Source organism: Xanthomonas sp. NCPPB 1325, from assembly GCF_041477645.2.
Lineage (GTDB): Bacteria > Pseudomonadota > Gammaproteobacteria > Xanthomonadales > Xanthomonadaceae > Xanthomonas > Xanthomonas cannabis.
This window is the reverse complement of sequence record NZ_CM192985.1, coordinates 3839818-4070503: the sequence shown is the minus strand read 5'-3', so window position 1 is coordinate 4070503 and position 230686 is coordinate 3839818. Positions and strand designations below refer to the sequence as shown.

The following is a 230686-nucleotide window of genomic DNA, read 5'->3' as shown; positions in this document are numbered from 1 at the left end:
GACCAGAACGGCACCGCCAATGGCCGCCCCAAGCAGCACCACGATGGCGCAATGGACGTCAAGAAAGGCGCCAACTTCGTGACCATCTCGTACTCGGCGTTCAAGTCGCACGAGAAGAACGACTTGATCGGTTCCAGCGACAGCGCTTCCAGCACCGATAGCGGCAAGCTCAAGGTCACCATCCACAACACCTTGTTCGAAAACATCTCCGCGCGTGCGCCGCGGGTGCGCTTTGGCCAGGTGCATCTGTACAACAACTACCACGTGGGCAGCACCAGCCATAAGGTGTACCCGTTCTCGCACGCACATGGCGTGGGCAAGGAGTCGAAGATCTTCTCCGAGCGCAATGTGTTCGACATCAGTGGCGTGAGCAGCTGCGACAAGATCGCCGCCGACTACGGCGGCAGCGTGTACCGCGACCAGGGCTCGCTGCTCAACGGCAAGGCACTGAGCTGCTCGTGGAACAGCAACATCGGCTGGACCCCGCCCTACACCTACAGCCTGTTGTCGGCCGACAAGGTCGCCGCCGACGTCAAGGCAAAAGCAGGCGCCGGCAAGCTGTAAGCGATCGCACCTTCGACAAGACGCGCCACATGCAGTGCGCGACGACGCGTGCTGCATGTGCTGCGGAGTCATTCCAAAAACGCAGGTGCAATATGTGCGAAATGTACTGTTAAAAAATGTACATACGCATTAGCATCGGACGGGCTCGCTAGGGGACTGGCCTGATGGCCTGGGCGAGCACACGGGGAGCACACCGCACGGCGGTGTGCCATGCACCACTCATTCAAGAGATTTGATCACCATGTCGAAAGCATCGACTGTTGTGGGACGTACCGTTGTGGGTGTCATGTTGAGCGCCACGTTGTTGTCGACCACGGCCCACGCCGCCGACCCCGCGCTGGAGGTTGCCACCACTGGTTGGGCCACCCAGAACGGCGGTACCAAGGGCGGTTCGAAGGCAGCGGCCGCGAACATCTACACCGTCAGCACCGCAGCACAATTGAAGGCCGCATTGAAGGCCAGCGTCGGCAGTAACGGGCGCATCATCAAGGTCAAGGGTGTCATCGACATCAGCGAAGGCAAGCCCTACACCAAGACCTCGGACATGAAGACGCGTGCGCGCCTGGATATCCCGACCAAGACCACCTTGATCGGCGTCGGCACCAATGCGGAAATTCGCGAGGGCTATTTCTACGTCAAGGCCAATGACGTCATCGTGCGTAACCTCACCATCGAAAATCCGTGGGATCCGGAGCCGAAGTGGGACGCCGACGATGGCGACAAGGGCAACTGGAATTCCGAGTACGACGGCCTGACCGTGGAAGGCGCCACCAATGTGTGGGTGGACCATGTCACCTTTACCGATGGTCGCCGCACCGACGACCAGAACGGCACCGCCAACGGCCGCCCCAAGCAGCACCACGATGGCGCAATGGACGTCAAGAAAGGCGCCAACTTCGTGACCATCTCGTACTCGGCGTTCAAGTCGCACGAGAAGAACGACTTGATCGGTTCCAGCGACAGCGCTTCCAGCACCGATAGCGGCAAGCTCAAGGTCACCATCCACAACACCTTGTTCGAGAACATCTCCGCGCGTGCGCCGCGGGTGCGCTTCGGCCAGGTGCATCTGTACAACAACTACCACGTGGGCAGCACCAGTCATAAGGTGTACCCGTTCTCGCACGCACATGGCGTGGGCAAGGAGTCGAAGATCTTCTCCGAGAACAACGCCTTCGACATCAGCGGCGTGAGCAGCTGCGACAAGATCGCTGCCGACTACAAGGGCAGCGTGTACCGCGACCAGGGCTCGCTGCTCAATGGCAAGGCGCTGAGCTGCTCGTGGAACAGCAACATCGGCTGGAAGCCGCCGTACACCTACAACTTGCTGTCTGCCAACAAGGTCGCTGCAGACGTCAAGGCCAAGGCCGGTGCCGGCAAGCTGTAACCAGGTGCAGGCAACGCTGTGATGGCTGCAGCGCCAAACAGCAACATCCAACGCCCGCAGCACTGCGGGCGTTGGTCATTCTGAGCCTGGGTATTCGCCACGACACGCTGCGTATTGGCGCAGCGCAGCCATCCAGCCCCATCGCCTTGTCTGCCGGCCGACGCGTCCTCAGTCTTGCGCAGCGTTGCTCGCGCCCTGGCCGGGCGCGCAGACGGGCTTCTGGCGTTTGTCCACCAGCTTGCCCATCAGGCGATCGCTGAGCGGGAGCATGTCGCCGTTGAGTCGCCAGTCGTAGATCACGCTGAAGGCCAGCACGCGCGCAACATAGTCGCGGGTTTCCTTGTAGCTGATGGTCTCGATCCAGAAGTCCGGCTCGAAGCCGGGGCGCTGCGATAGCCAGCGGCCGGTCGGGGCGGGGCCGGCGTTGTAGGCGGCGATGGTGAGGTAGGGCAGGCCGTAGGTGTTGAGCAACTGACGCAGGTAGGCGGTGCCGATGGCGATATTGGTGTCCGGCTCGTACAGGCTGGCGGCGCCGGCATAGCCGGGCAGGGCGATCCCCTTGGCCACCGCCGCGCCGGTGCCCGGCAATACCTGCATCAGGCCCATCGCATTGGCGGGCGAGCGTGCGCGCGGATTGAAGATGCTTTCGGCACGGATCTCCGCGGCCACCCAGGCCGGGTCGATCGCATTCTTGGCAGCTTCGCGACGAATGCTGTCGTCGTGATGCAGCGGGAAGCGCAGCGAATACAGCCGCTGCTCGTCCGGTTGCTTGCCAAGTGCAAACACCGCGCGGTCGAACCAGCCGTTGTCGCTGGCCACTTCCACGGCCAGGCGGCGCTGGGTGTCATCGAAGCGGCTGGCGGCATCATTCCATTCGGCCACCGCCCAGCCGGGACGGTCGATCTGGAACAGGGCGATCGCGCGCATCAGTGCGGGATCGCGTGCCACCGCGGCCTTCGCCTGCGGGCTGTCCTTGGGCTCCCATGGGCATAGCCGATACGGTTGCTGCAGCCGGTCGGCCGCCAGGAAGCCGTGAAAGGTGGGCGACTGCGCCGCTGCGCGATACAGCGGCTGTGCAGCGGCGGCCGCGCCGGTCTTTTCGGTGAGGCGCGCTTCGAAATACTGCCAGCGCGAGTCGGCGCGTTGGCTGGCCGGCATCTTGCGGATTGCTGCCAACGCCGCGGGCCAGTCGCCACGCGCCATCGCCTCGCGCGCGCGCCATTCGTGCAGGCGTTCGTCATAGGCGCCGTCGGGCACCGCGTTGAGCCGGCGCGCCGAGTCCGGCAGGTAGGAGGCGACTGTCCAGAGCGCGATCTGATACAGCACCTGGCCGCGTTGCGCGTCGCTGAAACCCAGCGCGCTGGCCAGCGGCGGCAACTGTTGTTCGGCAGCATCGGGGTCGCTCTTGGCGAGCTTGGCCAGGCCATCGACGGCGATGCGGCGGCTGCGTTCGGTCCTGGGCCAACCCAGTGCACGCGGGTGGACCTTGTCGAGAAAGGCAGCGTAATCGGTTGCCAGTGCCAGATCAGCCGCCGGCAAGCCACGCGCCGCGGTACGCATCACCGCAGGCAGCTGCGCATCGGCGGCGGCTTCCACGCGCTCCCAGCGCAGCGCCGGGGTCAGATCGCCGCGCGCATCCAGAGCGGCAATGACGGGTTCGCAGGCGTCGGGCAGGGGCTTGCCGTTGCGCCACAGCCCCAGCGCGTCGCGGCTCCACTGCGCGTCCATCCGTCCGGTGGCTTGCCGCGCAGTGAGGTGTGCGCAGCGCAGGCCCGTATTGTCGGTGTTCTTCCAATTGGCCAGCAGCGTGGTCCAGTCCTGACGCCGTGCCACTGCCGGCAGCCAGGTGCTGCGGAAGCTCTCGGCCACCGGCTGGCCGGCGTAGCGCTGCAGAAAGCTCTGCGCCTGCGCGTTCGAGACGGTGTCGATGCTGCGCTTGAGGGTGGCGAACTCCAGCCAGCCATACAGCGGATGGCGGTTCAAGGCAGTGAGCTGGGCGGGATCGGACTGGCCGCGCTCTGCCGCGGCGATGGCATCGCGCATCGCGGTCAGCTGGGGATCGAGGATTTGCGCATGCAAGGCGGTGCTGCCAAGGCACAGCAGGCCGGCGAGGAGAGCGGCGAAACGGGGGGCAGAAGTCATCGCGCGATGATACCGAAGCAGGGCTGGGCACCTGAGTGAACGCGCGAGACAACCATGCCGGCGAACCATGCAGCCTTGACCATGCTCCCTACGCGGTGGCGGCAGCGCGGCGTCATGGCGATCGCCATCGCCATCGCCATCGCCGTCGCGCGAAATGTGCAGACGCTGGCGCCAGGCACAGGCCGGCCCCGAGCGCGACACGCATCGCAGTGCTGCACCGCCAGATTGCGATGCGTTAAGGTTTCGTTTACAACTTGGCGCGGGACCGCAGGGCACGGGGGCGTGCGGACACTTTGAAGATCCTTCCGGAGAGAGAAAGGATGAAGCGTCTGATTTGCCCGTCGCGGTCGCGCCTGGCCGTGCAGTTGTCGTTGTGTTTGATTCCCACACTCGCCTGGGCGCAACAGCCCGAGGCCGCACCCGGCACGCGCACGCTCGATAGCGTGCAGGTCACCGGTACCCGCATCAAGACGGCCGAGTTGCAAGGCCAGGTGCCGATCCAGACGCTCAACCGCGCCGATATCGAGCGCACCGGCCTGACCTCGATCGGCGAGGTGCTGCAGGAGCTCACCGCGTCCGGTTCGGCGCTCAACGCCAAGTTCAATTCGTCCGGCAATTTCGGTTTCCCGCCCGATGGAGGCGGGGTGGGCGCGGGCTCGGCGCAGGTGGATCTGCGCCATCTCGGCTCCAAGCGCGTGCTGGTGCTGGTCGATGGCATCCGCTGGGTCAACGAATCCTCGGCGTCCGGCGTGGGGTCGTCGACCGACCTCAACACCATTCCGCTGGCGATCGTGGAGCGCATCGAAGTGCTCGAAGACGGCGCCTCGTCGTTGTACGGCTCCGACGCGATCGCCGGCGTGGTCAACATCATCACCCGGCGCACCTTCGATGGCGCGCAGGTCACGCTCAACTACGGCCAGTACGGCAAGGGCGATGGCGCCAACCAGGGCGTGGATCTGGCCTGGGGGACCAGTGGCGAGGATTTCAGCCTGTTTTTGGGCGCCAGCTACGTCAAGCAGGATCCGATCTATGCGCGTGACCGTGCGCAGGCGCGCTTCCCGATCCCCGGTACCGGGCTGACCTTCGGCAGCTCGGCCACGCCGGACGGGCGCTTCCAGTTCGTCGACCCGAACACCGGTGTGCGCCAGAACCTCACCCCCAATGCCGGTGTGGGCACGCCGCAATACGATGGCAGCGCCGGTTGCACGCGCAGCGATGATTACCACTGCTTCGGCACCGCCGATCGCTACAACTTTGCCGAACAGAACCTGCTGCTGACGCCGTCCGAGCGCAAGGGCGTGTTTGCGCAGTTCCGCTATTACTTCAACGACGATGTGCAGTGGTACGTCAAGGCGTTGGGCAATCGCCGCGAGTCGACCAACCAGGCCGCACCGGAGCCAATCTTTCTCGGCCCCGATGCAGGCACCGGCAATCCGCTGGCCGACAACATCCGGATCTCGGCGCTCAATCCGTTCAATCCGTTCGGCTTCGATCTGGATTCGGCCACCAATCTGATCCAGATCGGCCGGCGCCCGGTGGAAGGCGGGCCGCGGCGCTACCAGCAGCAGGTGGATACGCAATACGTCGGCACCGGGCTGGTGGGCACCTTCGAGGGCGCCGCGCGGACCTGGTTCTGGGACGTCAACGGCATGTACAGCAAGAACAAGGCCGAGCAGACCAATTACGGCAGCTACAACCTTTTCAACATCAATCTGGCGCTCGGCGACCCGGCTGCATGCGCGGCAGTGGCCGGCTGCGTGCCGCTGGATATCTTCAGCGGCGCCGGCAGCATCACGCCGGACATGTTGCGCTGGATCCAGCCGGTGGTACGCGACCGCAGCCAGAACGAATTGAACCTGTTCACCGCCAACCTCAGCAGTGAACTGTTCCAGTTCCCCGGCGGCGCGGTGTCGTTTGCCACCGGCTACGAATACCGCAAGTACGAAGGCGCGTATCAGCCCGATCCGCTGACCGTGGCCGGGCGCTACAACGGCGTGCCGTCGTTGCCCACCTCCGGCAGCTACGACGTCAACGAGGCCTATCTCGAACTCAACATCCCGATCTTCGCCAACTCCTCGCTGGGCGACAAACTCGATCTGAACATCGCCGGGCGCTATTCGGATTACTCCACCTTCGGGGGCGAGTTCACGCCCAAGTACGGCCTGCGTTGGCAGGTGACCGACGAGCTGGTGTTGCGCACCAGTTACGCCGAAGGTTTCCGTGCGCCCACCATCGGCGAGCTGTTCGGTTCGGCCGCACGCGCCGACCTGCAGCTGTCGGACCCTTGCTCGATCGGCCTGGGCGGCACCGCACCGCGTGGCAGCGCCGCCAACTGCGCCGCACTGGGCGTGCCGGGCGGGTACCAGCAGGCCAATCAGCAGATCTCGGTGACCACCGGCGGCAATGAACAGCTGGACCCGGAACGCTCACGCAGCTTCAGTGCCGGCTTCGTCTTCAGCCCCGGCTTTGCCAGCAACGCCAGCTGGTCGGATCGGCTCGATCTGGAAGCCACGTTCTATCGCCATCATGTGGACGGTGCGATCCAGGCAATCAATGCGCAGACCCAGCTGGATCTGTGCGTGGACACACTGGACGCGCTGTATTGCGACGGCATTGCACGCGCCTCCACCGGCGGCATCAATGCGTTCAACAACCGCCTGACCAACCTGGGCTCGATCAAGACCGACGGTTGGGACGTGGACGTGTTCTGGACATTGCCGGAAACCGCGTTCGGCCGCTTCAAGCTGTCGTGGCAGAACACCTTCGTGGGCCGCTACGAGGCGCTTGGCGCAGCGGGCCAGCGCCAGCCGCAGGGGCCGGGCATCGAAGTGGTCGACAGCGCGATTCCCGAGTGGACCAGCAACGCCGTGCTGGATTGGTCGCTGGGTAACTGGACGGCGTCGTGGACGGCGCGGCACATCTCCAAGCTCACCGAGCAGTGCGGCGATGCGGTGGAGTTTGCGGTGTGTGGCAATCCGGCCGAGGGCACCAATCAGCTGGATGCAATCACCTATCACGATGCACAGATCGGGTATCGCGTCGATTGGCTCAAGGGCCTGCAGCTCACGGCCGGCTTGAACAACGTGTTCGACAAGGACCCACCGATCTGCCTGTCGTGCTCCCTCAACGGCTATGACGCCTCCACCTACGACATTCCCGGCGGGCGTTTCTGGTACGCGCGCGTGGACCTGAAGTTCTAGGGGGCGACCAGACGCCGCGTGGTTCCCAGGGAGGCCCACGTGTGCCGACATGCAACGGCGGTCATGCACAGGCATGATCGCCGTTGCGCCTTGCTCCTGGCGTCGGGCCTGGGAGCCGGCCGCCAGGCGCCATATTGATGGACGGAGCGCTGCCGTGCAGTGGTTGCGACGGACCGGATGCAACGGCCGCTTTAAAGGGTTGCTATCGGGCGATAGTCGGGCAAGGCGATCCTGTTGGAATCACGTGCGAAGCCGTCAGTGACGAGACGACGAACAATCGGCATGCCTGCCACGCGCATCGCCCCACGCAATAGCGTCAGCCCTATTGCGGAGTGCGGCCACAGCAGGCGCGGCACGAGCTTGGGAATGTTCTGACCTTCCTTGACGAACGGGCGCATGATCCGTTCGTAGCGCATGCACGCGTGCATCGGCGAGACGGCCTGGGCAAGTTCGCCTGCCAGCACGTAGCTGCCGACCAACGCCAGCGTCGTGCCGATGCCCGACAGCGAGGTGGGGCACCAGGCGGCATCGCCCGTCAGCACCACCCGGCCGGCGGACCACCGCGGCATGTGCACCTGACGCAACACATCGAAATAGAAATCGTCGACGTCCCGCATCGCGGCGAGAATGCGTGGAAATTCCCAGCCATCGTTGGCGAACTGGGTTTCGATGAAGCGGTGCTGCCGCTCCGGCGTCCAGGCGTTCTCGCCTCCGGGCTTTTTTTGTATGCCCAGGTAAGCGCCAAGCTTGCCGTCGAGTGCGGGTTTGAGCGTTGCGCCGCGTCCGCCCACCGTGTTGTATTGCCTGGCATAGGCACTGTCGTGCGATTGCCGGGGGATGCTGAAATACGCAAGGGTCAGGTCCATCCAGCGCGGCACGTTCTCGCCGGGAAACACCAGTTCGCGGGTATGCGACCCAACGCCTTCGGCGACGATGACCGCGTCGTAGCGGGCGCATCGACCACTGTGGAAGGTGATCTCGACACCGGCCTGGTCCTGGGCGACACCGCACACGCTGTCGCCGAAGCGATAGGCCACGCGTTCGCGCGAGGCCTCGTACAACATGCGTGCAAGGTCGCCGCGACGGATTTCCAGGTCGGCGGTGGGTCCGCTGTCGGTGTCTGACGCGTCTGCCTTGAACCGCGCAATGACGCGATCGTCTGCGTCCACCCAGTCGGTGCCGAGCTCCCTGGTACTGCGTTCGAATGCGCGGGCTTCCAATCCCATGCGGCGCAGCACGTCGCGCGCATTGCCCCGGACGTCGACGTTCTGGCCGCCATCACGAAACGCCGATGCGCGTTCGACCACCTCCACCTCGACCCCGTACGCGTCAAGCCACCACGCAGCGGTGGTCCCGGCGACGCTGGCGCCTGTAATGAGTATCCGGCGGGACATGCGACCACTCCTGCAGTGAGTTTACATCACGCATGATACGTAAATATCATGCGTGATGCTATTCGCCGACAGCGGATTCCAGGTTGGCGATGAGCCGGCCGAGAAGCGCCGTCAGCAGGCCGGCGTCCTTGCCGGAAAATCCCGAGACGCCGAGTGCATTGACATCGAGCAGGACGGTACGCCCGGTTGCGGCGGCGTCTTGCCCTGCCGCGGTCAAGCGGACGGTGGCGGCGCGCTTGTCGGTCGACGATGCTTCGCGCGCGATCAGCGCCATCGCTTCAAGCTTGTCCAGCAACGCGGCCATCGCCGGCTGCTTCACCGCAGACTCGCGTACCAGGTCCCGCTGCAGCATCGGGCCCTTCCAGGACAACAGCAGTAATGGCCCGATCAGCGCGAGCGTGAGTCCATGCTCGCGCAGGCGGGCATCGACCAGACGATTGAAGACGCGCGCGGCATGGTTGGCCAGATAGCCGGGCGCGATGGCGGCTTCCGGGTGGATGTCCGAGGTCATGCGCAAAGCATAGCCCACGTGTGCCCGGCGAGGCGCTTGCGTCAATGGCGCTGCGGTCATCTTGCAGGCAGCAGTACCGTTGACGATGAAGTGGCGCCCGGTGCTGTTGCCGAGCGCATGCAACCGCGACGCGCCGCTGCCGATGCGCGAGGCGACCGGCGCGCTCGCGCTTACAGTTTCAAGCAAGCGCTCGGCTCAACGGCGAACCGGCGCATCGCCTGCGATGTAATAGTCGGCCGTGCTGCGCGGCAAGGGAGTGCGCCCGCGCATGCGGTCGGCGATCTTCTCGGCGATCATGATGGTGGTCGCATTGAGGTTGCCGGTGATGATGCGCGGCATGATGGACGCGTCGATCACGCGCAGGCCTTCCATGCCGTGCACGCGGCCCTGCCCATCCACCACGGCCATGTCGTCGGTGCCCATCGCACACGAACACGACGGGTGGTAGGCGGTTTCCGCACGCGCGCGGACGAAGGCATCCAGTTCCGCATCGGTCCTGCAATCGGCGCTCGGGCTGATTTCGCGGCCGCGGTACGCATCGAGCGCGGGCTGGGCGATGATCTCGCGGGTGATCCGGATCGCGTCGCGGAATTCCTGCCAGTCCTGGTCGGTGGATTGGTAATTGAACAGGATGGACGGATGCTGACGCGGATCGCGCGACTTGGCATGCACGCGTCCGCGGCTGGGCGTGCGCATCGAGCCGACATGCGCCTGGAAGCCGTGCTCCTTCACCGCATTGCTGCCGTTGTAATTGATGGCGACGGGGAGGAAGTGGTACTGGATGTTGGGCCAGTCGAACTCATCGCGCGTGCGGATGAAGCCGCCGGCCTCGAACTGATTGCTTGCACCGGTGCCGGTGCCGGCAAACAACCATTCGGCGCCGATCGCAGGCTGGTTCCACCATTGCAAGGCCGGGTACAGCGACACCGGCTTGGTGCACGCGTACTGGATGTAGACCTCCAGATGGTCCTGCAGATTCTGGCCCACCCCTGGCAGGTCGTGCACCAGTTGCACGTCGAGCGCACGCAGCAGATCGGGCGCGCCCACGCCGGAGCGCTGCAACAGTTGCGGCGATGCAATCGCGCCGGCGCACACCAGCACTTCGCGACGCGCATGCGCATCGATGCCTTCGCTGCTGTTGCCGACCAGGTAATGCACGCCGATGGCGCGCTTGCCGGCAAACAGGATGCGGTCGGTAGTGGCGTGGGTGACGATGTGCAGGCCATCGCGCGGCTTGGCCATGTCCAGGTAACCGCGCGCGGTGCTAGCGCGGCGGCCGCGCGGGGTGACAGTGCGGTCCATCGGCCCGAAGCCTTCCTGCTGATAGCCGTTGAGATCATCGGTGCGTGGGTAGCCCGCCTGGACGCCCGCCTCGACCATGGCATGGAACAACACGTTGTTGTCGTTCTTCGGCGTGGCCACGCTCACCGGGCCGTCGCCGCCGTGATAGTCATTAGCGCCGATGTCGCGCGTTTCGGCCTTGCGGAAGTAGGGCAGCACATCGCGGTAGCTCCAGTCCTCCAGGCCCGGCCGCTTGGCCCAGTGATCGAAGTCCAGCGCGTTGCCGCGGATGTAGCACATGCCGTTGATCAGCGAGGAGCCACCCAGGCCCTTGCCGCGCCCGCACTCCATCCGCCGGTTGTCCATGTACGGTTCCGGCTCGGTCTCGTAGGCCCAGTTGTAGCGGCGGCCCTGCAGCGGAAATGCCAGCGCTGCGGGCATCTGGGTGCGGAAGTCCAGACGGTAGTCCGGCCCACCTGCTTCGAGCAACAGCACGGTCACGCCCGGGTCTTCGGTCAGGCGCGCGGCCAGCACGTTACCGGCCGAACCTGCGCCGATGATGATGTAGTCGTATTCGCGTTGCATGGTGGTCTCCTGAAGCATCTGCGATGCCGCGGCAGTTGAGGTGCGGCGCAGGTGTGCGGGCTTGCCGCGGCAACGTGTGACCACGCCCCGCGCCTGGTTGGCAGGAGGCAGCCGCCGAGCGACTGCGACCTGGGGCGAACCCCTCAGAACACCGAGGCGTAGCGTTCCAGCTCGACCTGGACCGATTTGGTACGCGTATACGCCTGCAAGGTGGCCAGGCCGTTCTCGCGCCCCACGCCGGATTGCTTGTAGCCGCCCACCGGCATCGGTGCGGGCGACTCGCCCCAGGTATTGATCCAGCAGATGCCCGCTTCCAGGCGATGGATCAGCCGATGTGCACGCGCCAGATCCGGGGTGACCACGCCGGCCGCCAGGCCATAGCTGGTGGCATTGGCGCGCGCGATCGCTTCGTCCTCGTCGTCGTAGGTGAGCAGGCTCAGCACCGGCCCGAAGATTTCCTCGCGCACGATGGCCATCACGTCGGTACAATCGCTGAAGATGGTCGGGGCCACGTAATAGCCCTGCGCCAGCGCACCATCGCGCAGGCGCTCGCCGCCGCACAGCAGGCGTGCACCCTCGGCCTTGCCCTGTTCGATGTAGTCGAGCACCCGCTGCATGTGCGCCGCACTGACCAATGGGCCGAAGGTGGTGCGCGTATCCAGCGGATCGCCGATATGGATGCGTTGCACGCGTGCCAGCAGCCGCGCTTCGAAGGCGTTGCGCAGCGCGCGCGGCACGAACACGCGGGTGCCGTTGGTGCACACCTGCCCGGAGCTGTAGAAGTTGGCCATCATCGCGATGTCGGCGGCCAGATCCAGGTCGGCATCGGCACACACGATCAACGGCGACTTGCCGCCCAGTTCCATGGTCACGTCCTTCAGCGACGAACTCGATGCGCTGGCCATCACCTTGCGGCCGGTGGCGGTGCCGCCGGTGAAGCTGATCTTTTCGATCTGCGGGTGTTCGGTGAGCGCGGTGCCCACGCTGGCACCATCGCCGGGCAGCACGTTGAACACGCCATCGGGCAAGCCGGCTTCGGTGAACAGCTCGGCAAGCTTGAGTGCGGTGAGCGGGGTGACTTCGCTGGGCTTGAAGATCATCGCGTTACCGGCCGCCAGCGCGGGTGCGGCCTTCCACAGCGCGATCTGGATCGGGTAATTCCACGCGCCGATGGCACCCACCACGCCCAGCGGCTCGTGCCGTGTATAGAAAAAGCTGCCCTCGCGCAGCGGCACCTGCGCACCCTGCAGGGCGTGCGCCACACCGGCGTAGTACTCCAGCACGTCGGCGCCGGTGACGACGTCCACGCTGCGGGTTTCGCTCAGCGGTTTGCCGGTGTTGAGCGTTTCCAGCTCGGCCAGCGCATCATTGCGCTCGCGCAGCAGGGCCACCGCGCGCAGCAGGATGCGCGAGCGCTCCACGGTGGTCAGTGCCGCCCATTCGCGCTGGCCGGCCCTGGCGCTGTCGACTGCAGCATCCAGATCGTCGGCACCGGCGCTGTGCACGTTGGCCAGCACCTCGCCGGTAGCGGGGTTGACCACTTCGAACGTGTGGCCGCCGCGGGCGGGAACATGACGGCCGCCGATGTACAGCAACTGGTCGGGAAAACGTGGCATGACAAACCTCCTGGGGACAGGCGCCGCAGTGCTGCAACTCAGCGGGTGAGGTGCAGGAACTGCAGGTGACGCTCGTATTGATCGATGATGTCGTTGATGATCTGCTCGCGGCTGTAACCGACCAGGTCGTAATCCTGGCTGCCTTCGTACAGATACACTTCGGCGCGGTAATAGCGCTGGTTGCGCAGGCGCTGTGCGGCAAACGACGGGGTGAGATACCCGCGCAGGACCACCTGGTAGCGGAAACCCTGCTGCTCGCCATGATCGACGCTGATGTCCATGTCGCCGTCGTCGATGCGGCTGCTGACGTTCCAGCCTTCTTCCTGCAGCTGTGCGGTCACCGCCTCGATGGCCGGGCGCACCTGGTCGCGCATGAAGCGATAGACCTCGTCGCGCGCCGGGAAATGCATGGCCTGGCCCAGGCGTTGGCGCCAGCCGCCATGATGGCGCGATTGCCCGATCAACGGACTGGGGCTATGCAACTGCGCACGTTTGCGCTGCGACTCCTCGCTGAGCGCGCGCGACAGCCCCCACGCCATCAACAGCAACACCGCCGAGAACGGCAACGATGCCAGCACCACCGCCGATTTCAGCGCGTCCATGCTGCCGGCCAGCAACAGGCCTGCGGTGACCACTGCAGTGAGCACGCCCCAGAACACGCGCAGCCAGCGCGGCCCGTCGTCGTGCGGTTCGCCGCCATGCGAGGACAGCGTGGACAACACCACCGTGCCGGAATCGGCCGAGGTCACGAAGAACACGAAGCTGATCGCCACGGTCACCGTGATCACCGTGCGGCTCCACGGGTAACTCTGCAGCAGCGAATACAACACCGTCTCAGGGGCGTCGATGGCCTGCTGTGCCCACGCGGCCTGGCCGTGGTGCAGGAGCTGATCCAGTGCGCTATTGCCGAAGATCGACAGCCACGCCAGCGTGAAACCGAGCGGTATCAACAGCACGCCCAGCACGAACTCGCGAATGGTGCGCCCGCGCGAAATGCGTGCGATGAACAAGCCCACGAATGGCGCCCAGCCGATCCACCAGGCCCAGTAGAACACCGTCCAGTTGCCCAGCCAGTCGGCGCGGCCGCCATAGGCATACACATCGAAACTCTTGCCGACCACGCTGCCCAGGTAGTCGCCCAGATTCTGCATCAAGGCATTGAGCAGGTACTGCGTGGGGCCGGCAAACAGCATGAACAGCAACAGCGCGATCGCCAGCAGCATGTTGATGTCCGACATCCAGCGCACGCCTTTTTCCACGCCGGAGACCGCGACAATGATTGCCGCGCCCATCATTGCCGCGATCAGCGCGACCTGCACCCAGTGCGCGTGCGGCACGTCCATCAAGGTGCCCAGGCCGGCGTTGAGGTGCAGCACGCCAAAGCCCATGTCCGCGCCCAGGCCGAATACGGTGGCCACGATGCCCAGTGCGTCCACGGTGTAACCGATCGGCCCGTTGATACGCTTGCCGATCAGCGGATACAGCGCCGAACGCAACGCCAGCGGCAAATTGTGGCGGAAGGCGAAATAGGCCAGCGCCATGGCGGCGAGTGCGAACACGCCCCAGCCATGCAGGCCCCAGTGCAGGAACAGCAACTGCATGGCCTGCCGGGCGGATGCTTCGCCGTTGCCGGTGCCGCCTTGCGGTGGTTGCAGGTAATGGGTGAGCGGTTCGGAGACGCAGAAGAAGAACAGCGTGATGCTGATGCCCGCCGCGAACAACATGCCGGCCCAGGAGAGATAGCTGAATTCCGGTTCGTCGTGATCGGCACCGAGCTTGATGTTGCCGTAGCTGGACAAGGCCACGCCCAGCACGAACACCAGGTATACCGTCATTGCCAGCAGGTAGTACCAGCCCACATTGCGCGAGGCCCAGGTCTGCGCATCCAGCAGTACGCGGCCTGATTCAAGCGGAAACAACGACACCAGCACGGCGAACGTGCACACGACCGTGGCCGCCAGCACGAACACCGGGCGCAGGGTACGGACCGGCTGGCTGTGCGGCGCTGTCGCACTCATGGCAACGCACTCATACGATGCGTATCACGTGATGTGCTCCCAACAAAAAACCGCCTGCGTTATCGCACAGGCGGTGTCGAGGGGGTGTCATCGGTCGAGTTCGCCAGTGCGAACCCGTTGGCAGCTTGCGTGCGCTAGCGCAGCAGCTGCAGTGGCACGCGGATATCCATGCCGACCGCCAGGTGATCCGAAAACGCTGCCGGTATGGCTTCGGTGTGTTCGATCACCAGGCTGTCGCTGACCAGGATATGGTCGATCGCCCGGTCCGGCCGCCAGCTCGGGAAGGTATGCACCACGCAACTCGGCGGCTGCAGGCGCGTGTGGCGGTACAGGGCCTGCATTTCCGGCCGGTCGGCCACGCAGTTGAAGTCGCCCATCAGCATGGCGTTGGGATGCTCGGACAGGAGTTCGGCGATGAAGGCCAGCTGCGCCATGCGCGAATTGGCGCCCAGCGACAGATGCGCCACCGCCACCGCAAGTCCCTCGCGGCCCTGCCCGAACTTGGCCAGCAGGATGCCGCGCCCGCCGATGCGGCCGGGCAAGGCATGGTCCTGCACTTCCAGCGGTTCGAGCTTGCTGAGCAGGCCGTTGGCGCTGGAGGCCACCCCGCCCATGCGGCGGTTGGGTTGGTGGCTCCAGTAATGGAAGCCGGCGCGCTCGGCCAGGTAGTGGGTCTGGTTGGTGAAGCCCGAGCGCAGGCTGCCCGGGTCGGCTTCCTGCAGGCCGACGATGTCGCGTTCGCCGGCCAGCTTGGCGATGCTGTCCAGGCTGGTGCGCTTTGCTCCCAGCGGCAGCGCATGCGACCAGCTGCGGGTCACGTAATCGCTGTAGCGGCGGGTGCTGGAGCCGGCCTGGATATTGGCGGTCAGCACCCGCAGGGTGCGCGAGTCCGAAGCGTTCACGGCGTGACGGTCGTCCGGCTCACTTGGCCAGCGTGGCGCGTTCGCGCGCGATCAGGTGATCGGCGATGCGCAGCATGTCCGGGAAGCTCTGGCCCTTGACCAGGTACTTGCCGTTGACGATCAGCGACGGCGTGCCGGTGATCTTGCTGCGGGTGGCGAACTGCTTGGCGCGGTTGGTCTTGGCCGAGACGCCGAAGCTGCTCATGGTGTCGATGAAGGTCTTGGAGTCCACGCCGTACTTGGCGTAGAACGCGGCGATGTCCTGCACCGAGTCCTTGCCGCGCTCGCCCTTCAGGCTCTGGTCGACGTGGATGGCCTTGTACAGCGCTTCGTGGGTCTTTTCCTGCACGCCCAGCGTTTCGGCGGCGTAGAAGGCGCGCGCGTAGTCATCCCATGGACCACCGAACATCGCCGGCACGTAGACGAAATGCACGTCCGACGGCAGCCCGGCCTTCCACGGCCCGATCAGCGGCTGGAACGCGTTGCAGGCTGGGCAGACATAGCCGAACACCTCCGCTACTTCGATCTTGCCGGCGGCCTGCTGATACGGCTGGCCACCGTCGATATCCAGATAATCGGTGCCGGCGACCGGCTCCGGGCCATTCGGCGCGCGCGGGGCGGCGCTGGGTGCGGCCGGCGGCGGGGTGGTGGCGCTTTCGCCCACCGCTGGCGGGGCGGCCGGGTCAGCGGCCGGTGTGGCAGCGGCCGGAGCGGGCGCCGTCTCGGCCGCCGGCGTGGTGGCGGCGGGCGCAGTGTCGGACGAGCCGTCCTGGGCCTTGCAGGCGACCAGGATCGGCAGCAGCGCCATCAGCGTCAGGGCGAAGCGGGTCTTCATCGGATTGGATCTCCAGCGTGGGGCGAGGAAAGGGCCGGACGGCCGCGGGGCGCATGATGCCACGGGCGGCTGTCGGTGGCGGTTACGCGGTTCAGCGCTTGGCAGGTGCGGCGTGTTCGCGGGCGATCAGGTAGTCGGCCACGCGCAGCATGTCCGGATAATTACGCGCGCCGATCAGATAGCGGCCGTTGACGATGAGGGCCGGCGTGCCGGGCAGCTTGCTGCGCAGGGCGAACTCGCGTGCGGCCTTGAGCCTGGCGTCCACCGCCTCGCTCTTGAGGGTGTCGACGAAGCGCTGCTGCGGCACGCCGTAGTCGGCATAGAACACGGCCAGTTCGTCTGCGGACACGTTCTGGGTCGGCACGCTCTGCTTTTCATGGATGGCATCGAACATTGCGCGGTGGCTGCGCTTGGCCACGCCCAGGATGTCGGCGGCGAAATAGGCCCGCGCAAACGCATCCCAGAACCCGCCGAAGGCCGCCGGCACCGGGGTGAAGCGCACGTACGCGGGCTGCTTGGCGGCCCAGGCCTCCAGCGTGGGTTCGAAATGCGCACAATGCGGGCAGGTGTAGCCGAACACCTCGACCACTTCGACCTTGCCGGCCAGCGGCGCATACGGCTGGCCGCCGTCGATCAGGGTGTAGTCCTCGCCTTCGACCGGTGGCGCCGTCTTGTCGGCGGCGCAGGCCGCCAGCGGTACCAGGATCAACAACAGCAGGGACAGGCGGGAAAGCAGATTCATGCGGGCTCCGTGGGGCGAGGGGAGAGCGGGAAACGACGACGCCGGTCTCGGGACCGGCGTCGTGACACGGTGGGGCAGGTGCGTCCGTCAGCTCATGAGCGTGCCGGTGTGCCGGCGGGCATCTGGGCGGCGGCCGCATCGTCTGCGCGGTCGTGCAGACCTTGCAGATAACTGGCCAGCGCCTGGATTTCCTGCTCGGTCAGCGGGTGCGCTACCTGCGCCATGATATTGAACAGCGCCGGATTGCGCTCCTGGGTGGTGCCGGCCTGGTATTCCTTCAGGCGGCGCGCCACGTACTCGGCATGCTGGCCGCCCAGGCGCGGGTAGGCCGGGCCGGGATTGCCGCCGCCGGACGGGCCATGGCAGGCCATGCAAGCCGGCACGCCGCGCGCGATGTCGCCGCCGCGGTAGAGCTTTTCGCCGACCTCGTAGAACTTCATGCCCTGGTACGGGCCCTCGGCAATGGCCGCGTCGTCGGCCACCCCGGCGGCGGACTTCTGGGTGGCGAAGTAGGCCCCCAGGTCGCGCATGTCCTGCGCCGTGAGGTCCTTGACGAACGGCACCATGACCGCCGACATGCCGGTGTTGCGTTCGCCGCTGGCGATCAGCGCGACCTGATGCGCCACGTAGCGCTCGGTCTGGCCGGCGATGCGCGGATACATGGCCACCGCCGGGTTGCCGTCCGGGCCGTGGCAGGCCGCGCAGGCCGCCGCCTTGGCCTGGCCGGCCTTGGCATCGCCCCAGGTGGTCTTGGCCAGATCCACCTCCAGCGGCGCAACGCGCACGGGCGGCGGATCGGGGATCGGCGTGACCGCCGACTGCGCAAATGCCACGGCCGCGATGACCGGCACGGCGAGGGTGGCGAGGACTAGCACACGAGCATGGCGCATCAGCTAAAGCTCCGTATGGACCCGGCCCGCGCGCGTTGGGTGCTGGCTGTGGCAGGCGTGCTTCGATTATCGACACGCCTTTGCGCCAGGGTCAACGAACAGTGCAGCAAAACCGGCAGAGCCCGAACGTGCGATCCTAGGGGGATGTCGCTCCTTATCGAACAAGCCCGCTACCACCTGTCCGCCCACAACGTCCGGCAATTGCCCGACGATGGCGGTTACGAGGTGGCCTTCGCCGGCCGCTCCAACGCCGGAAAATCCAGCGCGCTCAATGCGCTGACCCGCCAGAATTCGCTGGCGCGCGTGTCCAAGACCCCTGGCCGCACCCAGCAACTGGTGTTCTTCCAGATCCAGCCCGAGCGCTACCTGGTGGACCTGCCCGGCTACGGCTACGCCAAGGTGCCGCAGGACCTGCAGGCGCACTGGCAGGCTTTCATCGACCGCTATTTCCGCACCCGCGAGGCGCTGCGCGGGCTGGTGGTGGTGATGGACATCCGCCACCCGCTCAAGGATTACGACCTGCAGATGCTCGGCTATGCGGCCGAACGCGGCCTGCCCGCGCACGGTTTGCTGACCAAGGCCGACAAGCTCGGCCGTGGCCAGCAGATGCAGACGCTGCAAAAGGTCAAGAAGGAAGTGACCTCGCGCTTCGGCGACAGCGTGACCGTGCAGACCTACTCCGGCGAATCGCGCCAGGGCGTGGACGAACTGCGCGGGATTGTCGGTGGCTGGCTGGGGCTAGATGTGGAAACGCCCGCCGCCGAGTGATGCCCGGCGGCCGTGACCGCCGCGGCCCATCGATGCGATGCGCGACGGCGGGCGAAGGCTCGCCGTTTCGCGTTCAGGGCGTGGCCGGCACCGCGCCGAACTCGGTCGGCACCCAGGCGAACGCGGCACCGTCGCGGCGCACGTGGCCCAGCCCCGGGAACGGCAGGTGCGCGCCGGCCACCCACCACCGGCCGTCCGCAGCCTGCGCCAACATGCGGCGGCGGGAGCCGATCGCCCTGGCACGGTCGCTGTCGGCCTCGAACGAGGCGTCCGGCTGTGCAAACTGCACGGCGTGGTAGTGCAGCACGTCGCCCCACACCAGCAGCGTGTTGTCTGGGCCGCCGTCGAAGCGATATGAGACATGGCCCGGGGTATGGCCCTGGCTGTCCAGGGCGACGATGCCGGCCGGCAGGGCGGTCTTGCCCGGCTGAAACCGGCGCAGACGTCCCTGCGCCTGGTAAGGAGCCACCGCCGCGCGCGCCAGCGGGAACGCGAATTTCAGCAGCGGCCCGGCGCCCGCCTCGGATGCGGGGTCCAGCCAGTACGCGGCATCGGCAGCGGACAACCATACCGTGGCAGCGGGAAACGCCGGTTTGCCCTGTGCGTCAAGCAGGCCGCACAGGTGATCCGGGTGGGCGTGGGTGAGCAGGACATCGTCGACCTGGGCCGGGTCGTAGCCGGCTGCACGCAGATTGCTCAGCACTTGGCCCAGGCCAGGACCCAGGCACTGCGCGGTGCCGGTATCGACCAGGCTGAGGTGGCTGCCGTCCTGCACCAGATAAGCGTTGACCGCTGTCTGCAGGCCCCTGGCGTCTTCGGGCACGAAGCCCTGCGCAAGCAGCCGGTCGCGTTCGGCCGGGTCGAGATGGGACAGCTGCTGGCGCGTCAATGCGACGCTGCCATCGAACAGCGCGGTCACCCGCAGCGTGCCGATGCGTTGCAGATAGAAACCGGGCGCCTGCTGGTGGGTGCCGGCAGGCGTGGCAGCCTGGGCGAGGGTGGCGCTGGCGGCCAGCAGCAGGGGCGCCAGCGAACGCAGGGCGGGAAACGACATGGGGGGCAACTCCAGGACAGGCGGCACCGCCGCGGTGGCGTCATGCTGGGCGCCGCGGCGCGCGCGATTCGCTCATTACGCTGCGTCAAGCGCTCGGCGCGGTCGACCTAGCGGCTGTTGCCGATGCTGCCCGGGTCCAGCCCGTAGCGCTGCTGGAAGCGCTGACTGAAGCTGCGTGTGGAGCGATAGCCCGCCCGTGCGGCCACGGTCTTGAGTGGCCAGCGCGTGGTGTAGAGCAGGGCCATCGCGTGCGCGAGCCGCGCATCGGTGATCAGGTCGCGCAGCGAGCGCTGCTCGGCGGCCAGATGCCGGCGCAAGGTGGCGCCGCTGATGCCCAGGCTGTCTTCGATATCGCGCGAGCGCCAGGCCCGTTGTGGCTGTGCGGTGATCAGCGCACGCACCTGGTCGGCGAGACTGGGCGCAGGCGGTAACAGCAGACCGCCGTGGCCGCGACGGCAAACGCCGATGATCAACGCGGCCAGTGCAAGGCGCGCTTCGGTGTACAACCCCTGTTGCAGCGCATCGCGCCATTGCCGCAACGGTCCGTCGAACGCGATGGCCGGCAACCGTGCGATGTCGGCTCCGGCCTCGGGGAGCGGCTCGTTCCACAATGCCCGCGCTGCGGACAGGGCCTCTTCGCACAACGGGACCACTGCACTCAGGTAGAGCCCGGTGTGCGGGTCGGGGGTATTGATGACGTCGATGCGGCAGCGGCGCGTCACCAGGAACAGATCGCCGGGCCCGAACTCCAGCACTTGGGTTGCCGTGCGTACCTGCTTGCGGCCCTGCAGCAGGATGGCGAACTGCGCCTGGGCCAGGTCCACCGAGCGCGCCCCGTGCTCGCGTCGCGCGCTCACGCAGGCAAAGCCTTCGGCGCGCTCGCAGTGCATCAGGCTGGCCATCTGCGCAAGCAGGGCGTCGGTGGGCGTGGGCGCAACGGTCATGGCCGGGCGATGCTACAGGATCGTGTGCGCGCCACTGCCATGCCTAGCGCCGTGCCTGCCGGTCTGCCGGGTCATGCGGGCCTACGACGGGCGAATGAAGCACGCTGCTGAAGGCTGGTCCCTGGCGCCCCTGGGTCGGTTCGATTGCGCAACCTTCCTTCTGGAGGCGGCCGGGCGATCCAGGCGAGTCGGGTTCGAGGGCAGTGGTGAGTGCAGGCTGCTGCGACGGCCATGCCCGACATCGCTCACCGGCGGCGGTGTCTGCGCTTGGCATTGCGGCAGGATCGTGCCGGCGTGCAGGGGGCTGCCGCCAGCCTCGACGCTGCCATGCGCATGGATGGAAATCTCAGACCCGGCCGATGGCGGCAATTCTTGCATGCCCTGCGGGTATAGTGCGGGCCTTGCGGTGGCTGGGGAGGACCCCCACATCGTCCCACCCCTTTCGTTTGCGAGCCTGCCCTTGTCGAGTCCCAGCCACGTTGCCGAAACGCCGATCACCGAACGCGCGGAACTGGTCCAGGTGCTGGCCTCCGGCGAAAAGCCGAGTGCGGACTGGCGGATCGGCACCGAGCACGAAAAGTTCGGTTTCCAGCTGGATGATTTGCGCGCGCCCGCTTTCGAGGGTGCGCGCGGCATCGAGGCCCTGCTGAGCGGGCTGACCCGCTTCGGCTGGGAGCCGGTGCAGGAAAACGGCCACACCATCGCGTTGCTGCGCGACGGTGCCTCGGTGACCCTGGAACCGGCCGGCCAGCTGGAGCTCTCCGGCGCGGCGGTGGAAACCCTGCACCACACCTGCGTGGAAACCGGCACCCATCTGGACGAGGTGGCGCAGGTCGCCGGCGAGTTGCAGCTCGGGTTCCTGGGCATGGGCTTCCAGCCCAAGTGGCGTCGCGACCAGATGCCGTGGATGCCCAAGGGCCGCTACCAGATCATGAAGAACTACATGCCCAAGGTCGGCTCGCTCGGCCTGGACATGATGACGCGCACCTGCACCGTGCAGGTCAACCTGGATTACGCCACCGAAGCGGACATGGTGCAGAAGTTCCGCGTGTCGCTGGCGCTGCAGCCGATCGCCACCGCGCTGTTTGCCGATTCGCCGTTTACCGAAGGCAAACCCAACGGCTACCTGAGCTACCGCTCGCATATCTGGACCGACACCGACGCCGACCGCACCGGCATGCTGGATTTCGTGTTCGAAGACGGCTTCGGCTACGAGCGCTACGTCGATTACCTGCTCGATGTGCCGATGTATTTTTCCTACCGCGATGGCGTCTATCACGATGCCAGCGGGCAGAGCTTCCGCGACTTCATGCAGGGCAGGCTGCCGGCGCTGCCAGGTACACTGCCGACGCTGCGCGACTGGTCCGACCACATGACCACCGCGTTCCCGGAAGTGCGTTTGAAGAAATATCTGGAAATGCGCGGCGCCGACGCCGGCCCGTGGGATCGCCTGTGCGCGTTGTCGGCGTTCTGGGTGGGCCTGTTGTACGACCAGACCGCGCTGGATGCGGCCTGGGACCTGGTCAAGGATTTCAGCCCCACCGAGCGGCATGCGCTGCGCGACGGCGTGCCCAGGCACGCGCTGGGTCTGCCGTTCCGTAACGGCACCGCGCGCGATCTGGCAGTGGAGGCGGTCAACATCGCGCGCGAAGGCCTGCGTCGTCGCGCACGCCTGAACCGCGACGGGCAGGACGAGACCGGGTTCCTGGACGTGATCGCCGAGATCGCCGAAAGCGGCGTCACCGCCGCCGAGCGCAAGCTGGCGCTGTATCACGGCGCCTGGAAGGGCGATATCGACCGCGTGTTTCGCGAGTTTGCGTACTGAGTGAGCGGCACGCGCCGTGAGGCGGCGCGCATTGCCGTGGGTGACGGTGCGCGCAGTGGATTGTCGGTAGCGCACAGACCGGGTTTTGCGGGTGCGCCCTCCATGCCCATCCGACGACTGCTCGCCAGGCGTTGTCGCCACCGCTATTGGCACCGCCGCCGTCACTGGTCCCGCGCACTGATCCGCCGTTGGCCGGCGCGCTCTGCGCTCAGCGCCGCTCCGGCATGCACGGCAGGCGCACGGTCACGCGCAATCCGCCCTGGGTGCGATTGTCCAGACGTAGATCGCCGCCGTGCGCCAGCACGATGCTGTGCGCCACCGACAGGCCCAGGCCGATGCCGCCGGTGCCGCGATTGCGCGAGGACTCGCCACGCACGAACGGCAGCAGCAGTTGCTCGCGCTGGGTCGGGTCGATGCCGGGGCCGTCGTCGTCGATCCACAGCACGCCGTCCTCGCCGTCGCGCTGCAGGTGCAGGCGGGCACATTTGCCGTATTTGAGCGCGTTTTCGAGCAGGTTCATCACCGCGCGACGCAACGCCAGCGGGTCGCCGTCCAGGGTGATCGCCGGGCCCGGCAACAGCACCGCGTCGGCGCCGATATCGGTGGCGTTGTCGACCACGCTCTCTACCAGCAGGCGCAGGTCCAGCGGCGCGCGCTCGCCGCGATGCCGATCGTTCTGGATGAAATCCAGTGCGGCGGAGATCATCGCCTTCATCTCGTCGATATCGGCCAGCGCCTTGTCGCGGAGCGGCGGTTGCAGGTCGTCCAGGCGAAACGACAATCGCGCCAGCGGCGTGCGCAGGTCGTGCGCGATCGCCGCCACCATGTGGGTGCGCTCGTTGATCAGGCGGTTCAGGCGTGCCTGCATGCCGTTGAACGAATCGGCCGCGCGCACGATCTCCGGCGGGCCGCTGCGTTGCAGTGCAGGGGCATGCGGGTTGCGGCCCAGCCGGTCGGCGGCTTCGGCAAAGCGCTTGATCGGCGCCGACAGCGCGCGCGAAAACCACCACGCCAGCGGTACGTTGGCGAGCAGGCCGGCCAGGAACAGCAACACGACGTGCGTCTTGAATTCGGCCGACAACCGCCGGCGCGGCGACTCCACCGTGCGCCAGCGGCCATCGGGCTGCTGCAGGGCGGCGGTGAAGCCGTCCAGCAGCGGCACGCCGGGTGTCAGCCGTTCGTTTTCCCAGTCTTCCGGCGCCTGGCCCGGCGCTGCTTCACTGCCGAAGGGCCGGCCGTCGGTCGCGCCCGCACCCGCACGGGCGGGCGGCCATTCCGTCGGCCGCTGTCCGTGGTCGCCAGCGGCGCCATCGGCCATCTGCGGCAGCCTGCGCGCGCGCGGCGACGGCTGCTCGTCCAGGCGCGGGACCTGGCGCTCGTCGGCGCTGCGATAGAACCGCACGTGGCGTGCGTCCACGTCCAGCCAATGCGCCAGCAGCATCTCCGCAAACGGGTCGCGCACCTGGCCAGACGGCGGTGTCGGCGCCTGCGCACCATCGTGCACCTTCAGGGTCTGGGTACCAGCCGGCATGCGCGTGGACAGCAGCGCCACCACCTCCGGCGGATGCACCGGTGGCTCGTACACCGGCGTGCGCATCACCAGCAGGGCGATGCCGATCACCTGGGCGGTGAACAGGGCCACCGCCAGCAACACGAACGTACGGGCAAAGATCGACAGCCCGCGCCGTGCCGGCGTGCTCACAGGCGCGAGACGCTCGGCAGCAGCATGTAGCCTTCGTTGCGTACGGTGCGAATCAACTCGGTATGGACGCGCTCATTGATCTTGCGGCGCAGGCGGCTGATCTGGCTGTCGATGGCGCGGTCGTAGACGTCGGTGTCGCGGCCGCGGGCATAGTCCAGCAACTGGTCGCGGCTGAGCACCCGCTGCGGGTGCTCGACGAAGGTGCGCAGCAGGGCGAATTCGCCATCGGACAGATTGATGAAGATGCCGGTGGGGTCGCGCAGGTCGCGGCGTACCACGTCCAGCCGCCAGCCGGCGAATTCGTAGACGTTGCCGCGCTGGTCGGCCTGCTCGCTGCTGGCCTGGCTGCGCCGCAGCAGCGCGCGGACCCGGGCCAGCAACTCGCGTGGATTGCAGGGTTTGGCCAGGTAGTCGTCGGCGCCCACTTCCAGGCCGATGATGCGGTCGGTGTCGTTGCCCAGCGCGCTGAGCATGATGACCGCAGGTGAACCGCGCTCGCTGGCCAGGGCACGTGCCGCACTCAACCCATCTTCTCCGGGCATCATCACGTCGAGTACGATGAGGTCCGGGCGGTGCTGCGCCATGTGCGTGCGCATGTCCGCCACGTTTTCGGCCACGTCCACCTGGTAGCCGTGGGCGCTCAGGAATTCGCCGATCAGCTTGCGCAGGTCGGGGTCGTCGTCGACCACAAGAACGCGGGGTTGTTGCATATCCATGGAGGTCATCGTCGGTGGCGCGGAGGTTGGCCCGCGCGGGGTGGTGGCTACCGGATACATGGTGCTCGCAGATGCAAGGCTGGAACAAACATAATAATGATGGATTTTGTCAACCATTGGCACACGTGCAAGGCACCATGACGGGACGGGACATCGCGCAGGACATCATCGCTTCGACACTGCGCCAGCCGGACGGTGTGCGTGCGCAGGCCAGGGCGTTTCCGATGATGCGGGTGATCAGCCGCGACAACGGCGTGGGCCTGACCCGCGACATGGTGCTGATGGCGCAGACCCTGCGCGCCGGCGGCGTGCCGGTGCAGGAACTGGGGTTCACCAGCCAGCGGCTGCAGGACACCGGCCGCGAAGCGCGGCTGTGGGCCAGCCGCGCGCTGTTCGGGCGGGTGCCGCTGCAGATCTTTTCCGAACGCGTCTACGCGCGCTGCCTGGCGCTGGGGCAGATCAATCTGCTGGTGCCCAATCCGGAATGGCTGCTGCCCAAGTGGCTGCCGTTGTTGCCGCGCTTCGATGCGGTGCTGTGCAAGACCCATCATGCCGAGCGGATTTTCCAGAGTCTGGGTTGCACCACGCGGTTCATCGGTTTCACCAGCCCGGATCGCTACGACCCGCACGTGCCGCGGCAGCGCGCGTTTTTCCACCTGGCCGGGCGCAGCACCGCCAAGGGCACCCGCGTGCTGCTGGAGACCTGGAAGCAACACCCCGAGTGGCCGCTGCTGACCGTGGTGCAGAACCCGCGCACCGCCGGCAAGCCGGTGGTGGCGCCGAACATCGATCACCGCGTCCGTTATCTGGACGATGCGGAACTGCGCCGGCTGCAGAATGCCCATCTGTTCCATCTGTGTCCTTCCGAGGCGGAAGGATTCGGTCACTACCTGATGGAGGCGCTCAGCGTCGGCGCGGTGACGCTGGCGACCGATGGCGAGCCCATGAACGAATTGGTGCGGCCTGAGCATGGCGTGCTGATTCCTGCGGCCGAGGTGCGCCAGCGGCGCCTGGCCTCGTATTACTACGTGGACGCAGCGGGCATTGCGCAGGCGGTGGATACCGCACTCGCCATGCCGCAGGTGCAGCTGGATGCGTTATCGGCCAATGCGCGCGCCTTCTATCAGGCCAACGATGCGGCATTTTCGGCCCGTTTCCGGAATGCGGTGCTGGCATCGCTGCCCGGGCATGTGGCAGACGACGCGGTCGGTGTCGAACCGGTCGGTGTCGAAGCAGTCGTGGTCGAGCGTTGACGTTCGACATCGATGTGCTGCATCGCTACACATGCTGCAGCGCCTGCGTGTGTCGAGGTGCCATCGATCGGTGTGCGGATGCGCGTGAGGTGCTTCCACCTCTCCGCCAGATTGCCGGTCGGCTGATCCTCATCAGCATCTGACTGCATCGCAACGCCTGCCGCGGGCGGCAAGCGGACGTTGCCGTAGGTGCGCCTTGCGTGGTGTATCGCCAAGCGCCGATGGGTAAGGGTGCCTGGGCTGCGCTGATCGAGAACGCGCTACGGCTGCCGTCATCGTGCAGCGCTTGTTCCGTGTCGAGCACGCTGCTGACAACCTCTTCGCTGTTGATCGCGCATTGTGGTTGCCAAGGATTGCGAGTGATCGATCATGGCTCCTGCAGGAAAGATCCCGTCACAATGAAGAGTCCCTCCGGGCCACAGGTCGAGAGTGAGGTGGCCTTGCGCGACGAGCTGGCGGGCATGCGCCAGCTGCATGCGTTGCAGGTCGGCCTGGCGGCGCAAGCGGATGCGCGCGCCGCGTTGAGCGAGATCACCGCGCTTGCCTGCGCATTCGCGCGCACGGCCTGTGGCTGCGTGCAGCTGGTCGATGCGCATAGTAGCGAGATGGAGTTGCGCGTCTATCAAGGACACGACGAAAACAGCCCGTTCGTGCAGCATTTCCTCAAGGACGGGTTTCAGGCGACCTGCCAGGCCATGCGGCGCGAACGCCGGCAACTGGTGATCGACGATATCGAAGCGTTCGCGCCACTCAAGCACACGCCGGACTACGACGCAGCGCTGTGCAGCGGCATCCGTGCCGCCCAGTTCACGCCGTTGTTCAGTCGCGACGGCACGCTGCTGGGCTTGCTCGGAACGCAGTTCAGCGTCCCGTATCGTCCCGCCGACCATGAGCTACGGCTATTGGAACTGCTGGCATGGACGGCGGCCGATTTCATCGAGCGCTACCGGTCCGAGCGCGCGCTGCGCGCCAGCGAATCGCGATTGCTGGCCTTGTCTGCAGCAAGCTCCGAGGTGCATTACCGGGTGAGCCCGGATTGGAGCGAGATGTGTGCGCTTGGCAACACGGACGCGTTCGCGGGGGTGGTTGACCCGGACCGGCGCTGGATCACTGACTACATCCCCGAGGAGGATCGTGCGCAGGTGCGCGATCGCATCGATGCAGGCATCCAGGGCAGGAGCGCGATCATGTTCGAGCACCGTGTACGCCGTAGCGATGGCAGCGTCGCGTGGATGTCGACCAAGGCCGTTCCGGTGATGGAGACCGATGGCCGGATCAGCGAATGGTTCGTTGCGGGTGTCGATGTCACCGCCCGCAAGCAGGCCGATGAGCAGCTGCGCGCCAGCCAGGCGCGGCTGGCCTATGTGCTCGATCAGGTCCCCATCGGCGTGGGATTGTTCGATACCGCCGGCATCTTCACGTACAGGAATCCGCGTCTGCACAGCCAGCTCGGTGACCGGATTCCGTCGCGCGACGACGTGCATGGTGGGCACTGGAAGGGCTTCGACCAGCAGGGCTGCCCGGTGGCAAGCGAAGACTTTCCAGGCGCGCTGGCCTTGCGTGGGGTGGACTCCGCCTTGCCGGTGGACTTCGTGCATGTCGGGGGCGACAGCGAACGCTGGTTGCGCGTCACCGCCGTGGCGCTGCGCGACGGCGACAAGGTGACCGGCGGGCTGACCGTGGTGCAGGACGTGACCGATCAGCGACAGGCGCAGGCAGAGCTATGGCAGCTTGCCGAACGCAACCGTGACATCCTGGAAAGCATTTCCGATGCGTTCTACGGCGTGGATGCGCAATGGCGTTTCACCTACGTCAATCGGCAGGCCGAAGCGGTGTGGGGGCGCACGCGGACAGCGTTGCTGGGCAAGGTGCTGTGGGACCAATTCCCGGAGATGGTGGGGTCGCCAACGCACCGCGCGCATCTGCAGGCAGCGCAGAGCGGCCGCATGATGCGCCTGGATGCCGCATCGCCGGTGCCCGGGCACTGGGTCGACATCAGCATCTATCCCACCGGCGACGGCGGCCTGTCGGTGTATTTCCGCGACATTACCGATCGCAAGCATGCCGAGCAGCAACTGCGTACCAGCGAGGAACGCTTCCGCACCGCACTGACCATCGAAACGGTGGGGGCCACGTACTTCGACATGGACGGCCGCCTGATCGATGCCAACGATGCGTTCCTCAAGATGACCGGCTACAGCCGCGCCGAGGTCGAGGCGGGCGGGCTGACCTGGCAGAACCTGACGCCGGCGGCGGCGAGCGCGTTGTCGGCGCATGCCTTCCACGAGCTCAAGACCAAGGGCAGTGCCACGCCGTACGAGCGCGAATATCGGCGCAAGGACGGCAGCCTGCGTTGGGCCTTGTTCGCCTCCAAGCTGCTGCCCGACGGGACCGGATTCGAGTTCGTACTGGATATCACCGACCGCAGAGCCACCGAGGCGGCCCTGCGCGAAGTGCAGGACCGCAACGCTTTCCTACTGAAGCTCTCCGATACACTGCGGTCGCTGTCCGATCCGGCGGCGATCCAGAGTAAGGCGGTGTGCCTGCTCGGCGAACACATGAACGCCGGGTGCGCCTATTACGTGGACGTGGGCGGCGATGGCGGGCGCCCGCTCGTCGCGCGCCACTGGCATCAACCGGGCCAGGCCAGCCAGGCGCGTGGCGCGGTGCTGACTGCCTGGCCGCTGTCCTGGCTGAGCGAGCCGGGCACCTGGGTGGTGCGCGACACCCGCGCCGAGGGCGCGCTGCCCGACGACCAGCGCGCGGCGGCAGGTGGCAACGAGATCGGTGCACTGATCTCGGTGCCGTTGATCAAGCGCGGGCAGCGCGTGGCCGCGCTCGTGGTCAATCAGCGCAACGCGCGCGACTGGACGGTGGCCGAGGTGCGGCTGGTGGAAGAGACCGCAGCACGCACCTGGGAGGCCCTGGAGCGTGCACGTGCGCAGGGTGCACTGCGGGACAGCGAGGAGCGTCACCGCGTGATCCTGGAAAGCGCGCTGGACTATGCCATCTTCACCGTCGACCCCGGCGGGCGGATCCAGACCTGGCCACCCGGCGCCGAAGCAGTGTTCGGCTGGAGCGCCGAGGAAGCGGTAGGGCAGGACATGGCGATGACCTTCGTGGCCGAAGACCGGCTGGCGGAGGTGCCGCAGCACGAGCTCGAGCAGGCGCGCCGTTGCGGCGTGGCCCCGAATATCCGCTGGCATCAATGCAAGGACGGAAGCCGGGTGTTCATCGAAGGTGCCACGCGCCCGTTGCGCGATGGCAACGATAAGCCGCTGGGCTATCTCAAGATCGGCCAGGACGTGACCCGGCGACGGCAGTGGGAAGATCGCCAGCAGGTATTGCTGGCCGAGCTGCAGCACCGCACGCGCAACCTGATGGGCGTGGTGCGCGTGGTCTTCAACCGCACCCAGCGCAGCAGCGAGAGCATTGCGGAACTGGCGCTGGTCTACAACGACCGTCTGGATGCGCTGGCACGCGTGCAGAGCCTGTTGTCGCGCTTGAACGACGGCGACCGCATCCTGTTCGACGAGTTGCTGCAGGTCGAACTGTCGGCGATGGGCGCAATCGATGCGCAGGGGCGCGGTGAGCGGGTCGTGCTGGAGGGGCCGCGCGGGGTGCGGTTGCGTTCCAGTACCGTGCAGACCTTTGCGCTGGCCCTGCATGAGCTGGCCACCAATGCCAACAAATACGGCGCGCTGGCGCAGCCTGGCGGGCACCTGCTGGTGCGCTGGCGGCTGCATCGCACCGACGAGGGCATGCGCCTGCGCATCGAATGGCGCGAATCCGGCGTGGACATGCCGGCACCGGGGGCCGCCCCGCAGGGGGCCGGCTACGGCCGCGAACTGATCGAGCGCGCGCTGCCGTATCAGCTGCAGGCCGAGACCACGTATGTGCTTGGCCCCGATGGCGTGCGTTGCACGATCGCGCTGCCGGTCTCGGAAAGCATGCGGCTGGCAGCCGACCGCAACACGCCATCTGCCGCCGGCGACGAAGGACGTGCTGCCGGCGATGCGTAGCGCACGCAGGTGCCGCGGCCCGACGCACGCTGCCGTGGTCCCGTCGGGATCGCGCCTGCCGCATGCGGTTCTGCGGCGCAGGGCGCTGCGCGCCGGCATGCGGCAAACAGTCCACCGACGCAGGCGGGTTCAGCCTGGCACGCGGCAACCGTCCCGTGCTGACCTGAAAACCATCACGGCGGCACCGAAAACCGTCTGCGCGCCTAACGCGTCCAGCGGCGGCATCGCTTTTCTGCTGGAAATGCCTATACTACCCCCCAGTATTTTGGCCGGAGGCCGGCATGCCGCATTCGCCGCTGGAAAAGAAGCGCGCCCTGGCGCGGGTGCGCCGCTTGCGCGGGCAGTGCGACGCGCTTGAGCGGGCGCTGGAGTCGGGCGCAGACTGCGCCCCGGTGTTGCAGCAGATCGCTGCGATCCGCGGGGCCGTCAACGGGCTGATGTCGCAGGTGCTTGAAGCGCATATCCGCGAGGACTTCGGGCATGCCGCCGCATCCGATGCGCAACGCGCCGAACGCGTGCAAGACCTGCTGGGTCTGGTCCGGTCCTACCTCAAATAAATCTCCCACCGGGCCGGCGCTTGCCGGCTCCGTCCTTGAACATCTCGTCAGGAGCGCTACCCCATGAAATCCCGTGCAGCAGTCGCATTCGGACCCGGCAAACCGCTGGAAATCGTCGAAATCGACGTCGCACCGCCGAAAGCCGGCGAAGTGCTGGTCCGCATCACCCACACCGGCGTGTGCCACACCGATGCCTTCACCCTGTCTGGCGACGATCCGGAAGGCATCTTTCCTTCGGTGCTGGGGCATGAAGGCGGCGGCATCGTCGAGCAGGTGGGCGAAGGCGTCACCAGCGTCAAGGTCGGCGACCACGTCATCCCGCTGTACACGGCCGAATGCCGCAAGTGCAAGTTCTGTCTGTCCGGCAAGACCAACCTGTGCCAGGCCGTGCGTGCCACCCAGGGCAAGGGCCTGATGCCCGATGGCACCACGCGCTTCTCCTACAACGGTGAGCCGATCTATCACTACATGGGCTGCAGCACCTTCAGCGAATACACCGTGGTGCCGGAAATCTCGCTGGCTGTGGTCAACCCCGACGCGCCGCTGGAAAAGGTCTGCCTGCTCGGCTGCGGCGTCACCACCGGCATCGGCGCGGTGCACAACACCGCCAAGGTCAAGCCGGGCGAGAGCGTGGCGGTGTTCGGCCTGGGCGGCATCGGGCTAGCGGTGATCCAGGGCGCGGTGCAGGCCAAGGCCGGGCGCATCATTGCCATCGATACCAACCCGGGCAAGTTCGATCTGGCGCGCAGCATGGGCGCCACCGATTGCATCAACCCCAAGGACTACGACAAGCCGATCCAGGAGGTCATTGTCGAGCTGACCGATGGCGGCGTGGACTTCAGCTTCGAGTGCATCGGCAACGTCAACGTGATGCGTTCGGCGCTGGAGTGCTGCCACAAGGGCTGGGGCGAGAGCGTCATCATCGGCGTGGCCGGTGCGGGCCAGGAAATCAGCACCCGTCCGTTCCAGCTGGTCACCGGCCGGGTGTGGCGCGGTTCCGCATTTGGTGGCGTCAAGGGACGCACGCAGTTGCCGGGCATGGTGGAGCAGTCGATGAAGGGCGAGATCGATCTCGATCCGTTCATCACCCACACCATGCCGCTGGAAGAGATCAACGAGGCCTTCGACCTGATGCATGAAGGCAAGTCGATCCGCACCGTGATTCATTTCTGACCAGACGGCCAGGAGCGGCGCGCGGCCGCCTCCGCGCACGTGGTACCCGAGACTCCCGGGAGGGACATGATGACAAACGTGTCGATTCATCCTTCGGTAGATGGTGGTGTTGCGCGTGGAGGTGCGGAGGGCTTTCAGGGGGGAACCCTCGAATGCCACTGCGCGACCGACAAGGTGACCGTGGAGGTGGCCGCGCAGACCGCGCACAACCACGCCTGCGGTTGCAGTAAGTGCTGGAAGCCTGCGGGCGCGAAATTTTCGGTGGTGGCGGTGGCGCCGCGCGACAAGGTCACGGTGACCGCGCATCCCGAAAAGCTGAAGATCGTCGATGAAAGCGCGACGATCCAGCGCCACGCATGCACCGGATGCGGTGTGCATTTGTATGGCCGCATCGAGAACAAGGACCATGCGTTCTACGGTCTGGATTTCGTGCACACCGAGTTGTCGAAGCAACAAGGCTGGTCGGCACCGGGCTTTGCGGCCTTCGTGTCGTCGATCATCGAAACCGGCACGCCGCCGGAGCAGATGGACGGCGTGCGCGCGCGGCTGACCGAGTTGGGGCTGACCCCGTACGACTGCCTGTCGCCGGGACTGATGGACGCGCTATCGACCCAGGTTGCGCGCCAGAAAGGCCTGCTGCATTGATTGTCCAACCCTGCGGCCGGTGCACCGGCTGCAGGGTTTCTCTTCGTAAGGAATCTTCATGGAACGTATCGAACACCGCGCCTGCTTCGGCGGCTGGCAGGACGTGTATCGCCATCAGTCGCAGACCTTGAATTGCAGCATGCAGGTGGGCGTCTATCTGCCGCCGCAGGCTGCCGATGGCCCCTTGCCGGTGTTGTACTGGCTGAGCGGCCTGACCTGCACCGAACAGAATTTCATCAGCAAGGCCGGCGCGCAGCGCTACGCGGCCGAGCATGGTGTGATCCTGGTTGCGCCCGACACCAGCCCGCGCGGCGACGATGTGGCCGACGCGGATGGCTACGACATCGGCAAGGGCGCCGGTTTCTACGTCGATGCCACCGAGCAGCCCTGGGCCGCGCACTACCGCATGTACGACTATGTGGTGAACGAATTGCCGGCGTTGATCGAAGCCAATGTCGCCACCACCGGCGTGCGCGCGATCAGCGGCCACTCGATGGGCGGGCACGGCGCGCTGACCATTGCATTGAAGAATCCGGGCCGCTATCGCAGCGCATCGGCGTTTTCGCCGATCGTCGCACCGAGCCTGGTGCCGTGGGGCGAGAAGGCGTTTGCGCAGTACCTGGGCGACGATCGCGCGACGTGGAAGGCCTACGACGCCACCGCGCTGATCGCACAGGCGCAGGAACGGTTGCCGCTGTTGATCGACCAGGGCGATGCGGACGAATTCCTTCAGAACCAACTGAAGACCGGGCTGTTCGAAGATGCCGCCAATGCGGCCGGCTATCCGGTCACCGTGCGGATGCAGCCAGGCTATGACCATAGCTATTACTTCATCGCCAGCTTTATCGGCGAGCACATCGCGCATCATGCGGCGGCGCTGCGCGGGTGATGGGGTGCGGTTGAGGGTGTGATGGGATGGGGCGGGCGGGACGGGATGGTACGGCAAGGTGGCAGACATCCCGCAGTCCCCAGGTTGCACCGATTGGCGGCAACGCACACAAGCGCAGACCGCAAGTGATCCCTTCTCCCTTCGGAGAAGGTGCCCCAAAGGGGCGGATGAGGGGACGGGCGAAGCCACACGCGGTTGAACGTAGCGTGGGCTTCGCCACGTACCCTCACCCCAACCCCTCTCCCGGCGGGAGAGGGGCTTGCCACCGCGCTGAAGTTCCGCGTCGAGCGGATGGCGGATGCAGCCAGGCCATGACCGTGGCGGTTACTTCATCGCCAGCTTTAGGTGCGAGCACATCGATCGCCAGTTGTATCGGCGAGCACATCGCGCATTATGCGGCGGCGCTGCGCCAGTGGTGGGGTGCGGTTGAGGTTGTGATGGGGTGGGACGGGATGGGATGGCATGGCAAAGTGGCAGACATCTCGAAGTCCCCGTGTCGCACCGATTGGCGGCAACGCACACGAGCGCAGACCGCAAGTGATCCCTTCTCCCTCCGGGAGAAGGTGCCCCGAAGGGGCGGATGAGGGGACGGGCGAAGCCGCATGCGCTCGAACGCCATGAGGGCTTCGCCACGTTCCCTCACCCCAACCCCTCTCCCGGCGGGAGAGGGGCTTGCTTCTTCACTGAACGTCAGTGTCGCGTTGGTGCGGGTATCGTCGTCACCCAACACCCAACACCCCACACCCACACCCAACACCAACACCAACACCAACACCAACCAAGCTGATGCCTGCAACGCGCTAGCGCGCCACCTGGGCTGCCAGCTTCCCCAATCGACGCATTGCGCGTTCCAGCGTCTCGCTCCATGGCTGGCCGCAGGTCAGGCGGATGTGATCCGCGTAGTCGCCGCGGCTGGAGTACAGATGGCCGGGCGAGGTGCCGATGCCTTCGGCTAGTGCGGCCTCGAACAATGCTTGGCCGCTTCCACCCTCGGGCAATTGCAGCCATAGCGATAAACCGCCAGCCGGGTCGCCGATGCGTGTGTCATCGGGCCAATGCCGCACGACCGCATCGCGCAGGCGTTGGCCGTTGTCGGCCAGGGTGCGGCGCAGCTTGCGCAGATGCCGTTCCAGGTCGTGCTGCGCCAGATAATCGGCCAAGGCCAGTTGCGGCAGGCTGGCGCTGCCCACGGTGGAAAAATACTTGGCGCGTACCAAGGCCTCGGTCCAGTCGCCACCGAGCAACCAGCCCACGCGCAAGCCGGGTGCCAGCACCTTGGAAAACGACCCGCAGGTGATCACATTGGCATGGGTGTCGAAGTGGCGTAGCGGGCGCGGTCGCTGGCCCGACCAATCCAGCTCGCCGTAGATATCGTCCTCGATCACCACGGTGCCATGGCGGGCGCAGCTGTCGAGCAGTGCGCGCTTTGCGCTGTCGGACGTCAGGCTGCCATTGGGATTGTTGAAGTTGGGCACCAGCACCGCCGCGCGCACCGGCGTGCGTTGCAGCAGTGCGTCCAGGCGCGCGACATCAATGCCCTGGCCTGCGCGGTTGGGCACTTCCAGTACCTTGAGCCGCAAGGCGGCCACCGCCTGCAGGATGCCGTGATAAGTGGGCGTCTCCACCAGCACCACGTCGCCCGGTGCGGTGAGCGTGCGCAAGGCCAGGCTGATGGCTTCCATCGCACCGGCAGTGATCACGACTTCTTCCGCAGCCACGGCGGTTGCGCAGTGTGCATAACGCTGTGCGATCTGCCGGCGCAGTGCGGCATGGCCTTGTGGCGGTGCGTAGTCCAGTGCGGCGGTACGTTGGCGACGCAACTGACGCGAGAATGCTGCCGCCAACTGTGCAGCCGGCAACAGCGCCGGCGCGGGAGTGGCGGTATGCAATGGCACCAGGTCGGTACGCGCCAGGGTGTCGAGTACGCGCTGCAAGGCCGGGTTGTCCACCATGCCGGGTTTACGCCGACGCGTTACGGGTGGTGATACAGGTGATGCAGAGGCGGTGGTGCGCACGAAGTAACCGGAGCGCGGCCGCGCCTGCACGCGTCCTTCGCGTTCCAGCTGCAGGCAGGCCTGCACTGCCGTTGCCGTGCTGATGCCGTGGGTGGCGGCCAATTGCCGGATCGAGGGCAGACGCTCGCCGGCACGCAGGGTGCCGCCTTCGATCTGCTGTCGCAGCTGCATGGCGAGCGATTCATACAGAAGCATGTGCCGGTACCTTTCATCTGTATTGGTCAATTTGCAGCGTATCTGAATCTGTCATGGTCGTGTGGTGCATTGCAGACTGGCTGTGCCCGGTGAATGCGCCAGGCGTGTGTCCTCTTTTGCGAGGTTGGTCGTGCTGCTTCCCGTGTTTATCGTCGATGTGCTCACTGCGGCGCTTCAAGGGCAATCCTGCGGTAGCGAAGATCCGGTGACCGGGTCGATCCATGCCGCGCTGGCGCCGCCATGGGCGGGCAGGCCGGGCAGGACGCAGTCGACCGCACTGCAGGCATCTGCGCGCGCCGGCGAACGTGCATGCCGGGTGGAGCCGCGGCATGTGTCTGTGCGCGGCAGCGCTGTGCAGTCTCTGCAGGGAACGATTGCGCTATGAGCATCGCCTTGTCTGTTCAAGCGGCATCGGCCGGCACTGCGCGACGCGCGATCTGGCAATTGCTGGTGGGCGAGGTGTTGATCGGGTCGGTGGGCGTGTTCGTGCACGAAAGCGGGCAGGATCCGGTGACGGCGGTGTTCTACCGCTGCCTGTTCGGCGCGCTGTTTCTCAGCATCTGCGGCCTGATCGGCGGACAGTTGGATGGGGTGTGGCGAGACCGCACGCTGCTGCGCGATGCCGTCATCAGTGGCGTGCTGCTGGTGCTGAACTGGGTGGCCTTGTTCGCCGGCATGGCGCGCTCGTCGATCGGCGTGGCGACGATGGTCTACCACGTGTTTCCGTTCGTGATGTTGCTGCTGGCGGCGCTGCTGCAGGGCGAGCGCACCCGCCGCGCCGACCTGGGCTGGACGCTGCTGGCGTTTGTGGGCGTTGCGTGTTCGGCCGACCCGGCGCGGCTGTGGCAGGCTGCCGACCGCGGCTATCTGCTCGGGATTGCGCTGACCTTGCTGGCCGCGCTGCTGTGCGGCGCCTCATTGCTGATGTCACGCCGCATCAGCCGTGAGCGGCCGTTGGCGGTGGTGACGGTGCAGTGCTGGGTCGGCACGTTCCTGCTGGCGGGGTTTTCCAGCAGCAGCGCGTTGCATCCCGGCCTGCACTGGGTCTGGCTGGTGGGGCTGGGCGTGATCCACAGCGGCATCGTGTACGTGCTGTTCTATTCGTCGTACCGGCATCTGCAGGTGGCCACGATCGCGGTGCTGGCGTTCGTGTATCCATTGGTCACGCTGCTGCTGGACTATCTGCTGTACGGCCACGCGCTGGTACCGGTGCAGTGGCTGGGCCTGGCACTGATCGTGCTGGGCACGCTGGCGGTCAACCTGAAATGGCGCTGGCCACGCCGTGCCTCGACACAGGCGTGAGCGTGCGCCGCCACGCATCCCGCATGGCGGCGCAAACCGTCAACGCACGTCGCGCATCTGCCAGTGCGCCCCGGCCAGGGCCTGCATGCGCTGCTTGAACAGGTCGCCGGGAATGCTGGTGGTGGCAACCAGATCGATGCGCAGGTCCTGCTGCTTGCCGGTGACCGTGGCAGCCGGGTCGGTGATGCCCAGGCTCGGGTCCACCTCGTCCGGGTCGGCCTGCAGCTGGCGCCAGCGATCGAACCACGCCGGATCGCGCAGGGCGGCCTGCAACTGCTCGGCAAACGCCTCGGCGCCGTTGGCGGTGAAGCTCACCGAGGGCGCGCTGCCGCGGGCGAGCTTGGGGTCGGGCAGGCTGATCGAGTAGCTGACAGGCATGGACACGCTCCGTTGAATGACGGCGGCACACTAGCCGAGGACGGGTGAGAACGCCGTCGAAGGCCAGGTGCCGCCAGGCGCGTGCCTCAGGCGGAAAAACCATGCGGCTGGGCCGCGAAGGCCACCGCCAGCGCGCCCTTGCCGACGTTGACCATGCCGGTCAGGCTCATCACGCTTTCGAACAGTTCCACGCCGTGGCTCTGGCAGGCGCCCTGCAGCGCCGCGTAGCCGGGCAGGGCATGCAGCTCGGCCAGCTCGCCGCCATAGCCCACGCACACGGTCGGGGTCATCAGGCCGTCGCGGATCTTGCGGACGGTGAAGCCAAACAATTTGTCGGCCGATGGCTCGAAGCCCTTGAGCTTGGCCACCGGCTCGGTGACGCCGCGGTACGCGCGCAGCACCGGCTTGATATCCAGCGCGCTGCCCAGCGCCGCACCGATCAGGCCCACGCTGCGGTCGCCCTTGGTGCGCGCCCGTGCGCGCAGGTAGTAGAGATCGCGCGGGATCATGTAGCCGTAGGTGTGCTCGGCCAGCTGTTCCAGGCGGGTGCGGATCGCCGCCACGCCCTGGCCCTGCTCGCGCAGGCGCACGGCCTCCACCGCGGTGATGCCCTGGCCGGCAAACAGGTTGAGCGTGTCGATCACGCGCAGCGCAAACGGCGAGCCGTGGCCGGCGGCCTGACGGATCGGCTTGTAGTCGTTGAGAATCGCAAAGCTGGCCTGCATCGCGTTGTCGAAGATCTGGCTGCGCAGCTTGGAGATGGTCAGGCAGAACACGTGGTCGTAGTCGATGACCAACCGCTGCAGAAACAGGTCGCGGATCTGGTTGACCGAAAACGGCGTGGTTTCGGCCTCGTGGCCGCGCTCGGCCACATGCGCCTGCAGAAAGCTCAGCGTGGCCTCTTCATCGCGGTGATCGGCCAGCACCGCCTCGCCGATGCGCACGCTGATCGGCAGCACGATGACGTTGTTGCGTTGAAGAAATTCCTGCGGCAGGTCGCACGCACTATCCACCACAATTCCGATGCGCATCGTCGCCCCCTCCGGCTGTTGCGTCGTCTGTACTGCGAACGCTATCGCAAAACCGCCGCCGCGCGTAGACCCGTTGGCGCGCTGCGTGCCGGCAGGCTGCTCGCGCGCCTTCAGCCGCGCCTGCCGGCCCCTTGCATGCCCATTGTCCGGCAGCCCGGGCCACGCTGCGGTGGCATCACACTCGTCGGCGGTGCGTTGCCTGCCATGCCGCCCTGCAGCATTCCCCCTCGCGGGTGCGCCCAGGTGCCTGAGCGGTACATGTCGCCACCGCCGGGAGATGGCAGCGAACTGCGGACCAGGACACGCTTGGCTTGCCAGGTAGCGCCCGCTATCGCGCTTGGCCGCTCCGGCCTGCCGGAATCGCTATAGCTCCTCTCACAGCACCGCTGCTAGGGTCGGTCACGACCGCTGCAGGGCGGGTCTCGGTGGCGCCGCACTGGCGCCGCCGCGCCGAACACAATGGAGACAGAGATGCAGACCACCCCATCCAACACCCTCACGCAGGCCGCGCCCAAGGCGACCACCACACGGCGGCGCGCATCGCGCTGGTGGAAGGCGGCACTGGCCCTTGGCCTGGTGGCGCTCGCCCCCGTGGCCCTGGCCGGCCCGTACAAGATCTTTGGCAACCACTACGCGTGGGTCAACAACTTCAACGACCCCAACAACATCATCCAGGGCACCTTTGGCACCGGCAGCACGCCGGAGTTGACCGTCACCTTCAACTTTGCCGACTACAACCTCTACGGCTACCCGGCCATCGTGCGCGGCTGGCATTACGACTGGAATCCGACCACCGACAAGCTGTTCCCCAAGCAGATCTCGTCGATCAGCTCGCTGCCGTTCAAGTTCAATTACAGCGCCGGCGGCAGCAATCTGGCCGGCGACTTCGCTTACGACATCTTCTTCCGCTGGGATACCGCCAAGGGCAATCCGCAGCTGGAAGTGATGATCTGGGGCGACCACAACTCCTGGCCGATCGGCACCGTCACTGCGACCAAGGTGATCACCGCCGGTGGCCGCACCTTCGATCTGTGGGAAGGCTTCAACTCCGGTGCCGGCTATTACGTCTACACCTTCATCCCGACCGGCACCGCCGGCCAGCCCACGCTCAAGACTAGCGGCAGCCTCAACATCGACGCCAAGCCGTTCCTGACCTGGCTGCAGAACAACCGCTCCAAGGATGGCCGATACAACAACAGCATGTATCTGCATGCGGCCGAGGCGGGCTTTGAAGTGGTGCGTGGCAATGGCTGGGCCAAGGTCAGCGCCACGATGGATGCCAAGTAACGCGATGGGCTGAGGTGCGCGTGGGCCGCCAGTGCGGCGGCCTGCGTGCGCGCTGCCTGTTCGCGTGTGCATCTCGCGTGTGCATCGCCGGCAGCTGCGTGAGGCACTACCTGCTCGCAGCTTCGCCGGGCATGAGGTGCATCACGCCAATGAGGTGGCCGTCTGCGCCGCGCCTGTCATGCAGGTGGCGCGCATCGGAGGAGGCCACGGTGATCGGTCCGCATGGATGGCCGTGTCTGCGCCCCGTCAGTGCGTGGACATCCGCTTCGTGACGCAAATCTGTTGCGCAGGCGGATGACGCAATGGTCGTGTGTCCGGTGCGTGGCGTCCTGCCAGGTGGCAGGCGTCCCCATCCCCTGATCGGAGCTCATCCATGCACCGGCAGCGCGTACCTGGCGATTACGTAGTCGTGTCCACCGCTGTTACATCGCCACCAGCTGGATGCTGTCGAACACGACGGCCGGGCTGAGGAACCCGTTATCCGGCGATCCGGAGGCAAGCCCGATCTCGATGCGGTTGCTTCCGGCCTGCAGCGCCGACGCGGGGATGTCCACCTCATACAGCGTGTTGTTGCCGCGTGTGGTGCCACGGGTGATGCCGCGCGTCTTGGGCTGGTTGGGAGCAGCGGGCACCGGGCCGTTCCAGCGGGCATTCACGCTGACCTGCGGGCGCGCGCTGACCTGGGCCAACGGCACGAAGATGCGTAGGCGATAGCCGCGCACCTCGCTGGAGGCCAGGGCGAAGTCGATGCGGGTGGGGGTGTTGATGCTGCGCCACTGCACCGCCGGAAAACTGCTCACGCTACTGGCGCCCACGGTGTAGGTCAGCGGTGACCAGCTCATGCGCCGGTCGGACGGGTGCGCGCGCGGCAGCAAGTCGGCATGTCGAAATCCGGCCGGGGTGCCGTCGGGCACGCCGATCTGCCACTTCACCGTTCCTGGCGCTGTCACCGCCTGCAACGCGGCCTGCGCCGTGGCATTGGCAAACACTTCGACATCGCGCTGCGCCACCTCCAGCTCGTTCTGGTACAGCGTCATGCGATAGCGCCCCGGGCGCACGCCAGCAATCTGGTAATCACCGCTGCCATTGGCTCTGGCCCAGTACTGCGCCTGCGCGTTGCGCAGCCCGATTACGGCAGGCTGCCCGGAGAGCACGCCGCCGACGCGGCCGCTCACCGCACCCCGCCCGTCAGCGGCCAGGTAGCCGTTCAAGCCCAGCGTGGCATCGACGAAGTCGGTGCTCAGCTGCGCGCTCGATGGCGCGCCGCCATCGGTGAACAACAGGCCGTAGACACCATGCAGGCCGCCGCGGAAGGCCTCGGTCTGGGTATGGTCGGAATACATGTAGTTGTAGAGCTCATGGGTGACGCGGGTTTTCTGCGTGGCGATGTCCTTGAAGAACGGCCCGCCGGAACTGCGTTCGCGGTTGCCCATCAGCATGAACACCGCAACGCCGGAGCCGCTGACACCATGCACCTGGTCGTCGAGCATGCGCCGCGCCGAATAGAACTTGGAGCTGGTGCGGCCGTCCGGCAGCAGGAAGACATCTTCGCCTTCGATCGCCGTACCGACGCTGGAATCGGGCTCCTGCTGGGCAGTCGGCAACTTGGACACATTCAGGCGCGCGATGAAGCGCAGTTCGCCCACCGGCAGCAAGGTCGGCGCATAGGTGGCCATGTAGATCGCATTGCGGCCCTTGCGCACGATGTAGTACTGCACCAGATCGCCGGCCTTGGCCGATACCACGATCGCCCCGCCCACCACGCGCGCGTCCACGCTGGCACTGCCCAGCCCGGAGGCGATGTGCGAGCCCTTCGCCTCGGTGGTCTGCAGCTCGTTGTCGCGGTAGCGCATCGACACGATGTCGCCATTGTTGGCATTGACCGAAAACACCAGCTCGGCGCCGCTGTCCACCACCACGCGGTCGCCGCTGCGGGTGAATCCGAATGCCGCCATGGCCGGGGCGCTGACGCCGGCGTACAGGCACAACGCGAATGCAAGCATGCGCAGGGTCGGGCAGAACATGTGGGTCTCCATGGCGACGTGAGGCGGCAAGCCGGATGCCGATGCGCGATGCTAGGCGGGCTGGACCACGACGGCGAGCGCGCAAGCAGCAGAGCGTGCGGCGCGTCCAAACTTCAGCAATGAACCTAAGCGCCGGTCACGCTTCGCCTGCGACCGGCAGACGTATGGCGTGTGCGCAGCACCTGCCCGCTGCGTCGATCTGCGTCGCGATGTGGCTGGCTTGGCGCAGCACGTCGCAATCGATCCAACGTCATCCGCCGGCTCGAACCAGCGGGTCCGTGGTCGTGCAGCCGCTGCGCCCGCAGCTGGCAGCTGCCAGGGCACGAAGGCTGCCAGGTAGTGCCAGCTGCCAAACCGGCTACAGGCGATAAGCCCGATGGCTGCATCACTGCAGCGAAGGCCGCCGGCGCCACGCGGCGAGACGCCAAGACAGCGCATCGCCCATGTCTGCCAGTCCACCGCCCACCCACGTGCATCAGCAGGTCGTGCAGGGTGGCGGTGGTGCCGAGCGCGCTACTACGGGCGGCGCTGCCAAGGCCGCTGCATGTGCGGCAGCGCCTTGCGGCGTACGCATCAGCGCACGCCGCACGCACTCACTTCAGGTACGCGCGCGGCAGCTGCCCGGCCTGCTGCAGGTAGCGGTCGCGCAGTTCGCTCTGGCGCGAGCGCATCGGCATTTCGCGCCCGCCCAGCCAGACCTGCTCGGCGTAGTGGGCGACATCCAGCGGGTCGCCTTCCCACAGCACCAGGTCGGCCTGCTTGCCCACGGCAATGCTGCCGATGCGATCGCCCACCCCGAAGATCTCCGCAGGCACGCGGGTCAGGCCGGCCAGCCCCGATTCCCACGGCAAGCCATTGGCCACCGCATTGCCGGCCAGCTGACGCAGCTTGCGGGCGTTATGCGAGGCGTCGCCGCTTTGGCTGAAGCTGACCTCCACACCGGCCGCGCGCAGGCGTGCGGCGTTTTCCAGCGTCGCGCCGATCTGGTCGAAGGTCGCCGGCAAATCCGCCAGCGCGTTCACCAGCACCGGGACCCTGGCCTGCGCCAGTTGCGGGGCCAGCTTCCACGCCTCGGCCCCGCCGGCGATGGCGATACGTACCTTCTCGCGTTGCGCCCAGCGCAACAGCTGACGGATGTCGGCGGCCCGTTCGACCTGCACCACGATGCGGCCTTGCCCGGCCAGATACCGGGCCAGCACGCTGCGCCCCATCGGCGTCAGCAATGCATGCGGCGACCCGGCGGGTACGCGGCCGCGTGCTTCGGCCACCAGTTGATCCAGCAGCATCCATTGCGCGGCACGCGAGCTGCCGGTGAGGTCGGACGCCGCTGCGCCGATGCGGATGAACAACGCATTGGGGCCCACCGGGTCCGGGCTGCCATCCAGCCGCACGATGCCACCCTGGCCGGCGATGAAGGCGCCGCTGGTGGTTGCGCCCAGCGCCGTGAAGCCGATGCCTTCCACGCGCGCCACCGGCACCAGCACCGAGTCGGGGTTGTAGGCCAGGGTGACATCGAACTCCGGGCGCATCGGTTGCTCGGCCAGCTTGACGCCGCTGTCCACGGTGCTGTCTTCGCCGGAGACTTCTTCGATGCCGATCTCGGTAATGCCGCCGAACAAGGCCGGCGTCAGCGGGCGGCCCTTGGCCTCGATCACGCGACCATCGGCCGGCGCGGCCAGGTTGCTGCCGATCGCGCGGATCACGCCGCCCTGCACCAACACGTCGGTGTGCTGCAGCGTGCCCTGCGCGGTGGCGGTGTGCACGGTGGCATCGCGGATCAGCACCTGCTGTGCCACCGCCGGCAACGCCAGCGCGGCCAGCACCAGCGCCGACAGGGCACGCCGCTGCGGGCGAGTCAGGATGCGGCGGCTCATCGTGCCACCTCCTGGCCCAGCATGAAGTCCGACACTGGTTGCAATGCGCGTTGATGCCGGTCGTAAACCTGCGCGCCGTCGATATACACCTGTTCGGCCAGTGCGTAGGAACTGAAGGGGTTGCCATTCCACACCACCACATCGCCCATCTTGCCCGGCTCCAGTGCGCCGGTCTGCTGCTCGATGCCCAACGCCTTGGCGGCGTTGCTGGTGAGCCAGCGGATCGCGCGCTCGGGCGCAATCTCCATGCCGCTGCGGCGCGCAGTGGCGATTACCTTGGCGGCCTCCTGATTCAGGCGCTGGATGCCTTCTTCCGAATCCGAATGCACGATGGCGCAGCTGTTGGCAGGCCGGTCGACCATGGCGATGTTCTCCTGGATGCCGTCGAAGGCTTCCATCTTGAAGCCCCACCAATCGGCCCATAGCGCGCCGCAGACGTTTTCCTGCGCCAGCCGGTCGGCCAGCTTGTAGGCCTCCACGCCATGATGGAAGGCGGCGATGTGGAAGCCGAATTCCTTGGACAAGTCCAGCATGGTGGCCATTTCGTCCGCGCGGTAGCAGTGGATGTGCACGCGGATATCGCCATTGATGGCGCCGGCCAGCGTATCGAGCTTGAGATCACGCTTGCCGCCGGCATCGCCGCTGCTGTCGTTGTCGCCACCACGGCTCCACCAGTGACGCTTCTTGGCGGGTTTCTTCTTCGGTGCGTTCTTCTGCAGGTACTCGGCCGCATCGATGAACGCAGCGCGGTAACCGGCCACATTGCCCATGCGCGTACCGGGGCCGCCCTTTTCGCCGTAGACGCGTTTGGGGTTTTCGCCGCAGGCCATCTTCAGGCCCCACGGTGCGCCGGGGAACTTCATGCCCTGGTAGGTCGTGGAGGCGACGTTCTTCAGCGTGACGCCGCGCCCGCCGATCAGGTTGGCCGAGCCTGGCAGGATCTGCAGCGAGGTGATGCCGCCGGCCAGCGCGGTGCCAAAGCCCGGGTCCTGCGGCCAGATCGAATGCTCGGCCCACACATTGGGCGTCACCGGTGCGGTCATCTCGTTGCCGTCGCTATGCGCGCTGACGCCCGGGCTGGGGTACACGCCCAGATGCGAGTGCACATCGATGATGCCGGGCGTCACCCACTTGCCGGTGCCGTCGATGCGGCGTGCATCGGCCGGCGCCTCGAGTGCGCGGCCGACGGCGGCCACCTTGCCGTCGCGCAGCAGCACGTCGGCATCGTCCAGCCGCTCGCCGGTGCCGGTGAGCACCGTGGCATGCTGGATCAGCACCGGACCGGACGCGAGCGCGCGGTAGGTGCTGGGGTAAGGGTCTTGCACGAACCGCGATGCCGCAGACGCAGGCCCGCACAGCAGCGCCGCGCCAAGGGCGGCGAACAGGATGGAACGCATGGATTTCCCCGGTGACACGAAAGCACAGGCCGCAAACCTAGCTGCCAGCGCCGTGCTTGCCAAGTGCTGGAGGTTGCGGTCGCGGCTGCCTCATCACATGCCAGAGCGCATGCTGTGCCGTATTCCTCAGGGGGGACGTCGATGATTGCCAAGACAGAACGCAACAAACAGGCCGACGTGGTGTTGGCTTTCTGGGAACTGGCCGGCTCGGCCCGCTGGTTCACGCACAACGATGCCTTCGACGCCAACTTTCGCCAGCATTTCAGCGAGCAGCACTTTGCCGCCGCACGGGGCGAGTATGCGCACTGGATGGCGCGCGCCGAAGACGCACTGGCCTTGCTGATCCTGCTGGACCAGTTCCCGCGCAATGCGTTCCGTGGCAGCGCGCATGCCTATGCCACCGACGGGTTGGCGTTGCAGTGCGCAAGGCAGGCGGTGGAGCGCGGCTTCGACCAGCAGGTCTCGGCGCAACTGCGGTTGTTTTTCTATCTTCCGTTCGAGCATGCCGAAGACCTGCAGGAGCAGGCACGCGCGGTGGAGCTGATCAGCGCAATGGGCGATACGGAAACCACCCACTGGGCGCTGGAACATCAACGCATCATCCAGCGCTTTGGCCGGTTCCCTCACCGTAATACCGTGCTGGGGCGTGTGACCAGCGCAGAGGAACAGCAGTTTCTCGATGACGGCGGGTTTGCCGGCTGAAGGCCGCCATCCACGCTTTGCATGGCGGCGGGCAAGGGGTGTACACCGCGCCTGCATGCCAGCGTGATCGCCGAACAGCTGTGTGCACTGCAGCGGGGACGGGCACCACGCGCGATGCCGCCACCGGCACCGCGCATGCCGTCGATCGATCAGCAGCCGCCTGGCAAACCTTCCGACCGCCAGCTGGCACCTTCGCCGAGCAAGAGATAGAAGCCGTAGCTTTCGTAGCCGCTTTCCGACAGCACCAGATCGAGCGTGCCGTTGCCGTCGATATCGCCGAACTGCAGCAGATGGGTGCGCTGCGGCAGGTCTTCGCAATCGTCGCAGCCGCTGGCGGCGTGGCCGTGGCGGAACTGCCAGCGGCTGCCGTCATGGTCGAAGATCGCAAGCACCACGAGCACGCCGGTCGGGTTCTCCGGATTGCCGGTCTTGGTCGGGTGGTTGGAGGTCAGCACGGCCACGCGCCGCTGCGGCTGCTGCGCATCGGTGATGATCTGCAGCGCGGCCAGATCCTGTGCGCGGTCGGCATTGAACGCGGCCAGTGCCTGTGCCAATGCCGCCGGCATGACGCGCTTGCGCAGCTGCGCGGTGTCGCTCGCCTGGCGAAACAATTCGCTCTGTTCGGTGGCGGTGGCTGCACGCGACGCAAAGCGCTTGCCCGGGTTGAGATCCACCGTCGACAGCAGCGGCGAATCGGACAGCGTGGTGCCGCCCTTGATGCGCAGCTTCGCGGTGCCGCCGCACATGCTGTTGTCGTCCACCGTCAGCGACGCAGGCCGCACGGTGCCAGTGGATACGCCGGTATTGAAGACCTGCAGCGGCTGGCCCAGCAACGCCTTGGGCAGGGTCGATTCCTTTGCCACAGCCTTGCCTAGCCACACCGGAATGTATTCCAGCGGATCGTCGGATGGCTGGCTGTCGTAGGTCTGGACCAGCAACACCGCGCGCGACGGTTCGGCAGCGTGGGCGGCCAGCGGTAGCAGCGCGGCCAGGGCGAGCGGGAGCAGGCGGGTGTGCATTGCGGCGGTGTCCTTGTGCGGGTTGATCCATGAAAAACGGACGCTCCAAGGAGCGCCCGTTTCGGTGCGCGGTGTGCCGCAGCTGTGCAGGCCTTGGTCACACGGGTCACGCAAGCGCGGCAGGCTGCACGAGCAGCCTGACGCCTGAGCGCTACCGCGACCGCTCGCGTCTGCTCAGTATTTCGCCACGCCGTTGTCCACCTCGTCCGACCACGCATCGATGCCGCCGGTGACGTTGTAGACGTTGGTGAAGCCCAGGCCGCGGAAGTGCTCGGCGGCCTGCAGGCTGCGCCCGCCGCGGTGGCACAGGAATGCCAGCGGGGTGTCCTTGGGCAGCTGTTCGATGGCGGCGCGCTCGTGCGCATCCAGGGTGCGGAACGGTGCGGCCACCGTGGCCAGCGCACGCTCGTCGGCCGGGCGCACGTCCACCAGGGTCAGGCTGCCGGACTTGAGGCGGTCGTCGGCATCGCGCACCGACAGCTCCTGCACCGGCTTGGGCGCGTTGGGGTTGTCGATCGCCAGGCCGCGGCCGCGGATGTCGTCCACCCAGTCGATGGTGATGCCGTCTGCGCGGCGCGCGCTGGCCAGGTCGAACTGCACGCGCAGGCCGTTGGATTCGGCGGCGATGGCGTTCGGGTTGGTCGGCGCCAGCTGGAAGTTCGGCTGGAAGTTGGCATCGATGGACAGCGTCAGCGAGGCATCCGGCGCATCGGCCAGCGCGCCCTTGAGCATCTCGACCGCGGCCGGGGTGATGGTGATCTTCGGTGGACTGCGGTCGGGCGCCTGCAGGCCGAGCATGTTGCTCAGCTCGCCGCTGTCGGCCATCTGCACGATGATGTCGCTGCCGCCGATCAGCTCGCCGTCCACGTACAGCTGCGGGATGGTCGGCCAGTCGCCGTAGGCCTTGATGCCTTCTCGGATTTCCTGGTCGGCCAGTACGTTGACGTGGGCATAGTCGATGCCCAGCCCGTCCAGCACGCCGACCGCCTTGGCCGAAAAACCGCACTGCGGCATGCCGGGCTGGCCTTTCATGAAGAGCACCACGCGGCTGGATTGCAGCAGCGTATCGATACGGGAACGCAGAGCGGGATCGAGGGACATGGCAGCACTTCGGTCAGATCGTGGAGACCGGGCATTCTACGCCGCGTGGCATCATGCGGCATGACCACGCCGGAAACGCTGTATCGCATCCCCTCCCGCCCGTACCGCTGGGTGGGCCTGTTCGCCCTGTCGCAGCTGGCAGTGGCGGTGCTGTGGTGGCATCTGGGCTGGGCCTGGGGCCTGCCGACGCTGCTGGTGTCGCATGCGTTGTTCGTGGTGCCGGTGTTCCTGCCGCGTGCGCGCCTGTATGCGCCGGTCCTGGCACGGCTGCCGGGCCGCGCGCCGCAGGTGTGGCTGACCATCGACGACGGCCCGTCCGACGACACCCCGGCCATGCTCGACGTGCTGGATGCCTACGGCGCCAAGGCCACCTTCTTCGTGGTCGGTGCGCGCGCCGAACGGCGGCCCGAGCTGGTGCGCGAGATCGTGCGACGCGGCCACGGCATCGGCAACCACAGCCATACCCATCCGCAGGCCTGGTTCTGGGCGCTGGGGCCGCGCCGCATGGCCCAGGAAATCGGGCTGGCGCAGCGCACCCTGGCCCGGATCACCGGCCAGGCGCCCCGGCTGTACCGCTCGGTGGTGGGCATGACCAACCCGTTCGTCGCCTCGCCGCTGCGTGCGCATGGCCTGACCCGCGTGGCCTGGAGCGCGCGCGGTTTCGACGGCGTGCGCTGCGAACCGGGCACCACCGTGGCGCGCATCGTGCGCGACCTGCGGCCCGGTGCCATCGTGTTGCTGCACGAAGGCGCCGCACACGGCCACAACCTCACCATCCTGCGCGGCGTGCTGGAGGCGATGCAGGCGCGCGGGCTGGTGGGGCAACGTCCGGATTGAACGCTGCCTCGGCGCGTGGCGTGGCGAGTGCAGTGCTGCTGCGCAGCGGTTGGTCTGTGTTGATCGCCGGTGTCCAATGCGGCACTGGCGCAGCGCCGTAACGCACTTCGCCGCTGGTATGGCAGCGCGCCAGGAACGCTGCGTACGAGCGCGGTGTCGGGCGCTCTTGCGTCAGGATGAAGCGACATCGCGCGGCAAGGAACGGATCGCGGGCGGCCGGCAATCGGTTGCCAACGCGTGGCAACCCAGCGTGCAAACCAGACGGCGTTTTTCTCGCAATTTGCAGCTCCCCTGTGCCGGCGTCTATTGACAGCGATGGGGCATGGATCGACCATGCGCGCCCAGCCAGCCAACGGGCCGCACCTCGCACGGTGTGACCGCGCCAGCCTCAGCGGCCGTCTTCGACGGCAGTGTTTCGATCATGAGGCTGACACCAATGTTCTCTCGTCCCGTGTCTGCGCGCGCTGGTGCGCGTGCCGATCTGCGCCTGTCGCGCGTGACCCCCCGACGCGCCGTGCTTGCGCTGGCCTGTGCCTGCCCGGCGCTGGCAAGCGCGCAATCGCAGCCCGGAGATCCGGTCGATCTGGATCGCCTGCAGATCCAGGCACACCGCAGTGCCACCACCGAGGGCAGCGATTCCTACACCGCCGATATCGCACGCAGTTCGGCCAAGCTGTCGCTGTCGTTACGCGACACGCCGCAGTCGGTCGTGGTGGTGACCCGCCAGCAGATCGTGGACCGCAACCTGCAATCGCTGCAGGACGTCACCGACACCGTGGCCGGCTTCAACTCGCCGACCTGGGATACCGAGCGCACCTACATCACCGCACGCGGCTTCGAGGTGGATTACTACCGCATCGACGGCATTCCCACCGATTACAGCGGCGATGTGCAGCAGAACATGGCCATCTACGACCGCGTCGAGATCGTGCGTGGTGCCAACGGGCTGACCTCCGGTGCCGGTAGCCCGGCGGCATCGATCGACCTGCTGCGCAAGCATGCCGACAGCGACGTGTTGACCGGCCGCGTGGATCTGTCGGCCGGCCGCTGGGACCGCTATCGCGGCACGCTCGATCTGCAATCCCCGCTCAACGCCGCCGGTACGGTGCGCGGCCGCGTGGTGGCCAGCTATGAAGACAAGCAGTCCTTCCGCGATTACTACGGCAAGCAGTCGTCGCTGTTCTACGGCATCGTCGATGCGGATCTGAGCGAGGCCACCAGCGGCTACATCGGCATCAACAAGCAGCGCAACGATGGGCGCGGCACCACCTGGGGCGGCGTCCCGGCGTATTTCAGCGACGGCAGCCGCACCGATTTCGCGCGCTCGGACGCGTTCACGCCACGCTGGGCGCGGGGCGTGGCCGATACCACCAACGCCTTTGCCGGGCTCACCCATCGTTTCGACAATGGTGCGCAGCTGCAGGTGGAGTACGCGCACCAGCGCTTCGAAACCGACTGGAAATCGGTGTTGTTCGGCTACCTGGATTATCCGGACGCACAGACCGGCCTGGGACTTGCCAGCACCTTTGGCGGGCGCTATCCCGCGCTCAGCGCGCAAAACAGTCTGGATGCCTACCTCACCCTGCCGTTGACGCTGTGGGGCCGCGAGCACGAAATCGTGGCCGGTGCCACCTGGCTGAATCGCAATGTGCGCAACTGGTCCAACCTGCCGCTGCAACCGTTGATCGCACAAAGCGTCTTCGCCTGGACCGGCACCATGGCGCAACCGCAGTGGACGCCGCTGAGCAAGGGCGAAGACCGTGATGTGCGTCAGGTGGCCGCCTACGCCGCCGGACGATTCCAGCTGACCGACACGCTGAAGGCCATCGTGGGTGCACGCGTCACCGACTGGAAAAGCACCGACCAGCTGGTGCCGGAAAATTCGTACGAGCGCCGGGGCCGCACCACGCCGTACGCCGGCCTGATCTTCGATGTGGACGACCACCACGCGCTCTACGCCAGCTACACCGGCATCTTCAAACCGCAGAACAACCGCGACCGCGGCGGGCGCTATCTCGACCCGCTGGAAGGCGATAGCTACGAGGTGGGTGCCAAGGGCGAATATTTCGGCGGCCAGCTCAATGCCGCGTTGGCGCTGTTCCGCATCGAGCAGGACAATCTGGCCGTCAACGACCCCGGGCAGTTGGTGCCAGGCACCACCAATCAGGCCTATCTCGCTGCCAGAGGCACTGTCAGCCAGGGCGTGGAGTTCCAGCTGGATGGCCAGCTGTCGGAGCAGTGGCGTCTTGCGTTCGGCTTCGCGCAGTTCGATGCCAACGACGCCAGCGGCGTGGACGTGAACCCGGCCAGCCCGCGCCGTGAGGCCACGCTGTTCACCAGCTGGCAGACCGGGCCGTGGCGGCTGGGTGGGGGACTGAGCTGGCAGTCGGCCATCCACGAGCTGATCGCCGCGCCGCAGGGCAACACGCAACGGCTGACGCAAGGCAGCGTGGTGCTGGCCAATGCGATGGCGCGCTACGACTTCAACCAGGCCTGGTCGGCACAACTCAACGTGCGCAACCTGTTCGACCGCCGCTACTACGCCAACATCGTCTACCAGAGCCAGCTGATCTACGGCGACCCGCGCGATGTGGAGCTCACGTTGTCCTGGAGGTTCTGACCTTGCTCCAGGCGACACGCGTTGCGGCGTGGATGCCGCCATCGAGCCTCATGGACGAGTTAACCGCGTGTCCCGCGACGATGAGGGAGCCGCGCCCTCGATCAGACTTGAAGACAGCCAAGTGATCGCAAGACGCGCAGTGCGGGGCGTCGCTACCTGATTGCTCAATACTGGAAGATCAGGCACAGAGCGGATGGTCTGCGCCTTTGCTGCAGGGCCCTTGCCCGCCCACCATCGCAGGACACGCTGCAAGTACGTCCTTGTAAGCTCCGTGGCGGCATCCATGCCGCCAAGGGTCCCGCGACGGTGGGCGGGCAAGGACCAGTGGAGATGGTCGGTGTGCATGGATCTCAACCAGCGACTAGCAAGCTGGTGCCGCGGTGTCTTTGCTCTTCAACAAAACCACCAGTCAACTGTCTGGCGTGGTGTCCTCGCCGATTGCGGGACCGTGTGGCGGCATGGATGCCGCACCGAGCCTCCACGGACGGATTCACGGCGTGTCCCGCGAGCGGTGAGGGCACCGCGCGCTCGACCAGACGTGAAGACAGCCAAGTGATCGCAAGACGCGCAGTGCGTGCGTCGTTACCTGATTGCTCAATACTGGAAGATCAGGCACAGAGCGGATGGTCTGCGCCTTTGCTGCAGGGCCCTTGCCCGCCCACCATCGCAGGACACGCTGCAAGTACGTCCTTGTAAGCTCCGTGGCGGCATCCATGCCGCCAAGGGTCCCGCGACGGTGGGCGGGCAAGGACCAGTCGAGATGGTCGGTGTGCCTGGATATGAACCAGCGACGAGCAGGCTGGTGATGCGGAGACTTTTGCTTTTCAACAAAACCAGCAACCAACTGTCTGGCGTGGTGTCCTCGCCGCTTGCGGGACCGTGTGGCGGCATGGATGCCGCCACCGAGCCTCCACGGACGGATTCACGGCGTGTCCCGCGAGCGGTGAGGGCACCGCGCGCTCGACCAGACTTGAAGATCGCCAAGTGACCGCGACAGGCGCGATGCAGTCGTCGCTACCTGATTGCTCAATACCGGCAGATCAAGCACAGAGCGGATCATCTGCGCCTTTGCTGCAGGGGCCCTTGCCCGCCCACCATCGCAGGACACGCTGCAAGTACGTCCTTGTAAGCTCCGTGGCGGCATCCATGCCGCCAAGGGTCCCGCGACGGTGGGCGGGCAAGGACCAGTCGAGATGGTCGGTGTGCATGGATATGAACCAGCGACGAGCAGGCTGGTGATGCGGAGACTTTTGCTTTTCAACAAAACCAGCAACCAACTGTCTGGCGTGGTGTCCTCGCCGATTGCGGGACCGTGTGGCGGCATGGATGCCGCCACCGAGCCTCCACGGACGGATTCACGGCGTGTCCCGCGAGCGGTGAGGGCACCGCGCGCTCGACCAGACTTGAAGATCGCCAAGTGATCGCGACAGGCGCGATGCAGTTGTCGCTACCTGATTGCTCAATAACGGCAGATCAGGCGGAGAGCGGATCATCTGCGCCGTTGCTGCAGGGCCCTTGCCGGCCCACCATCGCAGGACATGCTGCAAGTACCTCCATGTAGCTCCGTGGCGGTGGGCGGGCAAGGACCCGTGAGGTTGGTCGGTGTGCATGGATCTCAACCAGCTGGCATGTATACGCGTATGTCCCTGTCTCTGTGTGCCGTCCGCATGCGTCCGGCGATCGCGCGTTATGTTTGTCAGCCGTTCTGAATCGAGCAAGCCTCGTTGTGTACGGCTCAGCGCGGCTCGGCCACGATCAACCAGTTGTTGAACGGCGTATTGCCGTACAGCGGTGCAAACGTGGCGCGCAGGCCGGCCGCGTCCAGCTGCGCCTGCAGGCTGTCGCGGGTGGGGTAGCTACGCGGCATGCGCTGCATCCACCCGCTCAGGTGCGCCAGCACGTCGGTGACGCGGCTGGTGCGCCCGCGGCTGCTGGCATCGCCCAACGCGCTGCGGATCACCAGTTTGGCGCCGGGCGTGAGCATCTGCGCCACGCTGCGGAGCAGGCCGGCCTGCATGTCCGCTTGCAGATACTGCAGCACGTCCAGGATGGTGACGCTGCCCTGATGCTGCGGCCAGGCCAGGCTCAGGTCGACTACCTCGAACCTGGTATTGCCCAGTGCCGAGCGCTGCGCGATATGTTGCGCGCGGCGGATCTTGGACGCATCCACATCCACTCCGTAATACGCCAGCGTCTGCCCGTCGGCGCGCAAGGCATGCGCCAGCAGGCCCAGCCCGCAGCCCAGATCCAGCACCGGCGCGGTGGTGGTGCGCAGCTGCGCCAGTACACCCGGGTAGAGCGGGTCGGTGCGCAACTTGGCGTGCGTGTAGTAGTAGTCGTAGCGGTTGCCCAGCGGATGCTTGGGCAAAAACGCGCGTGCGATCGCCAGCGCTTGTGCGCGGCTCATCGGCTGGGTGGCGGTGCTGTGCAATGTCGTTCCTTGGCAATCAGGCGTGCTGCGCGGGTAGCTTAGGGCCTGCTGGCGTGATTGCGGTAGGCCCGATTGGCGTTTCCCCAGTGCCTGGTCAGGCGCAGCCCTGCCCGGCGTCGGTAGCGCGCTTGTTGCGCTTTTGCCGCGCGTCGCGCCGTGTCGGCGATGTGCGGCAGCGCCGACCAGCTGGGCGGTTGCGAGACGGCGGCAAACGCCACCCGTGCCTCGGGCCGATGACCATGCAGCGCCAGGCCAGTACGCACGCCTGCATCGCCCAAGCGCAAGCGCACGCCGTTGGCTCAGGCAATCGTGTCGACAGATCCCAATGCACCCAGCGCATCGCGCGCCGCAGGCAGCGCCACGGCTGCCCAGCGCGCATACATCGCAGCCGAGGGATGCAGGCCGTCGTCGACCAGCATCGCGATCGCATCGCCGCCGTCGCGGCTGGTGGCGGTGATATCGATGAAGCGGACGGCGCGCTCGCCGCAGCGCTCGGCCGCCACACCGTTGAAGGCACCGATCTGCGCGGCGATCAGCCCGGCATCGCGGCCTTGCGCGCGCGCAAAGGGCGTCAGCCCCCAGTCGGGAATCGACAGCACCAGCACGCGTGCCGCGTGGCCGCCGGCCAACGCAATGGCCTGCTGCAATAATGCATCGAACTGGCTGCAGTAGTCGTCCAGCGCCAGCCCGCGGTATTGATTGTTGACGCCGATCAACAGGCTGACCAGGTCGTAAGGACCCTGCGGCGCCGCAGCGTCGATGCCGGCCTGCAGTTCGTCAGTGGTCCAGCCGGTGGTGGCGATGATCTGCGGCGCCTGCACCGGCCAGCCGTGCGCGCGCAGGCCCTCGACCAGCTGCACCGGCCAGCGCTGCGCGGGGTCGACGCCTTCGCCAATCGTGTACGAATCGCCCAGCGCCAGATAGCGCTGCGGCGTGCCGGGCGCGGCCATCACGCCACGCTGCGCGACTTGAGCGGCACCACCTTGGTCACCGCCTCGGCGCGGCGTGCCAGGGCACGGTCGATGCGTGCGAACACATCACGCATCACGCTGGCCTCGGGCATCAGGGTCACGCGGAAATGGTGGCGATACGGCACGTTGAAGCTGGAGCCGGGTACCACCAGCACGCCTTCCTCGTTCATCAGGTCGAGTGCGAACGCGTGATCGTCGAAGTTGCGTGCCGCCGCACCCACCACCGCCGGGAATGCGTACAGCGCCCCGGCCGGTGCCACCAGCGACAGGTGCTCGCTGGCGGCGCAGGCCTCGATCACCGCGCGGCGGGTTTCGTACAAGCGGCCACCCGGCGCGCACAGCGCCGAAATGGTGTCCGGCCCGTTCACCGCGGCATCGATGGCGTACTGCCCCGGCACGTTGGCGCACAGGCGCAGAGCGCCGAGCAGGTCCATCGCGTTGCGCAGGTCGTTGATGCGCGCCTGCTCGCCGGACAGCAGCGCCCAGCCCACCCGCCAGCCGCAGGCGCGGTGCACCTTGCTCAAGCCGCTGAAGGTGATGCACGGGTGCGCGCCGGCCAGCGGCGCCACCGGCACGAAGGCCGCGCCGTCGTAGAGCACCTGGTCGTAGATCTCATCGACCATCAGCAGCAGATTGTGCTTGGTGGCAATGGCCACGATGCGCTCCAGCAGCTCGCGCGAATAACTGGCGCCGCTGGGGTTGTTCGGGTTGATCAGCACGATGGCGCGGGTGCGCGAAGACACCAGCGTCTCGATCTCCACCGGGTCCGGCTGGAAGCCGTTTTCCGGCGCGCAGCGGTAATACACCGGGCGACCATCGTTGAGGATGGTGGCGGCCGACCACAGCGGATAGTCGGGCGAGGGCACCAGCACCTCGTCGCCGGGGTTGAGCAGCGCCCGCAGCGACAGGTCGATCAGCTCGCTGACGCCGTTGCCGACAAAGATGCGGTCCGGGTGCGCATCCGGGTGCTGGCGACGCGAATACGCGGTGGCGATCGCCTCGCGCGCCTCCGGCAGGCCTTGTTGATGCGTGTAGGGATCGGTACGGCCCATGTCGTCGGCGATCGCGCGCTGCAGATGCTCCGGCGCGCGGAACCCGAACGCTCCCGGGTTACCGATATTGAGCTTGATCAGCTTGCGGCCCTGCGCCTCCAGCTCCCGCGCTCGTCGCGCCAGCTCGCCCCGGATTTCGTAGCGGACTTCGGACAGACGCTCGCGGATGGCGAGCGGCTTTTGCGGGGCAGTGGACATGCGACGGGCCGGTTGTAGGCGTGAGGCTTGGCATGGTAGCGGAAATGCGCCAGGCGGACATGCTTGCATCGGCAACGATGTCAAGGGGCTTCAGGCCCGTGCGAACCGATTGCACAGGCCGCAGCGGCCAGCCAGCTAGAATCGCCCCATGAGCGACACATCCCCCGATTACCCCACCCTCCAATCCATCGGCTGGCCCTGGCCTGGTCCCCCGGAAGACTCCGCCTGGCAGGCGATCTTTGCCGCGCATCCGCAGGCGTTGCCGGCGCGGGTGGTGGAGCAGCACCGCACCGGTTACGTGGTGGCCGATACGCCGGAGGCCAGCCTGAAGGCGGAATCGTTGCCGGAATGGCAGCGGCCGCGGTTTCCCAGCCATGAGCGGGCGGCGGTGGGCGATTGGGTGCTGATGGAGGGCAAGCGCATCGTGGCGCTGCTGCCGCGGCGTACCTCGATCAAGCGCGGTGCGGCCGGCGAGCATTATCACCAGCAGGTGATCGCGGCCAATATCGATACGGTGTTCATCGTGTGCGGGCTGGATGCGGACTTCAATCCGCGCCGCATCGAGCGCTATCTGCTGCTGGTCGGCGGCGGCGGTGCGCAGCCGGTAGTGGTGCTGACCAAGGCCGACCAGACCGAATACGCCGAGGATGCATTGGCGGTGCTGGAGGAGCTGGAGGCGCAGAACATTCCGTTGCGCGCGGTCAACGCCAAGGACCCGGACAGCGTGGCCGCACTGCGGCCGTGGCTGGGCGATGGGCGCACGGCGGTGCTGGTGGGCTCGTCCGGTGCGGGCAAATCGACGCTGACCAATACGCTGCTCGGCACGCAGAAGATGAAGACCAATGCGGTGCGCGAAAACGATTCGCGTGGCCGGCATACCACCACGCATCGTGCGCTGATCCCGCTGCCGACCGGTGCATGTCTGATCGATACGCCGGGCATGCGCGAGCTCAAGCCCACCGGCGAGGAAGATCTGGCCGAAGGCGGGTTCTCCGATGTGGAGGCGCTGGCGGCGCAATGCCGCTTCAATGATTGCGCACATATCGCCGAGCCCGGTTGCGCGGTGCGTGCGGCGATCGAGGCCGATACGCTGGATCCGGAGCGGGTGGCCAACTACATGAAGCTGCGCGTGGAAGTGGCCGCCGCCGCCGAAAAGCTTGCCACCCGGGTCGCGCAGAACACGCGCGGCAAGGGATCGGGCAAGCGACCGGCCAGCGTCGATCGCCCCGGGCGGCGCTGAGCATGCCCTCGCGTAAAGGCCCGCCGGACATCGTCCATCACGCGGCGCTGGACGCACGTTTGGTCAAGGCGGTGCGCGGCGTGCGCCTGCTGGCGTTGGCCAGCTGGCCGCGCTCGCTGCAGGAACCGTTTCTGCACAGTGTGGCGCGTGGCCAGCCGGAATTGCCGCAGGTGGAGTACCCCTCGCTCGATTTCGGCGACACCCGACGCGAACTGTCCGCCATCGCAAAAGCCGCCGACCCGCATCATCCCATCGGTGCGTACCTGATCGATTCGACCCATAGCTGGGACCTGGCGGCCGGCCTGCTGGAGTCGCTGGGTACCGCCGCGGTCAGCGATTACTCGGCGCAGCTGTTCGGCGTGCCCGACGACCCGATGCCGGGCAACGGCCCGACCACGCGCGAGGCGGCGCGCCATTTCATCCAGATCGCGCAGGAACTGGACCGCGAGCTGCTGGCGCCGGAAGAACAGGTGCCGGTCTCGGCCACCGCCTTGCGCATGCAGTTGCAGAACGACCTGGATGCGTTCTTCGACGGACGCGTCATCACCGTCACGCTCGACCCGGATCTGCTGGCCAAGGCGGCCGCCGGTGCACACCGCATCCGCTTGCGTACCGGCGCCACCTTCAGCGATTACGACCGCGCGCAGTTGTTCCATCACGAAGCGCTGGTGCATTCGCTCACCGCGCTCAATGGCCGCGCGCAGATGCACCTGCCGAGCCTGGGCATTTCCTCGCCGCGCACTACCGCCACGCAGGAAGGTCTGGCGACGTTTGCCGAGCAGATCACCGGCAGCATCGATATCGAACGCATGAAACGCATCAGTCTGCGCATCGAGGCGATTGCGATGGCGCGCGCGGGTGCCGATTTCATCGAGGTGTTTGGTTATTTCACCAATGGTGGCCAGAGCGCGGCGGAGAGTTTTTCATCCGCCCAGCGCGTGTTCCGTGGCGTGCCCACCGGCGGCGGCGGTGCATTCACCAAGGACACCGTCTACCTGCGCGGCCTGGTGGCCGTGCACACCTTTTTCCGGCATGCCTTGCAGCGCGACCAGCTGCAGCTATGCCGTTACCTGTTCGCCGGCAAGATGGCACTCGGCGATGTGGCGCGGTTTGCGCCGTTGTTCGACAGCGGCGTGCTGGTGGCCCCACGCTGGCTGCCGCCGTGGGTGAGCCGGGCCAGCGGGCTGGCCGGCATGCTGGCGTTCTCGTTGTTTGCCAATCGCATCCGCATGGACCAGCTGCAGCCGCCGGCGATCAATGTGTGAGGCGCCGCGCCGCAGTGACAAGAACGCTGCGATGACATAGGTGAACATTGCATCGCACACCCACGCGCTCTACACGAGGCTGCAACGAGCTGGACTGCACACTGCCTGCCTCGCCCGAGACGGGCAACGACGCGAGGCAATGCGATGAAAATCCTGATGGTGCTCACTTCCCACGACCAGCTCGGCGATACCGGCAAGAAGACCGGCTTCTGGCTGGAAGAATTCGCCGCGCCGTATTACGTCTTCAAGGACGCGGGCGCAGACATCACCCTGGTCTCGCCCAAGGGCGGCCAGCCGCCGCTGGACCCGAAGAGCGACGAGCCAGACGCCCAAACCGACGCCACCAAGCGTTTCAAGCAGGACCCGGAAGCGCAGAAGGCGCTGGCGAGCACGCACCGCCTGGCCGACGTCAAGGCCGACGACTTCGATGTGCTGTTCTACCCGGGCGGACACGGCCCGCTGTGGGACCTGGCCGAAGATGCGCATTCCATCGCGCTGATCGAGGCATTCGCCAAGGCCGACAAGCCGCATGGGCTGGTCTGCCATGCACCGGGCGCACTGCGCCGCGTCAAGGGCAGCGACGGCAAGCCGCTGGTCAACGGCCGCCGCGTCACCGGCTTCACCAATGGCGAAGAAGAAGGCGTGGGCCTGACCAAGATCGTGCCATTCCTGGTTGAAGACGTGCTGACCGAACTTGGTGGCAAGTACGAAAAGGGCGCGGATTGGGGCGTGCACGTGGTCACCGACGGCACCCTGGTCACGGGGCAGAACCCGGCTTCGTCAGAGAAGACCGCAGAGACCTTGCTTACGTTGGCCAAGCGCTGATCTTGCGAAAGCCCCTCTCCGTCGGGGCGAGGAGGCACAGCTTGCGCCCCACAGGCGCGCTTGCCTTGGAGCGCCTGCGCCGCAAGCGCAGGCCGAGACGCGGGGGTTGGGGTGAGGGTACGGTTTGCTTGTAACGCGGCAAGCCGCTGCTCACCGCACCACCGCCCGCTCGCTCAGTCCCCACGCTGCAACCAACGCACCCCATAAGCCGGGAGCAAAAGCGACACGTTATCGCTTGGCGTTGCAACGTCCACATCGCCGCCGGTCTCTAGCAGCGTCCAACCGCCACCGTCGATCGCCGCAAGCTCAACCGCAAGCGGCTGCTCGCCGAAATTATGCACGGCCACAAAGCTGTCGCCACGCGTCAACGCAAACAGTTGCGGATTGCCTAGCCCAATGCTGCCAAGCGTTTGATCGGCAGCCAATGCGGGGAGTGCGGCACGCTGCTGGATCAACCCACGCAGACGGCGATAGACCTCACCACTCAAGCTATCTGCATCGTGGCGTTGCGCGGCGGCCTGCCAATCCATCGCCGGCCGATGCAGCCAGCGGCCTTCGTGCTGGCGTTCGGCATCCGTGCGGTAACCGATGTCGTTGACCAGTGCCAATTCGTCGCCCATGTAGATCAGCGGCACGCCCGGCATCGCAAGCGCAACCGCGTACAGCAGCACCAGCCGGTTCACTGCAACCGTCAACGCCGCCGCATCGTCTGCCTCGTGCGCTGCCTGGATGCCAGTCAACGCAGCGGCCATGCCGTTGGTGCCGTGCACGCCATCCCCGCTGCTTTGAAAGCTTTCGCCGCGTGCGTAGCTGCCCGGCACTTCATTGGCATAAAAGCGCGCGACATCGCGCAGCGAAAACGGCGGCTGCGTCGCATTGCCGGCTGCTTCGTGCTGCAACACGTTCCAGCCGATGTCGTCGTGGCAGCGCACATAGCTCAGCCATGCACAATTGGCCGGCAATGGCGGGCTGTGCGCGATGACGTTGTGCAGGATGTCGCCGCGTTGCAATGCCAGTGCCGACCAGCCGGCCGCCATCAGCGTGCTGTGATAGGCCAGGTGGCATTCGTGGCCCCGGTCCTCGCCACTGCCGAAGTAGGGCGGCAATTGCGTCATCGGCACGATGGCTTCGGCCTTCATCACCACCGACGGCGCAACGATATCGGTGACCGCGCGCAGCGCCACCAGCAAGGTATGCGCCTCGGGTTGATTCATGCAGTCGGTGCCGGTGCGCTTCCACAGATACGCGGTGGAATCCAGGCGGAACGCTTCCACACCCAGATTGGCCAGCTGCAGCATCGCCAGCGCCATCTCGCCGAACACGGCGGGGTTGCTCCAGTTCAGATCCCATTGATAGGGATAGAACGTGGTCCACATCCACTGGCCGGTGGCGTCCACCCAGGTGAAGTTGCCGGGTGCGGTGTGCGGGAAGACCTGTCCCAGCGTGGCTTCGTACTGGTCGGGCTGCGTGCGATCGGCGAAGTGATGATAGTAGTCGAGATAGCGCGCATCGCCGGCCCGCGCCGCCTGCGCCCAGGCGTGATCGTCGGCGGTATGGTTGAGCACGAAATCCGCGCACAGGCTGATGCCGGCCTCGCGCAGGCGTGTGGTCAGTGCGACGAGATCGTCGTTGCTGCCCAGGCTCGGCTCCACCTGACCATAATCGCTGACCGCAAAGCCGCCATCGTTATCGCCGGCGCGCGCGCGCAGGAACGGCAGCAGGTGCAGATAGCGCACGCCCAGCTCCTGCAGATACGGCACACGTTCGGCCACGCCTTGCAGCGTGCCGGCGAAGCGATCCACGTAGGCGCTGTAGCCCAGCATGTGCTGCTCGCCGAACCAGCCGGGCTGGCGCGTTGTGTCGAGCTGTTGCAGTGGCTGTGGCCGCTGTTGCGCGCCGCTGCCGAGCGCGCTCAACCACCGCGTCAGCCACGCCGCATGGTCCGGGCGTTGCCCATATAGCGCTTGCAGCGCGTCGAGCAGACGCGGTGCATGCCGGTCGAAGCGCGGCAACAGCGCGCTCGCTCGCTGCGCATCCAGGGGCGCGGCAAAGGCCGCGCGCAATGCAGTGAAATCGCTGGGGGAGGTGCTCATCGGCAAGCGCCGGGACGAACCCGGCGAGGGGTCCTTAGAAGTCGTAACGCAGGCTGATGCTGGTGGTGCGGCCGGCAATCGAGCGCGCGCGGATGATGCCGTTGGCCGGGATGCTGGCTTCCTCGGCCTCGGTGAGCCCGAAGGTGTTGAACAGGTTGTTGACGTTGAGCGCGACGGTGAGTGCGTCGGTCACGCGGTAGTCGCCGAACAGGTTCACCTGGGTGTAGCCGGGCATCTTGAGCTGGTTGGAGTCCTGGGTGTAGGCATCGGTGGTGCCGATCAGGTTCACGCCGAACTGGTAGCCGTCGCCGCGGTAGCTGGGCGTCAACTGCCACACCACATCGGCCTGGCGACGCGGCACGTTGCCGGTGTTTTCCGGAGTGATCTGGTCCTTGGAAATCTCCGCATCGGTCCAGGTCAGGCCGCCGTTGACGGTGAAGCCTTCGTAGCGGTAGCTGGCTTCCAGCTCCACGCCGTGCGCCTCGTAGCTGCGGTTGAAGAAACGCTGGCTGGTGACTTCGAAGTTCTGTTCCTCGGTGCGTGCCGAGAACGCGGTGGCGAACAGGCTCAGGCCGTCGCGGCGCCACTTCAGGCCGGCTTCGGCCTGGCGGACCACGTTGACGCCTTCATCGGAGGAGACCGAGCCGTCGTCGCGGACCACGCCGAACAGCAGGCGGTCGGCATTGGCGCGTGCGCCGCGGCTGATGCGCGCGAAGGCGCCCAGGTCGTCGGTGATCAGGTAATTGCCGCCCAGCGAGTACGACAGGTAATTCCAGTCGTAGTCCACCGGGCGGGAGTTGGCGGTGTCGACCGTGGCCACGCGCTGCTCCACCGGCTGGATCACGCCGTCGCCGTTGACGTCCAGGTTCTGCGCGATGGCGGTGCCGTTGTAGCTGCCGCGCGCGTCGCCCATGTCGTAGCGCAGGCTGCCGTCGACGCTGAACTTGCCGCTGTCGAAAGTCAGTGCCACATACGGTGCGTTGACGTCGTAACGCACGTCGTAGCTACGGGTGACGCAGCAGTCGCCCCAGAACGGGGTGCCGTAGGCGTACAGGCCGTTTTGCGAGCGCGATACGCCGGCAGCGTCGACCACGTTGAGCAGGCGCGAATCGCGGCCCAGGCTCTGCACGTAGGAGTTCCAGGTCCAGTCCATGTCGATGGTCTGGCGCGAGCTGTAATAGCCGGCGCGCAGGTTGAGCGTGCGGCCGTCGCCGCCGAACTCGCGCGAGACGCTCAGATCGTTGGTGACATTGCCCAGGTCGTTGATGGCGACATTGAACAGATGCGTGCGGATGGCGTTGCCGGTGTAGGCCTGGCCGGCATCGGCGCCGCTGGCCTGCACCAACTGCGCACCGGCGCCGCCGATGGAGGCGGCCAGCGTGGCCGCATCGGTGACCTCGGCCGGGAACGGGCTGACGAAGCGGCCACTGTTGTCGGCGATACGGAATTTCTCGCTCAGGTTCCAGCCGTTGCCCAGGTCGAACCAGGCTTCGGCGCCGATGGTGCGCGAGATTGGGTGCATGCCGTCCCCCAGGTCGGTGCGGCGCGGCCGGTTGTTGCCATCCAGGCCGACATCGCTGCGGAAATTGCGGCTGTACAAGGTGTCGTTGCCGGGGTCGAAGCCGGGGAAGCCGCCCAGGTCCGGCGAGCCGTCGCGGCCACGCACGGAAGTGGGCACAGGCAGATAGCCGGCGGCGCGGTCGTTGAGGTATTTGCCGTACAGGCGCACATAGCCGTTGTCGAACAGACGGGTGAGGTTGGCCTTGATCTGGCCGCCCTTGTCGGTGGTGTAGCCGGCATCGCGCACGCCATCGCCCTGGCGGAAGAAGCCGCCGATGTTGAACTGCCATTGCTCGGCGAACGGCGCGCCGTAATTGAAGTCGATGCGGGTGTTGTCGTAGTCCAGGCCGCGGCTGACGCCGACGCTGCCGCCTTCGGTATCACCGGTCTTGCTGATGAAGTTGATGATGCCGCCGGGCGCGTTGCTGGTAAACGTGGACGCCGAGCCGCCGCGGATGGCCTCGATGCGGTCCAGGGTGAAATCCGAGCGCAGGAAGATGTCGGCATTGCCGAAGGCGATATCGCCGAACTCCATCACCGGCAGTCCGTCTTCCTGCAACTGCAGGAACTTGGCGCCGCCCGATGCGACGGGAAGGCCGCGCACGGCGATGTTGGCATTACCTTCGCCACCGCTGGACTCGGAGCGGATGCCGGGGATGTTACGGAAGATTTCGGCGGTGCTGCGCGGCGCCGATTGTTCGATGGCCTCGGCACCGACGGTGCTGACCGAGACGCTGGATTTCAGCTTGGTGGTGGCGGTGGACGTGCCGGTCACGAACACCGAATCCAGATTGACCGCGGCGCTGTCGGCGGCCGGCGGAGTGGCGGGTGCGGCAGCGGCGTCCTGGGCCAGCGCGGCGGGCGCGCACAGGCAGGAAACGACCGCGCAGGCCAGGGCATGCAGGCGCAGGGTGTGCAAGGTGGACATCGCGATTCTCTCTCTCACAGGTGGTAGTGTGCCGACGCCTGCATCGTCCCCTCCCAGGGAATGGCCGTGCGGCCTGCAGTGCGAGCGCAGTAATACGCGTCAATACAATCGATTGCAATCGTGCATTGCAGCATTCGAATGGCTACCCGGCCGCCCTCAAGGCAAAGCGCCAACGTGCTGCGGCGCAGCGTTACAATCGATTGCAAAGGCGGCAGGGTACAGTGCGCTGCGGCCACTGGGAGCCGCACCGATGCCCAGGGCCCTGCATGTCGTCGACCGCTCCTCCGCTCTCCTTCGCGCGCATCCTGGCGCTCAACGCCGGCTTCTTCGGCGTGCAATACAGCTTCGGCTTGCAGCAGAGCAACATGAGCCCGATCTACAACTACCTGGGCGCCGACCACGCCAGCCTGCCGTACCTGTGGCTGGCCGGGCCGATCACCGGGCTGGTGCTGCAGCCGTTCGTGGGTGCATGGAGTGACCGCTCGGTCACCCGCTGGGGCCGGCGCATGCCGTACATGGTGCTGGGCGCGCTGGTGTGCAGCCTGTGCCTGCTGGCGATGCCGTTCAGTACCGCGCTGTGGATGGCGGTGTGCTTGCTGTGGATCCTGGATGCGGCCAACAACGTGGCGATGGAGCCGTACCGTGCACTGGTCAGCGACGTGCTGGCGCCACCGCAGCGGCCGCTGGGTTATCTGACCCAAAGCGCGTTCACCGGTCTGGCGCAAACCCTGGCCTATCTCACGCCGCCGCTGCTGGTGTGGATGGGCATGAACCAGGATGCCGCGAACGCACACCATATTCCGTACGTCACCATCGCTGCGTTCGTGATCGGTGCGGGATTTTCGGCTGCCTCCATCCTGCTCACCGCGCGCAGCGTGCGCGAGCCGGCGATTGCGCCGGCAGAGATCGCGCGCATGCGCCAGCGCGGCGCCGGCCTGGGCGCGGTGATACGCGAGATCGGCGGTGCGTTGCGCGACATGCCGCCGACCATGCGCCAGCTGGCCCCGGTGATGCTGTTCCAGTGGTACGCGATCTTCTGCTACTGGCAATACATCGTGCTGTCGTTGTCGACCACGTTGTTCGGCACCACCGACGCCACCTCGCACGGGTTCCGCGAGGCGGGGCTGGTCAACGGGCAGATCGGCGGCTTCTACAATTTCATCGCGTTTCTGGCTGCATTTGCGATGGTGCCGGTGGTACGCCGCTTCGGCCCGAAGTACACGCATGCCGCGTGCCTGCTGGCGGCGGGCGCCGGCATGTGGCTGTTGCCGGGCATCGAGAACCGCTGGCTGTTGCTGCTGCCGATGATCGGCATTGGCCTTGCCTGGGCCAGCATGATGGGCAACCCGTACCTGATGCTGGCCGACAGCATTCCGCCCGAGCGTACCGGTGTGTACATGGGCTTGTTCAACCTGTTCATCGTGCTGCCGATGCTGATCCAGATCGTCACCTTGCCGCTGTATTACGAGCGCCTGCTGCACGGCGACCCGCGCAATGTGATCAAGCTTGCCGGCGCACTGATGCTGGCCGCCGCGGTAGCGATGCTGTGCGTGCGCGTCCGCAAGCCGAAAGTGATCCTGTCAGATTCTTAGGAATACCTAGCTGACATCGCCGGCTGCCTGCCCCCCTCATCCGCCCTTCGGGCACCTTCTCCCGCAGGCGGGAGAAGGAAGCGGGCTGCCGGCTGGTATCTGCGAATCCGCAATCCCAATCCGCAATCCCAATCCGCAATCCCAATCCGCAATCCGCAATCCCAATCCCAATCCCGAATCCCGAATCCCGAATCCCGAATCCCGAATCCCAAATCCCAAATCCCAAATCCCCGCTTCACGCCGACTCGCGCACCACCAGCTTCACCGGCATTTCAACCGATTGCACCGTTTCGCCGGCAATGAGCGCCAGCAGGCGGTCCACCAGCAATCGTGCGGCCAGGCCGAGGTCCTGCCGCACCGTGGTCAACGGTGGCTGGCTGTAGGCCGCCAGCGGGATGTCGTCGAAGCCCACCAGCGAAATGTCCTGCGGGACGCGGTGGCCTGCTTCGACCAGGGCGCGGATGGCGCCCACGGCAATCACGTCGGAGGCGGCAAACAGGCCATCCGGCGGGTCGGTCTTCTTGAGCATGGCGCGGGTCAGCCGGTAGGCGTCTTCGCTCACGAAATGGCTGCGCGCATGCAGGCGGGTGTCGAATTCCAGCCCGTGCTGCCCCAGCGCGTGGCGGTAACCGGCAAAGCGCGGTGCCACTTCCGGCAGCTGGTCGTCGCCGAGGAAGGCGATGCGCTGGCGGCCGCTGGCGATCAGGTGTTCGGTGGCCAATGCGCCGCCCTGGAAATTGTCGCTGCCTACGCTGATGTAGGCCTGCCCGTCGATGCGGCTGCCCCAGACCGCCATCGGCAGGCCATCGCGTGCGGCCTCGTCCAGTGCGGCATGCTCGGAGCTTTGCCCCAGCACGATCACGCCATCGGAGCGGTTGCCGCGCGCCAGCTGCTCCACCCAGCCGTCCTGGTGCCGGTCCAGCTTGGACAGCAGCATGCTGTAACCACGGCCGGTGAGTTCTTCGGCCAGCAGCGCCAGCATGGTCATCAGGAACGGATCGGACAGCGGCTGATCCAGCGCATGCATCATCGGCACCGCCACGCTCACCGTGTTGGAGCGTTTGGCGCGCAGGCTGCGCGCGACCGGGTCGACCTGATAGCCGGCATCGGCGGCAATCTGCTTGATGTAGGCGCGGGTGCGCTCGGCCACCACCGGGCTGCCGGCCAATGCACGCGACACGGTGGACTCGGAGACGCCGGCCATGCGGGCGATATCGGCCATCTGCGGGCGGGCATTGTGCGTGGTGCGTTCTGAAGGTTTGGCCATGGCAGCGCACTGCGGAAAAGCCAGAGTGTAATCAGTTCGCACTAGAGGCGGGTTGTTCGCGTAGTGGCGGCCGCTTGTGCGCGGATACGCTGCGTCATCGCGCACCCATGTCCTAGCGTTTGCACTCGATCGGTCGATGCGCGTGGCAGACGGACACGACGGCTGCGTCGCCGTGGCCTGTACCCGAGGTACCGAAGAGGTGCCGCCAGTGGCATGCGGCGACGGCCATCAGCCCATGTAGAGGCCGCCATTGACCGCATAGTCGGCGCCGGTCACGTAGGCAGCCTCGTCTGAAGCGAGCCACGCGCACAGGCCCGCCACTTCGGCCGGCTTGCCCAGCCGGCGCACCGGTACCGAGGTGGCCAGGCGGTCGAGTACGTCCGGCGGAAAGCTGCTGATGGATGCGCTGGCGATGTAACCGGGCGAGATGGTGTTGACGGTCACCCCGCGCGAGGCGACTTCTTGCGCCAGGGCGCGGCTGAAGCCATGCATGGCCGCCTTGGCGGTGGCGAAATTGATCTGCCCGATCTGGCCCTTGTGCGCGCTGACCGAACCGATGTTGACGATGCGCCCCCAGCCGCGCGACGTCATGCCATCGACCACCTGCTTGGTGATGTTGAACAGCGAGTGCAGGTTGCTGGCGATCACCGCGTTCCAGTCGTCGCGGGTCATCTGCCGGAACAAGGTGTCGCGGCTGCCGCCGGCGTTGTTGACCAGCACATCGATCTCGCCGACTTCGGCCTTGACCTTGGCAAACGCGGCCACGGTCGACTCCCAGTCGGCGGCGTTGCCTTCGGAGGCCACGAAGTCGAAACCCTGTTCGCGCTGCTCGCGCAACCAGGCCGACTTGCGCGGCGAATTGGGCCCGCAACCGGCAACCACGGTGTGCCCGCTGCGCGCCAGCTTCTGGCAGATCGCGGTGCCCACACTGCCCATGCCACTGGTGACGTATGCGATGCGGAGAGTCATTGAGTAACTCCTTCGGAGTTGGGATTCGGGATTGGGGATAACGGGATTCGTAACAGCGGGCAGTGATTCGCTCTGGCTTTTGCGAATCCCCAATCCCGAATGCCGAATCCCGGCGCGCGGCTAGCGCGCCAACGGAAACAGGCCAAACACCAACCCGCCGCCAAGCATCAACAGCGAGATCAGCACCGCCCACTTCAGCGTGAAGCGTTGGTGGTCGGCAAAGTCGACCTTGGCCAGGCCGACCAGCAGATAGGTCGATGGCACCAGGGGGCTGAGCAGATGCACCGGCTGGCCGGCGAGCGAGGCGCGGGCCATTTCCACCGGGGTGATGCCGTAGTGGCCGGCCGCTTCGGACAGGATCGGCAGCACGCCGAAATAGAACGCGTCGTTGGACATGAAGAACGTAAACGGCATGCTGACGATCGCGGTGATCACTGCCAGGTACGGGCCCCAGCTATCGGGGATCACCGCCAGGAAACTGCGCGACATCGCCTCCACCATGCCGGTATTGGACAGGATGCCGGTGAAGATGCCCGCAGCGAAAATCAGCGATACCACCGACAGCACGTTGCCCGCATGGTTGACTAGGCGGCGGCGCTGTTCGGCCAGGTTCGGGTAGTTGATCATCAGCGCCAGCGCAAAGCCGATCATGAACAACACCGGCATCGGCAGCACGCCCACCACCAGCGCGCCCATCAGCGCCAGGGTCAGGATCAGGTTCACCCACAGCAGCTTGGGCCGCTTCATGTCTTCGGTATCTTCCACGCGCGGCAATGCGTCGTTGTCTTCGGGGATGCTGGTGTCCAGCCAGTTGCCGTCGGCCGGCAAGCGCACCACGCCCAGGCGGCGACGCTCGCGCATGCCCAGGTACCACGCCAGCGTCAGGATGCCGGCAATGGCCAGCAGCATGGCCGGTACCAGCGGCACGAACACATCGGCCGGGTCCACATGCAAGGCAGTGGCGGCGCGCGCGGTGGGGCCACCCCACGGGGTCAGGTTCATCACGCCGCTGGCCAGGATGGTGACGCAGGTGAGGTTGAGCGCGTTCATGCCCAGGCGCTGGTAAAACGGCAACATCGCCGAGACGGTGATCATGTAAGTGGTGGAGCCATCGCCATCGAGCGAGATCAGCATCGCCAGGATCGCCGTACCCATCACGATCTTCAGCGGGTCGCCCTTGACCAGGCGCAGGATGCGGCCGACCAGCGGGTCGAACAACCCGGCATCGATCATCACCCCGAAGTAGAGGATGGCAAACATCAGCATCACGCCGGTGGGCGCGATCTTCTTGATGCCTTCGAGCATCATGTCGTTGATGCCGGTGCCGAAGCCGCCCAGCAACGCGAACACGATCGGCACCGTGATCAGCGCCACCAGCGGCGACAGCCGCTTGCTCATGATCAGGTACATGAAGGTGATCACCATTCCGAAACCGAGCGCGGTCAGCATGCGGGCAAATCCTTTGAGGCGTACAGCAGGGGGAGGGCGGAGCGCAGCGCTGCACAGGACGCGCAGTGCTGGTGATGCGGTGGTGTGGGAATGGCCGGTGTTACAAGCACACGCGCATTGCGACGATGCAGCGTCTTGCGCGGACCGCGCTGCGCACGCGTAGCGATGGCACGCAAGGCGCTCACTTCACTGCAAGGTGCGGGCGGGCACCGCATCAGAAGTCGTACTGGAAGCGGCCGGTGACCGCCAGCGTGTGATCGACCACCGCATTCATGGTGCGGTCGCGGTTGCGGCTGTCGATGACATTGAGCATCACGCGCAGGTTGGGCTTGAAGTACCAGTTGCCGCCGAGCGTCCACGACTGCGTGCTGGCATCGATGAAGTTGGGCTGCCCATCCAGGTGCTGGTCGCCGCGCATGTAGTCGTAACGCAGCGCCAGCTCGAATGCGCCGCTGGGGCGGTTGGGCGTGGCGATGCGGCTGAAGCGGCCGGTCTTGCGGTCGTAGCCGCGCGATTCGCCGGTGACGAACCAGCTGACCAGCCCGTAGCTCGCCAACACCTTGGCATGCTGGCTGCCATCGTCGAGCAGGCCGCCGCTGAATTCGCTCTGCCACGACCACGGGCCCATGACTTCGGCATATTCCAGCGACCATTTGTCGAAGTCGGTGTCGCGGCCGTCGGCAAAACGCGCCAGGGTGATGCGGCTATTGTTGGCCAGATCGTTTTCGGGGCGCGGCCGGATCAGCAGCGGCGCTGCGCCGGCGCTGCCCGGGTGCGAATAACGCTCGTGCGCCAGCGAGATGCCCAGGTGGCGCAGGCGCGCTTCGCCCATCTCCGGCGCAAAGGTCAGCCGGGTGCCGAGCGCACCGCCCTTGGTGGCGGAATTATCGATGCTTTCCAGGCTGTACAACGCCGTGGACCAGGTGGCATCCGGGCGGTTGGCCTGCCAGGAAATCGCCTTGCGGTAGATCGGCGCCAGCGTGGTGGAGGCATAGCCGCGCTCCAGGAACGGGCCGTAATTGGAGCCGGTGCGGTCATCGAGCGAGAAGTACTGTTTGAACTGGCCCACGGTCAGCGTACCGGCAGAAAACTTCTTGGCGATATAGACATCGCGCGCCAGGATGCCGCGGCTGCCCGGCTCGTACTGCAGGCCGGCAAATTCCGCCTCGGCCTTGTAGTTGAAGCCGTAGAACTTGCCCGCCACGTCCAGCCACGCGCGGCGGAACTGGGTGTCGTTGCGCTCGGGTGTGCCGCGATCATCGTTGTCGAACACGGTGAAGTCCCAGTGGATACGCCCGCCCACTTCCGCAGTGACCGGGCCTTCGCCATCGGCCGCATGCACCGCCGGTGCCAGGCAGAGCGCCGCACAGGCGGTGAACGCACGCAGGCGCAAGGTGTCGTTGCTCACAGACCCTCCCAGGTACATGTGTGAATCACGTTCAGCGATGCGCCGCACAACCGCCGCGGCGCGTTGGCAGCAGCCTAGTCCGGTGAAGCTGTCATGGACCTGTCAGTACACGCGAATGGGGAATGGGGAATGGGGAATCGCAAGAGCGGGATCTCGACAGCGGAATTGCCGACGCGGAGGAGCTTTTGTCCGCGAGGCCTGTTACCTTCCGGCCGCGCGCCATTGCCGTTCCGATTCCCCATTCCCGATTCCCCATTCATGCGCCTGCTGCTAGTCGAAGACAATGCCGATCTCGCTGATGCCATCGTGCGGCGCATGCGCCGGAGCGGGCATGCGGTGGATTGGCAGGCCGATGGGTTGGCGGCGGCGAGCGTATTGCGCTATCAGAGTTTCGATCTGGTGGTGCTGGATATCGGTTTGCCCAAGCTCGACGGGCTGCGGGTGCTGGCCGGGATGCGCGAGCGCGGCGACACCACGCCGGTGCTGATGCTGACCGCGCGCGATGGCATCGAAGACCGCGTGCAGGCGCTGGACGTCGGTGCGGACGACTACCTGGGCAAGCCGTTCGATTTTCGCGAGTTCGAAGCACGCTGCCGCGTGCTGCTGCGCCGCAATCGTGGCCAGGCCAGCGAGGTGGTGCAGATCGGCGGCTTCGTCTTCGACAACGCGGCGCACACGGTGGCACTTGACGGTGCCCCGATCGACCTGCCCAACCGCGAATACCGCCTGCTGGAGATATTGATCGGGCGGCTGGGCCACGTGGTGGGCAAGGACGAGATCGGCAACGGCCTGTTCGGCTTCGACGACGACGCCGGGCCGAATGCGATCGAGCTGTATGTCGGCCGGCTGCGGCGCAAGCTGGCCGGTGCGCCGTTGCGCATCGTCACCGTGCGCGGCGCCGGTTACAAGCTCGAGGAAGCCGACCCGCATGCGCCCGCAGAGCCGGCCATCGATGGCTGAGCCGCTGCCGGTGGCGCCGTCGATCCGGCGCACCTTGCTGCTGTACCTGGGCAGCCTGTCGCTGCTGGGCGCAGTGGTGCTGTTCTTTGCGGCACGCGATTACGGTGAGCGCGCGGCCAACCGGTCCTACGATCATCTGCTGGTGTCTTCGGCGCTGTCCATCGTCGACAGCGTGGCGCTGGTCGGTGGCGACTGGCAGGTGGACCTGCCGTATGCCTCGCTCGACCTGCTCGGCATGGCGCCGGAAGACCGTGTGTTCTACCGCGTGTTCGACGCGCAGGGCCGCACCATCACCGGTGAAGACACCCTGCCGTCGCCGGCACGTGCGCCCGGCGATGAGCGCCCGGTGCTGTTCGATGCCCTCTACAGCGGTGAGCCGGTGCGCTTTGCGGTGGTGATGCACCGCGTGGCCTCGGCCTCCGGGCAGGGCGAAGTGCGCGTGCAGGTGGGCCAGACCCGGCGCGCACGCGATGCGGTGGCGCGCGATGTGGTGCTCAATGCCCTGGTGGCGATCGGGGTGTTGTCGCTGCTGGCGCTGGGGCTGGTGTGGCTGGGCGTGTATCGCGCACTGCGGCCGCTGCAACGGATCGAACGTGACCTCTCCCGGCGCGAACCATCGGAGCTGAAGCCGCTCACCGTGCCGGCACCGCAGGAAATGCAGTTGATGGTGGCCGCGCTCAACCGCTTCATGGCACGGCTGTCGTCCAGCAACGAAACCCTGCGCGCCTTCATGGCCGAAGCCGCACACCAGATGCGCACGCCGCTGGCCGCATTGCGCGCGCAGGCGCAGCTGGCCATGGACGACGACGACCCGCACGAGATGCAACGCAGCCTGGTGGCGATCGAGCGCAACGCCAGCCACATGAGCCGGCTGCTCAATCAGTTGCTCAGCGATGCCAGCGTGATTCACCGAGCAAACCTGCAGCGCTTTGCCACCGTGGATCTGGCCGAGGTGCTGCACCAGGCCCTGCACGACGCGCTGCCGCGCAGCGAGGGCGCACCACGCGTGCAACTGGCCATCGACCCGCAACCGGCGCTGTTGCGCGGCGATGCGCTGCTGCTGCGCGAAGCGCTCAAGAACCTGATCGACAATGCCTGCAAGTATGGCGCCGGCGCGCCGCTGCAGGTGGCGCTGACCAGCGACGGCAGCCATCACGTGCTCACCATTGCCGACCACGGCCCGGGTATCCCGGCCGCCGAAGCCGAGCGCGTATTCGAGCGTTTCGTGCGTGGGCCCGATGCGCCGGCCGGTGGCGCGGGGCTGGGGCTTGCCATCGTCAAGCGCGTGGTGGAAGCGCATGGCGGGCGTATCGATCTGGCCAACCGCATCGGCGGCGGGTTGATCGCTTCGTTGCATTTTCCTGGAGGAACGGCGTGATGCGTGTGCTGTGGGTCATCGTCTTGTTGCTGATGCAGGGGGTCGCGTGCGCGGCGCCAGGCGATGTGCGGCGCTTCCCTGCGCAGGGGCCGGTGCATGCGCAGCTGCGCGTACAGGGTTCCACCGATCTGGAAGTATTCGGCGCGGTCATCCAGGACTACCAGCGGCTGCATCCCGGCACCGAGGTGATCTACGAAGACGTGATCGCCTGGGACATCTACGCGCACTATCTGCAGCCCGGCGCCGGCACCTCGACCGCCGACATGCTGATCAGCGCCAGCATGGACCTGCAGACCAAGCTGGTGAACGACGGCCATGCGCTCGCCCACCGCTCGGCGCAGACCGAGGCATTGCCTGCCTGGGCGCAGTGGCGGCACGAGGTGTTCGGGATCAGTTACGAGCCGGTAGCCATCGTCTACAACATCCGCAAGCTCGATGCGGCGCGGGTGCCGCGGACCCGGCGGCAGTTGCTGGCCTTGTTGCGTGCACCCGATGCGCCGTTACGCGGCAAGGTGGGCACTTACGATGTGGAACGCAGCGGGGTGGGGTATCTGTTCGCCACCCAGGACGGGCAGGTGGGCAGCATTGCCGGCGCGTTGCTGGCCGCGTTGGGGGCCAACCAGGTCAGGCTGGAAGAACGCACCGGGACCTTGCTCGACCGCGTCAGCCGTGGCGACCTGCTGCTGGCCTACAACGTGCTTGGCTCCTACGCGCAGACCCGCATCGATGCCGGCGCCCCGCTGGGCATCGTGCAGCCGCAGGACTACACGCTGGTGGCCTTGCGCACCGCGGTGATCCCCAAGACCGCGCCGCATGCGCCGGAAGCACGCAGGTTCCTCGACTATCTGCTGTCGCCACGCGGCCAGCAGGTGCTCTCGCGCGAGGCGCGCCTGATGCCGATCCTGCCGGCCGCCGGCGGTCGCGGCGGCTCGGCGCAACCACCGTTCCGGCCGATTCCGCTCGGCCCCGGCCTGCTGGTCTATCTGGACAAGCTCAAGCGCCGCCAGTTTCTGGACGCCTGGCGCGCGAGCACGCAGCCGCCGCGTTAGGCAAGGCAAGGCAGCGGCGGCGGCCATGTGCCAGACTTGGCGCATGGCCGATCTCACCATTCTCGTCGCCGACGACCACCCGCTGTTCCGTGCGGCGGTGATCCATGTGTTGCAGCAGACCCTGCCGCAGGCGCAGGTCGTGGAAGCGTCCAGCGCCGCCACGTTGAGCGCGATGCTGCGCTCGCACCCGCAGGCCGAGCTGGTGCTGCTGGACCTGGCCATGCCCGGCGCACGCGGCTTTTCGGCGCTGCTGCATGTGCGTGGCGAGCACCCGGACATCCCGGTGGTGGTGATCTCGTCCAACGATCATCCGCGGGTGATCCGGCGTGCCCAGCAGTTCGGCGCGGCCGGCTTCATTCCCAAATCCACCCCGGCCGAATCGATCGGCACCGCGGTGGCCAGCGTGCTGGATGGCGGCACCTGGTTTCCGCCGATGACCGCCGAGCGCTCGGAAGCCGATGCGCAGTTGGCCGCCAAACTCGCCCAGCTCACCCCGCAGCAATTTCGGGTGCTGCTGAGCCTGGCCGATGGCCTGCTCAACAAGCAGATCGCGCACGAACTGGGCCTGGCCGAAAACACCGTCAAGGTGCATGTCACCGCGATCCTGAAAAAGCTCGATTGCTATAGCCGCACGCAGGCGGCAGTGCTGGTCAAGTCATTGGAGCCGGAAGGCGAGGGTTGATTGCGCGTGCGCTGCGGGTTGCGGCCTGCAGCCACACCACACATGGCGCACCGCGCACGCAGCCAGTGCGCCCGCCCATCAAGTGCGGCTGCAACACCGTAGCGAGCAAACGTCAGCTGGCCATGCAAGGCGCGCGCAGGGCCGCACTGTACGCGTGGTCCATGCCGCACCGAGCACCGGCCGCGCCTGCCTGACGACTGCGCAGCCGTTGTGCTGGTCGCTCTACGCTGGCGGCTGCCGATAGAACACCATGCCGCCGTGATGCAGCTCGTCGTCGGTGACGAACTGGCCATCGGCGGTGAACCCGGTGTCGTCCCAGTAGTCGATGTGAGTGCCGGTGATTTCGTAGCGGCCCTGGTAGGCGCTCTGGCGTGTGCCGCGGGCCTCGTCGTAGCGGCCGTTCGGCAGTAATTCCTGCCGGATCCGTCCGTCGCCGGTGACCCACATGCCGATATACGGGTGCGCTTGCATGGTGTGTCCTGGTTGCTGTGGCGATGTGCTGGTGGCCTTGGCCGGCTGCGTGGCCACCACCGACGGGCAGGCGAGCGCACAGCCGGCGCCAAGCGCCACCGCAATGGCGGCTTTCATCGGCACGTCGCTCATGGGCTGGCCCTGCGTTGCATGTGGCGTTGACCGCGCTGCAGCACGGCGTCGTAGGCGGGCAGGTCCAGGAACGCGTTGACCTCGACAGCCTTGCCGTCGTGCATCCGCATGATCCATGCGTAACGATTGCGATAGCTGCCGCCGTCGCGCAGCGTGGCCACGCCTTCCCACTGCACGATGACATGCTCGCCATCGGCCCAGATGCGTTGCTGCACCGGGCGCAGTGGCGAGGCCAGGCGCTCGGCCAGCGGGCGGACTGCGGTGGCGATCAACACATCGCGGCCGCGCAAGCTGCCTGCGCTTGGGCCGGAACCTTCGATGGTCCACACTACCTCCGGCGACAGCAGCGTTTGAAAGAGGTCGCTGCCGCCGGCCTGCCACTGCGCAAACGCCGCTTCGACGATGCGCTTGTTGCACACGTGTACCGGCCGCGCCGCGCAAACCTCTGCGGATGCAGCGTCCTTCGACATGGCACCGGCGTTGCCTGCGAACGTTGCGGCGACAAGCAGCGCTGCCGCCGCGATGGCTGAAGGTCTGGTCATGGCTGCTCCGTGGCGATCAGCTGCGCAGCTGCAGCGGATGGGTGCCGTAGATCAACTGCTGCGCCATCGGCCTGCCGATGAAGCGTTCGGGGAAGATCGGCGGCAAGGCGCTGACGCTCTCCAGGCGCGCAAGCTGGTCGTCGCTGAGCACGATGTCCAACGCACCGAAGTTGTCTTCGGCCTGCTGCAGGGTACGTGCGCCCATCACCGGCGAGACCACTGCCGGGTGGCGCAAGGTCCAGGCCAGCGCCACCTGCGAGCGGGAAGCGCCCACTTCAGCGGCGACCGCACCGACCGCATCGGCGATGTCCAGCGAGCGCGCATTGAGATGCCCGGTCGAGGCAATCACGCCCTTGCGGCTGCTCGACACGTCTGCCGAATTGTCGTCGGACAGGTCCGCGCGGCTGTATTTGCCGGTCAGGATGCCGCCGCCCAGCGGCGACCACGGCAGCACGCCCAGGCCCAGCTCGCGCGCCATCGGCATCAGTTCGTGTTCGACGCTACGCTCGACCAGGCTGTATTCGATCTGCAGCGCCACCAGCGGCGACCAGCCACGCAGGTCGGCCAGCGTCTGCAGCTGCGCCACCCGCCAGGCCGGCGTGTTGCAGATGCCGATGTAGAGCACCTTGCCCGCCTGCACCAGATGGTCCAGCCCGCGCATGACTTCCTCCGGCGAGGTGGTGAAGTCCCAGGCGTGCAGGTACAGCAGGTCGATGCGATCGGTGTCGAGCTGACGCAGGCTGGTCTCGACCGAGCGGATCAGATTCAGGCGATGATTGCCGCCGGAATTGATGTTGCTCGCGTCGCGCGCCATGGTGAATTTGGTGGCAAGTACGAAGCGTTCGCGGCGGCCCTTGACCAACTCGCCGAGGATGCGTTCGGAGCCGCCATTGGTGTAGTTCACCGCGGTGTCGATGAAGTTGCCGCCGCGGTCTGCATAGGCATCGAAGATGCGCCTGGCTTCGCCCGCATCCGCGCCCCAGCCCCACGCCTCGCCAAAGGTCATGGTGCCCAGCGCGAGCGGCGACACCCGCAGCCCCGAGCGGCCGAGCAGGCGATAGCGATCCAGCGAATGTGTCTGTGTCATGGGGTGTCTCCCGGCAGTGGCGTTGTGCGTCATGCGATGCACTTTGCCGCTGGCAGTGCGACCAGCGTGAGCCCGGTTATCCGGGAGTCTTGCCTGATCGTCCGGATCCACGACCCCGACCGCGCCGCCACGCTGATTGCGTGACCCGGCGACGTGGCTGGGTGCGTGTTGAGGTCAGGAGGCGAGGTTCAAGCGGACGCAGGCGCGGATGCAATTGCCGGCGCAATTACAGACGCAAGTACAGAAGCCCAAGCTGTCCTGCTCCTGTAGGAGCGACCTCGGTCGCGAGGGCCCTCCCTGTGACGGCCAAGCCCTCGCGGCCAGGTCCGCTCCTACAACGGCCGTCGCAGTAACCGCGCAAGCCAACGGGTATGACAGCGCTCTGCCGCGTGGCGACGTCAGGGCTTGGGCCGGTAGACCACGATGCCGGCGGTCCTGGCGACGTACTCCAGGAAGGGTGAGTCCACCACCTTGTTGTTTTCCGGTCGCGAGGACGCATTGCGCAGCACCGGGCCGGCATCGGTCATCAGGAAGATGCCGACATGGCTGACATCCAGCCCGGCCGCGGGCGAGTATCTGCCGACGTAGTCGCCGGTGCGCAGCTGGCGCACGACGTTGCTGTCCACGGCAGCGGCCGGGATGTAGGTGATGGTCCGCTGCACGATCGGCAACCCGGGCAGGTAGTTGCTGCCATCGGCCTTGAGATTCAGCGCCTTGTCCACGCTGACTGCAGCAGGGCTGAGCGTGGCGGTGATGTCGTCGGCCAGCTCGTAGGGGCGGGCGACCCAGTCGGAAAAGAAATGCTTGCGATACGTAAAGCCGACGATGCCATCGACATAGCGGGTGAGCACCAACCGATCGACGAAATCCTGCTGCGAAGACGCCCTGCGCGCGGCTTCGACGTAATCCAGATAGGTGAAGCAATCCAGACCGGTGAAATCGATGATCAGCTTTTCCGGCGTCGTCGCCGAGCCCTGCAGCATGTTGGCCTGGTAAGGCGTGTCGAGAAAGAGGGCCGAAATGCGCTTGATCAGATGCCCCGCGCTCAGGCCGCGATGCCGGGAAACCTGATCCAGCACCGTATTCAAGCGTTGCACCGTGTAAGGGTTCAAGTCCGCACGGATCGGCCCGACGGGCTGCACGGTCGCCGAAGGCGTGGCCGCCTGTGCGGGCAGGCTCGCCGCGCAGCTTGCAGACAGCAACGAGGCCGCCAGCAGTGACGTGTGTCTGAACATGGTGACTCCATCGTCCGGGGGAGGAAATCGACCAACGCGCAAGCGTGGAATCTAAACCAGCAACACTGCAAAGGCGTTGCACGGTGTCGCAATCGTCTGCGTGTTTATTCGCTGAGAAAGCGCCTGCTCGGTTGCCACTGTAGCGCAACAGGCGACAGGAAACCCCGCATAGCAATTATGAGAAACACCGAGATAATGTCGCGATTTACACAGTAAAAAAGCCGACATTTGCACACGGAATCAACGCAGGCGCGCGACGCGACATCGGTCGGGACGTGGCACGCGGCTTCACCCGCGGCGCAACAGCATCTGCGTCATCAGCGCGCGTAGCGCGGGCGGGCGCACCGGCTTGGAAAGAAACCCCCATCCCAATTCCTGCGCATGCTCGCGCAATGCCGGGTCCGGCTCTGCGGTGATCAGGATGATGCGTGGCTCGCGTTGCCAGCGCTCCACCAGTTGCGGCAACAGCATGGGGCCGTAATGCCCGCCCATGCGCACGTCCAGCAACACCAGCTCAGGCGCGTCGTCGGCGCTGGCAGTGGCAAGCGCGTCATCCGGGCCGCCGGCAAAATCCACGCGGCATTCCCAGCGCTCCAGCAGGGCACGGGTGGCCTCGCACACGCGCGGGTCATCGTCCACGCACCACACGCGGCAGCCGTGCAGGATGGGGTCGTTGCCGTGTTCGGCCGTGGGTGAGGACGGCGGCAGCCGGGCGGCGATGGCGGCGCGGTCGCCCAGCGGCACGCTGACCGAAAACACGCTGCCGCTGCCGAGGGTGGAGCGCAGCCCGATCCGGTGGCCGAGCAGGCGGCCGATGCGCTCGACGATGGCCAGGCCCAGGCCGGCGCCGCGGTCGTTGGCAACCCCGTCGTCCAGGCGGCGGAATTCCTCGAAGATTTCCTGTTGCAACGCCTCGGCAATGCCCGGGCCCTGGTCGTGCACTTCGATGCGCAACCAGCCGCCGCGGCGACGGCAGCCGATCAGCACGCGTCCACGCGGCGTGTAGCGGATCGCGTTTGACAGAAAGTTCTGCAGGATGCGGCGCAGCAGGTTCTCGTCGCTCAGCACCACCGCCGAGGTAGGCACCCAGTCCAGCACCAGGCCACGGTCTTCGGCCAGGATGCCGAACTCGCGTGCCAGGGTTTCCAGCAGGGGCGCCAGCGCAAAGTCGCGTACCTGGGTCTTCAGGCTGCCGGCCTCCAGGCGCGAGATGTCCAGCAGGCTGTTGAGGATGGCGTCCTGTGCGGCAAGGGCGCCATCGATGTTGTCCACCACGCGCGCGCTGCCGGGCTCGCGCACCTGTCCGCGCAGCGCCGACACGAACATGCGCGCGGCATTGAGCGGTTGCAGCAGGTCGTGCACGGCCGAGGCCACAAACCGCGTCTTGTAGCGGTTGGCGCTTTCGGCCTCGCGCTTGGCGGCGGCCAGGTCGCGGGTGCGCTCGGCCACGCGGTGCTCCAGCGCATCGGCCAGCGAGCGCAGTTCGCGTGCGGCGTTCTTATAGCTGGTGATGTCGGCGTAGCTGGTGACAAATCCGCCATCGGGCAAGGGATTGCCGCGGATCTCCAGCACCGTGCCGTCTTCCTTCTCGCTTTCGCGCATATGCGGCTTGCCGCTGCGCAGGTGATTGAGCCGCCGCTCGATCGCCGCTTCGATCGGCCCGGGCCCCAACAGCCCGCGACGCGCATTGAAGCGGAACAGGTCTTCGATCGGCCGGCCGATCTTGAGCAGCTCCGGCGGGAACCGGAACAGCTCCACATAGCGCGAATTCCACGCCACCAGATTGAGCGCCTCGTCGATGACCACCACGCCTTGCGGCAGATGCTCCAGGCTGCGGCTCAGGCCGGCATTGGACTGCTGCGCGGCGGCGACCACGCCGTCCTGCGCGGTGCGCAGTTCTTCGGCATGTTGTTGCAACAGGGTTTCCAGCTCGTGCCGGCTGCGCTGGCGCAGTGCCGACAGGCGGCGACGCTGCTGCACGAACAACCACAGCAACGCCAGCGCCAGCCAGGCACCGGCCGCGGCAATGGCGGCGGCGCGGCCGGCGGCGGCGCTGGCCCGGGTGTCGTGCAGCAGATGCAGGCGCCAGCCGCTTTCCGGTACCTGCTGCGTCTGCCACAACACCGGCGCACCCAGCGGCGGGTCGAGCACATCGGCCAGCACGCCGCCATTGCCGGTCTGCTCGATCAGCCGGCGCCGCAGCGGCAGCAGGCCCTGGTTTGCGTACTGGCGGGTGCTCTGCAATTCGTTGCGGTCGCGTGGGGTCAGCGGTGCCAGCATGCGGTAGCGCCAGCGCGCGCGGCTGGCCAGAAACACCACGCCATGGGCATCGGAGGCCAGCACGATATCCGGCGTCTGCAGCCATTCGCGCTCCAGTGCGGCCAGCGCGATCTTGATCACCACCACGCCCTGCACCTGGCCAGCCGAATCGACGATGGCCTGCGACAGGAAATAGCCCGGCTCGCTGGTGGTCATGCCGATGCCGTAGAAGCTGCCGCTGCCGGTCGCCAGCGCCTGCTGGTAATACGGGCGGAAGGCGTAATCCACGCCGACATTGCTGCGCGCCGCACGCCAGTTGCTGGCCGCCAGCGCAATGCCGCCGCGGTCGATCAGCGTCAGCGTGGACGAGCGGGTGACGTCGTTGGCGCGTTCGAGCTTGCGGTTGAGCTGATCCACCTGCGCAGCCGACAGCGGGCCGGAGACGGCCGCGCGCAGCTCCGGGTCCAGCGCCAGGATCTGCGGCAGGGTGCGATAGCGGTCGATGCGCTGCTGCAGCGCCTGCGCATACAGGCCCAGTTGCCGGCGCACGGTGGCGCTTTCCTCGCGTAGGGCGCTCTGTTCGACGAAGTGCCCGGCCGCCAGCATGGCCACGACCATGCCGCCCAGCACGATGACCAGGGTGAGCAACAGGCGGCGGCGTTGCGAGGCATACATGCCGGCAAGTATGGGGGTCTGCTGCCGGATCGCGCAGCCATCGCCTCAGCGCGCGATGCACAGGCGCCCAAACGACAACGGCCGCACCCGTGACCGGATGCGGCCGTGTCGAACACCGATTGCGCTACGCGATGCCAGCGAAGCACCGGCGAACCGCTGCCCGGCAATGACTCCGCTGCAGTTGGCGCCGGAGCGAATGGCCGGTGCGTTGCAGCGCCCCGGCGCTGCTTAGAACTGCACCTGCGCGCGCAGTTCCATCACGTGCGGGGTCTCATGCACGCCGTTGCGCGAGGAATCCACCCAGCTGTAGTTGGCCTGGAACTTGAAGTGGCTGGTGAGGTACCAGTTGGCGCCGATGGTGGTGTCGTGCTGGCGGCCGCCGTGCACGTTGTTGTCTTCCAGGTTCAGGCGGCTGTAGCGGGCGGTCAGCTCCACCGCGCCGTAGTCGTGCGCCGGCTTGAGGTTGCCCGGCACGCCGCCGGCATAGCTGCGCGACTCGCCGGTCAGCGACCAGGTACCGTACACGTACTGGCCCTGGGCGATGAAGTGTGGCTGGCCGGCATTACGTGCCACTTCGGCACGCAGTGCTTCGCTCTGCAGCGAGAACGGGCCATGGATCCACACCGCTTCCACGCCGCTGCGGATCACGTGGTCCACATCGAGGATGGTGCCGGTGTCGATCAGGCGCACGTCGGTCAGGCCGGCTTCCGGGCGCGCGCGCAGACGCACGCGCGGGCTGAACGACACGCCGCGGCCGTCGCTGAAGCCGCGCGGGTTCTCGATCGAGCCGGCGATGCCCAGGTGCAGCACGTCGCCTTCGGCCTTGACCGGGGTCCATGCCGCATGCACGGCCTGGGTGGTGCCCGGGTTGTCGCCCTGCAGGTCCTTGCCGCCGTAAGCGCCGGCCTGCAGCAGGTACTGCTGACGCTCCAGCGTCCATTCCACGCCGGTCCGGCGGCCCTGGAACACCGCCTGCACCGGCAGGCCCAGTTCCATGAAGCTACCCGCACGCGAGCTCTGCACCGCTTCCAGGCCCACCGGCACCTTCATGTAGCCCAGGCGCACGCGGCCATAGTCCTGGCCCAGCAGCGCCTTGGTCTCGAAGCGGTAGAACACGTCCAGCCACAGCTTGGCCTCGAAGTCGAAGTACACCATGGCGTCGTAGACGCCCTTCTTCTTGATGGTGGCGCCGAATTCCTTGCGACGGAAGTCGGTGCGGTCTTCCAGGCGGTCGTCGCCGGAGAAGTTGTTGTCGTCGTAGGCGTAGTTGCCGGTCAGACCCAGCTCGGTGCCATCACCGAAGGTGTATTTGGTCGGCCAGTTTTCGATCGAGGTGGCTGCAGTGGCAGCGGCGGGGACGATGGCGAGAGCCAACGCCAGGACAAGCAGGTTGAGGCGCATAGGAATGGTCTTCGGCGAGGAAAGGGGCCGGGCGTCCTGCTATGGCGATCGCGGTGAACAGCTTCAGCAAGCGCGCAGGTTCCGGACGGCGACTGCACAGAAACATCGGTGTCTGCGTTAAACGCAATTAACGGCCTGCGGCGGCGCGGCTGAAGTGTAAGACCAGGGTCGCCCGACGGACAGTGCTGCAGATGGGTGCCGCGGTGTCCACGCGCCCCTCGCCGGCGTGGCAGGTCGTGCAGAAAGTCCTTGCCTGGCGCGGGGTTGCAACGCATGCCGCGCGGCACCGGGCAGGTGCCCGCGGCGCTGCGGCGCATCCGTAGTACCAATGGGTTATCGGCCCGGGCTGTGACGTGCGGCCAGAATGCCCGTACCGGGTGCCTGCTCAGGCACCCTCTAGTTCCCTCGGAGTGGTGCCATGCACATCAGCAAGCCTGCCGGCCCGTTGCCGGCGTCCGTGCCCTTCTACCGCCAGCTGTACTTCCAGGTCGTGGTGGCCATCGTCCTCGGCGCCCTGCTCGGCCATTTCGAACCGGCCTTCGCCGAAAGCCTCAAGCCGCTGGGCGATGCCTTCATCAAGCTGGTGAAGATGATCATCGCCCCGGTGATCTTCCTGACCATCGTCACCGGCATCGCCGGCATGACCCACCTCAAGACGGTGGGCCGGGTGTTCGCCAAGGCGATGACCTACTTCCTGTTCTTCTCCACGCTGGCGTTGATCGTGGGCATGATCGTGGCGCACGTGGTGCAGCCTGGCGCGGGCATGAACATCAACCCGGCCGAGCTGGATCAGAGCGCGGTCAACACCTACGTGCAGAAGTCGCACGAGCTGAGCCTGGTCGGCTTTTTGATGGACATCATCCCGGCCACGCTGATCAGCGCCTTCGTCGATGGCAACATCCTGCAGGTGCTGTTCGTGGCGGTGTTGTTCGGCATTGCGCTGGCCCTGGTGGGCGAGCGCGGCCGTCCGGTGCTGAGCTTCCTGGAAGCGCTGACCGCCCCGGTGTTCCGCCTGGTGCACATCCTGATGAAGGCCGCCCCCATCGGCGCGTTCGGGGCGATCGCCTTCACCATCGGCAAGTACGGCGTGGAATCGCTGGTCAACCTGGCCTGGCTGGTGGGTTCGTTTTACCTGACCTCGCTGTTCTTCGTGCTGGTGATCCTGGGCGTTGTCTGCCGTCTGTGCGGTTTTTCGGTGCTCAAGCTGATCCGCTACCTCAAGGCCGAGCTGCTGCTGGTGCTGGGCACCTCCTCCTCGGAGTCGGCGCTGCCCTCGCTGATGGAAAAGATGGAAAAGGCCGGCTGCGAGAAGTCGGTGGTGGGCCTGGTGGTGCCGACCGGCTATTCGTTCAATCTGGATGGCACCAACATCTACATGACCCTGGCGGCGCTGTTCATCGCCCAGGCCACCAACGTGGACCTGACCCTGGGGCAGCAGATCACCCTGCTGGCGGTGGCGATGCTCAGTTCCAAGGGCGCGGCCGGCGTGACCGGCGCCGGCTTCATCACCCTGGCCGCCACGCTGTCGGTGGTGCCGGACGTGCCGGTGGCCGGCATGGCACTGATCCTGGGCGTGGACCGCTTCATGAGCGAGTGCCGCTCGCTGACCAACTTCATCGGCAACGCAGTGGCTACCGTGGTGGTGTCGCGCTGGGAAAATGCGCTGAACCGCGACCAGCTCAAGCTGGTGCTGGACGGCGGCTCGCCGCCGCTGCAGGCCCCGGTGGGCTCGACCGACGTCGTCGCTCCGATCAGCGCGCGCTGATGCTTCCTACGGCCCTGTTCTCCGTCGGCATGTCCGGCGGGGTACAGGGCCGTTTTACATTGAGTTAGCCGCTCTGCGCTGCACCCCGGCTACGCCGCACGCCGCGCTGCAGCATGAATCTCCCTGCCGCGCTGACAGCTGCGCGACAGGCCCTTGTTCAGGCAGGGGGGTAGAATTCAGCCCTCCTGCGCCTTCGAGACCCACACAGCCGATGTCCACCGACGACTTCAAACAGGCCGCCCTCGACTATCACCGCCAGCAGCCCGCCGGCAAGATCAAGGTCACCGCGACCAAGCCGATGCTGACCCAGCGCGATCTGTCGCTGGCGTATTCGCCGGGCGTGGCCTTCGCCTGCGAGGCGATCGTCGAAGAACCCACCCAGGCCAGCGAGCTCACCGCGCGCGGCAATCTGGTGGCGGTCATCACCAACGGCACCGCGGTGCTGGGCCTGGGCAATATCGGCCCGCTGGCGTCCAAGCCGGTGATGGAAGGCAAGGGCGTGCTGTTCCAGAAGTTCGCCGGCATCGACGTGTTCGATATCGAAATCAACGAGAACGACCCGGACAAGCTGGTGGACATCATCGCCAGCCTGGAGCCCACCTTCGGCGGCATCAACCTGGAAGACATCAAGGCGCCGGAGTGCTTCATCGTCGAGCGCAAGCTGCGCGAGCGCATGAACATCCCGGTGTTCCATGACGACCAGCACGGCACCGCGATCATCGTCGGCGCCGCCGTGCTCAACGCGCTGGTGGTCACCGGCAAGAAGATCGAAGAGGTCAAGCTGGCCACCACCGGCATGGGCGCGGCCGGCATTTCCTGCGTGAACATGCTGGTCTCGCTGGGCCTGAAGCCGGAGAACATCCTGGCGCTGGACCGCGACGGCGTGATCCACACCGGCCGCACCGACCTGGATCCGGACAAGCAGCGCTACGCGCGCGACACCGACAAGCGCACCCTGGCCGAGATCGTCGAAGGCGCGGACATCTTCCTGGGCCTGTCGGCGGCCGGCATCCTCAAGCCGGAGATGGTCGCCAGCATGGCGCGCCAGCCGGTGATCTTCGCGCTGGCCAACCCCAACCCGGAGATCACCCCGGAAGCGGCCAAGGCGGTGCGCCCGGACTGCATCATCGGCACCGGCCGCTCGGACTACCCGAACCAGATCAACAACGTACTGTGTTTCCCGTACCTGTTCCGCGGCGCGCTGGACGTGGGCGCCACCGGCATCAACGAGGAAATGAAGATCGCCTGCGTCAAGGCGATCGCGGCGATGGCGCGGCGCGAGGCCTCCGACCTGGGCGCAGCCTATGGCGGTGAAACGCCGAGCTTCGGCCCGGAATACCTGATTCCGCGTCCGCTGGACCCGCGCCTGCTGGTGGAGCTGTCGTCTGCCGTGGCGCAGGCGGCGATGGACTCGGGCATCGCCACGCGCCCGATCACCGACATGGAGGCCTACCGCGACAAGCTCGGCCAGTTCGTCTACCGCACCAGCCTGATGATGAAGCCGGTCTACGACCGCGCCCGCGCCGACAAGCAGCGCGTGGTGTATGCCGAAGGCGAAGAAGAAGTGGTGCTGCGTGCGGTGCAGAACGTGGTCGACGAAGGCCTGGCGTTCCCGATCCTGATCGGCCGCCCGGACGTCATCGAAGCGCGCATCCAACGCATGGGCCTGCGCCTGACCGCCGGTGTGGACTTCGAGATCACCAACATCCTCGACGACCCCCGCTTCAACGAATACTGGCAGTACTACCACGCGCTCACCGAGCGTCGCGGCGTGACCGTCACCGCCGCCAAGGAGTTGATGCGCTCGCGTCCGACCCTGATCGCCGCAGTGATGGTGGCACGCGGCGAAGCCGACGCGATGCTGTCCGGCGTGGTCGGCCGTTTCCACAAGAAGCTGGGTTATGCACGCAGCGTGATCCCGCTGGAACCGCGCGTGAGCTCCACCTCGGCGATGACCGGGGTGATCAACCAGCTGGGCGTGTTCTTCTTCCTCGACACGCATGTGCAGGAAGACCCGACCGTGGAGCAAGTGGTCGAAGCGACGCTGCAGGCAGCGTATCGCCTCAAATTGTTCGGCATCGAGCCCAATATCGCGCTGCTGTCGCATTCCAACTTCGGTAGCCACGATTCGCGCGACGCACTGAAGATGCGCCAGGTGCGCGAAGCGCTGCTCAAGCGCAAGCCCGAGCTCAACATCGACGGCGAAATGCAGGGCGACACCGCCTGGGACGAAGCGCTGCGCAAGCAGATCATGCCCAACAGCACCCTGAAGGGCCGCGCCAACCTGTTCGTGCTGCCCAATCTGGAAGCGGCCAACATCGCCTACAACCTGGTGCGCGTGTTCACCGACGGCGTGGCGATCGGCCCGATCCTGATGGGCATCTCCAAGCCAGTGCACATCCTCACCACCAGCGCCACCTCGCGCCGGGTGATGAACATGACCGCGATCGCCGCCGTGGATGCGCAGATCCGCAGGCAGCGCGACGCTGAAAAGGCGGCAACCGAGAAAGGCAACGACTGAGTCAGAAACTTGGTTGACCGAGCGTTGCTTGAGTTGAAGCGGTAAGCGCTCGGTCGACAAGACAACAGCCGTGAATCGTCTCGCACGATATTGTGTTGCGAGGCGCCCACCACTCGGCGCCCAGTCCGCGGCAACGACTCAAAAGCCCCTCTCCCCGCGGGAGAGGGGTTGGGGTGAGGGTACGGTTCACCAGACCTGCCCACGTTGCGGTGGGGCCTAACTCCCGCAGCAGTCGTGCACTTTTGCTGTTTGCGTCCACGTCAGTCCACTTGCCCATCAACAGCAGTGCGACCATGGATTCGATAAAAGCCTCCTTCAACGCACCGCAGGCTCCGCCCCCAGCAGTTCGATCTCCGCCAGCTGCACCTTCGCCGGCGCACTGAAGCGCAGCCGATATTCGGCATACGCACCAGGCATGGCGATACGAAACGGGCGCGTCTGCAACGGCCATTCGAACGTCTCCTCATCGCGCTGATCGATGACCTTCCACGCGCCATCAGCCGTACGCGCTTGCAAGGTCCATCCACTTGCCGCAAGTACCCCATGGCCATTGGTCAGTGTGTAGAGCGTTGGCGTGCCGCGCGCAATGCCGCTAAGCGTCAACGTCGATGTCGGGGCAATTGCAGCGACCGTTCCGGCATCGTCGTCATGCAACGCAGCCACGTCGCCGCCATCGGCCAGCGTGATGCGCGCCTTGTCTCCGAGCAAATCCCGCAACGGGGCAGGGTGCTTCCCCGCAGGGGTCAACGACGGCGGCGCTTCATCCGCTCCGCTCCCCCAGCGTGAAGGCGCCGGCCCCATCTCGAAGTCCAGCCTCGCACCGTTGGCAATGGCCGCATGCGGTAACCAGGTCTTGCGCCAGGGTTTGCCGTTGACCTTTAGCGATTGCACATACACGTTCTGCGGCGAATTCTGCGGTGCATTGACGACCAGCGTCCCGCCATTGGGCAACCGCACGCTGGCATGCTTGAACAGCGGCGAGCCGATCACGTATTCCGGCGCGCCCATGCGCAGCGGATACAGCCCCAGCGATGCGAACAGGTACCACGCCGACATTTCGCCGTTGTCTTCGTCGCCCGCATAGCCCTGGCCGATCTCGCTGCCCAGGTACAGGCGCGCCAGGATCTCACGCGTCAGCTGCTGTGTTTTCCACGGCTGCCCGGCATACAGATACGTCCACGGGATGTGGTGCGCCGGCTGGTTGCTGTGCGCATACATGCCCATGCGCACGTCGCGTGCCTCGGTCATTTCGTGGATGACGCCACCGTAGGACCCGGAAAACGCGGCTTCGCCGGTTTCGGGCGTGGCAAAGAAGCGGTCCAGCTTTGCCGCCAGGGCATCACGGCCACCGTAGAGCGCGGCCAGTCCCTGGCCATCGTGCGGTGCGGTGAACGCAAAGGTCCAGCCGCTGGATTCGGTGTAATCATGGCCCCACACACGCGGGTCGTAGTGCGCGGCATCCACCCGCCACTCACCATCTGCCTTGCGGCCCTGGAAGAAGCCCACGGAGGGATCGAACAAGGCCGCATAGCCGGCCGCGCGATGACGGAAGTACACCGCTTCGGTTGCATAGCGCTCACGCTCGTGCGCGGTGCTTGCCTGCCTGGACAAGGCATCGGCCATGTTGGCGATACCGAAGTCGTTGAGCGCACCTTCCATCGACCACGACATGCCTTCGTGCGTGTCGGTGTCGGCATAGCCGCGGAAGGTCGAGCGCGCCATGCCCTTGCGGCCCACATGCCGATCCGGCGGCACTACAGTGGCGTTCTTCAGCGCCGCGACGTACGCCTCGGCCGGGTCGAAGCCGCGCACGCCCTTGAGCCAGGCATCGGCAAACGCCACGTCCGAGCTGGTGCCCACCATCAGGTCGGCGTAGCCGGGCGAAGACCAGCGCGCAATCCATCCCCCGGCGCGCGCCTGCTCGACAAACCCCTGTACCAATGTTCCGGCCTGGTCGGGTGCAAATAGCGCATACGCCGGCCATGCGGTGCGAAAGGTATCCCACAGCCCGTTGTTGACGTAGACCCGGCCATCGCGGATCGGCGCAAAGCTGCGCACCGCGCTGCCATCGATGTTGTCGTCCGACCAACTGTTCTGGCTGGCGTAGCGCCAATCGGGCGCGTCGGCGCTGCCGACGTTTTCGTGTGCCGAGTTCGGATACAGATGCAGCCGATACAGGTTGGAATACAGCGTGGTGGCCTGATCGTCCGTCGCATCGGCAACCTCGAAACGGCCGAGCAACGCATCCCAGGCATCGCGCGCGCGCGCGGCGACCTGCTCGACACTGGCCTGCGGAGCGATTTCCAGCGCCAGGTTATGCCTGGCCTGGTCGAGCGAAATCAGCGAGGTGGCGATGCGCATCTGCACCTGGCGCGCGCTGCCGGCATCGAACTTGATCCAACCGGTGGGCCGGCCGGTGTCGATGCGGCCGCTGTCCTTCCACGGGCGATCGAAGGTGGCATACACATACATGCGCGTCGCCCCGGTGGACAGCCCGCTGCGCACATCGGTGTAACCAGCCAGCGTCTGGGTTGCCGCATCCAGGCGCAACCCGCCGCGTGCATCCACGTTGTCGAACAGCAGATTGGCATCGCCCCGCGCCGGGAAGCGAAAGCGGAACAGTGCCGCGTGATCGGTCGGTGCGATCTCGGCGTGCAGGCCGTTATCGAACTGCACCGCATAGCGGTAAGGACGCGCTACCTCGTTGGCATGCGAGAACGCCAGCGCGCGTTTGCCGCGATCGGCCTCCGGCACCCCGGCAGCGAGCGACGGCATCACCTGGAAGGTCTGCCGGTCGCCCATCCAGGGGCTGGGCTGATGGCTGAGCGACAGCGCCTGCAGGCGCGGCCGGTTGTCCGCATCGTTGTGCTCGTTCCACCGGTACAGCCAGGTCAGCGTCCCGGCATCGGTCACCGGTGTCCAGAAGTTGAAGCCATGCGGCAGCGCCGTTGCCGGGAAATTATTGCCACGCGAAAACGTGCCGTTGGAGTGCGTGCCGCGTGTGGTCAGCACCCGATCCGATGGACGAACGGGCGCGATCACGGGCACATCGGCAATGGCCACATCGTCGATCCAGCCGGCAGCGGTTGCGCCAGCAGGTGGTGTCAGATCCAGCTCGATCGCACGCACGCGGCGCCCCCGCAAACCAGCCACCTCGCCGAGCTGCACCTGCTTGCGTGCCCACTGCTGGGGGTACAGCGTCTTCGACAGCCCCTGCGCACGCGCTCCCACGGCAACGCCATGCTGGTCACGCGCCAGGGTGTCGGACAACCGCGTGCCGTCGTCCAGCACCAGATCCAGCGACACATACGTCGATGCCACATGATCGCTGCCGATGCTTTCCGGCAGCACCATCCACGACAACGTGGCCTGCGCATCGATTGCAAGATCGGTGGCAAACAACACACGTCGGCCACCGGCACCGCTGCTGTCGTAGCGCAACGCGCGTGCGCCGCTGTACCCGGCACCGGGCCTGGCCGCAGACGGCGCGGCAGGACCATTGCCGAGCGCAATCTGCACCCCGCCAGCACTTGCCGCGGCGGGCACGGGCTGGCCCTGCTCGAACGAGCTTGCAAAGCCGGTGGCGGCCCCTGCAGGCAGCGAGGCGACGGCCAGCGCCGCAACCAACGGCAAGTGCCGCACAACGACAGACAGACTCACGTGCTGATTTCTCCTGGGGGCGTCCGAGGGCGCGCAGTGTTGCGCGGAGCGGCAGCGCCGAGTTGCAGCGCTCGGACCCGCGCGTGGCGATCCAACTAGGTCCTGCCGGCGTGGTCGCCGCAGCGCCGGTGCTGGCCGATCGTGGACAAAACACGCAAGGCACGCAAGCGAGCTGTGCACTGCCTCGTCCGGCGCGCGGCGTGCGTGTGGAGGAGGCACCGCGGGCAGATCCGATCGGGGCTGCGCAGGTGTCACCGTGTGTCTTGACCGGCGTCTGGCACTCAGTGGCTTGCGAAGCGGAAGCTGCCACGCCGCTGATCGACTCGGCTGACCATCTCGCAGCGCAAGGAGAAGGGCATGATGCGCATGGCAGGCAAGGCCGCGTAGTCACCAACCATGGCGTTGCGTCACTGCAGAAGGCATCACGCACATCAAGGGGTGTCGTGCTGCAGGTCATCGATGCGGTCAATCGACATCACTCCATGCGTGCCGCTCAGGCAACATGGTGCGGCGTTTCAGGCGCCCGGCGCCGCGTCTGCCCGCGGCAACACGCCGTCTCCACCCCAGGCCTGCCGCCGGCCGTCGAGCACACCGCACGCCGGTCAGGGCACAGCGCCGGCCACCGCGCCACCCTGCGGGTGCGGGCAGGCTGCTAGAATCCGCGCTCTGTCTTCGTTTCCCGACTGCACCGCCATGAGCCAGACCGCCACCGCGCCCGCCAATGCCGAAACGCGCTACACCGTGCAGCGGGCAGACCTGCCGCTGAGCTGCCCGACGCCGCAGATGGCGCTGTGGAACTCGCATCCGCGCGTGTACCTGCCGATCGAAGACGAACCCAACGGCGAAGCCAAGTGCCCGTACTGCGGCGCGTTGTTCGTGCTCGCCGACTGATCCTGGCCGGATGCACCGCCTGACCGTGGTGCAATTGCTGCCGGCGCTGCAGTCCGGCGGCGTCGAGCGCTCCACCCTGGAAATTGCTGCGGCGCTGGTGCGCGCCGGGCATCGGGCCGTGGTGGTATCGGCCGGCGGGCGCCTGGTGCAGCCGTTGCTGGACGCCGGTGGCGAGCACCTCACCCTGGATATCGGCCGCAAGTCGTTGCTGACCCTGCGGCATGTGGTTGGCCTGCGCCGGCTGTTTGCCGAACTCGGTGCCGACATCGTCCATGCGCGGTCGCGCCTTCCGGCCTGGCTGGGCTGGTACGCGTTGCGCGGGATGCCGGCCGCGACCCGGCCACGCTTCGTCACCACCGTGCACGGGCTCAATTCGCCTAGCCGCTACAGCGCGGTCATGACCTATGGCGAGCGGGTCATCTGCGTCTCGCAGACCGTGAGTGACTACGTCCGCGCGCATTACCCGCAGACCGACCCGGCGCGCATGCGCACCATCCCGCGCGGTGTGGATATCGCGCAGTTTCCGCGCCGCCTCGGGGCCGACCGGCGCGCGCGCGCCTGGGCACAGACACTGCTGCCCGGCCTGCCGGCCGACGCACCGTTGCTGCTGCTGCCCGGACGCGGCACCCGTCTGAAGGGCCATGCCGACGGCCTGCAACTGCTGGCCGCGCTGCGCGCGTCCGGCGTGCCGGCCTGGCTATGGCTGCCGGGCGCGCGCGAGCCCGGGCGCGAAGCCTATGTACGCGAGCTGGAAGCCGAGGCCGCGCGCCTGGGTGTGGCCGCGGCGGTCGCCTTTACCGAGCCCACCGCGCGCATTGCCGAGGCCTACGCCGCCAGCGATCTGGTGTTGCAGCTCTCGCGCAAGCCAGAGGCCTTCGGCCGCACCGTCGTCGAAGCGTTGGCGGTGGGCCGCCCCGTCCTGGGGTGGGCGCATGGCGGGGTTGGCGAATTGCTCGCCGAGCTGCAGCCTGCCGGCGCGGTGCCGGCCTTCGATACCGCCGCGCTGCACGCGCAGGCGCTCGGGCTCCTGCAGCGCCCACCCGCGCCGCCGGCGGTGCTCCCCTATACGTTGCAGGCCATGCAATCGGCCACCTTGAAGGTCTATGACGAACTCCGCCGCTGAGCCCATCGCGCAAGCGCCCGTGTTGACGCCCGACGTCGGGCGCTGGGCGCCGTTGTGGGTGATCCTGTTCGTTGCCCTGTGGCCCACGCCCGGGCTGGCTGAAACGGTGCTGTCGCTGGGCGCGTTGGTCGCGGCCTACCGCCTGGCGCATGCCCGCTTCCGTGGCGGCACCGGCTTGCTCAGCGGCGCCGCCTGGGCGCTGACCAGCGTGCTCTTCTTTGCCTACTGGCTGCCGCAGATGCTGTCGGCGCTGGATGCGGTGGATGCCGGGCGGGCGCTGCGCAAGTCGGCCACCGACCTGCGCTATCTGCCTTTCATGTGGCTGTGCGCGATCGCGGTGGCCAACGCGCAGCGCCGCCGCCGGACCTTCACCGGCCTGGCGGTGATCGGCGCGGTATGGACGCTGGATGCGTTGTTGCAGGCCGCCTTCGGCAGCAGCCCGTTGTTCTTCGCGCTGGATGAACTCAAGCAGCTGATCAGCGGTCACGGGCTGTGCACGCCGCAGGAGCTGGCGCTGGTGGACCGCCTCAGCGGCGTGCTGGGGCCGTGCAATCTCAAGTTCGGGCAGACCCTGGCCAGCCTGTCGCCGTTTCTGTTGCTGGCGCTGGGCCGGCGCAACCGCTGGGCCTGGGCGGGCGCTGCGGCAGCCGTCGGCGTGGTGTTGGTGCTGGCGGGTTCGCGCGCGTCGTGGATCACCTACGGCGTGATCGTGCTGCTCTCGGGCTGGCAATTGCTGGGCGGCCGCCGTCTGGTGGTGGTGGCCGTGGCCGGTGTGCTGCTGGGCGGGGCCGTGGTGGCGGTGGCACCGCAGGCACGCGAGCGTCTGCAGCGCACGGCACTGGCATTCGGCAACGGCGAGCAGGGCGTGGACCACGCCTTGTCCGGGCGCGGCCAGATCTGGGGCGCCGCGCTGTGCATGATTGGCGAGCATCCCTTCAACGGTGTCGGCGCGCGCGGGTTCCGGCAGGCGTATCCGGCCTGCAATCCGGCGCCGTCGCAGCCACCGGCCTGGGGCGATGGCCCGGCCTTCCATGCGCACCAGATCGTGCTGGAAATCCTGGCCGAAACCGGGGTGATCGGCCTGCTGCTGTGGCTGGCCGGGGCGGCGCAGGCGTGGCGTGCGTGGCGCTATTCGAGCGTGGGCGCGCGTGAGCAGGCCCGGCCAGCGATGATTGCGCTGGTGGCCACCGTGTTCCCGCTCAATACCCACCTGGCGTTCTATTCCAGCTTCTGGGGCGGGCTGAGCCTGATGCTGGCGGGCCTGTATGCGGGTGCGCTGCTCAACGACGACGCGGAGCAGGCACCGCCGCGCTAGCGACGCCGGCCGATCGATCACCTGCACCTGCAGCACGCTGCAGGGCCGTAGGCGTCACTGGTAGAACGCGCTGCGGCCGCCCGGTTGTCGCTTGAAGCGGCGATGGATCCACAGGTATTGGTCCGGCGCCTCGCGCACCATGTCCTCGATCGCCGCATTGACCTGCGTGGTATCGGCGATCACGTCCTCGGACGGGATGCCTGCCAGCGGCGGTGCGATCTTGAGGATGTAGCGGCCGCCTTCGCGGCGATGGAAGTAGGGCACCACTGCGCAACCGGTCAGTCGCGCCAGCTGGTGCGTGGCGGTGATGGTGGAGGCCGGGTGCCCGAAGAACGGCACGAACACGGTGTCCTTGCCGCGCATGTCCTGGTCGGGCGCGTACCACAGAAAACCGCCGCGCTTGAGATGCTTGATGGTGGCGCGCAGGTCCTCGTTGGCGAACATGTGCGTGGCATAGCGCAACCGCCCGCGCTTGACCGCCCATTCGAACACCGGGTTGCGGTGCCTGCGGTACATGCCGGCCAGCGGCACGTGGTCGCACAACAGGCGCCCGCACATCTCCAGCGTCATGAAATGCCCGGACACCAGCAGCACCCCACGCTTCTGCTCCTGCAGCCGCTGCAGATGTTCCAGGCCTTCGATCTGCACCCCCGGGCGGATGGCGTCGATGCTGCCCCACCAGGCGCGCGCGAACTCGAACAGGCCCACGCCCAGCGCATCGAAGCTGTCGCGCAGCAGTCGTGCCCGCCAGGCATCGTCCTGCTCGGGGAAACACAGCTTGAGGTTGACCTCGGCAGCGCGCCGCCGCGTGCCCGCCGCGCGCATCGCGATCCAGCCCACGCCGCGGCCCAACGCGCGTTGTAGCGTCCAGGGCAGGCGCCCGGCCAGCACCATGACGGCCAGGCCCAGGTACATGGGCCAGTGCCTGGGATTGCGCAGGGACGGGCGGACGGCGACGTTGGCGGGTTCTGACATGTGGCAATTCTAAGGGATCGTGCACATGCGCACCTGCGGACGCTCCCGTATCCTGCACGCATGCGGAAAGACCCGATCGAATGGCTGTTGCGCGGGCTGTACTCGGCGCTGCTCTACCTGTTGTTGCCGGTCACGGTGTACCACCTGGTGTGGCGCGGCTTTCGCGTGCGCGAGTATTTCAATCGCTGGAACGAGCGCTATGCCTCGTACACGCATGCCTGTGGCCGTCCACGGGTCTGGGTGCATGCGGTGTCGGTGGGCGAGGTCAACGCCGCTGCGCCACTGGTCAACGCCTTGCGTGCGCAGCGGCCGGACATCCGCTGGGTCATCACCACCATCACGCCCACCGGCTCCGAGCGCGTGCGTGCCGTGTGGGGCGATGCGGTCGATCATGTGTATCTGCCTTACGACGTGCCCGGTAGCGTGGGCCGGTTTCTGGAGCATTTCCGGCCACGGCTGGCGCTGATCCTGGAAACCGAGTTGTGGCCGAACATGCTGTTCGGCTGTCGCGACCGCAAGATTCCGTTGTACATCCTCAATGCGCGGCTCTCGGCGCGGTCGTTGCGCGGTTATCGCGTGCTGGCCCCGTTGATCAGCCGCGCGCTGCGCACGGTGACCTGCGTGGCAGCACAGTCGCAGGACGATGCGGAGCGTTTCATCACCCTTGGCGCGCGTCCGGACCAGGTGGTGGCACTGGGCAATCTCAAGTTCGATATCGCTGCGCCGGCGCAGTTGCAGGCGCTGGTCGCGCAGTTTCGCGCGCATGTGCCGGCCACCCGCCCGGTGTGGATTGCCGCCAGTACCCACGAAGGCGAAGAGGCCGCGGTGGCCGATATCCATGCGCGGCTACTGCTGCAATGGCCCGACTTGTTGCTGCTGTGGGCGCCGCGCCATCCGGAACGGTTTCCCAAGGTCGAGGCGCTGGCGCGCGAACGTGGCTGGGCCGTGGCCACGCGCAAGACCCAGCAATGGCCACAAGCGCGCGACAAGGTGTTTGTCATCGATACCCTGGGCGAGTTGATGAGTTTTTATGCCTGCGCGCAGGTGGCCTTTGTCGGCGGCAGCCTGCAGCCGATCGGCGGGCACAATCTGCTGGAGCCGGCGGCAGTCGGCACGCCCGCGGTCACCGGCCCGCATCTGCATAATTTTTCCGAAATCTCGCGGCGCATGCGCGAAGCCGATGCGGTGGCCATCTGCGAGGACGCCGAGTGCGTGTACAACGACCTTGCCCGCTTGTTGGGCGATCCTGCACAGCGTGACGCAATGGCCGCCGCTGGCCTGGCCTTGGTCGCCAATGGCAAGGGCGCCGTCGCGCGCACGCTGCTGCACATTGCACAGGATCTGCCGCCGGTGGCGAACGACGGCGCTGCTGCGTGAGGCTTGTTGATCCGCACGTGGCTGCGTGCACCACATGCCGCGGTCCTGCCGACGCCAACTGCCAGATTGCAGCGTTCGTTGCGTTCAGCAGTGAGAGCGTGCAACGGTGACTGACGCGAGCCTGGCTTTATCCAACGCAGCGCATCGGGCGTCGTAACGACCGCTTTACCGTACTAACCGTACTTGCAGCAGTCGCCACGAAAAGCGCCCATGCAATTGCCTCGCGCGTACAAAAAAGGCGGGCCTGGGCCCGCCTTTCGCGTTACTTGCGGATCGCCTTACTGCAGCGAGCCGCTGCCCTGCAGCCTGGACTCGGCATCCTGCGACAGCAGGCGGTTGACGTCTTGCAGATCGGTAATGTCGAGCTTTCCGATGGCCTGGCCCAACAACAACCGGTTCTGCAGGAAGGTGTAGCGCGACTGCGCGTAGTTCAGCTGTGCCTGGAACAGTGTGCGCTGGTTCTGCACCACGTCCAGCACGGTACGCGTGCCAACTTCCAGGCCGACCTGCGAGGCGTCATAGGCCGCCTGTGCGGAGACCACGGCCAGGCGGCGCGCTTCCACTTCGCTGATACCGGCAACCACGGTTTGATAGGCATTGCGCGTATTGCGATCCAGCGCGCGCTTCTGCTGCTCGTAGGTGTCCTGCTGGATGTCACGACGCGACAGCGCCTGGCGCACGGCCGACTGGGTTGCACCGCCAGCGAAGATCGGGATCGACAAGGTCACGCCGATCGAATCGGTATCGATGTCGCGGCCGTTGGTGGTGAAGTTGCCAGCTGCCTGATCTGCTGCGCCTTGACCACCCCAGCTATTGCTACGACCAACGTTGGCGCCCAGGCTCAGTGTCGGGTAATGGCCTGCACGTGCCGCATTGACTTGTGCCTCGGCTGCGCTGACCTGCAACTGCTGCGCCTTCAATGCCGGGTTATCGGCAATGGCGCTTGCTACCAACTGGTCCACATTGCTGTAGGCCGAAGGCACTTCCGGGCGGAAGTCTTCCGGCAGCGCGCGCAGGCTTACCACCGGCTGGCCGGTGAGTTCGGTCAGCGCCTGGTAGTAATCCTTCAGCGTGTTGCGTGCATTGATGGTGTCGGCTCGGGCCTGATCGTACTGGGCGCGAGCTTCGTGCACATCGGTGATCGGCGCCAGGCCCACTTCCAGGCGCTTGTCGGCATAGTCGAACTGCTTCTTGGCCGCTGCCTCGTTCGTCTCTGCAGCGGCCAGCGACTCAATGCCCACCAGTACTTGGAAATAGGCCGCCGAGGTGCGCGTGATCAGATCGTTGTTGGCCGACTCCAACGTAAAATCTGCGGCCTTTGCGACTTCGCGCTGCGCACGCACGTTGGCAAATTGCGCCCAATTGAAGATGGTCTGGCTACCCTGGATCGAATACTGGCGCTGCTTAGTGGTGGAGCGCCCTTCATTCAAGTTGTCAATGGTGTCCAGCTTGCGGTGCGCCTGCGTATAGCCCGCCGTACCATCCAGTTGCGGCAGCAGCGCCGCTCGTGCCTGCACCACACCCTCCCGATTGACCAGGCGCGTGGACTCGGCCACGGCCAGCTGCGGATCGCCGTTGCGGGCCATTTCGTAGACCTGCAGCAGGTCGGTGGCGTGCGCAGCCATGGGAGACAGGGCGGCGGCCAGGGCCAGAACGAGGGATCGGCGAATCATCGGGGAAGCTTCCTTGGGAATCAGAATTGGAATCGGGGCGTGGGTGCGGCGCCCTGGAGATAGGCGAGGTCGGTTTCGAACAACGATTCGATGCGCGGGGCGTTGACATCGCCACGGACCAGGACCGCTTCCATCACCGGTTCGTGACCGCGCACGACAAACAGCCGGCCGTTCGGGCGCAACCACTGCAGCCACTGGGTCGGCAGCGTGTCGACCGCGCCGGTCACGCAGATGGCATCGAAGCGACGCTCGCTCTGCCAGCCGAACACGTCGGCGGTATCGATCCGGACATTGCTGCCCAGGCCGGTTGCGTCCAGATTGGCGCGCGCGGCGCTGGCCAGCGCGGGGTCGATTTCCAGGCTGACGACCTCGCGCGCGAGCGCCGCCAGGCAGGCGGTGGCAAACCCGCTACCGGTGCCCACTTCCAGCACGTCTTCGCCCGGTTGCAGATCCAGCGCCTGCAACATGCGGCCTTCGACCACCGGCTTCATCATCTTGTGGCCGGCCGACAGCGGAATCTCCACATCGACATAGGCCAGGGTCTTGTAGGCCTCCGGCACGAAGGCCTCGCGCGGCATGCGCGCCAGCACGTCGAGCACGCGCAGGTCCAGCACGTCCCACGGCCGGATCTGCTGCTCGACCATCTTTTCGCGGGCCTGGGTGAAATCGATCGTCATGGTGCGGTTATCCAACGCGGTGGGGCGGACATTTTACCGGTGCGCGGGGCAACTGGCGCATCTAGCATCGCCGCGCATGGACCACCGGCGCAGTGCCGGAAGTCATCGCCACCAAAGGCCGGGGGCGGTCAGCGGGGTGCATAGGCCCTCAAGAAGAAGTCCACACTGGATTCGATGTGCTCGTCCACCTGCGCGCGGGTGGGCTGGCCGTGCAGGCCGCACATCATCAACGCATACAACTCGCCCTTGAGCAGGCAGAAGAACTGCGACGCCGCGCGGGCCAGGTCGGTGATCTCCAGCTGGCCATCGGCCACCCGTGCGGACAGGAAATCCGCCAGTGCCTGTTGGGTCCGCTTGGGGCCGGCGTCCCAGAACATCTCGCGCACATGCACGTCGCCGGTGCCGGGCGCCATCATCATGCGGTGGGTGGAAATGGCCGAGTCGGTACTGACCATGGCGAAGAACGCATGCGCGATCTCGATCAACTGGTCGCGCAATGCGCCCTCGGGGGCATGATCGAACAGGTCGTCCGGCATCATGTGCTGGCATTGCGCGCGGATCGCCTCGGAAAACAGGCTTTCCTTGTCGCCAAAATGGCTATAGACGGTCAGCTTGGAGACGCCCGCCTGTGCGGCGATCCCATCCATGCTGACCCCGGCATAGCCTTGCTCCATGAACATGGTGCGCGCAGCGCCCAGGATGGCGGCGCGTTTCCCAAGGTCCTTGGGACGCCCAGGGCCGTTGCTCTTGGCCTTGGACTTGAGGGGGGGCGAGCTGGACATGTGGTCAATACTAGACCATCGGGTTCTATATTTATACTCGGTGGCCTGAATGCATCAGCGCGCGCGTCGCAACCCACAGCTCCGCACGGCGTGGGAGCGGGCGGCAGATGACCACCCCGCGTGCCCCGTTGCCGCTGAAATAGTGATAAGCCATCACCGTCTCGGCCGAATGCCTCCCGGTGTCATGGTGGTCCCGGCAGCTGTGGGGAATCCACCTAGGGCGGGCCGAAAACCCCGGTGATAGATTTGCCGCAGGCCTGTCAGTGCATACCGGCAGGCGGGGCCAGCAGGCACGGACGAGGGGACGGAAGCGTGAACAGGGTCGGGGCGCAGACGCATGCAGGCTGCGTTCGCAGCACAGGTGTGCTGCGGGCGGCGCTGCTGTGGCTGTGGGTCGTGCTGTGCTGCGCGACGCTCGGGTTGCCGCTAGCTGGCGCGCAGGAGCTCGACCACACCGCCTACCACACCGTCACGCGCTGGAACATGGACGACGGCCTGCCGCACAACCTGGTGCATGCGGTGGCCCAGGGCGAGGACGGGCTGATCTGGCTCGGCACCTGGGAAGGCGTGGCGCGGTTCAACGGTCGCGACTTCACCGTCTACGACCGCCAGAACACCCCGGGCGTGGAACTGGGGGGGGTGTTCGTGGTGTTGCGCGACAGCACCGGCGGCATGTTGTTCGGGACCGCCTTCGACGGGGTCTACCGGTACCAGGATGGCAAGTGGCAGCAATTGGGCGATGCCTCGGCGCGCCATCTGGCGGTCAGCGCGTTGCTGCGTCGTGCCGATGGCGCGTTATGGGTGGGCACGCCGCAGACGCTGTACCGGATCGAGCCGGATGGGCGCCTGGTTGATGTCGGCCGCCAGGCCGGGTTGCCGCATGCGCGCATCACCGCGCTGTCGGCCGACGACACCGGCGAGCTGTGGGTGGGCACCGAAGTCGGCTTGTACCGGCTGCCGCGCACCGGCGGTGCAGCAGAAGCCTGGGGCAAGGCGCATGGCATGCAGGCCGTACCGGTCCGACGGCTGGCCAGCGATCGCCAGGGCGGCCTGCTGGTCGCTGGCGACGATGGCGTGTGGTGGTGGGGCCGCGCCGGCGGGCTGCAACGGTTTCGTCAGGGCCAGCGGGTGGATGCGCTGTTGCTGGATCGGCGCGGGCATCTGTGGATGAGCATGCCCAGCGGCACGCTGCTGGTGCATCGTAGCGCCGGGGTGCCCGACGAACAGGTGCAGATCTCCGGTGTCGCCAGCCCGGCATTGCTGGAAGATGCCGAGGGCCTGATCTGGGTCGGCAGCACCCATGGACTGTTCCGGATTGCCGAAGGCGCCGCGCACGGCGTCACCCAGGACGACGGGCTGGCCTCCGATTACGTGCGCACGGTGTTGCAGACCCGCGATGGCACTGTGTGGGTCGGCAGTGCGGTCGGCCTGGACCGCTGGCGCAACGATCAGATCACACGGGTGTCGCTGTTGCCGTCCGAAGGTGGCCGGATCCTGGAGCAATCGGTGCTGTCGCTGGCCGATGCCGGCGACGGCGGGGTCTGGGCCGGCACCTACAGCCAGGGCGTGCTGCGGCTGGACGCGCAGGGCAGGGTCTTGATGCGCATCGGTGCGGACGATGGGTTGCCCTCGCTGTCGGTGCGGGCGGTATTGCCCGATGGCGAGGATCTGTGGATCGGCACCACCGGCGGGCTGGTGCGCTGGCGGCATGGCAAGGCGCGCCGTTACACCGCGGCCGACGGGGTGCCTGACGGTTCGGTGCAGGCGCTATATCGCGATGCGCAGGGCATCATCTGGATCGGGACCGATCGCGGCATGACCGGTCTGTCGCCGGGTGGCAGCACGCGTGCGTGGCTGGGCGAACAGGACTTCCCTGGCCAGAACGCCTTCGACTTCCTGCGTGACGCCAGCGGCGATCTGTGGATCGCCAGCGATCGCGGCCTGCTGCGCCTGCATGGCGAGCAGTTCCGCGTCTACGATCACCGCGTAGGCCTGCCGCGCGACAAGGTGTTCCGCGTGATCGACGATGGCCGCGGCTACCTGTGGCTGTCCAGCAATCACGGCGTGTTCCGCATCGCGCGCAGCGACTTTGACCAGATCGATGCGGGCACCCGCGAGCAGTTGAGTGTGGAGGTGGTGGACCGCAGCGACGGCATGCCCGGGAACCAGGGCAACGGCAGCAGCGCACCGGCCGGTTGGCTGACCTTGTCCGGGCAATTGCTGTTTCCCACCGCCGCCGGCCTGGGCGTGATCGATCCGGCGCGCGTCGGCACCTTGCAAGGTCACCGCGTGCCGATCGTGTTCGAGCGCTTGCTGGTCGATGGCATGGTGCAGTCGGTGAGCGGCCCGCATCGCTTTGGCGCCGAGACGCGGCGCATCGCCATCGGCTATGCCGGGCTGAATTTCCGCGGGCCCGACAAGGTGCGTTACCGCTATCGCCTGGAAGGCTTCGACCCGGAATGGGTGGACGCCGACACGGCCACCGAGGCGGTGTACACCAACCTGCCGCCGGGCCGCTTCCGTTTCCGTGTGCAGGCGATGTCGCTGCCGGTGGACTGGCGACAGACCGCGCTCCTTGGCGAATCCAGTCTGGTCATCGCACTGGCCCCGCCGTGGTGGCGCCGTGGCGAGGTGATCGCGCTGGGCGTCCTTGCGCTGGCCAGCCTGATTTACGGGTTTTACCTGTGGCGTACGGCCAGCTACCGGCGAAGCCAGCGCCAGCTCAATACCGTGATCGACCGGCGCACACGCGAACTGCGCGAGAAGAATCTGGCGCTGCAGCAGGCCAGCGCGGAGCGTGAAGCCCTGATGCAGCAACTGGAATACCGCGCCAGCCATGACGTGCTCACTGCATTGCCCAACCGGCGCGAGGCCGAACGTGTGCTGCAGCAGTGGTTCGACGCTGCACGCAGCGGTGGCCCGGCACTGGCGCTGGCGCTGATGGACATCGACCACTTCAAGCACATCAATGACGCCTACGGCCATGACGTCGGCGACGCGGTGCTGAGCGCGCTGGGCGATGCCTTGAGCGCCCAGGATCAGGCGCAGTGTTTCGCCGCGCGCCATGGCGGCGAAGAGTTCCTGCTGGCCGCCACCGGGCTGGACGCGGTGCAGGCACGCGCGCTGTTCGAGCGCATGCGGCAACGCCTGGCGGCAATCGTAGTGGATGCGCACGGCACCAGCGTGCAGTGCACCGCAAGCATGGGCATGGCGATGAGCCACGAAGTGCCGACGCGGCGCGAACTGCTGGCATTGGCAGACCGTCGCCTGTACCAGGCCAAGCGGCAGGGGCGCGATCGGCTGGTCGACCACTGACTTCGTGCTGGCGTATTACGCTGTCTGCCGGGTGTGGCAGCGCAGAACAGCGGTGGCTGGAGGCGCCTGTTCTGCGTGCGATGCGTGAGCTCCGCTAGTGCCCATGTCCATGCGGCGTTGCACCGATCAGTGGCGCGCCAGTGCTGGCCTGTGGGTGCGGATGCGTGCGGAGCATGTCGTGCACCATGCGCTCCAGGGACCGCGTCACGTCTGGTCTGCCTGTGCGTTCAACAACGCCACAAACGCCTGCGCCGCACGTGACAAGGTACGCCCGCCGTGCGTCACGCAGCCCAGCTCGCGCGACAGCGTCACATCGGCCAGCGGCAGCGCGACGATCTGATGGTCGATCATGCGTTCGGGCAACACGCTCCAGGCCAGCCCGACCGATACCAGCATCTTGATCGTCTCCAGATAATTGGTGGTCATGCGCAGGTGTGGCGCCAGGCCCCGCTCGGCAAACAGCCCGGCGACGATGCGATGGGTGAACGTGCCGGGGTCCGGCAGCACTGCCGGATGCGCGACCACGTGTTCCAGCGTCACCTCCCGCAGGGCGGCCAATGGATGGTCGGGCGCCACCACGAATTGCAGACGGTCGTGCCAGATCGGCCGCGCGCGCAGCGGCGCGCGCGTGTCCGGTGCCAGGGTGGTCACAGCCAGTTCGACCTCGCCGCGTAGCACCGCCGCATACGCCAGTTCCGAATCCAGAAACTGGATGTCCAGCGCGGCCTGCGGGTGCTGCGCAGCGAAGCGACGCAGCAACGCCGGTAGGCGGTGCAGGCCCACGTGGTGGCTGGTGGCCAGGCTCAGGCGCCCGCCAACCGAGGCCCCGAGGTGCTCGAGCACGCGGCGGGTGTCCTCCAGTTCGGCAAGAATGCGTTGGGCGCGCGGCAACAGGGCCTGCCCGGCCTCGGTCAGCACCACCTGGCGGCCCAGGCGATCGAACAACCGCGCCGACAACTGGCCCTCCAGCAAGGCGATGCGCTTGCTCACCGCCGGTTGGGTGAGGTGCAGCGCCTCGCCGGCCGCCGAGAAGCTGCCGCTCTGGGCAATGGCCACGAATGCGCTGAGGCTTGCGAGATCCACTGGCATTCCTGAAATTCATTTGTTGAATAAACAATATGAATTTGCGTTATCCAAGGCAAGCTCCTAGCATCGATCTCAGCCAGGTGGGCGCACCCACCATTCGCCACCCGGATTGCCGCGATGACTGCCAAGACGCTGTACGACAAACTGTGGGAACTGCATGAGGTCGCCCGTCGTGACGACGGCTCCTCGCTGATCTACATCGACCGCCACATCCTGCACGAGGTGACCTCGCCGCAGGCCTTCGAAGGCCTGCGTCTGGCCGGGCGCACGCCATGGCGCATCGACGCAAACATCGCCACGCCCGACCACAACGTGCCGACCACACGTGCCGAGCGCCAGGGCGGGCTGGAGTCGATTTCCGATGAAGTCTCGCGCCTGCAGGTGCAGACCCTGGACGAGAACTGCGACGACTTCGGCATCCTCGAGTTCAAGATGAACGATGCGCGCCAGGGCATCGTGCACGTGGTCGGCCCGGAGCAGGGCGCCACGCTGCCGGGCATGACCGTGGTCTGCGGCGACTCGCACACCTCCACGCATGGCGCATTCGGCGCGCTGGCGCACGGTATCGGCACCTCCGAGGTCGAGCATGTGCTGGCCACGCAGTGCCTGATCGCCAAGAAGATGAAGAACATGCAGGTGCGCGTGGAAGGCACGCTGCCGTTCGGCGTGACCGCCAAGGACATCGTGCTGGCGGTGATCGGCAAGATCGGCACCGCCGGCGGCAACGGCCATGCACTGGAATTTGCCGGCAGCGCGATCCGCGACCTGTCGATGGAAGGGCGCATGACCATCTGCAACATGTCCATCGAAGCCGGCGCGCGCGTGGGCATGGTGGCGGTGGACGAAAAAACCATCGCCTACGTCAAGGGCCGCCCGTTCGCGCCCAAGGGCGCCGACTGGGATGCGGCTGTCGCGTTGTGGAGCACGCTGGTCTCCGATCCGGACGCGCACTTCGACACCGTGGTGGAACTGCGCGCCGACGACATCAAGCCGCAGGTCAGCTGGGGCACCTCGCCGGAAATGGTGCTGGCGGTGGATCAGCAGGTGCCGGACCCGGCCGCCGAGCAGGACCCGACCAGGCGCGACTCGATCGAGCGCGCGCTGAAATACATGGGCTTGCGTGCAAATCAGCCGATCACCGAGATCCGCCTGGATCGCGTGTTCATCGGCTCATGCACCAACTCGCGCATCGAAGACCTGCGCGCCGCCGCCGCAGTGGCCAAGGGCCGCAAGGTCGCTTCCACGATCAAGCAGGCGTTGGTGGTGCCAGGCTCGGGCCTGGTCAAGGCACAGGCCGAAGCAGAAGGCCTGGACAAGGTATTTCTGGACGCCGGTTTCGAATGGCGCGAGCCAGGCTGCTCGATGTGCCTGGCCATGAACCCGGACAAGCTCGGCAGCGGCGAACATTGCGCCTCCACCTCCAACCGCAACTTCGAAGGCCGCCAGGGCGCCGGTGGACGCACGCATCTGGTCAGCCCGGCGATGGCCGCTGCCGCGGCGGTGAGCGGACACTTTGTCGATGTGCGTGAACTCGGGGATTCGGCATTGGGGATTCGGGATTCGTAAAAAAGCGCTTCGCCATCCTCTGCCTTTTCGAATCCCCAATCCCAAATCCCGGCCCCTCCCAATGACTCCTTTCACCCAACACACCGGACTGGTCGCGCCGCTGGATCGCGCCAACGTCGACACCGACCAGATCATTCCCAAGCAGTTCCTCAAGTCGATCAAGCGCACCGGCTTCGGGCCGAACCTGTTCGACGAATGGCGGTACCTGGATATCGGCGAGCCCGGCCGCGACAACAGCCAGCGCCCGCTCAATCCGGAGTTCGTGCTCAATTTTCCGCGCTATCAGGGCGCCAGCGTGCTGCTGGCACGCGAGAACTTCGGCTGCGGCTCCTCGCGCGAGCATGCGCCGTGGGCGCTGGACGAGTACGGTTTTCGCGCCGTGATCGCGCCCAGCTTCGCCGACATCTTCTTCAACAACAGCTTCAAGAACGGCCTGTTGCCGATCGTGCTGGCGGAAGCGGAAGTGGATGCGTTGTTCGAGCAATGCCTGACCACCGAGGGCTATCAGCTCACCGTGGATCTGGCCGCACAGCGTGTGCGCCGTCCCGATGGCGTGGAATACAGTTTCGACATCGACGCCTTCCGCAAGCACTGCCTGCTCAACGGGCTGGACGATATCGGTCTGACCCTGCAGGACGCCGATGCCATCGGTCGCTTCGAGCAAGGTCATCGCGCACGCCAACCGTGGTTGTTCGGCGCGTTGCAGTAATGCTTGCGTCGTGAACGCCGCAGCACAATGAAAAACGGGTGCGGTAGCGCCCTTCCACGAGGATTGCATGAGCAAGCAGATTCTGATTCTTCCCGGCGACGGCATCGGCCCGGAAATCATGGCCGAAGCGGTCAAGGTGCTGACGCGCATCGATGCGCAACACGGCTTGGGCTTCACCCTGGTGTACGACGAACTGGGTGGCGCGGCCTACGACAAGTACGGCAGCCCGCTGGCCGATGAAACGCTGGAACGTGCGCGCGCTGCCGATGCGGTGCTGCTGGGCGCAGTCGGTGGCCCGCAGTGGGACACCATCGACCCGTCGCTGCGGCCGGAACGCGGCCTGCTCAAGATCCGCTCGCAGCTGGGCCTGTTCGCCAACCTGCGCCCGGCGTTGCTGTATCCGCAATTGGCCGATGCGTCCACGCTCAAGCCGGAGGTGGTGTCCGGGCTGGATCTGTTGATCCTGCGCGAGCTCACCGGCGGCATCTATTTCGGTCAGCCGCGCGGCACGCGTACGCTGGATAACGGCGAGTGCCAGGCCTACGACACCTTGCCGTACAGTGAAAGCGAGATCCGCCGCATCGCCAAGGCCGGCTTCGAGATGGCGCGCTTGCGCGGCAGGAAGCTGTGCTCGGTCGACAAGGCCAACGTGCTGGCATCGAGCCAGCTCTGGCGTGCAGTGGTCGAAGAAGTCGCCAAGGACTACCCGGATATCGCGCTGTCGCACATGTATGTGGACAACGCGGCCATGCAGTTGGTGCGCGCGCCCAAGCAGTTCGACGTGATCGTGACCGACAACATGTTCGGGGACATCCTGTCCGACCAGGCATCCATGCTCACCGGCTCGATCGGCATGCTGCCGTCGGCCTCGCTGGATGCCAACAGCAAGGGCATGTATGAGCCCTGCCACGGCTCGGCGCCGGACATCGCAGGCAAGGGCATCGCCAACCCGCTGGCGACCATCCTGTCGGTGGCGATGATGTTGCGCTACACGTTTGCGCAATCTGCAGCAGCTGATGCGATCGAGCAAGCGGTCGGCAAGGTACTCGACCAAGGTCTGCGCACTGCCGACATCTGGTCGGAAGGCACGACCAAGGTCGGCACGGTCGCGATGGGTGATGCGGTGGTTGCTGCGCTGTAAAGCTTTGGTTGGATGTATCGTCTTGTCGAAGTATTGGCGGTCATAGTCCTGTTTGGGCGATGGCCGCTTTCGTTTTTGGGCTTATCGATGGCGCGGTGCCGCATCCAGGGGCAGGACACGCCGTGAATCCGTCCGTGGAGGCTCAGTGGCGGCATCCATGCCGCCACATGGTCCCGCCCCTGGACGCGACACCGCGCTCCCACTCTTTGCGGTTGCTGATGGGCAAGCAACGATTTTTGTAGGCGTAATGCTTTCTGATTCCGCAGTCGATAGTCGATGCAGTTCGTCGGTCGCTTTGCCATGATTCCGCCAGCGAACGGCGCGCTCCAAAGCATGATCAACCAACCAAGGAACGTTTTTCCTTCAGTTACCGACTCAAACCGGAGGTGCTTGCGCGCGTACCGGCGTGGGACCTTACGTGGCATGGGTGCCGCGTAAGAGCCCACAGGGACGTACTTGCGGCGTGTCCCACGCCGGTACACGTGCAAGCGCCCGCAGCAGACCGAAGCATTCGCACAAAACCGGCAGATCTCGTGTGCGAGGTTGTTCTGTGTCGGTACGAGTGCACGCGCCCGCAGCAGCCCGACGCACTTGCAAGAAAGTTGGAACACCAAAACCAAAACGGCCAGCAGATCACTCCGCCGGCCGTCAGGCTTGCATTACCTAGCCAATGAGCAGCGTTACGCCACCGCCGCGGTCTTGCCGGCGATCACGCCGCGCTCGCGCTGACGCAGCAGGCGGTTGGCCACATCCAGCCACGCCAGGGCGCTGGCTTCGATGATGTCCTTGCTGGTGCCGGTGCCTTCGTATTCCACGCCGTCGTGGCGCACGCTCAGGCTGGCTTCGCCACGCGCATCCGCGCCGATGCCCACGCTGTGCACCTGGTAGCTGTCCAGCTCCAGCTTCACGCCGGTCGCCGAGGCCAAGGCCCCGAAGAGTGCATCCACCGGCCCGTTGCCCTGCGCCGTCTCGGCCACGCGGTTGCCTTCCGGGTCGGACAATTCCACCAAGGCGTTCGCACGGCTGCCCACATCGCTGATGGTCATCGACGCCAGGCGGTAGCCTTCCTGCACGGTGGCGTCCTGCATCATCGCCTGCAGGTCGGCGTCGGTGACCACGCGCTGCTTCTCGCACAGCGCCTTGAACTGCTCGAACACCAGCTTGACTTCTTCTTCTTCCAGCAAGTAACCCAGTGCACGCAGGCGCTGTTCCACCGCGGCGCGGCCGCTGTGGCGGCCCAGCACCATCTGCGACGACTCCCAGCCCACGTCTTCCGGGCGCATGATTTCGTAGGTGCCGCGATGGCGCAGCATGCCGTGCTGGTGGATGCCCGATTCGTGCGCGAACGCGTTGCCGCCCACCACCGCCTTGTTGCGCTGTACCGGCATGCCGACCAGGCGCTGCAGCAACTGCGAGGTGGAGACGATGCGCGGGGTATGGATGTCGGTATCGATGTTGTAGAACGCACCGCGCACCTTCAGTGCCATGGTGATTTCTTCCAGCGCGCAGTTGCCTGCACGCTCGCCGATACCGTTGATGGTGCATTCGACCTGGCGTGCGCCGCCTTCGATGGCGGCCAGCGAATTGGCCACGGCCAGACCCAGGTCGTTGTGGCAGTGCGCGCTGAAGATCACGTTGTCGGCAGCGTCGACGCTGGCGATCAGGCGCGAGAACATGCCGCGGATTTCTTCCGGTGTGGTGAAGCCCACCGTGTCGGGCAGGTTGATCGTGGTGGCGCCGGCCGCGATCGCCACGCGGGTGACCTCGATCAGGAAATCTTCCTCGGTGCGTGTGGCGTCTTCGGCAGAAAACTCCACATCGTCGATGTAGCTGCGCGCCAACGTCACGTGCTTGTGTACTGATTCCAGCACCTGCTCGCGGCTCATGCGCAGCTTGTGCTCACGGTGCAGCGGGCTGGTCGACAGGAAGACATGCAGCCGCGGATTGGCAGCCGCTTCCAGCGCCTTGGCCGAGGTTTCGATGTCGGCTTGCAGGCAGCGCGACAGCACGGCCAGCGTCGGGCGACGCAGCTCGCGGCCGATCATCGCCACCGCTTCGCGGTCCGACTGCGAGCTGGCCGGGAAACCGGTTTCGATGATGTCCACGCCGAGTTCGTCCAGCGCGCGCGCCATGACCAGCTTCTGCTGGGGCGTCATGCTGCAGCCGGGGGATTGCTCGCCGTCGCGCAGGGTGGTGTCGAAAATTCGGATACGCGGGGTCTGGTTGGATACGTTCGTGTTCACCAGGAAGACTCCTCTACGGCGATGGCGGTGACAGGCGTTGAAGCGACTGCGGATGGGCGGGAAAGAGCGGGTGGTTGGTTGGGTGGCTTGACGCTGCGTTCGTTGCGAAGCCGCTCGGTGTTGCGACGACGCGGTTTGCGTGGCGGACGCGGCCGCACCTCGGACAAGAGCGTGGCCAACACGGTTGCGTCGATATTACCGCCAGAGACCACCGCACATTTGCGTTTGCCTGCCACACGGCGACCAGCGGCCAGGGCCAGGGCACCGGCGCCTTCGGCAATCACGTGTTCTTCCAGTGCCAGGCGCACCAGGGTTTCGCGTAATTCGGCCTCGCGCACGATCACCACGTCATCGAGCAAGCTCGAGCACAGGCGGCGAGTGAGGAAGCCGGGAATCTTGACCTTGACGCCATCGGCCAGCGTGGGCACGGGGGCGATTTCGCGCAGGTCGCCGCGCACGGCGCGCGCCATGGAGTCCACGCCTTCGACCTGTGCGCCGACCACGCGCACGCCCTGCGATTTGAGCGCCAACGCAATACCGGAGGCCAGCCCGCCACCGCCGATCGGCACGATCACCACGTCCGGCGCATGCGCCGCCAGCTCGATCCCGACCGTGCCCTGGCCGGCGATCACGTCCGGGTCGTCGAAGGCGGACAGGAAGCGATAGCCATTCTGGTCGGCCAGCTCGCGGGCAAAGGCGAAGGCCTCGTCGTAACTGTTGCCATGCTGGCGCACGGTGGCACCCCAGTGCGCCACGCCGGCGATCTTGGTCTGCGGCGCGCCGTGCGGCATCACCGTGATGGCCTGCACACCCAGCCGATAGGCCGACCACGCGACACCTTGCGCGTGATTGCCGGCCGAGGCGCAGATCACCGGACGTTCGTCGCCGCGCTCCAGTCCGGCCAGCAAGGCATTCAATGCGCCGCGCACCTTGTAGGAACCGGTGCGCTGCAGGTTTTCCAGCTTCAACCACACGCCGAAGCGTTCGGCGTAATGCAGTGGCGTGGGCGAGAGGTACTTGCGCAGGCGTGCCTGTGCAGCCAGCACGTCGGCCACGCTGACGGCCACGTCGCCTACGTCGGGCTCCTGCGTGGTGGGGCGGCCGGAATCAGGCATTGCGGCACGCGCGCGGCCGATCCGGAAGAAGACACCTCCGGACAGCGGTCTGGTGGTCACGCGAGGTCTGCATGCGCGGAGCCTGGGTGCTCATGCAGCGGCCTCGACCGATTCCAGCGTGACGATGCTGACTGATTCGCAGTCGTAGACCTTTTCCAGTTGCAGGCGCAGCGTTTCCGGTGGACGGCTGCTGTCCACGTCCAGTTGCAGATGCCAGCGGCCGGCATCGTCCAGCGCCGCAGCGCCCTGGATGGCGCACGGGCGGAAGCCGCGGCGCTCGGTCATGCCGATCACCCGCACCAGTGCGCCTTCGGCCGGCTTCAGCACCAGATCAAGCCGGTAACGCATGTGTCGTCTCCTTGGCCGCGTGTGCGGGGTTGCTGTCCAGCATGGTGCTGTTGGCGTTGTTGGGCGGCACCAGCGGCCACACGTTGGCACGCGCATCGATGGCCACATGCAGCAGGCCTGGGCCCGGTTGCGCCAGCAGGTCGGCCAGTGCGGCATCCACATCGCCGCGCGCGATAATGCGCTTGGCCGGGATGCCGAATACCTGCGCCAGGGCCGCGAAATCCGGGTTGTCGGACAGATCGATCTCGCTGTAGCGCTCGGCAAAGAACAGCTCCTGCCACTGCCGCACCATGCCCAGCGAACTGTTATCCAGCAGCACGATCTTCACCGGCAGCTTGCAGCGCGCGATGGTCACCAGCTCCTGCACGTTCATCATGAAACTGCCATCGCCGGAGACCAGCACCACGGTGCGGTCGGGGCAGGCGAACTGCGCGCCCATCGCCGCCGGCAGACCGAAGCCCATGGTGCCCAGCGCGCCGCTGGTGAGGTGATTGCGCGGATCGTTGAAGCGGCAATGCTGGGCCACCCACATCTGATGCTGGCCGACATCGCAGGCGATGATGGTGTCGGCCGGCGCCACTTCGCTCAAGCGCTTCAGCAGCGCCGGCGCATAGATATCGGTGCCGGGCGCGTCGTAGCGCGCGCCGAATTTTTCGCGGTTGGCAAAGCAGCGCGTGCGCCAGGCCTGGCAGTTGCCACGCGCCGCACTCAATGCTTTCAGACTCGTTGCCACATCGCCGGGCACCGCGATATCGGCGGTGCGCAGCTTGGAGATTTCATACGCGTCGGCATCCAGATGGATGACACGCGCAAACGGGGCGAACTCGCTCAGCTTGCCGGTGGCACGGTCGTCGAACCGTGCGCCCACCACCACCAGCAGGTCGCATTCCTGGATGGCCATATTGGCCGCACGGGTGCCGTGCATGCCCAGCATGCCCAGGTAATCCGGATGCGCATGCGGCAATGCGCCCAGGCCGCGCAAGGTCAGCGCGGTCGGGATGCCGGTGGCTTCGACAAAGCGCCGGAATGCCTCAACTGCGCCCGCCAATGCAATTCCGCCACCGCCATACACCACCGGGCGCTCGGCACCGGCGATCGCCGCCAGTGCATCGGCCAGTTTGGCGTCCGCAGGTGCCGGCGGCGGCAACACGGCCGCTGGCACGTGCTCAGGCAGGTGCGACGCATCGGCAATCTGCACGTCCTTGGGCAGATCGATCAACACCGGGCCCGGGCGACCCTCGCGCGCAATGCGAAATGCCTCGCGCACCATCTCCGGAAGATCCTCCACACGCCGCACCAGGAAGCTGTGCTTGACGATCGGCATGGTCATGCCGAACACGTCCAGCTCCTGGAACGCGTCGGTGCCCAGCAAGGGCGTGGCGACCTGGCCGGTCAGGCACACCATCGGCACCGAATCGAGCATGGCGTCGGCAATGCCGGTGACCAGGTTGGACGCGCCCGGGCCGGAGGTGGCCACGCACACGCCGACCCGGCCGCTGGCACGGGCGTAGCCGTTGGCGGCGAGGGCGGCGCCTTGTTCGTGGCGCACCAGGATGTGCTTGAGCCTGGAATCCACCAGGGCGTCGTAGAACGGCATGATGGTGCCGCCCGGATAGCCGAACAGCGTTTCCACGCCTTCGGCTTCCAGGGCCTGCGTCAGCCAGCGCGCGCCGTTGCGGGGCGTGCTGTGTGCGGAGGTGTTCATGCGTTGCGGACCTTCGGTGTTAAGCGGTGGGGGATGCGGCGGCGTTATGCCGCCTGTTGATTCGCAGGTGCGGCGGCGGCCTGCTGTTCGCCGTTGAGCCACACCATCTTGGCGCGCAGCTTCTTGCCCACTTCTTCGATCGGGTGCTCCAGATCGGCCTGCTTGAACTTGCTGTAGTTCGGCAGGCCGGCTTCGTACTCGGCCACCCAGTTCTTGGTGAAGGTGCCGTTCTGGATGTCGGTTAGCACGTCCTTCATGCGCGCCTTGGTGCTGGCATCAATCACCCGCGGGCCGCTGACATAGTCGCCGTATTGGGCGGTTTCGGACACGAATTCCAGCATGCGGGTGATGCCGCCTTCGTAGAACAGGTCCACGATCAACTTCAATTCGTGCAGCACTTCGTAGTACGCGATTTCCGGCTGGTAGCCGGCTTCCACCAATACTTCGAAACCGGCCTGCACCAGCGACGAGGCGCCGCCGCACAGCACCGCCTGCTCGCCGAACAGATCGGTTTCGGTCTCTTCCTTGAAGGTGGTCTTGATGATATTGGCGCGCGCGCCGCCCAGGCCGCCGGCATAGGTCAGCGCGAACTGCTCGGCCTTGCCGCTGGTGTCCTGGTACACCGCATAGATGCACGGCACGCCGCGGCCGATCTCATATTCGCGACGCACCAGCGCGCCCGGGCCCTTGGGCGCGACCAGCACCACGTCCAGATCGGCGCGCGGTTTGATCATGTCGAAATGCACGTTCAGGCCATGCGCGAACAACAGGCAGGCGCCCTGCTTCATGTTGGGGGCGATGACCTCCTCGTAGAGCTTCTTCTGCACCATGTCCGGGGTCAGGATGGCGACCAGGTCGGCGCTCTTGACCGCCTCGGTGGGGGCCACGACGGTGAAGCCGTCGGCCTGCGCCTTGGATTCGGTCGGGCCCCCGGCACGCAGGCCGACGGTGACGTCGAAGCCGGAATCGCGCAGGTTCAGCGCATGCGCGCGGCCCTGGCTGCCGTAGCCGATGATCGCGATTTTCGGTTGGGTGTCGTTGCTCATGAAGGTGTCCTTGCGGGGTTGGCAGTGGAGATGGGCAGTGGAAAGAGATCAGCCGGCAGTGCAGACACTGGCCGGCTGAGCAAAGCGGGGATGAGCGACGCCGCCGCACATGCAGACGCAGGCAGCAGCGCCGGTGCGGGCATTGCTGGAAGACGTTCTGGCGATGGTGGTGATGTCGTTCATGTCATTCGAAACTTTTGGTGATCCCTGAAACGCGAAACCCCGCGCCGTTGCCGGTGCGGGGTCTGATCGAAGCCTTGTGTGTTTGTTGCCTACACGAAGTCTCGTCCCGCACCGGTTGGCGAGGTAATAAGTACGAGCACGAGAAGCGACGCTGCCGGCACGCCGAAGGGCGCGGGCATCGGAGCGTTCGAGGTGGTGTGGCGGTGCGGCATGGGCCTGAGATAACCACCGCGGCCGGTGAGGTGTCAACCCTTGCGGCTGAAACATCCGCATTCATGCGGCCGGCGATGCGCCAGGCCGCATGACAGCAGCATGGTTGCGGCTGAAACCGGATTGCACGTGTACCGGAATCGCCAACGGACATCACCAACTGCGCGGTTTTTCCGTGTGCGATGGCATCGAACGAGCGCCGCGACAGAGGCCGCTGGTATGGTGAGCCCTTCATCTGTCGTGTCATGGGGAGCTGTTGATCATGCGTCGCGTACCTGTCTTGCTGGTGTCTGCCCTGGCGCTACTCGCGCCGCCTCTCGGCGCCGCCGACCGGATCACCGGGCAGCCCTTCGCCACCCGCTCGGAAGTCATTGCGCCGCATGCCATGGCGGCGACCTCGCAACCGCTGGCGACCCAGATCGCCCTGGACGTGATGAAGAACGGCGGCTCGGCGGTCGACGCGGCGATCGCGGCCAATGCGGCGCTGGGCCTGATGGAACCCACCGGCAACGGGGTGGGCGGGGATCTATTCGCGATCGTGTGGGACCCCAAGACCAGCAAGCTTTACGGTTACAACGGTTCGGGCCGCTCGCCCAAGTCGCTGACCCTGGCCGAGTTCCAGCGTCGCGGCCTGAAGGACATTCCGCCCACCGGCCCGCTGCCGGTCTCGGTGCCGGGCGCGGTGGACGGCTGGTTCGCGCTGCATGAGCGCTTCGGGCGCAAGTCGATGGCGCAAAACCTGGCACCGGCGATTCGTTACGCGCGCGAAGGCCATCCGGTGGCCGAAACCATTGCCTATTACTGGGACCGTTCGGTACCGCGCCTGTCGCAATACCCCGGCTTCAAGGAGCAGTTCACCATCGACGGCCACGCCCCGCGCAAGGGCGAGCTGTGGAAGAACCCGAACCTGGCCAATACGCTGCAGCAGATCGCCGACGGCGGCCGCGATGCGTTCTACAAGGGCGAGATCGCGCGCACCATCGGTGCCTACTTCAAGGCCAATGGCGGCTACCTGAGCTACGAAGACATGGCCAGCCATCAGGGCGAGTGGGTGGAGCCGGTCAGCACCAACTATCGCGGCTACGACGTCTGGGAGCTGCCGCCCAACAGCCAGGGCATCGCCGCGCTGCAGATGCTCAACATCCTGGAAGCCTACGATTTTTCCAAGATCCCGTTCGGCTCGGCCGAGCATGTGCACCTGTTCACCGAGGCCAAGAAGCTGGCGTTTGCCGACCGTGCGCGCTTCTACGCCGACCCGGCCTTCCAGCCCGCACCGCTGGCCAGGCTGGTGTCCAAGGACTACGCGGCCCAGCGCCGCGCGCTGATCTCCATGGACAAGGCGCTCAAGGAAGTACAGCCGGGCACACCCAAGCAACTGGAAGAGGGCGACACCATCTACATGACCGTGGCCGATGCCGACGGCATGATGGTGTCGCTGATCCAGTCCAACTACCGCGGCATGGGCAGCGGCATGGCGCCGCCGGGGCTGGGCTTCATCCTGCAGGACCGCGGCGAGATGTTCGTGCTGAAGAAGGATCACCCCAACGGCTACGCACCGGGCAAGCGGCCGTTCCAGACCATCATCCCGGCCTTCGTCACCAAGGACGGCAAGCCGTGGCTGAGCTTCGGCGTGATGGGCGGTGCGATGCAGCCGCAGGGCCATGTGCAGATCGTGATGAACCTGGTGGACTTCCACATGAATCTGCAGGAAGCCGGCGATGCGCCGCGCATCCAGCATGAAGGCTCCACCGAGCCGACCGGCCAGGCCACGGCGATGAGCGATGGTGGCGAGGTCAATCTGGAGACCGGCTTCTCCTACGACACCATCCGTGCGTTGATGCGCAAGGGCCACCGGGTGATCTTTGCCGATGGCCCGTATGGCGGCTATCAGGCGATCGCCCGCGACCCTGCCAGCGGGGTGTACTACGGTGCCTCGGAAAGCCGCAAGGATGGGCAGGCCGCCGGATATTGAGCGGGCTGGCGCGGTGCCGCGCGCGACTCAACTCCAGGCCCGGCGCGCCGCTAATGCTATCGATGGATTAGGAGTCCCCATGAGCTCGATGCAATCGCCTGACCCGCCGTCGCAGACACAGGCGGCCCAGCTTCCCGATGCGCCGGTGGCCCTGCTGCGGCTTTCGGCCGAAGCCTGTCTGGTGGCGTGCAACCGCGCCGGCCTGGACGTACTGGGCAAGACCGCCGGCGAATTGCAGGGCGCGCCGGCATCGGTGCTGTGGGGATTGAGCGCAGCCGATCTGGTCGGCGAAGAGGGTGTCTGGGCGGCACCGGGCGACGATCCGGCGCGGCGCGTGCGCTACGTGCGCGAGCGCGCGCACGGCGGCTGGATGCTGTCGCTGCCGCATGTGGAAACCGCAATCCTGCTGCGCGAAGCCACCCGCCTGGCCGACGACAGCCGCCCGGTGCCGATTTCGCCGCTATTGCAGCCGTTGGTGGCGCGCCTGCAGGCCGAGCATGAAGACCGTACGGTGCTGGAGCGCACCGCGCAGGCGCTGGCCGGCTGCGAACTGGAGTTGCTGTTGCCGCCCGGTCTGGCGGAGACCGAGATGGGACGCCGGCTGCAGGCCGGCTTCGGCAACCTGGCCGAAGCGATCCGGCAGGCTGTGGCGCTGTCGGTGCAGATCGCCGCTGAAGTGCCGCCGCTGGTAGCCGAAAACGACGACATGGTGCGCCAGTCGCAAGCGCAGACCGAAGCGCTGGACGGGGCGCGCATGGCGGTGGAACGGCTCTCGTCCAGCCTGCACGACGTCAATGCCGAGCTGGGGCAGGTGATCGCGCTGGCGGCCAGTGCCGATGACAGTGCGCGGCAGGGCGTGGCGGCGGCGCACGCGCTGGGTCAGGCCATGCAGCAAGTGGAGCGTCGGGCCGCGCGCGCCGGCGAGGTCATCGAGGTCATCGATTCGGTGGCGTTCCAGACCAACATCCTGTCGATCAATGCCAGCATCGAAGCGGCGCATGCCGGCGATGCCGGGCGCGGCTTTGCGGTGGTCGCCACCGAAATCCGCCGCCTGGCAGAGCGCGCCGCAGCGGCGGCACGCGACGTGCGCGCCATCCTCGCCGAAACCAGCGCCGCCGTAGGCGAGGGCGCGGCCTCTGCGCGCGGCACCGAAGCGGTGCTCGACGGCATCACCCGCGTGCTTGGGCAGGCCAGCAGCGCGATGACCACGGTGGCCGGGCGCATCCAGGCACAGGACGGCGAGATCCGCGGCATCGAGCGCGCCGTGGATGGCGTGGTGGCCCTGGGCCGCAGCAATCTGCAGCACGCCGCGCATGTGGCCGAACGCAGCGAAGCGCTGGAGCGCGGCACCGAAATCCTGCGCGACTGCGTGGGGTTGTTCCGGTTGCCGCCGGACCCGCTACAGGTGCCCAGGCACGCGCGGGTCAAGGAACTGGCGGTCGCCACGGCCGGCAAGATCGGCAGCGCCCTGGCGCAAGCCATTGCGCGCGGTCAGATCGACGAAGCGGCGTTGTTCGCGCGCACCTATACCCCGATCGCCGGTGTCGAGCCGCCCAAGTTCACTACCGACTTCGACGCGCTCTGCGATCAGGTGTTGCCGCCGTTGCAGGAGCCGCTGCTGGATGCGCACCCGTGGATCGTGTTTGCCATCTGCGCCAATCCCGACGGCTACGTGCCCACCCACAACCTGCGCTTCACCCAAGCGCTGACCGGCGATGCCAAGCGCGACCTGGTCGGCAACCGCACCAAGCGCAAGTTCACCGACCGCGTCGGCCGCAGCGTCGGCGCACACACCGACCCGTACCGCTTGCAGGTCTACCGCCGCGACACCGGTCAGATCATGTTCGACCTGTCGGCCCCGATCTTCGTCGATCGCAAGCACTGGGGCGGCCTGCGGGTGGGTTACACGCTGGAGTGACCGACGCTGCGCTTACTGCGGCGCGGCAGGTACCGGACCGCTCGCAGATGCAGTTGCCGCGCTGCCCAGCTGTTTGGCAAGGAATTGTTCAAGCGTGCGGTAGAACGCAATCTGATTGGCCTCCTTGTAAAACCCGTGGCCTTCCTTGGGCACGGACACCCACTGCGGCGCATTGCCGCTGCGTGTCAGCGCAGCACGCAGGCTCTTGGCCTGCGCGAATGGCGCGCGCTCGTCCTCTTCGCCATGCACCAGCAGTACCGGTGCCTTGATTCGATCGGCCAATGAGACAGGCGAGTGCGCAGCAAGGTCGGCAGCGTCGCGACCGATGACGCGTTCCAGATAATTGACGCCGTAATCGCTCTGATTGATGTCGCCCTTGCTGTACATCATCTGCAGGTCGTAGATGCCGGCCACGCCAACCGCGCAGCGAAACAGCTCGGGTGCCTTCACCTGCACCATCATTGCCGCGTACGCGCCAAAACTGGCTCCGTAGCTGCAGATGCGCGCCGGATCGGCCAGGCCCTGCGCGATCGCCCAGCGCACGCCATCGACCAGATCGTCCTGGATCCGTTCACCCCACTGGCGGTAGCCGGCGCGCTCGAAGGTGTTGCCGCGCCCCAGGCCGCCTCGGTAATTGACCTGCAGTACCAGATAACCGCGGCTGGCGAGGAATTGCGCATCGGTATCGAACGCCCAACCGTCTCCGTCGGCATGCGGGCCACCGTGCGGGAGCAGGATCATCGGAGCCGGCGCGCCCTGGCCGGCCGTGGCCGGAACGGTCAGTACGCCATCGAGTGTCAGCCCATCACGGGCCTGGAACCGCACCATGCGCCGTTCGCCCATCAGCGTTGACGGCAGGGCGCGCCGGGCCTTGATGACCAGCTTGAGCGTATTGGTCGGGCGATTGAAGATGTACCAGGCGCCGGCATCGCGGTCGCTGTAGGCCTTGAGCAGCAGGGTGCTGCCATCCTCGGTGAAATTGATGAGATCCACGTACTGCCCCGCCAGCGTCTCGCTGAGGCTGCGATGCAGCTGTGCCTGGGACGTGTCCTGCGCGAAGTAGCGCAGCGTGGGTCGGCCCGGTCCAAGCCGCGCGGCGAACGGTGCAAATGGCGTTGGTCCCCACTGCAGATCATCCACGTCGTAGAACGGATCGGACGCCAGCACGCTGCGCTGCTGACCATCCTGGTCGCTGGATATCAAAGACGACGGGCCGCCGCCTTCGCTGTACCAGCCATAGATGCGCCCGGGCTGGTCGGCAAACGCCACCGGACGCCAGTTGGCCTGGATGTGGGTCAGTGGCGTCCAGCTGTTTGCGGTACGGCGAAACAGCAGTGAGTTGCCCTGGTCATCGGTGCCGTATGCGTACTGCGCCACGCCTTCATTGTCGAGCACGAAGCGCAGGCGCGGGACATCGATGTCGGCCATCAACCGATGGGTCGTGGTGTTCGCATCCACGTCGTAGAGCATCGAATGGCGCGAATCCAGCGACAGGCGGCGCATGTAGAAATGGCCATTGCGACGGCTCGGCAACCCTTCGATATAGCCGAAACCACGCTCCAGTCCGGCATTGCGGGTGCTTTGCTGGTAGCCGTACACATAGCGCTGGTTGCTGCCATCCAGGTCGGTGGCAATGATTTCGCCCATCGGCATCGGCTCTTCCAGCGAGCCGAGCTTACGGCCCTTGCCAATGACCAGACGCCGATCGCTGACCCAGGCGATACGCACCGGCAATTCGTAGCGCGGCAGACGCAGCATGGTAGTGGATTGCATGTCCGCGATCCGGTAGACCACTAGGGCGTAACTGCCCTCCCCGAGATCTGCACTCACCGCAAGATGCTTGCCGTCCGGAGACATCGAGGGGGACGAGATCGGCCCGGATTCGACGAACGCCTCTGCGGGCGGCGGCTCCGCCATTGCGGCGCAGGTCATTGATCCCAGCAGCATTGCCGCCAGCAAGGCACTCCATTGCATTCTGCGCATCGTGTCTTCCGTTCCCCTGTTTCACAAGAAGATAACGAAGCGGGATGGCGGGTGACAAGAGGGCGCAAAAGAAAGCCGCCGGAGGCCGGCGGCAAGGGAGAGAGAGCGGGTTTCTGGTTGTTGTGCTGACACGCTAGCCAGCTAGGGTGCCAATCGAATGTCGCCGCATGTCAGTCATTCGGCCCGTTCATTGAGTGGTTTCGACCATAAGGCGGGATGCTGCAAAAGCCTGCGTCTACAACCCGACGATGTGGTTTAATCGCCGCCGAAGTGGGGGTACCGCAGCGCGCTGCGGTTGAGATAGTCCCTTCGAACCTGATCCGGCTCATACCGGCGTAGGGAAGCTTCGTTAGATGCGAGGGTCCGTGCCTGCACGGGCACCTGAGTGTTGAGCGCCGCCGCTTCGTCCGCACTGCGACTCCTTCGCAGGGCCAGCACACAGGACGAATGCCATGAATGCCGCGCCCACCGTTTTGCAGCAACAAGCCCAGTCGTTGTCCCAGGCTGTCACCCAGCCGATTCCCGGGTCCCGCAAGATCTTCGTGCAGGGCTCGCGCGCGGATCTGCAGGTGCCGATGCGCGAGATTGCGTTGACGCGCACGCCCACGTTGTTCGGTGGCGAAGACAATGCGCCGCTCAGCGTCTACGACACCTCCGGGCCCTACACCGACCCACAGGCGGCCATCGATCTGGCTGCCGGTCTGGCACCGCTGCGCACGCAGTGGATTGCCGAGCGCGGCGATACTGTGGCGCTGGATGGATTGAGTTCCAGCTTCGGGCGCGGACGCGAGCACGATGCGCGGCTGGATGCGGTGCGTTTCCCGGCGCGTCGTCTGCCGCGCGTGGCCCGGGAAGGCGCCAACGTCACCCAGATGCATTACGCACGGCGCGGCATCATCACGCCGGAGATGGAGTTCGTGGCGATCCGTGAAAATCAGCGGTTGGAGGCGGTGACCGATGCGATCTTGCGCAAGCAGCATCCCGGCGAGTCGTTCGGTGCGGCGATCCAGCAGCGCATCACGCCGGAATTCGTGCGTGACGAGATTGCACGCGGCCGCGCGATTCTGCCCAACAACATCAATCATCCGGAAAGCGAACCGATGATCATCGGTCGCAATTTCCTGACCAAGATCAACGCCAACATCGGCAACAGCGCGGTGTCTTCGGGCATCGCCGAAGAAGTGGAAAAACTGGTGTGGTCGATCCGCTGGGGCGGCGACACGGTGATGGACCTGTCCACCGGCAAGTACATCCACGAAACGCGCGAGTGGATCATCCGCAATTCGCCGGTGCCGATCGGCACGGTGCCGATCTACCAGGCGCTGGAAAAAGTGGACGGGCGTGCCGAAGCGCTCACCTGGGAGATTTTCCGCGACACCTTGATCGAGCAGGCCGAGCAAGGCGTGGATTACTTCACCATCCATGCCGGTGTGCTGTTGCGCTACGTGCCGCTTACCGCAAAACGCGTCACCGGTATTGTCTCGCGTGGTGGCTCGATCATGGCCAAGTGGTGTCTGGCGCATCACAAGGAGAATTTTCTCTACACGCACTTCGAGGACATCTGCCAGATCATGAAGGCCTACGACGTGGCGTTTTCGCTGGGCGATGGCCTGCGCCCGGGTTGTATTGCCGATGCCAACGATGCGGCGCAATTCGGCGAGCTGGAGACGTTGGGCGAGTTGACCAGGCTCGCCTGGCAGCACGACGTGCAGACCATGATCGAAGGCCCGGGCCATGTGCCGATGCAGTTGATCAAGGAAAACATGGACAAGCAGCTGCGCGAGTGCGGCGAGGCGCCGTTCTACACCCTGGGGCCGTTGACCACTGATATCGCGCCCGGTTACGACCACATCACCAGCGCGATTGGCGCGGCGATGATCGGCTGGTTCGGCACGGCGATGCTCTGCTACGTCACGCCGAAGGAGCACCTGGGTCTGCCCAACCGGCAGGACGTGCGCGACGGCATCATGGCCTACAAGATCGCCGCACACGCGGCCGACCTCGCCAAGGGACATCCCGGGGCGCAGGTGCGCGACAACGCCCTGAGCAAGGCGCGTTTCGAATTCCGTTGGGACGACCAGTTCCATCTCGGGCTGGATCCGGAAAAGGCCAGGGAGTTTCACGACGAAACCCTGCCCAAGGACGCGCACAAGCTGGCGCACTTCTGCTCGATGTGCGGGCCGCACTTCTGTTCCATGAAGATCACCCAGGACGTACGCGACTACGCGGCCGAGCACGGCATGGGCGCCGAGCGTGCGTTGTCGGCCGGCATGGAAGAAAAGGCGTCGCAGTTCCTGGCGCAGGGCGCACAGGTGTATCGCGCGTCCTGATGGCGCCAGGCGCCAGCCGCCTAGCTCGTGCGACGAGGTCGCTTAGCAGGAATTCAGGTTTTCGCGCGCAGATCGCATCGTGGTGCGCAAGTGCCATGGTGCGATCGCGCTGCAAGCGATGACACAACATAAGGCTCTCGACGGTTTTACCTGAATCGCAGATAAAAAAATCGCGCCAGAAGGCGCGAAGGGAACATCGTCGTTATTTGAATTCGTCGGCGAGAGAGAGAGAGCCTGACGTCGCCGCCTGTCATAGGAAGCAACGGGGCATAGGGTAAAATTTGCACCAAATGGATGCATGACACAGTTGGTCGTGGTCCTTTGCTGAATTTGGCGTTTCGCGCGGATTGCGTGATGCGTCCTTTGTTGTCCTTGCATGCCGATGCGTGTTTTTTGCCGATGAGTGTTCCTCCCGTTCCTGCAATGCCCTCTGGCCGGCTGCGTGTCGGCCCGTGCGTGGTCGACGTTGCCTCGCGCGAAGTGCATGCGCCCGGAGCCAGACGTGTGGCGCGGCTGGCGCCCAAATCCCTGGCGGTCCTGCTGAGCCTGGCGCGGCAGCCGGGGCAGGTGGTCACGCGTGAGCAGCTGCTCGCCGACGTGTGGCCCGATACCTTGCCCACCAATGATGTGGTCACCCAGGCGGTGACGCAGCTGCGCAAGGCGCTGGCCACTCATGGGAGCCAGCGCTCGGAGCACATCGAAACGATTGCCAAGACCGGCTATCGGCTGATGGCGCCGGTGGCGTGGGAGACGGAGAGTGACCCGCTGGTGGCGCAGGTGCCTGACGCGCAATCGCCGTCGCATGCGCAGGCGCCGGCAGTTCTGGATGCAGCGCTGCCCGCGCCTGCAGCGCGCGTGAGTGCAACAGCGCCGACCATCCCTGTTCCCGCACCGGCGGCAGGCCCATCTTTGCGCGCTGCTGCGATGACGCCGCGGCGGCGCTGGGTGGCTTTGGCGATCGCGGGCGTGGCCTTGCTGGCGGTACTCGGACTGGCGCTGCGCACGCTCTGGCTGCATGCGCCGGCCGGCCCGGTGGCGACATCGAGCGCAGTGCCGGGCAGCCCCAAACGACCGTACCAGGTGATTACCGCAGGCGGCGGATTCGATCTCACTCCCAGCCTGTCGCCGGATGGCCGCATGGTCGCGTATGCATCGTTGACCAGCGATCGTCCGGGGACGTCGATCCTGGTCAAGACGACCGACAACGCCTACCCGCGCGTGCTGGAAACACCGGCGCCCGGCATTTCCGATCGCCTGCCTGCGTGGTCGCCGGACGGACGCGAGATTGCGTTCTCCAGGCAGGCTCCGGATGGAAGCTGCAGGGTCATGATTGCGGCGGCAAGCGGCCCAGCCGCAGCGCGCGAGGTGGTCCGCTGCGATGGCGCGGACATGCTCAGTTTCAGCTGGTCGCCCGACGGACGTGCGTTGTTGTTCGGCAGCATGACCGGCGCACAGGAGGGCGCGCGGATTCGGCGCCTGGATCTGGACACCGGGCAGTGGCAGGCGCTGCGCTACAGCGCGGAGCCGGGCGACTTCGACTACGCGCCGCGCTATTCCCCGGACGGGCAGTGGATCGTGTTCCTGCGCAACCCGCAGCTCGGCGACCTGTGGCGGATGCCTGCGCAGGGCGGCACCGCCGAGCGGTTGACGCATGACAATGCCGATATTCGCGGTTGGAGCTGGTTGCGCGACGGGAGCGGGCTGGTATTCGGGCGCCGCGTGGATAGCGAGGCGCGTTTGTATCGGCTGGATCTGGTCGATCGCAGCCTGCATGACCTGGGCGTGGACGATGCGCAGGCGCCGGACGTGGCGCACGACCACCTGGTCTTCGTGCAGCGCAAGCCGCAGTTTGGTGTGTATCAGGTCATTCATGACCCCATGAATGGCGGCTACATCCGGCGCCGCCTGTTTCCCTCCAGCGGGCGTGATGACCAACCGATGATCGCGCCGGACGGTCGCCAACTCATCTTCGCCTCCAACCGCTCCGGCGCCTATGGGCTGTGGTGGGGCGACGTCACCCAGCCCGGCTCGGTGCGGCTGATCGAAGGCCTGCGGCCGGATGCGCGGCAGGCGGCGGATTGGTCCGCCGATTCGCGCAAGGTGCTGGTCAGCGGCAGCGATGCCGACGGGCATGCGGCGCTGTTCGAAGTGACCCCGGGGACTGGCAAGGCCGTGCGCCTTGCGGTGCCCCAGGCGCGGCCGTTGCAGGCGATCCATCTTCCCGATCCTGATCGCTTGCTGGTCGTGGCTGCGGCCGACGATGGCCACACCTTCGCCACGCTGTACGACCGCCGCAGTACGCCGTGGCGCGCGCTGGCCACGCTGGCGGACGTGTCGCAGCTACGGCTGGATCGGGTCAGCGGGCAGGTGCTGTTCACGCATCTGAGTGGCGGCGGGCTGTGGCAGATCGCGCCGACGCTGGCGGCCGATACGCTGCAGCCGGTGAACCCGCAGCAGCCGACGCGTTGGCGGTATCGCAGCTGGGCGCCCGGAGCCAATGACCAGGTGCACTACCTGTCGTCCAGCGACAGTTGCGCGACGCATGACAGCGAGCTGCGCAGCCAGCATGCGCAATGCCTGGACGTGGCGAAGTTCACTACCATCAACGGTTTCAGCCTCGACCAGCGCAGCGGCGCGATGTATGTCGCGCTGGCGGAAGAGGATGGCAGTTCGATCGCCTATATGGCACTGCCCGGACGTTCGTCGGTCCCTGTCGGCTTCATATCCAACTTGTTGATGGTATTGAGAAAAGTCGTCTCGTAATTTATTCGGAAAGGCTTCGTATCGATTTCGGCACTCCTTCGTCGGAACTTCCTGACTCACGCCAGATTCGGCAAAACACTACGCCCTCTTTTGTAAACGGGGCTGCCAACATGCAACAGGTCATCACTGCCGATCGCGGGCTCGCGCTGTCATTGGACGGCGCCAGCGAGTCGACCTCGACCACGTGTCTGGCAGTGTCGCGTCTGGGCAGCATCCGCACGACGTCCGCCACCTTCACGCTGTGGGTGCAGCTGCGCGGCCGTGCCTGGGTGGAATCCAAAGAGGGCCGCTTCCGTTTGCGTGCCGGCGACTGGATCGCTTTCGACAAGGATTCGCACCCCACCGTGCAGGCCGATCGCAGTGCCCTGTGCGTGGGCGTCAGCCTGGATGGCGACAGCCTGCAGTCGCTGGCCGAGTTGACCGATGCCACGCTCTACCCGGGGCGCAGCCACTTGTCGCGCAGCGATCTGCGCATCGCGTTACGGCTCTGGCGCAATGCGGCCCTGCAGAACGGTGGCGCGTCCGCGCGCCCGTTGTTGCTGCACCTGGCGGCGATGCAGCGCGACTTCATCGAGCAGGAGCAGCGTTGCCCAGGTCGCTCGCGTAGCCGCCGCCGTCAGGTGTTCGGTCGCATGCAGCGTGCGCGGCTGTATCTGGAAGGCAACAGCGACCGGGTAGTACGCATCAGCGAACTGGCGCAGCTGACCAACTTCTCCAGCTGGTATGTCTCCAAGACCTTCCAGAGCCTGTACGAAGAGAGCCCGCAGGCCTTGTCGGCCCGCTTGCGCCTGGAGCGCGCCTCCGACTTGTTGCGCGATACCTCGATGATGATCGGCGAAGTGGCAGCCGCCAGCGGCTTCGACAATTGCTGCAGTTTTGCGCGTGCATTTCGTGCGCGCTTTGGTGTCTCCGCATCGCACTACCGCGACCAGGCGACCAATCCGCCAGATTCGGCAAAGCCACGTAACGTGACGCGCAAAGCGACGGCGTTCACGCAATCGTAATTTGCACAGGGGCGCTTAACGCGCCACTAACGAACCCTGGAGAGATTGATGAACCTTCGCACTTCCGCAGTGCGGCTGGGCCTTCTGCCCGCCGGTATTGCGATCGCGTTGACGCCGGCTTTTGCCGCCAATGCACAAGAGCAGTCCGCCGCCCCGTCGACCACGACGCTGGACCGCATCGAAATCACCGGCTCGCGCATTCGCTCGGTCGACGTCGAAACCGCACAGCCGGTATTCACCGTCTCCCAGCAGGACATTCAGAAGTCCGGTCTGGTCAGCGTTGGCGACATCCTCCAGAACCTGTCGATCGCCGGTACGCAGACTTACAGCAAGGCTGCCGTGCTGACCTCGGACCCGGAACAGGGCGGCCAGTACGTCAATCTCTACAACCTGAACGAAAACCGCACCCTGGTGTTGGTGAACGGCAAGCGTTGGACCAGCAGCCTGAACGGCCTGACCGACATGTCCACCATTCCCAGCTCGCTGATCGAGCGCATCGAAGTCCTGAAGGACGGCGCCTCGGCGATCTACGGCTCCGACGCCGTGGCCGGCGTGGTCAACATCATCCTGCGCCAGAACTATGACGGCGCGGAAGCGTCGGCGTATTTCGGCCAGAACGGTCGTGGCGACGGTTCCAAGGAGCAGTACTCCTTCACCGCCGGCACCACCACCGACCGTGCCTCGCTGGTGTTCGGTGCCAACTACACCAATGAAGATCCGGTGTGGGCCAAGGATCGCGCGCTGACCCGTTATTCGGCCGGCCCGAACCACATCGAAGACAGCCTGAGCGCGACCGGTCCGTGGGGCCGTTTCAACGATCCACGCGCGGTGGGTACGCCGGGCGCGGGCAACTATCTCGACACTGACGGCAATGTCGTCGGTGCCGGCCAAGGCACGTGGTCGCCCAACCAGTGGGTGCTCAACCACACCGGTTCGTTTGACGGCAAGGGCGTCGGCGCTGATTCACGCAGCCTGTCGAACTATCACGTTGGCGCAGGTGTAGACGACTACTACAACTCCGTCGACCAGATGATGTTGCAGCAGTCCAGCAAGAATAAGTCGGTTTTCACCACCGGCAGCTACAACCTCACCGACAACATCACCTTCAAGTCAACGGCGATGTATTCGGAACGTACGTCCAACCGTCAGATTGCCGGGTATCCGTTGCAGGCAACGTCGCAGCCGCAGTTCCCGGTCGCCATCAGTGGCAGCAGCTACTACAACCCGGTCGGCCAGGACATCACCAGCTGGTTCCGCCGCACCATCGAGTTGCCGCGTACCACCGAAAGCAACGTCAAGACCCTGCACTTCGATGCGGCGCTGGAAGGCATGTTCGACGTTGGCAGCCACGGCTGGAACTGGGACGTGGGCTTCAACTACAACAAGTACGATGTGACGCAGGTGTCCCGCGGCAACATCAACTTGCTGGCGCTGCAGAAAGCACTGGGTCCTTCGTTCCTCAATGCGCAGGGTCAGGTGCAGTGCGGTACCGCAGCGGCCCCGATCGCGCTGGGTACCAGCAATGCGCTGGGCCAGTGCACCCCGTTCAACATCCTGGGTGGCCCGTCGGCCTCCACGCCGAACGCGCTGCAGTACATCAATGCGCTGGGTCAGGCAACGCAGCAGAGCCTGAGCAAGCAGTGGACCGCCAACGTCACCGGTGGCCTGTTCGATCTGCCGGCCGGTGAGCTGGGCTTCGCCGCAGGCGTCGAGCACCGCGAAATCAGCGGTTACGACTATCCGGATCAGCTGTCCAGCGCCGGTTACACCACCGACCTGGCTGCACAGGCCACCGAAGGTCGCTACCAGACCAACGAAGCCTACCTGGAGCTGTTGATCCCGGTGTTGAAGGATCTGCCGGGCGCCAAGGAACTGTCGTTCGACGTGGCTGCGCGTTACAGCAACTACAGCCGTTTCGGCGACACCACCAACAGCAAGTTCAGCTTCACCTGGAAGCCGATCGACGACCTGCTGGTGCGTGGTACCTACGGCACCGGTTTCCGTGCGCCGACGCTGTCGGACACCTTCGGTGGCGGCTCGCAGACGTTCGATACCTTCACCGATCCGTGCGACGCCACCTTCGGCTCGCTGGGCAACGCAGGCGTGGCAGCACGCTGCGCCGGCGAAGGCCTGCCGGCCGGTTACCGTCAGACCGACACCGCGGGCAACCCGGTGACCCGTCGCGACGTGCAGGGCAACGCGCCGTTCAATTCGGGCGTGGGCAACGCCGAGCTGGAGCCGGAATACAGCATCACCCGTACCGTGGGCATGGTGTACAGCCCGCATTGGGTGCAGGGTCTGGATTTCTCGCTGGACTGGTACCGCATCTCGATCTCCAACATCATCACTTCGCTCACTGCCAATGATGTGTTGAACAACTGCTACCTCAACAACCTGGCCAGCTACTGTGCCGACTACGGTCGCGACCCGATCAGCGGTCAGGTCACCACGCTGAGCCGCGGCAACGTCAACCTGGGTCGTCTGGAAACCGAAGGCTACAACTTCGGCGTGCGTTACCGCATGCCGGAAACCGCCTACGGCAAGTTCGCCGTCAACCTGGACACCAACTACCTGGCAACCTACAAGTCGCAGGCGGAAGCCGGCGCCGAGTGGGCAAACGCGGCCGGTTACTGGAACTTCCCGCGCGTGCGTGCCACCTTGGGTCTGGACTGGTCGCTGGGTTCGCTGTCGGCCAACTGGAACCTGCGTTACTACGGCGGTTTCCGTGATTACTGCTGGGATGCAGCGGCAGGCATCGAGTGCAACAACCCGAACTACCAGACGCCGAATCCGGGCTGGGGCGGTGGCACCGGTTCCAACAAGAAGGGCTCGATCTCCTACCAGGACGTCTCGGTCACCTGGCAGGCTCCGTGGGATGGCAGCGTGACCGTCGGCGCCCGCAACATCTGGAACAAGCAGCCGCCGATCACCTACTCGATCACCAACAGCAGCACCGCGGCGATCGATCCGATGCTCGACTATGACCGCTTCCTGTTCGTGCAGTACAACCAGCGCTTCTGATCATCGAAGCGATGTAAGTGTGTCGAAAAAAGCGGGCCGAAAGGCCCGCTTTTTTTGTGCCCGCCACTGAGCGGGCCTTCCGTGCGGCGTGCGGATGAGCCGCGCTGGTGAGCGCCAAGCTGCTGCATTCCGGTGCGATGCGTACGTGCTGCTCCAACGCTGAGGGGGCTCGCTGCCCACACCATTGCGGTGCGTGGGGGATTTACGAGCATCCGACTGCGCACGAGCAGTCCGATATGGACCGATGCCAGGTGCCAGCGTCCCCACCGCAGGTGCCTGAAGCCATGGCTGGTGCCATGTTTGGTCCAAAGGCCAATCGCTACCGCGTTGGGATGGATTCGGCTGCATCATTGCAGGGTCTGCATGTCCGTGGGGTCCTGCCACGCGCGGAGTTGCTGACCCTGCAGGCCGGCGCCCTGCAGATGCGCGTCGTGCATCCTGCCCGCGTCACGCTGTTGCGAAACACCAACGAAAAAGGCGCGATGTCATCGCGCCTTTCATCCTTCAATCGCTGCATTTACCGCCGCCGCTTATGCCTCGGCAAGCCCCAGCAAGGTATCGGCCTGCTCGCGCCAGGCCGGCAGGCGGGTGATCACGCCCACCTTGGACAGATACTCTTCGTCCACCGCCTCGCCGCTGGCCAGCGCGGTGGCCACGTGCACCGCGCCGGTGACCCAGAAGCTGCGCAGGCTGGAGCGCTGCGGATGCCGATGGAACGCCACTGCCTCGATGATCGGCATTGGCAGGCCCCACAGGCCCAGCAGATACGCGCCGGCTTCGGTGTGGCCCAGGCGCTCGTCGCCGCCTTCCAGCAGCGGCTCGCGCTCGTCGCGCACGCCGGGCAGCAACAGGCCGATATCGGCCAGCAGGGCCGCTGTGGACCCCAACTCTGCACTGGTCGGTGGCAACACCTTTGCTGCCAGTCGCGAAGAGAGCAGGGCGCGACGCTGCATCGCGCTACGCTCGGCCGGGGTCAATGTCTGTACCGAGAAGACTTCGCTGGCCAGCACCAGGTCGCGCAAGGTTGCCACGCCCAGACGGGTCACCGCGGTCCGCAGGTCGGTGATGCTGCGGCCGCCGGAAAAGAACGCCGAATTGCACAATTGCAGCACCTTGGCCGCAATCGCCGGGTCGCCGGCGATCAGCTTGGCGATGTCGGCCGCATCGGCGCCATCGTCTTCTTCCAGCGCGTGCATCAGACTCAAATACAGATGCGGCGGCGAGGGCAGCTTTTCGATGCGCCCGATAGCCGCGCGCAAGCGCGGGTTGCTGAGCAGATCGCGCAGTTCTTCCAGGCTGGTTACCGCCTCGAGCAGCACTTCCGGGGCCAGCGGCATCGGCAGGAAACGATGGGCCACGCCAATGATGCGGGCCGGCGGCGTGCGCTGGCCATCCTGGGCATCGATCAGCGCGATCCGGATGGTGTCCGGGCGCAAGGTGCGGATCTGCCCCAGCAGGGTGGCGGCAGTCAGGTCCGGCAGCACCGGTGCAACGATGACCGCATCGAACGGCGACAACGCGGCAGCTTCGATCGCCGAATTTCCATCGGCCACCTGCTGCGCCTGCCACTGATCGCCGAGATCGGCGACATAGTCGATCAGGTCGGACGGAAGACTGGCTTCGTCCCCAACAAACAGAATACGCAAGACACTTCCCCAGAAGTCACCGGCGGCGGACGCCGGCCAAACGCAGTCGGCAAATGTACCCAATCTGCCGAAGGCGGTCACCGGGATCACGGCAAAAGCGTGATCCCGGTCGCTCCGCAGTGCGGAGCAGTGTCACAGCCAACGGCTCAGGGCGCGTCGGAATTATAGCGTTCGACCGACTCGACCAGGATGCGCTTGGCCTCGGCCGCTCCACCCCAACCGTCGAGCTTGACCCACTTGCCCTTCTCCAAGTCCTTGTAATGCTCGAAGAAGTGGCCGATGCGCTCCATCCAGTGGCTGGAGACCTGGTTGATGTCTTCGATGTGCGCGTAGCCGGAGAAGATCTTCTCGATCGGCACCGCCAGGATCTTTTCGTCGCTGCCCGCTTCGTCGCTCATGCGCAGCACGCCGACGGGGCGGCAACGCACCACCGAGCCCGGGACCAGCGGCAGCGGAAGCACCACCAGCACATCGGCCGGGTCGCCATCGCCGCACAGAGTGTTGGGCACGTAGCCGTAGTTGCAGGGGTAACGCATCGGGGTCGACAGGATGCGGTCCACGAAGATCGCGCCGCTGGCCTTGTCCACTTCGTACTTGACCGGTTCCGAATCCTTGGGGATTTCGATGACTACATTGATTTCTTCCGGCAGATTCTTGCCAGAGGTGACCAGTTCAAGGCCCATGCGGGTAGCTCCGAGACGTCAGCAGTGTGTGGAGCGCGATTCTACGCGTTCGGCTGTTGCGCTGCAGCGACACTGAATGGGCAGTCTTCTGAGGGGGCGATGCGGCATAGCCCGCATTCATCGCGAGTGGCTTCCCGATCGTTGCGAACGGGCCGGCGGCGCAGGCTGCAGGCTCATCCACCGCTCGGGAAATCGTCATGACCAGGCTCACGCGTTTGCTCGTCGTCTTGCTGCTGTCTCTCGCTGCACAGGTTGCCGCCGCGGCAACACCGTCGCCAACGTATGTCGATGCGGTGGACTGGCCGGCCAACGGCGAGGGCTGGGAGCCGTTCATCGACCTGGAGCAGCGGCTCGACCGGGATTTCGACGATATCTGCGGCGACACCTTCTGCGGTGGCGAATTCAGCGACTACCAACCGCTACGCTTTCGCTGCTCGGTCCACCGCGTCACCGGCGTGGTGCGTAGCTGCATCTGGACCTTCGGTGCCAGCGAGGTCAGCGTCGACCCTGGCAGTGGCTACCTGCGTTCGAATAGCCGAGTCTGGCGTTGCACGGCCCCCTTGAAGGCCGGTACCCACCTGGACGAGCTGTATCGCACGTTGGCGGTGACAAATCCGCTGTTCGAACCGTTGCCGGGCGGCGCACCGCCGATCTACGACGGCTTGATCGGCTGCCTGTGACCGATGGTCGCGGCGCGCGCCTTTTGGGCAAGTCAGGGGCTCTCCAGCCAGAGCCGCGTGTCCGGCGGCAGGTGAGTGGTGACACGACGGGACCATCGTCATGCGGGTCGGCCCTGCCTGGGCGCAGGCGCGGGCAGGGACCCTGCCTCCGTCCTGGCGCTCCAAGCGTTGCCGTTGATCGCCATATGGTTTGCACAGGGCGCAGGCTCCGTGCCTACGCCCTGTGCAGCCGGTAAGGTGGCGCCAGGTCCCGCAACCCCGGTTACCACCTGCCTACAGCAGCGGCACCAGCAGCAGGGCCACGATATTGATGATCTTGATCAACGGGTTGATGGCCGGCCCTGCGGTGTCCTTGTAAGGGTCACCCACGGTGTCGCCGGTGATTGCCGCCTTGTGCGCCTCGCTGCCCTTGCCGCCGAAGTGACCATCCTCGATGTACTTCTTGGCATTGTCCCAGGCGCCGCCGCCGGTCGTCATCGAAATTGCCAGGAACAGGCCGGTGACAATCGTGCCGATCAGCAAACCGCCCAACGCGCGTGGTCCGAGCAGTAATCCGACCACGACCGGAACCACGACCGGCAACAGCGAAGGCACGATCATTTCGCGGATGGCCGAGCGGGTCAGCATGTCCACCGCACGGTCGTATTGTGGCCTGGCGGTGCCGGCCATGATGCCGGGGATCTCACGAAACTGGCGGCGTACCTCTTCCACCACTGCACCTGCAGCGCGGCCGACTGCTTCCATCGCCATCGCACCGAACAGATACGGAATCAATCCACCGATCAGCAATCCGATGATCACCGTGTGGTCGGACAGGTCGAAGGCGAAAACCTGGCCGGGATTGGCGGCCTGCAGGTTGTGGGTGTAGTCGGCAAACAACACCAGCGCTGCAAGTGCGGCCGAGCCGATCGCATAGCCCTTGGTGACCGCCTTGGTGGTGTTGCCCACCGCATCCAGCGGGTCGGTGATATCGCGCACCTCCGGCGGCAGCTCGGCCATCTCCGCGATGCCGCCGGCGTTGTCGGTGATCGGGCCATAGGCATCAAGCGCCACGATCATGCCGGCCATCGAGAGCATTGCGGTGGCGGCGATCGCAATACCGTACAGGCCTCCAAAGTGGAACGCACCCCAGATGGCCGCGCACACCGCAATGACCGGCAGCGCGGTGGACTTCATCGAGATGCCGAGTCCGGCGATGATGTTGGTGCCATGGCCGGTGGTACTCGCCGCTGCAACGTGCTGCACCGGTGTGTATTGCGTGCCCGTGTAGTACTCGGTGATCCACACGATCAGCCCGGTAAGCACCAGGCCGATCAGCGCGCAGGCATACAATGCGGCAGCGCCATGGAGGTTGTCGCGCATCAGCGACTGGGTGATCGGCCAGTAGGCCAGCGCAGCCAGCACGCCGGACACGATCACGCCCTTGTAAAGCGCTCCCATGATCGAGCCACCGGCTTTGACCTTGACGAACGTTGCGCCCACGATCGACGCGATGATCGACACGCCACCGAGCACCAGCGGATACAGCACGGCGTGCGGGCCGGCCTCGGCGAGCGTCAGGCTGCCGAGCAGCATGGTGGCGATCACGGTGACCGCATAGGTCTCGAACAGATCCGCGGCCATGCCGGCGCAGTCGCCCACGTTGTCGCCGACATTGTCCGCAATCACCGCCGGGTTGCGCGGGTCGTCCTCGGGAATGCCGGCTTCGACCTTGCCGACCAGATCCGCACCCACGTCCGCGCCCTTGGTGAAGATGCCGCCGCCCAGGCGCGCGAAGATCGAAATCAACGACGACCCGAAGGCCAGCCCGACCAATGCATGCAGGTTCTGCTCCAACGGCAGTCCCATGGCCTGCAGCACCGCGTAGTAGCCGGCCACGCCGAGCAGGCCCAGCCCCACCACCAGCATCCCGGTGATCGCGCCGCCGCGGAAAGCCACATCCATCGCCTTGCCGATCCCCTGCCGCGCGGCCTCGGCGGTGCGCACATTGGCACGCACCGAGACATTCATTCCGATATAGCCGGCCAGCCCCGACAACACGGCACCCAGTGCGAACCCGATTGCGGTGTACCAGCTCAGAAAAAGTCCGACCAACACGAACAGCACACCACCGGCAATCGAGATGGTGAGGTACTGCCGGTTGAGATACGCGCGCGCACCTTCCTGGATCGCCGCGGCGATCTCCTGCATTCGCGTGTTGCCGCTCGGCTGGGCGACCACCCAGCGCGCCGACACGATTCCATAGACGATTGCCAAGACCGCACAACCCAGCGCGAGCAACAACCCGTAGTGTTCCAGCATGACCCCTCCCAGAGAATGGATGTCATCCGGTCGGGATGAACCAGGGGCGATGCACGCGACGAGTGACAGCCAATACGGACTCGACGGCCGCAAGGGCCACAATGCGCGTCGCGATGTTCAGGTGGCCGGATCGCGACCGAGTATGCGCCGCGACTTGCAGACCTGCCACCCTCAGGGTTTTGGCGCGTGGTTCAGTTGCCGCGTGACAGCCTGCGGCCAACGTGATCGAGCCGATCCAGGAGTCTCCATGTCGAACCCTACCGCGTCCAGGCATGCCGCGTTGCTTGCCACCCTGCTGCTGACCGGCGGCGCATTCGCCGCAGAGCCGGCGCCAGAGTTGAAGGCGCGTGCGCCCGGCACCGCGCAAGCTGTCGGTGCCGTGCATACCTTGCGACAGATCCCGGAAGCCTGTGCACGCCTCGAAGGCGTGTTCACCGGCAACGCCGCGCAGCCGTACACCTTGTCTGTCGTGCGGAGCAGCCCCAACTGCCAGCCCCGCGCACGCTTCGTGGACTACGCCAAGACCGCTCCCAGCGTCGCGTCGGGCTGGATCTACAATGACGTGATCCGCGTCCCCAGTGCCGCCTGCCCAAGCCAGCAGGCAGTGGTGCGCATCTGGCGCAAGCCGGTGGACGCCAAGCCGCAACTCGACGGCCAGGGCCAATCGCGCATCTATCTGGAAGACGCCAAGCAGCAGGCTGCTGCAGGCAAGATCCCGCAGGTGCCGATGTTCGCCGCGCAGCAAGTCTTGGAAGGCAAAGCCTGCCAGTGAGGTAAGGCTGGGTGACTGCAGTGATACCGCCTCTGGCGCGCCCGTGGAGCAGGGAAGCCCCTTCATCAGACGGCCCATTCCCTGGCAGTAACACCAACCCAATGCCCGGCTGATGCCTGCTGCTAGGCAGTGCCAGGCCCGGCGACGTGTCCGGACCTGCCTGTTGCGATGCCGAGCCGGCGGTCTGTGTCACCTCGACGGCGGTCCAGTGCGTCTTTATCGAATAACCTGCATGAAGCAATTGCGTCATTTCCCCGTGCTGCTGGTGGCCCTCGCGCTGTGGCATCCGTTGTCGGCGCGTGCAGCGGCCAGCATGGTCGTCGACGATGCGAGCGTTACGCCGCGTGGCCAGTGTCAGTTGGAGGCGTGGTGGCGGGCAATGCCGGCCAGTGCGTCAATCACGCTGGTGCCGGCTTGCAATGTCGCCGGCACGGAGATCGCCATGGGCCTCAGCACTATGCGGCACGGTGCGCCGTCCGTGGATATCGGCGCCAAGCGGGTCCTGCGCGATCCCGATCACCACATCCTGGGCCTGGCGTTGTCGGTGGGCATGCAACGGTCGTGGCAGGATCCACACCAACGTGCCAGCTACATCACGGCGCCGTTGACCTGGTCATTCGGCGAGGCCGCGGCCACGCGACTCCACCTCAATGCCGGCCTCGTTGCATCCCATGCCGGGCCAGACACTACCAATGCTGGTATCGGAGTCGAGCGCACCGTCACCGCGTCATGGATCGTGCTGGGCGAGGCGTTCGTCGACGATCATCGCGGGCAGGGGAGGCAAGTCGGACTGCGCAGGCTGGTCGGCAAGGCATCCAGCATCGATCTGGTCGCCGGCCGTGACCGTCTCAACGCACCACGCGGATGGATCACGCTGGGCATCAACGTGGGGATGGCGCCATAACGCCGCTCGCCGGATCGAGGCGCGAGGCACAGCTGGGTGGGCGTCTGTCGCTGCCGGCGTCCTGGCGCCGAGCTGCAATGCGAAAACATCGGCGCGCCGCTCGGCTGCCTGCTACTGGTCTAGCCTGAAGGCGTCCCTGAAAGGGAAAGGCCGATATCGACGGACCATCAAACTGCGTTACCGACGCCGCCGTATGCCAACGTCTGTCGGTCCTGGTGCCGACGCATCGGCCCCAGGAGCACAGCCGCCCGCCTGAGCTCAGCCCTCCCACACCGGCAACTTCTTCGTCACCGCCACATTCTTCAGGCTGACGTATTTGGGCAACCCATCGCTACCGTAGGCCAGCGGGGCTTCGCCCTTGATCAACGGGGCGAAGTAGCGGCGCGCTTTCTCGGTGATGCCGAATCCGTCCTTGCGCAGAAAACTGGGCGGCATCTTCTTTTCGTGGTTGGCCACCTTGTGCAGGGGGGCGGGCACGATCTTCCAGCGGTACGGGGCATCGCTGACGCGTTCGATCACCGGGATGACGGCATTCATGCCCTTGAGCGCGTACTGCACGGCGGCCTTGCCGACGGCTTGCGCCTGTTCCCAATCGGTCTTGGATGCGAGGTGGCGTGCGGAACGTTGCAGGTAGTCGGGCAGCGTCCAGTGCACCTTGTAGCCGAGTTCCTGCTTGACCTGCGCGGCCAGGAACGAGGCGACGCCGCCGAGTTGTGCGTGGCCGAACGAGTCGGCCGCGCCGCCTGCGTCGGCGACGAACTTGCCGTGCGCATCCTGGATGCCTTCGCTGGCCACCACCACGCACCAGCCGACCTTGTCCACCACCTGCTTCACCTTGACCAGGAAGGCGGCTTGGTCATAGGCCCGTTCGGGCAGCAGGATGATCTGCGGTGCGTCGTCGGGGCCTTGCCCGGCCAGGCCTGCCGCGGCGGCAAGCCAACCGGCGTGGCGGCCCATCGCTTCATAGATGAAGACCTTGGTGGAGGTGTCGGCCATGGCGGCGACATCCAGTGCGGCCTCGCGCACCGACACCGCGGTGTACTTGGCTGCCGAGCCGAAGCCGGGGCAGGTGTCGGTCACCGCCAGGTCATTGTCGATGGTCTTGGGCACGCCGATGCAGTGCAGCGGGTAGCCGTAGGCCTTGGCGAGTTGCGAAACCTTCCAGGCGGTGTCGGCCGAATCGTTGCCGCCGTTGTAGAGGAACCAGCGCACGTCGTGTGCGCGTAGCACCTCGAGCAGGCGCTCGTACTTGGCGCTGTCTTCTTCCAGCGACTTGAGCTTGTAACGGCACGAGCCGAAAGCACCGCCCGGTGTCTGCGCCAGGGCGGCAATGGCTGCGGCGGATTCCTTGGAGGTGTCGATCAGCTCCTCGCGCAGCGCGCCCAGGATGCCGTTGCGGGCGGCCAGCACCTTGACCTTGCGCGCACGCGCCTCGGTGATCACGCCGGCGGCGGTGGCGTTGATGACGGCGGTGACGCCGCCGGATTGGGCATACAACAAGTTGCCAGTGGTCATAGGGGGACAGGCTCCTCACATGGAAACATGGCGCAGGGGACAGTGCCGGGACATTCCCCGGATGCGGTAAGCTGCACGACCATACGGTCAGCGCTGGCGAAGGCTTGAGTCTAACGCCGCCCACCGCAACGCGTTTTTATTCGAAAGTGGAGTCCACTGATGCGATTGGTTCTGTTGGGACCGCCCGGTTCGGGCAAGGGCACCCAGGCGACACGTCTCAAAGACACGTTTGACATCCCGCACATTTCCACCGGCGACCTGTTGCGCGCCGAAGTGGCCGCCGGCTCGCCGCTGGGTCTGAAGGCCAAGGAAGTGATGGCACGCGGCGATCTGGTCTCCGACGACATCCTGCTCGGCATGCTGGAAGCGCGCCTGGGCCAGGCCGATGTGGCCAAGGGTTTCATCCTGGACGGCTACCCGCGCAACGTGGCCCAGGCCAATGCGCTGGATGCATTGCTCAGCAAGATCGGTCAGCCGCTGGATGCGGTGGTACAGCTGGACGTGGCCAGCGAACTGCTGGTCGAGCGTATCGCCGGCCGTGCCAAGGCCGAAGGCCGCGAAGACGACAACCCGGAATCGGTGCGCAAGCGCCTGCAGGTCTATACCGATTCCACCGCGCCGGTGATCGGCTTCTATGAGCAGCGCGGCAAGCTGGCACGCGTGGATGGCGTGGGCTCGCTGGATGAAGTGCTGGAGCGCATCAGCAAGGCGCTCGGCCGCTGAGTCGACACGGACCGGGCGCAAGGCCCGGTCCTTTACAGTCGCCACGCCTGCCGCGCTGCTACTGGCGCCCGCAATCGGTTCGCCCAAAAGAAAAACCCCGGCCGTACAAGACGACCGGGGCAGAATAACGCCAGTAGTGGGCTTGCTCAGAGCCCCGACAGCATGAGCTCCCTGGGGATTTGGCCTCTTGGGGAGTAGGACCAAAGGGTGCTGCGACTGGCGTTCAGCATAGTGATGGATGTGACGCAGTTCGCATATCGGGAAATTCCCGACAGTACTGTAGGGGTTTCCTGACGGCTGGACGTGGCGCGGACTGGAATGTCCCGCAACTCCGGCGATCGGCGACAATGTACGGCATGACCAAACTCCACATCCTCGGCATCGCCGGGACTTTCATGGGCGGTGTGGCCGCCCTGGCACGTGAGCTGGGCTGGCAGGTGGAAGGCAGCGACCAGGCCATCTACCCGCCGATGTCCACCCAGCTGGAAACGCTGGGAATCGCGTTGGCCCAGGGTTACGCGCCAGCTAATATTTCCTCCGATGCCACCGAGGTGGTGATCGGCAATGCCTTGTCGCGCGGCAACCCGGCGGTGGAGGCAGTGCTCGATGCCGGCCGGCGTTACAGCTCCGGCGCCCAATGGCTGGCCGAGCAGGTATTGCCGGGCCGCGACACGCTGGCGGTCGCCGGCACCCATGGCAAGACCACCACCACCACCATCCTGAGCTACCTGCTGGAGGCGGCCGGGCGTGCGCCGGGCTTTCTGATCGGTGGGGTGGCCGAAGATTTCGGCGTGTCGGCACGGCTGGGCCAGGGGCGCGAATTCGTGGTGGAAGCCGACGAGTACGACACCGCGTTCTTCGACAAGCGCAGCAAGTTCGTGCACTACCGGCCGCTGGTGGCGATCCTCAACAACCTGGAATACGACCACGCCGATATCTTCCCGGACGTGGCAGCGATCCAGCGCCAGTTCCATCATCTGGTGCGCACGGTACCGTCGCGTGGCCGGCTGATCGTCAACGGCGAGGACGCGCGCCTGGCCGAGGTATTGGCGATGGGCTGCTGGACGCCGGTGGAACGCTTCGGGTTCGACGCAACGCTGGAGTGGAGTGCACGCCTGATCGAAGCCGATGGCAGCGTGTTTGCGGTACTGCATCGTGGCGTGGAGATCGGTCAGGTGCGCTGGCCGCTGGTGGGCCGGCACAACGTACTCAACGGCCTGGCTGCCCTGGCGGCCGTGCATGCGGTGGGCGTGGATCCGGCGACGGTGATGCCGGCGCTGGCACGTTTTCAGAGCGTCCAGCGGCGGCTGGAAGTGCTGGGCCGGGCGCGCGACATCACTGTCTACGATGACTTCGCACATCATCCCACCGCCATTGCGACCACCTTGCAGGGGCTGCGCGCGAAAGTGGGTGCGGCGCGCGTGCTGGTGGCGATGGAGCCGCGCAGCAACTCGATGCGGCTGGGTGCGCACGCGCAGGCATTGGCGCCGTCGTTGCACGACGCCGATGCGGTGGTGTTCCTGCATCGGCCCGAGTTGCCCTGGGATGCTGCGCCCATCATCGCGCAGGTGCGTGGCGATGCACGCGTGGCGCACGATGTGGACGCATTGCTGCAGACACTCGGCCACATTGCGCAGCCGGGGGACCACGTGGTGTTCATGTCCAACGGCGGGTTCGATGGTGCGCCGCGTCGTTTTCTGGCGCAGTTGTCCTGATGGCACCGGCCACCGCCAGTGCCGAAAGCAGCGCCCTGCCGCTGTTTCCGCTGCACAACGTGCTGTTGCCCGGCGCTGCGATGGGGCTGCGCGTGTTCGAACGCCGCTACCTGGATCTGGTGCGCGAATGCGGGCGCAACGGCACCAGTTTCGGTGTGTGCCTGATTCTGGACGGCAACGAAGTCGGGGCGCCGGCAACGCCTGCCGCATTTGGCACCGAAGTGCGCATCGAGGATTTCGATGTCGGCGCCGATGGAGTGCTGGTGTTGCGGCTGCGTGGCACGCGGCGCTTTCATGTACAGCGCTCGCGTATCCGCGACAACGGTCTGGTGGTGGGCGAGGTGAGCTGGTGCGAGCCCGACCCTGATGACGAATTGCGCCCCGAGCATGGCCTGTTGGCAACCGTGCTGGAGCGCATGCTCGAGCAGGTCGGTGGCGAATTCGCATCGGTGGGCCCGGGCCTGCTGGATCAGTCTGCGTGGGTGGGGTGGCGGCTGGCCGAGCTGTTGCCGCTGACGGAGCAACAACGTCTGTCACTGTTGCAGCAGGACGATCCGCATCGGCGCCTGGACCAGTTACTGGACTGGATGCCGTAAGCGAGCCATGCGCCTGCGCGCGTGCCTCCCTCACCGCGCTTGCACCGCTGCAACGGCACACTCGCCGCGCTTGAGTGCGCTAGCGATGGCATCCACGCACCGGATGCGCGTCATCGCGGCACGCGCTATCGATCCACGGAGTGAGCCTTGATCATCGATGTCAAACCGCGTGTGGCGGATGTGTTCAACCAGGTCTGGCGGACCCTGGCCGTCTTGTTCGTCTGGGACGTATTGATCACGATCATCTATTACGTGCTGCCATTCCGGGCGCCCGCCCTGCCGTTGACCATCTTCGGTTCGGCGTTGGCGTTGTTCCTGGGCTTTCGCGCCAATTCCACCTATCAACGCTGGTGGGAAGGGCGGGTGCTGTGGGGCCAGATGATCAACGCATCGCGCAACCTGGTGCGTCTGAGTGTGAGCATCCTGTCCGCGCCGGAAGCTGCAGCGCTGGGGCGCACGATTGCGCTGCGACAGATCGCCTATGTCAACGCATTGCGCTGTCAGCTGCGTCGCCTACCGGTTGCGATGGCCCTGGAGCCGCGCCTGGACGCCGATGAAGTGGCCGCGGTAGTCACGCGTACCAACGTGGCCAACGGTCTGCTCGATACCACCGGGCGCAGTGTGGAGCAGGCGCGACGTGATGGCTGGATCGACAGCATCCAGCAGGCCAGCGTGGAGCGCATCCTGGTGGACATCGCCAATGCGCAGGGCGGGATGGAACGCCTGAAAAATACGCCGCTGCCGTATCAATATCGCTTCTATCCCAACCTGTTTACGCGGCTGTTCTGCGTGCTGCTGCCGATCGGTCTGGTGGAGACGTTGCAGTACGCCACGCCTGTGGGATCAACAGTGGCCGGGCTGATGTTCCTGGCCGTACTCAAGATCGGCGACGAGCTGGTCGACCCATTTGCCAACGCCATCCACGATCTGCCGCTGGACACCATGTGCCGCACGGTCGAAATCGATGCGTTGCAGGCCATCGGCGAGCAGGCGCCGGAGCCGATGCAGCCGGTGGATGGCGTGTTGTGGTAAGTGTTCGCGCTTGCCCAACGGGATTATCCGAACGGCGCTGAGGCGCATTGGCCCGTTGCCTCAAGAGGTGGTGCGGACGGTTGTAGCGCGCCGGATCTGTTGCTTGGCTGCGGGGCCAGTCGAAATGGTGGCTCTGGATGGATCTCAACCAGCGATTAGCACGCTGGCGATGCGGTGTCTTTGCTCTTCAACAAGACCGCCGGCCCACTGTCTGGTGCGGTGGGGGCACCGCGCACTCGACCGGACTTGAACATCGCCAAGCGATCGCTATACGCACGATGCAGGCATCTCGACCTGATTGCTCATGACGGACAGATCAGGCGCAGAGCGGATGGTCTGCGCCTTCGCTGCAGGGCCCTTGCCCGCCCACCATCGCAGGACACTCCGCAAGTACGTCCATGTAGGCTCCGTGGCGGCATCCATGCCGCCAAGGGTCCCGCGACGGTGGGCGGGCAAGGACCAGTAGAGTTGGTCGGTCTGCATGGATTTCAACAGCGACTGGCAAGATGCGACGCGGTGTCTTTGCTTTTCAACAAAACCACCGGCCAACTGCCTGGCGTGGTGTCCTCGCCGATTGCGGGACCGTGTGGCGGCATGGATGCCGCCACCGAGCCCCCATGGACGGGTTTACGGCGTGTCCCGCGAGCGGTGAGGGCGCCGCGCCCTCGATGCTGCGACTTGGCTGCAGGGCAAGGACCGGTCGAGATGGTCGGTGTGCATGGATCTCAACCAGCGACCAGCAGCCTTTCATCCTGAAAGTTCAGCTGCATCTGGACGACGCCAGGACGTGACCGCCACCCAGACAGCCTTCAAGAGATAGCGCTGCCAGCTCTTTTTTAAGCGGGCTCCGCGAATGCAGGCCGCTAGCGATTGCTGCCCGATCGATCGCCGCGCTGTGGCGGTCCTGATGCCGCCGGCCTGGACGCAGTGATTTCTGTCTGCGGCGCAGGGTTGTCCCTGTCCTCGCCACGTACCGCATTGCCCGAGGTGCTGTCTATCAGGATCACCGGGAACTTGGAGCGTCGACGCTGTTCGACGCGATGCGGCAGCGGGCTCAGTGCATCGCGCAACGCGCTCAGGGCCGGGTCCACGCCGCGCAGCGGATACCACAGGCCGATCAGGCTGAAGTGGCGGCTGTAGCGCAAGGTCTGAGTGCTGCCGACCCATAGCGGTTGTGCGCCGGGCTGCAGGCGCGCGGCCGCGGGCCACAGGCGCAGCACATGCACGTGCCCGGGCGCCGCGTGGCGCACCATCAACAAGGCTTCGACCTGGGTATCCAGCGTGGCCGGCAGGATCGGCACTTCGTCCGGGCGACCGCTGGCATCGAGCAGATGCAGCGCCTGTTCCCAACCCGCCTGCGGTTGGGCCCGCCAACCGCGCGATTCCAGCTGGCGCTGCAGCGGTGCGAGCGGCCCGGCGACTTGCACGTCCAGCGGCCAACGCTGGTCGTCGTCGAACTCGTTGCGCCGCGCCGGCAGCAGGCGCCATTGGCCGTTCCACCAATCGCTGGCGGGCAGATCCATCAGCAACGGCGGCGGCGGTTCGAACTTGGCCAGCTTGGTCTCGAGATTGCGCGGCGCAAAGAAGATCGCGCAGCTCACGAACACGCCGTAAAAGATCCACGACACCGGCTTGACCCAGAACGCGCGCGTGGCGCGGCGGCGGTAGGCGATACCGAGCACCAGCAGCCAGAAGATACCGAACAACATGCCGCCGACCACGTCGCTGAGCCAGTGCGCGCCCAGGTACAGGCGCGCAAAGCCGATCAGCGAAACGATGGCGCCGCTGACCAGATACGGCCATACCCGACGACGCCCGGGCAGCTCGCGCGCGATCAGCAGCGCGAAGAAGCCGAAACCAATGGTGGCCATGGTCACCGCTACCGACGGAAACCCGAAGCCGCTGCTGGCTGCCGGCGGGCGCACCACCTGCACGGTGGCGCCCAGCAGCTGGGTCAGTGCCAGACCGAAGGCCAGCGCGATCACCCAGTGCGTCACGGCCATCCAGCGCTGGCGCCAGGCCAGATAGCCCATGGCCGCGACAATCGCCGGCAGCAGCACCTGCCAGTCGCCCAGCGAGGCCAGCGCCACCATCGGGTAGTCGGCCAGCGGGTTGCGTAGGGCCAGCATCAGGTCGTGCACGGCCAGGTCCACGCGCAGCGGTTCGCCATGCGCCAGCACCACCATCAGCAACACGAACCAGCCCCAGCCCAGCAGCAACAGCATCAGCGCCATCATCGCCAGCGGCACCGACTCGCGACGGCGCGGGTCGAACACGCTGACCGACCAGTTGCCCAGCACCGGGTGCCGGTGCGACCAGTCCAGCAGGCGTGCCAGCAAGGCATCCAGATGGCCTGCCGACCAGCGATACGAATACAACACCACCGCCCAGGCCAGGCCGATGACCGCGGCCAGCAATGTGACGACCACGAACAGGCGCCCGGCCACGGCCGCCACCGCGTCGTAGGCGGTTCCCAGCACCCAGCCCGGGACCAGAAACAGCAAGGCCCACGACACGCAGGCAAGGCCGCTGGCAATCAGATAGCGCTTGAACGGCATGTGCGACATGCCCGCAATGGCCGGCACGAACGGCCGCACCGCACCGACATAGCGGGCGATCAGGATGCTCTTGAAGGCGTTGCGCCGGAACAGCAACTCGCCGCGTTCCAGCAATTGCGGATAGCGGCGAAACGGCCAGTAGGTATGCAGCTGGTGGCCCCAGCGGTGGCCTACCCAGAAGCTCAACGCATCGCCGACGAACGCGCCCAGCGTGGCGCAGACCACCGCATACGGTCCGTTGATCTGGCCAAGCCCGATCAGCACGCCGATGGCGAACAGCAAGGGCAGCGCGGGCACGATGGCGCCGAGCACGATCACCGCATCACAGAATGCGATGGCAAAGATCACCACGCCAGCCAAGGTGGGGTGGTGTCCGATCCACTCCAGCGTGGCGTCGATCCATGAGTTCATCCCCGAATTATAGGTGGGCACGGCGACGACTGACTTGCGCGGTGCTCACATCCGGCTGTCCGCTTCACCTGAGGTTGCATCCAGGCGCCGGCGCCTGCCGGTGCCACCTGCAGGCACGCCCGGGGCGGTATGGCGGTGCACGGTGCCCGCCTACAATGGTGGATGAGTGACGACCGCACCGGCAATCTGCCACTGAAGTCCGATACGTTCGGACGCATCCTGTTGATCCGCGACGCCGGCCGGGTGTTCGTGCGGCGTGACCTGAGCGTGGCGCCGTGGCTGTTGCGCGGCGTGGCCTGGTGGCTGGCGCGTCGCGAAGCGCTGGCCTTGCGCCAGCTGGACGGGCTGCCGCGCACGCCACGGTTGCTGCACTGGGACGGGCGTCATCTGGACCGCAGCTATCTGGCGGGCGATGCCATGTACCAGCGTCCGCCGCGTGGCGACCTGGCCTATTTCCGCAGTGCGCGGCGGTTGCTGCAGCAGTTGCATCGGCGTGGTGTTGCCCACAACGATCTGGCCAAGGAAGCCAACTGGCTGGTACAGGACGACGGCAGCCCGGCGGTGATCGATTTCCAGCTGGCCGTGCGCGGCAACCCGCGCGCGCGCTGGATGCGCCTGCTTGCACGCGAGGATCTGCGCCATCTGCTCAAGCACAAGCGCATGTACTGCCCGGCTTCGATCACGCCGGTGGAACGTCGCGTGCTCAAGCGTACCTCCTGGGTGCGCAAGCTGTGGTTCGCCACCGGCAAACCGGTCTACCGCTTCGTGACCCGTCGCGTGTTGCACTGGGAAGACAACGAGGGGCAGGGGCCGAAGCCGTGAGGGGCGGGGGATTGGTTGTTCGGGATTGGGGATTCGTAAAGGCGGATGGTGCAGGGCTGGTGGCTGGTCGGTTGAATCCAGCAGCTGCACATGACGCGTTCCGATTCGGCGCCGGTCACCGGCTGTAAGCTCTGACGAATCCCTAATCCCGATTCCCCAATCCCATGACCTTAAAAGGCAAAACCCTCTTCATCACCGGCGCCTCGCGCGGGATTGGCTTGGCGATTGCTCTGCGCGCGGCGCGCGATGGGGCCAATGTGGCGATCGCGGCCAAATCGGCGGTGGCCAATCCCAAATTGCCCGGCACCATCCATAGCGCGGCCGCGGCGGTGACTGCGGCCGGTGGGCAGGCGCTTGCGCTCAAATGCGATATCCGCGACGACGCGCAGGTGCAGGCCGCCGTTGCTGCAACCGTGGAGACGTTTGGCGGGATCGACATCCTGGTCAACAACGCCAGCGCGATCTGGTTGCGCGGCGTCCTGGAGACGCCGATGAAGCGCTTCGACCTGATGCAGCAGGTCAATGCGCGGGGCAGTTTTGTGTGCGCGCAAGCCTGCCTGCCGCATCTGTTGCGGTCATCCAATCCACACATCCTCACCCTCGCGCCGCCACCTTCATTGAATCCGGCGTGGTGGGGTGCACATACCGGCTACACATTGGCGAAGATGGGCATGAGCCTGGTCACGCTGGGGCTGGCCGCCGAGTTCGGCCCGCAAGGCGTGGCGGTCAATGCGTTATGGCCGCGCACGGTGATCGCCACCGATGCGATCAACATGCTGCCCGGCGTGGACGCCGCGGCCTGCCGTCGCCCGGAGATCGTGGCCGATGCGGCGCATGCGGTGCTGACGCGCAAGGCGGCCGGATTCCATGGCCAGTTCCTGATCGACGACGACGTCCTGGGCCAGGTCGGCATCACCGACCTGCGCAGTTACGCGGTCGACCCGTCGCATGCGTTGTTGCCGGATCTGTTTCTGGATTGAGCGTGGTGCACGCGCTTACGCGAGCCTGGTTCGCCTGCAGGATCGCGTAGTGCTGACGCGCGTCGCGGCACCGCGGCTGCCGATTTGCGCGCGGTGCCTGGCTGCGTAGTCGCTTCAGCCGCTCGCGAGCGCCGGCAGCGGCTCGGCACATTGCCGGCAATAACGCGCATCCGCCGCGTGGCCTTCCAGCCCGCAGCGGGTGCAGTTGCGCGTATCGCGCTTGCCGGTGTGGCCACCGTCGCGCAGCGTACTGGCCAGTTCGGCGGTGTAGATGCCAGTGGGCACGGCAATGATGCTGTAGCCGATCAGGATCAGCGCCGAGGTGACGAAACGGCCTAGCGTGGTCTGCGGCACCAGGTCGCCAAAGCCCACCGTCGCCATGGTGACGATGGCCCAGTACATGCTGGTGGGGATGCTGGTGAAGCCGTGCTGCGGGCCTTCAATGACATACATCGTGGCGCCGGCGATCACGGTGATGGTGAGCACGCTGAACAGGAAGACCAGCACCTTGCGGCGGCTGCGCCACAGCGCGTCCACCAATTGCCCGCTTTCCTGGATGTAGCGGGTGAGCTTGAGGATGCGGAACAGCCGCAGGATGCGCAGCACGCGCACCACCAGCAGCGTCTGTGCGCCGGGCACGAAGAACGACAGATAGCTGGGCAGGATCGAGAGCAGGTCGATCACGCCCCAGATGCTGAGCGCGTAATGCAGCGGGCGCCGAACCACCGACAGACGCAGCGCGTATTCGACGGTGAACAGCACCGTGAACGCCCATTCCAGCGGGACCAGCCAGTGCGCCGAGTGCGCATGGATGCGCGGCACGCTGTCGATCATGATCACCACCACGCTGGCCAGGATGGCCGCGACCAGCAACAGGTCGAAATTGCGCGAAGGGCGGGTGTCGTGCCGGTAGATGATGTCGAACCACTGCCGGCGCCAGCCGTCGTCGGTGGCGGGGGTGAGCTGAGGATCGGAGAAGGGGCGCATGCGCGCATTGTGCCGCAGCCGCGCGAATGCGCGAGAATGCCGGTCTCCCCTCCGCGTCTGTGACCCACCATCATGAGCACCGCTGCCGATTCGCCCCTGTCCCTCGCGCACTATTACCTGCCGGTGTATCGCCCGCGTCAGGTGGTGCTGGAGCGCGGTCAGGGCAGTCGCGTGTGGGACGATGCGGGGCGCGAGTACCTGGACCTGTCCTCGGGCATTGCGGTCAGCGGGCTGGGCCATAACGATCCGGACCTGGTAGCGGCGCTCACCGAGCAGGCCGGCAAGCTGTGGCACACCAGCAACATCTTCTACAGCGCGCCGCCGCTACGTCTGGCCGAAGAACTGGTCACCGCCTCGCGCTTTGCGGAAAACGTGTTCCTGTGCAATTCCGGCACCGAAGCCAACGAGGCGGCGATCAAGCTGGTGCGCAAGTGGGCCAGCAGCCAGGGGCGCCCGGCCGACAGGCGCGTCATCGTGACCTTCCGCGGCAGCTTCCATGGCCGCACGCTGGCCTCGGTGACAGCCACCGCGCAGCCCAAGTACCAGGAAGGCTATGAGCCGCTGCCGGGTGGATTCCGCTATGTGGATTTCAACGACGTGGCGGCGCTGGAAGCGGCCATGGCGAGCGGCGACGTGGCAGCGGTGATGGTGGAGCCGATCCAGGGCGAGGGCGGGGTGATGCCGGCCGCGCCGGGCTTCCTGGCCCGTGCGCGTGCGCTGTGTGATCAGCACGACGCCTTGCTGGTGCTGGACGAGATTCAATGCGGCATGGGCCGCACCGGCACGCTGTTTGCGCATTGGCAGGAGCAGGTGACGCCGGACATCGTGACGCTGGCCAAGGCGCTGGGCGGCGGTTTTCCGATCGGTGCGATGCTGGCCGGTCCCAAGGTGGCGCAGACCATGCAGTTCGGCGCGCACGGCACCACCTTCGGCGGCAATCCGCTGGCCGCGGCGGTAGCGCGGGTGGCATTGCGTAAGCTGGCCTCGCCGGAGATTGCAGCCAACGTGGAGCGCCAATCGGCAGCGTTGCGCGCAGGGCTGGAGGCATTGAATGCCGAGTTCGATGTGTTTGCGCAGATCCGCGGACGCGGCCTGATGCTGGGCGCGGTGCTGGCACCGGCGCATGCCGGTCAGGCGGGGGCAATCCTGGATCTGGCCGCCAAGCACGGCTTGCTGGTGCTGCAGGCCGGCCCCGATGTGCTGCGCTTTGTGCCGGCACTCAATCTGACCGATGCCGAGCTGGCTGAGGGTTTGGCGCGTTTGCGGCCGGCGATTGCCGAGCATGTCGCGCAGTCGTGATGGATGCCTGCGTCCTGCGTCCTGCGAAGTGCGGGATGATGGGGCTTGGCTTGGGGTGAGCGTGCGCAGTCTGGCGGGCGTGATTGCGTGGTCTGTCGCTCGTTTGATGTTGAGGTTCCGGCGTAATTGGGGGCTCAGCTCGCTGCTGCGAGTTGGGTGTCTTCCGTCGTACCCTCACCCCAACCCCTCTCCCGAGGCGAGGGGCTGAAGGCATCGCGGTGTTGTTTGGTGGCGTGCGCTGCGTTGTCGGAGCTGCATGCAGTACCGCTCTTGGCTGCGGTCTGCGACGCTTCCGATTCCCGATTCCCGACACTTATCCCAAGCCGTGCCGCTTCAACACCCGCCGCAAGGCGCGGGCGTCGCGTACGGTGTCGGCGTGCAGGCCGGCCGCGCGTGCGCCGCGTACGTTGACGAACAGGTCGTCGACAAACAGCGTGCGCTCGGCGCGTTCGCCGAGCTGCGCAAGCGCGCGCTGATACACCTGTACATCTGGTTTGCGGCCGCCGAGTGCGCCGCTGCATAGCACGCGGCCCTGCAACAGCGGGAACAGTGGCGGCACGATCCGCTCGATCGCGTCCATCATCAGCGGGCCGTTGTTGGTGAGCACTGCCACTGCCGTGGTCGCCGCCACCGCCAGCACCTGCGCCACGACCGATGGGTCGGCGCGGCAGGCGGCGACGCGGGCTGCGAGCCAGGTGGCGCGATCGATCGTGTGCCCGAGCCCCTGGCTCACCTGCGCCAGATACGCCTGCGTGTCGATCGTACCGGCATCGTAGGCGCGCTCCAGGCCCTGCACGAACAACACCTCGTGCACCCGCTGCGGTGTGCAGCCCGCCGCCGCCGCCAGCGCGGCCATGCGCCGTGGCCGCGCGTAGTGCGCGAGCACGCCATCGAAATCGAGCAACAGCAGCGACGGTGGTGCGGGCGGCATAGGTGTGCTCATGCGGTGGCTGCGCAGCGTTGTCGATCTGTCGCGGCATGGCAAGCGCGCAAGACCTGTTATGCCCGAAACCCCGCAGGTAGGTCGCTGCGAGACCTATTCAGAGTCTTGAATCCGGCAGGAACCTACCCGCCTGCGCCAACCCTACCCTCCGCACCGCGGTTGCGGCGGAACTGTGCTGGTTATGGTCGATGCATGCCGCATTTGCGGTGTCAGCCGGTCTCGGGGGAGCGCCCGGTCACTCAGCACGCTACACGTCTCCAGGGGTTTGATTGCATGCGAAAGTGCCTGAATACCGATCACCTGGCGGTCTCGGTTGCCGCCATCCTCAGCACCACCCGCTCGCGCCACACGCTGGCGTCGATGACCTTGTTGCTGGCCGGCGCACACAGCCTGCCAGCTGTCGCCCAGGATGCGCGCACGCTGGATGCGGTCAGCGTGGTGGGCACCGGCTCCACGCGGACCACCGCATCGATTTCGGTTGCCGAGATCCAGGCACAGGTGCCGGGCGTGGCACCGCAGCAACTGCTGGCCAGCTTGCCCGGCGTGAATGTGCAGACCACCGACCCATTCGGGCTGTACGAGTTTGGCGACTCGATGACCATCCGCGGGTTCTCCGCCAACCAGATCGGCGTGACGCTCGACGGCATTCCGATCGAGACCTTCGACACCCGCGAAGGCGGGCCGATCACCCGCTATGTCTCCAGCGAGAACCTGCTCGATGTCACCGTGTCGGCCGGCTCGGGCGATGTCACCCAGCCGTCGTATCACGCACTCGGTGGTGCGATCCGCTACACCAGCCTGCCGCCGAAGGGCGGCGACAGCTGGAGCGGCAATCTCACCCAGACCATCGGTTCGGACGATCTGGTGCGCAGCTTCGTGCGCCTGGACACGCCGCAGTGGTGGGATGGCGGCCCGACTGCGTATGTCTCTGCCTCGCGCACCCAGGGCGGGGTGTGGGACATGGAGCCGGCCACGCAGAAAAGTGATCACTTCGAAGCCAAGATTCGCCAGGCCTGGGACGCGGGCAGCCTGACACTCGGCTGGATCTACAACAACCGCAAGGACTACGACGTGCAGTCGTACAACTCCGACGGGTCGGTGGCGTGGGACCTGCACGAACGCATCACCGGCAACCCGGAGGTGGACGCCGAGCATTACAGCGAATGGCAGAACGGCCGGCGCGATTCGCTGCTCAGCCTGCATGGCGACTTCATGTTCAACGATGCCATCGGCGCCACGTTCACCGGCTACTACGAAAACAAGCATGGTTATGGCGTCGGCGGCACGCCACCGAGCACGGCCACCGGCCTGTACAACGATGCGATCGCCGGCACGCCGGGGCGCACCGATATCGCCATCAACGACCCACAGATCGTCGATGCCGACGGCAATGTCACCCGCGTCGGCGCCATGACACGGCGCGAAGAGATCATGGGCGGCGACCGTTACGGCATCACCGGCGCGGTGGCGTGGGAGACCGAGCACAACAAGCTCGAAGTCGGTGCGTGGTACGAAAACTACGATTTCGATCAGGTGCGCCCGCTCTACAACCTCGACCCGGCGACCGGTGCCTTGCTCAAGGGCTCGCGACCGATCGTCATCTACTACGACAACCACTTCTCCACCGAAGTGAAGCAGCTCTACATCAAGGACACGCTGCGCCTGCTGGATGACAGGCTCACCATGGAGTTCGGCGCCAAGGGCCTGGACGTCAAACGCGACTACAACGGCATCGCCAACCTGGACGATTTCAACATCGGTGTGCGGCGCAATGTGACCATCAAGAACAGCGACTGGTTTCAGCCGCAGGTGGGTGCAAGTTTTCAGCTGGCCGATGGTGTGCAGGTGTTTGCCAACTACGCCGAAAACTTCAGCTCGGCGCCGCGCCTGGCGCTGACCTCCGGCGCGTTCAATCCGGACATCGCCCCGGAGGAGTCCACCAATATCGATATCGGCATCCGCGCCGAATCCACGCAATGGAGCGGCTATCTGGCCGCCTACAAGATCGACTACGAAAACCGCATCATCGCGCTGACCGACCCGGACCCGCTGGTGGTGGCTCCCACGGTATACGCCAATGTCGGCGACGTGCAGACCTATGGCGCGGAACTGTCGGGCATGTGGAAGCCGGCGCCAGGCTGGCGGTTGGGTGCATCGTTGACCTGGAACAGGTCCGAATTCCAGGACAACTATTTCGGCCCGGTCAGCGGCAATCTGGTACAGGTCAAAGGCAACGACGTGCCCGACGCACCGAAGGTGATGTTCAGCGTCAACGGCGGTTGGGAAGGCGAGCACTTCTTCGCCAACCTCGATACCAAATACACCGGCAAGCGCTACGGCGACACGCTCAACACCGATCAGGTGGATGCCACCTTCATCGTCAACGGCAGCGTGGGCTACCAGGGCGGCGACGCGGGATTCCTGACAGGCGGCAGGTTGCAGTTGTCGGTCTACAACCTGTTCGACAAGGACGATGCGATCGGTGCGGTGTTTCCCAATGAAAGCTCCGGCTCGTATCAGCTGATCGCGCCACGCCAGTTGTTCGCCAGCCTGTCCTACCGGTTTTGAAACACAGCCGCGACCGGCCGTGCGGTCGGTCGCGTGCGTTTGTCCACGACATGCAGGGGACTATGCAGTGACGCAAGGCAATTACTCTGGGGCGATGACGCGGCGGCAATTGCTGGCGCGCATCGGCATGACCGCCGGCGGCGCCATGATGTACCAGGCGATGAGCAGCCTGGGCATGGCGGCCGAATCTAATTTCAAAGGGCCATTGCAGCTGGATGGCGACCCCAAGGGCGCATCGGTCCTGATCCTGGGCGCCGGGCTGGCCGGTATGAGCGCCGCCTTCGAGTTGCGCAAGGCCGGCTACCGCGTGCAGGTGCTGGAATACAACGACCGCCCCGGCGGGCGTAACTGGACCCTGCGTGGCGGCGATCGCTACACCGAGCTGGGCGGTGCCGCCCAGCACTGCCAGTTCGACGACGGGCTGTATCTCAACCCGGGGCCGTGGCGCATTCCGCATCACCACAAGGCGGTGTTGAGTTACTGCAAGCAGTTCGGGGTGGCACTGGAGGCGTTCAACCAGGTCAACTACAACGCATTGCTGCACAGCCAGAAGGGTTTCGGTGGCAAGCCGCAGCGCTTTCGCGCCATCGATGCCGATTACAAGGGCCATGTCTCGGAGTTGCTGGCCAAGTGCACGCAGCAGCACGCCCTGGACACGGCCGTCAGCCGCGAGGATCAGGAACTGCTGCTGGAATCGCTGCGCACCTGGGGCGCGCTCGACCAGAAGTTTGGCTACGTCAAAGGCAAGGACAGCAGCGAGCGGCGCGGCTTTGCGCGATATCCCGGTGGCGGTCTGTCGGGCAAGCCGGAGTTCTCCGACCCCTTCAGCGTGCAGGACGTGCTGCGCTCGCGCCTGTGGACCACGCTGGCGGCCGGCAACAACTACGAAATGCAGACCACCATGTTCCAGCCGGTGGGCGGCATGGACCAGATCGGCAAGGCGTTCGCGCGTCAGCTCGGCGATGCCATCACCTACAACGCCAAGGTCACCAGGATCGACCAGGACGGCAGCGGCGTGCGCGTGTCCTGGCAGGACGCGGCGCATGGCCGCGAAGAACGTATCGCCAGCGCAGAGTGGTGCATCTGCACGATTCCGTTGTCGGTACTCAGCCGCATTCCGGTGACCGCCAGCGACGCGATGACCACCGCGATCGGCAAGGTGCCGTACGCGGCATCGGTGAAGGTGGGGCTGCAATTCAAACGCCGTTTCTGGGAAGAGGACGAAGCGATCTACGGCGGCATCAGCTACACCGATCTGCCGATCACCCTGATCAGTTACCCAAGCACCGGCTATCACAGCCCCGGCAAAGGTGTATTGCTCGGTGCCTATGTCTGGGGGCTGGATGCCTACCAGTTCACCTCGATGACGCCGGAGCAGCGCGTGCGCAAGGCGGTGGAATACGGTACGCAGCTGCATCCGCAGTATCCGCGCGAATTCGAAAACGGTGTCGCCGTCGGTTGGCACCGTGTGCCGTTCACGCATGGCTGCTTCGGCATGTGGACCGAGCAGGCGCGCGCCGAACATTACGAACCGCTGTGCCAGATCGACGGGCGCCTGGCGCTGGCCGGCGAGCACGTGTCGTACATCCCGGCCTGGCAGGAGGGCGCGATCCTGTCTGCACACGATGTCGTCGGCCGTCTGCATCGCAGGGTGCTTGCCGCAGGAGGCCGCGCATGAGCCTGTTGCCACGCACGCTGGTCGCCGCCGTCGCGCTGGTCATTGGCGCGTTGCTGTTGCCGCCGGGTCTGCGCGATGCGCGGGCGCAAAGTTCCGATGCCACCCAGCTGTTTCCGCAGCAAGGCTTTGCCAAGGCATCGGGACAGGAGGTTTACCAGGCCATCTGCCAGGGCTGCCACATGCCTGCCGGGCATGGTGCGCAAGGTGCGGGCGAGTATCCCGCGCTTGCCGCCAACCCCAAGCTGGCGGCCGGCCCCTATGTGACCATGATGGTGCTCGACGGCCACGCCGGCATGCCTGGCTTCGGTGACATGCTCGACGATCGCCAGGTGGCCGAAGTGGTGAGCTATGTGCGCACGCATTTCGGCAACGACCACAGCGAACGTGTCACCGCCGACGACGTGAAGCTGCTACGCCATTGATCTTTCCCTGCCAAGGAGTCGCCATGTACCGTCCCATTGCACGCGCCCTCATCGCCACCCTCATCTGTTCAGCGGGCGTTGCCGCCGCCGACGCGGCCGAGGTGATTCGCCACAAGATTCCCAACAGCGATTTCCCCATTGCCGCGGCGGTGGAAATCCCCGCCGGCAAGGCCACGGTGTACGTCAGCGGCAAGGTGCCGGCAGTGGTGGATGCCAGTGCGCCCAAGGACTCCGCTGCCGCATATGGCGACACCAAGGCGCAGACGGTGAGCGTGTTGAACCAGATCAAGCAACAGCTGGCCGCGATCGGGTTGGGCATGGGTGATGTGGTGAAGATGCAGGTCTTTCTGGTCGGCGACCCCGCGCTGGGCGGCAAGATGGACTTCAACGGTTTCATGGAAGGGTATCGCCAGTTCTTCGGCACCAAGGAACAGCCCAACCTGCCGGCGCGCTCGGCCTTCCAGATCGCGGCGTTGGGCAACCCGCTGTACCGCGTGGAGATCGAAGTGGTCGCCGTACGTCCCTGAGCCGTTATCGGCGCCTTGCTGGAGGTTGTGATGAAACCTGATATGTCGCGCCGCATGTTCCTGCGGGACTCGGCCCTGTTCGCCGGTGCTGCGGGTGCCGGCACGGTGCCGCTACTGGCCAGTGCCGCCGAACGTTCCGTCGCCGTTGCACCGACCGCGGCCAACACGCTGGCACCGGTGATGATCGGCTCCAACGAGTTCCCCGACGGACCGTCGACGGCCGCAGTGAAGGCCATCGCGCAGATCGCACCGCAGGGCGGGCGTTATTTGCGCGATGTGCAGATGGAACTGATGAACACCCTGGCCGCGGAACTCACGCTGCCGGTCGACCACTTGATGGCCTACGCCGGCTCCACCGAACCGCTGGACTACACGATGCTGGCCTTCACTTCGCCGAGTGCGGCGTTGGTCACCGCCGACCCGACCTATGAATCGGGCTGGCGCGCTGCAACCCGCAATGGTGCGCGGCTGATCAAGGTGCCGTTGCGCAAGGATTTTTCGCACGACGTGCAGGCCATGTGCGCGGCCGACCCCAACGCAGGCGTGATCTACATCTGCAACCCCAACAATCCCACCGGCTCGGTGACTGCGCGCAAGGACCTGGACTATGCGCTCGCGCACAAGCCCAAGGGCAGCGTGCTGGTGGTGGACGAGGCCTACATCCACTTCGCACAGAGCACGCGCAGCGTGGTCGACATGGTCGCTGCCGGCGAGGACGTGGTGGTGCTGCGCACCTTCTCCAAGCTCTACGGCATGGCCGGCATCCGCTTGGGGTACGCGGCCGCACGCCCGGAGCTGCTGGCCAAACTGATGTTTTACAGCGTCAACAGCCTGCCGGTGACCGCAGCGGCCGCAGGCCTGGCCAGCCTGCGTGATCCGGCGCTGGTGCCGCAGCGGCGTGCACGCACCGCGGCCACCCGGCAGGATGTCATCGAGTTCCTGGTCCGGCAGGGCTATGCCTGCACGGCCTCGGAGAGCAATTGCTTCATGGTCGATGTGAAGCGGCCGGCCGCAGGCTTCAAGGACGACATGGCAACGCATGGGGTCTTCATCGGCCGCAGCTGGCCGGTGTGGCCCACGTGGTCGCGGATCACCGTGGGTACCGAGGCGGAGATGGCACGCTTCAAGCAGGCCTTCGTGCAGGTGATGGCCGGCAAGCGCGGCCCCTTGCCGGTGCCGCAGGTCGCGGAGCATGCGTCACTGGATGGGTGTTTCCATTACGCCTGAGGCAGGGATCGGGCGCTGGCATGGTGTGCGCGCTGGCAGGCGCGATCTGCAACACGCGATGCCCCGGTGGCATCTGCTCGCTGCGGGTGCTCGCTACGCGCACGCGCACGCGAGCTGCAGCCGAGGTTCTGTAGATCGCGGCCAGGCGGTACCCTGGCAAGGCCGGCGCAGCGCGAGCGTCGGTGGGTTGGATGCATCGCGTATTTCTTATCGCAGGAGTGTGCCTTGAAGCTGTTTTCGACGATTGCCGTACTCGGCCTGGTGCTGATGGCACCTTCGGCCTGGGCCCGGACATGTGCGGTGACCATCACCGGCAACGACCAGATGAAGTTCGACCAGAGCGCCATCAAGCTGGCGCCCGACTGCACGCAGGTGGACCTGACGCTCAAGCACTCCGGCAAGATGGCCGCCACGGTGATGGGCCACAACTGGGTGCTGACCAAGTCCGCCGATTTCCAGGCGGTTGCCAACGCCGGCGTGCGCTCCACCATTGCCGACAGCTACCTGCCCAAGGCCGATGCCCGCGTGATCGCGCATACCAAGGTCATCGGCGGCGGCGACAGCACCACCGTCAGCTTTCCCACCAGCGCATTGACCAAGGGCGGCGCGTACACGTTCTTCTGCTCGTTTCCCGGGCACTGGGCGATGATGAAGGGCACGCTGAGCTTCGGATGACCGCGGCGCGCCACCGGGCCTGTCCCTGTGGCGCGGTGCATCGGTTGGCTGCCTCCGGCATCGTGTGAACGACGCTGCTGCATCGCCACAGGGCCGCGCACCGTTCCCGCCATGTCAGGCGCGCCAGGCAGGCACCATGACGTGCACGCCCCTCACGGTGGCGGTGCGTCCGTTGCGTGCTGGACGTCCCCGCTGCGTAACACGCCGCGCTGCAGCGCCTGCGCCAATGCGCCTTCGCGGCTGCGTGCATCGAGCTTGCGGTACAGATTCTTGAGATGGAATTTGACCGTGTTTTCCGACAGGTGCAGGTGGCGGGCGATCTGCTTGTTGGAATAGCCACGCGCCAGCTGTGCCAGCACTTCCAGCTCACGCTCGCTGAACACGTCGCTGGAAGGATCGTCGTCGCCGCTGAGGCGTTCGAGCAGGGCCTGGATGGTCAAGGCACGCGTGGTGCCGCCCACGGTGTGCGGGTCGTGCTGCCGGAGCGAGCGCAGCATCGCCTTGGCGGGCAGGCCGAGTTCGACGATTGCCTGCCAGCTCTGCGTCAGCGCCACGTGGTCCAGGGCGCTGTACAGGTAGGGCAGGGCGGCGAGCAGTTCGCCGCGTTGCTGCAGCACCAGCGCGATGCGGGCGCGGGTGCGCGCGAGATGGCACAGGTTGTCGTTGCTCAGGCAGGCCTGCTCGATCTGGCCGAGGATGATCAGCGCTGCGCTGCTGCGTCCGGCCAGGCGGTGCCAGCGTGCCAGTGCGAACCCCATCGCCGCGCGATCGCGCCACCGGTGCGCCGCGCGCAATGTGTGTGCCAGCGAGGATTCGCCGCCGGTGCGCGCGATCAGCACATCGATGGCCGCGTTGCCGGGATGTTCCAGCAGCAGCATCAAGCGCCACGCCGACGCCAGCTCGGACAGCCGCATCAGCTTGCGCCCGTGGGCGATCTGCTCGATATGGTCGAGCACCGCCAGGGCGCTGCGTCCGCTATGGTCGCGCACGCGCTCCAGTCCCAATGCGGTGTCGTAGGCGGCTGCCAGCACATCCACGCCGGCATCGTGTTGCTCGAGCGTTTCCAGTGCCGGATGCAGCAGGTCCGCCGCGTCGTCGTGGTGGCCACGCTCGTAATGCAGCTGCGCGAGCAGGCACTGGCCGGCCGCCTCCAGCACGCGGTCTGGCTGTGGCGTGTGCGCGCACCCGTGCAGCGCTTGCCGGTAGCATGCCTCGGCGTCGCCGAGTTGCCCGCGGTAGAAAAAACTCTGGCCCAGCGCCAGCAGCGCCTGGCCGGCGCCCGCATCACTGCCGCCGCGCTGCATTGCCTCGCGTGCCGCCAGTGCGTAGCGTTCTGCCACTGCAAACGCGCCTTGGGCGATGGCGGTGGTGGCGCAGATGCAGAGCAGCATGCCGCGGCCAAGCTGGTCGTCCTCGTCCAGTGCGCGCGCCTGTGCCGCGATCTGGGTCAGGCCATGGGGGTTGCCGCAGATTTCGTCCAGGCGGTCGCGCAGCACGGCCACCACCACGGTGTAGTCGCGCTGCAGCGGTTCGCGCAGGGCCGCCGGGAAATCGCGAAAGCGTTCCAGCAACAGGCGCGCATGGCTGAACTCGCCCAGCTTGATGTGCAGATGCGCCTGGGTGAGGTTGAGCGCCGGTGTCTCGCGGATGGTGCGGTGGTCGAAATGGCGCAGCAATGCACGCACCTCGTGCAGGCCGTGCGTCAGCAGCAACTGCCAGGTGCCGGCGCGCGCGATGTAGCTGGCCGCCAGATCGCCGCACTGGCCATGCGCGGCGTGTCGTACCGCGTCGGCCAGGTGCTGATGGTCGCCAAACCAGCGGGCTGCACGCTGATGCAGCTGGACGGCCTGGCCAGGGTGCTCGCGATCGAGCACTTGCTGCAGGAAGTCGGCAAACAAGGGGTGATAGCGGAACCATTCGCGTTCGCCATCCAGCGGCACCAGCAGGCCGTGGAAATGCTCCAGCCGGGCGAGCAACCGGCCACTGTCGTCGCGCTGGCGCAGCGCATCGGCCAGCGAGGCGTTGAGGCGTTCCAGCAGGCTGGTACGCAACAGCAGGTCGCGCGTTGGTGCATCCAGGTCGTTGACCACCTGCTCGGCCAGATACGCGGCAATCTGCGTGCTGCGCCCGGAGAAGCGTGCGGTCACTTCCTGCTGACGTTGTGCATCGCCCTCCAGCCACAGCCGCGCCAGATGCAGCGCTACCGGCCAACCTTCGGTGTAGTGCAGCAGGGTCTCCACCACCGGCGCCGCGACCCGCGGCCCCAGCAGCGTGCGCGCTTCGTCGGCGTCCAGTGCCAGTTGCGCACTGCCGATGCGACCGAGCTGTGCCTGCAATTCCAGCCGCGCCAGCGGCAGCGCCGGTACGCGACGGGTGGCAAGCAACAGATGCAGGCGCCCGCCGCTGTGTTCCACCAGGCGCAGCACCAGCTCATCGACCAGGCCACTGCCGAGCCGGTCGTAGTCGTCGACGATCACGCTGATGCGCCGCGGTGCAGCGCGCAGGGCGCGAATCAGCACCGCGACCGCATCGCGCGGGTCCTGCTCGCAGTGGTGCATCACGCTGGTGCACAGCGCGGCATCGGCGCCTGCACCCTGCAGCGCCAGGGCGAGATGACCCACAAAGCGCGCGGCATCGGCATCGGCTTCGTCCAGCGACAGCCAGGCCACCGACGCCGCATCACGCGCACGCAGCTGCGCATGCCATTGCGCCAGCAGCGTGGTCTTGCCGAACCCGGGCGGGGCCAGCAGCAGGGTCAACGGACGCATCTGGCCCTGATCCAGTGCCCTCAGCAATGCCTCGCGCACCACCGCGCCCGGATGCGGTGAGGGTGGCTCCAGCTTGCTGGCAAGCAGCCAATCGGGAAGAGCGGGGTCGCGCGGCGGTGACGGGCGCGGAGTGAGCAACGCAACAGGCTTGAGCATGAGGCGAGGGCGGCCGTGGCAAGCGTCAACAGCGCGCCGGCTCGACACGCTGCACAACGTGATGAAACAGCGGCGACGGCACGCAGGTCACCGAGACGGCGACAACGGCGGATCGGCTGCTTCGCGGGTCCCCACCCATGCCCGTCCCTGAGCACCTTTCAGAAAGGTATGACAGCCTCACGACAAAAGCAAAGTGTGTGGCGGTTTTCACGCCATCGCCGCCAGGGTCGAGGCGGGCCATCGGGTGGATCGGGTTGTGGTTGCGTCTGCCCGCGCCAGCGGCGTGCGCAGAACAAGTGTGTCTGATCCGGCGTCACCGACCGGCGCGCCCAGCCCGCGGCGTGCGCATTCACTTCGGCCCCTGCGGTACATGCCGGGGCCCGCTGGGCCCGCGCCGGCATCCACGTCCGGCGCCATCGGGGCGGCCGTTATCGGCTGCCGACGTCTGGTTTGGCGGGCTGTCTCAGCGCCGCACCTGCGCCGTCGGCACGTGCTGAAGGCGAAGCGCGGCGCGGCCGCCGTCTTACCCCGTCACGCGTCAGCGTGCGACCTCTGCAAACGCCTCGCGTGCTGCGGCGAGCGTGGCCTCGATCACGGCCTCGTCGTGCGCGCTGGACATGAAGCCGGCCTCGTACGCCGACGGCGCCAGGTACACGCCCCGCTGCAGCATCGCGTGGAAGAAGCGGTTGAAGGTGGTGGTGTCGCAGGCGGTGGCCTGCGCGTAGCTCTCCACGATCTCGTCGCTGAAGAACAGCCCGAACATGCCGCCCACCTGGTTGGTGGTAACGGCAATGCCGGCCGCGCGCGCGGCATCTTCCAGGCCTTCGCACAGCACGCCGGTCGCCTCGCCCAGGCGGGCGTGGAAGCCGGGTTCCTGCACCAGTTCCAGCATCGCCAGGCCGGCGGCCATGGCCACCGGATTGCCCGACAAGGTGCCCGCCTGGTAGATCGGCCCGGCCGGGGCGATCTGCTCCATCAGCTCGCGCCGGCCGCCGTACGCGCCCACCGGCATGCCGCCGCCGATGATCTTGCCGAAGGTGGTCAGATCCGGTGTGACGCCATAGAGCGCCTGCGCGCCACCCAGCGCCACGCGGAAGCCGGTCATCACTTCGTCGAAGATCAGCAGCGCGCCATGCCGCGTGCACAACGTGCGCAGGTGCTGCAGATAGCCCGCCAGTGGCGGAATGCAGTTGGCATTGCCCACCACCGGCTCGATGATCACTGCCGCCACGTCGGCGCCGATCTCGTCGAACAATGCGGTGGCGCCTTCGAAGTCGTTGAAGCTGAGCGTGGCGGTCAGTTCGCTCAAGCCGGCCGGCACGCCCGGCGAGGTGGGCACGCCCAGGGTCAGCATGCCGCTGCCGGCCTTGACCAGGAACGAGTCGCCGTGGCCGTGGTAGCAGCCTTCGAACTTGATGATGCGGCTGCGCCCGGTGGCGCCGCGCGCCAGGCGCACCGCCGACAGCGTGGCCTCGGTGCCGGAGTTGACCATGCGCACCATCTCGCACGAGGGCACCAGCCGGGTGATGGTCTGCGCCATCGTCACTTCCGCCGCGCACGGCGCGCCGAACGACAGCCCGTCGCGGATCGCGCGTTCCACCGCCTCGCGCACCGTCGGGTGGTTGTGCCCGGCAATCATCGGGCCCCATGAGCCCACGTAGTCGATATAGCGGTTGTCGTCGACGTCGTACAGGTACGGGCCGTCGGCACGGGCCACGAAGAACGGCTCGCCGCCCACCGACTTGAACGCCCGCACGGGTGAGTTGACGCCGCCGGGCAGCAGCGTCTGCGCCTGGGCGAACAGGGCGTGGGAGCGGGTGTGGTTCATGCGCGCAGATCCTTGAGGAATACCAGTGGGGACATCGATGCCCGGCAGCGGGCATCGCGTTCGCCATTGTCAGGCCTGCGGCCTCGCGCGCCTACCCGGCAGAGGCCTGCCTACCCGTCGGAGCCGGCGGGTAGGGCAACCCGGCTGCCTATGATCGGACACGAGGGAACCGGGCGTTTGGGCATGAGCTGATGGCATGCGGTCATTGGCGCCCCGCTTCAGATGTTCAGAAAGTGTGATTCCGGTGGCCGTTGGCCCCGTTCATCCAGTCGCCTTGCCGACCGTTCCAGACTTGGGGAGAAAGCATGAACCGTAGTATCCAGAAGCGTGCGCTGGCGTTGGCCCTGGTGGTGGCCATCGGCGGTGCACACGCGCAGTCGACCACCGGCAGCATCGTCGGCAGCGTGGGGCAGGGCAGCGGCACCAGCGTGGTGGTGGAAAACAACAGTGGCCTCAGCCGCGAAGTGCCGGTGGACGCGCGTGGCCGGTACACCGCCGGCAATCTGCCGCTGGGCACCTACAAGGTGACGGTCAAGCGCGACGGCGCGGTCGTGGAAACCCGCGAGAACGTGGCCATTACCGTGGGCGCCAATACCGACGTGTCGTTCGCCGCCAGCGCCGCGGGGAGCGGCGTGCAGACCCTGGACAGCGTCACCGTCAACGCGGCCAGCCTGGCCACCATCGATGTCAGCAGCGTGGATACCCGCACCGTGGTCACTGCCGAGCAGCTGGCGCAGCTGCCGTTGGGCCGTACCGCCGAAGCGATCGCGTTGCTGGCGCCGGGCGTGGTGGTCAACAGCGGCGGTTTCGACAACGGCCCGCTCGGCGGCTCGCTGCCCAGCTTCGGCGGCTCGGCCGCCAGCGAAAACGCGTATTACCTCAACGGTTTCAACACCACCACCATCAGCAATAATCTCGGCGGCCTGACCCTACCGTACGGTGCCATCGACCAGCAGGAAATCTTCACCGGTGGCTACGGCGCGCAGTACGGCCGCGCCAACGGCGGTGTGATCAACCAGATCGGCAAGCGCGGCACCAACGAGTGGAAGTTCGGCGCGGCGGTGATCTGGGAGCCGAACGGCCTGCGTGCCAACCAGCGCGACATCTACTGGCGCCCGGACAGCCAGGCCAGCACCGTCAACAACGCCGCCTACCGCTACGCGCGTGCGGCCAATGGCCTGTACCAGCCGGCCAGCGAAGCCGAGGCCAACCAGACCACTTACAGCGCCTACGTCGGTGGCCCGATCATCCAGGACAAGTTGTTCTTCTTCCTGGCCGCAGAGCAGGTGGATTCGGATGGCGTGCGCGTGGGCACCAATCGCGACACCGACAACGGCCGCACCGGCGGCCTGACCGACTACGACTACAAGCAGAAGCGCTGGTACGCCAAGGTGGACTGGAACATCACCGACAACCACCTGATCGAGGTGACCGGTGCCAGCGACGAGGCGGAGACCAACGGTTCCATCTACCGTTACGACTATGTCAACCGCACGCGTGGCAGCTACTTCACCGACGAATCCACCTGGAAGACCGGCCCCACGCTGTTCACCGGCAAGTACACCGGCTACCTGGGTGACAACCTCACCGTGACCGCGCTGTACGGCAAGATGCGCACCCCCGACGAGCTGACCCCGTTCAACTACAACGCGGCCGGGGGACCGGTGATCAATAGCGCGGCGTTGCAGAATCCGGCCTACACCGGCGGCACGCCGCGCATCGGCAACCAGCTGGTCACCTCGGTCAGTTCGCCGGATCGCGAATACAAGAAAGACAATCAGCGCCTGAATCTGGAATGGCGCCTCGGCCACCACACGCTCAACTTCGGTATCGACAACCAGAAGTCCGAAGGCATCGACGTCGGCTCGGTGCTGTCCGGCCCGGGCTTCGCCTGGACCTACGGCCAGACCAACGACCCCAACGGGTTGGCCACCGGCGGGCTGGTCAGCCAGTCTGCCAACGAAGCTGGCGGCATCGGCGCGCCAAGCCCGGGCCTGGTCGATCCGGTCAACGGGTCCAGCGGCTACTACGTGGTGCGCAACATCAACACCAGCCTGTATTCCTACGAGGCCAAGCAACGCGCCTACTACATCGAAGACAAGTGGCAGGTCACCGACAACCTGTTGCTGAGCATCGGCCTGCGCAAGGACGAGTTCACCAACTACACCCCATTCGGCGACCCCTACATTGAAGTGGATAACGCGTGGGCGCCGCGCTTGGGCTTCAGCTGGGACGTCAATGGCGATTCCAGCCTGAAGGTGTTCGGTAACGTTGGCCGCTATTACCTCGGTCTGCCGCTGTCGGCGGTCAGCTTGTTCACGCCGGCCACCACCACCGATACCTATTTCACCTATAGCGGCATCAATGCCGACGGCACGCCGGTGTTGGCGCAGCAGCTCGGCTCGGCCGTGTCGGCCAATTCGCGCTTCGGCCGCATCGCCGATGTGCGCACCGCCGTGGCCAAGGACATCGAAGGCGAGAACCAGGACGAAGTCATCCTGGGTTTCACCAAGCAGCTCGAAAGCGGCTGGGTGCTCGGCGTGCGTGGTACCCACCGGCGTCTCAATGCCGGTATCGACGACCAGAACTACGACGTCTCCAACACTGCGCTGATCAACGCGGCCGCCGCGCAGGGCGTGACCATCGATTTCTCGCAAGTCGCAGGCGCCTCGCTGATCAATCCCGGCCAGACCAACACCTGGGGTGTGATCGGCACCGACGGCCAGTTCCACGAGGTGTCGGTCAGCCGCGAAGCGGCGGGCTTCCCGAAGTTCAAGCGCAACTATTCGGCCGTGGAATTCAACCTGGAACGTCCGTTCGACGGCCAGTGGTACGCCAAGGTCAACTACGTGTGGTCGCATAGCTACGGCACCACCGAAGGCCAGGTGCGTTCGGACCTGTGGCGTACCGGCGGCGCACTCGGCAGCTATCAGGGCCAGGCGTCGGTTTCTACAACGCAGAGCTGGGACCACGCAGCACTGATGGAACATTTCAACGGCGATCAATCCAACGATCACCGCCATCAGCTCAAGCTGTTCGGCTTCTACCAGTTCAACCCGCAATGGGGCGCCTCGGCCAATTTCAGCCTGATTTCCGGCGCGCCGCATAACTGCCTGGGCAATTACTACGGCACCGAATACAGCGGCCGCGATCCGGCTGGCTACGGCGGCAGCGCCATCACCGGCGGTCCGTACCACTACTGCTACAACCCCGAAACCGGCACCGGCGTGGCATCGCCTCCGGGCTCGCAGGGGCGCCTGGGCTGGATCGCCCAGCTCGACCTGGGCGTGACCTACAAGCCGGCCTTTGCCGACGGCAAGCTGGCCTTGCGCTTCGACGTGTTCAACATCACCAACGAGCAGACCGCGACGAACATCTATCCGTTCTCGCAGCTGCCCGACAACACCACCAACCCGCTATGGAATCAGGTGGTGGCCTACCAGGCACCGCGCTCTGGCCGGGTGACGTTGAGCTACGATTTCTGATCGGATCACGCGACAAAGGCAGTTCCGGCAGCGACGCGTGAAAGCACGCGTCGCTGTTTTTGTTTTGGGTAATGGCGGCCGAATTGAGGTCGCCGTGATGCGTGACGGCAGGCAGCCTGGGTGATCGCTTGGCTAAGCAGATTGTCCGCTGCAGTCGTCGCTACCTGATTGCTCAATCCTGGTAGATCAGGCAGAGAGCGGATCATCTGCGCCTTTGCTGCAGGGCCCTTGCCCGCCCACCATCGCGGGACACGCTGCAAGTACATCCATGTAGCTCCTTGGCGGCATCCATGCCGCCAAGGGTCCCGCGACGGTGGGCGGGCAAGGACCAGTCGAGTTGGTCGGCCTGAATGGATTTCAACAGCGACTAGCAAGCTGCGACGCGATGTCTTTGCTTTTCTACAAAGCTTTTCAACAAAACCACCAGCCAACTGTCTGGCGTGGTGTCCTCACCGATTGCGGGACCGTGTGGCGGCATGGATGCCGCCACCGAGCCTCCACGGACGGATTCACGGCGTGTCCCGCGAGCGGTGAGGGCACCGCGCCCTCGACCAGACTCGAAGACAGCCAAGCGCTCGCGATACGCACGATGCAGGCGTTGCTATCTGATTGCTCGCTACGGGCAGATCAGGCGAACAGCGGATCATCTGCGCCGTTGCTGCAGGGCCCTTGCCCGCCCACCATCACGGGACACGCTGCAAGTACGTCCATGTAGCTCCGTGGCGGCATCCGTGCCGCCGAGGGTCCCGCGACGGTGGGCGGGCAAGGACCAGTGGAGATGGTCGGTGCGCACAGGTTTCAACAAGCAGCCGGCAAGCTGGCGACGCGGCATCTTCGTTTTTTAAAAAAAGACCAGCCAGGTGTGTGATGCGGTGCCCTCACTGATTGCGGGGACGCCAAGGGTCCCGCGACGGTGAGCGGGCAAGGCCCGTCACGATGGTCGGTGTACCTGGTGCAAGCAAGGCATCAATCCTGCGCGACGGCCTACAACGCAGCCAGCATCAATCGTCTTCAACGCTTGCCGCACTATCACGCAAATCCTGCGCGATATGCCTGCACTGCTGCGACCGGATCTGGCGCCGCATACACGCCGCTGACCACGGCAATCAGGTCGGCACCTGCAGTCACCAGCGCGGGCACCTGCGCAGCGGCGATGCCGCCGATCGCCACCCGGGGTAGACCAAGCTCGGCCGCTTGCTGCAGTAGCGCCGGCGTCGCGCGCCGGGTGGTCTGCTTGGTGGTGGTCGGGAAAAACGCACCGAACGCGACATAGCTGGCACCCGCAGCGGCGGCGGCGCGCGCGCGCTCGATCTCGTCGTAGCACGACACCCCGATGATCGCCTGCGGCCCCAGCCGCGCGCGTGCGGCTGCCACCTCTCCATCGTCTTCGCCCAGATGCACGCCCTGTGCACCGACCTGCGCGGCCAGTTGCGCATCGTCGTTGATGATCAAGGGCACACCGTGCGCCGCGCAGGCCTTGCGCAGGGCGCTGGCCTGGCGCAACCGCAGCGCCCCATCGGCCTGCTTGTTGCGATATTGCAGCCAGGTGATTGCTGGCAATAACGGCACGGTGCGCAGGAGCAGGCGCTGGGTATTGGGCTCGTCCGGGGTGATCAGGTACACGCCGCGGGCGTCAAGGCGGTGGGGCATGGCAGCGCTTCCGAAAGCGGTGGATGGGATGGGACAATGCTGGCCCCACCGTTGCGTGACCGCGATTATCCGATGAGCGACACATCCACCACCACCTACCGCACCTGGATGTGCGTGGTCTGCGGGTTCCTCTACCACGAGGCCGACGGCATTCCCGAAGAAGGCATCGCGCCCGGCACCGCCTGGCAGGACGTGCCCGAGAGCTGGACCTGCCCCGATTGCGGCGTCACCAAGGACGACTTCGAGATGGTGGAGGTCGACTGAGTCGCTGTGAATGCCACGCTGTCGGGCACCCGCATTCCCCGTGACGGCGCTACTGGTGTAGCAAGGGAGGCTGACGTCTCCCTTGCTTGAACACTTCAAGCGATGGCCTACGTTGCGCAGCCCAGGCTTCTACTCGCGCTTCCAACGAGTGCCCCATTTCGGCTAAAGACAGACACATTTAAAAATCCGCTTCTGCTACTCCTTGTGCAGAAGGCCGTGCAGGCGCTTGCTTCAGACGTACATACGTAGGGGTCGAGGATTCCGCCGCCGCTGACGCTCCAGGCATATACGAAATCACCTTGAGGCTGGGCTTCACAAAGTTTCCAAGAACTTGGCGCACCTTGCTCACAAGACAGAACAACTGCCGCAGCAGCTTCGCTTGGTATTAGAGCTCCCAGAAGCAGCGAGGTTGAAACGATCACAGCTGAGAAGATTATCTTCATTCGAATTCATCCTTGTAGCCACGTGGTGTGGCCACCAGGAGCATATCGAAAAAAATCTGCTCCTAGAGTAGGTTGTCGCCCGTTATGTGCCCCCTCAGTGCGCCCGCGCGCGCTGGCTGTTCAGTTCCACCAGATGCTCGTGCAGATGGGCCGCGTCCTGCGCGCTCGGGTTGAGTAGCAGGTAGCGCGAGAGATCGTGGCGGGCGCCATTGCGATGGCCCAGATGCAGATAGGCCATGCCGCGGTCGCGCAGCGCCTCCGGTTGGTCGGGCACCAGCTTCAGGATGCGGTCGGCGCTGCGTGCGGCGCGGTCCCAGTGCTCGGCATCGGCGTACACGCCGTGCAGGTTGCGCAAAATGCGGATCAGGATCGCGCGGTGCGGTGCCGGGTCGAGAATCTGCGCCAGCGCACGGTCGTCGGGGATTTCGCCGCCCAGGTGCGGGCGCGCGCGCTCGCGCAGCTCGTCCACGCCCAGCGGGCGGCCACCGTTGAACGGGTCCATCACCAGGACCCCGTCGTCGACCGGCAGGCGCACCAGGAAATGTCCCGGAAACGACACCCCCGCCAGCGGGATGCCCAGGCGCCGGGCCACCTCGATCTGCACCATCGCCAGCGAGATCGGATTGCCCAGCCGGCGCTCGAACACCTGGTTCAGATAGCTGTTGCGGGGGTCGTAGTACTCGTCGTGATTGCCCGAATAACCCAGTTCATCGAACAGGTAGCGGTTGACTGCCGCCATCTTCAGCGGCCACAGATCGATCGCCTCCACCTCGCGGCGCAGGTGCTCGACGTGGCTCTGCACCAGGGTGTCATACAGCTCTGCATCCAGCTGTGGATACTCGTCGCGTGCGATCAGCAACGCGGTGGACATCAGTGGCACCGCATCGTCGTCCAGGCTGGCGAGCGCGGTCCAATGGGGAAGTGGGAGCATGTCGACCATGCTGACAAGAGTGTCGGCAAGCGGCGCGGGGTTCAAGTCCGGTACTTCCTGACAGGAGACACCGCATCGCTGTGAATCACTTCAGCTTGGGAATATCCGGGCTGAAAGTGAGTTCGGCGCCATCCTGCAGGTTGAGCCTGGCGGCCTGGCCGGCATTGAGCTCCAGCACATAGCGGGCCGGCGCCTTGCTGGGGTAGGGCGGGCAGGCGTCGCCGGCCGAGCACGGCGGCACATCGCGTTGTTGCGACACCAGCCGGCGCTGGTTGTCGAAATACAGGATATCCAGCGCGATCTTGGTGTTCTTCATCCAGTACGCCATCGGTTCCTGGCGGTCGTGGATGAACAGCATGCCGCGGTCTTCGTCCATGGCGTCGCGGAACATTAGCCCCTTGGTCCGGTCGGCATCGTTCTGTGCCAGTTCCACCTGATAGCGCGTACCGGCCAGTTCCACCCAGGAGCCGCCGCTGGCGCAGCCGCCAAGCAGGAGCAGACAGGCAAGACCAAGGAAGCGGGCAGGGCGCATGCGGCAAACCGATGAGGCGGGGATGGCGCACCTTCTGCCATGCACCGGCGTGCGTCAAGTCGCGGCGGCAGGCGATGCAGTGCGGTGCCGTGCAAGGCATCGGGACGGGCCGATTGCCCGCTGCGCATCGCGCGGCCACGGTGCCGCCTCGCCCAGCGCGCGGGGGAGGCACGTTCCGCTTGCAGATGCGCCGCGTGCGGACTTCTGTATGCAGACAGCGAGCAAGTTGCGCCGGGCGTGCAGCGTTCGAGAGTCGCCGCACCGGCCACCGCTGTGAAGAGAGCACCTGCAACGCCGCGTTGCCGGCGCGGCCCAGGTGTCGGATGTCTGCGCGCCGTCGGGCGCACGAACAATCGTCCGCGTCGTGCCTCAGAGCACGCGCGGCGGTGTGCCGCCGACGATCACCACATCGGCCGGGCGGCGCGCAAACAGGCCCACGCAGACCACACCCGGAATCTGGTTCAAGCTGCGCTCCAACGCCACCGGATCGGTGATCTGCAGGTTGTGCACGTCCAGCACCACGTTGCCGTTGTCGGTCACCACGCCGTCGCGCCACACCGGCTGGCCGCCGGTCAACGCCAGGATCTGGCGGGCGACCAGGCTGCGTGCCATCGGAATCGCCTCCACCGGCAGCGGAAACTTGCCCAGCACCGGCACTTGCTTGCTCGGGTCGACGATGCAGATGAAGCGTTCGCTGGCCTCGGCAATGATCTTCTCGCGGGTCAGTGCCGCACCGCCGCCCTTGATCAGGCAGCGGTTAGGGTCGCACTCGTCGGCGCCGTCCACATATACCGACAGATTGCCGGTGTGGTTGAGATCCAGTACCTCGATGCCGTGCTGGCGCAGGCGTGCGGTGCTCTGTTCGGAGCTGGAGACCGCGCCCTTGATGCGGTGGCCGATACGGCCCAGCGCATCGATGAAGTAGGCCACCGTCGAGCCGGTACCGACACCGACGATCATGCCGTCTTCCACGTAATCGAGTGCCTTCTCGGCGGCCAGGCGTTTTGCGTCGGACATTTGGGAGCTCGGGATTGGTGATTGGGGAGTTGGGATTCGTAAGAGCAGGTCACACGGGGCGGCGATGGGCGAATCCCCAATGCCGAATCCCCAATCACGGCTACTCCATCGCCAGCAACAGCTTCCACTGCGCGGCGGTCACCGGCAGGATCGACAGGCGATTGCCGCGCGCGATCAGCGGGAAGCCTTCGCCCAGTGCATCGGCGTGTTGCTTGATTTCATCCAGCGCAATCGTGCGCTTGAGTTTGCGCTCGAACGCCACGTCCACCAGCATCCAGCGTGGGTCTTCGCGCGTGGACTTGGGGTCGTGGTAGTCGGATTTTGGGTCGAACTGGGTGTCGTCCGGATACGCAGTGCTGGCGACCTTGGCGATGCCGACGATACCGGGCACCTTGCAGTTGGAGTGGTAGAAGAACACCCCGTCGCCCACCTGCATGCCGTCGCGCATGAAATTGCGCGCCTGGTAGTTGCGCACGCCGTTCCACGGCTCGGTGCCGACGCGTTCCAGATCATCGATGGAAAACGTATCCGGCTCGGACTTCATCAACCAGTAGCGCTTGCGGGCAGTCATGCAGAGAGGCTGTCGTCTTTCAGGAAAGTGGCGTGTTCGGTGCAGATGGCGTCCACGCCCACGTCCCAGGATTCGGTCGGCAAGGCAGGCACCTGCTGTGCGGCAAAGCCGACGCCCACCAGCCAGGGCGGCGGCGCCTGGCGATGCCGGAACGCGAAGCTGCGATCATACCAGCCGCCCCCCATGCCCAGCCGCCGGCACGCCGCGTCGAAACCGGTCAGCGGGGTCACCACCAAGGCCATGTCCTGTGGCGCCAGCGTGTCGGCCAGATCCACGTCCGGCTCGGGAATCCCGTAGCGATTGCTGACCAGTCCCTGGCCCGGCCGCCATGGCGCAAAGCGCAGCACGCGTCCGTCCAGCACCGGCAGGCAGTAGCGCACGCCGGCCGGCAAGCTCAGCTGCCAGCGATGCAGTGCGATCTCGCCATCCATCGCCCAATACCCGGCCACCGCACCGGCCTGCGGTGCGAACGGCAGCGCCAGCAAGCGTTCGGCCAATGCATCGGCGGCGGCCAGTCGCTGCGTGGCCGGCAGGCTGCGGCGTTGCGCACGCAACTGCTGACGCAGCGCGTCTCGGTCCTGGGTCATCGGTGTCTCGCAGCGGTCGAAGGCGCACATTGTCGATGGCCCACGTCCAGCTGCCTAGCGCCATGTCCGCAATGTTCAACGTCCCGTTCGAAGGTCCGGCGTCCGGTCGGAACGTCGGGCACCAGGTCTGGACGTGCCGCCGGGCAATCGCCTCGTGGCCGGTTGGCGGAGCGCGGTGCTCACGCGCTTGGCGTAGAGAAACATGTCTTCGTGCATTCAGTCCGATGAGATGCTGCGCACGTGCGCTCCTGAGGCTGCCCTCCAGGTTGTCGCATCATCGACAGGCCAATCCCGCAGCAGCGCCCCGGGGCACGAAGGGCTGCATCGCTGCGCGCGGCAGGCGTCGTGCCCAAACGCTTCGCCAGACACACAAAAAGAAACGGCGCCCGAAGGCGCCGTTTCAGATTTGCATTCTCCGCGGTGACGATGCGGGCGAAACGACCTTGAACCCGGGGTTCAAGTGGGGACGTTGTGAGGCCATCGGGCTTCCCGCTACAAGGCGGACTTGCACACCCGGCTTCGTCGCGCCCCCGTGGTCGTAATTAAGGGACAAGGCGAATGTTTTGCACGCTGTCGTTTACAGCAGAGAACGCAGGTGAAGTATAGACCTCTGCTGCGCGATGGCTAGCCCATTCGTCGGCACGCGGTCGCAAAAATTCATCTTTGCGACGGCAGTGCGACGTCGCGCTCAACGTGGTGTATCGGCCAGGCCGTCCAGGCGACGGTTCAAGCTGTCGAGCGTATTCGCCAATTCACGATCGTAGAGCGCTTGTTGGTCGCGCAACTGCTGCAACTCATGTGCAAGATTGAGCGCAGCCAGCACCGCCACACGATCGACCGCTGCCATGCGGTTGCTGCCACGGATCTCGCGCATGCGCAAATCCAGCAGGCGTGCCGCAGCGGTGAGGCTCTCGCGTTCGTCGGCAGTCACGCCAACCGTGTATTCACGATCCAGAATACGCACGCTGACCGGTTCGTTGCTGCTCACGTGTGCTGCTCCAGTGACTTCAACCGCACGATCATGGCTTCCACCCGCGAGCGTGCCTGCTCGTTCTTGGTCAGCAGTTGCGAACGCTCGCCGATCAATTGTTCCTGCTGATGGCGCAGGCTACGGTTCTCGTCGGTCAACCGTTGCGTCCGCTCCACCAGCGCCTCCACGCGGGCGGCGAGTGCGCGGATCTGAGCGAGGGCGGCAGCGTTGTCCATGCGCTCACGATAGGGGCGCGCGCGCGTCACGGTCAAGCGCCGCTCACGGGCCGGTCACGCGCCATGAAGCCAAGCCTGCCAAGGGCTGCCGCCGGCCTGACCCGCTGCCGCGCGCGACCCCTGGAACGCTGCATGGAGCGACCGGATCGCGGTTGGGACGGGCGGCCTTGATACACTGGAAAGTCTCGTCGCCCGCCTCGCGCGGGTGCCTTCTGTTCCTAGCCTGGATGACCCGATGGATCTGCCTGACGTAACCGCTGTGCAAACTGAAAGCCGTCAGCTCGGGCTGGCGTCCTCTGCGGCGGAGTTGCACGGCGGGCTATGCGGGTGGTTGTCCGGTGGTGGGGCCGACAGTGGCGACTGGCTGGCCCGCATCCTGGCCGACAACGCCCAGGCGGCGCCCAAGCAGGGCGGCGCGCTGGATCGGCTGCGCCAGGCCACCGTGGCACAGCTGGAAGACCGCGACTTCGCGTTCGACCTGCTGCTGGTCGAAGAGGGCGCCCCGTTGCCAGCGCGTACCGATGCGCTGTTCGATTGGTGCCGCGCGTTTCTGGGCGGCTTCGGGCTGGCCGCGCAGCAGCGCCCGGCGCTCACCGAAGAAGGCGAAGAAGCGCTGCAGGATCTGGCCCGCCTGGCGCAGGCATCCAGCGACGATTTCGATGCCGGCGAAGAAGACGACACCGCCCTGGCCGAGATCGAGGAATTCGTCCGCGTGGCGGTGCTGTTGCTGCATGGCGACTGCGTCATGGGGCCGCGTTTTCGCCAACGTCTGAACTGATCGTCGTCCCGTCATGAAGAAGCTCACCGGGATCGGCGCGGCCGAGTATGCGCGCCGGCGCAAGCAACTGATGCAGATGGCCGGCGAGCACGCCATCCTGATCCTGCCCGCCGCCCCCGAGCGCGTGCGCAGCCACGACACCCATTACCCGTACCGGCAGGATTCGGACTTCTGGTATCTGAGCGGCTTTCCCGAGCCCGAGGCGGTGCTGGTGCTGGTGCCCGGGCGCCGGCATGGCGAAGCGATCCTGTTCTGCCGTGAGCGCGATGCCGAGCGCGAAGCCTGGGACGGCCCGCGCGAGGGGCAGGAAGGGGCGGTGGAACGCTACGGCATGGACGATGCGTACCCCATCGACGATGTGGACGAGATCCTGCCGGGTCTGCTGGAAGGGCGCAGCCGGGTCTATTACCACTTCGGCCGCGATGTCGATTTCGATCTGAAGCTGATCGGCTGGCTCAAGCGGGTGCGCGAGCAGGTGCGTCATGGCGCGCAGCCACCGCATGAATTCCTGGAGCTGGGGCATCTGCTGCACGAGCAGCGCCTGTTCAAGTCGCGCGATGAACTCGCCTTGATGCAGCAGGCCGCAGACATCAGCGTGTGTGCGCACCTGGCCGCCATGAGACTGGCACGCCCGGGCGTGCACGAGTACGAACTGCAGGCCGAAGTGGAGCGCGAATTTCGCGCCGCCGATGGGTGGCCGGCCTACGGCAGCATCGTCGGCACCGGCAGCAACGCCTGCGTGCTGCATTACCGCGCCAACAACGCGCGCAGCCGCGACGGCGATCTGGTGCTGATCGATGCCGGTGCCGAATACCGTGGCTATGCGGCCGACATCACCCGCACGTTCCCGGTCAACGGCCGCTTCACGCCGGCACAGCGCGCCCTGCACGATCTGGTCGGTGCGGCGCAGGCGGCGGCGCTCGCGCAGGCGCGCCCCGGCGTGGCCTATGAGGCCGGGCATCTGGCCGCGGTGGAGACCTTGACCGAGGGCCTGCTACGCCTGGGCCTGCTCAAGGGCAAGCTGGAACGCAACATCGCCGAGGGGCATTACAAGCGCTTCTATCGGCACAAGACCGGCCACTGGCTGGGCCTGGACGTGCACGATGTCGGTGATTACCGGCTGGCCGGCGACTCGCGCCTGCTGGAACCCGGCATGGTGTTCACCATCGAGCCGGGGCTCTATGTCTCTGCCGACGACACCACGGTGGAGCCCAGGTGGCGCGGCATCGGCATCCGCACCGAAGACAACGTGCTGATCACCGGCGATGGCCACCGCGTGCTGACCGATGCACTGGCGCGCAGCGCCGACGAGATCGAAGCGGTGATGGCCGGCAGCGCGTAACCGCCGGCGCGCGTGAGGGTCGCCGCGGCCGACACACCGCAGTGAGCGTCATGAAGGCGCAGGCAAAAACGCAGTCGCCGCAGTGGACGCGTGCTTACGCCGATCCCAGGCACCAGCTGCGCCCGCCTGGCGACTGCACAGGCGTTTTGTCGGCTGGGTTCATTGGCCCAGCTGCGGCGTCTGGGTGCGTTCGGGGTGCTGCACCGGCTCGCTCGGCCCGGCGAGTTGACGCGCGCGCTCGAACGATTGTTCTTCCGGTGTGCCCAGCGCCTGTTCGGTTTTCATGTGCGCACGCAGGTGCGCCGGATTGGACGGGTCGCCTTGCACCACGAACACGTTCTCGCCGCCGTGCACGCCGCGATGGTTTGCTTCGCTCATCAGCACGTGGTCCACGCGCGACAGCCCGCCTTCCTTGGCCAGCGGCAACAAGGCGGCGGTGAGGCGTGCGCTGGTCTGATCGGGCGTGCGACCGTGCGCCGCATCGATCGCATGCACGCCGCGTTCGATCTGCTGATACATCGCGTGGTCCGGGTGCGCGCTCTGGCGTGGGTCGTTCATGGCAGTGTTCCGTGTGGTGGTGCTGCAGCGTAGCGGGGCGTGATCGGGTGGTGGATTGCGCGGTTGGGCGCCCATCTCAGGTCTTTCGCCATTGTGGCCCGGCATTGCACACCGTGGTGTGGTCGGCCGCGCCCGCTGCTCAAGCGGCGGCGAAGACCGGGCGGGTCAGGTTTTCCGGCGCGGCGTCGGTGCACACCACTTCATCTTCGATGCGAATGCCGCCGTACGGTTTGAACTGCTCCACACGCTGCCAGTCGATGCTGGCGGTGTGGCCGTTCTTCTTCACTTCGTCCAGCAGCATGTCGATGAAGTACACACCCGGCTCGATGGTCACCACCATGCCTGGTTCCAGCACGCGGGTCAGGCGCAGGTAGGGATGGCCTGCCGGGCGTTCGATGCGGCCGCCGCGGTCGCTGGCGGCAAAGCCGGCCACATCGTGTACCTGCAGGCCGATCAGGTGGCCCAGGCCATGCGGGAAGAACGCGGCACTGACGCCGGTGGCCAGCGCGGCCTCCGGCGACACGGTGATGATGCCGAACTGCTGGAGGATGCCCATCAACGCCAGATGCGCATCGATGTGCAGCTGCTTGTAGTCCACGCCGGCGCGCACCGCCTGGCCCATGCGGAGCTGCGCGGCGTCGACTGCATCGATCAGGGCCTGGAATTCGCTGCCGGTATCGGCGGCGTAGGTGCGGGTGATGTCGCTGGCATAGCCATGTGCCGACGCGCCGGCATCGATCAGGAAACTGCGCAGCGGTTGCGGTGGCTGCTGGCCGAGCTCGGTGTAATGCAGCACTGCGCCATGCTCGTTGAGCGCGATGATGTTGCCGTATGGCAGCGTGTTGGCATCCTGGCCCACGGCCGCGCAGTAGGCCATATGGATGCCGAATTCGCTCTGGCCGGCGCGAAACGCCGCTTCGGCGGCACGATGGCCGCGCATTGCCAGCTGCTGGGCGATGCGCATCAACGCCAGCTCGTACGGGGTCTTGAAGGCGCGCTGATAGTCCAGGTAGTCGAGCACCGGCTGCGGGTTGTTCGGCACGTAGGCGCCGAGTGCGCTGCGCGCCTCGCCGAGGATGGCGCAGCGCTCGACCTGCCTGGGCAGCAGCGCCAGCGCCTGTTCCGGGGTGCGGATGATGTGGATGTCGCAGTGCTCCACCCACCAGCCGCTGGGCGCGTCGGGCACCACGTGCCAGTAGTCGAAGGGTTGGTGGAAGATCACCGTCGGCCGCTGGCCCGGGGTGTAGACCAGCCAGCTGTCGGGCACCCGCGTCAGCGGCACCCAGGTCTTGAACTGCGGGTTGACTGCATACGGGTAATCGCGGTCGTCGAACACCTGGTAGTGCGTGCTGCCGCTGGGGACCACCAGATGATCGAAGCCGCCGCGTTGCAGCGCCTGATCGGCACGCGCGGTCAGCGTGCGCAGGTGGTCGGAATACAGGTGGCTCAAGGAGGGCTGGGTCATGCGGGACTCGATCGGCAATGCGAAGCAATGCGCAAGTTTGCCGCAATCGCAGTGCGCTGCGTCAGCCGACCATGTGTTCTTCGGCGATCCAGGCGCGCAGGCGCTGGCGATGCGGCTCGGACATGCTCAGGAACCGGAAGCCGGCCCAGGCCTGCCCGGGCGCATGCGCCGCCTCCGACCACAGCAGGTGCACGCCGACGTCGATCGCGGTGGCGCGGCCAACGCGTTCGGGCAGGCTGAAACGCAGCTGGTACAGCGCGTCGTCGTGCAGCGCAACCGAGGCCAGCAGCAGCATGCCGGTTTCCGAGACATTGCCAACCCGGCCGATCTGCGCTTCGGTGAGCATGTCGATCACCGGCACCATGTCGTTTGGTTGGCGGCGCGGCGCACGGCGGGTGTCCTGGATCATGGCAAGGCCTCTGCGGGAGCGTGGCCGGCCAGGCTGCGCAGCGTAAGCACGGTGGCATGCCAGGCACGGTCGATCAGGCGGGATTTTTCTTCGACCAGCAGGCGCGCCTGGCCGCCGGCCATCAGCCGCGCCAGCCCGTCCAGCGAGTGCTCGCCGATCTTTTGCCCGCGCTGATTGACGAACAATGCATGGCCGGTCATCGGGCTGTACCAGGACAGGCGTTGCCGGCGCAGGTCGCCTTGCTGGTTGATCACGAATTCGAACCAGGTCCCGAACGGCAGGCTGCGCAGCTGCGTGTAGCAGGCATCTTCGGCCGGCGTGCGCGGTATGGCGGCGGGCTTGTGCGCTGCAGTGTCGGCCTGCTCGCCCAGGCGCGCGCGCGCCTTGAGCTTGGCGGCCAGTTCGGTGCGCGAGCTGAGCGCATCGTCGCCGCCGGGCGTGGACAGGCGGCGCGCAATCGCGGCCGCTTCTTCGTGGTGATAGCCCACCTGCAGCAGCGCGGTTTCGACATCGGTGCCGAGCGCAATGTCGGTGGGCTCGCCCTTGTTGCGGCAGGTGACCTCGGCGATGCGCGTGGTCAGCGCCAGGCGCTCGTCCCACTCCGGCGACTGCTCGCCTTGCCGCAGCAGGGTGAGCGTGAGCACGTCGGACCAGGCCTGGCGCAGCAGCGATTGCACGAACCGCGGCGGTGCGCTGTCGTCGCACACCTGCTCGATCCGCGCCTGCGCCTGCTGTTTGGCAGTTTCCAGCCGTTCCTTGCCGCGCGCGGCATCCACATGCCGGCGTTCGGCCACGTCGGCCTTGCGTGCCAGGACGCGCAAATGCGCCTGGATGTCGTCGTTGGCGGCGGCGAAGGTCGCCTCGTCGCCCTGGTAATCGTTGACGATGGTGTCGACCGCGGCGCCCAGCTTGTGCAGCAGCTGCGGGTCCACATCGTCCTCGCCCAGCCACACCGCGCCGGACTCGGCCACGGTGTTGAGCAGCTCGCGCACCGGGTGCTGGTCGCGCACGAAGAAATGCGTGTCGGCCAGGGCTGCGCGTACCACCGGCACCTGCAGCCTGGCGAGCAGGGCCTGCGCAGGTGTGTGATCGCGCACTTCGCGCTGCATCTGTGCGTAAAGCAGGCCAAGCAGGTCGAAGGTGTCGTTGTCCTGCGGCGACAGCGTGGCGTCTGCGCCGTGCTCGGCGCGCAGCAGCTCCAGCACCTGGCGCTGCACCGCATCGATACCGGGTGCCGGCGACAACGCACCCGGGCGTGCGCCCGTCGCGCTCTGCAGGCTGGCCAGTGCCTTGCCCAGCGCGGCCTTGGGTACGCTGGGCGCAGCGCTGGCTGCCGGCGCTGCAGCCGGCTGGGCGGCGGCCTGCAGCAAGCTGCCCGGGGCGGTAGTGCCGTGCGCGCCGGCGGTGCCGGCTGCCTGCCAGTGGCGTGCCGAGGACATCAGGCCGCCAAGTGCGTGTGCGGCCTCGTTCAACCCGGGCGAGGCCGCGTGCATGCTGCTGCTAGCACCCGACGCTGCAGGGGGCAGGCCTTGCGGATCGAGCAGGGCACTCTGCCAGGCGCTCGGAGCGGCGTGCCCATGCCAGCCGTTGGCCGGCCGCGGGGAGCGTTGCGCGCCGCCGTGCGCGCCTGCCGCGGCGTTGCCTGCAGGTGTCGCCGCACCCGCTGGCGCGGTGCGGCGCGTCTGCACATGGGTGGGCTTGACCAGGTAGGGGTGATAGATCAGCCCGGGCAGGATGCCTTCCTGCGCGAGCACGGCATTGGCGCTCTCGTAGACATCGCCCAGGCGGTCCATCACCTGATGCTCGAAGACCTTGTACAGCGCGAGCTGCCCATCCAGGCCGAGACCCAGGCACTGGCCGCACTCACGCATGATCCGGCACAGGGCATAGGGTCCGAGCGGCAGGGCGTCGAGCTCGAATTCCGGCACTGCGCCGATCACTGCCAGACGTTGCGCCAGCAGTTGCAGCGCATCGGCACGCCGCGAGGTCTCGCGGCGGGCGATGTCGCTGAGCACGATGTCGCGATCGATGTCGGTGTCTTCCACCAAGGTCAGCGTCTGCGGTGGCGTGGACGCATCGGCGGGCGGCATCAGCGCAGGGCGCTCCTGCAATGCCGCCAGGTCCTGCGCCAGATGCTGCAGAAACAGCTGCGGAAAGCGGTCGATGTGATCGCGCAGGCCGCGCATCTGCGCGTAGGTATCGGCCTGAATCTGGCTGTTGCGTGCATGCTCGGCCTGATGCAGCAGCGCACGTTCCAGTTCGACGATGGTCAGCCGCAGCGGGCCGCCGAGCGCCTGCACGCACTGCGCATGCAACATGCCAAGCAGGCGCCGGCCGCGCGCGGAAACGGGCGCGTCGGCGATCGGGCCGCTGAGCGTGGGCTGCAGGGAGGACAGGGGCGTGGACATCCGGGGAGATGGGCTCGGTGCGAAGCGTGAGCTATGTAGCATGTTTTCCGGCGGCGCAGCGATCATCGCGATGCGAGGTGCCAGGAGTCCGGTGCCGGCCGCGCCGCCTCGATGGGGCACGAGCCCACGCTGGCGCACGTTCGCCGCACCACGATGTTGCCGGCGCAGCAGCGGGGCGCGTGCTCAGGTCAAAAACAGCTCGACCACGTCGTTGGTGAAGCGGCGGCCCAGCTCGGTGGGCACCACGCGTCCGTCCTGTTCGACCAGCCAACCCTGCGCCACCGCACGCGCGACCGGTGCGGCGATGGCCGACGCGGCCAGGCCGGTGCACGCTTCGAAATCGCCCAGGCGAAACCCTTCGTGCAGCCGCAGCAGATTGAGCATGTATTCGAACGGCAGCCGCTCGCGCGGCACGACCTCGTCGCCACCGACCGATGCGGGCGTGCCGGCGCTGGCCAGGTAGCTCTGCGGATGCTTGTGCTTCCAGCGCCGCAGCACGTGTTGTTCGGCGCCGGAACTGATCTTGCCGTGCGCACCTGCGCCGATACCCAGGTAGTCGCCAAACCGCCAGTAATTGAGGTTGTGCGCACACTGCCGGCCCGGCTTGGCATAGGCGCTGACTTCGTACTGCGCATAGCCGGCCCCGGCGAGCAGCGCTTGGCAATGTTCCTGGATATCCCAGGCCGCATCGTCGTCGGGGATGCCCTTGGGCGGCCGCGCGAAGAACACCGTGTTCGGCTCCAGCGTGAGCTGGTAATGCGACATGTGGGTGGGATGCAACGCGAAAGCGCGTTCGAGGTCGCGCTCGGCCTGTGCCAGGGTCTGCTCGGGCAGCGCGTACATCAGGTCGATATTGACATTCTCGTAGCCGGCATCCTGCGCCAGCTTGATCGCACGCTCGGCCTCGGCGCTATCGTGGATGCGCCCGAGCCGCTGCAATGCCACATCGTCGAAGCTCTGCACGCCGAAGCTCAGGCGGTTCACGCCGGCGGCGCGGTAGTGTTCGAAGCGGCCATGCTCGGCGGTGCCCGGATTGGTTTCCAGGGTGATTTCAAGATTGGGTGCAAAGCGCAGCCGCGCTGCAGCCGCCTGCAGGAATCGGTCGATCGCCTGCGGCGGAAACAGGCTGGGCGTGCCACCGCCGAAGAACACCGAATGCACCACCCGGCCCCAGACCAGCGGCAGGTCTGCATCCAGGTCGCGGATCAGTGCATCTACGTATTCTTCGAACGGCAGCACGCCCTTGGCCGCATGCGAGTTGAAATCGCAGTACGGGCATTTGCGCACGCACCAGGGCAGGTGCACGTAGAGCGAGAGCGGGGGCGGGATCAGGGCGGGCACTGCGTGCGGTCGTCGGTTACAGCGTGAGCGCGTGCAGCTTGTGCTGCAGCGTTGCCAATGCCACTGCGCGGTGGCTCAGGCGGTTTTTCATGTCGCTGTCCATTTCCGCCGCGGTCAGGCCATGCACCGGATCCAGAAATACCGGGTTGTAGCCGAAGCCGCCGTCGCCGCGCGGTTGCGTGGTGATCACGCCTTCCCAACTGCCTTCGGCGATCAGCGGCTGCGGATCTTCCGGGTGACGCAGCAACACGATCACCGCGTAAAACCGCGCACTGCGGCGATCAGCTGGCACGTCGCGCATGGCATCGAGCAACTTGGCGTTGTTGGCCCGCGCATCGGTCGGGCTGCCGGCGTAGCGCGCGCTGTACAAACCGGGCGCACCGCCCAGCGCATCGACGATCAGGCCCGAATCATCGGCCAGCGCCGGCAGGCCGGTCACCGCGCTGGCATGGCGAGCCTTGATCAACGCGTTCTCCACGAAGGTCAGGCCGGTTTCCGGCACGTCTTCCACGCCCAGCTCTCCCTGCGCGACGATGCGCAGCGGCAGTGCCGCCAGCATGGCGCGCAGTTCTTCCAGCTTGCCGGCGTTGCCGCTGGCCAATACCAGTTGCTTCATTGCTTGGGCTCCAGCAGATCCCACTTGGTGCCGTACAGATCGCGGAACACCACGACCGTGCCGTATGGCTCCTCGCGCGGGGTTTCCAGGAATTCCACGCCGAAGGCCTGCATGGCCGCATGGTCGCGCCAGAAGTCGTCGGTGTAGAGAAAATGATCCACGCGCCCACCGGTCTGATCGCCGATGCGCGCGCGTTGCGCGGCGTCGGCCGGCTGCGCGAGCAGCAGGCCGGCGTCCTGCGTGCCGCCCGGGCCGATCACCACCCAGCGTTTGCCATCGCCCAGTGCGCGATCTTCCAGCACGTGGAAGCCCAGCGCGCCGGTGTACCAGGCAATCGCCGCATCGTAGTCGGCAACCAGCAAGGTGGTCAGGGCGATGCGACGGCTCATCCGGCCAGCGCGGCGCGTTGCAGCGCGAACAACTCGCCCACGCCCTTTTCGGCAAGCGACAGCAGCGCATTGAGCTCTTCGCGGCGGAAGGCATGGCCTTCGGCCGTGCCCTGCAGCTCGATGAAGCCGCCGCCATCGTTCATCACCACATTCATGTCGGTATCGCAGTCGCTGTCTTCGGGGTAATCCAGGTCCAGCACCGGCTCGCCGCGATAGATGCCGACCGACACCGCAGCCACCGCACCGATCAACGGGTGCTTCTTGATGTCGCCGCGCTTGAGCAGCAGGTTCACCGCATCAGCCAGCGCCACGTAGGCGCCGGTGATGGCGGCGGTGCGGGTGCCGCCATCGGCCTGCAGCACGTCGCAGTCCAGGGTGATGGTGCGCTCGCCCAGCGCGTTGCGGTCCACACAGGCGCGCAGTGCGCGGCCGATCAGGCGCTGGATTTCCAGCGTGCGCCCGCCCTGCTTGCCACGGGCGGCTTCGCGATCGGAACGGGTGTGGGTGGAGCGCGGCAACATGCCGTATTCGGCGGTGACCCAACCTTCGCCCTTGCCGCGCAGGAAGCCCGGCACGCGGTTTTCCACGCTGGCGGTGCACAGCACGCGGGTGTCGCCGAAGCTCACCAGCACCGAGCCTTCGGCATGGCGGGTGAAGGCGCGTTCGATGCGCACCGGGCGCAGCTGGTCGGCCGTGCGGCCGCTGGGACGGGAAAAGGTCATGCGATGAGTCCGGAAGTCGGGAGGTGGGTCGGGCGTCAGTGCGCGGCGTGCAGGCAGCCGGCAAGGGCGGCTAGGGTACCATTCGCGCTTTGACGGCACGGGATTCACGATGATCCGAAGCATGACCGCGTTTGCTGGCGGCGAACGCATCACGCCCTGGGGCACGCTCGGTTGCGAGCTGCGCTCGGTCAACCACCGCTTTCTGGAAGTGGGCACGCGCCTGCCGGAAGAATTGCGTGCGCTGGAGCCGCTGCTGCGCGAGCGCGTGGCTGCCAAGAACAGCCGCGGCAAGCTGGACCTGACGCTGCGCCTGCGCGCGCCGGAAAACGCACAGACTCTGGCCGTCAACGAAGCACTGCTGCAGGAACTGGGCGCGCTTGCCGCGCGGCTGGATGGCGTCTTCCCCAAGCTGCAGGTGGGCTTCACCGACCTGCTGCAGCTGCCTGGCGTGCTGCAGGTGCAGGACGTGGATGCGCCCGCGCTGCAGGCGCAGGCGCTGGCCTTGCTGGACGAGGTGGTCGACAGCTTTGTTGCTGCGCGCGAGCGTGAGGGCAGCAAGCTGGCCGCGGCGATCAGCGAGCGGGTGGATGCGATCGAACGTATCGCCGCCGAGGTGCGCACGCTGATTCCGGCAATTCGCGAAGGGCAGCGCGTCAAGCTGGCCGCACGCCTGGCCGATCTGCCGCATCCGGTGGACCCGGGCCGCACCGAACAGGAACTGGTGCTGTGGCTGCAGAAGCTGGACGTGGACGAGGAGCTCGACCGCCTGTCCAGCCACATTGCCGAGATCCGTCGCGTGCTCAAGCAGCGCGAGCCGGTGGGCCGCCGCCTGGACTTCCTGCTGCAGGAGTTCAACCGCGAAGCCAACACGCTGGGCTCCAAGTCGGTGGACAGCCGCACCTCCAACGCCGCCGTAGATCTGAAGGTGTTGATCGACCAGATCCGCGAGCAGGTGCAGAACATCGAGTAGCCGGGATTCGAGATTCGGGATGGGGCAGTTGCCGGTTCCCGATGTCTGCGGGCCGCGGCCAATCCCGGTAGCATGTCGACCCCGGTGGTACCGGCCCGCAGCCTGTTCGCGAATCCCGACTCCCCAATCCCGAATCCCTGATCCTATGCGCGGCACCCTCTATATCGTTGCGGCCCCCTCGGGCGCCGGCAAGAGCAGCATCGTCAACGCCACCCTGGCGCGTGATCCCAAGATCGCCCTGTCGATCTCGTTCACCTCGCGCGCGCCGCGGCCGGGCGAGCGGCATGCCGAGCACTACCATTTCGTTTCTGCCGACGAGTTCCAGGGCATGATCGAGGCGGGCGACTTTTTCGAGTACGCGCTGGTGCATGGCGACTGGAAGGGCACTGCGCGGCAGTCGGTGGAGCCGCAGCTGGCCGCCGGGCACGACGTGTTGCTGGAGATCGACTGGCAGGGCGCGCGCCAGGTGCGCCAGAAGGTGCCCGATGCGGTGAGCGTGTTCATCCTGCCGCCGTCGCGCCAGGCGCTGGACGAGCGCATGCGCAAGCGCGGGCAGGACAGCGAGGACGTGATGGCACAGCGTCTGGCTGCCGCACGCGAGGAGATGCTGCATTTCGAAGAGTTCGACTACGTGATCATCAACGAGACCTTCGACACCGCCGTGTCGGAGATGTGCGCCATCTTCACCGCCAGCCGGCTGCGCCGGCAGGCCCAGCAGCAGCGGCATGCCGGGCTGATCCAGGCCTTGCTGGACTGAGGGCGCATGCGTGAACGTCGCCCGCAGCGCGGGTGGCGTGGCGGGCACTGATCCGGCCATGCGGCAGGGCGCCAGGCGGTTCGCATTCGGGTGCGGTGGACGCGCTCAGCGGGTGGGCAGGGGCCAAGTCTGCGCACCGGCAACGATTCCTTGGCCTGGTGCACGGGTCCAAGCCGCTGATTCCAAAGGAAACTGAACGGCCATCGGTTGCCCGCTCGACCGCACAGGCGTACACTCCGCCCCCTTTCCCTCATTCGATGCGCGGCCGTTGCTGGTCGCCGGGAGCCCGCATGGCCCGCATTACCGTAGAAGATTGCCTGGAAGTCGTGAACAACCGTTTCGAGCTGGTCATGATGGCCTCCAAGCGCGCCCGTCAGCTCGCCAACGGCGTGCAGCCGCTGATCGAAAATGCCGACGCCAGCGACAAGCCCACCGTGATGGCACTGCGCGAGATCGCCGCACGCCGGATCGACAACGCGCTGATCGATGAAGTCGAGAAAGCCGAGCGCGAGCGTGCCGAGCGCGAAGCACTGGAATGGGCCGCCGCCGAAGTGGTCGCCGACGAAGACATGTCCAAGAACGACGATTGATTGCCCGCGTCACGGCGATCGATTCGAACAGCCCGCATCCACGCGGGCTGTTTTCGTTTTGGGGCCCCGGCAGTGCGCCGGCGTGTGCAAACGTTTGCCGTCACTGCGCCGCTGGCATAGTCTTCCGCCATGAACCCAGGCCCCACTGCCCAGGCGACCGTCGTGACGTCTCCGTCTTCCGACCAGGCCATTCCCGACTACGTCCTGCACTTCGAACGCGCCGCCAGCTACCTGCCCAGCGAGCAGCTGCCGATCCTGCGCCGTGCCTGGGAGGTCGGCGCCACCGCGCATGCCGGCCAGACCCGTAAATCCGGCGAGCCCTACATCACCCATCCGGTGGCCGTGGCCGGCGTGCTGGCCGAGCTGGGCCTGGACATGGAATCGCTGATCGCCGCGATCCTGCACGACACCATCGAAGACACGCCGCTGACCCGCGAGGAGCTGGCGTCCGAATTCGGCGAAGCGGTGGCCGAGCTGGTCGATGGCGTCACCAAGCTGGACAAGCTCAAGTTCCGCGACCGCCAGGAAGCGGCGGCGGAAAGTTTCCGCAAGATGCTGCTGGCGATGTCGCGCGACCTGCGCGTGATCATGATCAAGCTGGCCGACCGCCTGCACAACATGCGCACGCTCGGCGCGCAGAGCACCGAGGCGCGCGGCCGTATCGCCCGCGAGACGCTGGAGATCTACGCACCCATCGCCCAGCGCCTGGGCATGAGCCTGATCAAGTCCGAGCTGCAGAATCTGGGCTTCCGCGCGCTGTATCCGTGGCGCCACGCCATCATCGAAAAGCACATCCGCAGCCAGCCGGTGGTGCGGCGCGAATCGATGGCGCAGGTGGAAGTGCAGCTGTCGCAGCGTCTGGCCAAGGAAGGGCTGGAACATCGGCTGGTCAGCCGCATCAAGACGCCCTGGAGCATCTATTCCAAGATGCACGAAGAGAACAAGTCCTTCGACCAGGTGATGGACGTGTTCGGCTTCCGCCTGGTGGTGCGCTCGGTGGCCGACTGTTACCACGCCCTCGGCGCGGTGCATGCCACCTTCAAGCCGCTGGACGGGCGCTTCCGCGATTTCATCGCGATCCCCAAGGCCAACGGCTACCAGTCGCTGCACACGGTGCTGTTCGGGCCCTACGGCTCGCCGATCGAAGTGCAGATCCGCACCGAAGAGATGGACCTGATCGCCGAACGCGGCGTGGCCGCGCATTGGACCTACAAGGTCGGCTCGGCCTCGCCCAATAGCGCGCAGAGCCGTGCGCACGACTGGATCGTGGAGCTGATCGATTCGCAGCGCGCCGCCGGCTCGTCGCTGGAGTTCCTGGACAACGTCAAGGTGGACCTGTTCCCGGACGAGGTCTATCTGTTCACGCCCAAGGGCAAGATCCTGGCCCTGCCGCGCAATTCCACCGCGCTGGATTTCGCCTACGCGGTGCATACCGACGTGGGCAACCGCGCGGTGGCCTCGCGCGTGGACAAGAAGCTGGTACCGCTGCGCACCAAGCTGGTCAGCGGGCAGGCGGTGGAAATCATCACCGCGCGCTCGGCCACGCCCAAGCCGCAGTGGCTGGAATTTGTGGTCAGCAGCAAGGCGCGCACCGCCATCCGCCACCAGCTCAAGCAGCTCGAGCACGAAGATGCCGTGCAGCTGGGCCACCGCATGCTCGATCGTGCGCTGGAGGCGATGGACTCCTCGCTGGAGCGGCTGCCCAAGGGCCGCCTGGACGCCTTCCTCAACGAGCATCGCTACCCACGCCTGGAAGCCTTGCTGGCCGATGTGGCACTGGGCAACTGGATGCCGACCCAGGCCGCGCAGGCGTTGATGGCTTACGCGGAGTTGCGTGGTGGCGGCCATTCCAAGCATTCGCACGAAAAGATCCTGATCGACGGCAGCGAACGCGGCGTGATCAGCTTCGCCAACTGTTGCCAGCCGATTCCTGGCGACGAGATCATGGGCTACCACACCGCCGGCAAGGGCATCGTGGTGCACCGGCTGGATTGCCCGAACCTGGCCGAGCTGCGCAAGTCGCCCGAGCGCTGGGTGCCGATCGACTGGGATTCCAGCGTGACCGGCGACTACGACACCGCGCTGGTGGTGGAAGTGGAAAACCGCACCGGCGTGCTGGCGCAATTGGCCGCGGCCATTGCGCAGAGCCAGTCCAATATCGAACGCGTGGATTACCTGGACCGCGACTTCAACGCGGCCGTGCTGCGTTTCAATATCCAGGTGCGCGACCGCCGCCATCTGGCCGAAGTGATGCGCAGGCTGCGCCGCCTGCATGTGGTGCAGAGCGTGGGTCGGCAGTAAGAGCTGGGCGTCGTCAGTGAGTCGCGGACGAAGTGAGTCACGGACGATAGGAAGCAACTGCCGTGCATGCGTGGCAGTTGCGGCGGAGGGTATCGCCCACGCTCGCCTGCCGGTGAGCGCCCTCGTTTTTGTTTGCTGCTCGACGTTGCTGGCGGTGAACATGCGCTTCATTCGTTGCGCTCAGGCAATCAACCGGCGCAGCGCCGGGTTGTCGTTGTCCTGCTTCCACACCAGATGCAATTCCACCGGCGTGGCCGGCGTTTCATCGCGCAGCGGCAGGTAGACGATGCCGGCGTAGCGCAGGCCGCTGGCGCCTTCCGGTACCAGGGCCATGCCCATGCCGCCGCGCACCAGCGCCAACACCGAATGGATCTGGCTGACGTACTGCACCGAGCGCGGTGCGATGCCGCGTGCGCCGAACAGCTGCGCCAGCAGGTCGTAGAAATAGCGCGCTTCGTCTGGCGCGTAATTGACCAGTGGCTGGCCGTCGAAATCCTGCAGGCACAGGCTGTCGCATTGCGCCAGCGGCGAGTCTTCCGGCAGCGCGGCGATCAGCGGTTCGCGGGCCACGCAGCGGCTGTGCAGGCCCTGGCGCTGGATCGGCGGACGCAGCAGGCCGATATCCAGCCGGCCGGCGTCCAGCGCATCCAGCTGCGCCAGGCTGACCATTTCCTTGAGTTGCAGGTCCACATCCGGCGCTTCGCTGCGCCAGCGCGCAATCGCCTCGGGCAGGAAGCGGTAGCTGGCGCCGGCGGTAAAGCCCACCGATACGCTGCCGGCGTCGCCGGTGCCGATCCGCCGTGCACGCAGGCCGGCGTTCTCGGCCATGCGCAGGATCGCGCGCGCTTCGGCCAGCAGGCTGCGCCCGGCCTGGGTCAGCCGCACATGCCGGCTATTGCGCTCCAGCAGCGCGGTGCCAACGCTGTGCTCCAGCAGCTGGATCTGCCGGCTCAGCGGCGGCTGGGTCATGTTCAGGCGCTCGGCCGCGCGCCGAAAGTGCAGCTCGTCGGCGACGGCCACAAAGCAACGCAGTTGCTGCAGATCGAACATGGCGAAGGTCTTTGGCTGGCGAAGTGCTGGAATCGGATGCTGCACCCGCAACATCTGCGCATCGCCAGCCCCGATGAATGGGCGCATGCGCATGCGTGGAGTGGCTGACGGGCGCAACCATTGGTAATTACAAAGGCTCAAGAAAACCGTTGCAAAGCAGTCATTTGCGGCTCATTGCAGCGGCTGGTGAGGCGATTGATTCAATTGATGTATCAAACAATACGTCCTTTGGTTTGGACCGGCAACGATCTGCCGTCCCAGGATCAATCGCATCCCCCGCCCAGGAGCGTTTGCCCAATGAGCAGCAGATACACACCGACCGAAATGGCCCAGGCGCTTGGCGCCGGGTTGCTGTCGTTTCCGGTCACCCATTTCGATGCCGACCTGGCCTTCGACGAGTCCGCATACCGCAGCAACCTGGACTGGCTGTCCTCGCATCCGGCTGCCGGCCTGTTTGCCGCCGGCGGCACCGGTGAGCTGTTTTCCCTGACCCTGGACGAAGTGAACCGCGCGGTGCGTGCCGCCGTGACCCAGACCGCCGGGCGCATGCCGGTGATTGCGCCGGCCGGCTACGGCACTTCGATCGCGATCGAGATGGCGCAGGCCGCCGAGCGCAACGACGCCGACGGCATCCTGCTGTTTCCGCCGTACCTGACCGAGTGCGATGCCGACGGCGTGGCCGAGCATGTCGAGCGCGTGTGCAAGGCGACCTCGCTGGGCGTGATCGTGTACGGCCGCGCCAACGCCAAGCTCGACGATGTGACCCTGGCGCGCGTGGCCGAGCGTTGCCCCAACCTGGTGGGCTACAAGGACGGCATCGGCGATGTGGATCGCATGACCCGTATCTACGCGCGCCTGGGCGACCGCTTGCTGTACGTGGGCGGCCTGCCCACCGCCGAAACCTTCGCGCTGCCGTATCTGGAAATGGGCGTCACCACGTATTCGTCGGCCATCTTCAATTTCCTCCCCGAATGGGCGTTGGACTTCTACGCTGCCGTGCGCGCGCGCGACCACGCCACCATCTACCGCGAGCTCAACGATTTCGTGTTGCCGTACACGGTGCTGCGCAATCGCCGCGCCGGCTATGCGGTGTCCATCGTCAAGGCCGGCATGCGCGCGGTCGGCCGCCCGGCCGGGCCGGTACGCACGCCGTTGGCGGACCTGACCGATGAAGAATCCGCGCAGCTCAAGCAACTGATCGGAGGGCGTCGCTGATGCATGCCATCACAGGTCAATCGCTGATCGGGCAGCGCTGCGTGCAAGGCAGCGGCGCGCACTTTCATGGTGTGGATGCGGCCAGCGGCGAATCGCTGCAGCCGGCTTTCGGCTCGGTGAGCGCGCAGGAGCTGGAGCAGGCTTGCGCATTGGCGCAGTCGGCCTTCGACACTTACCGCGAAACTACGCTGGAAGCACGCGCGGTCTTTCTGGAAACCATTGCCGAGCAGATCCTGGCGCTGGGCGATGCCTTGATCGAGCGCGCCATGCGCGAAAGCGGGCTGCCGCGCGCCCGGCTCGAAGGCGAGCGCGGTCGCACGGTCGGGCAGCTGCGCCTGTTCGCCACCGTGGTGCGCGAAGGCAGCTGGTTGCAGGCGCGCATCGACCCGGCATTGCCGCAGCGCACGCCGTTGCCGCGTGCGGATCTGCGCCAGCGGCATATCGCGCTGGGGCCGGTAGCAGTGTTCGGTGCCAGCAATTTCCCACTGGCGTTCTCGGTGGCTGGCGGCGATACGGTGTCGGCGCTGGCAGCCGGATGCCCGGTGGTGGTCAAGGCGCATGGCGCGCATCCGGGCACCTCCGAACTGGTGGGCCGCGCGATCCAGGCGGCCGTGGCGCAATGCGACCTGCCCGAGGGTGTGTTCTCGCTGCTGTTCGACGCAGGCATCGAGATCGGTACGCAGCTGGTGGCCGATGCACGCATCAAGGCGGTGGGCTTCACCGGCTCGCGCGCTGGCGGCCTGGCGCTGGTCAAGATCGCTGCCGCCCGCCGCGAGCCGATCCCGGTGTACGCGGAAATGAGTGCGATCAACCCGGTGTACCTGTTGCCGCAGGCATTGCAGGCACGCGCGCCGGCCCTGGGCAAGGCCTTCGTCGGCTCGCTGACCCTGGGGGCCGGGCAGTTCTGCACCAATCCCGGCTTGCTGCTGGCCGTCGATTCTCCGGCGGTGGATGCCTTCATCGCGTCTGCGACACAGGCGCTGCAGGACGTTTCGCCGGCGGCGATGCTGACCGCAGGCATCGGCGATGCCTTTGCGCAAGGCGTCCAACGCCTGGCGGCACATCCACAGGTCGCCACGCTGGCGCGCGGCGCTGCGGCGGAATCCGGGCGCTGCCCGGCTGCGTTGTTCGGCACCGATGCCGATGCATTTCTGGCCGACGAGGCACTGCAAGCCGAAGTGTTCGGTGCCTCGTCGTTGCTGGTCCGCTGCAGGGATGTCGATCAGCTGTGCGCGCTGAGCGAGCACCTGGAAGGCCAGCTCACCGCCACCTTGCACATGGATGCCGACGACACCGCGCTGGCTGCCACGCTGCTGCCGGTGCTGGAGCGCAAGGCCGGCCGCATCCTGGTCAACGATTGGCCGACCGGCGTGGAGGTCTGTCACGCCATGGTGCACGGTGGCCCGTCCCCGGCCACCTCCGACAGCCGTAGCACCTCGGTGGGCACGCTGGCGATCAATCGCTTCCTGCGGCCGGTCTGCTACCAGGACCTGCCCGCCGCGTTGCTACCTGCTGCCGTGGCGCACGGCAATCCGCTCGGCGTGTGGCGACGCGTCGACGGCGCACTGGGGCACGACTGACAGCACCGGCGGCAACCATGCCTGAGGCGTGCCGGAGGAGGGTCCGGCATGCCAGCTGCAGGCGCCATTTGGAGTACCGAAGCGCACTGCGCTTCCATCGTCATAGGTGAGGAACGATGATGGCTACCGATTCAACGACCGTCGGTTCGACGACAGTTCCGCGCAGGCGCTATTTGATCCTGCTGATGTTGTTCGTGGTGACCACGATCAACTATGCCGATCGCGCCACCTTGTCCATCGCAGGTTCCGCGGTCCAGGATGCGCTGGGCATCGACGCGCTGCAGATGGGCTTCATTTTTTCTGCGTTCGGTTGGGCATATGTGGCCGGGCAGATTCCCGGCGGCTGGTTGCTCGATCGCTTTGGCTCGCGGCGCGTGTACGGCCTGTCGCTGCTGATCTGGTCGGTCTTCACGGCGTTGCAGGGCTTCATCGGCTGGGTGCCGGTGGCCTGGGCGGTCACCACGTTGTTCGTGCTGCGCTTTCTGGTCGGCATTGCCGAAGCGCCGTCGTTCCCGGGCAATAGCCGCATCGTGGCGGCCTGGTTTCCCACCGCCGAACGCGGCCTGGCCGCGTCCATCTTCAATTCCGCGCAGTACTTCGCCACGGTGGCATTTGCGCCGCTGATGGGCTGGCTGGTGCATGCCTGGGGTTGGGAACACGTGTTCCTGGTGATGGGAGGCGTGGGCGTGTTGCTGGCAGCGCTATGGCGCAAGACCATCTACGCACCGCGCGAACATCCGCGCCTGAGCGCACAGGAGCTGCACTACATCCAGCGCAACGGCGCACTGGTGGACATGGAGCAGGGCAACAAGCCCGGCACTCAGCCCAAAGGCACCCAGTGGCATTACGCCAAGCAGCTGCTGTGCAACCGCATGTTGCTGGGCGTGTATATCGGCCAGTACTGCATCACCACGCTGACGTATTTCTTCCTGACCTGGTTCCCGGTGTACCTAGTCAAGGAGCGTGGCATGTCGATCCTGGAAGCGGGCTTCGTGGCCTCGCTGCCGGCGGTGTGCGGCTTCATCGGCGGCGTGCTGGGCGGCTATGTGTCCGACCGCATGGTGCGGCGCGGCTATTCGCTGACCGTCTCGCGCAAGACGCCGATCGTGATCGGCATGCTGATGTCGGTGACGATGATCGGCTGCAACTACGTGCAGGCCGAATGGATGGTGGTCGGGCTGATGGCGCTGGCGTTCTTCGGCAAGGGGATCGGCGCGCTGGGCTGGGCGGTGGTGGCCGATACCTCGCCCAAGGAGATCGCCGGCTTGTCCGGTGGTTTGTTCAACACCTTCGGCAACATCGCCGGCATCACCACGCCGATCGTCATTGGCTACATCGTCTCCACCACCGGCAGCTTCGAGTGGGCGTTGGTGTTCGTCGGGCTCAACGCATTGCTGGCGGTGGTGTCCTATCTGGTGATCGTGGGCGACATCAAGCGCGTGGAACTGAAGGCGCCCCCCGGCGGCCCGTCCATGCCCGTGCCCGCACCGCTGTGACCATCCTCGGAGAATCCTCATGACCATCCACACATCACCTGCAGCCATCGGCACCACGCCGCGCATCACCGACGTGCGCGTGGTGCCGGTCGCCGGGCAGGACAGCATGCTGCTCAATCTCAGTGGCGCGCATGCGCCGTACTTCACCCGCAACGTGCTGGTGCTGCGCGATTCGTCCGGGCGCACCGGCGTGGGCGAGGTGCCTGGCGGCGCTGCCATTGCCGGGTTGTTGAACGAAGCGGCCGCACTCATCCGCGATCGTTCCATCGCCGAGTACCAGCGCATCCTCAATCAGGTACGCACCGCCTTCGCCGACCGCGACAGTGCCGGGCGTGGGCTGCAGACCTTCGACCTACGCATCACCATCCACGCAGTGACCGCAATCGAAGCGGCCTTGCTGGATTTGCTGGGGCAATTCCTGGATCAACCGGTTGCTGCGCTGCTCGGCGAAGGCCAGCAGCGCGATGCGGTGGACGTGTTGGGGTATTTGTTTTTCATCGGCGACCGCCGCAAGACCGGGCTCGATTACCGCGACGGCAGCGATGCAAGCGATGCCTGGGAAGCGGTGCGCGACCAGGAAGCCTTGACCCCGGCAGCGGTGGTGCGGCTGGCGGAAGCCGCGTATGAAAAATACGGCTTCCGCGATTTCAAGCTCAAGGGCGGCGTGCTGCGCGGGGAAGCCGAAATCGAGGCCATCCACGCCTTGCATGCGCGCTTTCCGCAGGCGCGCATCACGCTCGATCCCAACGGCGCATGGTCGTTGCAGCAGGCGATCGCGCTGTGCCGCGACATGCACGGGGTCATGGCGTATGCGGAGGACCCGTGCGGCGCCGAGCAGGGCTATTCCGGGCGCGAAGTCATGGCCGAATTCCGCCGCGCCACCGGCCTGCCCACCGCCACCAACATGATCGCCACCGACTGGCGGCAGATGGGGCACGCCATCCAGTTGCAGTCGGTGGACATCCCGCTGGCAGATCCGCATTTCTGGACGCTGCAGGGCTCGGTACGGGTGGCGCAACTGTGCCGCGATTGGGGCCTGACCTGGGGCTCGCATTCCAACAACCATTTCGATATTTCGCTGGCGATGTTCACCCACGTGGCGGCCGCAGCGCCGGGGCAGGTGACGGCGATCGATACGCACTGGATCTGGCAGGACGGCCAACGGTTGACGCGCAACCCGTTGCAGATTGCAGGCGGCCAGATTCAGGTGCCGGCCAAGCCTGGGCTGGGCGTGGAACTGGACCTGGATGCACTGGACGCGGCGCATCGCACTTATCAAAGCCTGGGCCTGGGCGCGCGCGATGACGCGGCCGCCATGCAGGCGCTGATTCCCAACTGGACCTTCGACAACAAGCGGCCGTGCCTGGTGCGCTGAAGCGTGCCGATGCTGGCTGCCCGCGCCCGGGCAGCAGCGCCTGACCGGGTGGTCAACGCAGGTGGAGAACCGAGCAATGAAAAGCATGATGGCACTCAGCGGCGCGGCGCTGCTGGCGGTCGGTGCGGGCGGCCGTGCGCGGGCGCAGGAACCGGACGCGGGATTCTGGAACGGCGCAACGACCGAGGTCACCGCGCTCAACTTCTACTACAACCGCGATTTCCGCAGCGGCGAGGGGCAGGGCAAGCGCGCCGAATGGGCACAGGGCTTCGTGGTGGATGCCAAGAGCGGTTACACGCGCGGCCCGATCGGTGCCGGGCTGGATCTGCTCGGCATCGGCGACTTCAAGCTCGATGGCGTGCGTGCCGAAGGCGGCACCGGACTGCTGCCCAACAACGACGACGGCACCGCGCAGCATGCGTTGGTGCGCGTGGCACCCACGCTCAAGTTGCGCGCCTCGCAGACCGAGCTGAAATGGGGCAGCTTCATTCCCAACGAGCCGCTGGTACGCGCCAGCATCACCCGCATCATGCCGGAGACGTTCCAGGGCGCGACGCTGGAATCCAGGGACATCCCCAAGCTCGACCTGCTGCTTGCCCGCTTCACCAGCGCCTGGTATCGCGATGGCGATTCGCGCGTGCCGATCACCTTGACCAACAAGAACCGGCGCTTTCTGGGCACGCCGGATTCGGATGCGCTCAACCTGGTATCGGCCACCTACACGCTGGCGCCGGGAACGCAGCTGCGCTATCAGGGCGCGGTGATGGAAGACATCTACCGCCAGCAGCTCTACAACCTGATCCAGACGCACACGTTCGGCAAGGACCAACTACGTCTCGACCTGCGCTATTTCCGCACCGACGACATCGGTCAATCACGTGCCGGCCTCATCGACAACCGCATGTTCAGCAGCATGCTGTCCTGGCGCACGGTTGGGCAGGAATTCGGTGCCGGCTATCAGAAGCTGACCGGGCCCAGTGCCATGCCGTGGCCGGGCGGCACCGACGGCAACGTGTTCAACTGGACCTTCATCAACGATTTTCTCGAACGCGGCGAACGCAGCTGGCAGCTGCGCTACAGCATCGATGGCAAGCGCATCGGCATCCCCGGGCTCAGCATCATGGCGCGCTACATCAGCGGCGACAGTGCACGCCCGGCAACCTATGCGGGCGAAGGCCGCGAATGGGCGCGCGATGTGTTGACCACGTATCAATTCCAGGGCGAGCGTTTCAAGCATGTGAGCGTCATCTGGTTCAACGGCACCTTCCGCTCCAATTACCAGCGCAATGTCGATGAAAACCGGTTGATCCTGCAGTACCGGCGCCAGTTCGACAGCCCCGACAGGTAATGCAGTCCACCCCACGTCTTGCAAGGTAGCCCCACGATGTCCGCAACCCAGCAATCCACCCGTTGGCTCAGCATCCGCGCCCATGCGCGCGACAATGTCGCCATCGTCGTCAACGATGATGGCGCGCCAGCCGGCGCCACCTTTGCCGATGGCCTGACCGCCATCGAGCACATTCCGCAAGGCCACAAGATGGCGCTGGTGGACCTGCCCGCAGGCGCGGCGGTGATCCGCCTGGGCGCGGTGATCGGTACCGCCAACGCCGACATCGCGCGCGGCGCGTGGGTCAGCGAGCAGCTGCTGGCGATGCCCGAGGCACCCGAGCTGGCCGCACTGGATCTGGCGCTGCACCTCGCGCCGGAGCCCGAGCCGCTGCACGGTTATACCTTTCAGGGCTACCGCAACCGCGATGGCAGCGTGGGCACGCGCAACATCCTGGGCATCATGACGAGCGTGCAATGCGTGGTCGGCGTGCTCGAACATGCGGTAGAGCGCATCCGCACCGAGCTGCTGCCCAGGTATCCCAATGTCGATGACGTGGTGGCGATCAATCACGTCTACGGCTGCGGTGTGGCGATCACTGCCCCGGAGGCGATCATTCCCATCCGCACGCTGCGCAACATCGCGCGCAGCCCCAACTTCGGTGGGCAGGCGCTGATCGTTGGGCTTGGCTGCGAAAAGCTCGCCCCCGAACGCCTGCTCCCGGACAATGCCAGCGCCGACGACAGCGGCGTCTACCGGCTGCAGGAAGCCAGCCTGGGCTTTGCCGACATGGTTAGCTCGATCATGACCATGGCCGAAGAACGGCTGCGCCATCTGGATACCCGTCGGCGCGAAACCGTGCCGGCCAGCGAACTGGTGGTGGGCATGCAGTGCGGCGGCAGCGATGCGTTTTCCGGCGTCACCGCCAATCCGGGTCTGGGCGTGGCCGCCGACCTGCTGGTGCGTGCCGGCGCCACGGTGATGTTCTCCGAAAATACCGAAGTGCGCGACGGCATCCACCTGCTGGTGCCGCGCGCGGCCAACGCCGATGTGGCCAAGGCGCTGGTGCGCGAAATGGCCTGGTACGACGGCTATCTGGCGCGCGGCCAGGCCGACCGCAGCGCCAACACGACACCGGGCAACAAGAAGGGCGGGCTGGCCAATATCGTGGAAAAGGCGATGGGCTCGATCGCCAAGTCCGGCTCCTCCCCGATCAACGGCGTTGTCCCGCCGGGCGAGCGGGTCAAGGGGCGCGGCCTGCAGTACTGCGCCACCCCGGCCAGCGACTTTGTCTGCGGCACGCTGCAGGTGGCGGCCGGCATGAACCTGCATGTATTCACCACCGGGCGCGGCACGCCTTACGGCCTGGGCATGATCCCGGTGATCAAGGTCGCCACCCGCAGCGAACTGGCGCAACGCTGGTCCGACCTGATGGACATCGATGCCGGCGGCGTGGCCACCGGCACCAAGACGCTGGAGCAGCTGGGCTGGGAGTTGTTCCAGCGCTATCTGGATGTGGCCAGCGGCCAGCGCACCTGGACCGAGCACCACCGCCTGCACAACGACCTGGCCTTGTTCAATCCGGCGCCGATTACCTAGTCCTGGCCCTCTCACGGGAGAAGGCGCGCCTCCCTTCTCCCGTCGGGGCATTGTCCCCCTTCATGGGGGAGAAGGTGCCCCGAAGGGGCGGATGAGGGTACGTGCGCAGCCTCACGCACTACGTCACAAGCGTCCAGCAGCGCACACCCACAGCCTCACTGAAGCCGTGGCGCACGCAAGCGAAAGCCAGCCGCAACCAATACCACGGCAAGACGCCCAGTCCACCGAGCAACGCGCCGCTAGTCCGCCAGCTACCGCCCGCGCGCAGCCATCCCCCCATTCCCCATTCGCCCGTCAACCGCATGCGCCGATACAATGCGCGTTCGTTTTCAGCGTTGACGGAGTCGCCATGTCCCAGATCATCCATACCGACCAGGCGCCCGCCGCCATCGGCCCGTATTCGCAGGCCGTGCGTGCCGGCAACACCGTGTATTTCTCCGGCCAGATTCCGTTGGACCCGGCCACCGGCGACATCGTGCCGGGCGACATCGGTGCGCAGGCTCGTCGCGCGTTCGACAACCTCAAGGCGGTGGCCGAAGCGGCCGGCGGCTCGCTCGACAAGATCGTGCGTCTGGGCTTGTACCTCACCGACCTCGGCCAGTTCGCCGCCGTCAACGCGGTGATGCAGGACTATTTCCAGGCCCCGTTCCCCGCGCGCTCCACCATCGAAGTGTCCGGCCTGCCCAAGGGCGCCGGCTTCGAAGTCGATGCGGTGATGGTGCTCGAGTGATCGTGCGTAACTGAGCCGATCGATCCGTCGTGCCGCGCGCGCGTCCCGCTACCCCGGCCCTGGCCGTCGTCGGCCAGGCCTCGCTCGCCAGCCTGCCCGGGGTCGGCCCGAAAGTCGCCGAGAAATTTGCTGCGCGCGGCATCCTGAGCGTGCAGGACCTGTGGCTGCATCTGCCGCTACGCTATGAAGACCGCACCCGCCTGACCACGATCGCGCAGCTGCAGAGCGGCGTGCCGGCGCAGATCGAAGGGCGGGTCGATGCGGTGGAACGCGGCTTCCGCTTCCGCCCGGTGCTGCGCGTGGCGGTCTCGGACGACTCGCACGGCAGCGTGGTCCTGCGCTTCTTCCATTTCCGTGCCGCACAGGTGGCGCAGTTTGCGGTCGGCACGCGCGTGCGCGTGTTCGGCACCCCCAAGCCCGGCCAGCAGGGCTGGGAAATCGTGCACCCCAGTTATCGCGTGCTCGCCCCGGGCGAGGATGCCGGCCTGGGCGACAGCCTGGACCCGGTCTATCCGGTGCTCGAAGGCGTTGGCCCGGCGACATTGCGCAAGCTCATCGGCCAGGCGCTGGAGCGCTTGCCACCGGAGGCGGCACTGGAGCTACTGCCGCCGCACTGGCTGCAGGACGAGCGCCTGCCATCGCTGCGGACGGCATTGCTGACCATGCATCGGCCGCCGGTGAACACCGATCCGCAGCAATTGCTTGCAGGCGGTCACCCCGCCCAGCAACGCCTGGCCATCGAAGAATTGCTGGCGCATCAACTCAGCCTGCGTCGCCAGCGCATCGCGCTGCAGCGGTTTCATGCGCCGGTGTTGCCCGGCAATGGCACCTTGGTGCAGCAATTGCGCAGCGTATTGCCGTTCCAGCTCACCGGCGCGCAACAACGCGTGTTCGAACAGATCGCGCACGACCTTGCGCAGCCATCGCCGATGCTGCGACTGGTGCAGGGCGATGTCGGCAGCGGCAAGACCGTGGTCGCTGCGCTGGCGGCGATGCTGGCGGTGGAACAGGGCAAACAGGTCGCACTTGCCGCGCCCACCGAACTGCTGGCCGAGCAGCATCTGACCAATCTGCGCGGCTGGCTGGAGCCGTTGGGCGTGCGCATCGTCTGGCTGGCCGGCAAGGTCACCGGCAAGGCGCGCGCCGCGGCGATGGCCGAGGTTGCCTCCGGCCAGGCGCAGGTGGTGGTGGGCACGCATGCACTGATGCAGGAGGCGGTGGTCTTCCATGACCTGGCGTTGGCCATCATCGATGAGCAGCACCGCTTCGGCGTGCACCAGCGCCTGGCATTGCGCGACAAGGGCGCAGGCGCCGGCAGCGTGCCGCATCAGCTGGTGATGACCGCCACGCCGATCCCGCGCACGCTGGCGATGTCGACCTACGCCGATCTGGACGTCTCGTCCATCGACGAACTACCGCCCGGCCGCACGCCGGTGCAGACCATCGTGCTGAGCGCAGAACGCCGCCCCGAGTTGGTCGAACGCATCCGCGCTGCCTGCGCCGAAGGACGGCAGGCGTACTGGGTGTGCACACTGATCGAAGAAAGCGAAGACCCCGGCAAGGGCGCGCCAAACGGCCCGCCACGCATCGAAGCGCAGGCCGCAGAAGTCACCTTCGACGCCTTGTCGGCGCAACTGCCCGGCGTGCGCGTCGCACTCGTGCATGGCCGCATGAAGCCGGCTGAGAAACAAAAGGCCATGCTCGATTTCAAGCAGGGTCGCAGCGATCTGCTGGTCGCCACCACCGTGATCGAAGTCGGCGTGGACGTGCCCAATGCCTCGCTGATGATCATCGAAAATGCCGAGCGCCTGGGCCTGGCACAGTTGCACCAGCTGCGCGGCCGGGTCGGGCGCGGCGCGGCCGCTTCCAGTTGCGTGCTGCTGTACCAGGGCCCGCTGTCGATGATGGCGCGGCAGCGTCTGGAAACCATGCGCCAGACCAACGACGGCTTCGTGATCGCGGAAAAGGACCTGGAATTGCGCGGCCCCGGCGAACTGCTCGGCACCCGGCAGACCGGCCTGGCCAGCTTCCGCATCGCCGACCTCGCACGTGACGCCGGCTTGCTGCCGCGCGTGCAGGTGCTGGCCGAACGGCTGCTCGCCGACGCGCCGGAAATCGCCGACCGCGTCGTCGCGCGCTGGATCGGTGGCGCGGTGCGGTATGCGGCCGCTTGAGCGGCCGGGAATCGGGAGTCGGGATTGGGGATTCGTCAAGGCGGCGTTGCTGCGACCTGCACGTGTCCGGAATTCGCGCGGCTCGCCGATCCTTGCGAAGATGCCGCAACGAATCCCGAGTGCCCGATCCCGAATCCCATGACAAAAACAATACCGCTGCTGATCGACACCGACCCGGGCGTGGATGACGCGCTGGCGCTGCTGATGGCCTTCAACGACACCCGCCACGAGGTGGTCGGGCTGACCATCGCCGCCGGTAACGTCGGCCTGGATCACACCGTGCGCAACGCCTTGAAGGTGTGCGAGATCGCCGGGCGCACCGATGTGCCGGTCTACGCCGGCTGCCCGCAGCCGCTGCTGCACCCCTCAGTGGATGCGGCGCACGTGCACGGCATCGACGGCTTCGGCGACGTGGGTCTGGCACCGGCCAAGCGCACTGCCGAGGCCGAGCATGCGGCGCTCGCCATCCTGCGCCTGTCGCACGAACACGCCGGCGAGCTGCTGCTGGTCGCGCTTGGCCCGCTGACCAACCTTGCGCTGGCGCTCACCCTGGACCCGACCCTGCCGCAGCGCGTGGCACGGCTGGTGGTGATGGGCGGAGCGCTGACCGGGCACGGCAACATCACCGCGGCGGCCGAGTTCAACATCGGCTTCGACCCGGAGGCCGCCCACATCGTGTTCCGCGGCTTCCCCCAGTTCGACGTCGCCGACTGGGAGGCCACCATCGCGCACGGCCTATTGCACCGGGACGTGGAGCAATGGCTGGCCGCCGATACCCCCCGCGCCCGCTTCTACGAGGAAATCTCGCGCAAGACCCGGCTGTGGTCCGAAGACAGCCGCGGCGAGTACTGGTATGCGGCCGATGCGCTGGCCATGGCGTTCGCCCTGCAGCCGGAAGGCGCGCAGAAGCTGGAGCAGCGCCCGGTGCACATCGAGCTGTCCGGCACGCATACCCGCGGCATGACCCTGGTGGACTGGAACCGCCAGGGTGGGGCGCCCGACAACGCCAACTTGTTGCTGGCCTATGACCTTCAGCAGTTCTACGGCCTGGTCGGGGCCGCCCTGGCCGCCAGTTAGGCCCGCCTTGCGCCGGGCGAGTGGGGGGCGCTATAATACCCGGCTTATCCAGGCAGCCCGGCGCCAAGTCCATGAAAGATAACGTGCATCCCAACTACAAAGACGTCGTCTTTCACGACGTGACGTCCGATTTCAAGATTCTGACCCGTTCCACCATGAGCTCGAAAGAGACCGTGAAGTGGGAAGACGGCCAGGAATATCCGCTGGTCAAGGTGGAAATTTCCTCGGCGTCGCACCCGTTCTATACCGGCAAGCACAAGGTGATCGACACCGGCGGCCGTATCGACAAGTTCCAGAAGCGCTACGCGCGCTGAACTTGCAGGACGGGCTGTACCGGCAGCGGCCGCGCATTGCGCGGCCGTTGTTTTTTGGGTCGCCCGCGCTTCGTTTGCGCGCCCCCGGCCAGTGCGTCTACGACTTCTGTCCAAGCGACGGCCAAAATGCTGCTGTGCGATAATGACGTGATCCGAGGCGACGCCTTGGACTTCCATCACGTGCCTGCCCATGTGGGATCAGGCGCCTTCCACTGAAGGAGCGTACACAGTGTCCGATCTTGATCAGGTCACGCTCAACGCCGGCGACAAGTCGGTCGTTCTGCCGGTTCTCAAGCCCACGCTGGGCAATGACTGCGTCGATATTTCCAAGCTGACCAAAGAAACCGGTCTGTTCACCTACGACTCGGGCTTCACCGCCACCGCCAGCTGCAAGTCGGCCATCACCTACATCGATGGCGACAATGGCGTGCTGTTGTACCGCGGCTACCCGATCGAACAGTTGGCCGAGAAGTCCAGCTTCCTGGAAGTTTCGTATCTGCTGATGAACGGCGAACTGCCGACAGCGGACGAATTCAAGAAGTTCGACCACGAAGTGACGCATCACACGATGATGCATGAGTCGCTGAAGAACTTCCTCGGCGGTTTCCGCCACGACGCGCACCCGATGGCCATGCTGGCCGGCTCGGTCGCTTCGCTGTCGGCGTTCTACCACGACACCCTGGACCTCAACGATCCGGAGCAGCGCCGTCAGGCCGCCATCCGTCTGATCGCCAAGGTGCCGACCCTGGCGGCTGCTGCGTACCGCTATTCGATCGGCTGGCCGATCCGCTACCCGCGCAACAACCTGAACTACGTCGACCGCTTCCTGCACATGATGTTCGAAGTGCCGAGCGAGCCGCTGGAGATCAACCCGGTCGTGGCCAAGGCGCTGGATCTGCTGTTCATCCTGCACGCCGACCACGAACAGAACGCCTCCACCTCGACGGTGCGCCTGGTCGGTTCGACCGGTGCCAACCCATACGCATCGGTGGCTGCCGGCATCACCGCACTGTGGGGCCCGGCACACGGCGGCGCCAACGAAGCGGTGCTGAAGATGCTGGAAGAGATCGGCACCGCCGACAACGTCGAGTCCGCCGTGGCCAAGGCCAAGGACAAGAATTCCTCGTTCCGCCTGATGGGCTTCGGTCATCGCGTCTACAAGAACTTCGACCCGCGCGCCAAGATCATCCGCGAGATGACCCACAAGGTGCTGGGCGAGCTGGGCGTCAACGACCCGTTGCTGGAAGTGGCGTTGAAGCTGGAAGAAGCCGCGCTGAAGGACGACTACTTCGTGCAGCGCAAGCTGTACCCCAACGTCGACTTCTACTCGGGCCTGATCTACAAGGCGCTCAATATCCCGGTGGAAATGTTCACCGTGATGTTCGCCATCGCGCGCACCGCCGGCTGGGTGTCGCATTGGCTGGAACAGCAGGTCGACCCGGAAATGAAGATCGGCCGTCCGCGCCAGATCTACACCGGCTACGACAAGCGCGACTACACCGACAGCGCCAAGCGCTAAGCGGTTTCAGGTTGTCTGCGTGAGCAAACGCCCCGCACCGCGGGGCGTTTTGCGTTGTGGTTTGCGGTCTGCCGGATGAGTGATTGGACCTGCACGCCTGGGCCCATGGCGCCGCGCGTTCGGTACGACTCAGGGCAGCTGCTGTACGTAACCCTGGCGCTCGTCATCGGCCAGCAGTTGCCGCACCTGTGCCGCCGAGGCGCGCGGCATCGGTTTTTCGTCCAGCTGCGACAGCGGTGCCTGCCGCAATGCGTCGTAGGGCAGCACGGTCAGGTCGAAGGTGAGCTCCTCGGCACTGAACAGCCACACGGGGAAGTCGCCAGTGCGGTCGCGATCCAGGCGCAGACGGCGGGTGCGCGCCTCGGCCGGAATGCGGTGGTCTTCCAGAAACCGCTGCACTGCATCCGTATCGTCGCTATGCAGCTGCAATTGCACCGGCGCGTTCGCATCGGCAGTGCCGTCCAGCACCGGGCCGGTCAGTCGCGGCTGAAACGGGCTGAAAAATTCCAGTGCACGCACGGCCGCTTCACGGCGTTGGCGTAGACGCACGCCGTGCTCGGGTCCGGCGAACAAGCGTTGGTATTCGCGCAAGGCATCTTCGATCTCGCGGTTGCGCGGCAACGAGGCATCGTCATGAATGCCGAGCCGGCTGGCGGCCTTGAGCTTGGCCTGATGAAAATCGCGAATCCCGCCCTCGGCCATCAGGCGGGCGGCCTCATGCGCCAGACGATGGCGACGCTCCCGGGTGCGTGTATCGGCGTGCTCGCGTGCGTGTTGCATGACCGGGCTCCCCTGATGAACCTGGGCTCGACTCTACAACAGCTGCATGAAGACATGGCGAATGCGTCGCGCCATGTCGCGCACAAACCGCGTCGTATTGTCGACTTCGCTCAATCGGGCAATCAGCCACAAACGGCAGCTGTCTGTTCGCGTCACTGCACCTGCCTCACCCGCCCAAGAAAAAGGGGAACCGGAGCAGCCCCGCTGTTCCGATTCCCCATTCCCGAATCCCGAATCCCGGCCCTCAAAAAATATCGAAGGCCTTCTCGTCCTGCTGCTCCTGCAGACCGTAGTCGTAATCTTGCAGGCGATCCAGGTCCTCGTTCTTGACCCATTCGACCGCGCCATTGATGGTGGCCTGGGTCATGCCATCGGGCGGGTCGTTGGCGGCGATCGGCTTGTCCTTGAGTGCCACGCGCATGTAGTCGATCCAGATCGGCAGGGCGGCCTTGCCGCCATATTCGCGATAGCCCAGCGAGCGGAAGTCGTCGCGGCCCACCCACACGGTGGTGGCGTAGGGGCCACCGAAGCCGGAGAACCAGGCATCGCGGTGGTCGTTGGTGGAACCGGTCTTGCCGCCGACGTCCTCGCGGCCGAGCACCTTGGCCGCGGTGCCGGTACCGCGCTGGACCACGTCGCGCATCATCGACACCAACTGGTAGGCGGTGCGCTCGTCGATGGCGCGCGGGGCGATCTTGGTTTCGGCAATCGGTGCCGGCGCGGCGTCTGCCGGCGTGGGTGCGGCATCGGCTACCGGTGCCGGCGGTGTTGCCGGTGCCTGCGCGCCGAAGTTGAAACCGTCCACCACCTGGCTGACCGGGGCGACATTGCCGCCCTGCAGCGCGCAGGTGCGGCAGGCCACGGCAGGCACTTCCTTGAAGATGACATTGCCATCGCGGTCCTTGATCTCATCCACGATCCAGGTGTCCACGCGTGAGCCGCCGTTGGCGAACACCGCATAGCCGCGTGCCACCGAGAGCGGGGTCAGCGACGCGGTGCCCAGCGACATCGACAGGTTGGGCGGCAGCTCCGCTTCCTGGAAGCCGAACTGGCTGATGTATTTGCGTGCAAAATCGACGCCGATCGCGTCCAGCAGCCGTACCGACACCAGGTTGCGTGACTGCACCAGCGCCTCTCGCAGGCGCATCGGGCCGCGGAATCCGCCGCCATCGTTCTGCGGCGACCAGGTCTTGCCGCGACGGTCGCGGAACACCACCGGCGCATCCAGCACGATCGAGGCCGGGTTGAAGCCCTTTTCGAAGGCCGCCGCATACACGAAGGGCTTGAAACTCGAGCCTGGCTGGCGGCGTGCCTGGGTGGCGCGATTGAACTTGTTGCCGGCAAAGCTGAACCCGCCGACCAGCGCGCGCAGTGCGCCGCTGTTGGCGTCCAGTGACACCAGGGCCGCCTGGCCACGCGGTAGCTGGTCGATGATCCACTCGCCGTCCTTTTCGCCTGCCCGGATGCGGGTCAGGTCGCCGCGTGTCAGCAGCTTGGCGGGCGTCCTGCCGGTCCAGCGGCTGGCCGAGGCAGGCAGGGTGAGTTCGGTCTTGTCGTGCTGCACGACGGTGACACCGCCGTCGGGGTTGCTGCGCGCCACGATCACCGGGCGCAGCCCGCCTTGGGTATAGGCGCCTTGCAGATGTTTGGCCAGCGCGGCCGCGTCGGCTTCGGCGGCGACGTCGAAATGCTGCTCCACGCCATGCCAGCCGTGGCGGTGGTCGTACAACCGCAAACCGTCGTTGATGGCCACGTCCGCGCCCGTCTGCAGGGTGGCATCGATGGTGGTGGTGACGTGGTAGCCCTTGTTGAGCACATCGCCACCGTACTTGGCGATCATCTCCTGGCGGACCAGTTCGGCTACGTACGGCGCGTAGACCTCGACCGGCGGCTCGTGCGGCTTGGCATGCATCGGCACCGCCTTGGCGGCATCGGCTTCGGCCTGGCTGACGAAACCCAGGTCGGCCATGCGCTGCAGCACGTAGTAGTCGCGCCGTTCGCGGGCGCGTTCCGGGTTGCTGATCGGGTTGCCGCTGGACGGGAACTTGGGAATGCCGGCCAGCGAGGCCATCTCGTCCAGGCTCAGCTCACTCATCTTCTTGCCGAAGTAGTACTCGGCGGCCGCACCCACGCCGTAGGCGCGATTGCCGAAAAAGCTCTTGTTGAGATAGAGCTCGAAGATCTCGTCCTTGCTCAGCTCACTCTCGATCTTGCGTGCCAGCAGGATCTCGGCGAGCTTGCGGGTGTAGCTGTACTCGGAACTGAGGAAGAACTGCCGCGCCACCTGCTGGGTGATGGTCGAGCCGCCCGGCACGCGCTTGGCGTCGGTGGTGGCCAGCAGCCACACCGCACGGCCGATGCCCTTGTAGTCCACGCCCCCATGCTCGTAAAAACGTGCGTCCTCGGTCGCCAGGAAGGCCTGCTTCAGCCGCAACGGCACTTCCTTCATCTGGATCGGATAGCGCCGGGTCTCGCCATACACGGCCATCAGGCGGCCGTCGCTGGCATACACGTACATCGGCTCCTGCAGCTCGACCTGCTTGAGCGACTGCACATCGGGCAACTTCGAGGAAATGGCGTAATACAGGCCGCCGGCAGCGATAGCGCCAAGCAGTGCGAGCACGACGAGCGCGGCCAGGATCCAGCCCAGCCAACGGCGAATACGGGGCATGTAAGAGAGATTCCGATTGCAGATTTCTTGGTCACAGAGTATAGATGACGCCGGGTTTGGCTGGGGCCGAACTCTGGGGATCGCAGAAGACAGCAAAGGGGTCACGGTCGCGGGGTCATTGCCTTGCGCGTGAAGGGCTTGTCAACTGTTAAAATTTGATTATTAATACGAGGGCGCAGACATGCGTCCAAGTGCCCGTCGGCAGGGGAGTTACCGTGGGGCTTCTACCCAAGAGTCAGTCGCCACTGATTGGTGTCGATATCAGTTCCACTGCGGTCAAGCTGTTGCAGCTGTCGCGCAGCGGGAATCGTTTCCGCGTGGAGCACTACGCGGTTGAACCGTTGCCGCCCAATGCGGTGGTGGAAAAGAACATCGTCGAAGTGGAGGCGGTCGGCGAAGCCATTCGCCGCGCCATCAACCGTTCCGGCAGCAAGGCCAAGAACGCGGCAGCTGCCGTGGCTGGCTCGGCGGTGATCACCAAGTTGATCCCGATGCCGGCCGACCTGGACGACAGCGACATGGAGGCCCAGGTCGAACTGGAAGCCACCAATTACATTCCGTACCCGATCGAGGAAGTGAATCTCGATTTCGAGGTGCTGGGCCCGATGCCCAACAGCCCGGACATGGTCCAGGTGCTGCTGGCCGCCTCGCGCTCGGAAAACGTGGAACTGCGCCAGTCGGCGCTGGAACTGGGTGGCCTGACCGCCAAGGTGATGGACGTGGAGGCCTTCGCGGTCGAAAACGCGTTCGCCCTGGTCGCCAGCGAACTGCCGGTCGCCGCCGATGCGGTGGTTGCGCTGGTCGACATCGGCGCCACCATGACCACGCTCAGCGTGCTGCGCTCCGGGCGCAGCCTGTACAGCCGCGAACAGGTGTTCGGCGGCAAGCAGCTCACCGACGAAGTGATGCGCCGTTATGGCCTGACCTACGAAGAAGCCGGGCTGGCCAAGCGCCAGGGCGGGCTGCCGGAGAGCTACGAGGTCGAAGTGCTGGAGCCGTTCAAGGAAGCGACGGTGCAGCAGATCAGCCGTTTGCTGCAGTTCTTCTATGCCGGCAGCGAATTCAATCGCGTCGACTGCATCGTGCTGGCCGGCGGGTGCGCCGCGCTGTCACGCCTGCCGGAGATGGTGGAAGAGCAGCTGGGCGTGACCACCGTGGTCGCCAACCCGCTCGCACAGATGACGCTGGGCCCGAAGGTTCAGGCCCATGCGCTGGCGCTGGATGCGCCCGCCTTGATGATCGCCACCGGCCTGGCCCTGAGGAGCTTTGACTGATGGCAAGAATCAATCTATTGCCCTGGCGCGCCGAGCGCCGGAAGGCGCGCGAGCGCGAGTTCTATTCGATGCTGGGCTTCGCCGCATTGGGCGGCGTGCTGTTGTCGGCCTTGATCTGGTTCTACTACGACGCGCAGATCACCGGCCAGACCGAGCGCAATGCGTTCCTGACCACCGAGATCGACAAGGTCAAGGCGCAGAACGAAGAGATCAAGGAACTCGACAAGAAGAAGGACCGCCTGCTTGCGCGCAAGAAGGTGATCGAGGAGCTGCAGGCCAACCGCTCGCAGATGGTGCACCTGTTCGATTCGCTGGTGCGCACCATTCCCGATGGCGTCGCGCTGACCAACATCAAGCAGGACGGCGACATCCTGACACTGGAAGGCCGCTCGCAATCCAACGCCCGCGTCAGTGCCTACATGCGCAACCTCGAAGGTTCGGGCTGGATGACCAATCCGGACCTGTCGATCATCGAGGCCAAGAGCCAGGACAAGGCCGGGCAGCCTGCCACCTCGTCGATGGACACCAAGACGCTGCCGTACGTGTTCACGCTCAAGGTCAAGCTGGCCAACCCGAACGAAGCTGACAAGAACGGCACGACGCCGGGCGTGGTGGATCCGGCCGCGCCGGGTACCACTGCACCGGGTGCAGCACCTGCCGGTGCCACGCCTGCTGCCCCGGCAGCGGCGCCTGCGCCCGCAACGTCGCCGGCCGCGGCGCCTGCACCGACGCAGGCAGCACCGGCGCCCGCCAACCGGCCGCAGGAGGGGGCGGCGTCATGAGTAAGAAATCATTCAAGCTCAGCGATCTCGATTTCAACAACATCGGTGGTTGGCCGCAGCAGGCACGCATCGTGTTCTGCGTGGTGGTTGGCCTGTTCATCCTGGTGCTGGCCTGGTTCCTGTTGATCAGCGGCAAGCGCGATGAGCTGGAAGGGCTGGAAGGCACCGAATCCCAGCTGCGCACCGAGTTCGAGACCCAGCAGGGGCGCGCGGTGAATCTGGAGCCGCTCAAGCAGCAGCTCGCGCAGATGGAACAGGTGCTGCAGCAGATGCTGCGTCAGCTACCCAGCAAGACCGAAATGCCGGATCTGATCATCGATATCTCGCAGACCGCGTTGTCCAGCGGCCTGTCCAACGAGCTGTTCCAGCCGGGACCGGAATCGCCGAAGGAGTTCTACGCCGAGAAGCCGATCGCCCTGCGCATGGTGGGCAGCTACCACCAGTTTGGCGCCTTCGTCAGCGGCGTGGCATCGCTGCCGCGCGTGGTGATCCTGACCATGCACGACATCAACCTCAAGCCCAAGGATGCCAAGGCTGGCATCACACCGCGCGGCGCGCTGGAGCTGTCCGGCACGGTCAAGACCTATCGTTATCTGGACGATGAGGAAATGGCCGAGCAGGAGAAGGCGGCGGCCGACGCGGCGAAGAAGGGCGGCCAATGACCATGAAACTGCTCAAGATCCTGTCCTGCGTGGCGCTAATTGCTGTATTGCCGGCGTGCACGCGCGGTGTGACCAGCACCCCGGGCGATGCGCCGAATCTGGAAGCCTGGGTGGCCGAAGTGCGCGCGCGCCCTGCGCCGCCGCTGGAGCCGTTGCCGGTGATGCAGCAGTTCGAGACGTTCGAATATGCCGCACAGGTGATGCGCGACCCGTTCAGCGATGCCTGGGTCAGTGCGGAAGGCGGCAACGGCACGCGTCCGGATCCGAACCGGCGTAAGGAGCCGTTGGAGGCCTTTCCGCTCGACGCTCTCGACATGGTGGGGACCATTGGGGGCGGCTCGGGTCTGATCGCGCTGGTGATGGCACCGGACAAGGTGACCTACCGCGTGCGGCCGGGTGTGTATCTGGGACAGAGCGATGGCCGGGTGACCGGGGTCTACGAAGACCGCATCGAGCTGATTGAACTTGTGCCGGACGGTGCGGGTGGATGGCTTGAACGGCCGGCCGCGCTCGCATTGGATGATCAATAAAGTGATAGGGGATAGCACGATGACGTTTTCCAATGCCCAGCGGCTGCGTCCGGTTCGACGCCACGCGATGCTCCAGGCCTGCGCGTTGGGATGCGCGCTGGCGCTGGCCGGCGGCAGCGCGTTTGCCGCCGCCGCGCTGACACAGCCCGCGCAGGACCCTGCCAAGACCGCTCCGGCGAGCCTGGCGGTGTCCAAGATCGATTTCAAACGCGGTGACGATGGCGCGGGCCGCCTGATCCTGAAGTTCGACGGGCAGGGCGCCAGCCCCGATCTGCGCACCCAGGGCGACAGCGTGCTGGTGGACATCAGCAACGCCAGGCTGCCGCCCGAGCTGCAGCGCCCGCTCAACGTCACCGATTTCGCCACGCCGGTGCAGCGGGTGGAGGTCAAGCCGTCCGGTTCCGGCTCGCAGCTGGTGCTGTCGACCAAGGGCGCATTCGATTCGCTGGCTTATCAGACCGGCAACGAATACGTGGTGGAAATCACTCCGCGCAAGGGCCAGCCGGCCGTTGGCGGCGTGAGCGCCGCGTCGGTCACCCAGGCCGCCGCGCAGATTGCCGCGCGCGGCTACAGTGGTCGCCCGGTGACGTTCAACTTCCAGGACGTGCCAGTGCGCACCGTGCTGCAGCTGATCGCCGAAGAGTCCAACCTCAACATCGTCGCCTCCGACACCGTGCAGGGCAACGTCACCCTGCGCCTGATGAACGTGCCGTGGGACCAGGCGCTGGACATCGTGCTGCGCGCCAAGGGCCTGGACAAGCGCCGCGATGGCGGCGTGGTCTGGGTCGCCCCGCAGCCGGAGCTGGCCAAGTTCGAGCAGGACAAGGAAGACGCCCGTATCGCGATCGAGAACCGCGAGGATCTGATCACCGATTATGTGCAGATCAATTACCACAATGCGGCAGTGATCTTTAAGGCGCTGACAGAGGCCAAGGGGATTGGCGGTGGTGGCGGTGGTGGGCAAGGCGGACAAGGTGGTGCCGGTCAGCAAGATAATGGCTTTTTGTCGCCACGCGGACGTTTGGTTGCTGATGAACGCACCAACACTTTGATGATCAGCGATATTCCGAAAAAGGTCGCGCAGATGCGCGAGTTGATTTCGCATATCGACCGCCCAGTGGATCAGGTACTGATTGAAAGCCGCATCGTGATTGCGACCGATACGTTTGCGCGCGACCTTGGCGCGCGCTTTGGTGTCACCGGTGCAACGGGTCGGGGCATCTTGAGCGGTTCGCTGGAAAGCAATGTCAACTACCTCAATACCTCTGCGCAAGCTGGTCTGGAAATCGCCAATGGTGGTACCCAGACAACGTTGCCAGCTCATCTGTTTCCGTCCGGCCTGAACGTTGATCTTGGAGCTGGTGGTTTCACGAACAGTGGCGCCGCAGGTCTTGCTTACACGCTGTTGGGCTCACATTTCAACCTGGACATCGAGCTGTCGGCGATGCAGGAGGAAGGTCGCGGTGAGGTTGTTTCCAATCCGCGCATCGTGACGGCCAACCAGCGTGAAGGCGTAATCAAGCAGGGCCGCGAAATCGGCTATGTAACCATCAGCGGTGCCGGTGTCGCCGGCGGCGGCTCGCAGGCAAACGTGCAGTTCAAGGAAGTGCTGCTTGAGCTAAAGGTGACGCCGACGATTACCAACGATAATCGCGTCTTCCTCAACATGAACGTCAAGAAGGATGAAGTCGCTCGCTTTATCACCTTGCCGCAGTACGGCACCGTGCCTGAAATCAATCGGCGCGAAGTCAACACAGCAGTGCTAGTAGCGGACGGCGAGACCGTGGTGATCGGTGGTGTCTACGAATTCACCGATCGAGAAAGCGTTTCGAAAGTGCCGTTCCTGGGCGATATTCCGTTCCTGGGCAACTTGTTCAAGAAGCGCGGACGCAGCAAGGAAAAGGCCGAGCTACTGGTCTTTGTCACCCCGAAAGTGCTGCGGGTCGCAAGCGCAGCGCGGTAACGGCGCTGGACACCGACAGGAGGGCCGCGCAAGCGGCCTTCTTTTTCACTTCTTGCGCGCAAAGTCCGACGCAAACGCAGAAGCTCGCAATGGATGCCGGATTGATGGGCTATCTGTCATGCGTGATCGAAGACGGCTGCGATGTGGTCCCCGCTGATCAAAAGTATCTTGGCTGGCCCGAGGTGAGCTTGACCCCCGTCACTCCCTGAACCTCTTAAAGCCCTGCGGTGAACCAATCGCGTTCGAATCGGTCACACTGGGCCTATGAACGCACCGCCGCTCCTCCCGCCAGAAGCCGCCGCCGCGCCCGCCGAGGACCGGCTGCATCGTCAATTCACCTCGCTGCGCGAGTCGCTGGCGCAGCGCATCGTTGGCCAGTCCGCGCTGGTGGAACGGCTGTTGATCGCCTTGCTGGCCGATGGCCACCTGCTGGTGGAGGGCGCGCCGGGCCTGGCCAAGACCACCGCGATCCGCGCGCTGGCCTCGCGGCTGGAAGCGGATTTCGCGCGGGTGCAGTTCACCCCGGATCTGTTGCCGGCCGACCTGACCGGTACCGAGATCTGGCGGCCGCAGGACAGCCGGTTCGAGTTCATGCCGGGGCCGATCTTCCATCCCATCCTGCTGGCCGACGAGATCAATCGTGCGCCGGCCAAGGTGCAGTCGGCGCTGCTGGAGGCGATGGGCGAACGGCAGGTGACCGTTGGCCGGCATACGTACGCGCTGCCGCAGCTGTTCCTGGTGATGGCGACGCAGAATCCGATCGAGCAGGAGGGCACGTTCCCGCTGCCCGAAGCGCAGCTGGACCGCTTCCTGATGCATGTGCGCATTGGCTATCCGCAGGCCGATGCCGAGGCGGAAATCCTGCGTCTGGCGCGCGAGGCGGCCCGCGACACCCTGGAAAGGCACGAGACCGTCCCCGACAGGATTCCGTTGGACGACGTCTTCGCCGCACGCCGCGTGGTGCTGGATGTGCACCTGGCGCCGCAGCTTGAGCGGTATCTGATCGAGATCGTGCTGGCCTCGCGCGATCCGCAGCGCTACGACCCGGCATTGGCGCGGCGCATCGCCTGGGGCGCGAGCCCACGCGGTTCGATCGCGCTGGAGCGCTGCGCGCGTGCGCGTGCGTGGCTGGCCGGGCGCGACTACGTCACCCCCGACGACATCCGGGCCATTGCGCCGGACGTGCTGCGCCACCGCGTATTGCCCAGCTACGAAGCCACCGCCGAAGGGTGGGATGGCGAGCGCCTGGTCGCCGCGTTGCTGGACAAGATTCCGCTGCCCTGATCGGGCAGCGTGCTACCGAGGTATGCCGCCCTCCCGCCCGAGCCCGATGTCTTCGATTCCGTCCTTCCCCTCAGCGAACCCACCGGCTGCCGTGGCCGGTGACGGCCTGCGCCCCAGCCTTGCCGAGTTGATCGCGTTGCGCGGCACCGTGCAGCATCGCGGGCAACCGGGGCGCGGCCGGCATGGGCTGGTGGGGCCGGTGCCGGCCGCGACGCGTGGGCGTGGGATGGAATATGCCGAGTCGCGCGAGTACGTGGCCGGTGACGATGCGCGGCATATCGATTGGCGCGTCACCGCGCGCACCGGGCGGGCGCATACCAAGCTGTTTCAGGCCGAGCGCGAGCGCTTGAGCCTGATCGTGGCAGACACCTCGCCCGCACTCTTCTTCGGCACCCGCGTGCGTTACAAGTCGGTGCAGGCCGCTCGTGCCGGCGCCGTGGCGGCATGGCTGGCGCAGCGGCAGGGTGACCGTGTCGCGGCCTTGCGCGGCACTTCCAGCGAGGCGCCGATCGCGCCGCGGTCGGGGCAGCGCGGTGTGCTGCCGGTGCTTGATGCCCTGGCGCGCTGGTATGCGCAGCCGCCTGCTGGCGACGCCGGGTTGGAGGTCGCCCTGGATCATGCGGCGCGGCTCCTGCGGCCAGGCGCGCGCCTGACCGTGCTGGCCGATGCGCGCAGTGCAAGCCGGATTTCCGCAACGCGCTGGTCCGGCCTGGCGTTGCATCACGAGGTGGTGGTGATCGTGCTGGTCGACCCGCTGGAGCTGTCGCCGCCAGCCCGCGCCCTGAGTTTCGATGTGCGCGGTGAGCGCATTGCGGTGGATCTTGCCAGCCAGGCTGCGCGCGCGCGCTGGCAGGCCGAGTTCGTCGCGCCGCTGGAGCAGCTGGCCACACTGCTGCAATCGCGCGGCGTACGCGTGCATCGCCTGTCCACCGACGATGCCAGCGACGCGTGGCTGGGCGGCAGCACCCTCGTGCGGGGCGCATGACGATGAGTCCGCAGGCACTGCCGCTGCGCGATGTTCATCTGCCGCCGTCGCCGCCGTGGTGGCCGCTGGCGCTGGGCTGGTGGCTGCTGATCGCAGCAGTCGTGCTGGTGCTGGCCGGTGTGTGGTGCTGGTGGTGGCGTCGCCGCCAACGGCAACGTCGCTGGCTGGCGGCCTTCGATGCAGAGCTGCAGCGTGCCGCAACGCCTGCGCAGCGTCTGGCAGCACTGTCGGCGCTGCTGCGCCGCGCTGCGCGGAGCGTCGATGTGCAGGCCGATCGGTTGCAGGGCGATGCCTGGCTGCAGTTTCTGGATGGCCGCAACAGCAAGGCGCGCGCATTTTCGCAAGGGCCGGGTCGCGCGCTGCTCGACGGCGGCTTTCAGCGCGCCCCGGCGGTGGCCGACCTGGACGCGGTGCAGGCACTGGCGCGTGCCCGGTTTCTGGGTCTGATGCGGGGCCAGCGATGAACTGGCTGCAGTGGTCGCAGTGGCAGGACGCGCTGGCGCATTGCGCCTGGCCATGGGCGTGGTGGTTGATGCCGCTGCCGCTGCTGATGTGGTTCTGGCCGCAGCGCGGCCAGGAGTCTGCGGCGCTGCGCGTGCCGTATGCCGATCAGCTGCATGCGGTGGCCCAGGCGCAACGCGCGCCGTCGTTGCGCATGCCGCGCTGGCTGGCGTGGCTGGGTTGGTTCTTGTTGTGCGCCGCGCTGGCGCGTCCGCAGCAGCTGGGCGAGGTGATCCAGCCGCCGCGCGAAGCACGGCAGATGATGCTGGCGGTGGATCTGTCCGGCAGCATGAGCGAACCGGACATGGTGCTCGGTGGCAACGTGGTCGATCGCCTCACCGCCGCCAAGGCGGTGCTGTCGGACTTTCTGGATCGGCGCGACGGCGATCGCGTCGGCTTGCTGGTGTTCGGCCAGCGCGCGTATGCACTGACGCCGTTGACCGCGGATCTGACCTCCGTACGCGACCAGTTGGCCGACAGCGTGGTGGGGCTGGCCGGGCGCGAGACTGCGATCGGCGATGCGATCGCGTTGTCGGTGAAGCGGCTGCGCGAGCAGAAGCAGGGCCAGCGGGTGGTGGTCCTGCTCACCGATGGCGTCAACACCGCCGGGGTGCTCAACCCGTTGAAGGCGGCCGGACTGGCCAAGGCCGAGGGCGTGCGTGTGCACACCATCGCTTTCGGTGGCAGCGGCGGGTACTCGCTGTTCGGCGTGCCGATTCCGGCTGGCGGCAACGACGATATCGACGAAGATGGGCTGCGCAAGATCGCCGAGCAAACTGGCGGACGTTTTTTCCGTGCCCGCGATACGGAAGAGCTCGCGGGCATCTACGCCGAACTCGATCGCCTGGAGCCGGTGAAGGCCTTGGGTCCGTCGGTGCAGCCGCGGGTCGAACGCTACTACTGGCCGCTGGGCGCAGCCATGGTGATCGCGTTGCTGGCATACGTGTTGCCGCGGAGATGGCGATGAGCGCGCCCACCGAACTGCTGGCAGCGTTGCATCTGTTGCGCCCCGACTGGCTGTGGGCGTTGCTGGCGATCGTGCCGGCGGCGCTGCTGTGGCACGTACGCCGGCGCAGTGCCGATGTGTGGCGTCACAGCGTGGACGCGCACCTGCTGCCGGCCTTGCTGGTGGCCGGCGGGAGGCGCGGATGGCTGGGTTTCGTGCTGGCCGCGCTGACCTATGCGCTGGCGGTGGTGGCGATGAGCGGGCCGAGCTGGCGGCAGACCGAGCGCCCGGTGTTTCAATCCAGCATGCCGTTGGTGGTGGTGCTGGATCTGTCCTCCAGCAGCCTCGCCACCGACCTGCCGCCCTCGCGCCTGCTCCAGGCGCGCGCGAAACTGGCCACGTTGCTGCGCAAGCGTGCCGGTGGCGATGTGGCGTTGCTGGTCTATGCCGGCGAAAGTTTCACCGTCGCGCCCCTGACGCAGGACGCCGCCAACGTGGCCGTGTTTCTGGATGCGCTGTCGCCGTCGGTGATGCCGGTCGATGGCAAACGCGCCGATCGGGCTATCACGGCGGCGAACCAGTTGCTGCAGCAGGCCGGCTTTAAACAGGGCGACATCCTGGTGGTCAGCGACAGTGCCGATGGGTCGGCAGAAAGCGCTGCCCGCACCGCACGCGCACGCGGGTTCCATGTCTCCGCCCTGGGCGTCGGCAGTGTGCGTGGTGCCGCTTACCGTACCGGTAGCGGCGAGATCGCCCAGGCAAGACTCGACGAGGGCAGCCTGCGCGATCTCGCCGGCCAGGGTGGCGGGCGCTATGCGCGCATTGCCCCGGACGACTCGGATCTGCAGGCGCTGGGCGTGCTCGATCCTGCCCAGCAGCCGCTTGCCGATGAGGCGGCCGAAGCCGGCGGCGGCAAGACCTGGCTCGATGAGGGTTACTGGCTGGTGATGCCGGTGATGCTGTTGGCGCTGCTGGCGTTTCGTCGGCGCGCGGTTGTGGCGGTGCTGGCGCTGGTGTGCATGTTGCCGCTGGCGCAACCTGCACGGGCGGCGGACGGCACCTTGTGGCAGCGTGCCGATCAGGTGCAGCAACGGCGTCTGGATGCCGGGGTGCAGGCGTATCGCAAAGGGGACTTTGCCGCTGCGCAGAAGGCGTTCGAAGCGGTGCCGACCGACGAGGGCTTGTACAACCTGGGCAATGCCCTGGCGCGCCAGGGCCGCTACGACGAGGCAATTGCAGCCTACGATCGCGCGCTCAAGCAACATCCCAACCAGCAGGATGCAATCGCCAATCGCGCGGCAGTCGACGCGGCGCGCAAGCGTCAGCAGGACAACGAGGACGGCAAAGGTCGGGACGGCAAGAGCCAGTCCAAGGATCAGAAACAATCCGGCCAGGATGGAAAGGGGCAACAGCAGACGGGCCAGAATCAGCAGGACGCGCAATCCGGCCAGGATGGGCACAAGCCGCGGGACGGCAAGCAGCAGCCTTCCGACGCGCAGACCCCGCAGGACGGCAAGTCGCAGGATGCGCAGTCCAAAAACGGGCAAGGCGAGCAGAGCAGGCAGGACACGCCACCGCAGTCTGCCGATGCCAAGGCGCAGCAGCAGGCCGATGAGGCGCAGCGTCGCAAGATGCAACAAGCCATGGCGCAGGCGGGCGACAAACAGGCGGACGCAGGCGGCAAGCAGGAGGCCGCCGCCGCAAGCGAGACGCCGCAGCAACGCGAGCAACGCCAGGCGGTGGATGCCTGGTTGCGGCGGGTACCGGACGATCCGGGCAGCTTGCTGCGGACCAAATTCAGGCTGGAATACGAACGCAGGCAACGGGACGGACGATGATCGGCAGACACCACTTGCGCCGCGCGGCGATCGGCATGCTGGCCTGCATGATGCTGCTGGTTGGCGCACCAGCGGGCGCGGTCACGCGCGCGTGGCTTGATCGCGACAGCGCCAATCCCGGCGACGTGGTGATGTTGAACATCGAAACCGACCAACGCGGCGTCGATCCGGATTACACGCCGCTGCGCACCGATTTTTCGCTGGGCGCCAAGAGCGCCAATCAGCAGATGCAGGTGACCAACGGTTCGGTGACGGTGCGTGCCTTGTTCGGTGTGGTGCTGACGCCGCGCAAGAGTGGTGAACTGATCGTGCCGGCGATACGGGTGGGCAATGAGCGCACCGAACCGCTGCGCCTGCAGGTGGTTGGAGCGGCGAACGATGCCGCCAGCAGTTCCAGCGGCGCTGCCGGCGGGCCCAGTGCGGCGCAGGGCAATGAAGAAGCTTTCGTCGAGACCCGGGTGGACGACCCGCAGCCCTATGTGCAGCAGAGCGTGGGGGTGGTGGTGCGCTTGTACTTTGCCAATCAACTGGCATCGGGCGAGCTGGATCTGGAAGCGCCCGATGGCGCGTCGTTGCAACGCATCGGCGATGACGTCAGTTCGGTCAAGCTGGTCAACGGCCGCCAGTACAACGTGGTGGAGCGGCGCTATCTGCTGGTGCCCGAGCGCAGCGGCCGGCTGGTGCTGCCCCCGGCGCGATTCAACGGGCGATCGGTCGGCGGATTCTTCGACGATTATTTCGGTCGCGGCAACGGTGAGCTGAGCGCGCGCAGCGCCAGCATTCCGCTGCAGGTGCGTGCGCAGCCGGCCAACGCGCCGCAGCCCTGGCTGCCGCTGCGCAGCCTGCAGTTGCGCTACACGGCCACGCCGCAACGCGCCACTGCCGGGGAGGCGACGCAGTTCGTGGTGGAAGCCAGCGCGCGCGGCGCCACCCAGGCGCAGTTCCCCGAGCTGCCCACGCCAAGCGTGCCCGATGCGCAGGTGTTCGCCGAGCCGCCGCAATACGAAGAACGCTTTGTGGACGGCTCGCCGCAGCTGCGCCTGACGCGCCGCTATTCGATCGTGCCCAACCGCGCCGGCCCGCTGGTCGTGCCGGGGCTGCAGGTGGCCTGGTGGGATGTCGGCGCAGGCGCGGCCAAGACTGCAGCGGTGCCGGATCTGACATTGGATGTTGCAGCGGGTAGCGGGGCCTTTGCGGCACCGGCGCCGGCACCTGCGCCCACAGGCAGCCCGGCAAGCAACGACGTGGCGCCTGCGCCAGCAGCCAGTGCGCTGACGTTGCAGCAGCAGCCGTCGCCAGCTACGCAACAGCCGTGGGGATGGATGGCCGCCGCCGCAGGCTTTGCGGTGTTGTGGGTGGTGACGTTGGTATGGGCATTGCGGCGCCGGCGCGGCACGGCACGCAGTGCTGCCGAGGCCACCGTCGGCGACGCGCCCATGCCCGGCAAGCGTGCAACCCATGGCGTGGCCGAGCTGCGCCGCGCGCTGGACAGCGGCGGCATGGACGATGTGGCAAACGTGCTCTGCGGCATGGCCGGTGTGGCTGATATCGACAGCGTATTGGCCGCCTTGGCCGAGCCCGCCCAGCGCGACGCCGTGGCGCGAATGCAACGTGCGCGCTGGGGTGGCGGCGGGGATGTTGCGGGCGCACGCGCCGCGTTACGCGACGCATTTGCCACGGGTCCCCGCTGGCGGCACGCGAGCGCGGCGGAGCCCGAGGTGCTGGCGCCGTTGTATCCGCCGGCGTCTTGATCGGCTGCGATAAGTCGGCAGCGATTGATGGATGATGATGGTCGTCACTTCTATGGCGGTGTAGTTTTTTTGAGCTCCATGTGCCTGGTTTGCGAACGGTGTCGCCGAGAGCAAAGCGTGACTGCTGCGCCTTTGTTGCAGGGCCCTTGCCCGCCCACCATCGCGGGACACGCTGCAAGTACGTCCATGTAGCTCCTTGGCGGCATCCATGCCGCCAAGGGTCCCGCGACGGTGAGCGGGCAAGGACCGGTGGAGATGGTCGGTATGTCAGTGCAGGCGAAAGGCGACGTTCGCTGGCTATATCACTGGGCGCGGCCAGCTTGCAGCACCCAACGCGAAGCCGTGCCCTCGACTCTGCGAGTTTGCTGCAGGGCCCTTGCCCGCCCACCATCGCAGGACACGCTGCAAGTACGTCCTTGTAGCTCCGGCGCGGCATCCATGCCGCTCAAGGTCCCGCGACGGTGAGTGGGCAAGGACCAGGGGAGTTGGTCGGTGCGCAACGTTTTCAACACGCAGCCAGTAGTGGTCTGGCGCGGCGCCCTCTGTTCTTCAATAAACCACCAGCCAACTGTCTGGTGCGGTGTCCTCGCCGATTGCGGGACCGTTGGCGGCATGGATGCCGCCACCGAGCCCCTATGGACGGGTTAACGGCGTGTCCCGCGAGCGGTGAGGGCACCGCGCACTCGATACACCGGGCTTTCGACCTGAGGCATCTGACGACATAGGAGGCGCCGCTACGACTTGAGATTTTCCGTTGCCGCGCAGGTGGGAACAGTCAGGTGCAAAGCGAGTTTCAACGCTTGCATCAACCAAGATTGGGAGGCGCACCTACCCGCAGCAGGCGCGCAGGAGCACCCGGGTAGGTGGCCGCATCCTTGGCGTTTGTTAAGCTCCGGCCTTTGTGTCCAGAACAAGGCCGACCAGATGACTGCATCCCCAGCCGCGCGCCGCCCGGGCCTGCCCCTGCATTGGAAGATGGGGATCGGCTTCGCCGTCGGCCTGTTGTTGGGTCTTGCGGTCTATTACCTGGCCGGCAGCGACGCCGAGTGGGTGCGTCTGGTGACCAAGTACGTCACCACGCCGTTCTCGCAGGTGTTCCTCAATCTGATCTTCATGCTGATCGTGCCGCTGCTGTTTTCGGCGCTGGTCATGGGCATTTCCGAGATGGGCGACATCCGCGCCCTTGGACGGGTGGGCTGGCGCACCCTGGGCTATACCGTTGTGCTGTCCGGCGTGGCAGTGTTGCTGGGCCTGGTGCTGGTCAACGTGCTCAAGCCCGGCGCCGGCGTGGACCCGCAGCTGGCCAACCAGCTGATCCAGGAAAACGCCGACCGCACCCGCGAAATCATCTCCAGCTCCGGCACCCAGCCGCAGGGCATGGACATGCTGCTGTCGATCGTGCCCAACAACGTGATTGCCGCCGCGTCCAGCAATGGCGCGATCCTGTCGCTGATGTTCTTCGCGGTGATGTTCGGCGTGGGCATGGTGCTGACCGCCGATGAAAAGGTCGCCACGCTCAGGCGCGGCATCGAGGGGATCTTCGAAATTTCGATGACCTTGATCGGGCTGGTGATCCGCCTGGCGCCGTATGCGGTGGCCTGCTTCATGTTCAACCTGGCGGCGTTGTTCGGCTTCGATCTGTTGATCCGCCTGGGTGCCTACGTGGGCGTGGTGGTGCTGGCGCTGGGCCTGCACATGGTGGTGAGCTACGGGCTGGCGGTGAAGTTTGCCGGGCGCTCGCCGCTGGGTTTCTTCAAGCAGACCCAGGCGGCCACGATGATGGCGTTCTCCACCGCGTCGAGTAATGCCACCCTGCCGACTGCGCTGCGCGTGGCCGACGAGATGGGCCTGCCGCCACGCGTATCGCGCTTCGTGTTGACCGTGGGTGCCACCGCCAACCAGAACGGCACCGCGCTGTTCGAAGGCGTGACGGTGATCTTCCTGGCGCAGTTCTTCAACGTGGACCTGAGCCTGGGCCAGCAGTTCATGGTGATGCTGGTCTGCATCCTGGGCGGCATCGGCACCGCAGGCGTGCCGTCGGGCTCGCTGCCGGTGGTGGCGCTGATCTGCGCCATGGTCGGGGTCAACCCGGTCGGCATCGGCATGATCCTGGGCGTCAATCACTTCCTGGACATGTGCCGCACGGCATTGAACGTGACCGGGGATCTGGCGCTGACGACGTTGGTGGCCAAAGGGGAGCCGGGACCGGGGACCGGGGACCCGGGGCCCGCGAATGCCTAAGCGGTGCGATGAGCGGTTGATGGCATCCGTATCTGAAATGTCTTGGCAGGGAAGAAAAGCCAGGGATTGCCGCAACGCGTGTTGACATCCGAAAAATAGAGGCGAGGCGTCCCGGGTCCCGGGTCCCGGGTCCCGGGTCCCGGCCCTAGTCACACACTGTGTGGGAGAATAGGTGTCTCCGCTTCCAGCGGTGTTCCCCTCCGCTTCCATAGACGCCCATGACCCAGCCCACCCGCCGCCAGCTGGCCAACGCCATCCGTTTTCTTGCCGCAGATGCGGTCGAAGCCGCCAAGTCCGGTCACCCCGGCATGCCGATGGGCATGGCCGATATCGCCGAAGTGCTGTGGAACGATTATTTCCGGCACAACCCGAACAACCCGCAGTGGTTCAACCGCGACCGTTTCGTGCTGTCCAACGGGCATGGCTCGATGCTGCAGTACGCCTTGCTGCACCTGTCCGGTTACGACCTGCCGATCGAGCAGCTCAAGCAGTTCCGTCAGTTGCACAGCAAGACCGCCGGCCACCCCGAGCGCAGCGAAACTCCCGGTGTTGAAACCACCACCGGCCCGCTTGGGCAGGGCTTTGCCAATGCGGTCGGGTTTGCGCTGGCCGAAAAGTTGCTGGCGCAGCGCTACAACCGCCCGGAACTGGAAATCGTCGATCACCGTACCTGGGTGTTCATGGGCGATGGCTGCCTGATGGAAGGCATTTCGCACGAAGCCGCCTCGCTGGCCGGCACCTGGGGCCTGGGCAAGCTGGTCGCGTTCTGGGACAACAACCAGATCTCCATCGACGGCAACACCGCCGGCTGGTTCAGCGACAACACCCCGGCACGCTTCGAGGCTTACGGCTGGCACGTCATCCGCGACGTGGACGGACATGATGCCGACAAGATCAAGGCCGCCATCGAGGCCGCGCTGGAAAACAGCGACAAGCCCACGCTGATCTGCTGCCGCACCAAGATCGGTTTCGGTGCGCCGAGCAAGGCCGGCAAGGAATCCTCGCACGGCGCGCCGCTGGGCAAGGAAGAATTGGAAGGCGCGCGCAAGGCACTCGACTGGCCGTACGGCCCATTCGAAATTCCCGAAGAAATCTACGCCGGCTGGCGCGCCGGCGGCACCGGCACCCTGCGTCAGGCCGAATGGGAGCAGCTGTTCGACAAGTACAGCAAGCAGTACGGCAGCGAAGCCGACGAGCTCACCCGTCGCTCGCACGGTGAGTTGCCGGCCGACTTCATCGCCAAGGCCGATGCCTACATCGCCAAGGCGCAGGAAGACGGCCAGACCATCGCCTCGCGCAAGGCCTCGCAGCTGGCGATCGAAGCGTTTGCGCCGCTGCTGCCGGAGTTGATCGGCGGCTCGGCCGATCTGGCGCATTCCAACCTGACCCTGTGGAAGGCCAGCAAGTCGGTCGCCACCGACGACCCGGACGCCAACTACGTGTATTACGGCGTGCGCGAGTTCGGCATGACCGCCATTGCCAATGGCCTGGCGCTGCATGGCGGCTTCATTCCGTTCGACGCCACCTTCCTGGTGTTCAGCGATTACGCGCGCAACGGCGTGCGTATGAGTGCATTGAACCCGGCACATGCCATCCACGTGTACACGCACGACTCGATCGGCCTGGGCGAAGACGGCCCGACCCACCAGCCGGTGGAACACCTGGCCTCGCTGCGCTACATCCCCAACAACGATGTGTGGCGCCCGGGCGATGCGGTGGAGTCGGCGGTGAGCTGGAAGGCCGCCATCACCCGCAAGGACGGCCCGAGCTGCCTGATCTTCAGCCGCCAGAACCTGCAGCACCAGCCGCGCAGTGCCGAGCAGATCAAGCTGATCGAGCGCGGTGGCTACGTGCTGGCCGATGCCGAAGGCGGCACGCCGGACGTGATACTGATCGGTACCGGGTCGGAAGTGGGTCTTGCGGTGGAAGCCAAGAAGACCCTGGACGCCGCGGGTCTGAAGACGCGCGTGGTGTCGATGCCATCCACTGACGTATTCGACCGCCAGGATGCGGCGTACCGCGAATCCGTGCTGCCGAAGGCAGTGCGCAAGCGCGTGGCGGTGGAAGCCGGTGTGACCGGTTTCTGGCGCAAGTACGTGGGCCTGGACGGCGATGTCATCGGCATCGATACCTTCGGCGCCTCGGCGCCGGCCGATCAGTTGTATGCGTACTTCAAGATCACTGCCGAGCACGTGGTACAGGCAGCGAAGGCGCTCTAAGCGCACAGATGGCTGGAATCGAAAACGCCGGCGAAAGCCGGCGTTTTTTGTTGATTGCCTCGGCGCGTCGCGTGTCCTGCACGGGCATTGCCATGGGCGATGACACCGAGCCTGTGCATGCCGGCGCGCTTGAATACACGCTGCGTGTGTGTGCGTGTGTGTGCGTGTGTGTGCGTGTGTGCGTGTGTGCGTGTGTGCGAGTGGTGGTGTCGGTGCGGGCGCACAGTGGGCTTGCCAGGGACGCTGAAGTGCCAACCACTGCTACGTCGCACTCAGGCAGGTGGAGGCGATCCTTCACCCAGCGTGGTACAGCGTGCATGGAGTACACCCGGTCACTGGCCGCGCATGCCCGAGCTGCCGGCGCACTAGCCGCCAGCAACATAGATCGAAGATCCGGGCATCGACAGGCTGGTGCCGCCAGTCGCGGACCCGGGTGAAATCTCCCCCCCGGCAAACTGGGATGCAGGGGCTTGCTGTCGCGGTCGCCTCTGCGCCGGAGACGTCGGCACGGGTGGACCTGATGGGTCAGGTCGCGGTGCCAGACGGCGTTCTCACCGGGGGGTAAACACGGCCCGGCAAGGCCTGCGCGGCCCGAATCCTGCTGAAGCGTTCGCTTCGACGCGCAGCCGCACAATGCAATGCGTGCACTGCCTGTTTAAAATGTGAATCATTCCCATTAAAATGCGGCGCTGCCACTGGTCCGTGGTGTCCTTCCCCCTTGTCTGCCGCCGCACATCTGCGGCGGGCCGCCCTCGATTGTCTGCGCCGGAGCTGTGATGAACCGTCCTACCGTAATGCGTCTTCTTCCCATCGCGGGGCGCCCGCGCGCGCTGTCGCATGCGGTGTTTGCTGCGCTGTGCACACTGGCCGCCGGCCAGGCACTTGCCGAAACGCCGGCCGGCGAAGCTGAGGTCACCACCCTGGACCGGCTCAACGTGCAGGGCGAGCAGGCCAAGGGCTACACGGTGGAAAAGACCACTGCCGGTACGCGCATGAACCTGGCGCTGCGCGAGATTCCGCAGTCGGTCACCGTGATCACGCGCGACCGCATGGACGACCAGAACCTGCAGAGCATCACCGACGTGCTCAACAACGTTACCGGCATCTCGGTGGCGCAGAGCGACAGCGAACGGTTGGAGTTCTATGCGCGCGGTTTCTACATCGACAACTACCAGTTCGACGGCATCCCGGCCTACATGGAGCAGGCCTGGAGCTATGGCGATTCGGCACTGGACGTGGCGCTGTACGACCGGGTGGAAGTGGTGCGCGGCGCTACCGGCCTGCTCACCGGTTCGGGCAACCCGTCGGCATCGATCAACCTGGTGCGCAAGCATGCGGTGAGCCGCGACTTCACCGGCACCGTGTCGGTGGGCGGCGGCGACTTCAACAAGACCCGCAGCGTGGCCGATGTCACCGTGCCGCTGAGCCCCGAGGGCACCGTGCGTGCGCGCGTGGTGGGTGTGTATCAGGACGGCGAGTCCGACATGGACCGCTACAACCTGCGCAAGAAGATCGGTTCGGCCATCATCGATGCCGACCTCACCGACAGCACCTTGCTGAGCGTGGGCTACGAATACCAGAAGAAGGAATCGGACGATGTCACCTGGGGCGGCTTCCCGCTGTTCTACAGCGATGGCACGCGCACCAACTACGACCGCTCGTTCAACCCGGCCGCCGATTGGACCTTCTGGGATACGCGCCTGCAGCGCACCTTCGCCAGCCTGCAGCAGAGCTTCGACAGCGGCTGGACCCTCAAGGCCAACGTGAGCCACGAGAAGACCGAAGCGGCCAACCACCTGTTCTACCCGTTCTATACGATCTTCGGCTTCGACCGCGCCACCGGCGGCGGCGTGGTGCCGTATTCGGGCAACTACCAGACCGAGCGCAAGGCCGATGGCGCCGATGTGTATGCGGAAGGCCCGTTCCAGCTGTTTGGCCGTGAGCATCACCTGGTGGCCGGCGCCAGCTACAACCGCCGCGAGTACGTCAACAACGGCACCTTCGATTTCCCGGCGGCGCTGGACAGCTACTTCGGTTGGACCGGAGCCTATCCGGAGCCCAACTGGAGCCCGCGCTCGGTGCAGAGCGACGGCACCATCACGCAGAAGGCCGCCTACGTGGCGGCACGTTTCTCGCTGGCCGATCCGCTGACGCTGCTGGTGGGTGCGCGCTATACCGACTGGCAGATCGATGGCCGCAACTTCGATGCGGTGCAGGGGCTTGTACCGTTCTCCGACACGCAGACCGAAGTCACTCCGTACGCCGGGCTGGTGTACGACATCGACGATGTGTGGTCGACCTACGTCAGCTACACCGAGATCTTCAACCCGCAGACGCTGCGCGATGCCAATGGCGGCTACCTGGACCCGTTGAGCGGCAAGGGCTACGAAGCCGGCGTCAAGGCCGCATGGTTCGACGATCAGCTCAATGCTTCGTTGGCCCTGTTCCGCATCGAGCAGGACAACCTGGGCGTGGCCACCGGCGGTTTCGTGCCGGGCAGCAGCGAGTCCGCATTCGTGGCTGCCAGCGGCGTGGTCAGCGAAGGCTTCGACTTCGAGCTCTCCGGTCGCCTGACCCAGGGCTGGAACGCCACCTTCGGCGCCTCGCATTACACCGCACGCGACGACAGCGGCACCTCGATCAATACCCACCTGCCGCGCACCACCATCAAGCTGTTCAGCAGCTACACCCCGCAGGGTGCGTGGAGCGATCTCACCGTCGGTGGTGGCGTCAATTGGCAGAACCGTGCGTACTACGTGGACCCGGTCTACGGCACCTTCCAGCAGAGCGCCTATGCCTTGGTGAGCGCATTTGCACGCTACCGTCTGTCGCCGCAGTTTTCCGTGCAACTCAACGTCGACAACCTGCTCGACAAGCGTTACTACGCGCAGTTCAACGGCGGCTATGGCGCATGGGGTGCATCGCGCAACGGCATGCTGACCTTCAACTACACGTTCTGATCCACGGCCACGCCGGGCGCCTTGCTGCCCGGTCTTGTCGCGCAAAAACACAGGCAGCCGGAACGGTGCCTGTGTTTTTTTATACCCGTCCACGCAGTGATGGGAATGACGGTCTGCCGTGGAGCGGCGCGCTTTGTCAGTGGCAGCCTGCTGTCGCGCTGGAACGGCGTGGTGCGGCCGGGAACGCGCACGACCCGGTTGGCATGACCGCGGTGCGGCGTCTGCAGCGCGCCATGCCTGCAGCACTCCAACGACACTGCGCCGCATCGCTGCGGTGACCATCGCTCAACGCACCATCGGTTCCAGTTGCGGTGCCAGCACCTGCGCCACCCATTCCATGAAGGCGCTGACGCGCTGCGGCAGATGGCGGCGCTGCGCATACAACAACGTCACCGGCATTGGTTCGGCGGGGTGGTCGGCAAGCACGACACGCAGCGCGCCGCTGTCCAGATACGGGCGCAACGGGCTGGCTGGCGCCTGGATGATGCCCAGCCCTGCGAGCGCGGCGGCAAGATAGGCATCGCCATTGTTCACCGTCACCGGGCCCTGCATCGGCAGCAGCCGATAGCGCTGCCCGTCGTGATATTCGAAGCCGGGCGAGCGCTGCCCCAGCGTTGGCACGTAATGCACCAGGTCGTGCCGGGCGAGATCGTCCAGGCAGCTTGGCGTGCCGCGGCGGGCAAGATAGCCGGCGCTGGCGCAGCTGACGATGCGGACCGCACCCAGCGGGCGCGCGACCAGGCTGGTGTCTTCAAGCGTGCCCACGCGCAGCACGCAATCGAAGCCTTCGCGCACCACATCGACGCGACGGTCGGTGCTGCTGATCTCGACGTCCAGCTGCGGATGCCGGGCCAGAAACGACGGCAGCGCCGGGATCACGAAGTTGCGCGCGATGCCGGACGACATATCCACCCGCAGGCGACCGCGCAGCTGGCCGCGTTCGCGCTGAAACATGCCGTGCAACTCCTCCATGTCGTCGAGGATGTCGCGGGCGCGTTGGGAGAACGCGGTGCCATCGCCGGTGAGCTGCACGCGTCGCGTGGTGCGATGCAGGAGCTGGGTACCGAGCGAGGCTTCCAGTCGTTGCACGGCGGTCGAGACGCTGGCCTTGGGCAGGCCCAGGGTGTCGGCGGCACGGGTGAAACTGCCCAGCTCGGCAACGCGCAGGAAGGCGCGCAGCGACTCCATGGTGTCCATCGATTGGTCGGCGATCTTGAACGGTGAAGTCAGATTGAGCTGATTTATGCGGCACGGCAAGCGCACTAGCCTGGGCGCGTTCGTAACGCATTGCGCGGTCGGCTCGTCTGATCGTCGCCACGCCACCTATCACCGTCATCACCCCAGGAGTTTGCCCATGTCGACCACCACCACACCCATCACCGTGATCACCGGCGGCAGCCGCGGGCTGGGGCGCAATGCCGCGCTTGCGCTCGCTGCCGATGGCAGCGACATCGTGCTGACCTATCGCAGCCAGGCCGACGAAGCCGCAGCGGTGGTGGCGCAGATTCAATCGTTGGGCCGGCGCGCGCACGCGTTGCAGCTGGATGTCGCCAAGGCCGATGACTTTGCCGGATTCGCCAGTCAGCTGAAGGCGGTGCTGGGCGGGTGGGGGCGCATCCAGTTCGATGCGTTGGTCAACAACGCGGGCACCGGCCTGCATGCCGCCATCGCCGACACCACGCCGGCGCAGTTCGACGCGCTGGTCGATACCCATCTCAAGGGGCCGTACTTCCTGACCCAGGCGTTGTTGCCACTGATCGCCGACGGTGGACGCATCCTCAACGTCTCCAGTGGGCTGGCGCGCTTCGCGCTGCCGGGTTCCTCCGCCTACGCGATGATGAAAGGCGGGGTGGAAGTGTTTACCCGCTATCTCGCCAAGGAGCTGGGTGCACGCGGCATCCGTGCCAACACGTTGGCGCCGGGAGCGATCGAGACCGATTTCAACGGCGGCACGGTGCGCGACAATGCGCAGGTCAATACGATGGTGGCTTCGGTCACCGCGTTGGGCCGGACGGGCCTGCCGGACGATATCGGGCCGGTGGTGGCGGCCTTGCTGGCGCCGGGCACGGGCTGGATCAACGCGCAGCGCATCGAAGTCTCCGGCGGCATGCTGATCTGAGGCGTCTCCGCAGTGCGGCGATGTCGTCGGTCAGAACGCCATCGCCGCGTGCGGCAGGTCCAGCTGCGATGACGCTGCACTCCGGTATGAGGGCGCAGCGTCAGGGGAATCACTGCAGTGGCTGGTCGCCATGCAGGATGGGATAGGGATTGAGCACATCGCCTTTCCACCACTGCTTTTCCGGCCCCAGGCGGTGGATTTCGAAATGCAGATGCGGCGCGGCCGGATTTGCGTTGCCGGTGCTGCCTACATAGCCGATGACCTGGCCTTGCTTGATGGATTGCGTCTCTGCCAGCCCATCGGCATAGCGTTCCAGATGGGCGTAGTAATAGCAGTACGTTCCACCCGGCGCGAACTGATACACGGTGAGACCGCCGCGTTCGCTGTTGAACAGCTTTTCCACTGTCCCGTCGGCGACCGCAAGTACAGGTGTGCCGGTCGGTGCCAGGATATCGATGGCGTCATGCACCCGCCCTTCGCTGCGCGCATCGGTGAAGGTGTCCTGCAACTGCTCGCGGCTGATGCCTTGCACCGGAATCAGCAGGCCGGAGCCGGCCGCCGACGCATCGGCCGCTGGGGCTGAGGCGGCAGGCGCCGGGGCAGCGCTCACGGGCTCTGCCGCGGCCGGGACAGTGGGTGCGGGTGCAGCCGCAGCTGCCGACACGGCCGCGGTTGCCGTGGACGGCGCTGCAACGGCCGGTGCAGCGGTCGCTGGCGACGGCACCTGCGCCTCGGGTGCGCTGCGCTCCAGCCACCAATAGCTGCCTGCGCCGATCGCCACGCCTGCGATCAAGATCATCAGCAGTTTCATGCTTACTCCTGCATCACCACCGGCATGGACGGACCGACCACGCCGGCCAGATTGACCACATCCCAGTTGGTCAGGCGCACGCAACCATGCGATTCGGTCTTGCCCACGTGGCCCGGTTCCGGCGTGCCGTGCAGGCCGTAGTGCGGCTTGGACAGATCGATCCACACGCGCCCGACCGGGTTGTTCGGGCCTGCCGGCAACGTGGCTTTTTTGTCGTCTTTCTTCGCGTCCCAGAACAACTTGGGGTTGTACTTGAACACCGGGTCGCGCGCGACGCCCAGCACCTTCCAGCGGCCGATCGGCAGCGGATCGTGCTTGCTGCCGGAAGACACCGGGAATTGTGCATACACCTTGCCGTCGGCATCGAACAGGCGCAGCGTCGATTCGGACTTGTCCACCACCAGCTTGGCCGGCTTGGCCAGGGGCGCGACGCCGTCGATGTTCGGCACCTGGATGACGCTGCCGGCCTTGCCCAGCTCCACGCCGGGGTTGAGCTGGCGCAGCAGTTCCGGCGCGGCATGGAAACGTTCGCCCAGCGCCTCGTCCACCGATGCGTAGCCCAGCGCAGACAACGTGGCCTGCTCGGCCGGGCCTTTGGGAATCGGCTGGAAAGGGCCGGCAACGTCGGCGTCGGTCAGCGTGTACTGCACCAGCGCCGGCGTGCTGTCGGCCTGCAGCGCCTGCCAGGTGGCGTCATCCAGCTCGCCGGTCACCTTGATCTTGTGTGCAGCCTGAAAGCCGGACACCGCCCGCTTCTGGTTGGAGCCACGTTCGCCATCGATCTGGCCCGGGGAAAAATGCGCGCGGTCCAGCAGCACCTGCGCATGCAGATCCGATCGCGGCCCGGTGTCCACCTGCTTGGCAGGAGGCGCAGCTGCCGGTGCCGGCGCAGCGGCCGCCGCAGGTTGCTGTGCCTGCGCCAGCGCAGGCAGCGACGCGCTCAGCGCCAGGGCAAGCAAGCAGACACGAGCATAGGAGCGTGATGGCATGTGCAGATCCAAGGGAGACATGCGCGCACCTTGCCGCAGCCGGCTGCGTTTTCTGCGTGAAATGGCTGCACCGGAACTGAGCGGTTGGGCAGGCGGTTTGGCTTCGACAGGGCATGGCTGGCGGGAATCGGGAATCGGGAATGGGGAATGGGGAATGGGGAATGGGGAATCGGGAATCGGGAATGGTGAGAGCGGGGGATTGCGCCGGCGGATGCGTTGCAGGGAATCAGGCACGGTGGCGTATGGCCACGTGTGCTGTTCAAGAGCTACTGCTGCGTGGTGTTGCGGCGCGCGCGTCAATGCGCGCGCCGCAATGCCGCCCGATCTGGCATCAGTAGGTGTAGCCCAGCGTGAGCATGTAGACGCGCCCGGTCTGCACATAGGCACCGTCGGCGCCGGGATCGTAGGCCATGTAGCGCCTGGATTTGCCCTGGGTCTCGTAGAAGGTGGCGGCGTTGAGCAGGTTCTTGGCCGACACGCCCACATCCACCTGGTGCGGCAGGTGATAGGTGGCATTGAAGTCCAGCGACTTCACCGGCTGCAGGTAGTAGTTGAGCCGGTCGGTCGTCAGCCCCAGCAATTGCAGGCCGGTGTAGTTGTAGCTCAGGTCGGTGCGCAGGTGCATGTCGTCGTAGAACAGGTCCAGGTTGTAAAGGCGTTCGGGCGCACGTGGGAGCCAGGTCTTTTCCGGCTGATCGCTGCGTTTGCTGTCTGCCTGGCTATGTTGCAGCGTGAGGTTGGCGGTGACGCCCAGGTTGCCCAAGATTCCCGGCAACTGCTGCAGCCGTTTGCTCGCTGCCAACTCCAGGCCGTAGAGCGTTGCGGTGCCGCCGTTCTGCGGCATGGTCACCGGCACGCCGTTTTCGAAGGTGGTACCGGTCGGCACCAGGCCGCCCAGCGTGTTGTCGTTGCTGGTGGCCGATTGCGAGGTATAGATGAAGCCGGAGATGCGCTTGTAGTAGGTGGAGGCGCTGAGCACACCGCCGCTGTGGTCGTAGAACTCGGCAGACAGATCGGCGTTGTCGGCCTTGCTTGGCTGCAGATCCGGATTGGGCTTGGAGATGCCGACCACCTGTTGCGTGTCGTCGATGGAATACACGGTTTGCCCGGAAATCAGGCCGAACGCCGGGCGGCTGAAACTGCGCCGGAACGAGGCGCGATACACGGTGAGATCGTCTGGGCGATAGTTGATGCTCACACCCGGCAGCCATTGTCCATAGGTGCTGCCGGTCCCGACAAAGCGGCC

The 230686-nt window shown here is 66.2% G+C and carries 172 protein-coding genes, 2 other RNA genes, 3 pseudogenes and 1 riboswitch (2 of these 178 running past the window's edge); of the genes and pseudogenes, 92 read left to right on the top strand and 85 right to left on the bottom strand.

The genetic code is table 11. The annotated features are described in order from the left end of the window. Positions 1–564: the end of a pectate lyase family protein gene (locus ACCQ10_RS17130; RefSeq protein WP_039412517.1), read on the top strand. 570 nt of this gene lie to the left of the window's left edge; 564 of the gene's 1134 nt are visible here — the last part of the coding sequence; its start codon lies off the left edge, out of view; it ends in the stop codon at positions 562–564. A gap of 286 nt (positions 565–850) precedes the next feature. Further along, the gene (locus ACCQ10_RS17125; RefSeq protein ID WP_228314561.1) at positions 851–1948 is read left to right on the top strand and encodes a pectate lyase family protein; all 1098 of its coding nucleotides are present in this window, start codon (positions 851–853) and stop codon (positions 1946–1948) included. A 168-nt stretch (positions 1949–2116) separates the two neighbouring features. Here the strand turns inward: ACCQ10_RS17125 and ACCQ10_RS17120 are convergent, their stop codons facing one another. Then, entirely contained in the window at positions 2117–4090 is a 1974-nt protein-coding gene (locus ACCQ10_RS17120; protein ID WP_372361370.1) for a transglycosylase SLT domain-containing protein, read from the bottom strand. Between the two features lie 320 nt (positions 4091–4410). Between ACCQ10_RS17120 and ACCQ10_RS17115 the strand changes: the two genes are divergently transcribed. Continuing rightward, positions 4411–7290 carry a TonB-dependent receptor gene (locus ACCQ10_RS17115; RefSeq protein WP_372361369.1) on the top strand — a complete coding sequence of 960 codons (2880 nt, stop codon included), beginning with the start codon at positions 4411–4413 and terminating at the stop codon, positions 7288–7290. A gap of 191 nt (positions 7291–7481) precedes the next feature. Here ACCQ10_RS17115 and ACCQ10_RS17110 read toward each other — a convergent pair whose 3' ends face one another. From ACCQ10_RS17110 to ACCQ10_RS17070, 9 genes are all read right to left on the bottom strand, one after another. Next, positions 7482–8684 (bottom strand): FAD-dependent monooxygenase, encoded by a 1203-nt coding sequence (locus ACCQ10_RS17110; protein WP_372361368.1) that lies wholly within the window; start codon positions 8682–8684, stop codon positions 7482–7484. 58 nt (positions 8685–8742) lie between these two features. Continuing rightward, a complete protein-coding gene (locus ACCQ10_RS17105; RefSeq protein WP_372363160.1) occupies positions 8743–9195 on the bottom strand; it encodes a MarR family winged helix-turn-helix transcriptional regulator in 453 nt (150 codons plus the stop codon). A 195-nt stretch (positions 9196–9390) separates the two neighbouring features. Beyond that, complete coding sequence (gene betA, locus ACCQ10_RS17100) at positions 9391–11061, bottom strand: choline dehydrogenase (protein WP_372361367.1); 1671 nt, start codon at positions 11059–11061, stop codon at positions 9391–9393. Between the two features lie 143 nt (positions 11062–11204). Continuing rightward, the gene (gene betB / locus ACCQ10_RS17095; RefSeq protein ID WP_372361366.1) at positions 11205–12677 is read right to left on the bottom strand and encodes a betaine-aldehyde dehydrogenase; all 1473 of its coding nucleotides are present in this window, start codon (positions 12675–12677) and stop codon (positions 11205–11207) included. Between the two features lie 38 nt (positions 12678–12715). Beyond that, positions 12716–14695 (bottom strand): choline BCCT transporter BetT, encoded by a 1980-nt coding sequence (gene betT, locus ACCQ10_RS17090; protein WP_372361365.1) that lies wholly within the window; start codon positions 14693–14695, stop codon positions 12716–12718. A 134-nt stretch (positions 14696–14829) separates the two neighbouring features. Continuing rightward, positions 14830–15567, bottom strand: coding sequence for an endonuclease/exonuclease/phosphatase family protein (locus tag ACCQ10_RS17085; RefSeq protein WP_047694993.1), 738 nt, complete (start codon positions 15565–15567; stop codon positions 14830–14832). A 49-nt stretch (positions 15568–15616) separates the two neighbouring features. Further along, positions 15617–16432: a thiol:disulfide interchange protein DsbA/DsbL gene (locus tag ACCQ10_RS17080; RefSeq protein WP_039411912.1), complete on the bottom strand. Its 816-nt coding sequence runs from the start codon at positions 16430–16432 to the stop codon at positions 15617–15619. A gap of 91 nt (positions 16433–16523) precedes the next feature. Further along, entirely contained in the window at positions 16524–17174 is a 651-nt protein-coding gene (locus ACCQ10_RS17075; protein ID WP_372361364.1) for a thiol:disulfide interchange protein DsbA/DsbL, read from the bottom strand. Positions 17175–17266: 92 nt separating this feature from the next. Beyond that, the gene (locus ACCQ10_RS17070; RefSeq protein WP_039411918.1) at positions 17267–18064 is read right to left on the bottom strand and encodes a c-type cytochrome; all 798 of its coding nucleotides are present in this window, start codon (positions 18062–18064) and stop codon (positions 17267–17269) included. A gap of 144 nt (positions 18065–18208) precedes the next feature. Between ACCQ10_RS17070 and yihA the strand changes: the two genes are divergently transcribed. After that, complete coding sequence (gene yihA / locus ACCQ10_RS17065; RefSeq protein ID WP_372361363.1) at positions 18209–18832, top strand: ribosome biogenesis GTP-binding protein YihA/YsxC; 624 nt, start codon at positions 18209–18211, stop codon at positions 18830–18832. A gap of 73 nt (positions 18833–18905) precedes the next feature. Here yihA and ACCQ10_RS17060 read toward each other — a convergent pair whose 3' ends face one another. Then, positions 18906–19886 carry an MBL fold metallo-hydrolase gene (locus ACCQ10_RS17060; protein WP_372361362.1) on the bottom strand — a complete coding sequence of 327 codons (981 nt, stop codon included), beginning with the start codon at positions 19884–19886 and terminating at the stop codon, positions 18906–18908. A gap of 107 nt (positions 19887–19993) precedes the next feature. Continuing rightward, on the bottom strand, positions 19994–20830 hold the full coding sequence (locus ACCQ10_RS17055; protein WP_039411928.1) for a helix-turn-helix transcriptional regulator: 837 nt from the start codon (positions 20828–20830) through the stop codon (positions 19994–19996). A gap of 460 nt (positions 20831–21290) precedes the next feature. Between ACCQ10_RS17055 and ACCQ10_RS17050 the strand changes: the two genes are divergently transcribed. After that, positions 21291–22655, top strand: coding sequence for a glutamate--cysteine ligase (locus tag ACCQ10_RS17050; RefSeq protein WP_372361361.1), 1365 nt, complete (start codon positions 21291–21293; stop codon positions 22653–22655). A 208-nt stretch (positions 22656–22863) separates the two neighbouring features. Here ACCQ10_RS17050 and ACCQ10_RS17045 read toward each other — a convergent pair. The 3 genes and pseudogenes from ACCQ10_RS17045 to ACCQ10_RS17035 form a co-directional block, all read right to left on the bottom strand. Further along, positions 22864–23853 (bottom strand): annotated as a pseudogene (locus ACCQ10_RS17045) (ATP-binding protein); the annotation flags it as partial. 179 nt (positions 23854–24032) lie between these two features. Further along, a pseudogene (locus tag ACCQ10_RS17040) lies at positions 24033–24357 on the bottom strand (two-component sensor histidine kinase); the annotation flags it as partial. Continuing rightward, positions 24354–25073, bottom strand: a complete 720-nt coding sequence (locus ACCQ10_RS17035; RefSeq protein WP_081419567.1) for a response regulator — start codon at positions 25071–25073, stop codon at positions 24354–24356. The pseudogene ACCQ10_RS17040 and the gene ACCQ10_RS17035, both read right to left, overlap by 4 nt. A 137-nt stretch (positions 25074–25210) precedes the next feature. Here ACCQ10_RS17035 and ACCQ10_RS17030 point away from each other — a divergent pair, with 137 nt between their 5' ends. From ACCQ10_RS17030 to fghA, 6 genes are all read left to right on the top strand, one after another. Then, positions 25211–26326 (top strand): glycosyltransferase, encoded by a 1116-nt coding sequence (locus ACCQ10_RS17030; RefSeq protein ID WP_372361360.1) that lies wholly within the window; start codon positions 25211–25213, stop codon positions 26324–26326. A gap of 398 nt (positions 26327–26724) precedes the next feature. Continuing rightward, positions 26725–30348, top strand: coding sequence for a PAS domain S-box protein (locus tag ACCQ10_RS17025; protein ID WP_506191966.1), 3624 nt, complete (start codon positions 26725–26727; stop codon positions 30346–30348). Positions 30349–30629: 281 nt separating this feature from the next. Beyond that, positions 30630–30905 carry a metal/formaldehyde-sensitive transcriptional repressor gene (locus ACCQ10_RS17020; RefSeq protein WP_039411209.1) on the top strand — a complete coding sequence of 92 codons (276 nt, stop codon included), beginning with the start codon at positions 30630–30632 and terminating at the stop codon, positions 30903–30905. 63 nt (positions 30906–30968) lie between these two features. Continuing rightward, positions 30969–32078: an S-(hydroxymethyl)glutathione dehydrogenase/class III alcohol dehydrogenase gene (locus ACCQ10_RS17015; RefSeq protein ID WP_039411211.1), complete on the top strand. Its 1110-nt coding sequence runs from the start codon at positions 30969–30971 to the stop codon at positions 32076–32078. 69 nt (positions 32079–32147) lie between these two features. Continuing rightward, the gene (gfa, locus tag ACCQ10_RS17010; protein ID WP_047695008.1) at positions 32148–32723 is read left to right on the top strand and encodes an S-(hydroxymethyl)glutathione synthase; all 576 of its coding nucleotides are present in this window, start codon (positions 32148–32150) and stop codon (positions 32721–32723) included. A 58-nt stretch (positions 32724–32781) separates the two neighbouring features. Continuing rightward, positions 32782–33612 carry an S-formylglutathione hydrolase gene (gene fghA / locus ACCQ10_RS17005; RefSeq protein WP_372361359.1) on the top strand — a complete coding sequence of 277 codons (831 nt, stop codon included), beginning with the start codon at positions 32782–32784 and terminating at the stop codon, positions 33610–33612. Positions 33613–34412: 800 nt separating this feature from the next. Here the strand turns inward: fghA and ACCQ10_RS17000 are convergent. Continuing rightward, on the bottom strand, positions 34413–35822 hold the full coding sequence (locus ACCQ10_RS17000; protein ID WP_372361358.1) for an aminotransferase-like domain-containing protein: 1410 nt from the start codon (positions 35820–35822) through the stop codon (positions 34413–34415). Positions 35823–36012: 190 nt separating this feature from the next. Here ACCQ10_RS17000 and ACCQ10_RS16995 point away from each other — a divergent pair. Both ACCQ10_RS16995 and ACCQ10_RS16990 read left to right on the top strand, forming a co-directional pair. Next, positions 36013–36207: pseudogene (locus tag ACCQ10_RS16995) on the top strand (phenazine biosynthesis protein PhzF); the annotation flags it as partial. Next, positions 36204–37124 carry a DMT family transporter gene (locus ACCQ10_RS16990; protein ID WP_372361357.1) on the top strand — a complete coding sequence of 307 codons (921 nt, stop codon included), beginning with the start codon at positions 36204–36206 and terminating at the stop codon, positions 37122–37124. The pseudogene ACCQ10_RS16995 and the gene ACCQ10_RS16990, both read left to right, overlap by 4 nt. 39 nt (positions 37125–37163) lie before the next feature. Here ACCQ10_RS16990 and ACCQ10_RS16985 read toward each other — a convergent pair whose 3' ends face one another. Further along, a complete protein-coding gene (locus ACCQ10_RS16985) occupies positions 37164–37502 on the bottom strand; it encodes a hypothetical protein (RefSeq protein ID WP_184367664.1) in 339 nt (112 codons plus the stop codon). Positions 37503–37588: 86 nt separating this feature from the next. Then, complete coding sequence (locus tag ACCQ10_RS16980) at positions 37589–38533, bottom strand: DegV family protein (RefSeq protein WP_166744279.1); 945 nt, start codon at positions 38531–38533, stop codon at positions 37589–37591. Positions 38534–39004: 471 nt separating this feature from the next. On the opposite strand from ACCQ10_RS16980, the gene ACCQ10_RS16975 reads away from it, so the two are divergent. After that, positions 39005–39820: a GH12 family glycosyl hydrolase domain-containing protein gene (locus ACCQ10_RS16975; RefSeq protein WP_047694982.1), complete on the top strand. Its 816-nt coding sequence runs from the start codon at positions 39005–39007 to the stop codon at positions 39818–39820. Between the two features lie 422 nt (positions 39821–40242). Here ACCQ10_RS16975 and ACCQ10_RS16970 read toward each other — a convergent pair whose 3' ends face one another. The 3 genes from ACCQ10_RS16970 to ACCQ10_RS16960 form a co-directional block, all read right to left on the bottom strand. Continuing rightward, on the bottom strand, positions 40243–41844 hold the full coding sequence (locus ACCQ10_RS16970; protein ID WP_372361356.1) for a rhamnogalacturonan lyase B N-terminal domain-containing protein: 1602 nt from the start codon (positions 41842–41844) through the stop codon (positions 40243–40245). A 593-nt stretch (positions 41845–42437) separates the two neighbouring features. Next, positions 42438–43718: an amidohydrolase family protein gene (locus ACCQ10_RS16965; RefSeq protein WP_372361355.1), complete on the bottom strand. Its 1281-nt coding sequence runs from the start codon at positions 43716–43718 to the stop codon at positions 42438–42440. Further along, positions 43715–45115, bottom strand: coding sequence for an amidohydrolase (locus ACCQ10_RS16960; RefSeq protein ID WP_184367654.1), 1401 nt, complete (start codon positions 45113–45115; stop codon positions 43715–43717). Before ACCQ10_RS16960 ends, ACCQ10_RS16965 begins: the two co-directional genes overlap by 4 nt. Before the next feature lie 141 nt (positions 45116–45256). On the opposite strand from ACCQ10_RS16960, the gene ACCQ10_RS16955 reads away from it, so the two are divergent. Further along, the gene (locus ACCQ10_RS16955) at positions 45257–45817 is read left to right on the top strand and encodes a DUF924 family protein (RefSeq protein WP_372361354.1); all 561 of its coding nucleotides are present in this window, start codon (positions 45257–45259) and stop codon (positions 45815–45817) included. 149 nt (positions 45818–45966) lie between these two features. Here the strand turns inward: ACCQ10_RS16955 and ACCQ10_RS16950 are convergent, their stop codons facing one another. Then, positions 45967–46836: a hypothetical protein gene (locus ACCQ10_RS16950; RefSeq protein ID WP_372361353.1), complete on the bottom strand. Its 870-nt coding sequence runs from the start codon at positions 46834–46836 to the stop codon at positions 45967–45969. A 174-nt stretch (positions 46837–47010) separates the two neighbouring features. Then, positions 47011–47937, bottom strand: coding sequence for a Grx4 family monothiol glutaredoxin (grxD, locus tag ACCQ10_RS16945; RefSeq protein ID WP_372361352.1), 927 nt, complete (start codon positions 47935–47937; stop codon positions 47011–47013). Positions 47938–47997: 60 nt separating this feature from the next. Between grxD and ACCQ10_RS16940 the strand changes: the two genes are divergently transcribed. Both ACCQ10_RS16940 and ACCQ10_RS16935 read left to right on the top strand, forming a co-directional pair. Then, the gene (locus ACCQ10_RS16940; protein WP_372361351.1) at positions 47998–48774 is read left to right on the top strand and encodes a polysaccharide deacetylase family protein; all 777 of its coding nucleotides are present in this window, start codon (positions 47998–48000) and stop codon (positions 48772–48774) included. A 436-nt stretch (positions 48775–49210) separates the two neighbouring features. Further along, entirely contained in the window at positions 49211–51394 is a 2184-nt protein-coding gene (locus tag ACCQ10_RS16935; protein WP_372361350.1) for a TonB-dependent siderophore receptor, read from the top strand. 1735 nt (positions 51395–53129) lie between these two features. On the opposite strand, the gene ACCQ10_RS16930 is transcribed toward ACCQ10_RS16935, so the two are convergent. The 3 genes from ACCQ10_RS16930 to ACCQ10_RS16920 form a co-directional block, all read right to left on the bottom strand. Continuing rightward, positions 53130–53801 (bottom strand): methyltransferase, encoded by a 672-nt coding sequence (locus ACCQ10_RS16930; protein WP_047695005.1) that lies wholly within the window; start codon positions 53799–53801, stop codon positions 53130–53132. 323 nt (positions 53802–54124) lie between these two features. Continuing rightward, on the bottom strand, positions 54125–54775 hold the full coding sequence (locus ACCQ10_RS16925; RefSeq protein ID WP_372363158.1) for an SGNH/GDSL hydrolase family protein: 651 nt from the start codon (positions 54773–54775) through the stop codon (positions 54125–54127). After that, positions 54775–56046, bottom strand: coding sequence for a pyridoxal phosphate-dependent aminotransferase (locus tag ACCQ10_RS16920; RefSeq protein WP_372361349.1), 1272 nt, complete (start codon positions 56044–56046; stop codon positions 54775–54777). Before ACCQ10_RS16920 ends, ACCQ10_RS16925 begins: the two co-directional genes overlap by 1 nt. A 148-nt stretch (positions 56047–56194) precedes the next feature. Here ACCQ10_RS16920 and rsgA point away from each other — a divergent pair, with 148 nt between their 5' ends. From rsgA to ACCQ10_RS16905, 3 genes are all read left to right on the top strand, one after another. Next, a complete protein-coding gene (gene rsgA, locus ACCQ10_RS16915; RefSeq protein WP_372361348.1) occupies positions 56195–57286 on the top strand; it encodes a ribosome small subunit-dependent GTPase A in 1092 nt (363 codons plus the stop codon). Positions 57287–57288: 2 nt separating this feature from the next. Further along, on the top strand, positions 57289–58551 hold the full coding sequence (locus ACCQ10_RS16910) for a flavohemoglobin expression-modulating QEGLA motif protein (RefSeq protein WP_372361347.1): 1263 nt from the start codon (positions 57289–57291) through the stop codon (positions 58549–58551). A 144-nt stretch (positions 58552–58695) separates the two neighbouring features. Continuing rightward, entirely contained in the window at positions 58696–59376 is a 681-nt protein-coding gene (locus ACCQ10_RS16905) for a type 1 glutamine amidotransferase domain-containing protein (RefSeq protein ID WP_372361346.1), read from the top strand. Positions 59377–59549: 173 nt separating this feature from the next. Here the strand turns inward: ACCQ10_RS16905 and ACCQ10_RS16900 are convergent, their stop codons facing one another. Both ACCQ10_RS16900 and ACCQ10_RS16895 read right to left on the bottom strand, forming a co-directional pair. Beyond that, positions 59550–61469, bottom strand: coding sequence for an alpha-amylase family protein (locus tag ACCQ10_RS16900; RefSeq protein ID WP_372361345.1), 1920 nt, complete (start codon positions 61467–61469; stop codon positions 59550–59552). A 34-nt stretch (positions 61470–61503) separates the two neighbouring features. Continuing rightward, positions 61504–63957, bottom strand: coding sequence for a TonB-dependent receptor (locus tag ACCQ10_RS16895; protein ID WP_372361344.1), 2454 nt, complete (start codon positions 63955–63957; stop codon positions 61504–61506). Positions 63958–64223: 266 nt separating this feature from the next. On the opposite strand from ACCQ10_RS16895, the gene ACCQ10_RS16890 reads away from it, so the two are divergent. Further along, on the top strand, positions 64224–65549 hold the full coding sequence (locus ACCQ10_RS16890; RefSeq protein WP_184438356.1) for an MFS transporter: 1326 nt from the start codon (positions 64224–64226) through the stop codon (positions 65547–65549). Positions 65550–65784: 235 nt separating this feature from the next. On the opposite strand, the gene ACCQ10_RS16885 is transcribed toward ACCQ10_RS16890, so the two are convergent. The 4 genes from ACCQ10_RS16885 to ACCQ10_RS16870 form a co-directional block, all read right to left on the bottom strand. Next, positions 65785–66816, bottom strand: a complete 1032-nt coding sequence (locus ACCQ10_RS16885; RefSeq protein WP_372361343.1) for a LacI family DNA-binding transcriptional regulator — start codon at positions 66814–66816, stop codon at positions 65785–65787. A gap of 228 nt (positions 66817–67044) precedes the next feature. After that, positions 67045–67785: an acetoacetyl-CoA reductase gene (phbB, locus tag ACCQ10_RS16880; RefSeq protein WP_039406241.1), complete on the bottom strand. Its 741-nt coding sequence runs from the start codon at positions 67783–67785 to the stop codon at positions 67045–67047. Positions 67786–67905: 120 nt separating this feature from the next. After that, entirely contained in the window at positions 67906–69234 is a 1329-nt protein-coding gene (locus ACCQ10_RS16875) for a CitMHS family transporter (protein ID WP_372361342.1), read from the bottom strand. Between the two features lie 214 nt (positions 69235–69448). Beyond that, complete coding sequence (locus ACCQ10_RS16870; RefSeq protein ID WP_039406244.1) at positions 69449–70642, bottom strand: OprO/OprP family phosphate-selective porin; 1194 nt, start codon at positions 70640–70642, stop codon at positions 69449–69451. Between the two features lie 258 nt (positions 70643–70900). Between ACCQ10_RS16870 and ACCQ10_RS16865 the strand changes: the two genes are divergently transcribed. The 4 genes from ACCQ10_RS16865 to ACCQ10_RS16850 are packed head-to-tail and all read left to right on the top strand — an operon-like array spanning position 70901 to position 74711. After that, a complete protein-coding gene (locus tag ACCQ10_RS16865; protein WP_104581388.1) occupies positions 70901–71602 on the top strand; it encodes a response regulator transcription factor in 702 nt (233 codons plus the stop codon). After that, positions 71595–72980 (top strand): sensor histidine kinase N-terminal domain-containing protein, encoded by a 1386-nt coding sequence (locus ACCQ10_RS16860; protein WP_372361341.1) that lies wholly within the window; start codon positions 71595–71597, stop codon positions 72978–72980. The genes ACCQ10_RS16865 and ACCQ10_RS16860 overlap by 8 nt, the downstream gene beginning before the upstream one ends. Next, positions 72980–74029 carry an ABC transporter substrate-binding protein gene (locus ACCQ10_RS16855; protein ID WP_372363157.1) on the top strand — a complete coding sequence of 350 codons (1050 nt, stop codon included), beginning with the start codon at positions 72980–72982 and terminating at the stop codon, positions 74027–74029. The genes ACCQ10_RS16860 and ACCQ10_RS16855 overlap by 1 nt, the downstream gene beginning before the upstream one ends. A gap of 43 nt (positions 74030–74072) precedes the next feature. Further along, on the top strand, positions 74073–74711 hold the full coding sequence (locus tag ACCQ10_RS16850; protein ID WP_047696977.1) for a response regulator: 639 nt from the start codon (positions 74073–74075) through the stop codon (positions 74709–74711). An 86-nt stretch (positions 74712–74797) separates the two neighbouring features. Here ACCQ10_RS16850 and ACCQ10_RS16845 read toward each other — a convergent pair. The 7 genes from ACCQ10_RS16845 to ACCQ10_RS16815 all read right to left on the bottom strand — a co-directional run bounded on the left by ACCQ10_RS16845 (position 74798) and on the right by ACCQ10_RS16815 (position 82513). Next, a non-coding RNA gene (locus ACCQ10_RS16845) (sX9 sRNA) lies at positions 74798–74874 on the bottom strand. A gap of 59 nt (positions 74875–74933) precedes the next feature. Continuing rightward, a complete protein-coding gene (locus ACCQ10_RS16840) occupies positions 74934–75299 on the bottom strand; it encodes an Atu4866 domain-containing protein (protein ID WP_372363156.1) in 366 nt (121 codons plus the stop codon). 11 nt (positions 75300–75310) lie between these two features. Further along, positions 75311–75856 carry a nuclear transport factor 2 family protein gene (locus ACCQ10_RS16835; protein WP_372361340.1) on the bottom strand — a complete coding sequence of 182 codons (546 nt, stop codon included), beginning with the start codon at positions 75854–75856 and terminating at the stop codon, positions 75311–75313. Between the two features lie 16 nt (positions 75857–75872). Further along, positions 75873–76943: an aldo/keto reductase gene (locus ACCQ10_RS16830; protein ID WP_372361339.1), complete on the bottom strand. Its 1071-nt coding sequence runs from the start codon at positions 76941–76943 to the stop codon at positions 75873–75875. Between the two features lie 398 nt (positions 76944–77341). Continuing rightward, positions 77342–78178 (bottom strand): DUF1460 domain-containing protein, encoded by an 837-nt coding sequence (locus tag ACCQ10_RS16825; RefSeq protein WP_372361338.1) that lies wholly within the window; start codon positions 78176–78178, stop codon positions 77342–77344. 288 nt (positions 78179–78466) lie between these two features. Then, positions 78467–81112 (bottom strand): hybrid sensor histidine kinase/response regulator, encoded by a 2646-nt coding sequence (locus ACCQ10_RS16820; protein ID WP_372361337.1) that lies wholly within the window; start codon positions 81110–81112, stop codon positions 78467–78469. A gap of 228 nt (positions 81113–81340) precedes the next feature. Continuing rightward, positions 81341–82513, bottom strand: a complete 1173-nt coding sequence (locus ACCQ10_RS16815) for an OprO/OprP family phosphate-selective porin (RefSeq protein WP_047696965.1) — start codon at positions 82511–82513, stop codon at positions 81341–81343. Positions 82514–82931: 418 nt separating this feature from the next. Between ACCQ10_RS16815 and ACCQ10_RS16810 the strand changes: the two genes are divergently transcribed. After that, positions 82932–84278 (top strand): dicarboxylate/amino acid:cation symporter, encoded by a 1347-nt coding sequence (locus ACCQ10_RS16810; RefSeq protein WP_047696964.1) that lies wholly within the window; start codon positions 82932–82934, stop codon positions 84276–84278. A gap of 211 nt (positions 84279–84489) precedes the next feature. After that, positions 84490–86799, top strand: coding sequence for an NADP-dependent malic enzyme (locus tag ACCQ10_RS16805; RefSeq protein ID WP_039406270.1), 2310 nt, complete (start codon positions 84490–84492; stop codon positions 86797–86799). Between the two features lie 315 nt (positions 86800–87114). Here the strand turns inward: ACCQ10_RS16805 and ACCQ10_RS16800 are convergent, their stop codons facing one another. Then, the gene (locus tag ACCQ10_RS16800; RefSeq protein ID WP_372361336.1) at positions 87115–90459 is read right to left on the bottom strand and encodes a GH92 family glycosyl hydrolase; all 3345 of its coding nucleotides are present in this window, start codon (positions 90457–90459) and stop codon (positions 87115–87117) included. A gap of 693 nt (positions 90460–91152) precedes the next feature. Here ACCQ10_RS16800 and ACCQ10_RS16795 point away from each other — a divergent pair. Genes ACCQ10_RS16795 through ACCQ10_RS16785 form a run of 3 tightly spaced genes read left to right on the top strand, consistent with a single transcriptional unit; the run spans position 91153 to position 93788 of the window. Then, positions 91153–91350: a zinc-finger domain-containing protein gene (locus ACCQ10_RS16795; protein ID WP_039406274.1), complete on the top strand. Its 198-nt coding sequence runs from the start codon at positions 91153–91155 to the stop codon at positions 91348–91350. Positions 91351–91360: 10 nt separating this feature from the next. Continuing rightward, the gene (locus ACCQ10_RS16790) at positions 91361–92473 is read left to right on the top strand and encodes a glycosyltransferase (RefSeq protein WP_228888577.1); all 1113 of its coding nucleotides are present in this window, start codon (positions 91361–91363) and stop codon (positions 92471–92473) included. Beyond that, entirely contained in the window at positions 92454–93788 is a 1335-nt protein-coding gene (locus ACCQ10_RS16785; protein WP_039406278.1) for an O-antigen ligase family protein, read from the top strand. The genes ACCQ10_RS16790 and ACCQ10_RS16785 overlap by 20 nt, the downstream gene beginning before the upstream one ends. A gap of 54 nt (positions 93789–93842) precedes the next feature. On the opposite strand, the gene ACCQ10_RS16780 is transcribed toward ACCQ10_RS16785, so the two are convergent. Then, a complete protein-coding gene (locus tag ACCQ10_RS16780; protein ID WP_039406279.1) occupies positions 93843–94763 on the bottom strand; it encodes an LpxL/LpxP family Kdo(2)-lipid IV(A) lauroyl/palmitoleoyl acyltransferase in 921 nt (306 codons plus the stop codon). Positions 94764–94823: 60 nt separating this feature from the next. On the opposite strand from ACCQ10_RS16780, the gene waaA reads away from it, so the two are divergent. Next, complete coding sequence (gene waaA / locus ACCQ10_RS16775) at positions 94824–96140, top strand: lipid IV(A) 3-deoxy-D-manno-octulosonic acid transferase (RefSeq protein ID WP_372361335.1); 1317 nt, start codon at positions 94824–94826, stop codon at positions 96138–96140. 278 nt (positions 96141–96418) lie between these two features. Here waaA and ACCQ10_RS16770 read toward each other — a convergent pair whose 3' ends face one another. The 3 genes from ACCQ10_RS16770 to ACCQ10_RS16760 all read right to left on the bottom strand — a co-directional run bounded on the left by ACCQ10_RS16770 (position 96419) and on the right by ACCQ10_RS16760 (position 99272). Then, positions 96419–97813, bottom strand: coding sequence for a TolC family outer membrane protein (locus tag ACCQ10_RS16770; protein ID WP_372361334.1), 1395 nt, complete (start codon positions 97811–97813; stop codon positions 96419–96421). Between the two features lie 20 nt (positions 97814–97833). Continuing rightward, complete coding sequence (locus ACCQ10_RS16765; RefSeq protein ID WP_039406308.1) at positions 97834–98490, bottom strand: protein-L-isoaspartate O-methyltransferase family protein; 657 nt, start codon at positions 98488–98490, stop codon at positions 97834–97836. A 128-nt stretch (positions 98491–98618) separates the two neighbouring features. Continuing rightward, on the bottom strand, positions 98619–99272 hold the full coding sequence (locus ACCQ10_RS16760; protein WP_047696950.1) for a TetR/AcrR family transcriptional regulator: 654 nt from the start codon (positions 99270–99272) through the stop codon (positions 98619–98621). Positions 99273–99584: 312 nt separating this feature from the next. On the opposite strand from ACCQ10_RS16760, the gene ACCQ10_RS16755 reads away from it, so the two are divergent. Continuing rightward, the gene (locus tag ACCQ10_RS16755; RefSeq protein ID WP_372361333.1) at positions 99585–102587 is read left to right on the top strand and encodes a two-component regulator propeller domain-containing protein; all 3003 of its coding nucleotides are present in this window, start codon (positions 99585–99587) and stop codon (positions 102585–102587) included. Between the two features lie 204 nt (positions 102588–102791). Here the strand turns inward: ACCQ10_RS16755 and ACCQ10_RS16750 are convergent, their stop codons facing one another. Beyond that, positions 102792–103670, bottom strand: coding sequence for a LysR family transcriptional regulator (locus ACCQ10_RS16750; RefSeq protein ID WP_039406311.1), 879 nt, complete (start codon positions 103668–103670; stop codon positions 102792–102794). Between the two features lie 120 nt (positions 103671–103790). Between ACCQ10_RS16750 and leuC the strand changes: the two genes are divergently transcribed. The 3 genes from leuC to leuB all read left to right on the top strand — a co-directional run bounded on the left by leuC (position 103791) and on the right by leuB (position 107089). Continuing rightward, on the top strand, positions 103791–105239 hold the full coding sequence (gene leuC / locus ACCQ10_RS16745; protein ID WP_355581943.1) for a 3-isopropylmalate dehydratase large subunit: 1449 nt from the start codon (positions 103791–103793) through the stop codon (positions 105237–105239). A gap of 61 nt (positions 105240–105300) precedes the next feature. Further along, on the top strand, positions 105301–105948 hold the full coding sequence (gene leuD / locus ACCQ10_RS16740) for a 3-isopropylmalate dehydratase small subunit (RefSeq protein ID WP_372361332.1): 648 nt from the start codon (positions 105301–105303) through the stop codon (positions 105946–105948). Between the two features lie 67 nt (positions 105949–106015). Further along, positions 106016–107089, top strand: a complete 1074-nt coding sequence (leuB, locus tag ACCQ10_RS16735) for a 3-isopropylmalate dehydrogenase (protein WP_372361331.1) — start codon at positions 106016–106018, stop codon at positions 107087–107089. 680 nt (positions 107090–107769) lie between these two features. Here the strand turns inward: leuB and ACCQ10_RS16730 are convergent. The 6 genes from ACCQ10_RS16730 to ACCQ10_RS16705 all read right to left on the bottom strand — a co-directional run bounded on the left by ACCQ10_RS16730 (position 107770) and on the right by ACCQ10_RS16705 (position 113729). Next, positions 107770–109332 carry a 2-isopropylmalate synthase gene (locus ACCQ10_RS16730; RefSeq protein WP_372361330.1) on the bottom strand — a complete coding sequence of 521 codons (1563 nt, stop codon included), beginning with the start codon at positions 109330–109332 and terminating at the stop codon, positions 107770–107772. Then, complete coding sequence (locus tag ACCQ10_RS16725) at positions 109329–110399, bottom strand: threonine dehydratase (protein WP_228888285.1); 1071 nt, start codon at positions 110397–110399, stop codon at positions 109329–109331. The genes ACCQ10_RS16730 and ACCQ10_RS16725 overlap by 4 nt, the downstream gene beginning before the upstream one ends. Before the next feature lie 138 nt (positions 110400–110537). Then, on the bottom strand, positions 110538–110795 hold the full coding sequence (locus ACCQ10_RS16720; protein ID WP_372361329.1) for an ACT domain-containing protein: 258 nt from the start codon (positions 110793–110795) through the stop codon (positions 110538–110540). Then, positions 110779–112500 (bottom strand): acetolactate synthase 2 catalytic subunit, encoded by a 1722-nt coding sequence (gene ilvG / locus ACCQ10_RS16715; protein WP_047696939.1) that lies wholly within the window; start codon positions 112498–112500, stop codon positions 110779–110781. Before ilvG ends, ACCQ10_RS16720 begins: the two co-directional genes overlap by 17 nt. A gap of 44 nt (positions 112501–112544) precedes the next feature. Next, positions 112545–113546 (bottom strand): ketol-acid reductoisomerase, encoded by a 1002-nt coding sequence (ilvC, locus tag ACCQ10_RS16710; RefSeq protein WP_039407273.1) that lies wholly within the window; start codon positions 113544–113546, stop codon positions 112545–112547. A 48-nt stretch (positions 113547–113594) separates the two neighbouring features. Beyond that, positions 113595–113729: a hypothetical protein gene (locus ACCQ10_RS16705; protein ID WP_266103827.1), complete on the bottom strand. Its 135-nt coding sequence runs from the start codon at positions 113727–113729 to the stop codon at positions 113595–113597. Between the two features lie 472 nt (positions 113730–114201). Between ACCQ10_RS16705 and ggt the strand changes: the two genes are divergently transcribed. Beyond that, on the top strand, positions 114202–115911 hold the full coding sequence (ggt, locus tag ACCQ10_RS16700; RefSeq protein ID WP_372361328.1) for a gamma-glutamyltransferase: 1710 nt from the start codon (positions 114202–114204) through the stop codon (positions 115909–115911). A gap of 79 nt (positions 115912–115990) precedes the next feature. After that, positions 115991–117829 (top strand): methyl-accepting chemotaxis protein, encoded by a 1839-nt coding sequence (locus ACCQ10_RS16695; protein WP_372361327.1) that lies wholly within the window; start codon positions 115991–115993, stop codon positions 117827–117829. Positions 117830–117841: 12 nt separating this feature from the next. Here the strand turns inward: ACCQ10_RS16695 and ACCQ10_RS16690 are convergent, their stop codons facing one another. Further along, positions 117842–119761, bottom strand: a complete 1920-nt coding sequence (locus tag ACCQ10_RS16690; protein ID WP_372363155.1) for an alpha/beta hydrolase family protein — start codon at positions 119759–119761, stop codon at positions 117842–117844. Between ACCQ10_RS16690 and ACCQ10_RS16685 the strand changes: the two genes are divergently transcribed. From ACCQ10_RS16685 to ACCQ10_RS16665, 5 genes are all read left to right on the top strand, one after another. After that, the gene (locus tag ACCQ10_RS16685) at positions 119670–119867 is read left to right on the top strand and encodes a hypothetical protein (protein WP_372363197.1); all 198 of its coding nucleotides are present in this window, start codon (positions 119670–119672) and stop codon (positions 119865–119867) included. The two genes, ACCQ10_RS16690 and ACCQ10_RS16685, sit on opposite strands and share 92 nt — an antisense overlap. 207 nt (positions 119868–120074) lie before the next feature. Next, positions 120075–120172: riboswitch (TPP riboswitch) on the top strand. A gap of 92 nt (positions 120173–120264) precedes the next feature. Beyond that, the gene (gene thiC, locus ACCQ10_RS16680; RefSeq protein WP_372361326.1) at positions 120265–122142 is read left to right on the top strand and encodes a phosphomethylpyrimidine synthase ThiC; all 1878 of its coding nucleotides are present in this window, start codon (positions 120265–120267) and stop codon (positions 122140–122142) included. 423 nt (positions 122143–122565) lie between these two features. After that, positions 122566–124905 (top strand): winged helix-turn-helix domain-containing protein, encoded by a 2340-nt coding sequence (locus tag ACCQ10_RS16675; protein ID WP_372361325.1) that lies wholly within the window; start codon positions 122566–122568, stop codon positions 124903–124905. 110 nt (positions 124906–125015) lie between these two features. Next, on the top strand, positions 125016–125909 hold the full coding sequence (locus ACCQ10_RS16670) for a helix-turn-helix domain-containing protein (RefSeq protein WP_047696928.1): 894 nt from the start codon (positions 125016–125018) through the stop codon (positions 125907–125909). Between the two features lie 48 nt (positions 125910–125957). Beyond that, on the top strand, positions 125958–128930 hold the full coding sequence (locus ACCQ10_RS16665) for a TonB-dependent receptor plug domain-containing protein (protein WP_372361324.1): 2973 nt from the start codon (positions 125958–125960) through the stop codon (positions 128928–128930). Between the two features lie 530 nt (positions 128931–129460). Here ACCQ10_RS16665 and ACCQ10_RS16660 read toward each other — a convergent pair. Beyond that, positions 129461–130576, bottom strand: a complete 1116-nt coding sequence (locus ACCQ10_RS16660) for an HDOD domain-containing protein (protein WP_039407294.1) — start codon at positions 130574–130576, stop codon at positions 129461–129463. Positions 130577–130722: 146 nt separating this feature from the next. Next, on the bottom strand, positions 130723–131259 hold the full coding sequence (gene ppa, locus ACCQ10_RS16655) for an inorganic diphosphatase (RefSeq protein ID WP_005990841.1): 537 nt from the start codon (positions 131257–131259) through the stop codon (positions 130723–130725). Between the two features lie 197 nt (positions 131260–131456). Here ppa and ACCQ10_RS16650 point away from each other — a divergent pair, with 197 nt between their 5' ends. Continuing rightward, entirely contained in the window at positions 131457–131939 is a 483-nt protein-coding gene (locus tag ACCQ10_RS16650) for a hypothetical protein (RefSeq protein ID WP_372361323.1), read from the top strand. Between the two features lie 273 nt (positions 131940–132212). Here the strand turns inward: ACCQ10_RS16650 and ACCQ10_RS16645 are convergent, their stop codons facing one another. After that, entirely contained in the window at positions 132213–134240 is a 2028-nt protein-coding gene (locus tag ACCQ10_RS16645; RefSeq protein ID WP_372361322.1) for a sodium-translocating pyrophosphatase, read from the bottom strand. Between the two features lie 247 nt (positions 134241–134487). On the opposite strand from ACCQ10_RS16645, the gene ACCQ10_RS16640 reads away from it, so the two are divergent. Continuing rightward, the gene (locus ACCQ10_RS16640) at positions 134488–135012 is read left to right on the top strand and encodes a hypothetical protein (protein WP_372361321.1); all 525 of its coding nucleotides are present in this window, start codon (positions 134488–134490) and stop codon (positions 135010–135012) included. A 232-nt stretch (positions 135013–135244) separates the two neighbouring features. Further along, a complete protein-coding gene (locus ACCQ10_RS16635) occupies positions 135245–135916 on the top strand; it encodes a PA4824 family protein (protein WP_372361320.1) in 672 nt (223 codons plus the stop codon). A 258-nt stretch (positions 135917–136174) separates the two neighbouring features. Here ACCQ10_RS16635 and ACCQ10_RS16630 read toward each other — a convergent pair whose 3' ends face one another. After that, complete coding sequence (locus tag ACCQ10_RS16630) at positions 136175–137431, bottom strand: 6-phosphofructokinase (RefSeq protein WP_372361319.1); 1257 nt, start codon at positions 137429–137431, stop codon at positions 136175–136177. Between the two features lie 159 nt (positions 137432–137590). On the opposite strand from ACCQ10_RS16630, the gene ACCQ10_RS16625 reads away from it, so the two are divergent. From ACCQ10_RS16625 to ACCQ10_RS16610, 4 genes are all read left to right on the top strand, one after another. Beyond that, entirely contained in the window at positions 137591–138154 is a 564-nt protein-coding gene (locus ACCQ10_RS16625) for an adenylate kinase (RefSeq protein WP_039407312.1), read from the top strand. Positions 138155–138501: 347 nt separating this feature from the next. Beyond that, positions 138502–139869 carry a UDP-N-acetylmuramate:L-alanyl-gamma-D-glutamyl-meso-diaminopimelate ligase gene (mpl, locus tag ACCQ10_RS16620; RefSeq protein WP_372361318.1) on the top strand — a complete coding sequence of 456 codons (1368 nt, stop codon included), beginning with the start codon at positions 138502–138504 and terminating at the stop codon, positions 139867–139869. Continuing rightward, entirely contained in the window at positions 139869–140465 is a 597-nt protein-coding gene (locus ACCQ10_RS16615; protein WP_372361317.1) for an LON peptidase substrate-binding domain-containing protein, read from the top strand. Before mpl ends, ACCQ10_RS16615 begins: the two co-directional genes overlap by 1 nt. Positions 140466–140612: 147 nt before the next feature. Further along, complete coding sequence (locus ACCQ10_RS16610; protein WP_372361316.1) at positions 140613–141497, top strand: bestrophin family protein; 885 nt, start codon at positions 140613–140615, stop codon at positions 141495–141497. A gap of 863 nt (positions 141498–142360) precedes the next feature. Here the strand turns inward: ACCQ10_RS16610 and ACCQ10_RS16605 are convergent. Continuing rightward, positions 142361–144466: a bifunctional DedA family/phosphatase PAP2 family protein gene (locus tag ACCQ10_RS16605; protein ID WP_372361315.1), complete on the bottom strand. Its 2106-nt coding sequence runs from the start codon at positions 144464–144466 to the stop codon at positions 142361–142363. Positions 144467–144628: 162 nt separating this feature from the next. Between ACCQ10_RS16605 and ACCQ10_RS16600 the strand changes: the two genes are divergently transcribed. Both ACCQ10_RS16600 and ACCQ10_RS16595 read left to right on the top strand, forming a co-directional pair. Then, the gene (locus ACCQ10_RS16600) at positions 144629–145288 is read left to right on the top strand and encodes a serine/threonine-protein kinase (protein ID WP_184438416.1); all 660 of its coding nucleotides are present in this window, start codon (positions 144629–144631) and stop codon (positions 145286–145288) included. Positions 145289–145452: 164 nt separating this feature from the next. After that, on the top strand, positions 145453–146268 hold the full coding sequence (locus ACCQ10_RS16595; RefSeq protein WP_372361314.1) for an SDR family oxidoreductase: 816 nt from the start codon (positions 145453–145455) through the stop codon (positions 146266–146268). A gap of 114 nt (positions 146269–146382) precedes the next feature. On the opposite strand, the gene ACCQ10_RS16590 is transcribed toward ACCQ10_RS16595, so the two are convergent. Beyond that, positions 146383–147255, bottom strand: a complete 873-nt coding sequence (locus tag ACCQ10_RS16590; RefSeq protein WP_372361313.1) for an ion transporter — start codon at positions 147253–147255, stop codon at positions 146383–146385. 72 nt (positions 147256–147327) lie between these two features. On the opposite strand from ACCQ10_RS16590, the gene ACCQ10_RS16585 reads away from it, so the two are divergent. Further along, complete coding sequence (locus tag ACCQ10_RS16585) at positions 147328–148554, top strand: acetylornithine transaminase (protein WP_372361312.1); 1227 nt, start codon at positions 147328–147330, stop codon at positions 148552–148554. Positions 148555–148867: 313 nt separating this feature from the next. Here the strand turns inward: ACCQ10_RS16585 and ACCQ10_RS16580 are convergent, their stop codons facing one another. Continuing rightward, positions 148868–149485, bottom strand: coding sequence for an HAD-IA family hydrolase (locus ACCQ10_RS16580; RefSeq protein WP_372363154.1), 618 nt, complete (start codon positions 149483–149485; stop codon positions 148868–148870). Positions 149486–149782: 297 nt separating this feature from the next. On the opposite strand from ACCQ10_RS16580, the gene ACCQ10_RS16575 reads away from it, so the two are divergent. From ACCQ10_RS16575 to azu, 6 genes are all read left to right on the top strand, one after another. After that, the gene (locus tag ACCQ10_RS16575; RefSeq protein WP_372363153.1) at positions 149783–152065 is read left to right on the top strand and encodes a TonB-dependent receptor; all 2283 of its coding nucleotides are present in this window, start codon (positions 149783–149785) and stop codon (positions 152063–152065) included. A 94-nt stretch (positions 152066–152159) separates the two neighbouring features. Beyond that, positions 152160–153743: a flavin monoamine oxidase family protein gene (locus ACCQ10_RS16570; protein WP_372363152.1), complete on the top strand. Its 1584-nt coding sequence runs from the start codon at positions 152160–152162 to the stop codon at positions 153741–153743. Beyond that, positions 153740–154165 carry a c-type cytochrome gene (locus ACCQ10_RS16565; RefSeq protein WP_166745255.1) on the top strand — a complete coding sequence of 142 codons (426 nt, stop codon included), beginning with the start codon at positions 153740–153742 and terminating at the stop codon, positions 154163–154165. Before ACCQ10_RS16570 ends, ACCQ10_RS16565 begins: the two co-directional genes overlap by 4 nt. A 23-nt stretch (positions 154166–154188) precedes the next feature. Further along, positions 154189–154692 (top strand): RidA family protein, encoded by a 504-nt coding sequence (locus ACCQ10_RS16560; protein ID WP_047696895.1) that lies wholly within the window; start codon positions 154189–154191, stop codon positions 154690–154692. 30 nt (positions 154693–154722) lie between these two features. Beyond that, positions 154723–155919, top strand: a complete 1197-nt coding sequence (locus tag ACCQ10_RS16555) for a pyridoxal phosphate-dependent aminotransferase (RefSeq protein WP_372361311.1) — start codon at positions 154723–154725, stop codon at positions 155917–155919. Positions 155920–156144: 225 nt separating this feature from the next. Beyond that, positions 156145–156594: an azurin gene (gene azu / locus ACCQ10_RS16550; protein ID WP_047696891.1), complete on the top strand. Its 450-nt coding sequence runs from the start codon at positions 156145–156147 to the stop codon at positions 156592–156594. A 152-nt stretch (positions 156595–156746) separates the two neighbouring features. On the opposite strand, the gene ACCQ10_RS16545 is transcribed toward azu, so the two are convergent. Beyond that, positions 156747–159518 (bottom strand): winged helix-turn-helix domain-containing protein, encoded by a 2772-nt coding sequence (locus ACCQ10_RS16545; protein ID WP_372361310.1) that lies wholly within the window; start codon positions 159516–159518, stop codon positions 156747–156749. A 538-nt stretch (positions 159519–160056) separates the two neighbouring features. Beyond that, positions 160057–161346 (bottom strand): glutamate-1-semialdehyde 2,1-aminomutase, encoded by a 1290-nt coding sequence (gene hemL, locus ACCQ10_RS16540; RefSeq protein ID WP_372361309.1) that lies wholly within the window; start codon positions 161344–161346, stop codon positions 160057–160059. 305 nt (positions 161347–161651) lie between these two features. On the opposite strand from hemL, the gene ACCQ10_RS16535 reads away from it, so the two are divergent. Next, on the top strand, positions 161652–164831 hold the full coding sequence (locus ACCQ10_RS16535) for an outer membrane beta-barrel protein (RefSeq protein ID WP_372361308.1): 3180 nt from the start codon (positions 161652–161654) through the stop codon (positions 164829–164831). 1029 nt (positions 164832–165860) lie between these two features. On the opposite strand, the gene thiE is transcribed toward ACCQ10_RS16535, so the two are convergent. Next, positions 165861–166481, bottom strand: coding sequence for a thiamine phosphate synthase (gene thiE, locus ACCQ10_RS16530; protein ID WP_372361307.1), 621 nt, complete (start codon positions 166479–166481; stop codon positions 165861–165863). 51 nt (positions 166482–166532) lie between these two features. Here thiE and ACCQ10_RS16525 point away from each other — a divergent pair, with 51 nt between their 5' ends. Further along, positions 166533–166745 carry a rubredoxin gene (locus tag ACCQ10_RS16525; RefSeq protein ID WP_047696986.1) on the top strand — a complete coding sequence of 71 codons (213 nt, stop codon included), beginning with the start codon at positions 166533–166535 and terminating at the stop codon, positions 166743–166745. 537 nt (positions 166746–167282) lie between these two features. Here the strand turns inward: ACCQ10_RS16525 and ACCQ10_RS16520 are convergent. The 8 genes from ACCQ10_RS16520 to ACCQ10_RS16485 form a co-directional block, all read right to left on the bottom strand. Next, the gene (locus ACCQ10_RS16520) at positions 167283–168164 is read right to left on the bottom strand and encodes a SirB1 family protein (protein ID WP_039410446.1); all 882 of its coding nucleotides are present in this window, start codon (positions 168162–168164) and stop codon (positions 167283–167285) included. A gap of 40 nt (positions 168165–168204) precedes the next feature. Beyond that, positions 168205–168651, bottom strand: a complete 447-nt coding sequence (locus tag ACCQ10_RS16515) for a DUF192 domain-containing protein (protein WP_047696879.1) — start codon at positions 168649–168651, stop codon at positions 168205–168207. Between the two features lie 369 nt (positions 168652–169020). Further along, entirely contained in the window at positions 169021–169668 is a 648-nt protein-coding gene (rpiA, locus tag ACCQ10_RS16510) for a ribose-5-phosphate isomerase RpiA (protein ID WP_372361306.1), read from the bottom strand. Between the two features lie 100 nt (positions 169669–169768). Continuing rightward, positions 169769–170239 carry an EVE domain-containing protein gene (locus tag ACCQ10_RS16505; RefSeq protein ID WP_047696875.1) on the bottom strand — a complete coding sequence of 157 codons (471 nt, stop codon included), beginning with the start codon at positions 170237–170239 and terminating at the stop codon, positions 169769–169771. After that, positions 170236–170826: a 5-formyltetrahydrofolate cyclo-ligase gene (locus ACCQ10_RS16500; protein WP_372361305.1), complete on the bottom strand. Its 591-nt coding sequence runs from the start codon at positions 170824–170826 to the stop codon at positions 170236–170238. The genes ACCQ10_RS16505 and ACCQ10_RS16500 overlap by 4 nt, the downstream gene beginning before the upstream one ends. 408 nt (positions 170827–171234) lie before the next feature. After that, positions 171235–171418, bottom strand: a non-coding RNA gene (gene ssrS / locus ACCQ10_RS16495) — 6S RNA. Between the two features lie 96 nt (positions 171419–171514). Next, a complete protein-coding gene (locus tag ACCQ10_RS16490) occupies positions 171515–171814 on the bottom strand; it encodes a cell division protein ZapA (RefSeq protein ID WP_039410433.1) in 300 nt (99 codons plus the stop codon). Continuing rightward, the gene (locus ACCQ10_RS16485; protein WP_039410450.1) at positions 171811–172032 is read right to left on the bottom strand and encodes a TIGR02449 family protein; all 222 of its coding nucleotides are present in this window, start codon (positions 172030–172032) and stop codon (positions 171811–171813) included. Before ACCQ10_RS16485 ends, ACCQ10_RS16490 begins: the two co-directional genes overlap by 4 nt. Positions 172033–172267: 235 nt before the next feature. Between ACCQ10_RS16485 and ACCQ10_RS16480 the strand changes: the two genes are divergently transcribed. After that, complete coding sequence (locus ACCQ10_RS16480) at positions 172268–172810, top strand: YecA/YgfB family protein (RefSeq protein ID WP_372361304.1); 543 nt, start codon at positions 172268–172270, stop codon at positions 172808–172810. A gap of 13 nt (positions 172811–172823) precedes the next feature. Continuing rightward, complete coding sequence (locus ACCQ10_RS16475) at positions 172824–174152, top strand: aminopeptidase P N-terminal domain-containing protein (protein ID WP_372361303.1); 1329 nt, start codon at positions 172824–172826, stop codon at positions 174150–174152. 159 nt (positions 174153–174311) lie between these two features. Here ACCQ10_RS16475 and ACCQ10_RS16470 read toward each other — a convergent pair whose 3' ends face one another. From ACCQ10_RS16470 to rph, 8 genes are all read right to left on the bottom strand, one after another. Beyond that, positions 174312–174710, bottom strand: a complete 399-nt coding sequence (locus tag ACCQ10_RS16470) for an XVIPCD domain-containing protein (RefSeq protein WP_039410424.1) — start codon at positions 174708–174710, stop codon at positions 174312–174314. Positions 174711–174849: 139 nt separating this feature from the next. After that, on the bottom strand, positions 174850–176175 hold the full coding sequence (pepQ, locus tag ACCQ10_RS16465) for a Xaa-Pro dipeptidase (protein ID WP_372361302.1): 1326 nt from the start codon (positions 176173–176175) through the stop codon (positions 174850–174852). Positions 176176–176236: 61 nt separating this feature from the next. Further along, a complete protein-coding gene (locus ACCQ10_RS16460) occupies positions 176237–176584 on the bottom strand; it encodes a PilZ domain-containing protein (RefSeq protein WP_372361301.1) in 348 nt (115 codons plus the stop codon). Beyond that, positions 176581–178992: a DUF1631 domain-containing protein gene (locus ACCQ10_RS16455; protein WP_372361300.1), complete on the bottom strand. Its 2412-nt coding sequence runs from the start codon at positions 178990–178992 to the stop codon at positions 176581–176583. The genes ACCQ10_RS16460 and ACCQ10_RS16455 overlap by 4 nt, the downstream gene beginning before the upstream one ends. A gap of 183 nt (positions 178993–179175) precedes the next feature. Then, the gene (gene hemW, locus ACCQ10_RS16450; RefSeq protein ID WP_372361299.1) at positions 179176–180333 is read right to left on the bottom strand and encodes a radical SAM family heme chaperone HemW; all 1158 of its coding nucleotides are present in this window, start codon (positions 180331–180333) and stop codon (positions 179176–179178) included. Positions 180334–180349: 16 nt separating this feature from the next. Then, positions 180350–180949, bottom strand: a complete 600-nt coding sequence (gene rdgB / locus ACCQ10_RS16445; protein WP_372361298.1) for an RdgB/HAM1 family non-canonical purine NTP pyrophosphatase — start codon at positions 180947–180949, stop codon at positions 180350–180352. Further along, positions 180946–181338 (bottom strand): VOC family protein, encoded by a 393-nt coding sequence (locus tag ACCQ10_RS16440; RefSeq protein ID WP_104580716.1) that lies wholly within the window; start codon positions 181336–181338, stop codon positions 180946–180948. The genes rdgB and ACCQ10_RS16440 overlap by 4 nt, the downstream gene beginning before the upstream one ends. Further along, positions 181335–182060, bottom strand: a complete 726-nt coding sequence (gene rph / locus ACCQ10_RS16435; protein ID WP_039410403.1) for a ribonuclease PH — start codon at positions 182058–182060, stop codon at positions 181335–181337. Before rph ends, ACCQ10_RS16440 begins: the two co-directional genes overlap by 4 nt. A 109-nt stretch (positions 182061–182169) precedes the next feature. On the opposite strand from rph, the gene ACCQ10_RS16430 reads away from it, so the two are divergent. The 4 genes from ACCQ10_RS16430 to ACCQ10_RS16415 all read left to right on the top strand — a co-directional run bounded on the left by ACCQ10_RS16430 (position 182170) and on the right by ACCQ10_RS16415 (position 186678). Then, positions 182170–183030, top strand: coding sequence for a YicC/YloC family endoribonuclease (locus ACCQ10_RS16430; protein ID WP_104580718.1), 861 nt, complete (start codon positions 182170–182172; stop codon positions 183028–183030). Between the two features lie 145 nt (positions 183031–183175). Continuing rightward, entirely contained in the window at positions 183176–183787 is a 612-nt protein-coding gene (gene gmk / locus ACCQ10_RS16425) for a guanylate kinase (protein ID WP_005996765.1), read from the top strand. Positions 183788–184077: 290 nt separating this feature from the next. Further along, positions 184078–184377: a DNA-directed RNA polymerase subunit omega gene (gene rpoZ, locus ACCQ10_RS16420; protein WP_002812428.1), complete on the top strand. Its 300-nt coding sequence runs from the start codon at positions 184078–184080 to the stop codon at positions 184375–184377. Between the two features lie 129 nt (positions 184378–184506). After that, a complete protein-coding gene (locus tag ACCQ10_RS16415) occupies positions 184507–186678 on the top strand; it encodes a RelA/SpoT family protein (RefSeq protein WP_039410369.1) in 2172 nt (723 codons plus the stop codon). A 180-nt stretch (positions 186679–186858) separates the two neighbouring features. On the opposite strand, the gene ACCQ10_RS16410 is transcribed toward ACCQ10_RS16415, so the two are convergent. Continuing rightward, on the bottom strand, positions 186859–187728 hold the full coding sequence (locus ACCQ10_RS16410; protein WP_372363151.1) for a LysR family transcriptional regulator: 870 nt from the start codon (positions 187726–187728) through the stop codon (positions 186859–186861). A 297-nt stretch (positions 187729–188025) separates the two neighbouring features. Here ACCQ10_RS16410 and kdgD point away from each other — a divergent pair, with 297 nt between their 5' ends. From kdgD to ACCQ10_RS16355, 11 genes are all read left to right on the top strand, one after another. Then, positions 188026–188943, top strand: a complete 918-nt coding sequence (kdgD, locus tag ACCQ10_RS16405) for a 5-dehydro-4-deoxyglucarate dehydratase (RefSeq protein WP_372361297.1) — start codon at positions 188026–188028, stop codon at positions 188941–188943. Next, positions 188943–190523, top strand: coding sequence for an aldehyde dehydrogenase (NADP(+)) (locus ACCQ10_RS16400; RefSeq protein ID WP_372361296.1), 1581 nt, complete (start codon positions 188943–188945; stop codon positions 190521–190523). The genes kdgD and ACCQ10_RS16400 overlap by 1 nt, the downstream gene beginning before the upstream one ends. 116 nt (positions 190524–190639) lie before the next feature. Then, positions 190640–192019: an MFS transporter gene (locus ACCQ10_RS16395; RefSeq protein ID WP_039409887.1), complete on the top strand. Its 1380-nt coding sequence runs from the start codon at positions 190640–190642 to the stop codon at positions 192017–192019. A gap of 19 nt (positions 192020–192038) precedes the next feature. Continuing rightward, positions 192039–193394 (top strand): glucarate dehydratase, encoded by a 1356-nt coding sequence (gene gudD, locus ACCQ10_RS16390; protein WP_372361295.1) that lies wholly within the window; start codon positions 192039–192041, stop codon positions 193392–193394. Between the two features lie 76 nt (positions 193395–193470). Continuing rightward, positions 193471–194742, top strand: coding sequence for an OprD family porin (locus ACCQ10_RS16385; protein WP_372361294.1), 1272 nt, complete (start codon positions 193471–193473; stop codon positions 194740–194742). Between the two features lie 36 nt (positions 194743–194778). Then, complete coding sequence (gene garD, locus ACCQ10_RS16380; RefSeq protein WP_372361293.1) at positions 194779–196320, top strand: galactarate dehydratase; 1542 nt, start codon at positions 194779–194781, stop codon at positions 196318–196320. A gap of 349 nt (positions 196321–196669) precedes the next feature. Continuing rightward, complete coding sequence (locus tag ACCQ10_RS16375) at positions 196670–197050, top strand: RidA family protein (RefSeq protein ID WP_349777669.1); 381 nt, start codon at positions 196670–196672, stop codon at positions 197048–197050. A gap of 29 nt (positions 197051–197079) precedes the next feature. Further along, complete coding sequence (recG, locus tag ACCQ10_RS16370; protein ID WP_372361292.1) at positions 197080–199224, top strand: ATP-dependent DNA helicase RecG; 2145 nt, start codon at positions 197080–197082, stop codon at positions 199222–199224. Between the two features lie 138 nt (positions 199225–199362). After that, positions 199363–200301, top strand: coding sequence for a nucleoside hydrolase (locus tag ACCQ10_RS16365; protein WP_372361291.1), 939 nt, complete (start codon positions 199363–199365; stop codon positions 200299–200301). A 71-nt stretch (positions 200302–200372) separates the two neighbouring features. Beyond that, positions 200373–200615: a type B 50S ribosomal protein L31 gene (locus ACCQ10_RS16360; RefSeq protein WP_039409907.1), complete on the top strand. Its 243-nt coding sequence runs from the start codon at positions 200373–200375 to the stop codon at positions 200613–200615. A gap of 229 nt (positions 200616–200844) precedes the next feature. Continuing rightward, on the top strand, positions 200845–202134 hold the full coding sequence (locus tag ACCQ10_RS16355) for a citrate synthase (protein WP_039409911.1): 1290 nt from the start codon (positions 200845–200847) through the stop codon (positions 202132–202134). A 129-nt stretch (positions 202135–202263) separates the two neighbouring features. Here ACCQ10_RS16355 and ACCQ10_RS16350 read toward each other — a convergent pair whose 3' ends face one another. Beyond that, positions 202264–202914: a hypothetical protein gene (locus ACCQ10_RS16350; protein WP_372361290.1), complete on the bottom strand. Its 651-nt coding sequence runs from the start codon at positions 202912–202914 to the stop codon at positions 202264–202266. 244 nt (positions 202915–203158) lie between these two features. Further along, the gene (locus ACCQ10_RS16345; protein WP_485130061.1) at positions 203159–205585 is read right to left on the bottom strand and encodes a penicillin-binding protein 1A; all 2427 of its coding nucleotides are present in this window, start codon (positions 205583–205585) and stop codon (positions 203159–203161) included. A gap of 215 nt (positions 205586–205800) precedes the next feature. Here ACCQ10_RS16345 and ACCQ10_RS16340 point away from each other — a divergent pair, with 215 nt between their 5' ends. The 14 genes from ACCQ10_RS16340 (at position 205801) to fhuE (ending at position 225521) form a co-directional block, all read left to right on the top strand. Continuing rightward, positions 205801–206859 (top strand): pilus assembly protein PilM, encoded by a 1059-nt coding sequence (locus ACCQ10_RS16340; RefSeq protein ID WP_039409920.1) that lies wholly within the window; start codon positions 205801–205803, stop codon positions 206857–206859. Further along, on the top strand, positions 206859–207641 hold the full coding sequence (locus ACCQ10_RS16335) for a PilN domain-containing protein (protein WP_047695638.1): 783 nt from the start codon (positions 206859–206861) through the stop codon (positions 207639–207641). The genes ACCQ10_RS16340 and ACCQ10_RS16335 overlap by 1 nt, the downstream gene beginning before the upstream one ends. Next, positions 207638–208303 (top strand): type IV pilus inner membrane component PilO, encoded by a 666-nt coding sequence (locus tag ACCQ10_RS16330; protein WP_039409926.1) that lies wholly within the window; start codon positions 207638–207640, stop codon positions 208301–208303. Before ACCQ10_RS16335 ends, ACCQ10_RS16330 begins: the two co-directional genes overlap by 4 nt. Beyond that, on the top strand, positions 208300–208833 hold the full coding sequence (locus ACCQ10_RS16325) for a pilus assembly protein PilP (protein WP_011038332.1): 534 nt from the start codon (positions 208300–208302) through the stop codon (positions 208831–208833). Before ACCQ10_RS16330 ends, ACCQ10_RS16325 begins: the two co-directional genes overlap by 4 nt. Positions 208834–208852: 19 nt before the next feature. Further along, on the top strand, positions 208853–210796 hold the full coding sequence (locus tag ACCQ10_RS16320) for a type IV pilus secretin PilQ (RefSeq protein WP_372363150.1): 1944 nt from the start codon (positions 208853–208855) through the stop codon (positions 210794–210796). A gap of 264 nt (positions 210797–211060) precedes the next feature. Next, a complete protein-coding gene (locus tag ACCQ10_RS16315; RefSeq protein WP_372361289.1) occupies positions 211061–212080 on the top strand; it encodes an AAA family ATPase in 1020 nt (339 codons plus the stop codon). Positions 212081–212102: 22 nt separating this feature from the next. Further along, positions 212103–213065 (top strand): DUF58 domain-containing protein, encoded by a 963-nt coding sequence (locus ACCQ10_RS16310; RefSeq protein ID WP_372361288.1) that lies wholly within the window; start codon positions 212103–212105, stop codon positions 213063–213065. 2 nt (positions 213066–213067) lie between these two features. Beyond that, a complete protein-coding gene (locus ACCQ10_RS16305; protein ID WP_372363149.1) occupies positions 213068–213529 on the top strand; it encodes a DUF4381 domain-containing protein in 462 nt (153 codons plus the stop codon). Next, positions 213526–214533 carry a vWA domain-containing protein gene (locus tag ACCQ10_RS16300; RefSeq protein WP_372361287.1) on the top strand — a complete coding sequence of 336 codons (1008 nt, stop codon included), beginning with the start codon at positions 213526–213528 and terminating at the stop codon, positions 214531–214533. The genes ACCQ10_RS16305 and ACCQ10_RS16300 overlap by 4 nt, the downstream gene beginning before the upstream one ends. Further along, a complete protein-coding gene (locus ACCQ10_RS16295) occupies positions 214530–216350 on the top strand; it encodes a tetratricopeptide repeat protein (protein ID WP_372361286.1) in 1821 nt (606 codons plus the stop codon). The genes ACCQ10_RS16300 and ACCQ10_RS16295 overlap by 4 nt, the downstream gene beginning before the upstream one ends. Then, complete coding sequence (locus ACCQ10_RS16290) at positions 216347–218101, top strand: BatD family protein (RefSeq protein ID WP_372361285.1); 1755 nt, start codon at positions 216347–216349, stop codon at positions 218099–218101. Before ACCQ10_RS16295 ends, ACCQ10_RS16290 begins: the two co-directional genes overlap by 4 nt. A gap of 924 nt (positions 218102–219025) precedes the next feature. Then, entirely contained in the window at positions 219026–220342 is a 1317-nt protein-coding gene (locus tag ACCQ10_RS16285; protein ID WP_372361284.1) for a dicarboxylate/amino acid:cation symporter, read from the top strand. A gap of 218 nt (positions 220343–220560) precedes the next feature. Beyond that, the gene (gene tkt / locus ACCQ10_RS16280) at positions 220561–222561 is read left to right on the top strand and encodes a transketolase (RefSeq protein WP_047695627.1); all 2001 of its coding nucleotides are present in this window, start codon (positions 220561–220563) and stop codon (positions 222559–222561) included. A 776-nt stretch (positions 222562–223337) separates the two neighbouring features. Then, a complete protein-coding gene (fhuE, locus tag ACCQ10_RS16275) occupies positions 223338–225521 on the top strand; it encodes a ferric-rhodotorulic acid/ferric-coprogen receptor FhuE (protein WP_372361283.1) in 2184 nt (727 codons plus the stop codon). A 285-nt stretch (positions 225522–225806) separates the two neighbouring features. On the opposite strand, the gene ACCQ10_RS16270 is transcribed toward fhuE, so the two are convergent. Beyond that, positions 225807–226784: a LysR family transcriptional regulator gene (locus tag ACCQ10_RS16270; protein WP_372361282.1), complete on the bottom strand. Its 978-nt coding sequence runs from the start codon at positions 226782–226784 to the stop codon at positions 225807–225809. 91 nt (positions 226785–226875) lie between these two features. On the opposite strand from ACCQ10_RS16270, the gene ACCQ10_RS16265 reads away from it, so the two are divergent. Further along, the gene (locus tag ACCQ10_RS16265) at positions 226876–227640 is read left to right on the top strand and encodes an SDR family NAD(P)-dependent oxidoreductase (protein WP_372361281.1); all 765 of its coding nucleotides are present in this window, start codon (positions 226876–226878) and stop codon (positions 227638–227640) included. 109 nt (positions 227641–227749) lie between these two features. Here ACCQ10_RS16265 and ACCQ10_RS16260 read toward each other — a convergent pair whose 3' ends face one another. The 3 genes from ACCQ10_RS16260 to ACCQ10_RS16250 form a co-directional block, all read right to left on the bottom strand. Beyond that, the gene (locus ACCQ10_RS16260; protein WP_372361280.1) at positions 227750–228451 is read right to left on the bottom strand and encodes a M23 family metallopeptidase; all 702 of its coding nucleotides are present in this window, start codon (positions 228449–228451) and stop codon (positions 227750–227752) included. Between the two features lie 2 nt (positions 228452–228453). Beyond that, positions 228454–229383 (bottom strand): L,D-transpeptidase family protein, encoded by a 930-nt coding sequence (locus tag ACCQ10_RS16255; RefSeq protein ID WP_372363148.1) that lies wholly within the window; start codon positions 229381–229383, stop codon positions 228454–228456. 388 nt (positions 229384–229771) lie between these two features. Continuing rightward, positions 229772–230686, bottom strand: the final stretch of a protein-coding gene (locus ACCQ10_RS16250; RefSeq protein ID WP_372361279.1) for a TonB-dependent receptor. It continues 1800 nt past the right edge of the window; 915 of the gene's 2715 nt are visible here — the last part of the coding sequence; its start codon lies off the right edge, out of view; its stop codon occupies positions 229772–229774.

Excerpts from the sequence above, each read along its gene's own strand:
- ACCQ10_RS17125 (WP_228314561.1), top strand. The coding sequence starts at position 851 with ATGTTGAGCGCCACGTTGTTGTCGACCACGGCCCACGCCGCCGACCCC.
- ACCQ10_RS17120 (WP_372361370.1), bottom strand. The coding sequence starts at position 4,090 with ATGACTTCTGCCCCCCGTTTCGCCGCTCTCCTCGCCGGCCTGCTGTGC.
- ACCQ10_RS17115 (WP_372361369.1), top strand. The coding sequence starts at position 4,411 with ATGAAGCGTCTGATTTGCCCGTCGCGGTCGCGCCTGGCCGTGCAGTTG.
- ACCQ10_RS17110 (WP_372361368.1), bottom strand. The coding sequence starts at position 8,684 with ATGTCCCGCCGGATACTCATTACAGGCGCCAGCGTCGCCGGGACCACC.
- ACCQ10_RS17105 (WP_372363160.1), bottom strand. The coding sequence starts at position 9,195 with ATGACCTCGGACATCCACCCGGAAGCCGCCATCGCGCCCGGCTATCTG.
- betA (WP_372361367.1), bottom strand. The coding sequence starts at position 11,061 with ATGCAACGCGAATACGACTACATCATCATCGGCGCAGGTTCGGCCGGT.
- betB (WP_372361366.1), bottom strand. The coding sequence starts at position 12,677 with ATGCCACGTTTTCCCGACCAGTTGCTGTACATCGGCGGCCGTCATGTT.
- betT (WP_372361365.1), bottom strand. The coding sequence starts at position 14,695 with ATGAGTGCGACAGCGCCGCACAGCCAGCCGGTCCGTACCCTGCGCCCG.
- ACCQ10_RS17080 (WP_039411912.1), bottom strand. The coding sequence starts at position 16,432 with ATGAAGACCCGCTTCGCCCTGACGCTGATGGCGCTGCTGCCGATCCTG.
- ACCQ10_RS17075 (WP_372361364.1), bottom strand. The coding sequence starts at position 17,174 with ATGAATCTGCTTTCCCGCCTGTCCCTGCTGTTGTTGATCCTGGTACCG.
- ACCQ10_RS17070 (WP_039411918.1), bottom strand. The coding sequence starts at position 18,064 with ATGCGCCATGCTCGTGTGCTAGTCCTCGCCACCCTCGCCGTGCCGGTC.
- yihA (WP_372361363.1), top strand. The coding sequence starts at position 18,209 with ATGTCGCTCCTTATCGAACAAGCCCGCTACCACCTGTCCGCCCACAAC.
- ACCQ10_RS17060 (WP_372361362.1), bottom strand. The coding sequence starts at position 19,886 with ATGTCGTTTCCCGCCCTGCGTTCGCTGGCGCCCCTGCTGCTGGCCGCC.
- ACCQ10_RS17055 (WP_039411928.1), bottom strand. The coding sequence starts at position 20,830 with ATGACCGTTGCGCCCACGCCCACCGACGCCCTGCTTGCGCAGATGGCC.
- ACCQ10_RS17035 (WP_081419567.1), bottom strand. The coding sequence starts at position 25,073 with ATGGATATGCAACAACCCCGCGTTCTTGTGGTCGACGACGACCCCGAC.
- ACCQ10_RS17030 (WP_372361360.1), top strand. The coding sequence starts at position 25,211 with ATGACGGGACGGGACATCGCGCAGGACATCATCGCTTCGACACTGCGC.
- ACCQ10_RS17025 (WP_506191966.1), top strand. The coding sequence starts at position 26,725 with ATGAAGAGTCCCTCCGGGCCACAGGTCGAGAGTGAGGTGGCCTTGCGC.
- ACCQ10_RS17020 (WP_039411209.1), top strand. The coding sequence starts at position 30,630 with ATGCCGCATTCGCCGCTGGAAAAGAAGCGCGCCCTGGCGCGGGTGCGC.
- ACCQ10_RS17015 (WP_039411211.1), top strand. The coding sequence starts at position 30,969 with ATGAAATCCCGTGCAGCAGTCGCATTCGGACCCGGCAAACCGCTGGAA.
- gfa (WP_047695008.1), top strand. The coding sequence starts at position 32,148 with ATGACAAACGTGTCGATTCATCCTTCGGTAGATGGTGGTGTTGCGCGT.
- fghA (WP_372361359.1), top strand. The coding sequence starts at position 32,782 with ATGGAACGTATCGAACACCGCGCCTGCTTCGGCGGCTGGCAGGACGTG.
- ACCQ10_RS17000 (WP_372361358.1), bottom strand. The coding sequence starts at position 35,822 with ATGCTTCTGTATGAATCGCTCGCCATGCAGCTGCGACAGCAGATCGAA.
- ACCQ10_RS16990 (WP_372361357.1), top strand. The coding sequence starts at position 36,204 with ATGAGCATCGCCTTGTCTGTTCAAGCGGCATCGGCCGGCACTGCGCGA.
- ACCQ10_RS16985 (WP_184367664.1), bottom strand. The coding sequence starts at position 37,502 with ATGCCTGTCAGCTACTCGATCAGCCTGCCCGACCCCAAGCTCGCCCGC.
- ACCQ10_RS16980 (WP_166744279.1), bottom strand. The coding sequence starts at position 38,533 with ATGCGCATCGGAATTGTGGTGGATAGTGCGTGCGACCTGCCGCAGGAA.
- ACCQ10_RS16975 (WP_047694982.1), top strand. The coding sequence starts at position 39,005 with ATGCAGACCACCCCATCCAACACCCTCACGCAGGCCGCGCCCAAGGCG.
- ACCQ10_RS16970 (WP_372361356.1), bottom strand. The coding sequence starts at position 41,844 with ATGTTCTGCCCGACCCTGCGCATGCTTGCATTCGCGTTGTGCCTGTAC.
- ACCQ10_RS16965 (WP_372361355.1), bottom strand. The coding sequence starts at position 43,718 with ATGAGCCGCCGCATCCTGACTCGCCCGCAGCGGCGTGCCCTGTCGGCG.
- ACCQ10_RS16960 (WP_184367654.1), bottom strand. The coding sequence starts at position 45,115 with ATGCGTTCCATCCTGTTCGCCGCCCTTGGCGCGGCGCTGCTGTGCGGG.
- ACCQ10_RS16955 (WP_372361354.1), top strand. The coding sequence starts at position 45,257 with ATGATTGCCAAGACAGAACGCAACAAACAGGCCGACGTGGTGTTGGCT.
- ACCQ10_RS16950 (WP_372361353.1), bottom strand. The coding sequence starts at position 46,836 with ATGCACACCCGCCTGCTCCCGCTCGCCCTGGCCGCGCTGCTACCGCTG.
- grxD (WP_372361352.1), bottom strand. The coding sequence starts at position 47,937 with ATGTCCCTCGATCCCGCTCTGCGTTCCCGTATCGATACGCTGCTGCAA.
- ACCQ10_RS16940 (WP_372361351.1), top strand. The coding sequence starts at position 47,998 with ATGACCACGCCGGAAACGCTGTATCGCATCCCCTCCCGCCCGTACCGC.
- ACCQ10_RS16935 (WP_372361350.1), top strand. The coding sequence starts at position 49,211 with ATGTTCTCTCGTCCCGTGTCTGCGCGCGCTGGTGCGCGTGCCGATCTG.
- ACCQ10_RS16930 (WP_047695005.1), bottom strand. The coding sequence starts at position 53,801 with ATGAGCCGCGCACAAGCGCTGGCGATCGCACGCGCGTTTTTGCCCAAG.
- ACCQ10_RS16925 (WP_372363158.1), bottom strand. The coding sequence starts at position 54,775 with ATGGCCGCGCCCGGCACGCCGCAGCGCTATCTGGCGCTGGGCGATTCG.
- ACCQ10_RS16920 (WP_372361349.1), bottom strand. The coding sequence starts at position 56,046 with ATGTCCACTGCCCCGCAAAAGCCGCTCGCCATCCGCGAGCGTCTGTCC.
- rsgA (WP_372361348.1), top strand. The coding sequence starts at position 56,195 with ATGAGCGACACATCCCCCGATTACCCCACCCTCCAATCCATCGGCTGG.
- ACCQ10_RS16910 (WP_372361347.1), top strand. The coding sequence starts at position 57,289 with ATGCCCTCGCGTAAAGGCCCGCCGGACATCGTCCATCACGCGGCGCTG.
- ACCQ10_RS16905 (WP_372361346.1), top strand. The coding sequence starts at position 58,696 with ATGAAAATCCTGATGGTGCTCACTTCCCACGACCAGCTCGGCGATACC.
- ACCQ10_RS16900 (WP_372361345.1), bottom strand. The coding sequence starts at position 61,469 with ATGAGCACCTCCCCCAGCGATTTCACTGCATTGCGCGCGGCCTTTGCC.
- ACCQ10_RS16895 (WP_372361344.1), bottom strand. The coding sequence starts at position 63,957 with ATGTCCACCTTGCACACCCTGCGCCTGCATGCCCTGGCCTGCGCGGTC.
- ACCQ10_RS16890 (WP_184438356.1), top strand. The coding sequence starts at position 64,224 with ATGTCGTCGACCGCTCCTCCGCTCTCCTTCGCGCGCATCCTGGCGCTC.
- ACCQ10_RS16885 (WP_372361343.1), bottom strand. The coding sequence starts at position 66,816 with ATGGCCAAACCTTCAGAACGCACCACGCACAATGCCCGCCCGCAGATG.
- phbB (WP_039406241.1), bottom strand. The coding sequence starts at position 67,785 with ATGACTCTCCGCATCGCATACGTCACCAGTGGCATGGGCAGTGTGGGC.
- ACCQ10_RS16875 (WP_372361342.1), bottom strand. The coding sequence starts at position 69,234 with ATGCTGACCGCGCTCGGTTTCGGAATGGTGATCACCTTCATGTACCTG.
- ACCQ10_RS16865 (WP_104581388.1), top strand. The coding sequence starts at position 70,901 with ATGCGCCTGCTGCTAGTCGAAGACAATGCCGATCTCGCTGATGCCATC.
- ACCQ10_RS16860 (WP_372361341.1), top strand. The coding sequence starts at position 71,595 with ATGGCTGAGCCGCTGCCGGTGGCGCCGTCGATCCGGCGCACCTTGCTG.
- ACCQ10_RS16855 (WP_372363157.1), top strand. The coding sequence starts at position 72,980 with ATGCGTGTGCTGTGGGTCATCGTCTTGTTGCTGATGCAGGGGGTCGCG.
- ACCQ10_RS16850 (WP_047696977.1), top strand. The coding sequence starts at position 74,073 with ATGGCCGATCTCACCATTCTCGTCGCCGACGACCACCCGCTGTTCCGT.
- ACCQ10_RS16840 (WP_372363156.1), bottom strand. The coding sequence starts at position 75,299 with ATGAAAGCCGCCATTGCGGTGGCGCTTGGCGCCGGCTGTGCGCTCGCC.
- ACCQ10_RS16835 (WP_372361340.1), bottom strand. The coding sequence starts at position 75,856 with ATGACCAGACCTTCAGCCATCGCGGCGGCAGCGCTGCTTGTCGCCGCA.
- ACCQ10_RS16830 (WP_372361339.1), bottom strand. The coding sequence starts at position 76,943 with ATGACACAGACACATTCGCTGGATCGCTATCGCCTGCTCGGCCGCTCG.
- ACCQ10_RS16825 (WP_372361338.1), bottom strand. The coding sequence starts at position 78,178 with ATGTTCAGACACACGTCACTGCTGGCGGCCTCGTTGCTGTCTGCAAGC.
- ACCQ10_RS16820 (WP_372361337.1), bottom strand. The coding sequence starts at position 81,112 with ATGTATGCCTCGCAACGCCGCCGCCTGTTGCTCACCCTGGTCATCGTG.
- ACCQ10_RS16815 (WP_047696965.1), bottom strand. The coding sequence starts at position 82,513 with ATGCGCCTCAACCTGCTTGTCCTGGCGTTGGCTCTCGCCATCGTCCCC.
- ACCQ10_RS16810 (WP_047696964.1), top strand. The coding sequence starts at position 82,932 with ATGCACATCAGCAAGCCTGCCGGCCCGTTGCCGGCGTCCGTGCCCTTC.
- ACCQ10_RS16805 (WP_039406270.1), top strand. The coding sequence starts at position 84,490 with ATGTCCACCGACGACTTCAAACAGGCCGCCCTCGACTATCACCGCCAG.
- ACCQ10_RS16795 (WP_039406274.1), top strand. The coding sequence starts at position 91,153 with ATGAGCCAGACCGCCACCGCGCCCGCCAATGCCGAAACGCGCTACACC.
- ACCQ10_RS16790 (WP_228888577.1), top strand. The coding sequence starts at position 91,361 with ATGCACCGCCTGACCGTGGTGCAATTGCTGCCGGCGCTGCAGTCCGGC.
- ACCQ10_RS16785 (WP_039406278.1), top strand. The coding sequence starts at position 92,454 with ATGACGAACTCCGCCGCTGAGCCCATCGCGCAAGCGCCCGTGTTGACG.
- ACCQ10_RS16780 (WP_039406279.1), bottom strand. The coding sequence starts at position 94,763 with ATGTCAGAACCCGCCAACGTCGCCGTCCGCCCGTCCCTGCGCAATCCC.
- waaA (WP_372361335.1), top strand. The coding sequence starts at position 94,824 with ATGCGGAAAGACCCGATCGAATGGCTGTTGCGCGGGCTGTACTCGGCG.
- ACCQ10_RS16770 (WP_372361334.1), bottom strand. The coding sequence starts at position 97,813 with ATGATTCGCCGATCCCTCGTTCTGGCCCTGGCCGCCGCCCTGTCTCCC.
- ACCQ10_RS16765 (WP_039406308.1), bottom strand. The coding sequence starts at position 98,490 with ATGACGATCGATTTCACCCAGGCCCGCGAAAAGATGGTCGAGCAGCAG.
- ACCQ10_RS16760 (WP_047696950.1), bottom strand. The coding sequence starts at position 99,272 with ATGTCCAGCTCGCCCCCCCTCAAGTCCAAGGCCAAGAGCAACGGCCCT.
- leuC (WP_355581943.1), top strand. The coding sequence starts at position 103,791 with ATGACTGCCAAGACGCTGTACGACAAACTGTGGGAACTGCATGAGGTC.
- leuD (WP_372361332.1), top strand. The coding sequence starts at position 105,301 with ATGACTCCTTTCACCCAACACACCGGACTGGTCGCGCCGCTGGATCGC.
- leuB (WP_372361331.1), top strand. The coding sequence starts at position 106,016 with ATGAGCAAGCAGATTCTGATTCTTCCCGGCGACGGCATCGGCCCGGAA.
- ACCQ10_RS16720 (WP_372361329.1), bottom strand. The coding sequence starts at position 110,795 with ATGCGTTACCGGCTTGATCTGGTGCTGAAGCCGGCCGAAGGCGCACTG.
- ilvG (WP_047696939.1), bottom strand. The coding sequence starts at position 112,500 with ATGAACACCTCCGCACACAGCACGCCCCGCAACGGCGCGCGCTGGCTG.
- ilvC (WP_039407273.1), bottom strand. The coding sequence starts at position 113,546 with ATGAGCAACGACACCCAACCGAAAATCGCGATCATCGGCTACGGCAGC.
- ACCQ10_RS16705 (WP_266103827.1), bottom strand. The coding sequence starts at position 113,729 with ATGAACGACATCACCACCATCGCCAGAACGTCTTCCAGCAATGCCCGC.
- ggt (WP_372361328.1), top strand. The coding sequence starts at position 114,202 with ATGCGTCGCGTACCTGTCTTGCTGGTGTCTGCCCTGGCGCTACTCGCG.
- ACCQ10_RS16695 (WP_372361327.1), top strand. The coding sequence starts at position 115,991 with ATGAGCTCGATGCAATCGCCTGACCCGCCGTCGCAGACACAGGCGGCC.
- ACCQ10_RS16690 (WP_372363155.1), bottom strand. The coding sequence starts at position 119,761 with ATGACCTGCGCCGCAATGGCGGAGCCGCCGCCCGCAGAGGCGTTCGTC.
- thiC (WP_372361326.1), top strand. The coding sequence starts at position 120,265 with ATGAATGCCGCGCCCACCGTTTTGCAGCAACAAGCCCAGTCGTTGTCC.
- ACCQ10_RS16675 (WP_372361325.1), top strand. The coding sequence starts at position 122,566 with ATGCCCTCTGGCCGGCTGCGTGTCGGCCCGTGCGTGGTCGACGTTGCC.
- ACCQ10_RS16670 (WP_047696928.1), top strand. The coding sequence starts at position 125,016 with ATGCAACAGGTCATCACTGCCGATCGCGGGCTCGCGCTGTCATTGGAC.
- ACCQ10_RS16665 (WP_372361324.1), top strand. The coding sequence starts at position 125,958 with ATGAACCTTCGCACTTCCGCAGTGCGGCTGGGCCTTCTGCCCGCCGGT.
- ppa (WP_005990841.1), bottom strand. The coding sequence starts at position 131,259 with ATGGGCCTTGAACTGGTCACCTCTGGCAAGAATCTGCCGGAAGAAATC.
- ACCQ10_RS16650 (WP_372361323.1), top strand. The coding sequence starts at position 131,457 with ATGACCAGGCTCACGCGTTTGCTCGTCGTCTTGCTGCTGTCTCTCGCT.
- ACCQ10_RS16645 (WP_372361322.1), bottom strand. The coding sequence starts at position 134,240 with ATGCTGGAACACTACGGGTTGTTGCTCGCGCTGGGTTGTGCGGTCTTG.
- ACCQ10_RS16640 (WP_372361321.1), top strand. The coding sequence starts at position 134,488 with ATGTCGAACCCTACCGCGTCCAGGCATGCCGCGTTGCTTGCCACCCTG.
- ACCQ10_RS16635 (WP_372361320.1), top strand. The coding sequence starts at position 135,245 with ATGAAGCAATTGCGTCATTTCCCCGTGCTGCTGGTGGCCCTCGCGCTG.
- ACCQ10_RS16630 (WP_372361319.1), bottom strand. The coding sequence starts at position 137,431 with ATGACCACTGGCAACTTGTTGTATGCCCAATCCGGCGGCGTCACCGCC.
- ACCQ10_RS16625 (WP_039407312.1), top strand. The coding sequence starts at position 137,591 with ATGCGATTGGTTCTGTTGGGACCGCCCGGTTCGGGCAAGGGCACCCAG.
- mpl (WP_372361318.1), top strand. The coding sequence starts at position 138,502 with ATGTACGGCATGACCAAACTCCACATCCTCGGCATCGCCGGGACTTTC.
- ACCQ10_RS16615 (WP_372361317.1), top strand. The coding sequence starts at position 139,869 with ATGGCACCGGCCACCGCCAGTGCCGAAAGCAGCGCCCTGCCGCTGTTT.
- ACCQ10_RS16605 (WP_372361315.1), bottom strand. The coding sequence starts at position 144,466 with ATGAACTCATGGATCGACGCCACGCTGGAGTGGATCGGACACCACCCC.
- ACCQ10_RS16600 (WP_184438416.1), top strand. The coding sequence starts at position 144,629 with ATGAGTGACGACCGCACCGGCAATCTGCCACTGAAGTCCGATACGTTC.
- ACCQ10_RS16595 (WP_372361314.1), top strand. The coding sequence starts at position 145,453 with ATGACCTTAAAAGGCAAAACCCTCTTCATCACCGGCGCCTCGCGCGGG.
- ACCQ10_RS16590 (WP_372361313.1), bottom strand. The coding sequence starts at position 147,255 with ATGCGCCCCTTCTCCGATCCTCAGCTCACCCCCGCCACCGACGACGGC.
- ACCQ10_RS16585 (WP_372361312.1), top strand. The coding sequence starts at position 147,328 with ATGAGCACCGCTGCCGATTCGCCCCTGTCCCTCGCGCACTATTACCTG.
- ACCQ10_RS16580 (WP_372363154.1), bottom strand. The coding sequence starts at position 149,485 with ATGCCGCCCGCACCACCGTCGCTGCTGTTGCTCGATTTCGATGGCGTG.
- ACCQ10_RS16570 (WP_372363152.1), top strand. The coding sequence starts at position 152,160 with ATGACGCGGCGGCAATTGCTGGCGCGCATCGGCATGACCGCCGGCGGC.
- ACCQ10_RS16565 (WP_166745255.1), top strand. The coding sequence starts at position 153,740 with ATGAGCCTGTTGCCACGCACGCTGGTCGCCGCCGTCGCGCTGGTCATT.
- ACCQ10_RS16560 (WP_047696895.1), top strand. The coding sequence starts at position 154,189 with ATGTACCGTCCCATTGCACGCGCCCTCATCGCCACCCTCATCTGTTCA.
- ACCQ10_RS16555 (WP_372361311.1), top strand. The coding sequence starts at position 154,723 with ATGAAACCTGATATGTCGCGCCGCATGTTCCTGCGGGACTCGGCCCTG.
- ACCQ10_RS16545 (WP_372361310.1), bottom strand. The coding sequence starts at position 159,518 with ATGCTCAAGCCTGTTGCGTTGCTCACTCCGCGCCCGTCACCGCCGCGC.
- hemL (WP_372361309.1), bottom strand. The coding sequence starts at position 161,346 with ATGAACCACACCCGCTCCCACGCCCTGTTCGCCCAGGCGCAGACGCTG.
- ACCQ10_RS16535 (WP_372361308.1), top strand. The coding sequence starts at position 161,652 with ATGAACCGTAGTATCCAGAAGCGTGCGCTGGCGTTGGCCCTGGTGGTG.
- thiE (WP_372361307.1), bottom strand. The coding sequence starts at position 166,481 with ATGCCCCACCGCCTTGACGCCCGCGGCGTGTACCTGATCACCCCGGAC.
- ACCQ10_RS16515 (WP_047696879.1), bottom strand. The coding sequence starts at position 168,651 with ATGCGCCCTGCCCGCTTCCTTGGTCTTGCCTGTCTGCTCCTGCTTGGC.
- rpiA (WP_372361306.1), bottom strand. The coding sequence starts at position 169,668 with ATGTCCGACGCAAAACGCCTGGCCGCCGAGAAGGCACTCGATTACGTG.
- ACCQ10_RS16505 (WP_047696875.1), bottom strand. The coding sequence starts at position 170,239 with ATGACTGCCCGCAAGCGCTACTGGTTGATGAAGTCCGAGCCGGATACG.
- ACCQ10_RS16500 (WP_372361305.1), bottom strand. The coding sequence starts at position 170,826 with ATGACCCAGGACCGAGACGCGCTGCGTCAGCAGTTGCGTGCGCAACGC.
- ACCQ10_RS16485 (WP_039410450.1), bottom strand. The coding sequence starts at position 172,032 with ATGGACAACGCTGCCGCCCTCGCTCAGATCCGCGCACTCGCCGCCCGC.
- ACCQ10_RS16480 (WP_372361304.1), top strand. The coding sequence starts at position 172,268 with ATGGATCTGCCTGACGTAACCGCTGTGCAAACTGAAAGCCGTCAGCTC.
- ACCQ10_RS16475 (WP_372361303.1), top strand. The coding sequence starts at position 172,824 with ATGAAGAAGCTCACCGGGATCGGCGCGGCCGAGTATGCGCGCCGGCGC.
- ACCQ10_RS16470 (WP_039410424.1), bottom strand. The coding sequence starts at position 174,710 with ATGAACGACCCACGCCAGAGCGCGCACCCGGACCACGCGATGTATCAG.
- pepQ (WP_372361302.1), bottom strand. The coding sequence starts at position 176,175 with ATGACCCAGCCCTCCTTGAGCCACCTGTATTCCGACCACCTGCGCACG.
- ACCQ10_RS16460 (WP_372361301.1), bottom strand. The coding sequence starts at position 176,584 with ATGATCCAGGACACCCGCCGTGCGCCGCGCCGCCAACCAAACGACATG.
- ACCQ10_RS16455 (WP_372361300.1), bottom strand. The coding sequence starts at position 178,992 with ATGTCCACGCCCCTGTCCTCCCTGCAGCCCACGCTCAGCGGCCCGATC.
- rdgB (WP_372361298.1), bottom strand. The coding sequence starts at position 180,949 with ATGAAGCAACTGGTATTGGCCAGCGGCAACGCCGGCAAGCTGGAAGAA.
- ACCQ10_RS16440 (WP_104580716.1), bottom strand. The coding sequence starts at position 181,338 with ATGAGCCGTCGCATCGCCCTGACCACCTTGCTGGTTGCCGACTACGAT.
- rph (WP_039410403.1), bottom strand. The coding sequence starts at position 182,060 with ATGACCTTTTCCCGTCCCAGCGGCCGCACGGCCGACCAGCTGCGCCCG.
- ACCQ10_RS16430 (WP_104580718.1), top strand. The coding sequence starts at position 182,170 with ATGATCCGAAGCATGACCGCGTTTGCTGGCGGCGAACGCATCACGCCC.
- gmk (WP_005996765.1), top strand. The coding sequence starts at position 183,176 with ATGCGCGGCACCCTCTATATCGTTGCGGCCCCCTCGGGCGCCGGCAAG.
- rpoZ (WP_002812428.1), top strand. The coding sequence starts at position 184,078 with ATGGCCCGCATTACCGTAGAAGATTGCCTGGAAGTCGTGAACAACCGT.
- ACCQ10_RS16415 (WP_039410369.1), top strand. The coding sequence starts at position 184,507 with ATGAACCCAGGCCCCACTGCCCAGGCGACCGTCGTGACGTCTCCGTCT.
- ACCQ10_RS16410 (WP_372363151.1), bottom strand. The coding sequence starts at position 187,728 with ATGTTCGATCTGCAGCAACTGCGTTGCTTTGTGGCCGTCGCCGACGAG.
- kdgD (WP_372361297.1), top strand. The coding sequence starts at position 188,026 with ATGAGCAGCAGATACACACCGACCGAAATGGCCCAGGCGCTTGGCGCC.
- ACCQ10_RS16400 (WP_372361296.1), top strand. The coding sequence starts at position 188,943 with ATGCATGCCATCACAGGTCAATCGCTGATCGGGCAGCGCTGCGTGCAA.
- ACCQ10_RS16395 (WP_039409887.1), top strand. The coding sequence starts at position 190,640 with ATGATGGCTACCGATTCAACGACCGTCGGTTCGACGACAGTTCCGCGC.
- gudD (WP_372361295.1), top strand. The coding sequence starts at position 192,039 with ATGACCATCCACACATCACCTGCAGCCATCGGCACCACGCCGCGCATC.
- ACCQ10_RS16385 (WP_372361294.1), top strand. The coding sequence starts at position 193,471 with ATGAAAAGCATGATGGCACTCAGCGGCGCGGCGCTGCTGGCGGTCGGT.
- garD (WP_372361293.1), top strand. The coding sequence starts at position 194,779 with ATGTCCGCAACCCAGCAATCCACCCGTTGGCTCAGCATCCGCGCCCAT.
- ACCQ10_RS16375 (WP_349777669.1), top strand. The coding sequence starts at position 196,670 with ATGTCCCAGATCATCCATACCGACCAGGCGCCCGCCGCCATCGGCCCG.
- ACCQ10_RS16365 (WP_372361291.1), top strand. The coding sequence starts at position 199,363 with ATGACAAAAACAATACCGCTGCTGATCGACACCGACCCGGGCGTGGAT.
- ACCQ10_RS16360 (WP_039409907.1), top strand. The coding sequence starts at position 200,373 with ATGAAAGATAACGTGCATCCCAACTACAAAGACGTCGTCTTTCACGAC.
- ACCQ10_RS16350 (WP_372361290.1), bottom strand. The coding sequence starts at position 202,914 with ATGCAACACGCACGCGAGCACGCCGATACACGCACCCGGGAGCGTCGC.
- ACCQ10_RS16345 (WP_485130061.1), bottom strand. The coding sequence starts at position 205,585 with ATGCCCCGTATTCGCCGTTGGCTGGGCTGGATCCTGGCCGCGCTCGTC.
- ACCQ10_RS16335 (WP_047695638.1), top strand. The coding sequence starts at position 206,859 with ATGGCAAGAATCAATCTATTGCCCTGGCGCGCCGAGCGCCGGAAGGCG.
- ACCQ10_RS16330 (WP_039409926.1), top strand. The coding sequence starts at position 207,638 with ATGAGTAAGAAATCATTCAAGCTCAGCGATCTCGATTTCAACAACATC.
- ACCQ10_RS16325 (WP_011038332.1), top strand. The coding sequence starts at position 208,300 with ATGACCATGAAACTGCTCAAGATCCTGTCCTGCGTGGCGCTAATTGCT.
- ACCQ10_RS16320 (WP_372363150.1), top strand. The coding sequence starts at position 208,853 with ATGACGTTTTCCAATGCCCAGCGGCTGCGTCCGGTTCGACGCCACGCG.
- ACCQ10_RS16315 (WP_372361289.1), top strand. The coding sequence starts at position 211,061 with ATGAACGCACCGCCGCTCCTCCCGCCAGAAGCCGCCGCCGCGCCCGCC.
- ACCQ10_RS16310 (WP_372361288.1), top strand. The coding sequence starts at position 212,103 with ATGCCGCCCTCCCGCCCGAGCCCGATGTCTTCGATTCCGTCCTTCCCC.
- ACCQ10_RS16305 (WP_372363149.1), top strand. The coding sequence starts at position 213,068 with ATGAGTCCGCAGGCACTGCCGCTGCGCGATGTTCATCTGCCGCCGTCG.
- ACCQ10_RS16300 (WP_372361287.1), top strand. The coding sequence starts at position 213,526 with ATGAACTGGCTGCAGTGGTCGCAGTGGCAGGACGCGCTGGCGCATTGC.
- ACCQ10_RS16295 (WP_372361286.1), top strand. The coding sequence starts at position 214,530 with ATGAGCGCGCCCACCGAACTGCTGGCAGCGTTGCATCTGTTGCGCCCC.
- ACCQ10_RS16290 (WP_372361285.1), top strand. The coding sequence starts at position 216,347 with ATGATCGGCAGACACCACTTGCGCCGCGCGGCGATCGGCATGCTGGCC.
- ACCQ10_RS16285 (WP_372361284.1), top strand. The coding sequence starts at position 219,026 with ATGACTGCATCCCCAGCCGCGCGCCGCCCGGGCCTGCCCCTGCATTGG.
- tkt (WP_047695627.1), top strand. The coding sequence starts at position 220,561 with ATGACCCAGCCCACCCGCCGCCAGCTGGCCAACGCCATCCGTTTTCTT.
- fhuE (WP_372361283.1), top strand. The coding sequence starts at position 223,338 with ATGAACCGTCCTACCGTAATGCGTCTTCTTCCCATCGCGGGGCGCCCG.
- ACCQ10_RS16265 (WP_372361281.1), top strand. The coding sequence starts at position 226,876 with ATGTCGACCACCACCACACCCATCACCGTGATCACCGGCGGCAGCCGC.
- ACCQ10_RS16260 (WP_372361280.1), bottom strand. The coding sequence starts at position 228,451 with ATGAAACTGCTGATGATCTTGATCGCAGGCGTGGCGATCGGCGCAGGC.